Below are 190282 nucleotides of genomic sequence, written 5' to 3'. Positions count from 1 at the left end.
TCGTCGCACTCGCTGCGGCATGCCAAAGCGGGTGCGCCAACTCAGAACGGGTGCGGCAATGTCAAGCGGGTGCGACGAACCCAACGGGCACGGGTGAGCCGCGGCCACGTCAACTCAGAACTGGTGCGTTAGCACCAAACCGGGTGCAGCAGCTCAGAACTGGTGCGCAAGCGCCGAACCGGGTGCGGCGAACCCAACCGGCACGGTGAGCCGCGGCCACGTCAACTCAGAACGGCCACGCCAACTCAGAATCGGTGCGTCAACTCAGAACTGGTGCGTTAGCGCCGAACCGGGTGCAGCAGCCCAGAACTGGTGCGTTAGCGCCGAACCGGGTGCAGCAGCCCAGAACTGGTGCGTTAGCGCCGAACTGGGTGCAGCAGCCCAGAACGGGTGGGCAAGCACCGAACCGGGTGCAGCAGCCCAGAACTGGTGCGTTAGCACCGAACCGGGTGCAGCAGCCCAGAACTGGTGCGTTAGCGCCGAACCGGGTGCAGCAGCCCAGAACTGGTGCGTTAGCACCGAACCGAATGCAGCAGCGCAGAACTCACGCCGTCAACTCTGCTCCGACACCCGCCGTACGGAAGGAAACCCCGAACCTAGTCCCGCTGCGGGCCCAGGCTGATTCCGCGGGTGGCCAACCAGGGCACCGGGTCGATCTTGTCGGAACCGTTCAACCACACTTCGAAGTGGCAGTGCGGGCCGGTGGAGAAGCCGCGGTTGCCGATGGTGGCGATCTGGTCGCCGGCCATGACCCGCTGGCCCTGGGAGACCGTGGCGGTGTCGATGTGGCCGTAGATGGTGACGGTGCCGTCGTCGTGCAGCAGGCGAACCCACATGCCGAAGCCGGCGGCCGGGCCCGCTTCGATGACGGTGCCGTCGGCGACGGCGACGATCGGGGTGCCGATCGGGCCGGCGATGTCGATGCCGAGATGCTGTACGCCCCAGCGCGCGCCGAAGCCGGAGGTGAAGTTACCGGCGGCGAACTTGGTGAACAGGGGGCGCAGTTTCGCGGCTTCCGCGGCGGCCATGTCCTGCGCGTACTTCTGACCCTTTTGCAGGATGTCGTTGAAGTCGCCGAGGTGGGTCGGCCCGGAGGCGTTGAGGATCTGCGGCGACTCCGCCGAGACGGCAGGGTCGGCGAGGCTGACCGACTGGGCGGCGATCTCGTGGATCTGCCCGGCGGCCTCGTAGTCGACGGCCTGACTCGGCTGCTCCGGCGAGGCGAGGGCGGCTTGTCCGGCGGCGACCACGGCACCGGCGGCGACGGCGGCCACCGCGGCACGACCCTTGAGGGCGGCGGGCGGGGCGGGCAGCCGGTGCGCGCCACCGCGTTTGGCGGGGCGGCGGCCGGGAATCACGGTCGGTGTGGCCGGAGTGTCCGGGGTTTCGGGCTCGGCGTCGGACGCCCAGGATTCTTCCGGCGCCCAGGTGCCGTCTTCGGGTGCCCAGGTCTCTTCTTCGGCCCAGGCGTCGCCCGAGTTCCAGGCGCCACCGTCGGACCAGGACTCCTGCTGCGACCAGGTGTCCTGGGGCGCCCACGAATCCTGCTGGGACCACGAGTCGTTCGTGGACCAGGCGTTGTCGCGGGAGCTGTAGTCCACCGGCGCCGCCGCGGCGGGCGCGGCGTAGAGCGAGTTCCGTTGCCGGTCAACCGACGGACCACGGGACGTGCCTTGTGCGGCCTGCGCGCCGAAGGATTCGTCGTCGCGATAACGATGACCGGTCCGGGCGCGATGTTCAGGAATAAGGGCGGAGCGATGGTTCATCGGCTGTGCCACATCGTGAAGCGGGAGATGTTCGCGGGGCCGAGGTGCCTGCTGATCAGCGGCTTCGACGGGTCAACTGCGGAACGGCTCTCCATCTGCGGAGTGCTGTGCTGCGTCAAGCTTGCCGTCCTCCTAGTCGTGACCGTGCTGTGACATCGACCGCAATGACGGTAACGAAACGATTGCAGGGTCCGCAAGCGCTGCGGCCCATCTGTCCGAACATGTGAGATTGATCACGCTAACGGCGCGGAATATCTATCTGTGCATTGGGCACGCGGGCGAGACTTTTCGACGACAACGTGTAGTAGATCCGGCCGTGTGCGCGGGTTCGGCGGGTCTACCTGGCGCGGTGCCAGCAACCTACTCGCGAGTAGCGTTGGCCAGCGGTTTTTCCGCCGCGCGTATCGGCCCGTGACCTGCGCCACTTAGGATGAACGTGGCCGATTGGCCGTCCATGTGACTGATTAGAGTCCGACCCGACCCGCTTCCGACGTCGGGCCGCCAACAAAGACGTTGTCATCACAACGCAGACGAGACGGTGAGTACATGGATCTCTTCGAATATCAGGCGAAGGAGCTCTTCGTTAAGCACGGAGTGCCTTCGTCCGAGGGCCGCGTCACGGACACGGCCGAGGACGCCCGCGCCATCGCGGAGGAAATCGGCAAGCCGGTGATGATCAAGGCTCAGGTCAAGGCCGGTGGCCGTGGCAAGGCGGGTGGCGTCAAGTACGCCGCGACCGCGGACGACGCGTTCACGCACGCGCAGAACATCCTCGGCCTGGATATCAAGGGCCACATCACCAAGAAGATCCTTGTCGCCGAAGCCAAGGACATCGCGGAGGAGTACTACATCTCCTTCCTGCTCGACCGGTCCAACCGCACCTACCTGGCCATGTGCTCGGTGGAAGGCGGCATGGAGATCGAAGAGGTCGCCGCGACCAAGCCCGAGCGCCTCGCCAAGGTTCCCGTCGACGCCGTCAAGGGCGTCGATCTGGCGTTCGCCCGCTCGATCGCCGAGCAGGGCCACCTGCCCGCCGACGTGCTCGACGCCGCGGCCGTGACCATCCAGAAGCTGTGGGAGGTGTTCGTCAAGGAAGACGCCACCCTGGTGGAGGTCAACCCGCTGGTGCGCACCCCGCAGGACGAGATCCTCGCCCTGGACGGCAAGGTCACCCTGGACGAGAACGCCGAGTTCCGGCACGCGGACCACGAGGCCTTCGCGGACAAGGACGCGACCGATCCCTTGGAGCTCAAGGCCAAGGAGAACGACCTCAACTACGTCAAGCTCGACGGTGAGGTCGGCATCATCGGCAACGGCGCCGGTCTGGTCATGTCGACCCTCGACGTGGTCGCGTACGCGGGCGAGAACCACGGCGGCGTCAAGCCCGCCAACTTCCTCGACATCGGCGGCGGCGCCTCGGCCGAGGTGATGGCCGCGGGCCTGGACGTCATCCTCGGTGACGCGCAGGTCAAGAGCGTGTTCGTGAACGTCTTCGGTGGCATCACCGCCTGTGACGCGGTCGCCAACGGCATCGTCAAGGCGCTGGAGATCCTGGGCGCCGAGGCGAACAAGCCGCTGGTCGTCCGGCTCGACGGCAACAAGGTGGACGAGGGCAGGCAGATTCTCGTCGATGCCGCGCACCCGCTGATCACGCTCGCGCAGACAATGGACGAAGGCGCCGACAAGGCCGCCGAACTGGCAGCGGCCAAGTAAGGAACCCGGAAATGTCTATCTTCCTCAACAAGGATTCGAAGGTCATCGTCCAGGGCATCACCGGTGGCGAGGGCACCAAGCACACCGCGCTGATGCTCAAGGCCGGCACCCAGGTCGTCGGTGGCGTCAACGCGCGCAAGGCGGGCACCACCGTCGCGCACACCGACAAGGACGGCAACGCGGTCGAGCTGCCGGTGTACGGCACCGTCGCCGAGGCCATCAAGGAGACCGGCGCCGACGTTTCCATCGCGTTCGTACCGCCGAAGTTCGCCAAGGACGCCATCATCGAGGCCATCGATGCGGAGATCCCGCTGCTGGTGGTCATCACCGAGGGCATCCCGGTGCAGGACACCGCGTTCGCATGGGCCTACAACGTGGAGAAGGGCAACAAGACCCGGATCATCGGCCCGAACTGCCCCGGCATCATCACCCCCGGCGAGGCGCTGGTCGGCATCACCCCGGCCAACATCACCGGTAAGGGCCCGGTCGGCCTGGTGTCCAAGTCCGGCACCCTGACCTACCAGATGATGTACGAGCTGCGTGATTTCGGCTTCTCCACCGCCATCGGCATCGGCGGCGACCCGGTCATCGGCACCACCCACATCGACGCCATCGAGGCGTTCGAGAAGGACCCGGAGACCAAGCTGATCGTGATGATCGGCGAGATCGGCGGCGACGCCGAGGAGCGGGCCGCGGCCTACATCAAGGCCAACGTCACCAAGCCGGTCGTCGGCTATGTCGCGGGCTTCACCGCCCCCGAGGGCAAGACCATGGGCCACGCGGGCGCCATCGTCTCCGGCTCGGCCGGCACCGCCCAGGCCAAGAAGGACGCGCTGGAGGCCGCGGGCGTGAAGGTCGGCAAGACGCCGTCCGAGACCGCCGCGCTGGCTCGCGAGATCCTGGAGAAGGCCAGCGTCGAGGTGTAATCAGCCGGCGCAGCACCGAACGAAGGCCGCCTCCCGATTCCGGGGGCGGCCTTCGTCATGTATGGCGGTGGGCTCGACCTGGGCAGGAGTCGAGCGGCCGGACCGACCATCTGCAGATTTCCGGGTCGCGGGACGGTCCGCGCCCGCGTAGGGGATACGAGACAGGCGCGTGTTCGGTTCAGTGCGAAGTTTTCACCGGCCGCGAGCAGACGGCGGCATAGCGGACAGGGCATGCTTGTCAGCGTGGATGTGCTGGTGTTGGGTCCAGTGCAGGCGTGGGCTGACGGTGTAGCGGTGACCGTCGATCGGCCGCTGGAACGGGCAGTGTTGGTGCGATTGGCGTTGGCGAATCGCGTTCCGGTGCCGGACGGGCGGCTGGCCGAGGATTTGTGGGGGGCCGAGGTCGAGCGGCCGGTGCAGCGGCTGCGAGTCGTGGTGTCGCGGCTGCGCGCTGCGCTCGGACCGTTGGCGGAGGTGATCGGGCGGACCTCCGCGGGATATCAGGCGCGGGTGAGCGCGACGGACCTGCTCGACGCGGAGGCGGCCGCGCAACGGTTGCATACCGCGCGCCGGGCGGGTGACTACGGCACCGTCGCGGTCGCGGCGCGCGAGGCGCTCGCGCTGTGGCGTGGGCCCGCGCTCGCCGATCTGCGGACCATTCCGTTCGCGGCGGCCGAGGGAGAACGCCTCGACGATTGGCGATTGTCGCTGACCGTGGCCGGGCTGGAGGCCAATCTCGAACTCGGCGCGGCCGGTGAGGTGGTCACGGAGCTGACCGGGCTGGTGGCGCGGCATCCGCTGCACGAGCCGCTGTCCTGCCTGCTGGCATTGGCGCTGTATCGCACCGGACGGCAGGCCGACGCGCTGGAACGGCTGGCGCGATTGCGGCGCGCGTTGTCGGAGGACCTGGGCGTCGACCCGGCACCCGACACCGCGCAGCTGGAATTGCGCATCCTGGACCATGATCCGGCGCTGCGGGCCGCCGCGGGGCGCAGCGCCGAGCCGATCGACGTCGCGCGCCGCGCGGAGAGCGCCGCGCAGGCAGACGGCTCGGCAGTGGCCGAGCCGCGGCCGGGTGCCGTACTGGCCACACCGCTGACCAGCTTCGTCGGTCGTGGTCGCGAATTCGCCACGCTCACCGCCCGGCTCGCCGAACCGGGCCGCACGACGCTGGTCGGTGTCGCGGGCAGTGGCAAGTCACGACTGGCCGCCGAACTCGCGCGGTCGATCAGTGCATCCGGTCGGCCGGTGGTGCTGGTCGAACTGGCGCCGCTTGGTCGGGCCGAGGATGTATTGCCCGCTGTGGCAGCGGCTTTGGCCGCGGCCGGGTTGGCCGCCGAGGGGGTGATCGATGCGAACCGGCCGCTGCCCGGGATCGTCGCGGCGCTCGGCGCGGCGGCCGGTGTGCTCCTGGTGCTCGACAACGCGGAGCACGTCCTCGACTCGGTGGCCGAACTCGTCACGGCCGCAGCGGGATTCAGTGTGCTGAGCACGTCGCAACGGCCACTCGGCGTGCCGGGAGAGTCGGTGTATCCGCTGGGGGCGCTGGACCGTAGCGTCGGCGTGGCGCTGTTCATCGAGCGCGCCGGACTGCACGGCCTGGTGACCGCGGCCGAGCGGGACGAGCTGGTGGCGATCTGCGCCGCGGTCGACTGGCTGCCGCTGGGCATCGAGCTGGCCGCCGGTCTCACCAGAACGCTGACGATTTCCCAACTGGCACAACGGATCGACGACCGGGTCCGGCTGCTGGTCGGCGGCGCGCGCGACGCCGCGGGCGGGCGGCACACCAGCCTGCGCGTCGCCCTGGACTGGAGTCACGAACTGCTGGCCGAACGGGAGCAGACGGTATTGCGCAGGCTCGGAGTGTTCGCGGGCGGCTGCACGCTGGAGGCAGCCGAGGCGGTATTACCGGATGCGGATATCGAGTCCGGCGATATCGCCCCCGCCCTCGCCGATCTGGTGAACCGGAGCCTGGTCACCGTGCAGAATGTCGGGGCGACAAGGCGATTCGTGCTGCTGGAGACGGTGCGGGACTACGCCCTGTCCCGGCTCGCCGCCGCCGCGGAGACCGAGGACCTGCGCGCCGGACACCTGCGCTGGTGCCGCGACCTGGTGCGCTCGATCGGCGCGTCCGACGATTTCGCCGCCGCCGAATCGGTGGCCGCCGTCTTCGCGGAGTGGCCGAATATCCTGGCCGCACTGGAACAGTCACCGGGTACCGCACGTGCCGCCGACGCTCTGCGGCTCGCGGTCGACATGCATGTGCCCTGGCTGGCCCGGGCGTGGTTCCGGGAGGCGCAACGCCACTACGCGGTGCTGACCGAAACCGCGGTGCTGACCGACAACGCGGCCCGTCCCGATGCTGCCGGTCTCACCCCGCACGAGCTGGCAGAGGCGTTGAGCCACTACGGTTTCCATACTTTGATGACCGGTGATCTCGACACCGCCGCCGCGCAGCTGGCCCGCGCGAGCGCGGTGGCCGAGCCGCTGGACGACGCGGAAATCGCCCAGACGGTGCGGTACTACCAGGGCATCGTCGACATCGAGCGCGGCAGGTTGTCCGAGGCGATCGAGCGTTTGCAGCAGGGCGAACATCTGGCCGTGCGTGACACCCAGGGCGCGTCGTTCGCCGACGCGCTCGGCACGGCACTGCTGTACGCGGGTGATCCGGCCGAGGCACTGGCCGCCTACACCCGCTCCACCAAGGTGGACGCGGTGCACGAGGACGAGCACGGTCTTTCGCGGGGGCTGAGCAACCAGGCCAAAGCCCTGCTCGAGCTCGGCCGGCTGGACGAGGCACTCGCGGCCGTGGCGGAATCCGACCGCTACGCACGCCGCCTGGACGATCGGCAGATCCTGCCGCTGAACGATCTCACCCGCGCCGCCGCCGCGCTCGCCACCGGTCAGCTCGACGCGGCGGAGTCCTATTGCCGTGCCGCACTCGCGCACGAGGAGGAGGCGACCGGTTTCGCCAGGGTCGACCTGGCCGACGTGCTCCTAGCCAAGGGCGAACCGGCCGCGGCCAGGGCGCTGCTCGACGAGTTCATGGCCGCCGCGCCGACCGGGGTGCCGTTGCTCGCTGCCCGCGCGGTCACCGTGACAGTGCGGCAGGCGGAGGGCGATCACGCGGGCGCCCGCGCGCTGCGGGCCGAACTCCGCGCCGAGTTCGCCGCCGCCGGTTTCGGCTGGCGTCGCTATGCCGACCGGCTGTCCGGCCCCGAGCCGTAGTCGTGAAAATGCTTCCTACCTCGTGAAATGCAGGTGAAACCGCGCTGAGACGGGCGGCCGGGAGTCTGGTTCGCACAACGCCATACACCCGCACAGGAAGCACACATCATGACCACTCCCCGCATCGCGGCCGCACGCGTCGCCGCGACCGCCGCACTGACCGTCGCCGGCTTGCTCGGCACCCTCGCCCCCGCGCACGCGGGCCCGTTCGACAGCGGCTCGGCCGCCCCCGCGGTCCCCGGCAACCTCGGCCCGTTCGAATACGAGCACCAGTGCCTCGGCCGCGGTAATCAGGGCGTCGAGGCCGGCGAGTGGCAGGACTTCGACTGCGTCGGCAGCTACGGCGCCTGGCGACTCGTCCCGCGCTGACCTGCGCACGTCAGCGCCATCCGACCCGACCACGAAGGAATTCGATATGACCATCGCACGTTTCGCGGCCGTCGCCGCACTCACCTTCGCCGGACTGTTCGGCGCCGGACTGACCGACGGCATCGCCGCGGCCGCGCCGGAGCAGATCGGCCTCGGCCCGTACGAGCAACTGGCGACCTGCGAGCGCCAGGGCAATCTCGGCATGGAGTCCGGGGAATGGGCCGACTACACCTGCGAGGGCGCCCCCGGGTCGTGGTACATCAAGCCGCAGTACTGATGGGTGGCTCTGGCCCGGCGTCGTGTCCGTTCGGCGACACGGCTCCGGGCCGTCGCGCGTCCGTGGCCGGACACGGTCGTGGGAACTGCTTCCACGAGGTAGTGCTTGCCGTCGGCAAACGGCCCGCGACCTGCTCGGAAACGAACGAACGAGCCGTCCGGCCGGTCCGTTGAGGGTGACCTGGGCGGGCGAGTGCAGTAGCGTCAGGAGAAGATCCAGCCAGCACAGACCACGTATGACTCGACCTAGGAGACGACGACATGTCATACCCGTCCGGGGGCTCCGGGTACAACACACCCGCGCCATCCACATCCGCAAGCTTCGGTTCGACGGCAGGTGGTGCCAGCTCCGGCTCGAGCGCGTCCGGTGCTGAGTCCAAGGGTCTGCCGTTCTTCCTGGTGGTCGGTGTCGCCGCGCTCGGTGTGATCAACTTCCTGCTCGGTTTCGTGCCCTACATCGGCACCAAGCCGGTCGACTTCGGCGGCACCCGGGTGTCCGGTAGCGAGACCGCCAGCCTGTTCGAGGCATCCGGTGCCGCGCTGCTCGGCATCCTGCTGCTCGGTGGTCTGCTCGCCGCGCTCTCGCTGCTGCCGAAGCAGAGCTGGACCGGGGCCGCCGCGGCCGGGTCCACCGCGGGTTTCCTCGCGCTGCTGCTGCACTCGTTCACGCTCAGTGACGGTATCGAGCTGAAGTGGGGCGCCTACATCCTGCTCGTGCTCGCCTTCGCGCAGGCCGCGCTGGCGATCGGCGCGGTGCTGTTCGAATCGGGCATCGTCAAGGCCCCCGCGCCGCGTCCGGCCGCGCCGGCGACGCAGGGTTACGCCCAGGGCGGTTACGGCCAGCAGCAGCCCGGCGCGTCGTTCGGCCAGAGCCAGCCCGGCTACGGTCAGCAGCAGGGTTACGGGCAGCAGCAGCCCGCCCAGTCGTACGGCCAGCAGTCTCCTTATGGCCAGCAGGCCGGTTATGGTGCGGCACAGCAGGCTTCGCCGTACGGCCAGAGCCAGCCGGGCCAGCCCGCCTACGGTCAGCAGCCGGGCCAGTCCTACGGCCAGCAGCCGTCCTACGGCCAGCCGACCACGGCTTTCGGTGCGGCGCAGCAGGGTTCGCCGTACGGCCAGAGTCAGCCGAGCGTGCCGCAGGCCCGCCCGGACGAGGGCGCCACGCAGCATTTCGGCTCGACCCAGCAGCCCGCCCAGCAGTCGCCGTACGGTGCGTCGAACTACGGGCAGCCGAGCCAGCCGGGTGCGCAGCAGGCTCCGCAGCCGTTCGGCGGGGAGCAGAGCGGCGATCCGGCCTCCGACGCCACCCAGGCGTTCCGGCCGTCCGAAGACAACAAGTAGCAGTCCTTCCCGGCGCGAGTTCGCGGCGCGCCTGACCCGCTCGCGCCGGGGAAGCTGCCACGCTGAATTGTCATGAACGCCCCCAGGAACTCCCTTGCGCGCCGGACCGCCGAGTCCCGCGGTGTGCCGGAACCGCACGCCGACGCCGAAGGGGCCGGGTTTCTGTCGTTGACCCCGGAACGGGCCCGGGTCCTCGTGCTGATCGCCGGGCGACCGACCGCCTACGCGCTCACCGCGATCATCGTCCTCATGCTCGCCGCCCTGTTCTCCTCGGGCAGCAATCTGGCCGGCACCTCGGGTGCCATCGCCGCGGGATGGCTTGGCGTGCATCAGGTTCCGCTGGTGATCGGCAAGACCTCGCTCGGCCTGCTGCCGTTGCTGCCGACGGCGCTCGTGGTCTGGCTGGCCGGGCGCGAATGCGCACGAGCGGTCGAACCCGGCAGTACCCGAGCCGATCTCGGCTGGATCGTCGGCGCCGCACTGGCCGGACCCCTGCTGATCACGGCCATCTGTCTCGCGGTCGCCGAGGACGCCTCCGGCGTCGTCGCGTTGCAACCGCCGAACACGCTCGCCGCCTTCGCGTGGGTCGCCGGGCTGTATCTGGTTGCGGCCCTTGGCGGGATCGCGACCGCCAACCGGCGCGGGGTCTTCGCGCTGCTGCGCCTGCCGGATTGGGCGATCTCCGGAATGTACGGGGCCGGTCGTGCGGTGCTGCGCCTGGTCGGCTGTGCGACGGTGCTCACGCTCGTGTCGTTTCTGCTGCACGTCTCGCGGGTCGGTGATACCTACGCCGGGGCCGGCAACGCTGCGGGCGTGCTCGGGCTGACTCTGCTCTCGCTGGCTTATCTGCCGAATCTGGTGGTGCAGGCGGTCGGTGTGCTCGTCGGCTCGACCGCGCAGATCGGTGCCGCCTCGTTCGGCCTGTTCGCCGTGGTGGGCGGGCCGATCCCGGCACTGCCGCTGCTGGTGGCGGTGCCGACCGGACCCGCGCCCGCCTGGTGGCCGGTGCTGCTGCTGATCCCGGCGGGGATCGGGGTCCTCGGCGGGCTCGATCTCGCGCGGCGCTCGACCGACCGGATCGGCGCGCCGTGGGCCACACTGAGCTCGGCCGCGCTGGCGACCCTGGTGCTGGTGCTGCTCGCGGCGGTGGCCGGCGGCGAACTCGGCACCTTCGGCCGGGTCGGACTGGACCTGCCGATCTTCGCCGCCGTCACCTTCGCCTGGCTGGCGGTCCCCGGGTATGCCGGCCTGGCGTTCGCGCGCTGGTTCCTCGTCCCGGTCGGCGCCGCGCCCGCGGACTACACCGATCCGTACGACGAGCACGACTACTACGCCGACGACTACGAAGACGATTACTACGCCGACGATCACTACGCGGACGACGACCGCGAATACCTCGACGACGAGTACGACGACTATCCGTACCAGGATCCGGACGAGGCGCTGGACGGCGAACTCGTCGAGGAACAGACGTCCATCGAGACGGTGCGCGCCCCCGGCGCAAATACCACACCGGACATCGTCGATGCCGAGGTGGTCGAGGCGGACCTGCCGGAAAGTCACCGGGTAGACGGTCGTTAGGCTCTACCCGGCGGAGCCGTTCCGACCGCCGTCCGATCGACCGCAGGAGTAGAGCCCTGAGCTCACCCACCCCGCCGCCTTCGCCGGCCGCCGACCCCGTGGCGTCGCCCACTGTCCGGTGGACCCCCACCGCGACGCCGGCGACCGTAGTCGTGCTCGCCTCGGGCACCGGATCGCTGCTGCGCGCGCTGCTCGACGCGGCCACCGCCGCCGACTTCCCGGCGCGGATCGTCGCCGTCGGGGTCGACCGTCCCTGTCCGGCGACCGCGCATGCCGAAGCGGCGGGCGTGCCGCATTTCCGGGTGGCGCTGAACGAGTTTCCCGATCGCGCCGCCTGGGATGCCGCGCTCACCGACGCGGTCGCGGGGTACGCGCCCGATCTCGTGGTTTCCGCCGGGTTCATGAAGATTCTCGGCGCGCGCTTCCTCGGGCGCTTCGGCGGCCGGATCATCAACACCCATCCCGCGCTGCTGCCCGCCTTCGCCGGCGCGCACGGGGTACGTGACGCGCTCGCCTACGGCGTGCGGGTCACCGGCTCGACCGTGCACCTGGTCGACGCGGGCGTCGACACCGGCCCGATCCTCGCGCAGGAGGCGGTGCCGGTGCTGCCCGACGACGACGAGGCGAGCCTGCACGAGCGCATCAAGGTTGTCGAACGGCGGTTGCTGGCGCAGGTGGTCGCCGCCGCCGCGACGCGGGGCATTGTTTCCGACGGACGAAAGGCAGTAATCCCTGATGAGCGAGTATGAGCGCAAGCCGTTGCGCCGGGCCCTGGTGAGTGTCTACGACAAGACCGGCCTCGTCGAACTCGCGACCGGTCTGCACGCCGCGGGCATCGAGCTGGTCTCGACCGGCTCCACCGCGAGCAAGATCGCCGACGCCGGTATCCCGGTGACCAAGGTCGAGGAGCTCACCGGTTTTCCGGAGACCCTCGACGGGCGGGTGAAGACGCTGCACCCGCGGGTGCACGCGGGCATTCTCGCCGACCTGCGCAAGCAGGAGCACGCCGATCAGCTGGCCGAACTCGGTGTGGCGGCGTTCGAATTGGTGGTGGTGAACCTCTACCCGTTCACCGCGACGGTCGCCAGCGGCGCGACTCCGGACGAGTGCGTCGAGCAGATCGACATCGGCGGGCCGTCGATGGTGCGGGCGGCCGCGAAGAACCATCCGTCCGTCGCGGTCGTCGTGGACAGCGGCGACTACGACCGGGTGCTCGCCGCGGCACAGTCCGGCGGGTTCACCTTGCCCGAGCGGACGGCGCTGGCGGCCAAGGCTTTTCAGCACACGGCAAGCTACGACGTCGCGGTGGCGAGCTGGCTGACCTCGGTGCTCGTGCCCGGTGTGGCGCAGGCGCCCGCCGAGGCGGGCGAGCAATTCCCCGGCTGGCTCGGCGGCACCTGGGAGCGCGCTGCCGTGCTGCGTTACGGCGAGAACCCGCACCAGGCGGCGGCGCTGTACACCGACAACGGCGGCAGCGCCGGTCTCGCGCAGGCACGTCAGTTGCACGGTAAGGAGATGTCGTACAACAACTACACCGATGCCGACGCCGCGTGGCGCGCCGCCTACGACCACACCGGTCCGACCGTGGCGATCATCAAGCACGCCAACCCGTGTGGCATCGCGGTGGGCGCCGATATCGCCGAGGCCCATCGCAAGGCGCACGCGTGTGATCCGGTGAGCGCCTTCGGCGGGGTGATCGCGGCCAACCGCGAGGTCACCGTCGAGTTGGCCGAGCAGGTCGCCGAGATCTTCACCGAGGTGATCGTGGCCCCCGCCTACGCCGACGGCGCGGTGGAAGTGTTGCAGCGCAAGAAGAACGTGCGCATCCTGGTCGCCGAGCCGCCGCGCCGGGCAGGCGCCGAGCTGCGCCCGATCAGCGGCGGCGCGCTGCTGCAGCAGCGCGACATCCTCGATGCCGCAGGCGACGACCCGGCCAACTGGACGCTGGTGGCGGGCGCGGCGGCCGACGCCGAGACGCTGGCCGACCTCGAATTCGCTTGGCGCGCCTGCCGGGCGGTGAAATCCAATGCGATCCTGCTGGCCCACGACGGCGCCTCGGTCGGCGTCGGCATGGGTCAGGTGAACCGGGTGGACGCGGTGCAGTTGGCCGTGCAGCGCGCGGGTGATCGGGCCAAGGGCTCGGTCGCGGCCTCGGACGCGTTCTTCCCGTTCCCGGACGGCCCGCAACAGCTCATCCAGGCCGGGGTACGGGCGATCGTGCAGCCGGGTGGGTCGGTGCGCGACCAGGAGACCATCGACTTGGCCCGGGAAGCGGGCGTCACGCTGTACCTGACCGGGTCACGGCACTTCGCCCACTAGTCGAGTCCGCCGCGCGCCCTTCGCTTCGCCGCCCGAATCGCCTGTGCTTCGGGATACGGGCAGCGAAGGGCGCGCGAGTTCGTAGAGTGGCCACATGTCGATGCGGACGACGGCTGTGGGTGTGACTGCGGTGCTGGTCGCGGCCGGGCTGGTGGTCGGCGGCGCGCCACCGGCCACCGCCGAACACACTTTCCCGCGGACGTTGCCGTCTGTACAGGCATGGCACGCCGGCGGTGCGGCGTTCCGCCTCGGCCCGCAGGTGCTCGTGCACTACGCCGAACCCGATTTGCAGGACACCGCAACGGATTTCGCGGCCGCACTGCAAGTCTTCACCGGTCGCGACGTCCGCGCGCAACCCGGCACGGCAGGCGGCGCGGGCGATATCGTCCTGACCACCGGGCCGATACCGGACGCCCCGGAAACCCCCGAGGCCTACCGCATCTCGGTCGGCGAGACGCTGGAGCTGCGCGGCGCGGCCGCGGCGGGCGCGTTCTACGCCACCAGGTCGGCTCTGCAGATGTTGCGCGGGCAGCCCGCGATACCCGGTGGCACCGTGACGGATTGGCCGCGCTATCGCGAGCGCAGCCTGATGTTGGACGTCGGCCGCGAGTTCCTGCCGGTGGAGCTGTTGCGCGCGCAGATCCGCCGCATGGGTCAGCTGAAGCTGAATCTGCTGCACCTGCACTTCTCGGACACCTTCGGGTTCCGGCTCGAAAGCGCGCGACATCCGGAAATCACCGCCGCACAGCACTATTCGCAGCAAGACCTCCGTGACCTGATCGCGTACGCGGCCCGGCACCAGGTCGAGATCGTGCCCGAGGTGGACTTCCCTGGCCACATGAACGGCATTCTGGCCGCGCACCCCGAGCTGAAGTTGCGCAGTGCGAGCGGCAAGGTCTCCGACGCGGCGATCGACATCGCCGATCCGCGCAGCTATGACCTGATGCGCGACATCCTGGAAGAGTTCCTGCCGCTGTTCCCCGGCCGCTATTGGCATCTCGGCGCGGACGAGTTCCTGCTCGACGGCGCGCAGGTGGCAGGCTACGACGAGTATCCGCAGCTCGGTGCCTACGCCCGTGCGACCTACGGGCCCGACGCCCAGCCGGTCGACGCTTTTCTCGGCCTGATCAACTGGGGTGCGGATATCGTCCGCGCGCACGGCAAGCGCCCGCGCATCTGGAACGACGGACTGCACGCGGGCGCGGGCACCCTCGCCCTCGGCGCCGACATCGTGATCGACTACTGGAGCCGGGCGGGCATACCGCAGCTGCCGCTGCCGTACTTCGGAAACGCGCGCAGCCCAGCCGATCTCGTCGCGGCCGGGCACGAGGTGCGCAACGCCGCGTTCACGCCGACCTACTTCGTCGCGGGCGGGCCGGTGTCGGCGGGCAACGTGCCCGCGCCCCTCACCTATCACCTGTGGGATCCGTCGCTGTTCGTCGACGGCAGCCGCCTCGATCCGCAGCAGAGCACGCACCACCTGGGCTCCGGGCTGTTCGTGTGGTGCGACGACCCGACGGTGCGTACGCCCGAACAGATCGCCGCCGCCATCACCATGCCGTTACGGGTCATGGCACAGCAGACCTGGGGTGCTCCGCAAGCGGGTAGCTACCCCGAGTTCGCCGCGCTGGGTGACGCGGTCGGCGAACCGGCACCGTAGCGCGGAGCTCCGCTACACCGCGCTGAGTACCTGACGGTTGCCCAGCGGTGACTTCAGTTGCACGTCGAGCGAGGCGAAGACGGCGATCATGGTGCACATCCGGCCGACCGCGTCGGCGCGGGTGCCGGCGCGCAGCTCGACGGTGACGGTCGAATCGGTCTCGCGCACAGTGGCGTCCACGCCGTAGCACTCCGGCGAGCCGGTCTGGAAGTTCACCGCGATGCGATCGTCGGCCAGACGGGTCCACGAGGTGAAGGGGGTCGGGCGGGCGCCGACGATGGTCGGGTCGGCGCTGAGTTCGCGGCCCCGGTTCGCCCCGGCGTCCTCCGTCGGGGTGCTCGGCGCCGCGCTGCTCGTCGTGCTGGTCTTCGGTTGTGCCGCACCATCATCCGAACTGCCGCACCCCGCGGCAACGAGACACCCGAGCACGCCGGCCAGGGTTGCGGCGCTACGGCCGCCGGACATCCGAGTCATGGCGACAACCCTAGTGGCGGATGCGCGGCGGCGTATGGCCGCCGTCGGGTCCCATCGCATACCGGGCGTGGGACCGCAATAGGACGCACCCCACAGTGAACTTTCGGCGAACCATGCGCGTAATCCCTCCGTAACTCCCACTCGAGCAGTATCTTCGGCCTAGATGCGCGCTTGGGTGTGGACGGCGGGCGTCGATGTCGGATGCTCTTCAGAACCTTCGAAAGGAAGAACCGTGGGCGACACGCTGCGCGTTGGCGAAGAACTCGGACTGGGCCAGTCTCTGCAAGGGGGTGCGTACAGCCTCACGCTGCAGAGCGACGGCAACCTCGTGCTGACCGAGCCGGACGGAAATGTTGTGTGGTCCACGCTGACTCACAACCAGGGTGTCGAGCGTGCGACCCTGCAGTCCGACGGCAACTTCGTCCTGTACAAGGGTGAGGGTGCGGCCTGGTCCACCGAGACCAACGGCAAGGGCGACCCGGATCGCCTGGTCGTGCAGGCGGACCGCAACGTCGTGCTGTACGGCAAGGACGGCAGCGCGCTGTGGGCGTCGGACACCAAGACCGACAACCCGCTGCCCGCCCCGGAGCCCGCCGCCGAGGCCGCGCCCGCCGCCGAAGAGGTGCCGCCCCCGCCGCCGGCTCCCGAGGTGCGCACCTACACGGTCGAGCCGGGCGACACCCTGTGGGCGATCGCCGAGCGCTTCTACGGCGACGGCAACCGCTACCAGGAGATCGCGAACGCGAGCGGCATCGACAACCCGGACCTGATCAACCCCGGCCAGGTGCTGACCATCCCGTAAATTATTGCGGTGCAAGACAACACGTGGGGCCCGGCGCGAATGTGCGCCGGGCCCCACGTCGTCGCGGGGGTGAGTTCAGTACCGCATGGCGTTCTTCACCCGATCACCGACGGACTTCTTGCGCTGGGCGGCTTTGTAGCGCGCATCGCTCTCGATCACCTTGATGGTGGTGCCTACTCGGCGGTGCGCCTCTTCGATCGCCTGATCGATCGGCATGACGATATCGAGATCGAACAGCTCGATGATCTTGTCGATCCGTTCGTGCACGCTCCCGCCGACCACCTCGTACGGAACTCCGAGTCCGCGGATCACGTCTAGCAGAGACTGGTCGGACAGCTTCCGGAACGACTCGGAAACCGGGCGATGACCGTCCGCGCGCATCGGAAACTCCACCGGCAGATGGACATACGCGTCGTAGAGCGTGTGGGCCCGTTCTTTGACGATGTCGCCGAATATCTGGGTGTATTCGCGCACCGGAGCTTTGCGGCCGATGCCGGCGAGCGACTTCATCACGCGGGACGGCCAGTTCGCGCCAGGGTTGATGCCGACCTGCAGGCGAGCCGTACCGTACACCCACTCGTGCACCACGGACCCATCGGAAACGAAAGAGTCGCTTGCCGATTCGTTCTGGATCCGCTCCTCGAACCGGCGCAGGCCGAGTTGGAGCAGCTCGATCGTGTTCAACTCGTTCAGTGTCTTGCCCGGCGCGATGTCCATCAGCAGTTGACGCGCGGTCATGGCATGGGTGCGCGGGATGCCGGTGGCCAGCGAGAGCGCCTCGGTGGTCGTGCTCTTGCCGGTCGAATAGGTGCCGGAGATGGCCAGCCGCAGGTGTGGGCGTCGCTGTCCGTCGATGAGATACACGAGCTCAGCGATCGGTGCGTAGTTGTTTGGCGCGGCGCGCACCCTCGGGCAACGGCAGCGGGCGGGTGACGTCGTCCTCCGGCGGTACCCCCGGCGCGGCCAGCGCGGCCTCGTTCAGGTCCTCACGGCGCAGCGTGAGAAAGGCGACCACGCCCGAGATCGCGGCGAGTACGGCGGCCAGCAGCATCGCCTGGTGTAGTCCGGACAGGTATGCGGTTTCGGCCGCAGCGCGCAGCGGTCCGTCCGCGGCCACCTGCGCACCACCGCCCGCGGCGATCACGTCGGCGACCTCGGAGGCCTTGTCGCCCAGCGCGGTTCGAGCCGCTTCGGCGTCGGTGAACGCATCGTCGACCCGGTTCTGGAAGAACGCGCCGACGGCGGCGATACCGATGGCCAGCCCGGCCTGCTGGAAAGTCTCGTTGACGCCCGAGGCCATGCCCGCCTTGTCCGGGATGGTCACCGCGATCGACAGCGCGGCGCGCGGCGGACTGAACATGCCCATGCCGAGGCCGATCAGGATCATGGCGGGGATCAGTGCGGTCCAACCGGAGTCCACGTCGGTCAGCGCCACCGCGGCCAAGCCCGCGGCGATCAACAGTTGCGAGGTGCCGACCAGGACCGCGGGCGCGAGCTTGGTGACCAGGCCACCGGCCACGGCGGCGGCCACGAACAGCAGCAAGGTCAACGGCAGGAAGCGGATGCCGCTGGCCAGGGCGGAGTAGCCGAGTTGGTTCTGCACGTAGGAGATCAGCAGGAACAGTGCCGGCATGACCGTGAAGGCGCACAGTGCGGTGACGACGGACAGGCCACCGAAAGTGTTGTTGCGGAAGAGGTTGAGGTCGAACATGGCCGCACCGCGTCGGGTGATCTGTACCCGGGCGAACCCGGCGAGCAGCAGCGCGGCGATCACGAAGCAGATGATTATCCGCGCACTCGCCCAGCCGTCCTCCTGTCCCCGGAGTAATCCGAGAACCAGGAAGAACAGCCCGGTCGAGAAGGTAGCCATGCCGAGCCAGTCCACGGGCGGCGTTGCGTAGCTGCGTGATTCGCGCATCTTCAGCATGCCTGCGGCGAGTGCGCCGACGGCCAGTGGGACGTTGATCAGGAAGATCCAGCGCCAGCCCGCGGTTTCGGTGAGCCCGCCGCCGATCAACGGGCCGAAGGCGATCGCGAGGCCGGTCACCGCGCCGAAGACGCCGAAGGCCATGCCACGATCCTTGCCGCGGAACTCGTGCCCGAGCAGCGCCGGACCGACCGCGAAAAGGATTGCCCCGCCCAGACCTTGCACGAACCGGGCGACCACGAGGACCTCGACGTTCGGCGCGATACCGCACACGAGCGAGGACACCGCGAAGACGACCATCCCGATATTGAAGACTTTTCGGCGCCCGATCCGGTCCGCGAGCGAGCCGGCGGCCAGCAGAATCGCGGCGAGACCGAGGGCGTAGGCGTCCAGAATCCATTGCAGGGACGAGAACGAGGAATCGAACGCCGTGCGGATGTCCGGCAGGGCCACGTTCACGACGGTCAGGTCGAGCATCAGCATGAAGGTGGCGACTGCCACCCCGACGAGAGTCCAGATCGCGGTATCCGATCGCCGGAACGCGGTCTCGGTCGGTCCGATGGCCATAAGCGAATTATCCTCTGTTCAAGGGGTTTTCGACGCAGCGGCGACAGCCCTGTCGGCTGGGACGAGTTCTGGAAGACGATACAGGCGGGTCAGCTGGGTGATCACATCCTCGAACGATCCACCGAACACGAAATAGGGGATGGTCGATGCGTGCACTGTCTCGAGCAGGATCCGGTCGGCGAGCGCGCGTTGCTCGGCATCGTCGCCGACCAGCGTCGCCGGATCTATGCGCAGATGGACGAACGCATCGTAGGTCGCGGCCGCCCGGCGGGCGACGATCGCTCCGTGTGCGGCCAGAAACCCCTTCTCGAAGCGGCGATTCGGAATATCCCGCGGGTTGGTCAACCGACTGAGGAATCGGCGGCTGCGCCGCAGGGTCTCGGCCAGGGCCCACTCGTTCAGCACCGATCCATCGGAAACAAAACCGGATTCGGTGCCTGCCTCGGCGGTTATCCGCCGCTCTAGCATGCGGATCGGTAGCTCGACCGTCCGTGCCAGCCGCCGCGTGCTCGTCACCACGGTTGATTCCGGCGACAGGCCGGTATGCGGTAACCCACTGGCCAACGACAGCGCGGTGGCCAGCGTGGTCTTGCCGGTGCCCGGTGCACCGGTGATCGCCAGCCGTACTGCCGGTAGTTGGGTCCGCACACTGGTCGGCGCCGGGCGGAGGATGGTGTCGGCGGTCATTCCGGTAGCTGGTGCGCGAGCAGGCAGGAGCCGGTGACGCCGTTGAACGCTTTGATCTGGATATCGGCACTGCGCCAGCGACTTCCGCCACGATCGATGATCGATGCGCGCCGGATCTCCAGGATGCCCTCGAAGGAGTCGTCGATCGGGCGGTGCGGACCGGCCGTGATGAACTCGAGTTTGCGCATCCAGAGGGTGTTGCTGGTCGCCCGGGTGAGTGAATCCAGGTGGTAGAGCAGGATTTGCGAGGACTGGGCCGCGCCGACCACGGAATCGATGGGGGAGGAGCTGTACGAGTACGCCGACTCCGCGCCGGCGAACCCGCCGACCTGGCCGGCCGTGATCCGGTGCTGCCCGGTGATTCTGGTGCCGGTCTCGTCGACCGTGAGTTCGCTCGCGGTCAGCGTGTGATTGACCAGGCCGTTGAGGTAGTAGTGCGGTGCGGGACCGAAAATCTCGGCCAGGCCATCGAATTCGTCCAACCCAGGCTCGGACTGCGCGCCGGACCCGGGCGGGTGCACGATCGACAGGGTGCCGTTCAGCGGGCCGACCTGGAACTTGAAGGTGGTTTCGATCTCGGATTCGGTGGTGTCGGAGGCGCCGACGACCTCCGCGGTCACCGGCACGTCGGCCAGATCCTCGTGCGGCGAGGCGCCCGCGCGGACGGTGGCGTGGCGCACCCAGGAACGCGCCGATTCGGCCGCGGAGAGTTCCCGTGAGCGGGCCACCGCGGCGTCGCACAGTGCCGCGGCGAGCATGACGGTGTCGACGCTGCTCACGTGCGGGATGAGCTCGCCGTCGCGTTTGGTGGACCAACCGGCCGGGTAGGTCAGGCGCGCCCGCCCGGAATGCTTGGCACCCACCTGGTTCGACCTGCTGAGCGCGAGCCGGGTGAACTCGCGGCCGACGTTCTTGTAGCCGTCTCCGAAGTATCGGCTGGTGTGCGGGCCAAGGGGTTCGTCATAACTGGAGAATGAATGTTTCATATTTTGGCACCGCACTTTCGAACACAGATCGAACAGATGACACAGGGCGGATCAGGCGACCGGTGGAAGGCCGAATACCTGTCCCGCGTACGACAATCCGGCCCCGAACGACACCTGCAACGCGAGCTGTCCGGGTTTTGCCCGCTCCGAGGTCACCAGGTCGTCGATGGCCAGGGGAAGGGCCGCGGCGGAGGTGTTACCCGATCTACGGACGTCGTCGGCGATCGCGACCGACTGGTTCTCCCAGCCGAGTTCGCGGACCACGCTGTCGATGATGCGCTGGTTCGCTTGATGGGGAATGAACACCTCCACCTCGGTCAGCGCGACCTCGCCCGCTGCGGCGATCTCGCGCACCAATCCTGGGACCGTCGCGGTGGCCCAGCGGAATACGGAGGTGCCGTCCATCTGCAGTGACGGCCGGACGAGCGTGGGGTCGGCGCGGAACTCGTCCCAGGTCGGCTCTTGGCGGATCAATCCGGCGTACGCGCCGGAACTGCCCCACACCGTTCGGCGGATATGCCCGGTGTCCACGCGGGTCACCAGGGCCGCGCCCGCGCCGTCGCCGAAGATCGGCCCGACGGACGCCTGGGCGAGATCTATGTTGTTACTGAGCTTTTCCGAGCCGATGACCAATATCGTGTCGGCCTGTCCGGCATTGATGAGTGCGGCGGCTTGGCCGATACCGTGGGAGTATCCGGAACAGCCTGCCGAGATATCGAAGGCGGCCGGGCGGTCGCAGCCGAGTTCCGCGGCGACGGCCGGGGCGGCCGCCGGGGTCTGGGTGAGTTCGGTGGAGGTGGCGAGCATCACGACATCGACTGCACCGGCCCGCATTTCGGCGGCGCGCAACGCCGCGTCGGCCGCGGCGGCGGCCATGGAGGTCACCGTCTCGTGGTCACCGGCGAAGCGGCGTTCGGCGACTCCGGTCCGGCGGATGATCCACTCGTTGTCGACGTTCAGGCCGGGCGCCAATTCGGCGTTGGACACGATCCTTTCGGGCCGATAGACGCCAATCATTGATATGCCGGCCTGCAAAGTCATGTCACGACCTCTCAATCACCCGGCGAAGGTCCGTTACTGGTCTGTTACCAGTGAGGTAATCTAACATTCTGCGCGTGACCGGGTGTGAGTACGTTTGGCTATAACACCTGAAGTCGCATCGGATGTGACCGATGTCACAGCGCTATGGGTTGCTTGTGAATCCCCTGTGCGACAAAGTGTTCGAGCTACTGCCGGGTAGGTGAACAGTTGGCGTACGCGAAGTGTCCAGCGGTGCAGATCTTTTCGGTACCCCGCTGTGTCGGGCGCGCGGGCACGCCACGAATTTCTTTGGGGTGGAACGGCTCCCGGCTGTGCCAAGCCTGGCCAAAAACGGCGGCGACGCCCCCGTGGACGGGGGCGTCGCCGGACGGTGGTGTTCTGGTCTACCGGCTGGTGAACGGCAGCAGGGCCATCTCGCGGGCGTTCTTCACCGCGACGGCGACCTGGCGCTGCTGCTGCGGGGTGAGCCCGGTGACCCGGCGGCTGCGAATCTTGCCTCGATCGGAGATGAACGTGCGCAGCAGGTTGATGTCCTTGTAGTCGACCTTCTCGATGCCTGCGGCGATGAGCGGGTTCTTCTTCGGACGGCGGGCCTGCTCGGCGCGAACCTTCTTCGACGGTGCTCGCTTGACTGCCATATGACGGGATCCTTCGTACGAGAACAGTGGTTGTCTACCAGCTCGATTTGCGCACACCGGGCAACTCGCCCCGATGGGCCATCTCGCGCACACGCACACGGGAAAGGCCGAACTTCCGGAGGTGACCCCGCGGTCGTCCGTCGGCGGCGTCCCGATTGCGCAATCGTACCGGACTGGCATCGCGCGGCTGTCGTCGCAGCTCAGCCTGGGCTTCAGCGCGCACGGCCGCCGATGTGCCCGGCTTGCGGATCAGTTCTTTCAGCTCGGCGCGCCGGTCGGCGAAGCGCTCGACCACGGCGCGGCGCTGCGCGTCGCGGGCGATCTTCGACTTCTTCGCCATCTCAGCGCTCCTCTCGGAAATCGACGTGCTTGCGGACCACCGGGTCGTACTTGCGCAGCACCATGCGGTCGGGATCGTTGCGGCGGTTCTTCCTGGTCACGTACGTGTACCCGGTGCCCGCGGTGGACTTCAGCTTGATGATCGGCCGGATCTCGGTCGACTTGGACGCCATGGTTGCTCCTGATCAGATCTTGTCGCCGCGGGCCCGGATGCGCGCCACCACGGCTTCGATCCCGTCCCGGTCGATGGTCTTGATGCCCTTGGCCGACACGGTGAGCGTGATGCGGCGGTCTTCGCTGGGCAGGTAATAGGTCTTGCGCTGGATGTTGGGGTTCCAGCGGCGGCTCGTTCGTTTGTGCGAGTGCGAAACGGACTTGCCGAACCCGGGCCGGCGCCCGGTGACCTGGCAGTGCGCCGACATGCGGGCTCCTTCGGGTAGATGACAATCATTTTCGACAACGGCTGCTCGACAATGTACCGTCGGCTTACGGCAAATGAAAATCGTTATCGAAAAGAGGTGCTGTCCGTGCTCCCACCTGAGGCCGACCGACGCACGCCCGTCGTAGTGCTCGCGGGCTTCGCCGGGCTCGCCGAGGCAGGCGTCCACCAGGTCGCGACCGCGCTGTGCCGGGTATCCGAGGGCACGGGCACGGTGGTCGTCCAGCACGACCTGCGGCAGCTGCGCGAAGGCATCGTGCACCGCACGGTGCGCAGCGCGACCTACGAGACCTCGGACGTGCTCGAGCTCGCGCACGGCTGCGTCTCGTGCACGCTGCGACGAGATCTGCTGCCGCTGCTGCGCACCCTGGCCGCGCGGGACTCCGTCGACCGCATCGTGCTCGCCCTGGATCCCGCCTTCGAAGCCGAGGCCGTGTGCCAGGCGATCGAACACGTGGTGGTCGAGGGCATCCTGGGCCGGGTCGACGCCCCGGCCGGGCGTGACGTACGGATCGAAGCGGTGCTGACCTGTTTGGACGCGAGTGCCTGGCTGGCCGACGCGACCGGTGAGGAGACGCTCGCCGAGCGCGGCCTGGCCCGGGCCGACGACGAGCGCACGGTGGCGCAGCTGGCCGTCGGCCAGGTCGAATTCGCCGATGCCGTCCTGGCTTTGGGGCCGGTTGAGGCGGGCGGCGAGGCCGATCGCGGCCGGCTGGCCGCGGTACTGACCCGGCTGGTGCCCGATGCGCCCGTGGTCTGGGTCGACGATCCGGCCACGCTGCACAACGCGCAGGTCGAGGCGCTGCTCGCGCGGATCCCCGCGCACGCGCGGCGCGGGCGGGTGTTCGACGCGCACGCGCCGCTGCTACGCGGCCAGCCGCCGCTCAGCAGCGATTACGGCGTCACCCTGCTGGAGTTCGCCGCGAGCAGGCCGTTCCATCCGGCCCGCTTGCACGAGGCGCTCGACGTGCTCTTCGACGGCGTGGTGACCGCGCGCGGCCGGATGTGGCTGGCCACCCAGCCGGACGAGGTGGCGTGGCTGGAGTCCGCGGGCGGTGGCCTGCGCGTCGGCAGTGCGGGCCGCTGGCTGGCCGCCATGTCGGAAGCGGAACTGGCGCAGGCGGATCCGGATCGCCGGGCGATGGCCGCGCTGCGCTGGGACGACCAGTTCGGCGATCGCGATATCTCGCTGGTGATCCTGGTGCACGACGCCGATCCGGCCGAGATCCGCACGGCGCTGCACTGGGCGCTGGTGGAGGACGACGAACTGCGGCTGGTCGAGCGGTCGCCGGAGCGGGTCGCCGAATGGGAGGACCCGTTCGGCAGCTGGCACGCCGACCCCTGCGACAGCGACGTTCCCATGCCGGTCGAAGAGAGCAACCGCCCGAGAGGAGAAGCACTATGAAGACAGGAATTCATCCGGACTACCACCCGGTGGTGTTCGAGGACGCCGGCACCGGCAAGCAGTTCCTCACCCGCTCGACGGCCACGAGCGCGAACACCGTGCAGTGGTCCGACGGCAACACCTACCCGCTGATCAAGGTCGACGTGACCGCCGATTCGCACCCGTTCTGGACCGGCGCGCACCGCGTGCTGGACAGCCAGGGCCGGGTGGAGAAGTTCGAGCGCAAGTACGGCAAGCGCACGCGGCGCGGGGAGGCCTGAGATGGCGGTACCGAAGCGGAGGATGTCGCGCTCGAACACGCGCAGCAGGCGGGCGCAGTGGAAAGCGACGCCGCCGGACCTGGTGCCGGTGACCGTCGGCGGTGTGGTGCACAAGGTGCCGCGTCGGTTGGTCGCCGCGGTGCGGCGCGGACTGATCGATCTGGACCGGATCTAGCGCGTGCACGACGGCGGGCCCGCAGCGAACTCTGCGGGCCCGCCGTCGTTGCCGGTTATCCCTCTTTTTCGGCGAGGTCCGCGAGCGTCGCGGCGAGCCGGAAGTACTTGTTGCTGGCGAGGTCGGCGATCGACTTGATCTTGAGCGCCTCGAGCAGCTGCTTGTCGTGCGCTTCGGTGAGACCGGCGAGGGCCGAGGGCGGAGCGGAGAGGATTTCCTTCAGCGACTTGTTCTCGTACGCCTTGTCGAGAGCCTTGTCGAGCACCACGTTGACGGCCATGCGAACTCCTTCGAACGAACCTGAATGTGCGGCGCCCGATCGAGCGCCTTGTGCCAGCCGACGATAACGCGCCCTGTGCCGTTGTGGGCGATGAACGCGCCGAGCGACGGACGAGGCGGTCGCGAGACTTGTCACGCGGGGTTGATGACCGGTTGCGGCCGACCGAGAGCGTCATCCGCAATCGAGCAGCAATCGGTATGTTCGAAGTGACGGGGTGACCTCGTGTGCGATGGAATTGCGCCTGAATAGCTGATGGGTGAAATACCTACTGTGGGTTGGTTATTGGCGGTCGGAAAAGTCTTCATGAAGTGATGCGTTCGTGTCCCGACGCCGGTACCCTCGTGCGAGAGGGCGGGTTCTCCCGGTTCCCGGGAGAGCCCGCTCATCGCCAAACTTCCTGGCTACAAGGCCTTCTCGCCCGCGGTTCGATCCGCGACAGCAGCCGAAATCACCGCGCAGTACGCGATCCCTGGGCATTGTTGTCTGGCTTACCGACGTCATTTCCCGGCAAACCGGGCAAGTCGGGCAACAGCGCCTCCAGGCGCGCCAACTGCTCGCCGACCAACGCCGCGGGCCCCTCGATCAGCGAGAACGGCCACGGCCAATGCCTGCCGTTCAGCCGCGCCACCTGTTCGACCAGGTCGGCGGTCGTCGCCTCCAATTCGCTGATCTCGGTGCGCAGTTCGCCGACCTCGCCCTCGAGCTCATCGATCCGCGCCAGGGCGGCCGCCAGTCCGTCCACCATCGTGCGCTTGCGGCCCTCCGCGTCGGTACCCAGCTGTGGCCAGCCCGCCAAACCCGGCCCGCGCAACTGGATCTGGATATCGCGCAGTACTGCCTCTTGCTCCGGCGTCACGTCGCCGCCCTCCTGTCCGGAATCCCACTGGCCGAAATCGGTCGTCTCGGCCACGTTCACATCGCAGACCACGCCGCCGACGATCTGCTGACGCGCCGTCTGGTGGATATTGCGGCGCGTCTCGACCTTGCCGCCCGACCACGCATCGGTCTGCCAGGCCCACTCGGCACTGCCCGCGTCCAGAGCGCGGCTCACCGACCAATAGCCGCCGTAGGCACCGACATTCGCGCGCCCGAGCACCGTTGCCGCGCCGTCCAGATAGGCGTTGAGGCGCTGCTGGTCCTGCGGCGTCGCATCGAAATCGGCGGAGAAGTAGATCGGCCGATCCTCCCGGCCGCCACAGCGCAACACCTGTGCCAGCCCCGCGCGGGCATCGACGATCCCCGCGCCGTAACCGTCCAGCATGCGCGCGGCGGTGGTCTCCCAGTTCGACACGATCGAAATACCGTGTGCGCGCAGATCATCGGCCTCGGCCGGGGTCAGCAACTTGCCCGGCAGGGTCGGGCCGCCGTCGGACAGATACCGGACCACGAAGTCGAACCCCGCCGCGCGGATCGCCGCGCCACCCGGACGACCGGCGGCGTAGTCCAGACCGAAACGCATGTCTCTCACTGTAAATCGGGCCGGGATGGAATTCCGGGGCATCGCCGAACCGGCGCAAGCGCGCGCCGACCGGCCGAACTCAGAGACCCGACGTGGGCTGCATCGTCCGTATCGCGACCGGGGCGCGGCGCTCCGGTGCGATCAGAATCGCGCTGATCGGAATGGCCAGCGACATCATGCTGAGCACGAAGACCGGAACGAAGAACCCGAACAGGTCCTCGCCGGGCGGGATGCTGACGCCGACCGACACCTGGCTCTCCAAGCCCATGAGGTCGGTGTAGTGCATACCGGCGATCCCGGCGGCGAACACCAGCGCGGCCGCGACCAACGCCGGCAGCGGCCGCCACGTCTGGGTGAACCACAGCGTCGCGAGTGCGGTCACGATCGCGATCGCCGCCGCACCGAGGACCAGCGGCAGCTGTAGCGTGGTCGAACCCTGGATCCGGATCGCGTCCAGCGCCAGATAGTGCATCAGGCCGAATCCGCTGCCCATGACCACGCCGGCGGCGATCAGCCGCGGTATCCGCAGCGTGATCCCGTTGATCGTCAGTGCGGCCCACACGGTCAGTACCGCGACGAACACCGCCCCGGTCACATTGGTGACGTCGTAACGAACGAGGCTGCCACGCACCGAGAAACCCAGCAGTGAGACGAACACCGGCAACCACACACCGATGCCGCCGATCGACACGGCCGCCGCCACCTGCCACACCGTCCGGAATCGGCCGGTCGAGGATTTGGCGGACTGCCGGATACAGGTGAACCCGATCAGGGCACCGACCATCGACACCGCGACGGACAGGCCGATGATCCAGTAGCCCATGGTGAAGTAGCTCAAAGCACCGCCTGTTCGCGTTCCTGCACAGCCAGGCGCTGAATGGCGTATTCGGTCACCGCGGCCAATGACTGGCGAACCTCGTTGGCATTGCGCGCGTCGATGTCCACGATCGGGACGCCCTCGCGCACGGCGAGCGCCTCGCGCAGCTCGGCGATCGGGAAACGCGGCGCGTTCGGAAAGCGGTTGACCGCCACCAGGAACGGCAGGTTGCGGGCCTCGAAGAAGTCGACCGCCGCGAAGCTGTCCTCCAGCCTGCGGGTATCGATCAGCACGACGGCGCCGATCGCACCGCGGATCAGGTCGTCCCACATGAACCAGAAGCGGCGCTGACCCGGCGTGCCGAACAGGTACAGCACCAGGTTGCCCGGCAGGATGATCCGGCCGAAATCCATGGCGACCGTGGTGGTTTCCTTCTCCGGCGTGTCGGCGAGGTCATCGATGCCGTCGGAGAACCTGGTGACCATTGCCTCGGTCCGCAGGGGAACAATCTCCGACACCGCACCGACGAACGTCGTCTTACCCGCGCCGAAACCACCGGCCACGACGATCTTCGTCGAGGCCATCCGGTTTTCCGTCTCGCCCTGGCCGGGGTTGGTGTCGGGCCCGATCTTCCTATAGGGCACGGAGTCCACGCAAAGTCCTCTCCATCAAACTACGACGCTCGTCGAAACTCGCTTCGTCGGTCAGTGTCGAATGCACCCGCAGGATGCCGTCGACGACGAGGTCACCGATCATCACCCGGACCATGCCCAACGGGCGATCCAGATGCGCGGCGATCTCGGCGACCGACAACCGGTGGGTGCCGAGCCGAAGGATATCCGTGCGGACATCACCGGTTGGCCAGTCGAGATGCGCAGTGTAGGACAAGGTCTCGATGACCGCCTCCATCGGCAGGTCGACCGCGGGCTCGGTACGCCCCGAGGTCAGGGCATACGGTCGGACGCGAGTGGTCGGTTTAGGTCCAGGTCCGAATGGATTGGACATCTCACGCTCAAACCGCGGTGCGGGCGGTGGCCGTGACCACCGAGCCGACCCGGTCGACCAGCAACGCCATCTCGTAGCCGATCCGGCCGATGTCGTGCGACTTGTTGGCCAGCACAGCGATGTGCGAGCCGTTGCCCACACTCATCACCAGCAGGTAGCCGCGCTGCATCTCCACGATCGACTGCATCACCTTGCCGCCGTCGAAGAGCGAGGCCGCCCCCATCGACAGACTGGCCAGGCCGGCCGTGACGGCAGCGAGTTGCTCGGCACGATCGGCGGGTAGGTGCGGGCTGGTCGCCTGCAGCAGGCCGTCGGCCGACACCAGCACGGCATGGGACACGCCGGGCACGTCCCGGGTGAACCGGGCGACCAGCCAGTTCAGGTTCTCATCCGTGGTGCTGTTCGCGTTGGTCATGCAAGCCCTCCGTCGTTGTACTGCGCATTGGCCCGCCCACTGCGGACCCCACTGAGATGCCTGGTGAGGTTGTTCCGGATCTCCTCCGGGTCACGGGCTCCCGATTCGTCTGCTTGGGCCAGGCCGCCGGGGACGAGTTGCGCGCCCGGCGTGCGGATAGGAAGTCCACCGGTCGTGCGACCGGTCGGGGTGGGGCGGGTCGCCTCTTCGGCGGCCATCCAGCCCGCGTCGGCGGGCGAAGTCCAGGTCGTCTCGGCCCCTTGCGAACTCGCGGGCTCGACCAGCCATTCCGAGACCATGCGCTGATAGATCGGGGTCGGCGAGGCGCCGGCCACCGGCTGCAACCGCGACGAGGTCGCCGTGGGTTCCGGCTCCGGTTCCCGCTCCGGCGCAGCCGCGGGCGGTTCGGGCTGCGGCGCGTTGGCGGGCCGCCGGATCGGCAGGCCGGACCGCGACGTGGTCGCCCGGACGGTGGGTTCGGTGGCGCCGCTGTGCTCGTCGAGGTCGAGCGAGCTCGTGCGTTCCGGCTCGGTCCACAGGTTCGCGGGACGTTCCTGTTCGGCGTCGGCCGTGCGATTCGTGCCGTTGCCCGCCTCGCTCACCGTCGGCGGGCCGAACGGCGACCGATCGTCGGTCGGGGTGTTGATCGACCACGGCTGGGTCGGCGGCTGCGAATCCGGGTCGCTGTCCGGGGTATTGGTGCGCGCGGCCATCGACACCGAGGGCTGACCCGGTGCCTCGGCGACCCGGATGGCCGGCCGGCGTTGCGGCAGGCCGGAATTGGTCACATCGAATCGTGGTGTGCTCTGCTGCGGCAGATTCGGCACCGGAACCAGGTTGCGCGGCTGGGTGTTGCGCGTCTGACCGGTGGACACGGCGTAGTCGCCGGTCATGTGCACCGGCGGATGGCCCGATGGGTCCGTGGCGTCCAGCGGTGGGGAGACCAGGCCTCCCGGCAGGTGCACGCTCGCGGTGATGCCGGGCTGCTGCGCCATCGTGGAGGTGCGGCGCAGATTCGCGGTGATCGTGTGCCGCTTCGCCAACCTTCCGACGACGAAAAGGCCCATGCGGCGCGCGGTCTCGACGGTGACCTCGCCACCGGAGCTCAATCGGTCGTTGATGGCGCGCAGGTCCTCGGTCGACATGCCGAGTCCGCGGTCGACGATCTCGATCAGGTAGCCACCGTCGACGGCCCTGGCCACCGAGACGGTGACCGGGGTGGTGGGCGGTGAGTAGCGAAGGGCGTTATCGATCAGCTCGGCGAGCAGATGTTCGATATCGATGGCGGGCTCACCGGCGACCACGCCGTCGGGCACCGCGGTGATCTCGACCCGCTGGTAGTCCTCGACCTGGGAGACCGCGCTCCACAGCATGTCGGAGAGCTGCACCGGGTGCAGCTGGCCACGGCGCAGCGCGGTGCCCGCGAGCACCAGCAGGTTGTCGCCGTTACGCCGCATGCGGGTGGCGAGGTGGTCGAGGCGGAACAGGCTCTGCAGCCGCTCGGTATTGTCTTCGTCGTGCTCGAGGTCCTCGATCAGGGCCAACTGCTGCTCGACGAGCGACTGGCTGCGCCGGGACAGGGTTTCGAACATGCTGCCGATCTGCAGGCGCAAGCGGGCCTGTTCCGCGGCCAAGTGCAGCGACGCCTGGTGGATGTCGTCGACCGCGCGGGCCAGCTGACCGATCTCTTCGGTGGTGCTGACGTCCACCGGTGCGATCTCCGGCGTCGCGCCGCCGGCCCGCACCACCTCGATCTCCTTCGGCAGATCCACGTGTGCGACCTGCAACGCGTCGTGCCGCAGACGGCGAATCGGCAATACGAGCGAGCGCGCGACCGCGAGTGCCAAGGCCAGACCGGCGAGTAGCGTGCCCACCACGATCGCGACGTCACGCAGCACGGCGCTGCGCAGCTCCGTGGTCCGATCGGCGAGCTTGGTGTCGACCAGGTCGAGCAGGGTGCTCGTGGCCTGGCGGTAGCTGTCGGTGCTCGTCTTCAGCGAATCGACGATGGCCTGGTTACCGCTCGGGTTGCTCGGGTTCTGGCCGAGGGCGCCGATGCGGGCCTGCACCGCCTGGATCAAAGTCGGTGCGTTGATCGCGGATTGGGGGCTCAGCTCGGTGTAGATGTTCACCATCACGAGTTCGGCGCCGAGGGTGGTCAGCATGTTGCCGAGCACCGCCATGTTGTTGCCCGGACCCGCGGTCGCGACCATGATCTGTTCCTGGGTCAGCACGCGGTTCGCGTTCGCGATCAGACCGAGCTGCAGGAAGTAGCGCTGGATGATCACCTCTTCGATCGAGGAGGACACCGAGGTCGCCGTCACGATCCGGGTACCGACCTCACCGGCCTGCTCGCCGATGGTCATGGGCGACGCGGTGCGCAGGCCGTTGCGCATGGTGCGGCCGACCGCGATCGCCGCGCCGAGTTCCTTGGCGAAGCTGTCCCCGGACTTACCGACCCGCAGCGCGGTTTCCAGATCGGCGGCCGCCTGATCGAACTTGGCCGCGATCGGGTCGAGCTGCTCGTCGGGCTTCGCGGTGATCGCAGCGACCGCGAGCGTCTCGGTGGCCGCGCCGAACGCGAGCATCGGGCGCAGCACGCGTGCCTGCTCGGTGGCCGCGTCGAGCTTCGAGATGACCCCGAGTTCGTCCTTGATGCGGAGTCCGGCGAAGGCCGAGGCGAGCAAGACCGGTAGCAGCAACACGATGCCGACCTTGCGCGTGACCGACAGGTTGGACAGGCTGAAATACCAGGAACGCGGTTTTGCTTCCATTCCGCTTCCGTCGCCTCCACTCCGCGCAGGGCCCTCGGGACGGCACGTGCTGTTCAACGTATATGGGATCTACCCGCCGAGAACCAACTAAAGGTCTTCTTTTTACCGCACGGAACATACCGCGCAGACGGACCGTCGGCAATCTGGGGGACAAGGTCTGATGGTGCCCGAATATGGCTACACGTAACAGGTTTCGCGTTGCACTACTTCGAGAGTCTACAGACTAACTGGACAGATGATCTAGTTGGCTCGAGTACGCCGTTTGCTGATTGGCTGCTGTCGCCGGAGGGCCGTCGCGCCCGGCACGGCGTGTCGGAGGTCCCCTCTCAGTCGGCTCTCAGTCGATACGGTCAAACTGGTCGCATGCGCATTCTGGTAGTAGACGACGATCGCGCCGTCCGCGAGTCGCTGCGCCGGTCGCTGACCTTCAACGGCTACTCCGTCGACCTCGCGGTCGACGGGGTGGATGCCCTGGAAAAGGCAACCGATCAGCGACCGGACGCGTTGGTGTTGGACGTGATGATGCCGCGGATGGACGGCCTCGAGGTCTGCCGGCGGTTGCGCAGTACCGGTGACGATCTCCCCATTCTGGTTTTGACAGCACGGGATTCGGTGTCCGAGCGCGTTGCCGGACTCGACGCCGGCGCGGACGACTATTTGCCGAAACCCTTCGCATTGGAAGAATTGCTCGCCCGTTTGCGCGCACTGTTGCGACGCACCACCGCCGATCCCGGCGAGACATCGGAGGCAATGACGTTCGCCGATTTGTCGCTGGATCCGGTGACCCGGGAGGTTTCTCGCGGCGAACGGGCGATCAGTCTCACCCGCACCGAGTTCTCGTTGCTGGAAATGCTGATGGCCAATCCGCGTCGGGTGCTGACCCGTAGCCGCATCCTCGAGGAGGTCTGGGGTTACGACTTCCCGACCTCGGGCAACGCGCTCGAGGTGTACATCGGATATTTGCGGCGCAAGACCGAAGCCGACGGCGAGCCCCGGCTCATTCACACCGTGCGCGGTGTCGGCTATGTCCTGAGGGAGACACCCCCCTAGGGGACGCCATGGCACGAAATGTTCCGAAGCGGCCGGTGGTCGCCGGGCTCGGTCAACCGGAGCCCCCCGAAATGCGCCCCCCCATCCCACTCACCCGCTCGGTCTCCCTGCGCTGGCGGGTCACCCTACTGGCCGCGTCCGTCGTCGCGATCGCGGTCGCGGTCACCTCGATCGCGGCCTACGCGATGGTGGCTCGTTCGTTGTACGGCGACGTCGACGCACAGTTGCGGACCCGGGCCGCGACGATGATCAACAGCGATATCGACAACATCCCGTTCCAGTCGTTGACCATGGCGACACTGTTCTCCAACGACATCGGTGTCGGGATCATCTACCCGATTCCGTCCGGTGCCCCGGCGGGCACGGTGTCCGGATATGTGCCCCCACAGCCGGCCAAGCCGCCGATCGGCCCCGAGGAGCTGGCGGTTGCCCGAAACGAGATGCCTTCGTCGTTGCGTACGTACAAGAACCAGCGGGTGCTGGCGAGGCGCACCGACACCGGTGTCACGCTGGTGATTTCACAGCGGCTGGAGCCGACGAGGGCCGTGCTCGACCGACTCGCCTGGCTGTTGTTCGTGGTCGGCGGCTGTGGCGTCGTCCTGGCTGCGGCGGCGGGTACCGCGGTCGGCCGTACCGGTCTGCGGCCGATTGCGCGGCTCACCGCGGCGACCGAGCGTATCGCCCGTACCGACGATCTGACGCCCATCCCGGTCACGGGCGATGACGAATTGGCGCGCCTCACCGAGAGTTTCAACACCATGCTGCGCGCGCTGAACGAATCACGGGACCGCCAGCGCAGATTGGTGGCCGACGCCGGACACGAGTTGCGGACGCCGCTCACGTCGTTGCGGACCAATATGGAATTGCTGATCGCGTCCAGCAGGCCGGGCGCCCCGCGCCTGCCCGATGAGGACATGGCAGAACTGCGGGCCGACGTCATGGCCCAAATCGAGGAACTGTCCACTCTGGTAGGCGATTTGGTCGACCTGGCCAGGGAGGACGCGCCCGAAGCCGTGTACGACCGGGTCGATCTCGGCGAAGTCACCGAGCGCGCGCTGGAGCGAGTCCGGCGGCGGCGTTCCGGGATCGAGTTCGTCGCGGGTCTGCGTCCCTGGTTCGTTTACGGCCACGAAGCCGGTTTGGAGCGCGCGATCCTCAACGTGCTGGACAACGCCGCGAAATGGAGCCCGGGCGGCGCACAGATATACGTCACGATGCACGACACCGGAGCCGGTCTGCTCGAGTTGGTGGTCGACGACGCAGGTCCCGGGATCCCGCCCGCTGAACGGGAATTGGTGTTCGAGCGGTTCTATCGAACCACGGCGTCGCGCTCTATGCCTGGTTCCGGGCTCGGTCTATCGATCGTCAAGCAGGTGGTGACCAAACACGGCGGAACCATCGCCATCGATGCCTCGCCGCGCGGCGGCACCCTGGTCCGCATCGTGCTGCCCGGCGAAGCGGGCGTGGCCACGGTCGAGTGAGTCACCACTTACCCGACCGTAGCCACAACGTGTACTACCGCTTGATTTCACAATTCCGAGCCAATGCGCCGAGGGAAGCCGCGAAACTTTCCGCATCGCGTACCGCGTTTCGCATGGCTTCGGCAGCATCCGCGCCGGTTCCGGCTCCGCCGATCGTCCCGGCGTATCGTCCGTCCGGGCCGTAGGCGAGGCAGGACACTTCGATTCTGACTTGTGCCGAAGCAGTACCGGCACCGACGGCCAATGCCGGTATCGTGAAACCGAGCAGAGCGGCGGCGAAAACAATAACCTTCTTCATGGGTACCATCTACTCTCTATAATTTGACAACGATGGCAGGCTTTGCGTGGAAGTGTCGGAGGGCGGTGAATTTCGCACTCGCGTCAGCTCTGGACCTCGTCGGTGGGCACGGCGGCGTGCTACGCGAAACCACAGCTCAACCACGTCCTGGACCGCTGGTCAACCTGCGGCTACGCGTAACTCATCAGCTTGCTTTGTAAATTGACCCACTGAACCAGTCGTGTAGTACGTCGATTGGCGAGGACTGCGAATGGATGCCAACTCTGAAATATCGAGTGTTACCGTCGCAGCTATTTTGTTGCTGCGGGAACCATAGCGTGGGGCGGAGTCGCAGATCCTGCGCAGCTGAAAGCTGCGGATTGTATGAAGGCTATCCGAGCGTGCAACTTTTCGATCAACATTAATCCCCACCCCAGAATTGTGTTGTCACTCGTCAAAGGAAGCAGTCGGTAGCTTATCGCAGCGATGTGAACACGGCAATGGTTTTGTGCCTCAAGGGGTTTCGGGTGGTGTCGTCGCATGATGTCGCGGAGGGTTTGCTCGCGAAGTCGCAGCCGGATGGTAATCCCCCGATAGATGCCGTCAGAGCGGGTCGCTATCAGTTGCGGGTGCGCACTGCCATGAGTGGCGCGCGACGCACTGCGCGTCCGCAGGTCGGTGCGTACGCTGTTGCCTGGGCGCGGGGGAGTTCGGCCCGGTAGTGGGTGGCCGCGTGCGGCCGCGAGAAGTGGGTAGACATCTCGGACAATTGAAAGCACGGTCTCAGTCCGCTCTCAGTCGTCGTCGTCAAGCTGGTCGGCAGACGTTGAGGAGAAACGAGGAGTCCATGACCGAGGATTCGCAGGACCGGCGGGACGAGGCGGCGAACGCCACGCCCGACCGGCCGCAGCCGACCGAACAGATCCCGGCAGCACCGGCGAACCAGCCGTACGCAGCGGATTCCGCCTATGCGCCGCACAGCTACGGGACGTTCGAAGGTCAGCATCCGATGGGTCACTATCCGCCGCCCCAGCACACGCAGCCGTTCCCCGGCCCCGAGTACGGCGCGCCGCCGCCCTACGATCCGCACGCCGGCTTCGATCCGCAAGCGCCGCAGGGCGGCCCGTTCGAGGAGCCCAAGCCGCCGCGCCGCCCGATCCGGACCGGACTGGTCGCGGGCGCGGTGGCGCTGGCCCTGGTCAGCGGTGGCGTCGGCGGCGCGGTCGGCGCCCTGGTCAGCCATTCCGACACCGGGAGTTCGGTCGTCACCAACGCGCTGGACCAGCCGAAGCCGAACGTCAACAACGTCTCCAACGCACCGGCCGGATCGACGCAGGCGGTGGCGCAGAAGGTGCTGCCCAGCGTGGTGATGATCAAGGTGGCCAGCAGCCGGGCCGAGGGCGAGGGTTCCGGTGTGGTGCTGTCTTCCGACGGCCTCATCCTGACCAATAATCACGTGGCCGCCGGCGGTGGCCCGAACGCCAAGATGGAGGTCATGTTCTCCGACGGCAGCACCGCGCCCGCCACGATCGTCGGCGCAGACCCCGTCTCCGACCTGGCCGTCATCAAGGTCAGCGGCAAGTCCGGCCTGACCCCGATCGAACTGGGCACCTCGTCGAACCTGCAGGTCGGCCAGCCGGTCGTGGCGATCGGCTCGCCGCTCGGCCTGGCGGGCACGGTCACCACCGGCATCGTCTCCGCGCTGAACCGCCCGGTCTCGACCAGCGGTGAGGGCGCGCAGAATCCGGCCGCCGCGAACCCGGTGATCGATGCGATCCAGACCGACGCCGCGATCAACCCGGGTAATTCCGGTGGCGCGCTCGTCGACGGCAGTGGCAAGCTCATCGGCATCAACACCGCCATCGCCAGCCTGGGCGGCGGCGAGGTGGGTGTCGGTCAGCAGAGCGGCTCGATCGGCCTCGGCTTCGCCATCCCGGTCGACCAGGCCCGCCGCGTCGCCGACGAACTCATCAAGACCGGTCACGCGACGTACGCGCAGATCGGCGTCAAGATCCAGAAGCAGGACACCGCCAACGGCGCACGGGTGCTGGAATCCACCCCGGACGGGCCGGCCGCCAAGGCGGGCATCCCCGCGGGCGTGGTCGTCACGAAACTGAATGACCGGACCATCGATTCGGGCGATGCGCTCGTCGCCGCGGTCCGCTCGCACCAACCAGGAGACAAGGTGAAGGTCACCTATACCGATGAACAAGGCAACAATCCGAAGACCGTCGAGGTGACCCTCACCGGTGCGCCCGCGGACGGCGGGCGGTGATGCGCGTGCTGCAGGGCGGGTGGACTCCGCTGCTCGACACGGCCGCCGACGTTCTCGGCGCAGGCGCTACGGTGAGCACCATGGAAAGCGATGCTCCTGTGGCGGGGCGTGCTCTGGTGGTGGTCGTCGATGATCGAACGGCGCATGGAGGTGTTGACTCGCTCGGTCCGCTGGTCACCGAGCTGCTCACCGAAGCGGGCTTCCTGGTGGACGCCTCGGTCTCGGTGCAGGCCGACGAGGTCGAGATCCGCAATGCGCTGAACACCGCGGTGATCGGCGGTGTCGACCTGGTCATCTCGGTCGGCGGCACCGGTATGTCGCCGCGCGACGTCACTCCCGAGGCCACCTCGCAGGTCCTCGATCGCGAACTGCCCGGCATCAGCGAGGCGCTGCGCTCCTCCGGCCGGGTGGCGGGTTCGCTCGACGCGGGTCTGTCCCGCGGTGTCGCGGGCGTTTCCGGCAGCACCCTGGTGGTGAACCTGCCGGGCACCCGGGCCGCCGTGCGTGACGGTATGGCGACGCTCGGCCCGCTGGCGAGCAAAGTGATCGGCGAACTCTCCGGATTGGTCGAATAATTACGGTTTCCAGTTCTTCCGACGACATCCCTCGTCCGGCGGCGCGCCGGGCGGGGGATGCGGCGCGTCTGGCCGCTATCTTCGGCGACACCCTCCCAGACACTACGCGCGACGAACGCGATCACGATTCGGATAACGCATCTTCGACCGATGATTGGCTGCGTTCCCAGATTCCCCCGCATCACGGATGATTGCCGATATCTACGTAGTTGCTACGTAACGTCCAGTCGGCTTCCCGGCGAATTACCCGCCGATGTTTCAGATACGGGATCCTTCTCCCGTTCTCATACGGCCCTGTCCCGTATTCAGCGCTTGGCGTTTTGGTGACTCGGTCGGCACCGTCCGGTCGGTCCGACTGTCTCCGCCACGCAATTTGCGCACGTCAAATAGCATTCTTTCGTTAACGAGTGTGATCTACATCACATTGATCTTTACGAAAGCTCGCGTTGCAGTGCCGTTACCTAGCGTTTAATGTTCGCCACGAGCCACCCACACTGGACTTCATCGGCCCGGGTACGGCACGTACGCGTCGACCCGGCGGAACCTGGCTCGGTTCCGTTGCCAGCCGGAGCGTCGCGGCGACCTTTAATTGCTGGTTACACACCGGCAACAAAAGGGCGACAAACTGAGCTGGGCCTGCGAGGACCACTGTCCAGCCTCGATGGTCGAGGCTGACTGTTTTAACCTGATGAGGGGAAGTATGAGCGAGAACCGCACCAACGGTCTGCGCCGCGGTGCCCGCGTCGCGGGCGTCGGCGCTGCCGCTGCCGTGGCCATGGGCCTCCTTTCGACCGGCGCTGCCAGCGCTGATGTTTTTGTGCCGTTGCCGGACGGCCAGAAGCTCGGACCGGGCGTGACCATTACCCGCACCGGAGAGCACGCCATCGTCTCGCCGTCGCTTGCGGCCAACGGCGCAGGCCGCGTCGTCTGGGTTTCCGGAAACGCCTCGGCGGATGTCACCGAGACCCCCGAGGGCAAGGTCGGCCCCTGGAACGGCGCGACGAACAAGCCCGGCACCAACAACTCCTCGACCCACGGCACGTCCCAGCTCAACACCGGTTACATCATCGGCTGCCAGGTCAGCATCGCCGATGACGCGATCTCCGTCGGTGTCTCGGGCAAGGTCGACCTCACCAGCGGTGGCGTCGGCGGCTCCATCGGCCTGAACCTGGGCCCCGGTGACGTCAAGTTCGTCCAGATCGAACTGAAGGACATCACCAAGCCCGGCGCCTACTCGGTCGAGTACCAGGACGTCGAGATGGAAATCCAGGGCTGCGCGGGCTACGCCCAGGCGCGCTCCTACACCGTGGTCGAGATCATCGGTGACAACTACTCGAAGACCACCCTCTACGGGGCGCCGTTCAGCATCGGCTGACGACTGTCGAATTCTCGAATTGTTGAACACCTTTCTCGCTGAAACGAACTCAACCCCTGAGGGATTTAACAAATGATCAACCGTAAGAACTTGGTGCGGGCAGCCGGTGTCGGTGCCGCCGCAACCATCGCCATGGGCCTGTTCTCCATCGGTGCCGCGAATGCGGACACCTTCGTGCCGCTGCCCGGCGGCGAGATCACCAAGACGCTGTCCGACGGCACTGTGGTGACGGTCCGCCTCGTCAACGAGTCGGCGAACATCAACCCGTCCATGGGCTCGACTCCGGTGCACCGCAACGCGTGGGTGTCCGGTTCGGCGCAGGTCGAGATCAACGGCTCCGCGACGGGCAAGATCCGTCCGGGCTACGTGGTCGGCTGCCAGGTCAACATCGACGGCGGCGGTGCCAACGGCGGCGTCGACGCCAGCGGCAAGTGGGACGGTAGCAGCGGCGATGTCGGCGCCAGCGGCGGCGGCAACCTGACCCTCGGCCCGGGCCAGGCGACCTCGTTCTACCTGCTCGACCGTGAAGTTGCCGACGACTTCGGCAACGAGGATCACTCGACCCAGATCACCTTCAAGAACGGCAAGGGCTCGGTCACCTGGGCCGACTCCACCATCGGCCTCGGCGGCTGTGCCGGCTACGCGCAGGCTCGCGCGTTCGTCAAGGTCAAGGTCGAGACCGACAACGTCATGTCCTACGTGACGCTGTGGGGCCAGCCGTTCAGCCTCGGCTGACGTCTGATCTCACCTCGCACGACATAAGCGGGCCCGTCGCCACCGCGACGGGCCCGTTTTGGTGTTTCCTGTCTGCCGCCGCTACCAGCGCCGAGGCAGGGCTGTCCTCGGTTCTCCACTCGCAGTTGCGAATTCGTTCCGCTAGGGGTCGACAAAACACGATGATCAACCGCAAGAATCTGATGCGCCGGGCCGGGCTCGGCGCCGCCGTCACCGTCGCGATGGGCCTGTGCGCCACCGGCACGGCCGATGCCGGTACCTTCGTCGCGCTGCCGGGCGGTGAGCTGTCCAAGACGCTGGCCGACGGCACCGTGGTGACGATCGAGTTGGCCGGCGAATCGGTCGATATCGAACCGTTCATGGGCCTGCTGCCGCTGCCGCGCAACGCCGCGGTCTCCGGCCGGGTGCGGGTCGAGTTGTCCGGGCCGCCCGAAGGCAAGGCCGGTTCGATCTTCCCGGGCTATACCGTCGGCTGTGAGGCCGATGTCAGCGGCGGTGCCGCCGGGGATCTGGACGCGGCCGCACCGCGCACGGCTGCCGTCACCGATGGCACGCTGGTGCTCGGCCCGGGCCAGGTGCAGTCGTTCTATGTGCGCGACCTGGAGCAGGCGGGCGATCTCGGGACCGAGGTGTACACGGCGCGTAACCAATTCGAGGGCAGCAGCGGTTCGGTCAGCTGGACCAACGAGAACATCGCCCTCTACGGCTGCAGCGGGCCCGCGCAGGCGCGCGCGTTCGTCAGCCTCAGCGTGGAAACCGACCAGCTCGTCACCTGGATCACGTTGTGGGGGCAGCCTTTCAGTCTCGGCTGATACCAAAGGCCAACCAGCGCAAGTCGAAACAAGCCCGTCGCGCTGGCGACGGGCTTGTGCTGTTGCTGGGCAACAGGTTTCAGGACTCGTGTTTGCCGCCTGCGCTGCGCTGCCCCTCGGCCAGCAGGTCGCGGATCTGGATGAGCAGTTCGGTGTCGCTGAGCTCGACCGCCTCTTTGCTGAACTTCTTCTTCACGTGGGTGGCGGGCAGAACCAGCACGAAGTACAGCACGGCGGCGATGATCGCGAAGTTGATCGCCGCGGTGATGATCGGGCCGACCTGGACGAAGGTCGCGGGTTTGTCGGCAACCAACTGGAAGCCGAGCCCCAATTCGTTGCTGCCGCCGAAGACGGCCAGGATCGGATTGACGATGCCGTTGGTGAATGCGGTGACGATCGCGACGAACGCGGTGCCGATGACCACGGCAACCGCCAGGTCCACGACATTTCCGCGGAACAGAAAATCCTTGAAACCCTTGAGCATTGCCGATGTCTCCTCTACTTGTGGAGCTGACAAGTCGAGCTGGCCGGGCGACACCTACCGGTACGGGCGATGCTAGTTGACCTTGATGGCAAATGTGTGGACAACATCCGAGCGGCCGTCTCGCCCGCAGTGCGCGTCCGGCCGGGATCGCCTGCTGCGATCGGAACAACGATCCGCTCGGAGCGCTTCTCGGCCGACCTGGGTGTTGTCCGTCTGCTCAGTGGAAGACGACGGCGAGCGCGGTGTGCAGGGACGCGGCCGCGACCACCGCGGCATGTTCGGCGTCCATCGCGACCAGCACCACCCGCTCCTTGACGCCGCGTCCGTCCCCGGGACCGGACACCAGGACCACCGCGGCATCGGTGGCCAGGGTGCGGGCGGGCCTGCTGCCCTGTTCTTCGCCGCCGATCACGTCGACCCGATCGCCGGCGCGCAGGATTTCGGTGACCGCGGTGTCGGCGAGCCGGATGGGCACGATTCTGGCGTCGCGCGCGCCGGTCGCGACGGCGGCCAGCCGCGACCCGACCACCCGGAGATCGGTGAACACTTCGCCGGCGCGCACGGCACCGGTCAGCGTCGCGCCGACGACCGTCGCTGGGTCACGGACGACGCCCTCGGGTAGCGCTGCGGCTTCCCGCTCGGCGGTGCGCAGATCATCGGCTTCGAGGACTCGGCCCGGCGCGAGGTCACGGCCCGCGACGACCACGGTCGCGCGTTCGGAACCCGGATCACCGCGCAGAAACAGGAGCACCGCCGCTACGACCAGTCCGGCGGCCAGCAGCCGCCGTACCAGCAGGCTGTCGGCCCAGGGTGGTCGCTGCCACGTCGCGAAGTGTTCGCGACCGAGATCGGCGAAGGGGCGAGTCATGGTCGGATCTTATGATCGCGGCCACCCTCGATCGGCGCAGGAAAGGGGCTGCTGTGGATAAACGAAGAGCCTGTGGATAACTCGCAGATCAGCTGGCCACGGCGGTGCTCGCCGTGCTGCTGCTGCCGTTGGACGAGCTGGCATCCGAGGACGTCGAGGAGCTCGAACCGTTGTCGGACTTGCCGTTGTCGGATTTCGCGGGCTCGCTCGCGGTGGACGCGCCGCCGCGGCTGTCGGTGCGGTAGAAGCCGCTGCCCTTGAACACGATGCCGACCGAGTTGAACAGCTTGCGCAGCTTTCCGGAGCACTCCGGGCAGACCGTCAGCGACTCGTCGGAAAAGGACTGAACGATGTCGAAGCGGTTATCACACTGGGTGCACGCATACGAGTAAGTTGGCACAGCATCCTCCGCGAGTTTCGTCATCTGGCACTCTACAGCCGACAGTGCCAACGTTGCCAATCCGCTGTTCATTCCGCCGCGTGATCTTCGCCGAGCCGTTGCAGCCCGCCGCGCGGCGTGAGCGCCCAGCCCATCCGCAGATCGTGCGGCTCCTCGGGCAGCCTGGGCACCACCTCGTCGTCGCGGACCACCGCGACCAGCCGGGCGTCGTCCCGCGCGGCGGCCAGCGTTCGGTCGTAATAGCCAGCCCCGCGCCCGAGCCGCACGCCGCGCCGGTCCACCGCGAGCGCGGGCACCAGGATCAGCTCGGCCCAGCCGACCGCCGCGCTGGTCAGCGCCGCGCCGGTGGGTTCGAGCAGGCCGAACCTGGCGCGCCGCAAGCTTTCCCGGCCCAGGTACTCGGCCCAGTCCAGTGGTCCGGGCGGGCCGGTCACCGGGAGCAGTACGCGCGCGCCGGCCGTCCGCATCGCGTCGAGCAGTTCGAGCGACCCCGGTTCACCACGTACGGGCACGTACGCGCACACCCAGCCGTCCAGGTCGAGGCCGGTGACCGCGGCGGCGAGGGCGTGGGCTTCGGCCGCGTGCTCGTCGGGCGACAGTGCCGTACGTCTCGCAAGAATTTCGGTGCGCCATGCATGTTTCTCGCGCTCGCCGGGCATCTCCATGGCGATCACCATAGGCTGGCCGGAATACCGGTCGGCTCGACAGCGAGTCAGAGGCTGTGACGGATGGATAGGGTAATCGCATGACAGCAAAGGCCGGACAACCCGGCGATGCCGCGCCGGCATCGTGCTTCCGCACGGCCGTGGTCCCCGCAGCCGGGCTCGGCACACGGTTCTTGCCCGCGACGAAGACGGTGCCCAAAGAGCTGTTGCCGGTGGTCGACACCCCCGGCATCGAGCTGGTCGCCGCCGAGGCCGCGGGCTCCGGCGCGCAGCGGTTGGTGATCGTCACCTCACCGGGCAAAGACGGTGTGGTCGCGCACTTCGTCGAGGACCTGGTGCTGGAGGGCACCCTCGCCGAGCGCGGCAAGTTCCAGCTGCTGGAGAAGGTGCGCAAGGCGCCCGGCCTGCTCGATGTCACCTCGGTGGTGCAGGAGGAACCGCTGGGCCTCGGTCACGCGGTCGCCCAGGCCGAGGCCGCGCTGGACGACGACGAAGACGCCATCGCCGTGCTGCTGCCGGACGATTTGGTGCTGCCCTCCGGCGTGCTCGACGTGATGTGCCGGGTCCGCCGCAAGCGCGGCGGCACCGTGCTGTGCGCGATCGACGTGCCCAAGGACGAGGTCAGCGCCTACGGCGTCTTCGATGTCGCGACCGTGCCGGACGCGGTGAATCCGAATGTGCTGCGGGTCAAGGGCATGGTGGAGAAGCCCGCCCTCGCCGACGCGCCGTCCACTTTCGCCGCGGCGGGCCGATACCTGTTGGACCGCGCGATCTTCGACGCATTGCGCCGGATCGAGCCGGGCGCCGGCGGTGAATTGCAGCTCACCGACGCGATCGCGCTGCTGATCGCCGAGGGACATCCGGTTCATGTCGTGGTGCACCGTGGGTCGCGCCACGATTTGGGGAACCCGGGCGGCTATCTTCGTGCTGCGGTCGATTTCGCTTTGGAACGCGACGAATACGGCCCTGCCCTGCGGGAGTGGCTGCAACATCGGCTCGGTCCCGACTGGGATCCGCAGCTGACGACCTACGAGTAGCGGTCGGCAGCCGACGGAGGTCAGCGTCGGGTTTCGCCGATAGTGGACCGTCGGGTACCAATGATGGTTCACCATCTCGCGTCGAATCGGTTGTGCCGAGGCGATATCGCGCGATGGAATCGGTGGCGTGCGAAGAGATCAGGAAGGGCTGGATGCGCTCGGTTGAGGATCAGCAGATCAAGGTGACCGCCGCGGCGGTCGCGCCTCGGCCGGTCCGGGTCGCGATTTCCGAGGCTCAGGGCCTGCTGTGCGCCGAGGACGTCGTCACCGAGCGGCCGCTGCCCGGCTTCGACCAGGCCGCGATCGACGGCTACGCCGTGCGCAGCGTCGACGTGTCCGCCGCGGGCTCGGATATCCGCAACGAGGACGGCGATCTCGTCGACCTGACGCTGCCCGTGGTCGGTGAGGTCATCGCCGGATCCCGGCAGCCCATCCGATTACAGCCGCGTCAGACCGTCCGGGTCGACACCGGTGCTCCGCTGCCGACCCTCGCCGATGCCGTGCTGCCGTTGGACTTCACCGACGGTGGCCGCGCGAAGATCAAGATCTACGAACCGGTCCGCTCCGGCGATTACGTGCGGCGTATCGGCGACGACGTGCAGCCCGGCGACGTCGCGGTGCGCGCGGGCACCATCATCGGTGCGGCGCAGGTGGGGCTGCTCGCCGCGGTCGGGCAGGACAAGGTGCTCGTGCATCCGCGGCCGCGGCTGTCGGTGATCTCGGTCGGCGGCGAACTCATCGATATCGATCGCACGCCCGGTCCGGGCCAGGTCTACGACGTCAACTCCTACGCGCTGGCCGCGGCGGCCCGGGACGCGGGCGCGGATGTGAACCGGGTCGGCATCGTCAGCGCGGACCCGCGGCGGCTACGCGACGTGGTCGAGGGGCAACTGGTGCGCTCCGAGGTCGTCGTCATCGCGGGCGCGGTCGGCGGCTGGGCCTCCGAACAGGTCCGGGAGGCGCTGGAGGGGCTCGGCGAACTCGAAATCGCCCGCGTCGCCATGCATCCCGGCTCGGTCCAGGGTTTCGGCCGGCTCGGCCGCGACGAGGTGCCGACCTTCCTGCTGCCGTCCAACCCGGTCGGCGCGCTGGTCGTGTTCGAGGTGATGGTGCGTCCACTGATCCGGATCGCGCTGGGGCGCAGGCATCCCATGCGGCGAATCATCATGGCCAGGACCATCACCCCGATCAGCTCCATGGCTGGGCGCAAGGGGTACCTGCGTGCGCAACTCATGCGCGACGAGGCCACCGGCGACTACCTCGTGCAACCACTCGGCGGCGGCGCCGGCGCCTCCTCGCACCTGCTCGCCACCCTGGCCGAGGCCAACAGCTTGATCGTGATCGATCCCGATGACACCGAGATCCGCACCGGCGACGAGGTCAGGGTCGCTTTCCTCGCACAGCGCGGCTGAGACGTGGAGACGATGAACGTATTCCGGGTCACCCAGCATCCGGGCTGGCCCGCGCGGCTCGGTCCGCTCCGGGTCCCGGCCGGACAGGTGAGTTTGCGCCCGGTGCGCCTGCGCGACGCCGCCGCTTGGAGCCGAATCCGGTTGCGGGACAGGGAACATCTGGAGCCGTGGGAGCCCACCGGGCGCGGTGCCTGGGAGGCGCGCAACCACGCGTCCAACTGGCCGTCGCTGTGGTCGAGCCTCAAGGCCGAGGCTCGGCGCGGCGCGATGATCCCGCTGGTGATCGAGGTCGACGGCCATTTCAGCGGGCAGCTCACCGTCGGCAATATCGTGCGCGGGGCGCTGCGTTCAGGCTGGATCGGCTATTGGGTCGCGAAGGATCTCGGCGGCAAGGGCGTCGCCACCGCCGCGCTCGCGCTCGGCCTCGACCACTGCTTCGGCGAGGTCGGCCTGCACCGAGTCGAGGCCACCGTGCGCCCGGAGAACCTGGCCAGCCAGGCCGTGCTGCGCAATGTCGGCTTCCGTGAGGAAGGCCTGTTGCGCCGCTACCTCGATGTGGACGGCGCCTGGCGCGATCATCTGCTGGTCGGGATCACCGTCGAGGAGCTGACCGGCACCGTCGTGGACCGTTTGATTCGGGAGGGCCGGGCTACTCCGCTCTGACTATCCGGACACTCCCGGAGCATTCGACGCGCGGCAGAAATGGTTACTTTGTGACAGGTGTGGCGGATGTGCACGGCGCGCCTGCCGGATGTCGACGTGTCACGGAATTAACCTACGGACGTCGGAGGTGCGTCTTGCGCCCCCGGCAGGGAGCCTGCGAGGCGACCGGCGCCCGTGCGGTAGCGACGGACGGAGGCCGGACGTACGCGGGGCGTGCTGCGCACCGCTCGCCGGCCGAATGGACCGAATCCAGGCGGGGACGGAGGTGCTGACCGCGATGCCGAACTCGATTCTGTGGATCGGGCTGGTCGTGCTCTGGGTCTTCGTCCTGTTCCCGATCCTCGCCGACCGGCACCCGCGGATCCGCCGGACCACCGACGCCGCGCTCGCCACCCGAGTGCTGCACCGCGGAGATTCCAAGCGGCGCACCAAGAGTGGCCCGGCCGCCGGGCACGAAACCGATCCCAACTGGCGGCCCCGCCGCACACAGAGAAAGTATGCCCACAGCGATGATGCGGAGGACCGGATGACAACACCGGCCGACGACCCCGTCACCGAAGGTGACCCGCCCGCGATCGCCGAATCAGCGGCATCCCACCCCGAACCCGAGCGCGCCGACGCCGAACTCGCCGACGCCGAACTCGCCGACGCCGAACTCGCCGACGCCGAACTCGCCGACGCCGAACTCGCCGACGCCGAACTCGCCGACACCGACGATGCCGAGCGCGCGGACGCGGACTCCGACTCCGACTCCGCCGATTTCCCCGCCGACGATCTCGAATCCGACACTGTCGCAGCCGAAGTCGACGCACACCCCGGCGACGCGGCCGATGATGACGACGTGCACGACGACCAGGCGGAGCAAACCCGCCCCGAACCGGCGGCCGCCCGGATCCCGCCCGCGCGTTCCACCGTGCCCGCCCGCGTCGAACTCGATGATTACGACGCCGCCCGCGACGACTACGACGACGACTTCGACTACGTCCCCACCCGCCGCGGCCGCGGCGGCTACGACCCCGAAGCCGACGCCATCGCCCGCGCCGCCCGCTACACCTTCCGGCAGCGCGCCGTCCTCGGCCTCGTCCTCACCGCCCTGCTCTGCGGCGGCCTCGCCGTAGCGCTCAACCCCCTCTTCTGGTGGGGCTGCGGCCTGTCCTGCATGGTCCTCGTCGGCTACCTCACCTACCTACGCCGCCAAGTCCGCATCGAAGAGGACATCCGCCGCCGCCGCGCCGCCCGCCTCAGTCGCGCCCAGCAACTAGGCGAACCCGACCACCCTCACCACGCCCCCACCCCCCGCGGCAGCATGGACCGTGACACCGCCCGAGCCCTCCGCCGGCGCTCGTCCCTACTAGAGGTAGACGACGAGGACCCCATGTTCGACCACCTCGACCCCTTCGACCCGGCGACGGCACGAGCGCTCCGGGACCGGACGAGCGGGGACATGCGCCGGGCCGCAGGGGAGTGATCGCGACCTGCGACGCCGAAGGCGAGCGAACCACACCCCACGTAACTCCCCATAACCCCAGCTAAACCCCCCGATTCGGAGTCTCGCAGCATCCTTTGCTACAGTTGCACAGCGCGGTTCCCCGGAGCCGCACGGGGCTATAGCGCAGTTGGTAGCGCGTCTCGTTCGCATCGAGAAGGTCAGGGGTTCGATTCCCCTTAGCTCCACTCATCGTGTCATTGCACGAACCGATTCCATTGGGGTTGGTACCGCAGAAGCGGTACCAACCCCAATGTCGTTTCCGGGTTGGGGGATGCGGAAGGTGGGAACCAAGCAATCGGGACCGGTAATGGCAACCTGGGCGACGAGGGCCTCGATCAGTGCCTTGGCTTGGGTGCGGGTGCCGGTGGCGATTATTTCCGTTATGTGGTCGGCGATGCCGTCCAGCGTGGCGGGTTCCGGGGCTGTGGGTTCGTTGGCCAATGTGTCGGTGAGTTGGTCGCGGCGGGTGGCGAGCTGGGTTGTCTTGGTGCGCAATTCGCTGAGCCGTCCGGCGAGGAGTTCAGGGGCGAGGGTGCCGTTTTCGAAGGCGTTCAGGTAGCGGTCGGTAGCTTGCTGGGCTTTGGCGAGTTCGGTGGTGATGGTGGCCAGTTCGGCGCGGGTATCGCTGCTGGTGTCGTGGTGATGTCGCTGCTGAGCGTGAATGGCTTGGCTGATCAGGTCGTGGCGGGTGCGATAGAACTTGCCCAGTGCTTCGAGAACCGCCGCGTCGACGGAGTCGGCGTCGAGGCGGGTGAAATCGCACTTATCTGCGTCGTAGCGGGCGCGGTCGAAGCAGGTGTAGTAGCGGTAGGTGCGGGAGCGTCCGGTGGCGCGGGTGCCGATCATGGCGCGCCCGGCAGCGCGGGCAGCGTAAGCGTCCGGTGAGCAGGTAGTCCGAGGAGTTGGCGGCGCGGTGGGCGTGGGATTCCCCACGCGCGTCGAGGACTGACTGGGCGTGGTCGAAGATATGACGCCGAACGGGCGCGCATTGCGATGCGAGAAAAGCGCCCGATCGCCGTAGTCCCGGACATCGGCGATGCCCCGGGCATGGTGCGCGAAGAAACTCTGTCCCGCAATGTCGAAAAACACGGGTGTCTCTGCCAGTCCATGGGTGCCCGCCAATCCAAACGGCAATCGTCGGGATACTTTTCGCTATATCCGCCGCCTATTCAGCCGATACCGAAGGCCTTGGCGGACCATCTCGGTCCCGTCGCTGAGCGTGGTCCGTTGGCCCGTGGTCCAAGGAGAGTTGGTTACTTCCCGCGCCTCCACGCGGATTCTGGTACTCGAAATCGATGACCGCGAGCGGCTCGACGTCGATGAACTCCACAATCAGTCCGGCTTCCTCGAGCGCGGCTAGATCTTCGTGAGCGGCCGCGAGCAGGTCGTCGGAAGTGGATCACGGGGCCGACCCTGCCATCGGGGCCGACGGGTGCCCAGGACCCGTCGTGATATTGCAGCCACCCGGCAGGTCTGTCCCCGTTCAAGGGTGCTGTCACGCCTTCGAGAGACATCGCGGTGCCTAGCTCGTGACGCGAGGGATTCGGACCCAGGTGTTGCCGGGTGACGCGGTGATCACGGTAGCGATCTCAAGCAGTTCCTCGGGGATCTTGTGGTCGTCGAAATGCTCAGTGCTGGGCACGATTACGGCGTTGACGGCCAAGCGTGCGATGGCCACACGCAGCCGGTGTACCCGATCTTGCGTGTGTTCGCTGAATACGATCGTTTTCCTGAGGTCGTAGCCAGTTCTCCTGGCAGCGGCGTGGATTCGCAGCTCGTCTCGTGGCTGGTTCAGGCCCGAGACATCGCTACGCAGGAAACCCACGGCGGAGGGCAGCAGGCCCATGGTCACCACCCCCGGCTGATCGGGACGTAGGTGCGTGGCGACTCGGCGGCAAGTCTGGCCTGGATGTCGGCAACGGTGAGCCTCGGGCTCGTATGCCGTGGGCTGTCAGCGACACGGCCGAGCAGCGCGGTGACGAACAGTAGTAGCGAAATCAGTGTGGCGACGAGGATGATCGTCATGTCGGGTGTGCTCCTGCTCCCTGGAACGGTTCTGGAGTGCACCCGGCACCAGGGAATCACTGGTCCGGCGGCGGGTGCCCCACGACCGTGACATGTGCCCCAATTGACCAGGGGTACAAATTGTCCCCCTATGCCGTTGCGGTCCATGCGGAGATGGCGTCATGGTGCAAGACAACGAATTCGGTGCCCGATTGATGCGCCTGCGTCGGCAAGCAGGCATGACGCGCCCCATGCTCGGCGAACTCGCCGGCCGGTCGGGTAGCTGGGTCAAATCCCTAGAGACCGGCCGCCTGAAACTGCCACGTCTGCCCATGCTCATCCGCCTGGCCGAGATCCTCGACCTCAACGATCTAACCCAACTGACAGGCGAGCAACCACTGGCCCGCTCGGTCTACGCGAAGGCCACCCACCCCGCCCTACCCAAGGTCACCGAGGCGCTCGCCTCCTATCCGATCACGCCCAGCACCGACGACGCCGACCTATCACCCGAGGCGCTTGCCGCGCGTGTTCAGCAGGCATGGGTGCTGTGGCACGGTGCGGCCCACCAGCGCTCGGCTGTGGCGACCTTGCTGCCGAATCTGTTGTGCGATACGCGTGTTGCGGTCCGACAGCACGACGGTAAGGACCGCCGCCGCGTGCAGGCACTGCTGGCGCAGGTCTACCACCTCACTCAGCTGTATCTGTCGTTCCAACCACCCGCGGCGCTGGTGCTGATGTCCGGGGACCGCGCCATGACCGCCGCCCAGACGCCGACGACCCGCACGCGATGGCCGCTGCCGCCTGGTACGTCAACCACGTCTACCGCGACGCAGGCGAAGAACACGAAGCACGCGTCGAACTCGCGAACCAGATGTGCGCGCTGCTGAGCCCCGACAAGGCAGGTCCGGACCTCGCCCTGTGGGGACTGCTACACCTGGCAATGGCGCTGTCCTACGCCAAGATCGGTCGCGAGGGTGATTCCCTGCGCCATTGGGACGAGGCCGACCGGGCCGCGCGAGCTTTGGGCGAGGACTACGTGCACCCGTGGCTGATCTTCGGTCGTGCCATGGTCGACGCCTACATGATCACCATCCAGGCCGACCTCATGCACAGCGGCTACGCCATCCAACAAGCCGCGAAAGTCGACCTGGACAAGATGCCCTCAGCCACCCGCCGCAGCTTCCACACCGCCGAAACCGCACGCGCACACCACATGCACGACGAACCACTCGCCACCGTCACCCTGCTGTCGAAAGCGAACCGGGAATCGCCGGACACCTTCGGGTTCTCCCTCTTCGCGCGCTCCGCGGTGCCCGACCTCGTCGAGGGCGGCGGCGCGACGGTCCGCACCGACGCCGAACGCCTCGCATCGGTACTCGGACTGGAAGTTTGACACGGCGAACGCTCCCGTAACTTCCGAGCCGCGCCGTCGGAGGTTGTCGCTACGGAGCGTGCTTTCGCTCGTGCAGTGTGTCGCTGTTACGTTCAGTCACAACGGATGTCAGTCGGGCGGGTTGTGCCTACGCGGCCGGTTCAGGGCGCTTCTCGACTATCCGTGTGCAACAGCCTGCGGACTGAATTCACGAGAGAGCAGGGCGTTGCCGCTAATGGCGCTTCCGGCACCTGCGGTCCCCGCCCTGCACCACATGTGTGATTGCTACCAAAGGGGGTAGACCCTGGGCTGCTCGGTGACAGAAAAGATGGTGTTGAGCTGCGTCTATATGGTCATTGGGGCGTGGTGTCTTGATCGCCACCCCGATAAACACCCCGAAATCCACGCCGATAAACACCCCGAAAAGAGACAGTGCCGGTTGTCAGAGAGAGCCCCGCCCGCCCGCGCTCGCATGGTGGTGACTGCCCCACCTGGGTTGTGCCGGGGCACTCCCTTCGAGCGGCTGGCTGATCGGGGTTTGGTAGGCCAGCAAGATCCGTCGTTCCCTCTCGTAGCCGCAACAGCGGGTGTACGGGGTGTGGGCCGTCAACAAGCTTCTGTTTCCCCCGGTTCATGTTGCACACTCCTGAGATGGAAGAGCGCAAGGACGTGACCGTTCCCGCCGCCGCAGCGCATGCGACCGTGACTGCGACGCTGACCGCGCGTGTAGGCGTCCGAAATTATCGTGCGACTCAACTCTTGTGGGCGGCACGCCGTGCGGCGCGCGAAAGCCGAGAGATCGAAGCCGACCTTGCTGGCACGCACAGACCTAGTATCGAACTGGGTGCCGTAGTGACGAATGCGGTCCTCCTTGCGGTTGCCTTCATGGAGGCATCGGTAAACGAGGTACTCCAAGATATCGCCGAGTCCAAGCCGGGTGCACTCAATTCGAGATGCGTCGGCATTGCTGAGGACGCCGCATTGCTGATTCGTGAGCTTTGGATGCCGCCAGCTCGATTGGAGCGAGCTGGGATACTCGAGAAATACCAGGTTGCGTTGACTGCCAGTCGGAAGCCACCGCTGGCCAAGGGCGCTAATCCATATCAAGCTGCGTCGAAGCTGATCGACCTCCGGAATGCGCTCGTCCACTTCAAGCCCGAATGGCAGATGGACGACGACGAGCACGTCCTCGAACGGAAGCTCGACGGGCTTTTCCCCCTCAATGCGATCTTTCGAGAGCCCGTCTCTCCGTGGTATCCGAATATGTGCCTGTCGGCTGGATGTGCCGATTGGGCAAACAGCTCCGCCACTGCATTGGTCGATGAGTGGTGGCGAGTGATTGGCCTTGTCCGGGACTATCACGAGGAGTTGCGTTCCATGCCGACTCCGTAACAGTATGCGATGGGCAGGAGTCAGGATCAGCAGCGCGTCAAGGAATAACACCGCAGGTCGGTGAAAGTGAGCGTTTACCTCTTCGGTTTGTTGGCTGAAATAACAGCAGCAAAGAAATTACTCATTACCTCAGAATTTTGGTGCCATTTCCATTTTTGCAATCTCATCCCCAACAAGCCGCCACACCTCAGGTAGTGATATCTCGTTTGAGTTCACCGTTTCGGTAGCGCCACCTTGCGGCATTTCCTCGGCAGATAAGTACTGGGCGAGATCAAATTCTCCCCTTATGCGTTTAATAACCGCCTGTTCTACCGCGTAGGCATCTGCCCCCAGATTAAATAATCTAGATCGATACAACTTCCATCCGTACTTTCTATGCACAGAAAGGCGGTCGGAACTGGAGTTTGTGCTCGTTATTCCAATCTTGTGCGCGCCCCAGCCTTCATGCGTCACTAGGTATAGCAAGGCCGTTGACGCGTAGTCGAATCCGATAGGTGCACAATAACGACAGCCACCCTGGCCGCTGAGAATGCCATCGAGTCTGGGGGACACTGTATGTTCACACTTCAGGCACATGCAAAGCCAAGGGGTATACCTATTGGGATATGACTCAAGCGGCTCAAGACCCGCGTTACGCATAATCTCAACCGCAAAATCACGGTCTAATTTGGCTTTTCCTGAGCAGTGGATACAGCCTCCCCGCCCCCGCAGGATCTGATGCCTCCAGGCGGTAACGTCGTTCCCGCAGGCCATACACCGACACCGCCATCGTTTGTCGCTACCGGGATACGGCTCAAGTGGCTCCAGGTTGGCTTCTCTCATACGAGCGACGGCAACCGCGTCATCAACCTTCATCTTCCCACCGCAGTAGACGCAGCCGCGCCCTCTGAGTACCGATTTACGAGTAGGAGTGACAACGTTATCGCATCTTAAGCAGCGACACCGCCAGGGCGTATTTGTTCCTTGATACTGCTCCAATGGCTCAAATCCTGCTTCGCGCATTGCTGCGGCAGCAAATTCTGGATCAATCGGAGCATTCCCAGCGCAGTATCTACAACCACCTCCCTCGTTAGCCGCAACCCGGGTAGGAGTCACCTCGTTCCCGCAGGTCATACACCGACACCGCCAAGGTCTGTGAGAACTTTCATAAGGTTCAAGTGGCTCAAGGCCAGCACGCCTCATCTGCGCTACTGCCGTGGCATTGTCAATTTGGGCAACGCGGCCGCAGTACTTACAACCGCTGCCTTTGCGTACATCAGCAAGTCTGGGCGACGGCTTACAGCCGCAAGTCGTGCAGATTGAAGGCCACGGCTCCTGTGCGCCGGGATAAGGAACCAGCGGTTCGAAACCTGCCTTCAGCATTATCGATTTTGCCTGCTCTTTCGGGATACGTCGTGCCTCAGCCCTCGCCGCATAGCTACATTCTCGACATCCACCGCCTTTGCGAATATTCGACAACCGGGGTTTGACCTCGCTCTCACACTTCTCGCAACGACACCGCCATGACGCTGAAGTGCGTCCGGGGTAGGGATCCATCGGTATGAACCCCGCCTCCCGCATCTCGGCTTCAGCTTCTTCTGCGCTCACCACAGGCATGTACAACTCCACAGGGATCGTTGAGAGCTCCAAATATGGCATGGCCCACCGACAAGCCTTCAACAAAGCGGCATTCCGACAAGTTCGTTTCGTAACCCGTTGGTAGACAGGGGCTGGTCCAGGGAGCAAGGGTGACAGGAGTTGGTCTGGTGGGCGAGCACGGAAGGATCTGCGGATCTTTCGTCTTGTCGTGCCGTTCATCGAGCATCACCACCAACCGGTTGCCGGGTTTTACGGCGCGGATCATGATGTCCGGCCTGTCTACCAGCACCGCGCGGCTGGTCCGTCAGGTCCACTCAAACAAAGGCCAGGTCCGAGTACGTTTCGAACCTGGCTTTTGTCGTCCTCGGATGTCTTACTTGTCCAGTTGACGACATGATCGACGACAGCTCACATCGCGGTGTTGCCGAACGGAGATTCGAACAATCACCCACCGAGTCCAGGGCATCACGCTTCCCGACTCGATCACCTCCGTGACGTGGTTGGTCGTGACGAAAAGGTTGCGGCCCTGCGGGTCGGCGCGGTCGAAAGCGGCCTCGTTGAAGGGCTGGCTGGCGTTGGGGCTGCGTGTGACTCTCGGCCCGCGTTCGGGAAGCTCGGCGAGCCGGAGCCGTTTGGTGACGGTGCCGCCGTTGTGCGGCGTACACGGTCCCCGGGACTGCCGCTGCCGGGTCATGGCGGTCAGTGAAGTCGCGGGAGGTGGTGCGACGACATGCCAGGATCGGTGCCGGCTAGCGCACTGGCCATCGCGGTCTGTAACCCGGTCTCGCGTTGGGGCGACTGCACGGAGAAGAGCAGATTCCGAGGCGGTCGGTGGGGAAGTCTTGGTAGTCGGCGAGTTTGGCGGTAAGGGTGCCGAGGGTCGCTGTGCTGGTGTCGTTTTCGAGGAAGAACCGCACCGTGTCTCTATCCTGTTACCGGCAGCAGTACCCATCTGGGCGTATCTGGGCATCGCGACCGGCCAATGATGTCCAAAAGACATTGGCGCATTGCCGTGTTGGTATCATCGCGATCGGGAGAAGGGGAGGTTTGCGGCAGAGTCCCCACATTACTGTCCTCAGAATGGGAAACCCCCTCAGTTCCTCAGCGCTGCAACCTAATTGGAAGCGATTGCTCGATCGTGCGCGTGTAACATCCGGACGGGGCGTCCAAGTGTAGGCCTTGACGACCAGCGTCGACAGGAGAGGAATCGATGACGGGTACGGGGGCGCTGCCCTTTCCAGCTGAGGAGTTGCTCCGCGCGACCAAGGTCGAGATCGCGGCGATTCTTGACGATGGTTCGTCGTCTGCGGAGAAGGTTACGTTGCGGGATGGCAGTCGAGTCGGCCCGGACGAATATGTATTCTCCGCTGCCAAGTGGAATGATGCCCTGTCCGCTGGCAACCTGCTGATCCGGGCGGGTCGATCCGGCAAGTGGACGCGGGCCACCGTGTCCCGCGCGCCGGATGGCCGCCACATCCGGGTCACGACCGATGCCCCTCTGGGACAGAAGGTTCCCACTGCAACCATCATCCCGGATGAGACAACTGGGCACGAGGTTCTCATGGAGCGCCTGCGACATGCTGCGGAAAACAACGGTTCCTTCTCTACCTCGAGCGCTGGATGGCTGTTCGGTCTCGGGCGTCCACAGATCGCGTTGTGTACAGACCCTGGCCGTTTCGTCAACGGCTACCACGGACGGCAGTTGAACGCCCGCCAGCGCAGTGCTATCGAGCATGCGCTCGCCAGCGAGGTTACCTTCATCTGGGGGCCGCCCGGCACAGGGAAGACCGATGTTGTCGCCTCAATAGTGGAAGGCTGCTATCGACAGGGATTGCGCACCCTGTTCGTCGCACCGACCCATATCGCCGTTGATCAGGCTTTGGAGCGCATTTGTGACTTGCTCTGCGGTGAAGAACAATTCGAAGACGGTCTTGTCCAGCGGAAGGGTGCCATCGCTGCTCCCGCACTGGACCGCCGCTACGGAGATCGCATCGTTGCGGAGCGGATCGCAGACCGGGCCGCGAGCAACCTCGACGAGCAGATCGTGCAGGCGAAGGCCCAACTGCACGCGGTGGAATCCGATATTCGCCAGTGCGACGAAGCCTCAGAGTTGTCCGCGGAGCTGTCGCGAATCGGTGCTCAACTGAGCGAAATCAATCGTCAGGTCGTCGCTTTCGATACCGAACTCGAAGCCGCCACCAAATCGGTTGCCCAACTGCGTCAGCAGATCGACGAAATCGGCTCGCCCTCAGGGCTTTTCGCGCAGCGCAAACAAGTCAAGCTCGACGACCTCCGCAGACGAAAGTTCAGGGTGGAACAAGATGCCGAGGGCGTCCGTCAGCAGCGAGCAGCGGCCAAGGCGCCGAAACCTGGCCTCCTCGCTGACTCTGCGGCCGTCGCCGGCCGCCTCGAGCGAGCGAGCGCGGCGCTGATCGGCAAAAGTCCCGCCGACCAGTTACGCCCCCTGCGCGACCGCATACGAGAGCATCACGGACAACTCCAGGAGCAGCGCCAAAAGCTTGCCGATTACGTCAGGAGTCAGTGCCGTGTCATGGGAACGACAGTCGCCAAGGCGGTCCAGTCCCGGACGTTGATGGACTCGATCGATGTCGTGGTCATCGATGAGGCTGGCATGGTCGATCTGCCGTCGGCCTGGCTGGCCGCCGGTCTGGCCCGGAAACGTGTCGTCGTGGCGGGCGATTTCCGGCAACTACCGGCCGTCACCCGTGGGTCATCGAACCGGAATGCCCCCGCCGAGGACCGAGAACACTCTCGAATCTGGATGGACCGGGACACATTCCGGGCCGCGGGCCTGGTGACTACTCACGGATCCGTTCGTATCGACGATCCTCGGATGATCGCCCTCAACGAGCAGTATCGAATGCGACCCGCGATCTGCGCGGTCGTCAACAGGGTCGCATATGAGGACGCGCCCTTGTCCACTGGGCGCTCGAATGTCAGCAGCCTGGCGGCGTCTCCACTGCTGGAGCTACCGCTGGTCCTGATTGATACGTCGCACCGAACCATCGAAAGCGGCGGGAATCAGGCGCACCTCAGCAATCCGGTGCATGAGGCGGCGATCCACGAATTCATCCGCGGCCTTCAGTACGACACAGTGCTGCCCGCACGGAAGGCGACCGACTCAGCCGACGGCCACCGACCGACCGACCTTCTAGCGGTCATCGTCCCGTACAACAACCAGAAGCGAACCCTCGCAGCAAGTTTGAAATATCGTTTCGGCGAGAGCTATGACGCGCGGGTGGACACAGTGCACCGGTTTCAAGGCAGCCAGCGCCCCTTGGTGGTGATCGATACAGTCGCCGGTGCCGGTGAAAAGCTGGGCAATTTCTACGAGGGTGTGAATCTCGACTCGTCAACATGCCGACTGCTCAACGTGGCATTGAGCCGGGCACAAGACCAATTGGCGGTCGTCGCGAACGTGGCCTTCCTGCGCGCGAAGTTGAGGCAGGGCCCTGTCATTCGGATGCTCGATCATCTCGAACAGCACGCCCAGCGCTTGTCCATCGATGAGCTGATTCCGATACGCGCCGCTTCCGACTTGGCTGCCATGGACCAGGAGCAGTTGGCCCGGCCAGCGTTCTTCCCTGCCGACGAAGTGCACCGCGCCGTGGAATGGGATATTGCCGAGGCCCGCCGAAGCATCGACATCTACTGTGCCTTCCTGAACCGAGGTCCGGTGGCGCGGTGGTTGAGGACCCTGTCGGATCCCATTTCCCGAGGAATTCGCGTTGTTGTCCACACCCGGCCGCCCGAACCCGATTCCAGAGAAGTCGCACTGGTCGAAAAGCTCCGGACCGGCGGATGTCAAATCAACTACCGTGAGCGGATGCACGAAAAGGTCATGATTGTCGACGATTCCGTGCTCTGGCACGGGTCATTGAACCTGCTCGCCAACATCGGACCCACCGACCTCATGATGCGCATCACCGACCCGACCTCGTGCGAGCGCGTCAAGCGGATCGTGGACCAAGCCAAGATGGAACGTCCCGCCCGGCCACCTTACGGTCGAACGGCCACAGGCGGAGCCACAAACGGCGAGATCAAAGTGGGTGACGTTCGGGACGGCCGTCGATATTTGAACGTCCCGCGCGAGGAGAAGGACGAGGCAAAGCGCGCTGTGAAAGCGCATTGGAACCCCACGCTGAAGCTCTGGCATGTCGCTGCCGATATCCCGCTCGATCAGCTGAGCCGCTGGCTGCCGCAAGCGGGTGACGATCGTTGAGAGCGGCAGTTACCCTCACCTCGCGGATCCCGTACTGGGCGCTAACCTTCAGCCACAAGGATCCCTTGCTGCTCGAAGCGTTCAAGTCGATTGTTCCAGCAGACAAACGCCGGTGGATCTCGGCCAGCGTCGAATGGCGTTTCGATGCCGATGACATCACGCGTCTTCGCGCCGCATTCGAAAGCCTCGGCGCGACGGTCACCGTGCTCAACCAGCCTCGCGAGGAAAAGGCTGAAAGCACAAATCATCACAGCGCCGACCATTGGAAGCGGAAATTCGAGGCGATGGAATCCGCAGCTAAGCGTCTGCACGAAGAAGTAGTGGAACTACGAGATGAAGTAGAACGCCTTCGAGCGGCCGCAGATCGTGACCGCCACACAGCTGCGTCGGGCAACTGGGCGGAGCTGCTGTTCACCACTGTCGGTGCGGAGCCCGCCGAGGCGGCGTTCAAAACCCTGACGAAATTCCTACATCCAGACCGTCCTACCGGAAGCGCCACCCTGATGCAGCAGTTGAACGCTGCGCGCAACAACGCTCGCAGAATGTGAACGCGCGGTTAGAGCCAGTTGAATGTGCGGCCAATGCTGCTGGTCCGAAACCTGCGAGGCCGTGCTGATCGAGTGCACCGGATCTCAATACAGAAGGAATGAGCCGTGACAATTCTGCCCGGTACGCCTTCGTCGGGAATGTCGTCTACCGCCTCTCCTTCCAGTTCCGAAGCTCTTTTCCAACCAGTGACAGAGTGGGTCGGCGGCAGCAGTGCCAGGCAGGTGGCGGAGATTGCCTCGACGGTCCGATGAGCGGCGACCTCTGGCGGTTGGCCTGATCGGTCACAAATCCACCTTCACGTCGAAATATGGCCTCTGGAGACGATTTCTGACCGCGCAGGTCGAGTTCTCCACCGACAGGGCGTTCTTGGTGGTGGCAACCCGGTCCGGTGAGAACAATTAGGCTGTAGAGCAGTCTCTTGTCATCGTGCCCGGTTGTCGGCATAACGGGATGTACTGCGAAGCAGCACATTCCGAACGCTCCGAAGCGCCATGACGCAAGCCGAACCAGTCAGCAGGTTGTCAGAACTTCATGCACGGCTGAGTGAGCATGTTCTCTGCGCGATCTGCCGCGGAATGTGTGCGCGATCTGTCGCTACAGTCATGCTCGCGTTGCCGACTTCGGAGAAGCCGCTTCGCGGGAGCGTTGTCGTTGAGTGGGCGGTTTGATCCGCAGCGGATTCGTTGCGGTCGGGCATGTCGCGCGGCCGCGATCATCGTAGACCGCCAACCGAGCGCGGCCGGGTGCCAACCGCGCGGATCGGGATGTCCGGCCCGTCGACCAGCACCGCCCGGTTCGTATGCTGGTCCGTCAGGTCCACCCGAAAGCCCGGCCTCGGCCGGGCTTTTTGGTTTCTGCGCAGTCCGCGAGCAACGGATCTCGCGCGACGGCTTGAGTCGTCTGCGATCCAAGTCGCCTAACTTGCAGCCCGCCCGTGCGCCAGACCTGGTGCCACGCCACGGTACGCCTCCTGGGAGTCGACCCATCTAAAAGCCCGTCCGCGACCACTCTCCCCACGCGCTTCAACAAGGGCCGCGCCCTAGGCTTTCAGGTTTACGATCCTCTCCGGTCTTGCCCGCCGCGATCAGCTCATCGGCGCGGCGCAGCTTCCGCACGATCTCCTCCGCGGAATGCCATTTGCGCCCTGCTATGTCACTCAGGTCCCTTCCAGTCCTCGACCAGGGCCAGCAGGGACGGGCCATTACGTAATGAAGGCCAAAGCGAGCATGTCCGCGGATCCCGAGCGGGCTGCCCAGATCAAGGAGGCTATTCTGAGTCGTCGAATGCATTCTCTATCAATGCGTCTGCCTCGTCCGTAAGCTCGTATACGACGCACCGAAGCTCGCATTCGATCGTGAGCTCACGGGCTCGCGTATGTAACTCGGCCACGCTCGCTGTGCCAAGGCGAACCATATGGATCAACTCCATGGCGTCATCGACGAACGGGTTGTAGCCGTGTTCCTTGATCCAATCAAGAGTCCACTTGATAGAAGCTTCCATGTCCATGTCCATGTCCACGTCCATGTCCATGTCCACGTCCATGTCCATGTCCATGTCCATGTCCATGTCCACGTCCACATGTTCCGCGATTCGGATCGTCGAGACCGCGTAATGGCATTCGGAATTCGCACCGGGTCGAAGCCCAACCACGAGCCCCTGCCGTGGACGTGCTGTCTCGGTGTCCGTCAACGGGCACTATGTCATCTGTCGCCGCCAGCAGCGGGCCCTTGCGTGTCATCGCGACTTTACTGGTCGAGATCCGCCGCTCGGGTCCTCGAGCAGCGCGATTACTTCTCGCGGGGCACACCATCGAGGTCGGTGAACGACAACTCCATCTTGATCGGTTCCTCCAGGACGAGTTCGTCCGAATGCTCACGGTGCAGCGCGTACCGTTTGTTTGACCAGTCGAGACGGAACTCGTCGATACGCTCGACGGTTTCCCAGTCATCAGCGAAATGAACGACGAGATACATGGGAATCCCTGTGCGGGCGTAAAGTTTCCGCTTGTATTCGGTATCATCGCTGATGCTGTCGGGAGAGACCACTTCCACCACCATGCGGATATGCGGCAGCACCGTCGTCGCATCCCAGCGGCCATAGTCGATGACCATGAGGTCGGGGAACCGGAAGTTCGCTCGCCGCTCCACGCTTGCGCTGTCCGCGTCGGGAAACGAACAGGAGTGTCCGACTCGGTATCGAGGCACGGATCGTTCGGCGTATGCGCGTCCTCGAGCGCCCGGCGGAATCTGTGGATCACTCGGTCGTGAGCTCGACTCTGCGCCTGGCAGCGCACTACGAGACCATCCACCAGCTCGAATGGCCCGCCGAACCGCGCGGCGAGGTCTCCGGGGTCCGCAGCCAGGAACTCCTCAGCCGTGAGCCGCTGTTCGCTGCGGGCATCCACAGCCGGCATCTTCCTAGAGCGGTTAAAGCGGAAGGCAACCCACCCACCCGTAAGGCTACGGGTCGTAGCGGTGCGTGTGAGACGCACGGTGCCGGAGAGTAGCGCGGCGCACCCGATCCCCGGCGACGTCTGTGACCTGCCGCGACGTCCGATCGAATCGATAGACGCTCGCTGGTATGGAAGACACCTCATCTGGGCCTCAGCGTGCGGCGATTGCCCTCCTATTCGCCGCATATTATGCGGTGAATAGGAGTACAATCGCCGTATGGCCTACGGGAACCGCACCTACATCTGGGAGGACCCGGACTGGCCTGACTTGCGGTACGACGCTGAACGGCTGACTGGACCTCTGGCTGAGGTTGCGCAACGGCAGGGCCACCTGCTCGGTCGGCTCGCGGACACCGAACAGGCGGTGCGGGAGCAGGCCGGTCTTGCGACACTCACTGAGGATGTGGTCAAAACCAGTGAAATCGAAGGCGAACTGCTGAACGCCGCATCGGTGCGTTCGTCCATCGCACGCCACCTGGGTGTGGACATCGGCGCAGCCGCTCCGACCGACCGGAACGTCGACGGCGTGGTTCAAATGGTGCTCGACGCGACCGTGCATCATGACCAGGCAGTGACCCCTGAGCGGCTCTTCGGCTGGCATGCTGGACTTTTTCCTACTGGGCATTCCGGTATCTCACGCGTTCGCGTCGGTGGGTGGCGTACCGACGCCACCGGTCCGATGGAGGTCGTTTCCGGAAGCTATGGCAGACAGCGCGTGCATTTCGAAGCGCCGCCGGCTACGCGACTGGACACCGAGATGCGGCGGTTCCTGGACTGGTTCAATCGTGACGCGACCGAGTCACCGATCGTGAAAGCTGGTCTAGCGCATCTGTGGTTTGTGACCGTGCACCCCTTCGATGACGGCAACGGACGCATTGCGCGCGCGCTCGGCGACCTGTGGTTGGCGCGTGCCGATCGCAGTTCTCTTCGCTTCTACAGCCTTTCGGCGCAAATACAGCGTGATCGCAACGCCTACTACACAATTCTGGAACGAACACAGAAGGGCACACTCGATGTCACCGAATGGCTCCTGTGGTTCCTTGCCGCATTGCAACGCTCGATTGCGCACGCTGACGAGGCCGTCGACACGGTTCTAACGAAGACCCGGTTCTGGCGCACCTGGCGGCAGGCCCCCATGAACGCCCGCCAGATCGCGATGCTAAACCGTCTCATGGATGGCTTCCAGGGCAAACTCACCACCCGCAAATGGTCGATCATCACGAAGTGCTCGCAAGACTCGGCGCTTCGGGACATCAATGAGCTGGTCGAGCTCGGCGTACTACGACGGTCGGACTCCGGCGGGCGAAGCACCTCATACGAGGTTGTTCAGCCCTGAGTGGTGAGCGCCGTGTTCTTGTTCGTCGCGTAGCGCAGGCAGCCCCGCCCTTGTCCGGCGACCTGGATAAGTGAACCTTGCACCGGTTCGCCACGGACTTGCCTGGTGACGGCGGATCGACGCCCGGACATACCCCGGCGAACTCTTCGTGAACTCACCTTCGGTGAGCGAGCCGCATCGCTCAGAACCCCTTAAGTTCAGCTACATCCGACCGAACAGTATGGGATAGCTGATGATGAACCCCCACAAGGCCGTACGTGTCGTCGCCGCTGCTGAAGCCGCGAAGCAGATCGGGCGGCAGGCCCAGCATCTCGTTCCCTGCATCACGCGGGAAACGTCTGGGAGCCGGGGGATTTCGGCCGGTATGGTGAATATGGCGCCGGGGAAGGTGTCGCGGGCGCACTATCATGCGCGTAGCGAGATCATCGTTCTCTGTCTGCAGGGTCGTGCGGTGACGCTGATCGGTGCGGAGTTGACGCCTTACGTGCATGGACCAGGGGATTTTGTGTACATCCCCGAGGGGGTGGTGCATGTGGCGGTGAACCTCAGTGAGACCGATGAATTGGTTGCTGTGGAGATGCGCACCGATCCGATGTTCAACGACGACGTGGTGCTCACACCGGAGCACGACGGCGCTGTCGCGGAGGTCGTCGCACGGTTGCGTCGTGAGCTTTCGATGGTGGGCGCGGGTCTGTGACTGCCGTCAGTTCCCGCGCGGCAGTGCGCAGCGGGCCGATCGACGATATGTTCACGGCGCTGGCCCGACGGCCGGAGCTGATCTCGTTCGCGGTCGGCGCGCCGGATCCCGCTTTGCTGCCGGGCGATTTGGTGGCCGGGCTGGCCGCCGATGTCGTCGCCGAATACGGGGGCTCGGTTCTGCAATACGGGACGACCCGCGGATTTCCGCCGCTGCTGGACCAGGCGCAGGTACTCCTGGAGGAACGGCAGATCACCGAAGCCGGGGAGCTGACTCATATCGCGACGGGCGGCTCCGGAGCCCTGCACAGCACGTGCATGGCGCTACTCGGCCCGGGGTCGGTGGTGCTGGTGGAGACACCGACTTATGGGCCTGCGGTGAAGGTATTCCGTAGTCACGGGGCCGTCGTCATCGGAGTCGAGTCGGACGCGGACGGTATCGTGCCCGCGGCACTGGATGCCGCACTGACCCGTCAGGCGGTGGCGATGGTCTATCTGCTGCCGACATTCCAGAACCCGACCGGACGAACCATGCCCGCCACTCGCCGTCGGCAGATCGCCGAAGTCGTTGTGCGACATGGCGTGACGGTGGTGGAGGACGACGTCTATGTCGACCTCAGGTATCGGGGTGCGCCGGAGCCCGCCTTCTGGTCCTTCGCGCCGGACAACACCGCCTACGTCACCTCGCTGTCGAAAACTGTTGCGCCCGCCCTGCGCATCGGAATCGCGGTGCTACCGGAGCGCCTGTTGGAACCTGTACTCGCGTTGAAGCAGGGCATCGATATGCAGACCTCCACCTTCAACCAGGCGATTGCCGCGGCCTTCCTGCGCAGCGCGGAAGGTGCCGCACACGTGGCCCGAGCCATCGATGATTACGGAGCGAAGCTGGCCACGCTCACCGCTGCGCTACACCGGTACATGCCTCGAGGATTCTCGTGGACCGAGCCGGAAGGCGGCATGTTCGTTTGGGTCGAAGGGCCACCATCTTTCGACGCCGACAGGCTGATTCACCCGGCGTTGGACGCAGGCATCGCACTCCTGCCCGGCAGCGTGTTCTATGCCGCAGATAATCCGCCCCGCAACGGAATCCGCCTCAGCTTCGCGAACGTGCCCAGCGCGCAGATCGACCGCGGTGTGCGGATACTCGCCGAACTGTGCGCGACGCGATGAATATCGTCGGCGTCTGGGAGGTGCGGGCCGACAGCGCACCATTTGCGTACCACGTCATGGTGTTCCACGCCGACGGCACCATGCTGCAGTCGAATCCGGATCACGGCAACCGCGTCACCAGCGACAGCAACGGCATGGGCACCTGGCACGCGAACGGCTCGACGGTGTCCGGAGCATTCCTCGAATTCACCGTCGACCGCACCGCTCCCGACTCGATCTGCCGCGGAGTCGTCCAGTTCGAGTTCACGCTGCACGACAACGAGTTCCACGGCTCGGCCAGCGCAATGTTCTATGACCTGGACGGAACCCCTCGACGTGGCCCGCTGACAACCGACCTCACCGGCCGAAGGTTCGACGCCCGCGCGTACTCGATACCTGCTGCGAGTTCTTCGTAACCCGGGGTTGCGGAACCGAACCCGATCTGCCCTTCCGCCTTACGGATCGGGTGTGGCGGTGACAGGGTTGGTCGCTTCAGACAGGTCGCATCGTCTGCATGGTGCGCTCACCCTCCCAGAAGGCGCGCACAGCGACGATCTTGCCGGTCTCATCGACCTTGTAGAGGAAGACACCTTCGGCTTCGAGTACCTGGCCGTTGTTCTGGCTGCGGACTTTGCCCGTGTAGGCGACTTCGGTTCCGCAGGCGAAGGAGTCGTCGAACAGGAACTCGATCGAGTCGTTGGGGGCGATGGCGTTGTCCCAGAACGCCGAGATGGCGTCGAGGCCGCGGTGGCCTTTACCTTCGGCGTCGAAATGGGAAGGGCCGACTGGGTCTTCGACCAGGGCGTCCGCGGCGAACAGGTTCAGCCAGGCTTCCTTGTCTCGCGCCTGGACCGCCGCGTGTAAAGCCTTGCTGGCGGTGCGGGCCGGGTGGGTGGCGGCGGTCATGGTTCCTCCTGGTGTCGGTCGCCGCGCGATCCGGGCGACGGTGCGGTTGCCGTGTATGAATAGACGGCGGTGCCAGGGAGATCTTTTCGGGCAGTAAAGGGAGGGGGCAATGCGCGAACGTCAAGTAGGCAAGAATCGTTCGATAGTGGGCGAGATCGTGTCGTCTACCAGGCGATAATGGCGTCGGTCCAGAAAGCCGGTGTGGCTCGCCGGCACCGACGAGCCACCACGACTACTTCTGCACCGCAGCAATGATCAGTTCACTCACCACATCCGGCCGTGACACCGAAACCGCATGCGACGCCGCGGTTTCGACAGCCGTAGCACCAGCACGCTCCACCATGAACCGCTGTACTTCGAGCGGAATGTTCTTGTCCTCGGTGGTCAGCAGCGCGAACGACGGGATCGATTTCCACGCCGCCACAGCAGCGGGCTCCTGCAATGCCGCGACCGCCACCGGCCGTTGGGTGACGGCCATCTGTTGAGCGGTCGCCGCCGGCACGTCGGCGGCGAACTGCTGTGGGAACTCGTCCTGTCGGATGTAGAGCTCGGTGGCGGAACTGCCGTCGGTGAGGGGGTAGATCGCTTCGCGGGTGGTCGGCGGCAGGGTGGAGCCGGGGAACTTTCCGGTGAGTTCCAGCGCGCTCTCGCCCTCGTCGGGTAGGAACGCTGCGATGTAGACGAGCGCGGTGACGTTGGGGTTACCCTCGGCCGCAACGGTAATGACGCTACCGCCATACGAGTGGCCGACCAGAACGATCGGTCCCTCAACGGTCCGTAGTACCGAGGCCACGTAGGCGGCGTCGGTGGCGAGACCGCGCAGCGGGTTGGCTGCGGCGAGCACGGAATAGCCCCGTCCACGCAGGCTTTCGAGCACGCCGTGCCAGCTGGAGGAATCGGCGAACGCACCGTGGACGAGCACGATGGTGGGGTTGTCGGTCACGATATAGTCCCTTTCAGGGTTAGTAGAGTGCGGTCTTCAACGCCGCAACAGCCTGTGCGACAGCAGCTTTCGCCGCGTGCGTGTCGTGCATCGAATTCACCATGACGAAGTCGTGGATGATCCCGCCGTAACGCACCTGCGTGACCGGCACGCCCGCCTCGCGCAGCTTGCCCGCGAAGGCCTCGCCTTCGTCACGCAGCACGTCGGCCTCACCGGTGATCACTAAAGCCGGTGGCAGACCGGACAATTGCGCGGTGCTCGCACGCAACGGCGACGCCGTGATCTGCGCGCGGTCCGTCTCGTCGGTCGTGTACTGGTCCCAGAACCACTTCATGCCGTCACGGGTGAGGAAGTAGCCTTCGGCGAACTGCTGGTACGAACCGGTGTCGAAGTTGGCGTCGGTCACCGGGTAGAACAGCACCTGCTGCAGGAACGACACATCGCCGCGCTCCTTCGCCATCAGTGTCAGCGCGATGGCCATGTTGCCGCCGACCGAATCGCCCGCGATCGCGATCCGTGACGAGTCGAGGCCCTTCTCCGCACCATTTGTGCTGACCCACTGGGCAACTCGGTAGGACTGTTCGTTCGCGACCGGGTAGCGCACCTCGGGCGAGCGGTCGTACTCGGGGAAGACCACCGCCGCGTGCACGCCGACGGCGAGGTCGCGAACCAGCCGATCGTGCGTGTGCGCGTCACCGAAAACCCAACCGGCGCCGTGGGTGTAGATGATGACCGGCAGCGGATCGGTCACGCCCTGCGGCTTGACGATCCGGACCCGCACCGAGCCGGTGGGCCCACCCTCGACGGTGATCCACTCCTCATCGATCTCGGGCTTGAAGATCGGGCTGTCCTGCACGCCGTCCACCGCCTTGCGACCTTCTTCAGGCGCCAGCTGGTAGAGGAACGGTGGCTGCGAGGTCGCGTCCACGAACTCCTGCGCGGCCTGTTCGAGCGAGATACCCAACGGGTTCCCAGTCATTTTCGTACCTTTCTCATGGAGAGTTGTTGCGATTCAGGACAGTTCGGCGAGTGCGCCGGTGATGACCGCGGTCACCTCGGCGGGGTGCGTCTGCATGACCAGGTGCGGAGCGTCGAGCTCGACCACCTTGCGGAGTCCGGCGCGCTGATAGCCGAAACGTTCGACGTCCGGATTGATGGTGCGGTCGGCGGCGGAGACGATGCCCCAACCCGGCTTGGTTCGCCAAGCGGCCGCCGACGCTGCTTCGCCGAACGCGGCCGCCGACAGCGGCCGTTGCGAAACCGCCAGCACCCGAGCCTTTTCGGCGTCGAGACCGGCCGCGAACACGGCGGGAAAGGCGTCGATAGCCACCGAGACGTCGGTGCCCGTTTCGTCGCCATCGGTCGGATACGGCGCATAGACGAGGTTGGCCGCCAGCTCGGAATCGGGGAAACCGCCCTGCAATCGGCCCAAGCTCTCGCCTTCCGCGAGTGCGTAACCGGACACGTAGACGAGCCCGACGACGTTGTCGGCGACACCGGCGACCGTGATCACCGCGCCTCCGTAAGAATGCCCGACGAGCAGTACCGGCCCTTCGATCTGCTCGACGAAGGACTTGATGTAGGCGGCATCGGCGGCCAGGCTGCGGTTGAAGACCGGCGGTGCGAGCACCCGATGGCCTTGTCCGAGCAGCATTTCGGTGACCGGCGCCCAACTCGCCGCGTCGGCGAAGGCGCCGTGGATCAGAACGATGGTGGTGGACATGCCTGTCAGTGTTCGGGACCGCACCCTGCGCGCGCCCCCCTTCGCAGGCCACAAAAGCCCCTGATCAGGACACGGCCGCCGTCGTGTGCTCCGCGAAAGTGGCCGCCGTCACGCCGGTGGAGCGGAATCTCTCCTGATACTTCCGAGGCGAAATACCCAGGCGCGCAACAAATGCCCGGCGCAGCGCCTCACTGCTGCCGTATCCGGCGGCCATCGCGGCCTCGGTCACCGTGTATCCGGCGTGCAGCTTGTCCCTGGCCAGGCCGAATCGGATGAACGCGACGTACTCGGCCGGCGAACTCTCCAATTCAGTGCGGAACAGCCGGGTCAGGTGCCGCACGCTGACCTGGGCGTGCGCGGCGAGAGTCTGCACGGTGTGCGGGTGCGCCGGGTCCGCGCAGATCAGGTCCACCACCTTGCGGGTGAGCGGACTGCGCGGTGCCGGTCCGCGCAGCGAGGCAGAGAACTGCGACTGCCCGCCCGCGCGCTGCATGTAGACCACGAGCGATTGCGCGACCGCCCTGGCGGCGTCGGCGCCGTGATCCTCCTCGACCAGCGCAAGCGCCAGATCGATGCCCGCCGCGACACCCGCTGAGCTGTAGACGTTTCCGTCGCGCACGAAGATCGAATCCGGATCGACGCTAACCGTAGGGAAGCGGCGTGCCAGGTCGGTGGTGAATTTCCAGTGCGTGGTCGCTTGCTTGCCGTCGAGCAAACCGAGGTTCGCGAGGACGAACGTTCCGCTGCAGATCGAAGCCAGCCGTCGGGTGCGCCGGGCCAGTAGTTGCGTGGCCGTCAGCACGGCAGGCGTCATCCAGCGCGCATGCGGCAATTCGCTGCCGGGAATCACCACGGTATCGAAGCTGCCCGCCTCACCGGCCGCGCCCGCGACCTCGATACGCGCGCCGATCGAGGTCTGCACGTCCGTGCCGTCGGCCGAGACCAGCACGACCTCGTACCCCGCCACCGATTGGTTCGCCTCGACGAAGACCTCCGCGGGCCCGACGAAGTCGAGCATCTTCACGCCGTCGAAAACCAGGATGCCGATCCGGCGGCGCGAGGCCGTGGCTGAAGTAGGGGACATGTCCACCAGTATTATGGAGTAGTGCCTCCATAACAAGTGGTGTTCACCACGCCCGCGAATGATTGGTAACTTGTGCAAATGGGACGCCCCCGCCGGTTCGACGAATCAGGCCTGCTCGACGCCGCGATCGAGCTGTTCTGGTCGAAAGGTTTCGACAGCACCTCGGTCGAGGACGTCTCGGCCGTGACCGGTGTAGGCAACGGCAGCATCTACGCCGCCTTCGGCAACAAGAAGGGCTTGTTCCTAGCTGCTTTCGCGCGCTACTGCGAGCGCCGCGCGCAATTCGTGAGCGAGACCGTCCGCTCCGCCCCCGGTTCGGCCCGCGCCGCCGTGCGCACACTCCTGCGTTCCGTCATCGATGACTGCGCCGCCCAACCCGGCCGCCGCGGCTGCCTGCTGATCAACAGCATCGCCGAACTCGGCGGCCGGATCCCCGAGGTCGTCGCCATCGGCAATCGCGCCACCACCGCCATGGAAGAGGCTGTCGCCGAACGTCTCCGCCCCACCATGCCCCCCGGCGACGAAGCCGAACTCTCTGCTCTCAGCGCCAACATCATCCTGGTCTCCCAAGGCCTGATTCTCTTCAGCCGCCTGGGCACCCCCCGCCCCCGCCTCCTCGAAATAGCCGAAATCTCCTCCGCCGCCCTCCCCACCCCCTGGGCCGACCACCTCACCCCCGCCCGCCAATGAACCGGTCACGCTGAACAAGTGGGGGTCCAGCGCTGAATGGCCGTATGCCGGTGTCGCCGCCAGCTGTTGCTGTGGTAGATAGTGCGCGGTAGCCTCCCCCTATGGGCGATGGGGGGATTCCAGCCGCTGAACAGCACTTTCGGTCATGTCGGCGTTGGCCATCGGAACGCGGACCACGTCCAGCTCGGATATGCCATGAGTGCTGAGTTCGAGGTTCTCGACCACCTCGACGAGATCGTGGTGCGGCTGGCGGGCCTGGCCGGATTCGTCTCGGAGCGGCTCGATGCGATCGACAACAAGGTTGTCACGCTCGCAGGCACGGGATGGGAAGGTGTTGCGGCCCAAGCGTATACCGAGGCGCACCGAGAATGGGACAGGGGTGCAAGGGAATTCGCGGAATGTGTGCGCGGGCGTGAATGATGCGGCCCGCAGGGCACACACTGCCTACAGCCGGGCGATCGAGATGAATCCGAAGATGCTCAAAGGGGGTGAGTAGTTGCTCGTCAACTGGGAGATCTACTACGACGCTGCTCGGAAATGTCACGATCTCGCCGGTGAACTGCGTCGCGCCGACAAGCCTGTGCACGATGCGGTCAAAGGTGAATGCGCCGGTATGGCAGGCGATGCCCCGGGATGTAAGCAATGGGGCGAAACCTATGACCGAGTCGCGCAAGAAACGATGCAGACCTGTACACACCTGGCCGATGCGCTGACCAACTTCGGAAACGTGCTCTACGCCAGCGGATACAACTATGGCATAGCGAACAAGAGCAACCCGGCGCCGCAGGCCCCGACCATCCATCAGGTTTCGGAATACAAAGTTATCCTCCCGACCTCGGTCCATGACAACGGCAACGGCGTCAAGCACAACGGCGGCGTGGAGGAGTTCTTCAGCGAACTTCTCGCCAAGCTCGTCAGCACATTCGAGAAGCTCCCTAACGGGGATGTGGACAAACTCTATAAAGCCGCCAAGACGTGGAAAAACTTTGCCGACAACGAAACTGTCAAAGGTGCCGGTGCCAAGATCGCGGCAATCTCAGCCTTGTTCGACGGCATGGATCAAGCCCGGAACCGGCAGCTCATCCAAGACAACTTCGGAGTGCTCCGGACGGCAGCTGACAATCTAGCCGCAGCGTCACTGAGTGTGGCCGCCCCTGTTTCGGAATATCACAGCTCGACCAACGAGGTGGGCGATGCCATCAAGTCCGCGATGGAATCGTTTGCGTGGGCAGTCGGACTCCTTGTGGCCGGTGCGGCGTTGGGCGCGCTGTTCAGTTTCGGCGGGTCGATTGCGGTAGCCGGTGCGGGCGTCACCGCGGCTACGGCTGACACCATCAATGTCATTCGGGGTCTCTATTCCAGCAAAAAGCTCTTTCAGATCCTCAAAATTACGCTGGCGGCCGGCGTGACGGTTGGGGTCATAGACTCCTTCGACAAAGTCCCCAGTCTGAGTGACGGCATCAAGGCTTTGGCGACGATCATCGCCATGCGTGTGGTCATCGACGAAGACGGCCCGGGCTCCGGCACGGATTCCGGTTCCGCTGCGGTACCTGATAAGGATGTCACCGACGAGATGGCGAGGATGCTTCGTGAGGGTATCCATCCCGGGGAAGATTGTTCCGAGATCGCAGAACGTTTGGAGAAGGTAGCGGCCGGCGCGGGTGAGATACTCAGAGTTGATCCGCCAGCCGGGAAAGACCTGACCGTCGAGGAATATGGGAAACGCGAAGAGTTCCTATACCATGAGGTCTACACTGACGGTAAGTATGTTTACGATCCGCGACATAATTCCAACCCGGTACCGATTGAAGAATGGCGGAAGACTATCATGGGAGATAATCCCGGTGCTACCATAAAGTCGGTGCGATAATGAATTCTCGCGATTTCATCACCCGGCTTCGTCTGTATGGCGATTTGGAATGGTACCGCCATGCGGGCGGGGTAGGTGATGACGGCTCGTCCGCTCCGCCGTTGGTGGCCTGGCGGTTCGCCGACCCGCGGCCGATAGGATTCGTTGAACAATTACGCGCGATCGTAGATTCTGAGAGCAGGGGTATCGATTGGTTGTTCGACACCACGCGGCGGAATTGGGTATTGGTCCCAACGCGGGTGATGGCGGAGAAAGAAGCACATCGATTTGCCACCGAAGCGCAAGCTGTGGAATTCTTGGAGCGGCACGACGAAGAATTCTGTGAGCAGTCGGCGGAAGATTTCGACCGGATAATCGGTGAATTGGACGAGCTTTCCAAGCGAAATTGAGCGGACGGCTCTGCCCGTGAGCTACGGAAACGCACCTGCCTGCTGGTCTCGAGCGCCTGACTTGCCGCTCTTGGCAGCCGTTCCCGCACCCCTTCTGCGCTGACGCACTCGCTGTGGCGGGTGGAAGGGGTGCGGGAAGGCGGAAGGGGTGCATCTTGGACGGTTAGGTCGGGCCGAGGTGGGTGGCCAGGGCAGTGGCGGTGGTGGGGAATCGGGTCAGGAGGTCGGGTACTTCGTGGTTGGTTGCTGGTTGGGTGTCCTGCCAGGTGCCTTCGATGCCGAGGAGGGTGGCCAGGGCGTCGGAGGTGGTGGGGTGGGTGGCGAGTAGGTCGTTGATGGGGCCCTTGGCAGACGGGGTCAGTGGTGTTGGGGTGGAGGAGGATTCGAGGGACCACGGCGCGGTGAAGGCGTCGACGGCGGGGAGGGCGCCGGGGAAGGTGCGGCCCGCTTCGCGGACCAAGCCGGGGATCAGGTCGCCCGCTTGATCTTTCAGGGTGGTGATGAGCTTCGGCAGCCAAGGCAGCAGTACTGCGTCGGGGAGTGTGCCGAAGGCCTTCGACAGCAGTTCCACCACAAAGGGTTTCAGAGCGGGCGCGGGATCGATGGCCTGGACGAACCCGCTGACGTACTGCGGAACGGACGGCAGCATCAGCGGATTGGCCAGCATCTCGTCGCACCGGGTACGCAATTCGGCCATCGTGAGCAGGCCGAGTTGGAATCGTGCCGCCCACAGCAGGGCTACCTTGGCCGGCGCTTCCGGATGTGATTGCAGGACTGCCAATTCCAGTTGGGTGTGGTCGCAGCCCAGGGACAGGGCGAGGTTTTCCATCCCGAACAGGAAGCCAAGCATCGCCGCCACCTGTGCCGGGCCGGTTTCTTCGGCGGCGAAGGCGGTGGGCAGCAGGGTGCAGTAGTGGGCGTAGCCGGCGGTCACGAAGCGTTCGCACCAGGCGGGCAAGCCGCCTTCGGTGGAGCGGAAGTAGTTGAGCAGCAGGCGGATACGACGTAGCACGAGTGGTGCGTCGTCGACGGTCCGTTCGGCGGCGAGCAGTTCGACCGCCCGGTTGCCCAACTCGTCGGCGAGCCGCACCGAACCCAGATACACCAGCGCGTCCTCGACCGCGGCGAGCGCGATCGCGGCAGTCGCGTCCGGTGCGGTGACGGCCCGGCGCAGGCGCTGCTCGAGCACCTGTTCTACGGTGACGCCCTCGTAGCCGAGTTCGACCAGCGAGCGCTGGTACTTGCCGAGCCCGATATCCCAGCTCTCTTGGATCGAGGTCGTGCCGAGTCCGCGCGAGCCCATGATGGGCCGCAGCGCGTCGTGCGGCAGCAGCCTGCGCAGCAACCACAGCAGGTCCGAGCAGGCCCGCAGGTCCGGTGTCGCCTGCAGATCCAGCAGCGCGCGTTGCAGCGTTCGTTTGGACAGGTCCAGGCCCAGCGGTGCCAGCCGGTCGAGTACGTCGCGGGCCAGCGGCGGCAGCGCCGCGTAGCCGACCTGGCCGATGCGGTCGCCGCCGAGCAGGATCTCGCACAGCCGTCGCACGTCGCGACGGCCCGGTACCTTGTCCTTCTCGATGCAGGTGACGGCCGCGTCCTGGAAGTCGTACGGCGTCGGCCGGGCTCGATTACGCAAGCCTGCCAACAGGATCGAGGTTTCGAAGACGGCGATGGCGTCGGCGGTGCTGGCCAGATACCCGTTGCGGCGGGCGAGCCGCACGATATCCACCGACCATTCCAGGAGTTCGGCCTCGTCCAGCGGATCGAGTACCGGTGGACGCGACAGAAACCCGGAAAGCTGATCCGCCACTTCGGTTTCGGCCGCAGCGGGCAGTAGCGCCTTCTTGACCCGTTTCTTCGTGCCGGGCTGGCCTGCCAGCTGGAACGACTGCAACGCCCCGCGGCGCAGACCTTTCGCCCAGGTGGCCGCCGCGATCGACACGGCGCCACCGGCCAACCCGAACTGCGCCTCGATGGCGGAATGGCTGGACGGAATCAACCCGTAGTGCCACGTGGTGGCCGAGCGCGGCGAGATCTCGAACGAGGTCGCCGGAGCGGCCAGCCCGAACTCCTCGACCGGGCTGGCCGCATGGGCGGCGCCGCACACGTGCAGCGCCTGACTCGGGTCGATGTCGTTGGCGGCCAGGTGTTCCCGCATGCGGGTCCACATGTACCGTTCGCGGTTCTCGTCCTCGGCGGTGCTGCCGCGGCGCAACCGCCGGAACAGGCTGCCGATCATGACCATGACCTGCCGGTAGGTGTCGTAGTCGGCGTCCGCGAGCGGCTGTTCGACGTACTGGTCCCACCACTCGGACCAGTGCCGGACCTTGCCGTGGTGCAGCAGGTGTTCTTCCAACTCGGCGAAACGTGGTCGCAGATCGCCGATTTCGATGCCGACAGCGGAGCCGTGCAGGCCGTCTTCTTCGGACTGCTCGCCGTCGGCCGGTGCCGGTTCGTCGTCGGGCGCCCACTGGAAGACGTGATCGGTGGACCGGTCCACCAGCACCAGGTCGACGCCCGGCGTTTCGAGTGCGTAAGCGATGGCCTGATATTCGGCCGACGACTCGGTGATCGGTGCGACCACCGACAGCGGTGCCCATTCCGCCGGGAAGCCTGCGGTGTCGGTCGCGAAGGCCTGCAGTGCCACCGGCAGCCGGCAGTTACGCAGCTCGTCCAGCAGCGGCCGCAGGTCCTCGCACAGTTCCAGATAGATGACGCGAGGCTGTTTTTCGCGCAGCCGCCGCACCATGGCCAGACCCGATGCGGGGGAGTGGTGGCAGACCGGGAAGATCTCCAGGCGCTCGGACAGCGCCCGGTCGACGTCGTCGATCATGCCCGCGAGGATCTCGCCCGCCGCCCCGGGCGCGCCGGCGAACGCGACGGCCGCGTCCGCCAGCTGATCCCGAAGCGCTGCAAAGGTATTCGGCGCCGGACGAGTCTCGGAGACGGTCACGAGAGCCTCGCGATCGCCGCCCGGCCGCCTTCCAGGAACTCGCCCCAGGCCGCGTTCCCCTTCTTGTCCTTGCTGCGCGGCTCGACCACGCCGTGCAGGTACTTGTTCAGAATGGCGAGATCCTCGGGCGTGCGCCGAGCCAGTGAGCCGACGAGCGAGCCGGCCAGGGTTTCGGCGCGCAGTTCCTTCGCCCCGAAGAACTGGCTGTGCAGGATGGCGTCCTCCAGCACACCGATCTGCTCGGCGGTGGACAGCGCCGACTCCAGCTTGTCGTCGTCGCTGGTGGCGGCGGCCGCGGCGGCGCGCAGATCGGCGAAGCTCTCCAGCAGGATGTCCAGCAGCGTGGGCGGCAAGTCCAGTTCGATGGAGTGCCGGCGCAGCAGTTCGGTGGTGCGGAAACGCACGATCTCCGCCTCGCTCTTCTTGTTGGACACCACCGGAATTCGCACGAAGTTGAAGCGGCGCTTGAGCGCCGACGAGAGGTCGTTCACGCCGCGGTCGCGGCTGTTGGCCGTGGCGATGATCGAGAAGCCCGGCTGCGCGAACACCACGTTGTCGTCGTCGAGTTCGGGAATCGAGACGTACTTCTCCGACAGGATGGAGATCAGCGCGTCCTGTACATCACTGGTGGAGCGGGTGAGTTCCTCGAAGCGCCCGATCACGCCCTGCTCCATGGCGGTCATGATCGGGGACGGGATCATCGACTCCCGGGACTGTCCCTTGGCGATGACCATGGAGATGTTCCACGAGTATTTGATGTGGTCCTCGGTGGTCCCGGCGGTGCCCTGCACCACCAGGGTGGAATTGCGGCTGATGGCGGCGGCCAGCAACTCGGCCAGCCAGCTCTTGCCGGTGCCCGGATCGCCGATGAGCAGCAGGCCTCGGTCCGAGGCCAGGGTGACGATGCTGCGCTCGACGAAACTGCGGTCGCCGAACCACTTCTGGGCCACCTCGCGGTCCAGCCCGTCGGCGCGTTCGGATCCGAGAATGAACAGCCGCACCATCTTCGGGCTCAACCGCCACGCGAACGGCTTGGGGCCATCATCGATGGACTCCAGCCAATCCAGTTCCTCGGCGTACTTGACCTCGGCGGGGGCGCGCAAAACGTCGTTCATGATGGCTGGGTCTCCTAGTCGAGAAAGTTCTTGAGTTCGTGCACGAGCTTCTGGATGCGTCCGGAAATCACCGGGGTGCCGAGGTTTTTGAACCGTTCGCGGAACCACGGGTTGACGCTCTGATGGCCGGAGCTGTTCACCGAGCCGACCGGGATGAGCTTCACCCCGGAGCGGTGGGCCGCCTCCATCGATTCGAACAGCGGCTGCGAGCGGTCGAACTCGTAGAAGTCCGAAATCCACACCAGCACGGTGTTTTTCGGGTCGCTGATCTTGGGTTCGGCCATCGCCATGGCGACCGGCCCGTCGTTGCCGCCGCCGAGATTGGTGCGCAACAGCACCTCGAACGGGTCGTGCACCCAGGGAGTGAGATCCAAGGCGCGCGTGTCGTAGGCGATGAGATGCACATCGACCTTCGGCAGGCCCGCGAAGATCGACGCCAGAATGGTGCAGTTCACCATGGAGTCGACCATGGATCCGGACTGGTCCACCACCACGATCATGCGGGCGGGGACGGTGCGTTTGGCGGTCTGGCGGTAGTAGAGCCGGTCGACGTAGAGGCGCTCGTCCTGCGGATTCCAGTTGGGCAGGTTCTTCCAGATGGTCCGGTCCACGTCGAGGTTGCGCAGGATGCGCTTGGGGGCGACCGTGCGATCGACGGTGCCGACGCTGGTCTGCTGCACCTGGGTGCGCAGCACTTCGGCGACCTCGTCGATGTAGCGGCGGATCAAGCGTTTGGCATTGGCCAGCGCCACGCCGGACAGATTGTGCTTGTCGCGCAACAGCTGTTCGATGAGCGACATGCTCGGTGTGAGCTGCGCGGCCAGATGCGGGTCGGCTAGCACCTCACGCAACCGCATGCGCGACACCAGCTCGCCCTCCAGACCGGTGAGCACCCCGTGCACGGCGCCGGCCTGCTCCTCGCCCAGGCAGCGGCGCAGCCAACCGGCATCGGACTGCCAGCCGGCCAGCTGGGTGGCGCTGACCTGACCGGACCCGGTGGCGAACACGTTCAGCAGCAGCTTGGAAACCAGTGCCGCAGTGCGGACATCGGCCGCGCCGATGGGCGGTGGGTCGTCGGATGCGGCCGAATCCGACGCCGTGTCGTGCTCGGCGGTGGCGAAGTCGAGGCGTTCGAACTCCGTCTTCATGTCCGGATAGCGTTGCACCACATTGTCGATGGAGATACCGGGGTCGAGCACCGCCAGCGGCAGTCCCAGATCGTCGACGATGCCCGCGCTCGCCTGTTCGAGCGTCGGTTGTTGCTCGCCACTGAAGACACCGGCCAGCAAGCGCCAGTACAGGATCTGACGCCGGGTCTCATGGTTCGGTTCAGTGGTCATTGGCGCAGCAGCCGTCCCGCGCGCTCGCGCAACACCGCGACGGCGTCGCCCGATTTGGCCTGCGCCTTGGCGACTTTCGGGTCGGTCGGGCCGAGGGCCCAATCACCGTTGTGGAAGGCGGTGAGCGCGCTCTTGACCTTGCGTCGAATCGCCAGCGGACGCACCGACCAGCCGTCGGCGTCCCAGCGCAGCAAGCCGATCATGGTGCTGGAGCCGGTGACGCCCGCCGCCGTGAGCGGCCCCGCGGACGGCAGTGCGTCCAGTTCGACCCGAATCCGCTGATCACCCAATTCCATTGCACCGTCGCGGAATCGGTACCCCTCGAAGAGAACCGGTTCGGCGATGTGGATCGGATCGCGATCCAGCGGCGCGACGGCCGGGGCGTGCGCCTGCGGCAGCTGCACGGCGGCGGTGGCGAACGGATCGGCGGACGCACCGGCCTTGGCACGGTCGTCGTCCCACCGCAGGTCGCCGGTCGCGGTCAGGGGCATATCGGTGAGTTCCAACGCCCGCTGTTCCGCCAGCGCGGTGCACAACTGCGTGTGCGCACCCAGCAGTTGCCAAACCGCCGGTCCCACAATGGTGTCCACCTTGGCCGCGGCCACCGAGGCGCGCACCCGGCGCGCGGGTGCGCCGGTGAGCTCCAGCACGCCGTGCAGCTGGATCTGCACCGCGGTGCCGTGCTCGTGCACGTCGACGCCCAGCGGTAGCAGACGTCCCGAAACCGATTCGGTCGCAGCGGATTCCGTACTGCGCCGAGACAGCAGCAGGGCGCGCGACCACAGATCGGCCCAACGCCGCGCGGGTATCCGATCCATGGTGGCGATCGGTGTGGACGCCCCCAGCTCCGCGGTGAAGCCGTCCAGCAGTACCGCCAGCCGCCGCAACGTGGGTTCGGCCAGTAGCGCCGCCACCGTGTGGTCCGCGGCCGCCACCAAATCGTGGTCCACGCCGCGCCATCCGGCGATCGCCAGTTCGCCGAGCCAGGCGCGCGAACCCTCCGTGAGCGGGTTCGCCGCGGCAGGATCGGTCGCATCCGTCCACTCGAAACGGTTGCGGCCCAGTGCCGTATCGGCCTGCTCGACGAGGGCATCGTGCACCGCGCCGAGCACGGCGGCGCGGGCGGCGGCGAGTGCCGTCAGCTCATCCGGCCCCAGTGCTCCCGTGCTCACTTTCGCCACTGCCCCGGTTACTGCCTCGGCGAGCGGCGAACCCGCCACGGCGGCGGCGAGGGCTGCCAGGGCCGCGCTCTGCGGCTCGGAAACCCGAGCAAAGCCGTTGACCAGTGCGGTATCGAAACCGCGCACCGCGGCCATGGCGGCCGTGACGCCGGTGGGCGCCGCCGCCAGGGTCGCGAGTTGTGTCGGTTGCATCAGCGACCCACCCCCGCGGGGAACCAGTGCAACTCCGGAATCGGCGTCGTGCTGCCCGGCAGCTCGAGATAGGTCAGGTGCCGCAGGAATCTGCTGAACACCGCGGCCGCCGGGGCCGGATCCCGAGTTCCGTTGAGGCAGTTGACGAGTCGCGCGCCCTCCGGGACTTCCACGCGCAGGAAACGGGCCACCCGATCCTGTCCGTATTGGAGCACCGCTTCATCGATGAGCGAATCCAGATGCTTGCAGGTCCACCCCTGGTTCAACCCGCCGCACGGCCGGTTGTTGTTGGTGCTGCAGCTCAGCCCGTGCGTCCCCGCGGTCACCGAGGCCACGTACACCCGTGATATATCGGAGCCGCTCGACACCACGCCCTGCAGGCGTCCGTCGGCCAGCTCCACGAACGGCACCTTGTTCAGCTTGCGCGGTGCGACAGCGGGCAGAACCCGCACGACAGAAGCGTTTTCCCAAGCCGGTTCCTCCGGCGTGGCACTCGGATTCGAGGCCATCGTTCTCCCTCCCGGTCGATCACGATGCGCCCAAGGTATGTGACGGCACCGACAAGTCCCGCACCGGCTGCCGATGTATGGCGCGGGAGAGGGCCAGTCAGTGCTTGTAATAGCCGCGGCTCCTGCGGATTTCGCCTGCCGCCCGAGCTGAGCGGCCGCATGGCCGGAATCGCCATGGTTGCGTCCTGGTGCCACTGCCGTCGCCGGTGGACTCTGGCGATATGAAGAAACTGGTTGGACCGCTGTCCACGGCGCTCGGCGTATCCCGGATCCTGCTCGGCCTCGGATACATGTTCAATCCGAAACTGCTCAATATCGCCACTTTCGGTCCGGACGGCGATACCCCGGAATTGCGTATCACCAACAAAATGCTCGGTGTGCGGGAAATCATCATGGGATCGGTGACGTTGTCGGCGGCCCGGTCCGGCTCACCTGTGCTGTCGAAGAGTCTGCTGGCCAGCGCGGCGGCGGACGCGTGGGACGGCTTCGGTGCACTGACCACCGCGGGCGCATCCCGGCAGGCGAAGCTCTCGGTCGGTTTCGTGGCGCTGACCGCCTCGGCGCTGGAGGCAACCGCGGGCTCTTTGGCCGCCAAGCAGTAATTCCGGCGACCTTCGACATATCGAGGAAACGGCATCCGAATGGAATACGTGAACGAGCACGTGGGCGCCTGTTGCGCGGCTCCGGTATCGCAGTGGACGCATACGGCGGGTCTGCGCCTGAAATTGGTGCACCTGCTGTTACGGGCGACTCTGCGGGTGATCGAAGATCTCGCGCTGTGGGCGAACCGCCGGGGCTGGCTGGCTCCGGTCGAAATCGCCTATCGGGCAAGCCGTCTGGACCTCCTGGCGGCCAGATTGCCGATTCCGAGAGGCGTCGGCGTGCGCGGTGTCGACCTCGATACCTGTGTGGCCGAGTGGATTTGGGACGAATCCACCGGCACGGAACCACTCGACCGGGGTGCCGCCATCCTTTACTTTCATGGCGGCGGGCTGGTTACCGGTGGCTTGAATACTCACCGCAGGATGGTTGCCCGGATCGCCTGCGCCGCCGGCGTTCCGGTATTCAACGTCGCGTATCGGCAACTGCCGCAAGCGCATATCACCGAAACGATCGAGGACTGCGTCGACGCCTATCGCTATCTGCTGAGTCTGGGGCTGCCGGGTGACCGGATCGTGTTGGCCGGCGACTCGGTCGGGGCGGGACTGGCCTTTTCGGTCGGACTAGCTGTTCGCGACCGAAAACTCCCCATGCCACAGGCCATCGTCGCCCTCTCGCCGTGGGCCGACTTCGATTCGGCCCGCCGCCGCGACCATGCCAATGAGCGTCGCGAGCCGCACACCCCCGATGCCATGTACGCCCTCCTGGTGGATTGGGGATTGCGCCACGAGGGTCGGCTCGATCCCGCCTGGTCGCCGGTCAATCACGATTTCTCCGGTATGCCACCGGCCCTCATCCACGTGGGTACCACGGAGGTGCTGCTGCCCGACGCGGAGGAACTCGTCAAGAAATATTCGGCGGCGAACGTCGCGGTGCAACTGGAACTCTGGGAAAGCGGGATCCATGTGCTGCCGCTCGCCGCGCCCCTCGTTCCCGAGTCGCGGGCAGCCATCGGCAAGATCGGTCGGTTTATTCGCGAGGCTCTGGACGAAACGCGCACCGAACGGTCGTTGCCGTTATCCGGGTGACTCGCGCCGTGTCGTGCCGAAATACCGCTGGTCGACGCCGGGTAAAGGCAGAATGCGGCCATGCGAATAATTGCCCGATTGTTGCAAGCGGTGGTCGCCGGCGTGCTGCTCGTGGCAGTCGGGCAGGGCGTCGCTGCCACTCCCGCGCAGAGCCAGTTGCCCTGGACGACTCCGGCGCCGGATGGCGTGCAGGCAGCGGGCGCCGCGCTGGCCGACGGCCTCACCGGCACGGTGCTGTGGTCGCGCGAGCTGAACACTCGGCTGCCGATAGCCAGTATCGCGAAGGTGATGACGGCGCTGGTCGTGGCCGAGACCGGTGATCTGGACCGGGCGGTCACCGTGCCGTCGGAGAGCATCGCCTACTGCGTCCGGCATGACGGGAGCACCGCGGGCTTGAGCCCCGGCGAGGTGCTCACCGCGCGGCAGCTGCTCTACGCGCTGATGCTGCCGTCGGGCTGCGACGCCGCCTACACCCTCGCCGAAGCATTCGGGCCGGGCCAAGGCGACTTCCTTGCCCGGATGAACGGCCTTGCGGGGCAAATGGGATTGGCGGGAACGTATTTCGCCGACCCCAGCGGATTGCCGACGCCGACGGACCACTCCACCTATTCCACCCCGGCGGACCTGATCGCCCTGGGTTTGCGTGTGACTCGCCAACCGGTGCTGCGCGAGATCGCCGGCACACCCGATTATCACCTGCCCGCGGGCCCCGGCAATCGTGAGCATTTCTGGCACACGACGAACCTGCTATTGGGCGACTATCCCGGGGCCTCCGGCATCAAAACCGGCTACACCGATGCTGCGGGAACCTGTCTGCTGTTCCACACGGTCCGGGCGGGGATACCGTTGATCGGCGTGGTCCTGCACAGCTCTCCGTACGGTGCCGTCGCGGCTAAAGAGGATGCCGAGCGCATCCTGGACTGGGTCTATCACCCCATCTTCTCCGTACTTCCGATCGGCTAGCGGTCAGCTCTGCCGCGGGTCGTGCGTATCGTCCTGCGCGGGTGCGGGTTTCCGGACTCGACCGTGGTACCGCCAGGCGCGGAAGCCGCGGTGCGCGGCGAAAGCGCCGAGTACGGCGACTACGCACCAGACCGCGATCGCGGTGTAGGCCAGGGGTGCCGACAGATCGCCGATGGACGCGCCCAGCGCGGTGTAGACGAAAGCCCGTGGCGCCGAACCGATGAACGCGCCGATCGCCATCTGCCACAGCGGAACTCCGAACGCGCCGAACACGTAGGACGCGAGGGCATCGGAAATGCCGGGGACGAAACGCTGCCCGACCACGGCCCACAACCCGCCGCGTTCGATCGCGGCGTCGATGCGGTCGGCCCGCTCCGTGCCGAGCAGACCGCGCGCGCTGTCGCGCCCGGCCCGCCGCCCGAGAAAGCTCGAAACCGTGGCCGTGCCCACCACCGCGCCCAGGGTCACGAAGGTGCCGAGCACGGGGCCGAACAGGAAACCACTTCCGGCGGCCAGGATCGGGCCGGGCACGAAGATCGCGCCGAGCAGCGCCGCCACTACGGCGTAGACCAGTGGCGCGGCCGGCCCGGTCGCCCCGATCGCGTCGCGCACGCCCGCGACGTCGACGACCCGTGCGATCGCGACGAGATAGAACAGTCCGAGCAGGAAAACGGCACACAGCGCCAGCCGGATACCGTGGCGCCACCTGCTGATCTGCGTGTGATCGTCGTTGTCGGTCATGGTGGGTCCACCCTGCCGCACCGCGGTCCGGCTCGCGACTCCAGCCTGGCGTTTTTCCGCCAGATCGGCCCGCGCCGAGGGTTGGCTGGCTCACAATTTGGGATTTTCTCAGGAAGACGTGCGATGGTTGTCGGGTGAGACCAGGCTTATCGCAGTGATTTGCTCGGCTCATCTACAGAAAAGTGTGAAGTAAAGTAATGACGCAAGGCACTGTGAAATGGTTCAACGCTGAAAAAGGCTTCGGCTTCATCGCGCAAGACGGTGGCGGCGCTGACGTGTTCGTGCACTACTCCGCTGTTTCCGGCTCGGGCTTCAAGTCCCTCGAAGAAGGACAGCGCGTGGAGTTCGAGGTCGGTCAGGGACAGAAGGGCCCCCAGGCCCAGGACGTCCGCGCTATCTGAGTTCCGCAGGTAGAGAAAGCCTCGCACCCTTGGGGTGCGGGGCTTTTGTGCGTTCCGGAACCCTCTGCCGGTAGCTCGCCGAGCGCATGCGCGCCGAAGCGAACGGTGTAAACAGCGCGTCAAAGTGAGAGCTGTTGTGCCGCAGCGGTATCAAAGTTCCATCAATACCGGGAACGGACCTTTCCGGCGCGGCCGTGACCGCCTGAACGGCATCCTTGCCCACTTGGCGCGCTCGCTGGCCGCGAAGGGGGCGGCCTGGGGCGGCGACGGGTACGGGAGCACGTTCGCCGACGGGCCGCAGGGATACCTTGCGGCGCAACGCAATCTGTTCGCGGGCATCGGAAGCACCGCCGAGACCATCGACTCCTACGCCGCCGGCCAGTATCGGGCCGCGGAACTGCTGGCCGTATGGATCGAGGCCACGACGGCAGCCTTGGGCGAACTCGTCCATGGGCCGGAATCGCTGACGCAGTTGGCCGACATCCTGGAGCAGGTGGCCGACTCGGCCGACGCGCTGGGCACCGCCACCACGCCACAACCCACGCCCAACCACGCACCGCGTCCGCACCCCGCCGCGCCCCGACCAGACGCCCAAGCGACCTCCGCGCTCGCCGACTCCACCTCGAAAATCCCCTACACACCAAGGTATTTCGCCGTCTCACCGATCCCGGAGTTCACCACAGCCACACCTCCCGACGACTCGATCTGGAACGTCCCCAAGGGCTACCCCGAGCCGACCCCAACCTCCGAACCGATGCCGCCAACCCCCGGGTCCACGCCCACACCCATGCCGAGGCCGCACCCGCAACCTGAGCAGACGCCGCCAACACCTGCGCCGAACCCTGGTTCGTGCCGCGGTCAGAGCTGACGCCCACACAGCTGCGAACCGCACCGAACCGCGAGTCGCCGGCCGCCCCGTCGCCTACGTTCGTGCCAGAGCCGCAGTGGCAATGCGAGCCGGACTGGAACCCCGGCCAGCGCGGTGGGACGCGTTTCCGCGCTGTCCACGGCGCGGCCGATGAGTTTGCGGCTCTCGGCCGGTCAGAGTTTGTAACACCCTAGGAAAGGACATCGTCATGTCGGAGCTTCTCGTCGACTTCATCACTTCTCTCGACGGCTACGCGTCGGGCGAGGGGTGGCCCGGGTTTTGGGGGCTCGAAGGGCCGGAGTATCTCGCGTGGCTCGGTGAGCAGCCGGAGGTCACCTATTTGATGGGGGCGAACACCTATCGGCTGATGTCGGGCTTCGCCGCCGGGGAGGTGCCGGACGGTCAAGACGAGTTCAGGCCGGAGGAAGAGGCGTCGGTCGACGAGCTCACGAAAGCGTCCAAGGTGGTGTTCTCCTCTTCGCTGGAAGATCCGTTGAAGTGGGCCAATTCCACGCTGGTCCGCGATGACGCCGTCGAGGCGGTGCGCGCGATGAAGTCCAGCGGCTCGGGGATCATCAGCACGATCGGCAGTTTGAGCCTGTGCCGCTCCCTGCTGCGCGCCGGACTCGTCGACCGGTTCCGGGTCGTGATGTTCCCGGTGATCACCGGGGCCACGGGCGCGGAACGCATCTACGACGGTTATCCGGACGTCGCCCTCGAGATGACCGAGCACCGCACCTTCGACGGCCGCATCCAGCTGGTCGAGTACAAGCCGCGGGTGCTCGAACATCCGCCGCTCGGCGCCCCTGCGTGAGGTCGCCTCGTCCGCCGGTCCGGAGAGATCCCGAGACCGGCGGGCACGCGACCGCATGCCCTACTTTGTCCTGTAACAGGACAAACTTCGTATCAATCTGACGGAAGTGACTACACGGGCTGACAAAGTGGGGTTGAATCGCGGGCATCCGTTGGAAAGAGGGAACGATGCGGATCGCGGCGAGACCCGAAAATGCCCACCAGGCGCGGCTGTTGCGGCTGTTGCGGGATCACGGACCGCGGTCGCGGTCGGATCTCGGGCAGCCGATGGAGCTGTCCAGGTCGAAGCTCGCGGTCGAGCTGGCGCGGCTGGCCGAACTCGGGCTGGTGGAGGCGGGAGGCCTCGCGGACTCCAGCGGTGGCCGCCGTTCGGCGATCGCGCGGCTGGCGTCCGGCCTGCGGTTCGCGGCGGTGGATATCGGCGCCACCTCGATCGATGTCGCGGTGACCGACGGCGAATTGCGGGTGCTGGGTCACCTTTCCGAGCCCTGCGATATCCGGCAGGGACCGGCGGCAGTGCTGGAACGAGCGGTGGATCTGCTCGGCAAACTACGAGACGAACATGCGGCGGCCGGTCGACTGCACGGCGCGGGGATCGGGGTGCCGGGCCCGGTGAGTTTCCGGGACGGTATGCCGGTGACGCCGCCGATCATGCCGGGGTGGCACCGATTTCCGGTGCGCGAGGTGGTCGCGCAGGAGCTGGGCTGCCCGGTGCTCGTGGACAACGACGTCAACATCCTCGCCCTCGGCGAAATGCACGCGGGCTCAGCACCTTCGGTGGACGATTTCCTGCTGGTGAAGGTCGGCACCGGTATCGGCTGCGGGATCGTGGTCGACGGCGGGATCTATCGCGGCGTGTCCGGCAGCGCGGGCGATATCGGGCATATCCGGATCAGTGACGACGGACCGACCTGTGCCTGTGGCAACACCGGCTGTCTCGAGGCTTACGCGGGCGGGGCGGCATTGGCCAGGGAGGCGCTGACTGCCGCGCGGGCCGGTCGATCGCCGTTCCTCGCGCAACGGCTGGCGAGTGCGGGCACGCTCACCGCGATCGATCTGGCCGATGCGGCCGCCGCGGGAGACCCGTTGGCGGTGACCATGATTCGAGAAGCGGGTGCGCACCTGGGCACCGTGCTGGCGGGCCTGGTCAGCTTCTTCAATCCCGGGCTGGTGGTGATCGCCGGGGGGATAGCGGGTTTCGGGCATCCGCTGCTCGCGGAGATCCGCAGCGTGGTCTACCGCCGCTCGTTGCCGCTGGCGACCGGCAACCTGCCGATCGTGCTGTCCGAACTCGCCGGGCTGGGTGGCGTGATCGGCGCGGCCCGGCTCATCAGCGATCACGTCTTCAGCGTCGCCTGATCCGCGGCGTCGGCAAGGAGGCCGGCCATGGACACCGTGCTCACCATGCGGGGCATCGTCAAAGAATTTCCCGGTGTACGGGCGCTCGATCACGTCGATCTGGAGGTGCGCGCGGGCGAAGTGCACTGCCTGCTCGGCCAGAACGGGGCCGGGAAGTCGACGCTGATCAAGGTGCTGTCCGGCGCGCACCAGCCCGACGGTGGCGAATTGCAGTGGCTAGGAGCGCCTTTGCGGCTGTCCGGTCCTGCGGCCGCGACTCGCCTGGGCATCGCGACGATCTATCAGGAGTTGGATCTCTGCGACGGGCTCAGCATCGCGGAGAACATCTTTCTCGGCCACGAACACGCACGCGCCGGTTTCACCCGCCGCGCTCCCGCGTCCCGAGCCACCACCGAATTACTCGGTCGCCTAGGACATGCCGAGCTGCATCCGGGCACCGCGGTGGGTACCTTGCCCGCCGCGGCCAAGCAGGTGGTGAGCATCGCACGAGCCCTGTCCTACGACGCGCGCCTGATCGTGATGGACGAACCTTCGGCGGCGCTCGGTAACGACGAGGTGGCCAACCTGTTCCGCATCATCGAGCAGCTTCGCACCGAAGGCGTTGCGGTGGTGTACATCTCGCATCGCCTGGACGAGATCCGGACGATCGGCGACCGGATCACGGTACTCAAGGACGGCCGTACCGTCGCCGCCGGACTGCCCGCGCGCACCACCAGCACCGAACAGGTGGTCTCGCTGATGACCGGGCGCGGCGATCTGGAGTTGCAGGCCCCGCGGCCCGCGCCTGCCGCCGCGGCCCCGGCAGTACTGCGGGTGACCGGACTCGGGCTGACCGGCCGCTTCCACGACGTGTCGTTCGCGGTGCATGCGGGCGAAATCGTCGGTCTCGCAGGCCTGGTGGGCGCGGGACGTTCGGAAATCCTGGAGACGATCTACGGTGCGCGCCGACCGTCGTCCGGACAGATCCTGGTCGACGGTCACCGCATCCGGCCGGGCCGCACCACCGCGGCGGTGGCGGCCGGTCTCGGGCTGGCGCCCGAGGAGCGCAAATCGCAGGCGCTGTTCCTGCTGGAATCGGTGGGCCGCAACATTTCCGCGGCCTCGCTGCCGCGCTTCTCCCGTTTCGGCTGGTTCGACCGGCGCCGGGAACGTGCCGATGCCGGTGCGGCGCTGGCCCGCGTCGGCATCCGCCCGTCCGATCCGGCGCATCCGGTCCGGGAACTGTCCGGCGGCAATCAGCAGAAGGCGATCCTGGCCCGCTGGCTGCTCGACGACTGCCGGGTACTGCTGCTGGACGAACCGACCCGCGGCGTCGACGTGGGCGCGCGCGCCGACGTGTACGCGCAGATCCACCGGCTGGCCGACCAGGGCGTCGCCGTGCTGCTCGTCTCCAGCGATCTGCCGGAACTGCTCGGGCTTTCCGACCGGGTGCTGGTGCTGCGCGACGGCGCGATGATCCACGCGGCGCCCGCGGCCGAGCTGACCGAACACGACATCATCGCCATGATCATGGAAGGGAGTGCCTTGTGAGCGCGTCACCACGGGCACCACGTACGACGGAACCGACTGTGCGTGCGGTACCGGCAAAGTCACCGGCTCCCAACGGCTCTCGGGCCCGGACCACCGTGCTCGCCAAGGTGCGCAGCGAGATTCGCAAACACGTGACCTTGGTGCTCGCGCTGCTGGCGCTGCTCGGGGTCGGCGCGCTGACCAAGGGCGAGGACTTCCTCAGCACCAGCAACATGATCACCATCCTGACGCTGGCGTCGGTGATCGGCGTCGTGACCGTCGGGATGACCTTCGTGATCATCGGTGGCGGCATCGACCTGTCGGTGGGCGCGATCATCGCGCTGGCGTCGGTGTGGTGCACCACCACCGCGACCCAGTCCTACGGTGTCGCCGGAATGGTGTTCAGCGCACTGGTGGTCGGGGCCTGCTGCGGTCTGCTGAACGGCGCGTTGATCGCCTACGGCCGGCTGGTGCCGTTCATCGTCACGCTGGCGATGATGGTGGCCGCGCGCGGCTTGGCCGAACAGCTCTCGGGGCGGCAATCCCAGCTGGTCACCACCGACCTGCTCGCCCTGGCGCAGAACCGGGTGCTCGGCATTCCGCTGCTGGTCTACCTATTCGTGGTAGTGGTGGTCGTGGGGTGGATCCTGTTGGAGCGCACCACCTTCGGGCGTCGGAGCTGCGCAGTCGGCGGCAATCCGGAGGCAGCGAGGCTGGCAGGCATCGACGTCCGCAGGCATACCCTGCTGCTCTACACCATCTCCGGGGTCTGCTGCGGTATCGCCGCGATCATGCTCACCGCGCAGACCACGACGGGCGCCAGCACGAACGGCCAGCTCTACGAGCTGGACGCGATCGCCGCGGTGGTCATCGGCGGAACCCTGCTGAGCGGCGGATTCGGCACCGTGACGGGCTCGATCCTGGGGGTGCTCGTGTTCACCGTCATCGAGGACCTGTTCATCCTCAACAACCTGGAGCAACCGATCCAAGCGATCGGCAAGGGCGCGATCATCGTCGCCGTCCTGCTGTTCCAGCGCTTCGGCCGCGCGCGGGCCGTCCCCACTCTCACCTGATTTCCGTTCACGCACAAAGGAATACAATGAGCACCACCCACTCTCTGCCCCGCCGCGGTGTCCTGCTGACCGGTTTGGCGGCCGGCGCCGGCGTTCTCGCGGCGGCCTGCACCGGCAACGACACCTCGTCCAACACCCAGGTCGCCGGTAACACCGGCGCGAACGCGGACGCCGGAAAGCAGGTCAAGGTCGGCTTTTCCGCGCCGGCGGCCGATCACGGCTGGACCGCGGCTATCACCCGCAACGCTCGTGCGCAAGCCGAGGGCCTCAGCGACGTGACGCTCAACGTCACCGAGGGCACCAACGACGTGGCCAGGCAGATCGAGCAGGTGCAGACCCTGATCAACCAAAAGGCCGATGTACTGGTGATTTTGCCGTTCGACGGCAACGCGCTCACCGAGATCGCGAAAAGCGCGATGGCGGCCGGCATCCCGGTGATCAACCTGGACCGGGTCTTCGCCTCCGCGCTGGCCTATCGCACCTGGATCGGTGGCGACAACTACGGAATGGGCATCAACGCGGGCAATTTCATCGTCCGCAAGATGCGCGAGGCGAAGATCGCCGATCCGGTGATCGTCGAGGTGGCCGGTATCGACAACCTGCAACTGACCCAGGAGCGCAGCCACGGCTTCCGCGATGCGCTCAGCGCGGCCGGATTCCGCATAGCGGCAAGGCAATCCACCGATTTCACGGCCTCCGGTGGGCAGCAGGTGGCCAGCCAGATGCTGCAGGCGGTGAAGAAGATCGACGCGATGTGGAACCACGACGACGATCAGGGCATCGGCGTGCTCGCCGCGATCAAGCAGGCCAACCGCGCGGGCGAATTCGTGATGGTCGGCGGCGGCGGTTCGACGCAGGCGATGAAGGAGATCCAGACCGGGAACTCGCCGTTGCAGGCGACGGTGCTCTACAGCCCGGCCATGGCCTCCTCGGCGGTCACGCTGGCGCGGCTGCTCGGGCAGCGCAAGGCGCTCGGCGATCTCGCCGAACACGATGTGCCCGCGAAGATCACGACCTACTCCGCGGTGGTCACCAAGGACAACGTGGACCAGTACCTGGCCAACGGCTACTGACGCCGCAATCGAACGGAGCCCGATGACTTCGACACAGCGCCCGACTTCGACACCGCGCTCGACTACGACACCGCGACGCACCCTGGGCATCGGCCTGGTCGGCCACGCCTTCATGGGACGCGCGCACTCGCACGCGTGGCGCAATGCGGACGCGTTCTTCGAACTGCCACGGCGGCCGGTGCTTTCGGTGCTGGCGGGGCGCGACCCCGCCCGCGCCGCGGCCGCCGCCGACCGGCTCGGCTGGGCGCACGCGGTGGGGGATTGGCGGCAACTGCTGGAGCGGGACGACGTCGATCTCATCGATATCTGCACGCCGGGGGACAGCCACGCCGAGATCGCCATCGCCGCACTGGGCGCGGGCAAGCACGTGCTCTGCGAAAAGCCGCTCGCGAACACGGTCGCCGAAGCCGAGGCGATGGCCGGCGCGGCCGAAGCGGCCGCCCGCAACGGCGTGCGTTCGATGGTCGGCTTCAGCTATCGCCGGGTGCCCGCGCTGGCGCTGGCCCGAAAACTGGTGGCGCAGGGACGGATCGGCACCATCAGGCACGTGCGCGCGCAGTATCTCCAGGACTGGCTTGCCGATCCGGCGGCGCCGCTGAGCTGGCGGCTCGAGCGCGCCCGCGCCGGGTCGGGCGCGCTCGGGGATATCGGTGCGCACATCATCGACGCCACCCGTTTCGTCACGGGGGAGGCGCTGACCGGCGTCTGCGCGCTGCTGGATACTTTCGTCACCGAACGCCCGCTGCCGGACCGGCCGGGCAGTGGACCGGTCACCGTCGACGACGCGGCACTGTTCCTGGGGCGGCTGTCCGGTGGCGGGCTCGCCTCGTTCGAGGCGACCCGGATGGCCGCCGGGCGGAAGAACGCATTACGCCTGGAGCTCAACGGAACTCGCGGCAGCCTGGTCTTCGATCTGGAATCGCTGAACGAGCTGTGGTTCCACGACCACACCGAAGAGCCGGAGCTGGCCGGTTTCCGGCGCATCCTGGTGACCGAACCCCGCCATCCCTATGCCGGGGCCTGGTGGCCGCCGGGGCACGGGCTCGGCTACGACCACACCTTCACCAACGAGGTCGCCGATCTGGTCGTCGCGATCGCGGCGGACAAAGACCCCGAACCGACCTTCGCCGACGGTCTGGCCGTGCAGCGGGTACTGGCGGCGGTCGAGGCGAGCGCGGCCGACGCGGGCCGCTGGACTGCTATCGGAGGAGCGCAACCATGAGACCTGTCACGCTGTTCACCGGCCAGTGGGCCGATCTGCCGTTCGAGGAGGTGTGCGCGCTGGCCGCGGGCTGGGGTTACGACGGACTCGAAATCGCGTGCTCTGGTGACCATTTCGAAGTGGACAGGGCACTGGCCGAGCCGAACTACGTTGCGGAGAAGCGCAAGACGCTGGAACGCCACGGTCTACAGGTCTTCGCGTTGTCCAATCACCTGGTCGGGCAGGCGGTGTGTGATCATCCGATCGACGAGCGGCATCGCGCGATCGTCCCGGCCCGGGTCTGGGGAGACGGTGAACCGGAGGGCGTGCGCCGCCGGGCCGCAGCGGAGTTGTCCGATACCGCAAGGGCGGCAGCGCAACTCGGGGTGCGCACGGTGGTCGGCTTCACCGGCTCCAGCATCTGGCACACGGTGGCGATGTTCCCGCCGGTGTCGCAGGAGACGGTCGAGCGCGGCTACCAGGATTTCGCGGATCGCTGGAATCCGATCCTCGATGTGTTCGACACCGAAGGTGTCCGCTTCGCGCACGAGGTGCATCCGAGCGAGATCGCCTACGACTACTGGACCACCTCGCGGGCACTGGCCGCCGTCGGCAACCGTCCGGCTTTCGGATTGAACTGGGACCCTTCGCATTTCCTCTGGCAGGACCTCGATCCGGTCACGTTCATTCTCGATTTCGCCGATCGGATCTACCACGTCGACTGCAAGGACACCAAGCTGCGCTGCGGTGACGGCCGTCGCGGGCGCCTGTCCTCGCATCTGCCCTGGGGCGATCTGCGGCGCGGCTGGGATTTCGTGTCCACCGGCCGCGGTGACGTGCCGTGGGAGGACTGCTTTCGCGCGCTCAACGCCATCGGTTACGACGGACCGATCTCGATCGAGTGGGAAGACGCGGGGATGGACCGGTTGGCGGGCGCGCCCGAAGCCCTGGCCTTCATTCGCGGCTACAACGCGGTCACACCGCCGGCCGCCGCGTTCGACGCGGCCTTCGGCCACGAGCGCTGAGGGTGACTAATGAGGGGTGCAGCGGACGCCGCCGCTCGCGGCGTCCGCTGCGTTTTCGATGACCAGGTCGAGTTCGTCGCGGGTGTGTTGCAGGTCGGCGATCTGCCGCTCGATCCGATCGCGTTCGGCCACCAGGTGCTCGACCAGTTCCGGGGTCGACTCACCCGTTGCCATGCACGGCAGGATGTACAGGATGGACTTGCTCGACAGTCCCGCGCTGTAGAGCCGTTGGATCATGTCGACGCGGCGCACGGCGGCCTCGGCGTAGACGCGCTGTCCGCTGGGGGTGCGTTCGGCGGCGAGCAGCCGGTGCTCCTCGTAGTAGCGCAGCGCGCGCACGCTGACGCCCGTTTTCGCGGCGAGTTCGCCGATCCGCATGTCTGCTCCTGGTGATCTGCCTCACGGCGACTTGCCTCTGACGTCAACGTCAGCTTTTAGCGTAGTGGGCGGAGTTCGAAACCGCCACCAGCGCAAAGGAAATGACTGTGACCAGCTTGTTCGATAGTTTTCGGCTCGGCAATCTGCGGTTGCCGAATCGGGTGGTGATGGCGCCGATGTCGCGCATGCGGGGCGGCACGGACGGCTCGGCGATCGCCTCGAACGCGATCTACTACGCCCAGCGGGCCACCGCGGGGCTGATCGTCTCGGAGGGGATTCCGCCCAGTCGGCAGGGTCAGTCGAATCCAGGTGTTCCGGCCCTGATCACCGACGCGCAGGCCGCGTCGTGGCGGCCGGTGACCGAGGCCGTGCACGCCAACGGCGGGCGCATCTTCGCCCAGCTCATGCACGGCGGCCGGGTCGGGCACCCTGACACCTCGGGGTACCAGCCCGTCGGACCGTCGGCGGTCCGGCTGCGCGCCGACGTGTTCACCCCGAGCGGAATGCAGCCCGCCGCAGCGCCGCGGGCGCTGTCGCTCGCCGAAATACCCGGCGAGGCACAGGTTTACGCGGACGCCGCCCGGCGCGCGATCGACGCCGGATTCGACGGCGTCGAGTTGCACGGCGCGAACGGTTATCTGATCCAGCAGTTCCTGTCGTCGAACGCGAACCAGCGCACCGACGCCTACGGCGGATCCATCAGCGGCCGAATCCGATTCGCCGTCGAGGCGGTGTCGGCGACCGTGGACGCCATCGGGGCGGACCGCGTCGGCATCCGGCTCTCGCCGGGCGGCACGGTCTGGGACATGGTCGAAGACGATGTGCCGGAACTGTATGGCGCGTTGCTCAGCGAGCTCGCCCGCCTCGATCTCGCCTTCGTCGACGTGCTGGCCACCGTGGACGAGCAGTTGCTGATCGAGCTGCGCAAGGCCTGGCCGAAAGCGTTCATTCTCAATCCGGGCGGGCAGATCGCGCCGAGTCCCTCGGATCGCGCCGCGGGCGAGTACTGGCTTGCCCAGGGTGCGGATCTGATCGGTTACGGCCGCGCCTACATCGCCAATCCCGATCTGGTGGAACGCTTCCGGACCGGCGTGCCGATACGCGCCCACGACCGCGACACCTGGTACACGAACACCGATGCCGGATACATCGACTATCCGAGCTACCAGTACTGAAAGCTGTTCTACCGCAATCGGCTACCCGAGGACGAGGGGGAGCTTCGCGGCCAGCTCGCCGAGTGCGGCCTGCTCGGCCTCGGTCGGGGCGCGGCGTCCGGTGCCGACGAGGAGTGCGTCGGTATCGGTGAACGATTCGGGGAAGGCGGCTCCGGCGATCTGTTCGAGCATGTCGCGGGTGCGGGCGAGTCCTTCGGCAGGTGGGGGCGTCGCGTCCGGGAGATCGGCGATGAGGTCGAGGTGGTGCAGGGTCCATTCGAGGACGTAGGCGCCGAGGTAGTCGCCGGTGGTGAGGACCTGGCCCTGGGTGCTGATCAGCTGTTTCGGGTCGGCGAGGTCGGCGGCGCGGCCTGCGGCGGAGCCGACGTCGTCGAGGTGCAGCCAGAGCAGTTGCGGCTTCTCGTAGGCGGCGGCCAACCGGACGATCAGCGCGTCGAGCGGGTCGTCGCCGGTCGGCGGGGTCTCGGCGACCGCCCAGTAGGTCACCGCGTCGCGGGTGGGCGCACCGTCGGCGGGCGTCACCAAGGTGATCAGCACATCCTGTGCATCGATGATCAAGTGGCACACCAGGTCTCGCACCAACCACCCGGTGCAGCCGGAAGGCCTGGCGAAGTCTTCGTCTCGGAGCTCGGCCACCGCCGAGCGCAACGCCGTCCATGTGCGGGAGAAGAGGTCCACATCGGCACGGTAGTGCGTTCTGCCATGGCGGACAAGCGCATTCGGCGCGGCGACCCGCGCACACGGCCGCAGTGTTCGGGCAGCGGCCGGCGTACTGGCTGACCCGGTACGGCGGCGAGGTGACGGTGGTGGAAAGGGGGCGCGCCCGCACGACTCGATGGCCGTTCCGGACTACGGCGACCTCCGCTGCGGCCCGTCTGACCCTGGCCTGTTTCGCGCGGATGCGGTGTGATCATCGCGTCGGTACCGCGCCGACGCCGGTCCGCGCGCGACGATAGGGGCCACCGTAACGAGGAGCAGGCCATGACCACCGAGTCACCAGGTGCAGTGCAGACCCTGCCGCCGCGGCGGCTGCCCACCACGCGGCTCGCGGTGGTGGTCGGCGCGCTCGGCGTCGTGTTCGGCGATATCGGCACCAGCCCGATCTACACGTTGCAGACCGTGTTCGATCCCGGCGATCCGCATCCGGTGCCGCTCAGCCCGGACAACATCTACGGCATCGTGTCGCTGATCTTCTGGTCGGTGATGCTGATCGTGACGCTCACCTACGTGACGCTGATCCTGCGCGTCGACAACGACGGCGAGGGTGGGATCATGGCGCTGATCACGCTGCTGCGCCGGATGGGCGGTGCCCGCAGCCGGGGTACCGCCGTCTTGGCTGCGGTCGGGATCTTCGGTGCCGCACTGTTTTTCGGCGACAGCATGATCACCCCGGCGATCTCGGTGCTGTCCGCCGTGGAAGGTGTGAAGGTGGTCCAGCCGGAGCTGGCGGAGCTGGTCGTGCCGATCACGGTGGTGATCATCGTGGCCCTGTTCGCGGTGCAGCGCCGCGGCACCGCCGCGGTCGGCCGGCTGTTCGGGCCGGTGATGATCGTCTGGTTCGGCGCGATCGGGGCCTGCGGTATCGGCGGCATCGCCGGGCATCCGGAAATCCTGAAGGCGTTGTCGCCGACCTACGCGCTGGGCTTCATGGCCGGGCACTTCGGCATAGCGTTCTTCGCGTTAGCGGCGGTGGTGCTGGCGGTCACCGGCGCGGAGGCGCTGTACGCCGATATGGGTCATTTCGGCCGCAAGGCGATCACGCACGGCTGGCTCGGTCTGGTGCTGCCCGCGTGCACGCTGAGTTACCTCGGGCAGGGTGCGCTGCTGCTCGGCGACGAGGCCGCGGTGGGCAGCCCGTTCTTTCTGCTGGCACCGGGCTGGGCGCGGCTGCCGATGGTGCTGATCGCGACGGCGGCGACGGTGATCGCCTCGCAGGCGGTGATTACCGGCGCCTATTCGGTGGCGTCGCAGGCGGCGCAACTCGGCTATCTGCCGCGGCTGCGCGTGACGCACACCTCGGAGTCGACCATCGGGCAGATCTATGTGCCGTGGATCAATTGGGTCCTGATGGTTTCGGTGATCACCCTGGTGCTGGCGTTCCGCAGTTCGGCGGCGCTGGCCTACGCGTTCGGGATGGCGGTGACCGGGACGATCACGATCGCGACGCTGCTGTTCTTCTACATGGTGCGGGTGAAATGGCAGGCCCCGCTGTGGCTCGTGCTGCTCGGCGCCGTCCCGCTGCTGCTGGTCGACCTGATGTTCTTCGCGGCGAACCTGACCAAGCTGGTGCACGGCGCGTGGTTGCCGCTGTTGATCGCGCTCACCGCGTTCACGGTGATGACCACCTGGGCGCGCGGGCGGGTGGTCGTCACCAGGGCGCGCGAGGAGAAGGAGGGCTCGCTGCGCGCCTTCATCGAGGAGCTGCGCGATCGGCGCCCGCCGCTGCGCCGCGTCCCGGGCACCGCGGTGTTCTTGAACCGCGGCAAGCAGACCACGCCGCTGGCGATGCGCGCCAATGTCGAACACAACCACGTGCTGCACGAGCACGTGGTGATTCTCTCGATCGAGACCGAGCCGGTGCCGCGCGTCCCGGACGCCGCGCGTACCGAGGTAGACGCGCTGGGCTACGGCGACGACGGAATCATCCATGTGACAGCGCGTTTCGGCTATATGGAGACGCCGAACATCCCGCACACCCTGCGGCTGCTCGATCCCGCGTCGACCGAAGGGCAGCTCTCGGTCGACGGAGCCTCGTACTTCCTGTCGAAGATCGAACTGAAGCGCGGCTCGGCGCCGACCATGGCGACCTGGCGCAAGCATCTGTTCATCGCCACGTCCTACATCACCGCCGACGCCGCGGAGTATTTCGGCCTGCCCGGCGAGCGCACCGTGATCATGGGCTCCCGCGTCGAGGTGTAATTCAGGTCGCGGCGCCCAGCGCGCGCAACAGCAGGTCGGTCAGGGTGTCGAGGTAGTCGGAGTCGATCGGGGCGCTGCGGACCGCACCCGCCAGTAGAGCGGAACGGCGACGACATCGAGCGGGTGGTGCTGCTCGGCTCGTCCGCCGTGCCCGCCGGTCCGGCCGACTTCGTGCGCAACGCGCTGCCAGGTCATTCGTCGGTTCCGGGGGCGGCGCGATAACTTGGTCCGGTGATCAGAAATTCGGTACCCACGACGGCGGGAGCATGGCGGGCGGGTGACGGCACGGCGGTGTCGTTGCGTGAGGCGACAGTGGCGTGGGCCTTGGCCGCACACGCGGAACTTTCCGAAATCGCTACGGGGTATGGACATTTCATCACCGTGCACGAATTGGCCGAGCGGGTGCAGGAGGCGTCCGGGGTGCACACCGCGGCCCCGACCCGCACCTGGATGGACGCGATCCTGCGCAAGATCGCCCGGCGCTGCCACAAGGCGGGCGAGCCGCCGCTCACCGCGCTGTGCGTGCGCCGCAATCACACCGTCGGCGACACCTACAAGTACGTGCTCGAACTCGCGGGCCTGCCGATCCCGAACGATCTGGAGACGCACGCCGCGTACGCGCGGTGGCAGTGTTACGAATTCCACGGCGCGGCGATGCCCGCGGAGATGGGCGTGCCGCCGCTCACGCCGAAGGTGGCGGGCCGCCGTTCGGTGAGCACCGCCGTGCAGACCGAGGTCAAACCGCAGCCGACGCGTCCCGCGGTCTGCGCGCAGTGCTTCATCCAGTTGCCGGCCAGCGGCGCCTGCGAATACTGCGGGTAGCCGCAGCCGGGCCCGGGGCTACCGGACCCGACTGCGGGTTGGGGGGCCAGGGAACGGCTACGACACGGCGCCGATGAAACCGCCGATGGCGGCACCGATGGCGCAGCCGATGATGGCGCCGACCAGGAAGAACCAGATCCCGATCAGGATGCCGACGACACAGCCGACGACCGCGCCGGCCAGGATGGCGCCACCGCCGCCGACGGTGTGCATGAACGGCAGATCCTGGGAGCTGGCCGCGACCGGGGCAGGCCCGCCCACCGGGGTCAGGGTCAACGCGGTGTCACTGGCCAAAGCTGGTGTGACGGAAAGGGTTCGGCCCGCGTCCACGCGCAAGGTCGTCGGAATCGCGCCGACCACCGCCCCGTCGTCGGCGACCACCTGGACCGCGTCCGGTGTCAGGACGAACCGGCCCGACGCCAGGGTGACCGTGGCCGAGGAATGATCGGCGGCGAGTGTCGTCGTATAGCCGATCGGGCCGTCCACCGCGCTGACGCTGATATCGGCCAATTCCGCTTCGCCGTGGGCCGTCGCCATGGTGATTCCGGTGGCCGCGATGGCGAATACTGCGGTCGCCACCAATTTCTTGATAAACATGGGTCTTTCCAATCCGTGCGGGTTTCCTTTGACGTTCCCCCGACAAACGGCACCGGACGTAGCATCATGATGCGCGCGCCGCTCTCGGCGTGTCCATACGGTGTTTTGCCTGTTAGAACCGGGTTCTCGGTCTGGTTTTCGCCCCTCGGATTGGGGGTTGGAATTGTGCTATTCCGGTTGTTCGGCCGGGCACGGGTCGTCGGAATACGGCAACCCGAGCGCTTTGTGCACCAAATAGGCGACGGCGGGCGAGTTCGGCAGGATGCCGTGGTGATAGGTGTCGGTGGGACACACGTCCTGCACCCAGACATTGTCGACGGTGGCGCCCACACCGGCGCGCAGGAACGTCGCTTCCGGCGGGGTGACCACGTGGTCGACCCGGGTCGCGATCGCGGTGTAGTGGATGCCGGGTTCGGTGTCGCCGGCGGCGTTCAGCGTGCGCAGGAACTCGCTGCTCGCCAGCTGCTGGGCGGCGGCGGTGCCGAGCACTCTGGCGATCATGCTGTCCGACATCACGGAGGCGCTGCCGGTGGGGAGGAGATAGCCGAGCCCGTCCGCGGTGGTGCCGTGATGGGTGGCGGCGATGGTGACGAGATGGTCGACCTTGTTCCGGGCGGGGTCGGCGCGGTCCGCACCGCCTTCGAAACGCAGATATTGCCGGGCCAGCGGGCCACCCTGCGAATGGGCGACGATATCCACCCGCGCCGCGCCCGTGGCGGCGCGTACCCGGGCGACGAACGCGGCGAACTCCTTGGCCGAGGTGCGAATATCGGCAGTGCCGAACACGCCGGGCACGGCGCCGCGCATGCTGGTCGGGGCGTGCCCGTAATTGAGCGAGAACACGCACACGCCATGCGCTTTCAGCTGCGGGGCGAGCGTGTCCCAGGCGCTCTGGTTGTCCCACGTGCCGTGCACCAGCAGCACGGGTTGCGGATAGGCCGCCGCGGGCACACAGGTCCAGTCGTTCGCGCCGGTGGGCGGCGTGGTCCAGTCCGCGCCGGTGTCGGCGGCCGCGGGTGCGGCGGCGAGCAGCACCGCGACGGCAACGGCAAGTGCGACAACACCCCAGCGACACCGACGGGCAGCCATCGAGGCACGGTTCCTTTCGCCGATACAACAGGTCTGCTCAGCAGATCGGCTGCCTCGATGCCAAGTCCGTCATCAGATGTCGGGCCACAAACCATTCGGCGCGGGCCAATAGAACCATTGCGGTGCGGCGGTGGCAAACATGTCGTCCGGAGTGGCGGGCGAAATATTTCCGGTGGCCGGTGCGTCAATGTCTTTCTGCCCGGAACGGATTCACGCTTCGAGCGGTGGCTTGTCGGCGATTCTCGATACGCGCGGACAGTTTGCTGCCTACTCTCACGAGGCTTGTAGTACGAACGCCTGGAGTCTCCGCAATGACGATGCCCCTACCCGCCGCAGACAGCGGGGCCGGTCAAGCCCCGCACGGTTCCCCCATCGACACCGACGGACCCCGGGTCTCGTTGTATTCACCGGAGTTCGCTGCGGATCTGCACGGCGCCTATCGGCGGATGCGCGCGCAGTACGGATCGCTGGTGCCGGTGGATCTGGCGGCGGGCGTACCCGCCACCTTGGTGATCGGGTATTACACCGCGGTACGAATCTTCAACGACCCGGACCATTTCCCGGCCGACCCGCGAGCCTGGCAGCAGAACATTCCGTCCGATTGCCCGGTATTGCCGATGATGCAGTGGCGACCGAATGCGTTGCGCAGCGCGGGCGCCGAGCACGCGCGTTATCGTCAGGTGAATACGGCGGGCCTGGACAAGGTCGACCAATACGGTCTGCACGACACGGTCGCCGAGATAGCGATACCGCTGATCAACGCGTTCTGCGCGGACGGATCGGCGGACCTGGTGCGCCAGTATGCTTTTCCGCTCGCTTTCGCGGTATTGAACGCGCTGCTCGGCTGTCCGGCCGAAATCGCGCAGCAGGCCGCCACCGGAATGGCCGCGATCTTCGAAGGGGTCGACGCGGACCGGGGAAACAAGATGCTCGTCGCGGCGCTGCTGGAATTGGCGCAGCGCAAGCGGACCGCGCCGGGCGAGGACGTGACCACCCGGATGTTGCAGCATCCCGCCGAGCTGACCGATACGGAAATGGTGCACCAGCTGGCGACGCTGTACGGCGCGGGTATCGAGCCGCAGCAGAATCTGATCGTCAACACCCTGCTGCTGATTCTCACCGACGAGCGGTTCGGCGGCAGCGTGCTCGGCGGCAGCCTGTCCACCCGCGACGCGCTGGACGAGGTGCTGTTCAACGATCCCCCGATGGCGAACTTCTGCATCAGTTTTCCGCGGCAGCCGATCCTGATCGACGACATCTGGTTGCCCGCGCACCAACCGGTGGTGATCAGCATGGCCGCCTGCAACACCGATCCCGCGATCGCCGCGAATCAATACGCGGGCAACCGATCTCATCTGGCCTGGGGCACCGGACCGCATGTGTGCCCGGCCAGCTCGCTGGCCTATCTGATCGCGCAGGATGCGATCGATCAACTCCTGGACGCGCTGCCCGAGATCGGCCTCGCGGTCGCGCCGAGTGAGCTGATCTGGCGACCGGGGCCGTTCCACCGCGCGGTGACCGCGTTGCCGGTCACCTTTCCTGCCGCACCGCCGCTGCCATTGCCCTAGCGTGAAACACGAACCGGCCGACGGTTTCTCGAAGAACCGCCGGCCGGAGGTGTACTCCCGGATCAACGGGAGTGCGCTGCCCGGGCCGAGTCGGGTGGTTCAGCCCGGGGCGGGTCGATCGCGGCGCGCGATCTAGTTGGGGTGCGTCGCGCCGTCGAGCGCGGCCAGCATGGCCGGGGTGTCGACATAGTTGTCGAAGCCGACGACGCGACCCTCCCGCAGGTGCCAGACATGGATGTTGGGGACGTCGAAGGCGACGTCGCCGCCGGTGGTGGTGCCGACCCCGCGGCCCATCATGACCACGTCGTCACCCGCCGCGAAGATGCTTTGCGGCACCACATTCGCGTCGATGTGCGCCAGCATCGTCCCGAAATACGTATTGGCGCCTGCATGCCCGACATGCCGTCCGCCCCACGGCAACTGTGCGGCCTCCTTGATCTCGATATCGGGGTCGAAAAGTCGCTCGATGACCGAAAAGTCGCGCGCGCCGAACGCGTGGTACACCTGGGTGACTAATTCGAGATTGATCTGGGACACTGAAAGAGCTCCTCGTGGGGCGAAACGTGTTGAACACCAACATCCTTGCGCCAGCCCGGGCGCGTCGCCACACGAGGAAGGCTGCATTTTGGCAACGGAATTCCGGGGCCGCCACCGTGATTGCGCCGGTCGCGAAAATGACGCGCGCCCCGGAACTCGGTGCTGGTAGGAATGCAGCCATGTTCAACGACCTGAGTCTGTTCGCCGGGATCGACCTCGCCGCCCGCATCGAGCGCGCCGAACTGTCGTTGATGGCCGAGGGCGCGCAGGGCGCCGCGCGCCGCGATCCGCGCGAGCGGGTGCTGCGGCAACCGATCGGCAGCGGTCTCGCGGTGTGGGCCGGCGCGCATTCACCGCTGGACAAGGTGGTCGGCGTCGGCATGGGCGGCGAGTTCGACGACGCGGTGCTCGAAGCGGTGGAAAAGGCCTACGCCGACCGCGGTGCGCCGGTGCAGTTCGAGGTGTCGACCCTGGCCGATCCCGGTGTCGTAGACCGTCTCACCCGGCGCGGCTATGTGCTGACCGGCTTCGAGAATGTGCTCGGTCTGCCGCTCGCCCCGGGGCGAGCGGCACAACCGGCCGAAGGCGTCGAGGTGCGCGCGGTCGGGTCCGGCGAATTCGATCGCTGGCTGGACATCTTCATCGACGGGTTCGCCGCGCCGGATACCCAGGGCGTCGGCTCCGACGAAGCGTTCCCGCGCGAGGTGCTCGCGGACGCGATGCGCGATATGGCCGGGGCGAGCGGCTTTTCCGGCTCGATCGCGTGGCTCGACGGCGCCGCGGCCGGTGCCGCGAGCCTGCGCCTGCACGACGGTGTCGCCCAACTCTGCGGCGCCGCGACCCTGCCCGAGTTCCGGCGGCGTGGCGTGCAGGCCTCGCTGCTGTCGACGCGATTGGCCGCCGCGGCCGCCGCGGGCTGCGATCTCGCGGTGGTCACCACGCTGCCCGGCTCGAAGTCGCAGCAGAACGTGCAGCGGCTGGGCTTCCAACTCCTTTACGCCCGTGCGGTTCTCGTCGACCCCGCTTCAGCACAGCGCTGATCCCGGGGTGTCCGCTGCGCGAGGTAGTCGGGGCGTCCGGGTAAAGCCGCCGCGTACTCCTAGCGGATGAGCCGGGCCGTCGTCATCGGCGGTAGGGAGGACCGCCGCGCGCGGAAACATCCGTCCTCCGGAGTACGCCGATCCGGTCGCGCGGCCGATGCGGCGCGCCTGCTCGCGGCGACAGAATTCCGGTGACGCTGCCATCCAGCCGGAGGTTTCGAGATGACGACTGTGCTGCGGAGCGGCCGCTACATCGCGGCGACCGTGGACGAATTGCGGCAGCACACGGCCGCGGACAAGGCGGCGGGCGTGGTCAGCCAGCGGGCGTTGTTTCCGCGCCGCGGGCGCATCGAGCTCGACGAGGACGTGCTCGTCCTCGCGGATTGGAGCGACAACGGGGACCTGCTGCTGTCGCGAGCGGCGATCGTTTCGCTGCGCCGGGAGTTCACCGCGCTCTACGGCAGATTGATGGGCGGGCTGCTCAACTCGGGCAAGCCGCTGATCTTGAAGACGACGACGGCGGGCGAGATCTACGTGTTGATCGATCGTCGCGAATTCGCCGAGTTCACCGACAACCGGCAGTGGGCCGACGCGATCGCCCAGTGGCAGGACTGCTGAGCCGAGACCGCTGCCCCGGGCCGGTCGGCGTGCCATCCGCGCAGGTGCGGGCCGTCGTGGGTTAATGATCGAATGGTCATTCGGTGGATCATGACGGCGCTGGCCGCGGTGGTGGCCGGGTTGCTGATGTTGTTCGCGTACGTGATCATCGCCGTGCGGATTCCCGCGCCCTTCGTGGCGCTGACGCACGTGGTGAGCGACTACGGCCTGTACCTGATCCCACTGGGCGTTGCCGGGTTCGTGCTGTCGCTGATCGCCTTCGCGCCGCGCAGCCGTGTCGGGGTGCGCCGCGCGGCGGCGGTGACCGGCCTGGTCTGCCTGCTCGGCGTAGTGGCCTCGGGATTTCCGCTGGCGGCGTCGTGGGGGACCGCGGTGCGCCATGACGCGAAACTGTCCTTCGGCGAGTACTTCACCGGGGGCGCGAACGTCGGCGCACCCGTGGACGAACTGAGCACCGTCTTCCACACCATCGAGGGCCAGGATCTGAAACTCGACGTGAAGTTGCCCGCCGGGACACCGGTGCAACCACGGCCGGCCGTGGTCTGGGTGCACGGTGGTGGCTGGGCGCACGGCGATCGCGGCGAAGCGCCGAAATGGCACCGGTGGCTCAACGACAAGGGCTACGCCGTCTTCGCCATCGACTACCGGCTGGCCCCGCCGGCCACCTGGAATCAGGCGCCCGCGGACGTGAAGTGCGCCGTGGGCTGGATCAAACAGCAGGCGCAGACCTACGGCATCGACCCGCAGCGCGTCATGATCGCGGGCGGCTCGGCAGGCGGCAACCTGGCATTGATGGGCGCCTACGCCGACGACCGAGTGCCGCCCAGCTGCGCGGTCACCGATACCGCGGTCGCGGCGGTCGCGGTCTTCTATCCGATTCCGGATCTGGTGGAGGCGTGGCGGGACAGCGGACTGCCCGCGCGGATGCACACCTTCCTCACGGACTACACCGGCGGCAGCCCGGAGCAATTCCCGGATCGGTACAAGGCCGCCTCGCCGGTCACCTACGTGCGGCCCAATGTGCCGCCGACCTTGATCATGCACGGCACCAGGGATCACGTTGCGCCGTACCGGGGCTCGGCCGAACTGGCCGAGCGGTTGCGCCGGGTCGGCGTCGAAAATCGTTTGATCGCAGTGCCTTATGGCGAGCACATCTTCGATTTCAGCTGGGGAGATTGGGGTTCGCAGATTTCCCGGCACACCTTCGCCGCATTCCTGGCCGAGCATTTCCCGGCACCCTGAGCGCACGCGTCCGGAAATAGCCGACGCGGGTGTGGAATTGGTGTCGGCGAGTTGAACATCGGGGTGTGTGTCCACATGTCGGGAAGTGCTCCCGGTCACCATTGTGCGTCGCAGTGACGGACGTTACTGTAACCCCTCGTTGAGGGGAACGAAGTAGTTCCCCACTGTGGGAGGGTTCGCAAAGGATGATCAGACGCCGACGTCGGATGAGGTTCCTGGCCGCCATCGTCACCGCAGGCACGGTGATCGCGGGGGTGGCCGTCTCGCTCACCTCCGGGTCGGCGGCCGCGGACAGTGCTTCGCTCGACGCGCAATTCATCGCGACTCATCAAGGCCCGCAACAATATCCGAACGTCTATATCGACTGGGACGTGCCGATCACCATGAGTGACGGCACCGTGCTGAAAGGCAATGTGTACCGGCCCGCGGACGCGTCGGGGCAACCGGTGGCCGAACCGATGCCGACCATTGTCAATCTCACGCCGTACACGAAACTCATTGCGAATATCGCGGATTCGGCGCTGGCGGTGCCCGGTCTCGGTGAACCGCTGCTGCGCATTCTGCAGGGTTTCGACCTTTCGGCCTACGGCATGAGCGGTCTCAGCGATCTCATGCGGGCGTTGCCCGGCGGTGCCGCGCGAACGTTCGGCGTGGACCGCAAGCTCGTGCAGAGCGGCTACACCCAGGTGGTCGTCGACGTGCGCGGGACCGGCTTCTCCCAGGGTATGTGGCAGGTCTTCGGCGATCGGGAACAGCAGGACGGCGCGGAGGTCGTGGACTGGGCCGCCGCCCAGCCGTGGTCCAACGGCAAGATCGGTATGAGCGGCATCTCGTACTCCGCGATCAACCAATTGCACACGGCCGAACGGCAACCGGCGGCCCTGCGCGCGATCTTCCCGATCGTGCCCGGTAGTGACCTCATCCGCGATGTCGCCGCGCCCGGTGGGGCACTCGGCATCGGGTTCATCCCCGAGTGGCTGCTCGCGGTCGACGGCACCAAGCTGATTCCCGACCTGGTCTCCATCATCGGCGGCAAGTTCGACTGGACCTGGCTGGCCGATCGGGTCCGCGATCCGTTCACCTTCTTCAACCTCATCATCGAAGCGCTGGCGACACCGAGCATCGACCAGATCAAGCCGGAGATGCGGGCCATCCTCGACGAGGACAGTGCGCTGCGCACCGCCTGGATCGGGCACCCGGAGCGGATCACCGTGCCGACCTTCGTCTACGGCGGCTGGCACGACATCTTCACCTACTCCTCGCCGCGCATCTTCAATGCGGTGAATGTGCCGGACGACCAGAAGAAGCTCGTCATGGGGGACACCTACCACGTGACCACCGGTGCGGGCCTGGGACTTCCGGGTGCGCCGCCGGCGTTGGACGTGCTGCAGCGGGCCTGGTTCGACAAGTGGCTCAAGGGCATCGACAACGGCATCGACGGATACGACCAGGTGCACCTGTGGCAGCAGGGCGGCGGCTGGACCACCGCACCATCGTTCCCGCGTCCCGGAATGGATTACCGCCGGATGTATCTGGACGCGGCGTCCTCGGGCACCGCGCCCGGCAGCGCCTACGACGGCAGTCTCACCGCCGCACCGGGCGGCCCCGCGCGCGTGACCATCGCGCCGGGCCTGTCCACCCTGTGCTCCCGCGACGCGGCGCACGGTACGGCGGGCATCATCGCCGCCTTCGACATCTGCACGAAGGACGCGCGGGTCAGCGAGACGAACGCGCTGACGTTCACGACCGCGCCGGTGCGCCAGGCGACGCAGATCTCCGGCCCGATCGCCGTGCATCTCAACACGGTGCTCGACGCCACCGACGGCTACTGGACCGTGACGGTGAACGACGTTGCGCCCGACGGTCGTTCGACGGTGTGGAGCACCGGTCAGCGCACCGCGTCGTTGCGTGCGGTGGACGACGCGAAATCCACCCGCTCGCCCAACGGCGACTACACCGACCCGTATCCGATCCTCACCCTGGACAGCCGCCGCCCGATCGTGCCCGGGCAACCGACCGTGGTCGACCTCGGCGTCTTCGCCACCGACGGCGTGCTGCAACCGGGTCACCGGCTGCGCGTCGACGTGTTCGCGGGCAACTTCCCGAGCAGTATTCCGTTGCGTCCGTTGCTCAACGAGAGCGAGCTGAAGCCGCAGCACCTGCAGCTCGACCCGAACGAGCCCAGCTGGGTGAACATTCCGGTCGCGGGCGACACCGGTTGGTGAGCGTGCTCAGCCGGATCCCAGCAGCGCCAGGGCCGCTCGGTTCAGTACCGGCGCCAGCGCGGGGAGGGCCTGCGGGCCGGATTCGATGAGGGTGGCGCGCACCCGATCGTCGATGCCGCCGGTCAGTACGTCGACCAGCTGCGGGTCGGGCGCGGCCGCGAGATCGCCGTCACGCACGCCGATCCGCGCCGCGGCGAGCATGCGATACGCGAACATCCGCTGCACGCCGGCCCGGTGCGCGGTGAGTCCCGGGCCGGCGGCCAGGGTTTCGACATGCAACGCGCGGGCCGCCGCGGGCTCGGCCGCGAGGAAGTCGAGGTAGGCGGCGAGGGTGCTGCGCACCAGGTCGCGGAAGCCACGGGCGCCGGACTCGGCGACCACCCGGTCGAGTTCACGCGCCACCACCTCGACGACGAAATCGAATGCGGCGGTGAAGCATTCCTCTTTGCTGTCGAACAGGCCGTAGAACGTGCGCCGGGCCACCTTGGCGCGGCGCACGATATCGGCGATCGTGGTCGGCCCGTAGCCCTGTTCCGCGATCGCCTCCAACGCGGCGATGCACAACCGATCCCGCTGCGAGGTGACCACCTCGTCGCGGCTCAGCCGGTGCGGGCCGCGCGGTAGCCGATCGGGAACAGCGCTGGTCAGGACAGTCATAGTGGGTTCAATTCTGCCACGGTGGCCGGACGCGCAGCTATCTTCCGGCGGTGTGCGCACTGACCAGGGAACGGCCGCCGGGGTGGCGGCCGCGCCAGATCCAGAACACCGCGCACGCGACGAACGCCCAGCCCGCGAGCACCAGGAACGGGAAAAGGTGCTGGTGCGCAGGGAAATACACCGCGGTGTGCTGGGCGTTCACCGAGGCGCCGGGCGGCAGCCAGCGGCCGATATGGCCGAGCAGCGACGGCAGCAGTGGCCAGGAGACCGCGCCGCCGGAGGACGGATTGCCGAGCAGCACCATCAGACCCCAGGTCGGCAGGATCGCCCAGCGGCCGACCAGGGTGTTGAACATGGTGAACACCATCCCGGAGGTGAACATCGTCAACGAGAGAATGCCGCACGACGCCAGGAACGGCAGCCGCAGCGCGCCGAGCACCCAGTCCACGATCGCCGCGATGGCGAAGCCACCGACGAGGGAGTAGGCGGCGGTGAAGCCGATCCGTTCGGCGGGGGTGAGCGCGGCGGCGTGCACGCTGAACTGCGTCGCGCCGATGAACCCGATGATCACCGCGGCGAGCGAGATGTAGAAGATGGCCAACCCGCGCGGATCGCCCCGCTGCAGCGGCACGATATCGGTCACGTCGACCCGAATCCGCGCCGCGGCGCCCGCGGTCGCGGCGGCCTCGCTCAGCAGCTGCGCCACCGACTGCCCCGAAGCGCCCGAGACCTCGAGCGCGAGGCCGCCGGGTCGCGGCGTGAGGACGCCGAAGACCTGCTGCTCCTCGACGTCCGAGCGGGCCGCCGCGACGGTGGCGTAGCCGTGCGGGTCCAGCGAATCGTCCACGGCGCGCTGCAGCTCGGCGAGGAATTCGTGCATCGGTGCGTCCTGCTGGGAACCGACCACGGCGATCGGGATGTAGCGGGGCGTGGGATTGGCCAGCGCGTAGGTGTAGGACCCGGCGAAGAGCCCGGCCGCGGCCCCGACCAGCAGCACCAGCACGATCGCGGGCAGGAAGGGCGAGGCGCGCACCATCGCCCACCACTCGCTCGCCGTTCGCCGCCGCTCGTGCTGGCCGTGCTGGTTAGCCATTCCTGCACAGTAGGTCGCGCCGACGGCGCCGCCGCTGACCTCGGGAGTGTCGGCAAGTCATTCCGATATTGCATAAGCAGCTTAAATAAATCAGTGATACATTTCCGACTATGGGTGCCCTGGTGGAACTGGCCGACAACCTCGCCCGCGTGATGGGCGAGTTCACCCGCCGGTCCATCCGGCTGCCCACCGCGGAGAAACACACGTTCACCACGCTCTCGGTGCTGCACACGCTGGCGCACAAGGGGCCGCTGCGGCTGACCGCGTTGAAGGAGACCGAGCAGATCACCCAGCCCGCCATCACCCAGCTCGTACAGCGGCTGGAACGCGACGGGCTGGTCCGGCGGACACCGGACCCGGCCGACGGCCGGGCGACCCTCGTGGCGGTCACCGCCGACGGCGCGCGGATCGTGCAGACCCGGCATCAGGAACGTGTCCGCCGCCTCGCCGAACTGGCCGAGGAGCTGTCCGCGGAAGAACGCCGCGCCATCGCCGCCGCGCTGCCCGCACTCGAACGGCTGGCCGTGCTCATGGACGCATAGTGATCGCCGCTGTGCCTGTCCCGGAAGGAATCTCATGACCGACCCGTTCCCGCTGACCCCCACGCCGATCCACGTCGCCGACGACGTACTGGCCGATCTCGAAACCCGGCTGCGGCTCACCCGCTGGCCCGACGACGGGAACAACGACGACTGGAGCTACGGCGTCAACCGCCGCTACCTGCAGGGACTCGTCGAGTACTGGATCGACGAATTCGACTGGCGCAAAGCCGAAGCCGCGATCAACGCCTACCAGCACTATCGGGTCGAGATCGACGGCGTGCCGATCCATTTCCTGCGCAAGCCCGGCGTCGGTCCCGCGCCGACGCCGCTGATCCTCACCCACGGCTGGCCGTGGACCTTCTGGCACTGGGCCAAAGTGATCGATCCGCTGGCCGATCCCGTGGCGTTCGGTGGCGATCCGGCCGACGCGTTCGACGTCATCGTGCCGTCGCTGCCCGGTTTCGGCTTCTCCACGCCGCTGCCGAAACATCCCGACATGAACTTCTGGAAGGTGGCCGACCTCTGGCACACCCTGATGACCGAGACGCTCGGCCACCGGAAGTACGCGGCCGCCGGGTGTGATGTCGGCGCGCTCGTCACCGGTCAGCTCGGCCACAAATATGCCGCCGAACTGCACGGCATCCATATCGGCTCCGGGCAGAAGCTCACCCTGTTCAGCGGCGACCGGGCCTGGGATCTCAGTGGCGGGCAACCGATTCCGGAAGGACTGCCCGAGCCCGCCTACCGGCAGTTGCTCTCGCTGGAGCGTCGTTTCGCGGTGCACCTCGCGGCCCATCTGCTGCAACCGAGCACACTCGCCTACGGTCTCACCGATTCGCCCGCCGGCCTGCTCGCCTGGATCCTGCAACGCTGGGTCACCTGGAGCGCCAACGACGGCGACGTGGAACAGGTCTTCAGTAAGGACGACCTGCTCACCCACGCCATGATCTTCTGGGTGAACAATGCCATCGGCACCTCGATCCGCTACTACGCCAACGCGAATCGCTACCCGTGGGAACCTGACCACGACCGCGTCCCGGTCGTCGAGGCTCCCACCGGCATCACCTTCGTCGGGCATGAAAACCCGCCCGGTGTCACCACCGCCGAGCAGCGGGTGCAGAGCTGGCTCGCCAGCGATCGGGCCGAGTGGTACAACCACGTCAACCTGACGGCGCACGACGAGGGCGGGCACTTCATCCCGTGGGAGGTGCCGGACGCGTGGGTCGCGGACCTGCGCCGCACCTTCCGCGGCCGGCGCTGAGGCCGAAGCCGTTGCGCTGGAACGCTGTTCAGCCGGGGAGTCGTTCGGCCGGATAGTCGTCGAGCGAGCGGTCCCGGTCGCCGACGATCACCGGATGGGCGACCAGGTCGAACATGGCGGCGTCGGAATGGTGATCGCCGAAGGCGGCGCAGGCCGACAGGTCGAGCTGCGCGCGCGCCGCATAGGCGTGCAACGCGGCCGATTTGTCGTCGCCGACCATGGTGGCGGTGACTTCTCCGGTGTAGCAACCGTTCTCGACGGCCAGGGTGGTGCACAGGATCTCGTCGGCGCTGATCGCCGCCGCGATCGGGCGCAGCGCAGCGTCGAACGAGCCGGATACCAGGACAATGCGGGTACCGGTCGTGGCCAGCAGTTGAAGACGTTGCCGCACTGCGGGATTGAAGAATTCTGAGGTCGTGAGCCGTGCAGTGAACCACTCTCGGCCGATGTCGTGGACCTCCGCGACCGAGCGCCCCGCCCAGAGCCGGTAGAACCAGCGATGGGATTCGGCGCGCCCCATGCCCTGCTCGCGCAGTGCAAAGAACTCGCGGAGCGTGGCCGGGCCGTCGATATCGGCGCGGCGTTCGGCGTCGAAGGTGAACAGGGAGAGGAAGGTGATCTCGCGGACCAGGGTTTCATCCACGTCGACGAAGGCGGCGGGTACCCGGGCCGCCGAGATGTCCTGTGGTGCCGTGGTTTCCGATGGTCGACCGGTCATGACGCGGACCGTACCCCATCCCCGGTCGCCGGCGCGGGCTCGGCCGGCCTGCCGGCCACGCCGAACAGACGCAGCAGTGGGGCGGTCATCGCGGTCGTCACCAGCGCCATCACCACGAGGATCGAATACAGCTGCACGCCGATGAGCCCGGTGCTCAACCCGATGGTGAGGATGATCAATTCGGTGAGCCCCCTGGTGTTCATCAGGCTGGCCAGCCCGGCGGCCGAACGCCGGTCTATCCCGGTGAACCGGGCGGCGGCGTAGGTGCCACCGAGTTTCCCGGCCAGTGCGGCGAGCAGGATGACCAGCAGTTCGGCGATACCCGCCTTGTCGAGCGAGCCCAGATCCACCTGGAGTCCCGCGATGACGAAGAAGGCGGGCAGGAAGACCGAACTCAACAGTTGGGCACCGGATTCCACGACCGGCCGGTGCGTGCGCGGGAAGATCACCCCGAAGAGGAAGGCGCCGAAGATCAGGTGCAGGCCGATCCATTCGGTGGCCGCGCCGAAAAGCAGTGCGCCGGAGACGGCCAGGAACACCATCATGTTGTTGCGGTTCGCCGCACTGGAATTCGAGACCCGGGTGAGCAGCGGTCGCACGATCCACCAGATCGCGGCGACCAGCGGGATGAACAGCAGCAGCCGCCACTGCTGCCCGGCGCCCGGTTTGGCCATGCCGATCACGAACGCCAGCACCGTCCACGCCAGGATGTCGTCGATCGCGGCACTGGCGAGGCTGAGCTGCCCGATGCGGGTGCCCATCATGCCCCGGTCGAACAGGATGCGGGCCAGCACGGGGAACGCGGTGACCGCGAGCGAGCAGCCGACGAACAGGGCGAACACGAGCCGGCTGCCGTCGTGGTGCCGGGGCAGCACGGTCAGCGCGACAGCGCATCCCAGCAGGAACGGCACGAAGTAGGCCGACAGCGAGACGCTCGCCACCACGCGCCGGTTGCCGTCGAACGACCCGCGATCGATCTCCAACCCGGCCAGGAACATGAAGATCATGACGCCGACGTTCGCGAAAGCGGCTATGTAGGAACGGATATCGTGTGGAAACACGATCCCGGACAGGTGTGCTCCCAGAATGGTCGGCCCGGCGATGATCCCCGCCGTGATCTCACCGATCACTGCAGGCTGCCCCAGCCGCTCGGCCAACCGCCCGAGCACCCGCGCCGCCACCGCGATGAGCACCAGATCCACCAGCAAGAACACCATTTGATCACTCGGCATGCCCGCTCCGTCCGCTCCGGGCGTCCACGCCGCCCCCGTTCCTCCGCCACGGCCCACCCGACAACCGCCGCCCCGCCCCCACCCTAAACGCCGGACTCCCCATTCCCCGTCCACTCGCAGGCAACGTCTGCAGCGCGACCAGCCAGTCGGCTAAAGCTCCTAGGCTGGTGCTCATTCGACCGGCGTCATGGAACGGGATCAAGCGATGGCGGCCACTTCACCGTCGTCGAACTGAATCGACTGGCGCAGCCGTCCGCCGAGTGCCGCGGCGTAGCGGGCCAGTAGTTCGTAGCCCGCGATCTGTCCGCGTTCGATCTGGGAGATCCGTCCTTTGGTGACGCCCATCCGTGCCGCGATCTGTTGCTGTGTCAGCCCGCGGGAACGGCGGATCTCGGCCAGTCGGTGCCCGATCATTTCCGCGAGCAGTTCCTCTTTGCCGATGGCGACGGTGTCTTCGCCGCCGGCCCGATCGACGAACTCGGTCCGGATGTCTTGCCAGCGTGAGTATCCGGTCATCGCGGGTTCTCCATCGATCGGCAATTCCACTGGCAGAACACCGCTATGAGACCTACCTGAAAGAGCGCCGAGAGGAAATAGATGTCCCAACCAGAGTCTGTCACCTCGACGAGTATAGGAATCACTATACTCGCCGGTGTAGTTTTCGGCAGGTCGAGAACGGGCGAAGGCGCCTATTCGAGGTCGGCGGCGGATTTGGCGGCGGTGAGGACTTCTTCGACCATGGTGGGGGTGAGGCGGCCGGTGAAGGTGTTCTGCTGGCTTACGTGGTAGCAGCCGAAGAGGTGGAGCGGGGAGCGGGCTGGGGTGGCGGGGGTGAGGAGGTAGTGGGCGCCGTGGCCGAATGTGGGGCGGGGGCGGGGGATGGTCCAGCCGGCTTCGGCGAGGACGGGGAGCAGGGCTTGCCAGCCGAAGCCGCCGAGCACGACAACGGCGCGGACGGTCGGTGCGAGCAAGGCGAATTCGGTGGCGAGCCAGTGCCGGCAGCGATCCCGCTCGTCCGGGGTCGGCTTGTTGTCCGGCGGCGCACAGTGCACGGGCGCGGTGACGCGGACACCGGACAGGCGCAAGCCGTCGTCGCGATGGATCGCCGTCGGCTGATTGGCCAGGCCCACCGCGTGCAACGCCGCGAACAGCACGTCACCGCTGCGGTCACCGGTGAACATCCGCCCGGTCCGATTGCCGCCGTGCGCGGCGGGCGCGAGACCGACCAGCAGCAGCCGGGCGTCGTCCGGGCCGAAGCCGGGAACCGGGCGGCCCCAATAGGTTTCGTTTCGGAACGCGGCCCGCTTGGTCTGCGCCACCTGCTCGCGCCAAGCCACCAGCCGTGGGCAGGCGAAACAGTCGGCGACCGCGGCGTCCAACTCGGCGATGCTGCGATAGGCGTCGGTCACCCGATCACCCGGACCATGGCACCACCAGGCGTGGGCAGCCCGTTGTCGGCCGGCTCGACGTCCTGCACTCCCGACGTGACATACCGTCCACCGTAGTCGCCGACGAATTCCGGGGCGTCGTCGTCGCCGAGCGCCGACGAGGTCTCCGGCATCAGGGCGAGGCCCGCGACCTGGCGGCACGCCGGAAGTCCGGGGTCGATTCCCGGCGGTGAACCAAGGCCTCGATTCCGGCTTTGTCCGGTCATCTGTCCAGTTCAGCGGGTTGGTGAGGACGGATAACGACCCGGACATGTGATCGTTACCACGCGGTCTGTGTTGATAGCATGGCCTTTCTGACCGACCGGATGCGGGCTTCGCCCCCGGATTCACCTCGAAAGAGTCTTTCCATGCAGTTTGAAATCGTCGAGCGGGACGAAACGTGGGTTGCCGGGTTGCCGGTGCGCAGCCCCAAGCGTGCGCTCGGAGAACTGCGGGATCACGATCTCGAGGCCGCTTGGGCGGCCGTGCTGCATCAGGAGCTCGGTGGGCCGCTGGCCAGCGCGTACACCGACTACACCGGCGAGCTCGGCACCTACAACACCCAGATCGTCGGCTACCAGTGCGCCTCGTTCGGCGAGGTCACCCGGGGCCATCTGGTGGCCCGGCTGCCGCGCGGCACCTATGCGCGGTTCTCCTCGGTCGGTAACTTCCCGCAGGTGATGACCGACCTCTGGACCCAGATCGCGTACGCCGAGGAACACAACCAGATCAAACGGACCTACACCGGCGATTTCGAGTGTTACCCGCACGCGTACAAGATCGAGCTGTACCTGGCGGTCGACGCGCGATGATCGAGGCGATTATGTGTTCAGGCGAGGCGCGGTCATGACCTACGCGATCGCGGTGCGTGGTGAGGCGATCTACGGCGGCCTGGTGGTGCCGCGGGTGCGCCCGAGTTTCAAGGTCAGCAACAGTGACCTGATCGAGTTCTTGAAGGATCGGCTGCGCGACCGCAAGGGCGCCGACCGGCCGATGTACACGGTGTACGTGCCGGATCCGGCGGGCAACTACAACGCGGTGGTGTGCTTCGACTATCGCGACCCCGAGGCGGTGCCGATCGGCGACGTGCTGGTCCGGGTGCCGAAAGGCGTCTACGCCCGCTTCGCGCCGAACGGGGATTACCACGATCCGGTCGAGGACGTGTGGGCCCAGGTCGACGATGCGACGGCCTCGGCCGAGATCACCCGCGCCTATCGGGAAGAGATCGAGATCTGGCAGGGCCACGATTCGGTGGAGCTGTTCATCTCGATCCTGGTTTAACTTGCTGAAAGTTAGCTGTGCTAGAACCGACCGGTCGACACGCTATGCTGTTCGACGGTGAGACGGGTTCTGACCAGGGCTGATTTACGGGCTCGCGCCCAGTTTTCGGAAGATTAACCAGACATCTGGTCAATTCTGGTCGGATGACGGATACTGCCCTAGGCAAACTCGTCCGAGAAGCAGAATTACGGGTGAAGATGTCGACCCCGGTTCGACGACCGCGTGCGGATGCGGAGCAACGGAGTAGGAACGGTATGGCTGTCGAGGCGAGCGCCGCGCACGCGCGGGCCCGGGTTGCTGGCGGTCTCAGCGGGGGGATTGCAGGCCATTTCCCGTGGGGTCTCGATTCGGAAGATCATCGCCGGGCCGATCCGGTCTGGTGGGATAATCGAGCTGGTCGGGCAGTTGCCGATGGATTGCAAGGTGCGCCGATACGAGTCGGGCAGCGTGGTCGCGGAGCGTGGGATACCGACCCCGGAACGGTGGGGTGAGCCGATGGGTGCACACAGCAGCCGAAAAGCGCGACTCCCCAGCGCACCGGCCACGAGTTTCCCGCATACCGTGGATACACTGGCGTCGCTTCGTTTCTCGGATCTACTCGAAGTACCTGAGCATGAGACCATGGCGTTGGTGCAATGCCTGAGCGATCCGGCCGCTGCCCCGGCGAACAGCAGGCGGCGTCCGGTGCCGGGCGTGGACACCCGTGGATAGCGTGATCGGAGACAAGGTGCCTCGGCGGACGCTCGACTCATTGGTGACCCAGGTCGCCTCCGAGCTGATGGGTGTCGACGCCACGACCATGGCCGAGGCGACCGAACGGGTCCTCGCGCAACTCGTCGAGTATTTCGACGTGGACTTCAGCTACGTCCGGCACACCGATCGCGAACGCCGGGCCTCGGTGCTGATCGCGGAGTGGCCGCATCGGCCGCAGGTGCCCGATCCGGATCCGCTCGAGGTCGTCTACTTCGAGGGCGCCGATCCGGTGTTCCGGGCGTTCGAGCACGCGACCGAGCCGATGATCGCGCGGCCGACGCCGGAGTTCGCCGACTATCAGGAGACGATGCGACGGGCCTCCGGCATCCCCGTCGTCACCACCGCCGCCGTCCCGCTGCTCTCCCGTGGGGAGTCGACCGGCGTGCTCGGGTTCATCAAGACCGGCGATCGGGAGTGGAGCACCCGGGAACTCAACGTGCTGAAGGCGATCGCCGCGCTGTTCGCGCAATTGCAGGCCCGGGTGGTGGCCGAGGAGCGGCTGCGCTACATCGCGCTGCACGACGACCTGACCGGCCTCGCGAACCGGCGTGCGCTGCTCGAGCACATGGACGAGCGGCTGCGGCCCGGCAGTCCGGGACCGGTGGCGGCGTTCTTCCTCGATCTGGACCGGCTCAAGGCGCTCAACGACTTTCTCGGCCATACCGCGGGCGACAACTTCATCCGCACGCTCTCCTCGCGCCTGCGCGAGCACCTCGATCCGGACGACATGATCGCGCGCCTCGGCGGCGACGAGTTCGTCATCGTGCCCGCCAAGCCGATGGACGCGGTCGCGGCCGAGGAGGAGGGCACCCGGATCCAGCAGCTCATCGGGCGGCGAGTGACCGTGGGCGGGGAATCGGTGAGCCGCGCCGCGAGTATCGGTGTGGCCGTCGGCATTCCGGGGGAGACGACCGTCGCGGACGTGCTGCGGCGCGCCGATCACGCGCTGTTGTCGGCGAAATCCGGCGGCGGCAACGGTGTCGCGGTCTTCACCGACGCCATGCGCGCCCAGTTCGAGCTGCAGGACGACGTCGAGCTGAATCTGCGCGGCGCGGTGTCCGACGGCTCGCTGCTGCTGCACTATCAGCCCGAGGTCGATCTGCGGACCGGCCGGGTGGTCGCGCTCGAGGCGCTGGTCCGCTGGATGCATCCGACCAGGGGTCTGCTGCCGCCCGCGGCTTTCGTCACCGTGGCGGAAGCGACCAACCTGGCCGGCGAACTCGGCCGCTGGGTGATCAGGTCGGCGTGCGCGCAGTTCGCCGAGTGGCGCCGGCGCGGCCTGGCCGCGAATGTCGTGATGCGGATCAATGTTTCGCCCGTGCAGCTGGTGAGCCTCGACTTCGTGGAACGGATCGAGGACATCCTGCGGCTGTTCGGCATCGACGGCAGCTCGATCTGTCTCGAGATCACCGAGCACGTGGTCGTGCAGGATCTGGCCCGCACCCAGGTGACGTTGCGCGGGCTCAAGCGCATGGGCGTGCAGATCGCGATCGACGATTTCGGCACCGGCTACAGCTCGCTCTCGCACCTGAAGGCGCTGCCGGTCGACGCGGTGAAGATCGACCGCGGTTTCGTGCAGCGGCTCGGCGCCAGCACCGACGACCTCGCCATCGTGAAATCCATTATCGGGCTTGCCGGCTCGTTCGGGCTCGGCGTGGTCGGCGAGGGAGTCGAGACGGCTGTGGCTGCGCGCACCCTGGTCGGCCTCGGTTGCTATCGGGCGCAAGGCTTTCTGATCGCACGGCCGATGCCCGCCGACGAGGTGGAGGCGCATCTCGCGATGGGGCGCATCCCGCTCGATCTGGATCTCCCGCGAGCGAGCCGGGGTGCGGCCGGCATATGACCGGCGAGCCCGACCATCAACGCCCTGAACACGATTGGCTGCTGATCGAGACCCTGGGGCGGATGGCCGACGGTGCGCTCGAGGTGCCGACGCTGGTCGCCGACGGTGCGAAGGTCAAGGACTGGGGGAGTCTGCTGCGGATCCGGCGGGAACTGCATGCCCTTGCCCCGCAACTCATCACCGAGGTGGTGCAGGAGTGCGTCGAGACCGCTATTGCTGTAACCCGTTGCGCGGAGGGCCTGCTCGTGCTCGGTGTGCCCATTCGCTGCGCGTTCGACGAGGTGCACGGCGTGCAGGTGTGGGCGGCGCCCGAAGACGTGCGCCCGCCTGAACAGCCGCGGGTCGCCGCGTGGGACTGGCAGGCCGACACCGAATTGGCGCACCACGGGCCGGGTTTGGAGGAATTGGTCTTCGCGCGGGCGCCCGCCGACGTGCGGGTGATCCGGACGCCGCCCGAAGCCTTCGGCCGCATGGTGCGTTTCGCGGGACGGATCGACTACTTCGAGATGGTGAGTGCGCTGCGCGGCCGGCACCAGAGCGAGGTCGACATGATCGGTGACGACGGCTGCGTGCGCACCTTCCAGATGGTCACGCGGGCCGACCCGGTGGCCCGCCGGATCCGTGCGGTGATGCACGAATGCACCGACGCGGCGCCGGCCCGGCCCGATGTCGACATGTCCATGCTGCGGGCCGTGTCGCGGCGCGCGGGCGACGGCGTCGGCTTCGTCTCGCTGTCCTCCGGCCTCATCTACGAATGGACCACGGCGCCGGCGCCGCCGCTGGATCGCTGGGCGATCGAACGCCCGAGCCTGCATCCGGACGACGGCGTGCGATTCCGGGCCGCGTGCGCCGCACTGACCGAGTCCGCGGCCGCCACCGCCACCGCCTTGCAACTACGGGTGCGTTTCGACGGCACCGATTGGATCGCGGTGCGGGCCGAGCTCTGGCCGGTACCACCCGTCCAGCTCGGGCACGGGTTGATCCGGGTCTGGCACGAATCGGCGAACTAGCCGGTTCGCCGGGTCTTTCACGGCTGTTCATGCCGCGTTGGGCGCATCGGTTCCGAGGATAACCCGACTGGCTGCACGATCAGCGAGGTGCGCATAGTTCAGCTTGCGAACTTCTACGGCCCGCGCTCGGGTGGGTTGCGCACTGCGTTGCATCACCTCGGTGAGGGCTACGTCGCGGCGGGCCACGAGGTGGTGCTCATCGTGCCGGGTGCACGTCGCGCGGAAGAGCTGCTGCCCACCGGCGTGGTCCGAATAACGTTGCCCGCCTTGGCTATTCCCTGGACCGGTGGCTACCGGGCGGCCGATCCGCGGCGCGTCGCCGACGTGCTGACCGGGCTGCGCCCCGATGTGCTCGAGGTGTCGGACCGGCTGACTCTGCGTGGCTTCGGTCGCTGGGCCCGGCGCCGGGACGTGGCGGGCGTGATGATCTCGCACGAACGGCTCGACCGGCTGCTCGGTCAGGTGCTGCCGCGCGCGGCGGCCCGGCGCTGCGCCGACGTGGCGAACGGCCGCACCGCCGCCGATTACGACATCGTGGTCTGCACCACCGAATTCGCCCGCGAGGAGTTCTTGCGGATCGGGGCGCGGAATGTCGAACTGGTGCCGCTCGGGGTGGATCTGGAGCTGTTCAGTCCGCGCCGGCACGACGGCAGGCTGCGCGCCGACCTGGGCGCGCCGGAACATCCGCTGCTCGTGCACTGCGGCAGGTTGTCGGTGGAGAAGCGGGTGGAGCGCAGCATCGAGGCGGTCGCGGCGCTGCGCGCGACGGGCACCGAGGTGCGGCTGGTGGTCGCGGGCGACGGGCCGCGCCGGGAGGCCCTGGAACGCCGGGCGCGGGCGCTGCCCGCACTGGCCGGTGGGCTGCCCGCCGTGCATTTCACCGGGTTCATCTCCGAACGCACCGAGGTCGCGAAACTGCTTGCCACCGCGGATGTCTCGCTGGCACCGGGGCCGCACGAGACGTTCGGCCTGGCCGCGCTGGAGGCGCTCGCGGCGGGCACGCCGGTGGTGGCGAGCCGCTCCTCGGCGCTGGCCGACATCGTGACCGCCGAGTGTGGCGCGGTGGCGGCCGACCGCGGCTCCGCGTTCGCGCAGGCGGTCACCGAGGTGCTGGCGATGCCGACCGCGGGTCGTAGAAGGGCGGCGCGCAGTCGCGCCGAGCAGTACACCTGGCCGCGCGCGGTGGCCGGAATGCTCGCCGTACTGGGCCGCTGAGCCCGGTCCAAGTACCCTGCGGTGAGCCGGTTCGAGCAATTCGAGATGGGGATGCGCAGTGGTGCGAGGTATGGGGCGATCGGGCCGCAGGACGGTGCGGGACGCAAAAGTGCTGATCACGGGCGCTGCCAGCGGGATCGGCCGGGCCACCGCGCAGGCCGCCGCGGCGGCGGGCGGACAGTTGGTGCTCACCGATATCGATGCAGGCGGGCTTGACACGACGGTGGCCGATATCCGACGCGAGGGCGGGGTCGTGCTGGTCGCGAAGGCCTTCGACATCACCGACTACGACGCCGTCACCGCCTTCGCCGAACAGGTGCACGCCGAGCACGGCAGCCTCGACATCGTGATGAACATCGCGGGCACCTCGGCCTGGGGGACCGTGGAGAACCTCGAACACCAGCATTGGCGGCGCATGGTCGAGGTCAATCTGATGGGCCCGATCCACGTGATCGAGAACTTCGTGCCGCCCATGGTGCGCGCGGCCAAGGGCGGGGCGTTGGTCAACGTGTCCTCGGCGGCCGGGCTGCTGGCGCTGCCCTGGCACGCCGCCTACAGCGCGGGCAAGTACGGCATCCGCGGCGTCTCGGAGGTGCTGCGCTTCGATCTGGATCAGCACGGCATCGCGGTGCACCTGGTGGTGCCCGGCGCGGTGGACACCCCGCTGGTGCACAGCGTCGAACTGGTCGGCGTCGACCGGGAGGAACCGCGCATCCAGCGCCTCACCGCGTCGTTCACCAAGCACGCGGTCGCGCCCGAGCACGTGGCCAAGGCGATCCTGCGCGGTATGGCGCGCAACCGGTTCCTGATCTACACGTCCTTCGACATCCGGTTCGGCTATTGGTGGGCGCGGAAATTCGCGTATCCCTACGAATTCGTGATGCGGCGCGCGAGCGCCCGATTCACCCGGTTGCTGGCCGCGCGGCGCAGTTGAGCTGCACATCGAGCACGCGGGCGCCGGGCCCCTCGGTGCCGAGCCGGTCGTGTTCGTTGACCAGTTTGCAGCTGCCGAGCGACAGGCAGCCGCAACCGATGCAGCCGGTGAGGTTGTCGCGCAACCGAATCAGCTGAGTGATCCGGTCGTCGAGATCGGCGCGCCAGTTGGTGGACAGGGTCTCCCAGTCCCGGCGGGTGGGGTTACGGCCTTCCGGCAGCTGATCGAGGGCGTCACGAATTTCGCTGAGCGGGATGCCGACCCGTTGGGAAATGCGGATGAAGGCGACGCGCCGCAGCGTCTCGCGGGCGTATCTGCGTTGATTACCGCTGGTCCGGCGGCTGCTGATGAGTCCTTCGCGTTCGTAGAAGTGCAACGCGGACACTGCTACTCCGCTACGCTCGGAAAGCTGCCCGGGGGTCAGCTCCTTCGCCCGCCAATCGGCTGTCGACATTCACGCTCCTCCATTCCCCTGAACAATACTTGAGGTTAGGGGTGCCTGGGGCGAAATCGGGACAACGGCATGTCCTCCCGTTCGCCTGGTCCGAACCGCTTCTGGCCTGGTCATAAGGGGGATACGTCAACTAACGCCGGCGGCGGTGGGCGCGGGCGCCGGTTAGCTGTGGACGCGGCAACACCGCAACGAAGGCCGGAATTACGTGCTCTTGTGGCCGCGGCGAACTACGGTCTGAGCATGGGAGCAGACGCTGTGCCCGCGCGGCACGGAGAGGGTTCGGACGCGGACGGGCTGGATCCGGACGGTCCCGGCTCGCGGTTGACGGTGACCTCCGAGGTCGGCACGCTGCGCACGGTGCTGCTGCACCGGCCCGGCGACGAATTGCGCAGGCTCACCCCGCGCAACAACGACCAGCTGCTGTTCGACGGCATCCCCTGGGTGGAGCGCGCGCAGCAGGAGCACGACGCGTTCACCGGGGTGCTGCGCGAACGCGGGGTAGAGGTGCTGCTGCTGGCCGACCTGCTCGCCGAAACCCTCGCGGTGAGCGGCGCCGCGCGCATCCAGGGCATCTCCGCCGCGGTGGACGCGCGCAGGCTCGGCCACTCGCTGGCCGATCAGCTCGCCGCCTTCCTACGCGGCGTGCGGGCCAGGGACCTGGCCAACATCCTGATGGCCGGCATGACCTTCGACGAACTGCCGTTCGGCCCGGACGCCACGTCGCTGGTCCGGCGGATGCACCACGGCGCCGACTTCGTCATCGATCCGCTGCCCAATCTGCTGTTCACCAGGGACTCGTCGTTCTGGGTCGGCCCGCGCGTCGCGATCACCTCGCTCGCGCTGCCCGCCCGGATCCGGGAGACCTCGCTGACCGACCTGATCTACGCCTTCCACCCCCGCTTCCTCGGCGTGCGCCGCGCCTACGAATCGCACACCGCCCCCATCGAGGGCGGCGACGTGCTGCTGCTCGGGCCCGGCGTGGTTGCGGTCGGCGTCGGCGAGCGCACCACGCCCGCGGGCGCGGAAGCGTTGGCGCGCAGCCTGTTCGACGACGATCTCGCACACACGGTGCTGGTCGTCCCGATCGCGCAGAACCGGGCGACCATGCATCTGGACACCGTCTGCACAATGGTCGACCAGGACGCCCTGGTGATGTACCCCGCGGTGCGTGACTCGTTGTGCGCGTTCACCATTCAACGCGACGAGGACTACAGCGCGCGCAACGGCGACGGCCGGGTCAGCATGAGCGGACCGGACCCGTTCCTGGTCGCGGCGGCCAAAGCGATGGGCATCGACAAACTCCGGGTGATCGACACCGGGTTGGACGGCGTCACCGCGGAGCGCGAACAGTGGGACGACGGCAACAACACGCTTGCGCTGGCGCCGGGCGTGGTGGCCGCCTACGAGCGCAACGAGATGACCAACGCGCGGCTGGAGGACGCGGGCATCGAGGTGCTGCGCATCCCCGGCTCCGAATTGGGTTCCGGCCGCGGCGGACCCCGCTGCCTGTCCTGTCCACTTTCCCGGGATGACTTGTGAGTGAGCAATGTTCAATATCACGGTGTCACATGAGTCGGCGGTCGCGCCGTACGAGCAGTTACGCATGGGGATCATCGCCCAGGTGCGCTCGGGCGTGCTGACCGCGGGCACGAAGATCCCCACCGTCCGGGCGCTGGCCGCACAACTCGGCCTGGCGCCGAACACGGTCGCGCGCGCCTACCGCGAACTCGAGGCCGACGGTGTCGTCGAAACCCGGGGCAGGCAGGGCTCTTTCATCGCCTCCTCGGGCGACCCGACGCGCGATGTCGCGGGGCGGGCGGCGACGGCCTATGTCGCCACCGTCCGCCGGCTGGGCCTCGATGACGCGGCGGCGCTGCGCTACGTGCAGGCCGCGCTGGAAGGTTGAGCGCGACTAGCGCCAGCTGGGTAGCCACAGGTGGTCGTGCCAGTTGCCCGGTGTGATCGGCAGTGCGGTGAGGATCGGCCACAGCCAGATGAAGTTCGCGATCACCAGGCCCAGGTACAGGCAGACGGCGAGCAGTCCGAGCGCGTGTCGTTCGTCGGGCGCCACCGGTAGGTAGGTGCCGACGGGGCTGCGCGGCACCGGTATTCGCCGCGACGGACCCAGCACGTCGCCGAGCACCAGGGCCATGCCCATCACCAGGAACGGCGCGAGGGCGACCGCGTAGAAGTAGTACATCTGCCGGTCCAGGGTCAGGAACCAGGGCAGCAGCGCCGCGCCGTAACCGACGAGCACCGCCGCGTAGCGCCAGTCCCGGCGGACCACGCTGCGCCACAGCAGCCACGCGATCATCGGGAGGGCGAGCCACCAGATCGCGGGAGTGCCGATGAGCATCACCGCCTTGACGCACTGGGTCTGCCCGCAACCGCTGACGCCGTTGTCGGCGTAGTAGTAGAGCATCGGACGCAAGCCCATCGGCCAGGTCCACGGCTTCGATTCCCAGGGGTGGTGATTGCCGGCCGAATTGGTCAGGCCCTCATGGAATTCCAAGGCCCTGGCGTTGAAGTACCACAGCGAGCGCAGGGCGTCGGGCACGATATGCGACCAGAAGCCGCCGGTGCCGATCGGATCCGCCGGTGCGGACGGGTTACCCGCCATATAGCGATCGATTCCGGTCTCGCTGGCGAACCAGGCCCAGTAGCTGGCCAGGTACAGCCCCAGCGGCACCAGCACCAGCGCGTACAGCGCGGGCCCGATATCCCTGATCGCGGTGCCGTACCAGGGACTACGCACGCCGTACGCGCGCCGGGCGGTCAGATCGAAGCAGACGCTGAGCAGTCCGAACGCCACGATGAAATAGACGCCGGACCATTTCGTCCCGCAGGCCAGGCCGAGCATGACGCCCGCGCCGAAGCGCCACCAGCGCACGCCGAGCCGGGGGCCCCACCGGGTCACCCCGATCCGTCCCTCCGCGTCCACTCGGGCCATCCGGGCCCGCACCTCGTCCCGGTCGACGATCAGACAGCCGAAGGCCGCGGTGACGAACAGTGCCAGAAAGATGTCCAGCATGCCGATGCGCGAGGAGACGAAGGTGAGCCCGTCGGCGATCAGCAGGATGCCCGCGATCGCGCCGATCAGGGTCGATCTGGCCATCCGCCGGACGATGCGGATCACCAGCAGCACGAGCACGGTGCCCGCCACCGCGGAGGCGAAACGCCAACCCCAGCCGTTGTAGCCGAACATCGCCTCGCCGAGCGCGATGAGCTGCTTGCCGATCGGCGGATGCACCACCAGCCCGTAGCCGGGGTTGTCCTCGACCCATCCGCCGGTCAGCATCTGCCAGCCCTGCGGTGCGTAGTGCTTCTCGTCGAAGACCGGGGTGCCCGCGTCGGTCGGGTAGTTCAGCATGGTGAACCGGGTGACCGCGGCGATCGCGGTGAGGAACGCGGTGACCACCCAGCCGCGCAGCGTGTCGGTCGGCCCGAAATCGGGGGACGGCCGCCGTGGCGCGGGACTCGACCAGGAGGGCACGGCCCCGAACGGTGCGGTCGCGCGCTGGTCGGTCACCTGTGTCACGCCCCGATCGTATGCTGTGCGCCCCGCGAGGTCCCGCATCGGTGAGTACGCCGCTGTGTTGGTCACATAGCACGCGGGTACCCGGCGCGTGGTCACGATCACATACCGAACGGCCGGGGTCGGCGCGGTCGCCGGGAACCTTTCGGGCGAAGGGCCTTCGAGCGGCGCGCCACGGGTGGCTAGGCTGCTCGGGTTCGGTGTTCGGCGGACGCGTGAGACGGGAGAACGGTGGCGGACGAGGCGACTGGGGCGGGCAGGCTGGTGCTCGCGGCGACGCCGATGGGCGATATCGGGGACGCGTCGCAGCGCCTGCGCGACGCGCTCGGGTCGGCCGACATCGTCGCGGCGGAGGACACCAGGCGAACCAAGTCGCTGGCCAAGGCGCTCGGGGTGGAGATCACCGGCCGGGTGGTGAGCTTCTACGATCACGTGGAGACCGCGCGGATTCCGGCGCTGGTCGGCGATATCGCGGCGGGACGCACGGTGCTGCTGGTCACCGACGCGGGTATGCCGTCGGTCAGCGATCCCGGCTACCGGCTGGTCGCGGCCTGCGCCGAACGCGACCTACCGGTGACCTGCCTGCCCGGACCGTCCGCGGTCACCACGGCTTTGGCGCTGTCCGCGCTGCCGGTGGAGCGGTTCTGCTTCGACGGTTTCGCGCCGCGTAAATCCGGGCAGCGGCGAGAGTGGTTGCGCACCTTGGCCGCCGAATCGCGAGCCTGTGTCTTCTTCGAGGCGCCGCATCGCCTCGCCGACTGCCTGGCCGACGCGGTCGAGGTGCTCGGCCCCGACCGGCGCGCTGCGGTCTGCCGGGAATTGACCAAGACCTACGAGGAGGTCGTGCGGGGCACCCTCGCCGAACTCGCCGCCTGGGCCGTCGACGGCGCGCGCGGTGAGATCACCGTCGTGCTCGCGGGCGCGCAGCCGAAGTCTGCCGATCCTGCCGACCTGGTCGCCGAGGTCGAAGCGCTGACCGCGGACGGCCTGCGCCTCAAGGCCGCCTGCGCGCGAATCGCCGCCGACCACAACGTTTCCCGCAACGAACTCTACGACGCCGTGCTGACCGCCCGCCGCGACGACGCGGACTGACCGGCACGGTTGTGCGACCCGACAGGTCTCGGCCACGGAAACCGGCAGCCTGACAAAGGGATCGGATTCTCCCGGTCCGCTCGTCCACCGGGCGCTAGGTTGGGGCCGCGACAGACGGTGTTGCAGGGGAGGACGATTCGATGGCGATGCGCCGTGTTCTGGTCAACAGCGTGCTCGCGGTGGGCGTCGCGCTCACCACGGTCGCGGGCACGGGCTCGGCAGTCGCCGAGGACGGCCCCGCCGAAGGGTGTGCGCGGTGGACGTCATCGACTGTGGCATCCGGATACGGCATCCTCGAGAACCTGGCGTTCGACGGACGCGGCGGGATGCTGCTGTCCGAGGTGCCCGCGTCCGGCGTGGGTGGCGCGCTGCGCCGGCTGGGTTCGGACGGGTCGCGCGCGGAATTGGCGCAGGCCAGTTCCCCGGGCGGCATCGTAGTGTCCGGCGCCACCGCGTATTTCACCACTGGCGGCTCGTTGAGCAGCGGTTTCGCCGGGCGAGCCGACGGCACGATCGAGGCGCTGGACCTGGATCGGGGCACCGTCGCGACCGTGGCCCGCGGGCTGACGGCGCCCAACGGCCTGGCCGCGCTGCCTGACGGCGGCTTCGTGGTGAGCCGGGACCTCGGGTCACCGAACACACTCATCAGGATCGACGCGGACGGCACCGGCGCGCGGCCGTTCGTCGCCGAGCTGACATCGACGAACGGCCTCGCCTACGACGGCACGCGGCGCACACTCTTCGTCTCCACCACCTTCGAGCCCGTCACCACGCTGGCCGCGATCGACCTGGCGCAGCCGGACGCGACGCCCGCCCGGATCACCGTGCCCGGCTTCGGCCCGCTCAATGCCGCCGACGATCTGACCGTCGGTCCAGACGGCGCCGTGTACCTGGCTTTGAACGCGGCGGGACGGGTCCTGCGCATCGATCCCGACACCGCCCGGACCTGTGTCGTCGCCGACGGCATCCCGTTCGCCACCTCGGCCCGCTTCGGCGCGGGCCCCGGCTGGGATCCGGGCGCGCTGTACGTCACCAGCTTCACCGGCGTGATCACCCGCTTGACCCCGCCCTGAGCGAAGATGGTCCCATGACTTCACTCGAGAACAAGGCCAAGGAATTTCTCGCGCTGCACCGCCCCGGCGATCCGGCCGTCCTGCCCACCGTCTGGGATGCGTGGTCCGCGAAAGTGGCTGTGGCCGCGGGATTTTCCGCGCTCACGGTGGGCAGCCACCCGGTCGCCGACTCGCTCGGCCGCAGCGACGGTGAGGGTATGACCTTCGCCGAGTCGCTCACCCGCGTCCGCCAGATCACCGAGGCCGTCGAGGTGCCGGTGTCGGTGGACCTGGAATCGGGCTACGGTCTCGAGCCCGCCCAGCTGATCGAGGGCCTGCTCGAAGCCGGGGCCGTCGGGCTCAACATCGAGGACACGGTGCACAGCGAGGGCGGGCGGCTGCGCGCGCCGCAGGAGCACGCCGACCTCGTGCACGGCCTGCGTCAGTTCGCCGACGCGGCCGGTGTGCACGTCGTGGTGAACGCCAGGACCGATCTGTTCATCCGGGCCGACGGCGACGAGTCCGACCGGGTGGACCGGGCGATCGAACGCCTGCGCCTGGCCGCCGCCGCGGGCGCCGACGTGCTCTTCCCGGCCGGCGCGCGCGAAGACGCCGACGTGCGCAGGCTCACCGGCGAATTGCCGTTGCCGATCAGCATGGTCGGGCTGCCCGACAAGTCGGACAAGGCGGTGCTCGCCGATCAGGGTGTGGCCCGGATCAGCTTCGGCCCGTTCCTGCAGCGCGCCCTCACCACCGAGATCGAGCGGCTGCTCGCCCGCTGGAAGTGAACTGTCGCCGACGGGTGGCCCCGGGCCACTCGTCGGCGGGCGGGCCCAGGCCTAGAGCGCCAGCGTCGTGGTGACGAACTCGATGAACAAGGGCGCCAGCGCGGGGACGTGCGCCGGGCCCTGGGCGACGATGACGCGACGGGTGCGCTCGCCGATGGCGTCCGGGATGAGCGCGATCAACTCGTCGGAAAGCGCGGGCAGCGCCGGATCGGCTTGGCGCGCTTGATGATAGAAGATCCGGTACAGCTCGGCGAAGCGATCCACCGCGAGATCACGGTAGTCGACGGCCTGCTGGTTCACCTTGAACGATTCGACGAGGATCAGCCGGGCGAAATCCGGTTCGGTGGCCACGGTTTCGCAGAAGGTGACGACGATCGACTCGATCCGCGCCGCGGCGTCGGCGTCCGGCGCCAGCTGCGCCAGTTCCTCGGCGATCCGGCTCGCCACGATATCGACGCCGGTGTGCACCGCCTCGACGAAACACTCCTCCTTGTTGGCGAAATGCTCGTAGAAGGTGCTGCGCGAAACCCGGGCGCGGGCAACGATATCGGTGAGCGTCGTGGCCGGATAGCCCTTGCAGTCCACGCATTCGACCATCGCCTCGATCAGGCGTCCGCGCTGCGACACCAGCACCGCGTCGCGGGCCGCCCGGTGCCGGTCGGCGAAGCCTGAACTCGGTCCCGCGGCGCCACCCGTAGCCCGCGCTGTCGCCTCTGTCGCTAACTCCCGGCGCATAACTGCCCTCCCTCGTCGGCCGACCACGAGCAACCGTAACCCGGCATTATCCCGATGCGCGCCAGGCGATTACGCACCGGTAGGGGGTCGGCCGCCGAGAGCGCGGTTACTCCTTGGGCTCGATGTACTTGGGGTACACCGGTTCCGGCGCGGGCAGCGCGACACCGGGCACGATCGGGGTCGCGATATCGGCGAACGTGCGCTCGGACTGGCCGAGCTGATCGAGGATCTTGCCCGCCGAACCCGGCATCACCGGCTGCACCAGGATCGCGACGATGCGCAGCACCTCGAGCGTCACGTACAGCACGGTCGCCTCGCGCGCCAGATCCTCGGGTGTACCCGCCTTGGCCAGCGCCCACGGCGCCTGCGCGGAGAAGTACCGGTTGGTCTCGCCGAGCGTCAGCCAGATCGCCTCCAGCGCGAGATGCAGCTGCTGGGTGTCGAATTCGGTGCGGCAGCGGTCGAGCAGCCCGTTGGCGAGGTCGAGCAGGGCGCGGTCGTCGGCGGTGAACTCGCCGGGCGTCGGCACCACGCCCTCGCAGTCCCGCGCCACCAGCTTGGTGCTGCGCTGCACGAGATTGCCGAACTCGTTGGCCAGATCCGTGTTGATCCGGCCGACGATCGCCTCGTGGCTGTAGCTGCCGTCCTGGCCGTAGGAGATCTCGCGGAGCAGGAAGAAGCGCACCGCGTCCAGGCCGTAGCTCTCCACCAGCGCGAGCGGGTCGACCACGTTGCCGACCGACTTGGACATCTTCTCGCCCTTGTTGTACAGGAACCCGTGCACGTAAACGCGTTTCGGCAGCTGCACCCCGGCCGACAGCAGGAACGCGGGCCAGTAGACGGTGTGGAACCGCGTGATGTCCTTGCCGATGATGTGCACGTCGGCGGGCCAGAACCGTTGGAACGCAGCGGATTCGGTGTCCGGGAAGCCGACGCCGGTGATGTAGTTGGTGAGCGCGTCCACCCATACGTACATCACGTGGTCGGGATGACCCGGCACCGGCACACCCCAGTCGAAGGTGGTGCGCGAGATGGACAGATCCTTCAGCCCCGCCTTGACGTAGCTGACGATCTCGTTGCGTCGCGTTGCGGGCGCGATGAATTCGGGATGCTCCTCGTACAGTGCGAGCAGCTTGTCCTGGTAGGCGGAGAGCCGGAAGAAGTAGTTCGATTCCTCGGTCCAGGTGACCGGCGTCTTCGACTCGGTGGAGATCCGGGTGCCGTCGTCGAGCAGCGTGGTCTCTTCCTCGGTGTAGAACGCCTCGTCGCGTACCGAGTACCAGCCCGAGTAGTTGCCGAGGTAGATGTCGCCGTTGGCGAGCATCCGCTCCCAGATCGCCACGCTGGCCGCTCGGTGATCCTCGTCGGTGGTGCGGATGAACCGGTCGAAGGAGATGTCGAGCGTCTTGTCCATCGCCTCGAACACATCGGAGTTGCGCGCCGCGAGCTCCTGCACCGGGATGCCCTCGGCGACGGCCGTCTGCTGCATCTTCTGGCCGTGCTCGTCGGTACCCGTCATGAAGAAGACGTCGTACCCGTCGAGACGTTTGAACCGGGCGATGGCATCGGCCGAGATGTACTCGTACGCATGCCCGATATGCGGCGCACCGTTGGGGTACGCGATGGCCGTGGTGATGTAGAAGGCGGGGCGGTCGACGTCGCTCATGGTGCGTCTACTGTAATCCGCGTGGTCTTCCTCGTTCGCGTGAACATCCACTGCACCGTCGCCGGGAGCGTCCGATGAGCGGCAAGCGCCCAGCTCCGGACCTGCCCGAGCCGCTCGCGCCGATCATCGACGCGCACACCCACCTCGATGCCTGCGGTGCCACCGACGCGGCCTCCACCGCGGCGATCGTGGATCGGGCGGTCTCGGTCGGCGTCGGACAGGTGGTGACCGTCGCCGACGATCTGGCGGCGGCGCAGTGGGCTGTGCAAGCCGCGCACTGGGATTCGCGCGTGTACGCCGCGGTCGCCCTGCATCCGACGCGTGCGAACGCGCTCGACGACGCGGCGAAGGCGGAGTTGGCACGGCTCGGCGCGGACCCCAGGGTGGTGGCGATCGGCGAGACCGGCCTGGACTATTACTGGCCGGGCAAGCTGGACGGCTGTGCCGATATCGAGACGCAGATCGAGGGTTTCCGCTGGCACATCGATCTGGCGAAGCGGCTGCGCAAACCGCTGATGATCCACAATCGCGAAGCCGATCACGATCTGCTGACCGTGCTGCTGGACGAGGGCGCGCCGGACACCGTGATCTTCCACTGCTTTTCGTCGGATACGAATATGGCGCTGTCCTGCGTGGCCGAGGGCTATGTGCTGAGTTTCTCCGGCACGGTGAGTTTCAAGAATGCGCACGAGTTGCGTGAGGCCGCGAAGGTCGTGCCCGACGAGCAAATTCTGGTCGAAACGGACGCGCCCTATCTGACTCCGCATCCATTTCGCGGTGCGCCCAATGAGCCGTACTGCTTGCCGTACACCGTGCGCGCGCTCGCGGAAATTCGGGAACAGGACCCGGCGGAACTCGCGAAGATCAGCACGGCCAACGCACGCCGCGTCTACGGCATTTGACCGGCACGCCGGATTCCGCGGCCCCGCGCGGATACCCGCAAGGGGCCTGGATATGCGAAGTGTGTCCTACGTCACTGTGCTGGCCCCGTTTCGTGATTAACCTGCGGTGTCGATATCGCTCCGTGATATTGAAAGCCCCAGCTGAAGCAACTTTAGGTTGTCGGCCCCCGACCCCTTCGTTATCGTGCTGTGACCATGGCCCATCCGTTGCCCGACCGCCGCGTCCCACTGGATCGCTCCGCGATGCTGTGGCCGATCACGCGGATCAACCAGTCCCGCTCGCCGCTGCTGTACGCGGCGGTCGCGGCACTGCTGATGACGTTGATCGTCGGGGCCGGCCTGGCGATCGTGAACCGCAAGACGGTGACCGTGGTCGTGGACGGCGAGAAGCTGTTCGAGACCACGATGTCCACCGATGTGCGCGGCGTGCTGCGGGCGGCGGGTTTCGCCGTCACCGAGCGCGACAAGGTGGCGCCCGCGCTGGCCGCCCGCATCGGTGACGGCGCGACCATCACGCTCAATCGGGCCCGAGAGGTCGAATTGCAGGTCGACGGTCAGGCACGCAAGGTGTGGACCACCGGCCTGACCGCCGGTGAGGCGCTCGAACAACTCGATCTGCCCCGGGAGGTCTACGTTTCCCCCGCGCGCACCGAGAAGCTCCCCCTGGAAGGCGCCGCGCTGCGGGTCGCGACGCCCCGGTCGGTCGCGCTGCGCGACGGCGTCGGCTCCTTCGTCGATGTCCGCCTCGCGGCGCCGACGGTCGGCGAATTCCTCGCGGTGGCCGGCGTTCCGCTGCTCGAGCAGGACACCGTCGAGCCCGCGGCGTCCACGCCGCTCACCGAGGGGCAGCGAATCACCGTGACGCGCAAGCGAACCGAGAACCGAACCGAGACGCTGCCGCTCGATCCGCCGGAGAACGTGATCGAAGACCCGACCATGAACATGAGCCGGTCGGTGGTGGAGACCCCCGGCGCGCCCGGGGTGCAGGACGTCACCTTCGCGGTCACCATGGTCAACGGCGTCGAGGTGGACCGTAAGCCGATCGACTCGACCGTGACGGTCACGGCCCAGCCGAAGACCGTGCGCAAGGGTGCCAAGCCCGGTACCGAGGTGCCGCCGGTGCGCGACGGCGCGACCTGGGACGCGCTGGCCCGCTGTGAGTCCACCGGCAACTGGAGCATCAACAACGGCAACGGGTACTACGGCGGCATCCAATTCGACCAGGGCACCTGGGAGCGCCAGGGCGGTCTGAAGTACGCGCCGCGCGCCGACCTCGCCACCCGCGAGGAACAGATCGCCATCGCCGAAATCACCCGCGCCCGCCAGGGGTGGGGCGCGTGGCCCGCCTGCACCAGCCGGCTCGGCATCAGCTGAGCGGTGACGCCGGTCACGTCCGGTGATCCCCGAATTCGTTCGTGATTCGCGGCCGCGCCACGCCGACCTGGCACTCTCCGATTGATCTATACACTCGTCCAGGTTTGCTGACGGTGTGGGTCGGGTTGTGAGGTGCGCGGTGCGAGTTGTCCAGATGTGCAAGCGAGCAGTCGCGGTGACGATCTTGTCGGCGAGTGCCGCGTTGTGTGTGCAGATCGCGCCCGCGCACGCGGCCGCGCCCGGGTCGCTGATCGCGGAGATCGCGCAGCCGGACGGGTGGCGCGGCACCTCGGGCGGTTCGGTCGTCGAGTACTGGATGCGCGGTTCGGACGGGACACCCCGGCCGGCCAGCGGCGCGCTCTTCGTGCCCCGCGGCACCGCCCCCGCGGCGGGCTGGCCGGTCATCGCCTACGACCACGGCACCACCGGGCTCGGCATGGGCTGCGGCGGCCAGTCGGATCCGGCCGGACGGCCGTATCCGGAGAGCCGGGCCAAAGAGGACGCGCTGATCCAGGGCTTCCTGTCCCGCGGCTTCGCGGTGGTCGCGCCGGATTACCTCGGGCTCGGCCGGTTCAATACCGGCCCGCATCCCTATCTCGAGACCAGCACCGAGGCGACGGCCACGCTCGACCTGCTGCACGCGGCCCGCGCGGCCCATCCCGAACTCTCCCGCACCTGGGCGGTTTTCGGCGGCTCACAGGGCGGACAGGCCGCGCTGGCCACCGCGCATCGGCAGGTGACCTACGCACCGGACCTCGATTTCCGTGGCACCGTGGCGATCGACCCCGAATCCGATGTGGAGAAGGTGCTGCCGCTCGCCGGTCCGCTGGTGCCCCCGCTGCCCGACGCCGACGGCGCGATGAGCTTCTTCGTCAGCATCCTGGCGGGCCTGCGCGCCGCGCACCCCGACGTGCGCGTCGATCAGTACCTCACCCCGCAGGGCCGGGCCGTGCTGGACAGCGTCGGCACCCTGTGCCTGGACCGCATCGGGGACCGGGTGCGCGGGCTCGGCGTCGCCGATCTGCTCGACGAGCCGCTCGCCACCGAGCCCATCCGTTCCGCGCTGAACGAGTACCTGACCGTGCCCACCACCGGATACAACGCGCCGATTCTGTTGCTGCTCAACGTCACCGACACCGTCGTGCCCGCCCCGCTGCACGGCGCGCTGGCCGCGCAGTTCGCCGCCAACGGCGTCGACTTCCAGACCGTCCTCGGCACCGGCAAGCACACCCAGATCAGCCCCGCCATGCAGAGCGCGATCGACGCGTTCCTGGACCGCATCAAGGCGAGCCCGGCCGAGCGGTAGGACCGCCGCGGCAGGGTTGATAGGTTCTCTGGGTGTCCGAAGCCGAAATTGCTGGTCGTGGGAGTGCCGCTCTGCTGGGCCCCGCCGAGGTGCGGGTGCTGGCCGAGCGACTCGGCGTGCGGCCGACCAAGCAGCTCGGGCAGAACTTCGTGCACGACGCGAACACCGTGCGCCGCATCGTCACGGCGGCCGGGGTCGGGCGTGACGACGTGGTGCTCGAGGTCGGACCCGGACTGGGTTCGCTGACGCTGGCCTTGCTCGATGTGGTGGATTCGGTGGTCGCGGTCGAGATCGACCCGGTGCTCGCGCGGCACCTGCCGGTGACCGTCGCGGACCGGGCGCCGGCCCTGGCCGACCGGTTGTCGGTGGTGGAGGCCGACGCGTTGCGCGTCGCGGCGGCGGATCTGCCCGCGACGCCGACCGCGCTGGTGGCGAATCTGCCGTACAACGTCGCGGTGCCGGTGCTGCTGCACCTGCTGGCCGAATTGCCCAGCATCGCGGTCTCTTTGGTGATGGTGCAGGCGGAGGTGGCCGACCGGCTCGCCGCCGAGCCGGGCAGCCGCGTGTACGGCGTGCCCAGTGTGAAGGCGGGCTTCTTCGGCAAGGTCCGGCGCGCGGGTGCGGTCGGCACGCAGGTCTTCTGGCCGGTGCCGCGGGTCGACTCGGGTCTGGTCCGGGTCGAGCGCTACGCCGAACCGCCGTGGCCGATCGATGCCGAGCACCGTCGCCGCGTGTTCGAGGTGGTCGACGCAGCTTTCGCGCAACGGCGAAAGACCCTGCGCGCGGCCCTTTCCGGCTGGGCGGGCTCGCCCGCCGAAGCCGAGCGGCGCTTGGTCGCCGCGGGCATCGCGCCGACAGCGCGGGGTGAGACGCTGGACACCGCGGCTTTCGTCCGGCTGGCCGCGCAGGCTTGACTCGTCGCCGGACTGGTCGGTTTCCCTGCGCTGCCAGCTCATTCGGCGATGCGGATTGTGGATAACTCAGATTTGACACGGTACGCGCCGAGGTTTGCGGCGCGGGCTCGCGGCCGATTCGATTGGCGGCCTTATCGATCCGTAGAGCGCGAGAATCACAGCTCAGCGGGGGTGCGCGCAGATCTCGACCGGCAGTCTGCCGGGAGGTGGCCACGGCGCCGACGTGCCCTCCGTCGGATGTGGATGAGCCTGTGGATGATTCGTGTGGGCACACTCCGGAAACGTCATACTAGTGCCCGCACGCAGAAGCCGGACGGCGGGGTGCCGTCCGGCTCGGTGTCCGAAAAACCCAGGGGACCGGCCGGTTTCGGCCGAGTCGTGCGGTCAGACGGCGACTTCGTAACCTGCCTCGTCCACGGCGGCGGCGATATCGGTGTCCGCGATCGGCGCGGTGCTCGCGACCGTGACCGCGCCGCTGGCGAGATCCACGTCGACGCTGGTGACGCCGTCGATCTTGCCGATTTCCGTCTTGACGGAGCTCACGCAGTGCCCGCAGGTCATCCCCGTGACGGTGTAGGTGGAACTGGGCATCTCCGACTCCTTCGCTTAGGTCCATCATACGGGCCGGGGGTACCCCGACAGTTCGAACATACCCCCAAGGGGTATTGGTGGCAAGGCTTCGTTCCCTAGCGCGAACGAGGGTCACCGCAGCGTTGATCGCTGGATCGACGGCCCCCGTGGCGGGTTGCCGTAACCGAAAGATTCACATCGGGTGAAAGGCGCATATCGACGCGAGCAACCGCCGAGCCCACCCGTTACGCTAGGGCATCGTGCTGTCAGTTGTCCCCAGTCCCATCACCGTGCGGGCACCGTCCAAGGTGAACCTCCATCTCGGCGTCGGTGACCTGCGCGCGGACGGCTTTCACGACCTGACGACGGTCTTCCAGGCGCTCTCGCTCAGCGATGACCTGGAGATCGCCCCCGCCGCCTCGCTCGCGGTGCGGGTGTCCGGCGAGGGCGCCGCGCAGGTGCCGACCGACCGCACCAATCTGGTGTGGAAAGCGGCCGTTCGCCTCGCGCATCTGGCGGGTCGCGCGCCGCTGGTGGAAATCGCCATCGCCAAGGGCATTCCGGTGGCCGGCGGCATGGCGGGTGGCAGTGCCGACGCCGCAGCGACCCTGGTCGGCCTCAACGAGCTGTGGGACCTCGGGCTGGGCCGCGAGGAACTGGCCGCGATCGCCGCCGAACTCGGCAGTGACGTCCCGTTCGCACTGCACGGCGGTACCGCGCTCGGCACCGGACGCGGCGAGCGCCTGCTTCCGGTGCTGTCCCGCAACACCTTTCACTGGGTGCTCGCCCTGGCCAAGGTCGGCTTGTCCACGCCCGCGGTATTCGCCGAACTGGACCGGCTGCGCGCCAACGGCGCCCCGCCCCGGCTCGGTGAACCCCAGCAATTGATGCAGGCCTTGGCCTTCGGCGATCCGAAACAGCTCGCCCCGCTGCTGGGTAACGACCTGCAGGCGGCGGCGCTGTCGTTGCAGCCGGAGTTGCGGCGTACGCTGCGCGCCGGCGTCGATGCCGGCGCGCTGGCGGGCTTGGTCTCCGGTTCCGGTCCCACCTGCGCATTCCTTTGTGCGAGCGAGGAATCCGCGGTGGCGGTGGCGGCCGAACTGGCCGGCGCGGGTGTGTGCCGCAGCGTGCGCACCGCCAGCGGGCCGGTCGCGGGTGCCCGGGTGCTCAACAGCGAGCCGCCCGGAAAGCACTGATCAGGCGATCACGTCGGCGAGCCGGTCGATCTGGTCGGCGTCGTCGCCGTAGCAGTAGAGCATGACCTCGTCGGCGCCCAGATCCGCGAATTGCTTGATCGCCGAGCGGATGTCGTCGGGGGTGGTGAGCATGCCGGCGACCATGTAGTCGGCGCGACCGCTGAATTCGTAGTAGGCACCCATGGCGGCACAGGCGGCATCGATCAGGTGCCGATCGCCGAGTGCGACGTTGACCTGGGCGACGATGCGCGGCGCGCCGGGGCGGCCGTGCTCGGTCCAGGAGCGCCGGGCGGTGTCGAAGAGGCCACCGGCCCAGGACGGCGCGGCGGCGGCGAGAAGTCCGCCACCCCAACGACCTACGCGGTCGATCGCGGCGGGTTGGAAGCCGCCGAAGAGCAATTCGGGCCCGTCGGACTGCGCCGGGGCGGGACCGATCGGGCCGCAGCCGGCGCCGTAGGGTGCGCCGGACCAGACGCGGCGCAGCACGTCCAGCTGTTCGTCCAGGCGGCGGCCACGGGTACGCAGGTCGGTGCCGGAGGCGAGGTGGTCGTCCGCGCGGCCGCCGACGCCGAGGCCGAGCACGAAGCGGCCGCCGGACATGCGATCGAGGGTGGCCGTCTGTTTGGCGAGCAGTGCGGGCTCGCGCAGCGGCGCGAGGAGCACCTCGGTCTGCAGCTTGATGCGGCTGGTTGCGCCGGCGAGCGCGGCCAGTGCGACGAGGGGTTCCGGATTGTCGTAGACGAGCCGATCGAGCAGGCCGAGGGTGCTGAACGGGCCGGCGTCGGCGCGCCTGGCCCAGCCGAGCAGTGCCGCGGGATCGGAAATGGGCAGGCCGAGACCGACATGCATGGGAGAACCTCCAGGAGGGAACGCGAATGGATCGAGCCGCCCTCGCACACCTCGCCTGGCGAGGTGGGGCTCCTCTCTGCGGCTGTACTTCCAGGGAGCCCAAGCTGAACTAACCTTGTTCGTGACGAACGCTGTTCGTATTCGAATGTAGGCGAACGCCGTTCGTTGCGCAACCCCCGCGGACCGCTCAGCTGGTCGAGGCCCGTGCGGACGCGCTCAGTACCCTGGCTCAGGGCGGTATCAGTCCCGCCCCCGCGCAGCCCGGAAGGATCCATGTCCAACCTGATCAACCTCGAGCAAGTCTCCAAGAGCTTCGGGATCACCCCGCTGCTCGACAACGTGTCACTCGGCGTGCACGCGGGCGAGCGCATCGGGGTCGTCGGTCTGAACGGAGGTGGCAAGACCACCTTGCTCGAGGTGCTCACCGGCCTGGAGCCGCCGGACAGCGGCCGGGTCAGCCGGGTCGGCGGACTGCGGCTCGCGGTGGTGACGCAGCGCGGCGTACTGCCGCCGGGCGCGACGGTCGGTTCGGTGGTGCTGGCGGGACTGGCCGACGACTTGAACGGGGTAGCGGGCGGGCCGGACGAGGTCGCCGAACACGAGTGGGCCGCGAATCCGCGAATCCGCTCGGTGCTGGAGGGCATCGGCATCGCCGGGCTCGGCTTGCAGACCTCGATCGACAACCTGTCCGGTGGTGAGCGGCGCCGCGTCGCGCTGGCCGCTGCCCTGGTCCGCGACCTCGACCTGCTCGTGCTCGACGAACCGACCAACCACCTCGACGTCGAGGGCGTGCAGTGGCTGGCCGCGCATCTGCTCGAACGCCGCAGCGCGCTGGTCGTGGTGACCCACGATCGCTGGTTCCTCGACACCGTCGCCACCGACACCTGGGAGGTGGTCGGCGGCAAGGTCGAAAGCTACGAGGGCGGCTACGGCGACTGGATCTTCGCCCGCGCCGAACGGGCCAGGCAGGCCGATGCCAGCGAGGCGCGGCGCAGCAATCTGGCGCGCAAGGAACTGGCCTGGCTGCGCCGCGGCGCGAAGGCCCGGACCTCCAAGCCGCGCTACCGGGTGGAGGCGGCCGAGGCACTGATCGCCGACGTGCCGCCGCCGCGCGACAGCGTCTCGCTGGCCGCGTTCGCGCGCAAGCGCCTCGGTCGCGTCGTCATCGAGCTCGAGGACACCACCCTCACCACGCCGGACGGCCGGGAGTTGGTGCGCGACTTGACCTGGCGGCTCGCGCCGGGCGAGCGGGTCGGTCTGGTCGGGGTGAACGGTTCCGGCAAGACGACGCTGCTGCGCACCCTGGCCGGAGACACCGAACCGGCCGCGGGCAAGCGGATTCAGGGTCAGACGGTGCAGATCGGCTGGCTGCGGCAGGAACTCGACGATCTGCCGACCGATATGTGGGTGCTGGAAGCGGTGCAGCAGGTGGCGCAGCGAATCATGCTGGGCGACAAGGAGATCTCGGCCGGTCAGCTGGCCGAGCGACTCGGCTTCAGCCCGGCGCGCCAGCGCACCCCGGTCGGTGACCTCTCCGGTGGTGAGCGGCGCAGGCTGCAATTGACCCGCATCCTGATGGCCGAGCCGAACGTGCTGCTGCTCGACGAGCCGACCAACGACCTGGACATCGACACCCTGCAGCAGCTGGAAGACCTGCTCGACAACTGGGCGGGCACCCTCGTGGTGATCAGTCACGACCGCTATCTGATCGAGCGTATCTGCGACACGACCTGGGCGCTGTTCGGCGACGGCAAACTCACCAACCTGCCCGGCGGGATCGACGAGTATCTGAAAAAGCGTGCGGCGCAGGGGCAGAGCGCCACGCGCACGGCCGACAAGCCAGGCGCGCCGGTGACCGACGCCGCCGCGCAGCGCGCGGCCCGCAAGGAGCTGTCCCGGCTGGAGCGCGCCATCGAGAAATTCGACGAACGCGAGCAGCGCCTGCACACCGCGCTCGCCGACGCCGCCACCGACCCGGACAAGCTCGTCACGCTCAATGCCGAACTCAAGCAGGTGGTGGCGGACAAGGAAGCCGCCGAGGAACGCTGGATGGAGCTGGCTGAGGACGTTTAGCCCGGCGGCACACCCCTCGCAGCGGCGGATAGCTACTGCGAGGCGGTGACGAGCTGTGCGCGGCTAGTGGCCGGCGGCGCGATCGTCGGACACGACGACCGGAATGCAGGTGCGCACGAAGTCCGCGCCGAACCCGGTGAGCACGACACTGCGGTAGCTCACCTTGGTGCCGAATCCGGAGCGCTTCAACAGCTCTCGCACCGGTGCCTGGGCTTCCAGCAGCTGATAGCGGTTCGGATTGCCGACCGGTTCGCGGGTGTGCTCGACCAGGCCGAGCCTGCGCAGGTTGGTCAGGTACTGCTGGATCCGATTCGGGAAGCGCAGTCCGGCCTGCTCGCCGATCAGCGTCAGCATGGAGCCGAGCCGTTCCGCGCCCAGCCGCGGGCGGCCGGTGCGGATATCGATCGACGGTTGCGGGCCGTCCATGTGCAGGAAGCGCAGGATGCGGGCCTCGTCGGGGGTCAGCTCGGCGAGCATGCCCGCGAAGGCCGGATGGTTCTCGTCCTCGCCGTGCGTGCTCGCCGACAGGCGCAGCAGCGCCGCGCCCTGCTCGCGCAGCGTCGGAACGGGTTGTCCGGCAGGCTCGTTCGGCGCCTCCGGCAGCCCGAGCGCGCGGCGCACCCGGTCGCGCACCTCGGATTCGGCCTCGGCCAGCACTTCTCGCGGAGGTACGCCCTGAATGCTGCGCTGGACGACGGTCGCGCCGACGCCGACCGCGGTGCCGACGCTCCACGCGGTCACGCCGGTCAGCGCGCTCCAGGTGACCCGTGCGACGCCGGTGGCCGCACGCACGGTGGCCACGGGATAGGAGACGCGCGAAGGGGATTCGTCGCGGCGTAAGACCTCGCTGTCCGGCCGTCGCGCGAGTTCCGTGGACGCCGGGGCGACCTCGGGGTGGTGCTCGGCGGCCCCGGCATCGTCGCCGGGTCCGGGTTTCGCTACAGCCATGTGGTCGCCACTCCTGTTCCGAAGATCAGGATATGAGCGTATCCGGCGAAGAGTCCCAACACGCCGCCATGCAGAAAAAGCAGCCACTCATCTTGTTTGATGGCCGAGCGCAGCATGTCCACGAAGTCCGGCGGTTTCAGCGCCGCCATCTGCTTGGCGATGTACTGGTTGATATGCCTGCCCTGGCGCACGTTGAACTCCGGATCGGCGAACGCGATCGGGGCGATGGTCATGGCCTCGGTGGTCAGCGTGGACTGCAGCGCATCGTATTCGCGGCTGCCGAGCATGAACTTGACGGCCGGCCGGGCCGGGCCGAGCGCGCGGTCCGCGGCGGGGCGCAGCGTGTCCTCGAGCATCTGCATGGTCCGGTCCGAGCGCGGTCCGTTGAGCAGTTCGTCGCCGATGTTGGCGACGGTCATCACCTGACTGGACACCAATTCGGCGTAGCCGTCGGTGATCTCGGACTGGCGCTTGATCAGCAGCCCTTGCCGCCACGGGCACCACCACTTCGGGTACGCGGGCGCGAAGATCATATTGATGCCGACCCAGTTGACCACCCAGCCGATGATCACGCCGCCGATCGGCAATACGACCAGGGTCGACCATCCGGTCAGGTGCAGCACGGCGACCACGATCGCGCCCATCGGCGCGCCGAAGAAAAAGCCGAAGTTGATCATGAACCGCAGCTCTTTTGCGCCGAGTACCTGGAACAGCGTGTTGAGCAGTTGCGGCCGGGCCTGGAAGTAGCGAATCACCATCTGCTTCACATCGAGCAGTTGATCAATATTCGCGCCCAATTCATCTGTGAGCTCGCGCAGAATATCCGGCAGTTGCTGCTTGACCCGCGCGTGCACCATCTCGCGGACTTGGGTCGGCAGGTTGTACCAGAGCTGTGGATGTTCCCGTTTGAGAATTTCTTCGACGATGTCCTGGATCTGTTCGTCGGCGATGCTGGCGAGATGTTCGGCGAGCTTGTCCGGCTCCAGTTCGCGGTAGAAGTCGGCGACGCTGCCCAGTTTGGCCAGACCCTTGTCGACGGCGATGCTCGCCATCTTGTCCGCACGCGAGGGCACGATGCCCTGCCAGCCGAATCGCCCGTCATAACTCAGCAGCGGCAGCACTTGAATTCGTTTGGGCAGGAAGGGGTACAGCGCGCGAAGTCCGGGTAGTCGCACCCCATGGAACGCGATCGGCCGGAACAGCATCAGCACGCCGGTCCAGTTGGTTATGTACCCGATGACCCCGGTAAAAAGTGGGATCGTCAATAGCTCGAGCAGGATTGTCGGGTGGATTCCGAACACGCTCTCTAACACGACACCCTCCTGCCGACACTCCGGTGACCGCCGCCTCACCGGAACATCAAAGTAGCACCCTGTCGGCATCGGGACTCTATTGTGGCGAGACCGACCGGATCCGCTCGCGCGGGTGGCTCCGCGGTGAACCGCGCCGAGATATCGGTCACAGTGTTTGTCGGCAATGCCGCGCCTGCCCGGTCCTACCGCGACAATGACCAACGACACAGGGGGCAGTAATCTGTGGGGCGGATTCGTTCACCTGGCGATATCGGAGTAGACGTGGCAAACGACAGGACCGGACAGGACATCGCTCGAGCCGGTTCCCGCGCTGTGGAGCGCAGCTCTGATGTCGAACAGCGGCAGATCAGCAACGAGGCCCGGCTGATTCGCGGGGTGTTCCGGGCCGCAGGTCTGGCGGCGGGCACCGTGGTGCGCGGCGGGCAGTGGGCGGTCGGCACCACCTACGAGGTCACCAAGGAGATCACCCAGGCCGCGCTGGACGGCGAATCCTCCGCCGATATCGCCGAGCGGACCGGAAATGCGTTGCGCTCCATAGCTCGTAGCGCGCTCGGTGTCACCGAGGGGTCGGTGCGCGAGATCGTCAGCTACGTGCCGACGCCGAACGGGCCGGGCAATCACAGCGGCGCGCAGCAGCAAGCCCTCGCCGTCGGTTCCTACCTGCGTTCGGCGAGCACCGACGAGCTGCGCCGGCGCGGCGACGCGCTGCTCGCCCGCTCCGCGGACGTCTACTTCACCGAGGACGTGCACCCGGCCTACGACCGCATCCTGGACGAACTGGCGCCCGACGAGGCGCGCATCCTGCGCTTCATGGCGCAGAACGGCCCGCAGCCCTCGGTCGACGTGCGCACCAACCGGCCGCTCGGCATCGGCTCGGAACTGGTGCAGGGCGATCTCACCTCGGTGCCGGAGCAGGCGGGCGTGCGCTACCCGGATCGCTCCCGCCCCTACCTGATCAACCTCAATCGGCTGGGCCTGACCCTGATCTCCGAGGACCCGGTCGTGCTGAGCCGGTACATGGTGCTCGAGGTGCAGCCGGTGGTGGAGGCCGCGCTGAAGAAAGCGGGCCGCGCGCCCAAGATCGTGCGCAAGAGTTTGCGCCTCACCGAATTCGGCGAGGACTTCTGCCGCACCTGCTTCACCATCGCGAACTGACCCCGGCAGGTCCTGACTCCACCCCCGAAGGGCGGGCTACGTCGGAATCTCCGACGAAGAGTGATAGCGATCTGATACAAATCCTTTAAGTCGTGAAGTCGTGTGGCTTCGGATGGGATTGTTGAAGGATGGAGCAGGGAACCGACGGGCAGGGCCGCGGCGACCCGGGGGCGGGCGTGGCCGATGGGCGGGAGCCGAGTGCCCCTGGAACGGGCGGTGCGGTATCGGACGACATCGCCGCGATCAACAGATTGAAGTTCCGCTATCTACGCACTCTCGACACGAAATCTTGGGATGAGTTCGCGGACACCATGATTCCCGAGGCCACCGCCACCTACAGCGAATATCTGCAATTCGAATCGCGCGACGCGTTCCTGGCTTTCATGCGCAACACCCTCGGTCCGCACGTCATCACCGAGCATCGCTGCGATCACCCCGAGATCGACGTCGACGGCGACACCGCCACCGGGACCTGGTATCTCGCCGACACCGTGCTCATCCCCGGGCACAACATGCTGCTGCGCGGTGCGGCCTTCTACTCCGACGAATACGTGCGCTGCGCCGACGGCCGCTGGCGCATCTCGCACACCGGCTACGAGCGCACCTACGAGGTGGTGCTGTCGCTGAGCGATCTGCCGAGCCTGCGCCTCACGTCGAGCAGGTGGGGGCTCATCTCCAGGGAAGAGGGCGTCATCTCCGCGGTGGAACGCGATCCGGAGGCGACGCCCGAACCCGAGGCGGGCTGACGGAGCGCGCTCAGTCCGCGGTCGCGACCAGCGGCTCCAGCGTCAGCTTCGGGAATTCCTTCTCGATGTACTGCAGCCGCCACTTGTCGCTGAACAGCGCGAGCAGCGCACCGTCGCTGCGGGTGAACACCTCGACCCCGCGCTGCCTGCCGAGCTCGTCCGCGGAGGCGGCGTCGGTGCGCCGGGCCAGCGTGTAGGGCAGGTTCTCCATCCGGGTCTCGACGCTGAACTCGGTCGTCATCCGGGCGGTGACCACCTCGAACTGCATCGGGCCGACCGCCGCGAGCACCGGCGCGGCGTCGCCGCGAATGTCGTTGCGCAGCACCTGTACGACGCCCTCGGAATCGAGCTGGTCGATGGCCTTGCGGAACTGCTTGTACTTGCCCGCGCTCGCCGCCCGCAGCACGGCGAAATGTTCCGGCGCGAAGGACGGGATCGGCGGGAACTCCACCTTCTTGTCCACGAACAGGGTGTGGCCGGGGGCGAGCGCGGTCGCGTTCACCAGGCCGACCACGTCGCCGGGGTAGGCGGTGTCGACGGTGGTGCGCTCCCGGCCGAACACGGTCAACGCGTATTTGGTCGCGAACGGGCGGCCGGTCTGCGCGTGCGTCACCACCATGCCGCGCTCGAATTCACCCGACACGATGCGCATGAAGGCGAGCCGGTCCCGGTGCGCGGCGTCCATGCCGGCCTGCACCTTGAACACCACCGCGCTGAACGGTTCGGTGGTCGCGCGCTCCTTGCCGTTCACATCGGTGCGCGCGCCGGGGGCGGGCGCCAGCGAGACCAGGGTCTCCAGCAGTTGGCGCACACCGAAGTTCAACATCGCCGAGGCGTAGATGACCGGGGAGGTCTGGCCGGCGAGGAATAGTTCCTGATCGTGGTCCTGGCCGGTGGCCGAGAGCAGTTCGCTCTCCTCGACCGCGGTCGTCCACGCCTCGCCCTCGCGGGCCTCGGCCTGGGCGGGGGTCAGCGACTCTTCCGGCGCGATGGTCGCGCCGCCCGCGGTGCGGGTGAAGTGGATGTATTCGCGCGGCGCGCCTTCTTCGCCGCGGCGCAGCAGCCCGCGGAAGTCGCCCGCGATGCCGACCGGGAGGAACAGGGGCGTCGGGGTGAGCCCGATCCGTTCGTTGATCTCGTCGAGCAGTTCCAGCGGCGCCTGACCGGGGCGGTCCCACTTGTTGATCACGGTGATGACCGGGATGCCGCGGTGGCGGCACACCTGGAACAGCTTGAGCGTCTGCGGCTCCAGGCCCTTCGCGGCGTCGATCAGCATCACCGCGGCGTCGACGGCGGTGAGCACCCGGTAGGTGTCCTCGGAGAAGTCCGAGTGGCCGGGGGTGTCGACGAGGTTGATCACGCTGTCCTCGTCGGCGCCCTCGGCGCGGTAGTTGAACTGCAGCGCGGTCGAACTGACCGAGATGCCGCGCGCCTTCTCCATCTCCATCCAGTCCGAGACGGTGGAGCGGCGGCCCGCCTTGCCGTGGATCGCGCCCGCCTCGGAAATCATCCTGGCGTGCAGCGCGAGCGCTTCGGTGAGCGTCGACTTACCGGCGTCGGGGTGCGAGATCACCGCGAACGTGCGCCGTCGGGAAACCTCGGCGGGGAGACCCTCGGGGGAGGCGGTCAACGGAACAACCTTTCACAGACGACCTGATCGGCAACCGGTCCAATCTACGCGATCGGGCCGATCGCGACGCGACCCGCGTCCCGGAACCGCCCGGGTCACCCGATTCCGTCTGTGCATAACCCTTGCGGTATGGTGTCCGGGTTGTCTCGGCGAGGGTGACCGCAGACCTGATTTTGCGTTCACCGTGATCGACGCGGCGCGGCTTCCGGCCGTCCTCGTTCGCATCTTCTTGCCCCGACGAGTAGACCAACCAAGCCAGGGCGGAGAACAGTCCCTGGCGCACTGTTGACAGCCCGGAACCGCCGTAGGGAGTAGATCCAGTCATGTCCGACGCCAACCTTCTCGAAGCCGCCGTCCGCACCGAGTTCGGCAAGGGCGCCGCCCGCCGTACCCGCCGGGCCGGCAACGTGCCCGCCGTGCTGTACGGCCACCAGGCCGACCCGCAGCACCTGTCGGTCAACGCCCAGGCTTTCTCCGCGATCCTGCGCGAGCACGGCACCAACGCGGTGCTGAACCTGGTGATCGACGGCAAGAAGCAGCTCGCGCTGACCAAATCCGTTGTGGTGCACCCGATCCGCCGGTACATCGAGCACGCCGACCTGCTCATCGTCAAGAAGGGCGAGAAGGTCAGCGCCGATGTGAACGTCGTCATCACCGGTGACGCCGCCTCCGGCACCCTGGTCACCCAGGACGCCACCACCATCTCCATCGAGGCCGACGCGCTGAACATCCCCGAGTCCATCGAGGTCTCGGTCGAGGGTGTCGAGGCGGGCACGCAGATCAACGCGGGCGAGCTCACGCTGCCCAAGGGCGTCACCCTGAACGTGGACGCCGAGACCCTCATCGTGAACGTGATCGCCGCGCCGCAGGCCGAGGCCGAGGCTGGCGACGAGGCCGAGGGCGAAGCAGCGAGCGCCGAGTAAGTACTGCTGGATCAGGTCATTCGATGACCGACTCCGTGACCGGGCCCGCGCTCGTGGTCGGACTGGGTAACCCCGGGACCGAATACGAGCGCACCCGGCACAACGTGGGGTTCCTGGTCGCCGACGTGCTCGCGGAGCGCGTCGGCGGCCGTTTCGGTGTGCACAAGAAGTCCGGCGCCGACCTGTTGCAGGCCCGGCTCGACGGCCGCCAGGTGCTCATCGCCAAGCCGCGGACCTTCATGAATCTGTCCGGCCGGCCGGTCGCGGCGCTGGCGAAGTTCTTCTCCGTGCCGCCCACCGAGGTGATCGTCGTGCACGACGAGCTCGACCTCCCGTTCGGCGAGATCCGGCTCAAGCGCGGCGGTGGCGAGGGCGGCCACAACGGCCTGCGTTCCGTCTCCAGTGCGCTGACCACCAAGGATTATCTGCGCACGCGGATCGGCATCGGCCGGCCGCCGGGGCGCCAGGACCCCGCCGATTACGTGCTCAAGCCGTTCGCGACGCCGGAGCGCAAGGAGATTCCGGTGATCGTCGAGCAGGCCGCCGACGCCGTCGAGCTGTTGCTCCGGGTCGGCCTGGAAGCCGCGCAGAACCGCGTGCACTGAGGTCGGCGGCGCGAATTCACCACGCCGCCAACGCTGTTCGATCGTCGGCCGGTAGCAGGCCTCAGCGCAGATGGACCGCGGTCGCGGCGCGGCGCAGCTTGCCCGACGACGTCTTGGGCAGCGCGCCGGGGCCGAGCACGGCGACGGTGCGCGGGCGGGCGCCGACCTCGGAGAACACCGCGTGCACGATCTCGCGTTCGATCCGCTTGACCTCTTCGGCATTCTGGTAGTCGTTGCTCTCCACCACCACGGCGAAGCTCTCCCGCTTCTGCCCGGCGTCCAACCGCACCGCCACCGCGTTGCCCGGACGCACACCGGCCACCCGGGTGGCGGCGCGTTCGATATCGGTGGGATAGATGTTGCGTCCGCCCATGATGACGACGTCCTTGATCCGGCCGCACACCACGATCAAGCCCTCATCGGTGAAGTAACCGATGTCGCCGGTGTCCAGCCAGCCCGCGGCGTCCTGTGCGGGGCGGAAGCCGTCGACCGTGACGTAGCCGGAAGTGACTGCGGGGCCCCGTAATTCGATGACGCCGACGGAACGGGACGGCAGCGGCTGGCGTTCGGCGTCGACCACCCGGCCCTCCAGATGATCGACCAGGTAGCCCAGTGTCGGCAGCCTGCGCACGTTGCCGTGGTGGGAATGTTCGTCGGGCACCGGCACCGCCTTGCCGAGCGCTTCCAGCAGATCGGCGTCGATGACGTCGACGACCTGACCCCGGCCGGGATCCGGAATCGACACGGCGAGTGTGGTTTCCGCCATGCCGTACACCGGTGTGAGCGCCATCGGGTTGAGCCCGAAGCGTTTACCGGCGGCGGCCAGCGCCTCCATCGTGTCCGGGTCGACCGGTTCCGCGCCGTTCCACATGTAGCGCACACTGCTGAGATCGAGGCCGCCGTCGTCGGCCTGCTTGAGCCGGCGCGCCAGCAGCGAGTACGCGAAATTCGGTGCGGCGGTGACTGTTCCGCGGTACTTGGTGATCAGCTCGGCCCACAGCAGCGGCCGCTTGAGGAAGTCGATCGGCGTCACGCAGACCACCTCGGCGCCGATTTGCATGGGGACGCTGAGGAATCCGACCATGCCCATGTCGTGGAACAGCGGCAGCCAGCTGATCATCACGTCGTCGTCGAGCTGGAACTTCACCCGATCGAACATGGCGTAGGCGTTCACGAAGAAGTTGCCGTGCGTGATCCGCACCGCCTTGGGCGATCCGGTGGAACCGGAGGTCAACTGCTGCAACGCGATATCGTCCTCGGTGGTCGGCACCGGATCGGTGTCGGTGCCGTCGTGCAGCTGATCGATGCGCACCACGGTGATGCCGCGCTCGCGCAGGATCGGCTCGGCCGCCTCGAACGGCGCGCCGAGCACCACCGCGCGCGCCTCGATCATGGTCAGCACGGTTTCGGTGTCGCGGGCCCAGACGACCAGATCGGTGCGCGGGGTCGGCTGATGCAGCATGGTGATCGACGCGCCGCGCATCCAGATCGCCTGGCAGGCGGGGGCGATGTCGACCGGCATCCCCGCGAGCACGCCGACCGCGTCCCCGTGCCCGATGCCCGCCGCCGCGAGGCCGCCGGCCATCCTTCTGGCGATCCGATGGATCTCGCCCCAGCTCCGGCGCAGCGGTGCCTCCGGTTCACCGGTCACCAGCCCCCGGCTCGACGCCTGCGCCGTCGCATACATCTCGTCGGTGAACCTGCTCAACGTCTACTCCCTCATCACCGGCTCCGGCCGCCTGCCGGCCTGCACCCCACTATCCCGCCATTCCCGCGTGGCGTTAACCCTTTCCAGCGTGTCGGCGGTTGCTGGAGTGTCGCGGGTCGGCGTGCGGGCTCAGCGGAAGGTGGCGGCGTACTGGTCGACGTAGTGCCGGCCGGAGCGTGCGGCCATCTCCCGCATCAACTCGTCGGTCGCGGTACGCGCGGCGCGGTGCTGGTCGGCGGGCAGGTAGTAGCGCGGGGCGCCGAAGCTGATCCGCACCTTGCCGAAGCGGGGGAGCCGGGCGCCACGGGGGTTGACGCGGTCGGTGCCGGAAAGCACGACCGGGATCACCGGTGCGCCGGTCGCCATCGCGACCCGCAGGGTGCCGGTGCGACCGCGGTAGACGCGCCCGTCCGGAGAACGGGTGCCCTCGGGATGAATCGCCCAGACACCGCCGGATTCCAGGATCCGGGTCGCGGCGGCCAGCGCGTCGGCCGCGGCGCTGCCGCCGGTCCGGTTCACCGGCACCTGCCCGGAGACCGAGAAGAACCAGCGCTGGCAGCGCCCGCGCAGGCCGGTGCCGGTGAAGTACTCCTGCTTGGCCAGGAAGGTGGCGCGCCGCGGCAGCACGAGGGCCAGGTACAGCGAGTCGATCACCGCGAGGTGGTTGGCCGCGATGATCACCGGCCCGGTGCGCGGAACCTGGTCCAGCCCTTCGATTTCGGGCCTACCCAGCACCCGCAATACGGGGCCGAGGAAGACGTACTTGAAGAGCCAGTACCACACGAAGACCTCCTGGAAGATTTGGTAGACATTGTCTACCGCACGATAGTAGACAGTGTCTACGCCCGAAGTAGGGAGAATGGATGCGATCCGTAGACAATGTCTGCATGGTCGAGACTCAGCCGCTGCGGGAACGCCTGGTCGACGCGGGCGTCGACCTGCTCGAAGAGGTGGGCGCGGCGCAATTGGGACTTCGGGCGATCACGCGGGCCGCCGGTGTCTCACATGGGGCACCGCGCCGGCATTTCCCGACCCACCGTGCGCTGCTGGCGGCCGTCGCGGCCCGCGGCTTCGCCGATCTCATCGACCGCTTCGCGGCCGTGGACGTGGACTCCGCGCCGACGCGCGAGCGGCTGGCGCGGATGAGCGTGGCCTACGTCGAGTTCGCGGGCGAGCGGCCGGAGATGTTCACCCTGATGTTCCGCCACGATCTGCTGGAGGGTTCCGGGGAGAACCTGCGCGGGACCACGCTGCCGCTGTACGGGCGGTTCGCGGCGCTGGTCGGCGCGGCGGGGCCCGGTGCGGCCGATCCGGCGCAGCGGGCGATCGCGCTGTGGACCAACCTGCACGGGATCGCCGCACTGCGGGCCAATCGCAGTCTGGCGCTGGTGGGCCCGACGGTCGACGTGCGTGCACTGGTCGACCGCGCGCTGGATCTGCACCTGTCCTGAACATCGTTGCGGCGCAAGGCCACCGAGCCGCCGACTACAGGTCGGCGACCGCGGCGACGAACCTGTCCAGTTCCGCGAAGCTCACGAAGTAGTGCGCAGACGCGCGGACAACGGAGGCCAGTCCGCGCGCCGTCATGTCCAGCAGGGTGGAACCGGCGTGGCTCACCGTCACGGTGATGTCGCGCTCGGCGAGCCGGTCGCGCACGGCGATCGGCTCGTGGCCGTCGACGGTGAACGACACCGTGCCGCTGTGCCGAATGCCGATGTCGCGCACCGTGACTCCGGGAATCTCCGGCAGCGCCTTGCGTAGATACGCCGAGCGTTCGGCGACGGCCGCGTACACGTTCTCGGGACCGAGCTCGAGCAGATAGCGCACCGCGGCGCCGAGGCCGAGCCGCGCGGCGACATCGCACTCCCAGAACTCGAAACGGCTCGCGTCGGGCGCGAGCCGGTATTCGTCCGGACCGGACCACTGCGCGCTGTGCAGGTCGAGTCGCTGCGGTTCCAGGGAGGTGGCCAATTCCGGTCGGACATAAAGGAATCCGGTGCCGCGCGGGCCGCGCAGCCATTTGCGCCCGGTGGCCGAGAGCGCGTCCACGTCCCACGCGGTGACGTCGATCGGCAGCTGCCCGGTCGACTGGCAGGCGTCCAGCAGCACCAGCGCACCCACCGACCGCGCGATCCGGGTCGCCTCGGCGACCGGGTTGACCAGGCCGCCGTTGGTGGGCACGTGCAGCAGCGAGACCAGCCGCACCCGCTCGTCGACCAGCGCGGTCAGCGCGTCGAGATCGATCTGCCCGGTGTGGTCGCTGGGAATCGTCTCGACCGTGGCCCCGCTCGCGCGGGCGCGCTGCAGCGCCGCGATGGCGTTGCTCGCGTAGTCGGCCTCGGAGATCAGGATGCGATCGCCCGGGGCCAGCGGGATCGCGTAGAAGAAGTCGGCCCAGGACCGAGAGGCGCTGTCGCTCAACGCGATACTGGCCGGCGCGGCGTTGATGAGCGCGCCGATCGCGGTTTTCACGTCCGCGAGATCGTCGAGCCGCTCGTTCGCCGCGCGATAGCCACCGATCTCGGATTCGCGCCGCAGATGGGCGATGACGGTGTCCAGGACGACCCGCGGCGGCAGCGACGAGCCGGCACTGTCGAGGAAGACCTGCCCCGGTTCGGCGCCGGGGGCGCAACCGGGTGTATCGGCTCGGACGCGATCATGATCCAGCATGCCTGCGACAGTAGTTGGCGTGACCGCGCGGCCTGGTGGGCGCCGTATTCAGATTTCCGTCAGATTCTTGTCGGTGCCCCTCGCTACTCTGGAGAGATCGCAACGCGCGGGGCACGACACCACAACGTCGCGATAACAGCACAACGGCGGACACGAAACCACAGCGCTCGGATCCACACTGGAGGTTGGTATGGCGGTCACGCTGGAACACTCGGAGCTGGTCAGCCGCGTAAGCCACGATCCGGAGCTCGGTTCGCGAGCCGCCGCCGAGGCCTATATCGGGGGTGTCTGTTTCAAGCAGGGGCCACCCGCGCTGATCGGCGCCGAACTGGAATGGCTCACCGTGCAGGGTGAGTGTTCGACGTCAGGCCCCTCGGCCGCCCCGCGTCCGCAGCTGACTGCCCTTGCGGATGCCCTCGGACCCTACGCACCACGGTCCATCGCCCCCGATTCTCCGGCGCTAGCGTTGCCAGGGGGCAGCCGGGTCACCATCGAACCCGGTGGTCAGATCGAATTGTCCAGCGCACCGTTCGCTGATGCCGCGCAGCTGTGTCTTTCGCTTCGCGACGATGCCCGCCGATTGCGGGAACTCCTCGAATCCCGGTCCATCCGGACCGTTTCCGTTGCCGCCGACGCGGACCGCAGACCCAAACGCCTACTCCAGCTGCCGCGCTATCGCGCCATGGAACAGACATTCAGCGGGATCGGCCCCTACGGCAAACTCATGATGTGCAATACCGCGGCGACCCAGGTCGCGGTGGACGCCGGCGCCGATCGGGCCGAGATCGCCGCCCGCTGGACGGCACTGTATGCCGTCGGTCCGGCGTTGCTGGCCGCCTTCGCCTGCTCGCCCACGTTGCGCGGGGCCCCGCCGGGGGAGTGGGCCTCGCAGCGCATGCGGGCCTGGCTGCGCCTGGACAACGCCAGGACCCGGCCCCCGCTGATGGATTGGGCCGATCCGATCCGTGGCTACAGCAGATGGGCGCTCGACGTGCCGCTGCTGTGCGTCCGAAGACCCGACGACGACGTGCCCGCCGGCAACGGCCACCGCACCGACACCGGCTGGTTGCCGCCGCCCGGCGCGACCTTCGCCGACTGGCTCTCCGGCGCCTTGGACGACGAGGTGGGCCGCAGGCCCGGCCGCCACGATCTCGACTATCACCTCACCACGCTCTTCCCGCCGGTCCGCGCCGCCGGCTACCTGGAGGTCCGCTATCTCGACGCGCAGCCCGGTGACGCCTGGGCCGTGCCGATCCATGTCGTCGACGCACTGATGTCCGCGGAAACGGTGGTGGCCGCGGCGACCGCGGTCGCCGCGCCGCTGGCCGGACATTGGCTGGACGCCGCCCGATATGGCCTGGCCGACCCCGACATCCGGTCGGTGGCGGTCGAACTGCTCACCCTCGCCGCGGCGCACGCGCGCAGCGCCGAGGCCGCCCGGCTGATCGAATTCGCCGCGCGACGATGTCGCAGCGGCCGCCCACCCACCGCGGCGGATGCCGCGGTCAGCACAGAGGTAGGCGGTCGAGGAGCACCCCGGTGATCCGGACGTGTCCGCGACACGGTGGCCCGGCGGGCGGCCTGCCGCCGCCCGGCCACGCCCACACGTATCCGACTCCCGACCAGAGCGGGGCTCGCGTGGCCCCGCGCGCGCTCGCGTCCGGCCGCACCGCGGTCGGCGCGCGGCCGACAGGAACCAACCCCGGAGACCTACCGTGACCGTCCATTACCTGCCCTCCGCCGACAATTCCGGCGCCGAACGACTACGCGATCGGATCGCCGAGGTGCTCGCCCGGGCCCGGCGCCGCACCCTCGCCCTGACCGACTGCATCGACGAAGCCGAACTGGTGGCACAACATTCGCGATTGATGAGCCCGCTGGTGTGGGACCTCGCGCACATCGGTAACCAGGAAGAGCTGTGGCTGGTCCGCGATGTCGGCGGTCGCGACGCCGTCCGCGCCGATATCGACGAACTCTACGACGCGTTCAAACACGCCAGGGCGAACCGCCCCACGCTGCCCCTGCTGGATCCGGCACAGGCGCGCGACTACGTCGGCACCGTGCGCGACAAGGTGTGGGATGTGCTGGACCGCAGCGACTTACGCGGTGCACCGCTGGTGGACCGCGGCTTCGCGTTCGGCATGATCGCCCAGCACGAGCAGCAGCACGACGAGACCATGCTGGCCACCCATCAGCTGCGCACCGGCGCGCCGGTGCTGCGGGCGCGCGCGGTGCCCACCGTCGCCGCCCCCGTCGGCGGTGAAGTCGTCGTGCCCGCAGGCGAATTCACCATGGGCACCGACACCGAACCGTGGGCCCTGGACAACGAGCGCCCCGCGCACCGGATTCGGCTGCCCGGCTTCGCGATCGACGCGGCCCTGGTGACCAATGAGCAGTACCTCGCCTTCCTCGACGACGGTGGCTACGACCGTCCCGAGCTGTGGTCGGAGCGGGGCTGGGCCCATCGCCAGGAGGCGGAACTGACCGCGCCGCAGTTCTGGGAGCGCGATCCGGCCGGGCACTGGTGGCGGCGGGTGTTCGGCGTGATGACGCCGTTGCGGCCGCATCAGCCGGTGGTGCATGTCTGCTGGTTCGAGGCCGAGGCCTACGCGAACTGGGCGGGCAAACGCCTGCCGACCGAGGCGGAATGGGAGAAAGCCGCGCGATACGACCCGGCCACCGGCGCCGAACGCCGATTCCCCTGGGGCGATACCGAACCCGACGAGCACACCGCGAATCTCGGTCAGCGTCACCTGGAACCGGCCGATGTCGGCGCCTACCCGGAGGGCGCGACGCCCGCCGGGGTGCACCAGCTGATCGGTGACGTCTGGGAATGGACGTCCTCGGGCTTCGACCCGTATCCGGGGTTCCGCGCGTTCCCCTACCGCGAGTACTCCGAGGTCTTCTTCGGCGGTGACTACCGGGTGCTGCGCGGCGGTTCGTTCGGCACCGATCCGGTGGCCTGCCGCAGCACTTTCCGCAACTGGGACCACCCGATCCGGCGGCAGATCTTCGCCGGTTTCCGGCTGGCCCGCGACCTGCGCGCCGGAGAAGGCGCGTGAGCGCGGCACGGCCGGCGGGCGGTGTTCGCTGATGTGCCGGCATCTCGGCTACCTCGGCCCGGAGGTCGGCGTCGGCGACATGCTCACGCGCGGTGACCATTCGCTGCGCACGCAGGCGTGGGCCCCGCGCGAGATGCGTGGTGGCGGCGCGATCAACGCCGACGGGTTCGGTGTCGCGTGGTGGCGGGCCGCCGAAAACGGGGCGCCAGCCGTCAGCCGGTACCGCAACGCCGCGCCGATCTGGACCGACCCTGCCGTGGAAGAGGTACTGCCGCAACTGCATTCGACTGCCGTGCTCGGCTCGATCCGGTCCGCGACGGTCGGCATGCCGATCGAGCGGGCGGCGTGCGCGCCGTTCACCTGGGACCGATGGGCGTTCAGTCACAACGGCACAGTGCCGGATTGGCGGCGTGCGCTCACCGCGGTGTCGTCCGATCTGGACGTCGCTGCCACGCAATTCGGCGCGACCCGGCTGTTCGAGACGATCCTCCTGCTCGACGCGGAGGCGCCCACCGACGCGGCGACACTCTGGGTGTTGTTGCAGCAGTTGCTCGCCGGGACACAGCCCGGCGGCTTCACCGAGACGCCGGAAGCGGCGCTCGGCCTGCTGGTGACCGCGGTGCGCAAGCACGTGCCGGACGCGCGGCTCAACCTGTTGCTCTCCGACGGCGAAACCCTCTGGGCGAGCACGGTTTACCACTCCCTGTCCGCCCTGGTGACCGACACCGCGGCGGTGCTGTCCTCCGAACCGTACGACGACGACCCGCGGTGGCAGCCGATCCCCGACCACAGCCTGGTGACCGCGCGCCCGGGCCACCTGTCCATCACCCCGCTGCTCGACGGCATGAAAGGCCTTTCGCGATGACCGCACCGACGCTGGAGATCCACCTATCCGACGACGATCTCACCACCGCGTTGCGCACCGATGCCCGGCTCGGGCTCACCGCGGACCCGAAGTGGTTGCCGCCCAAGTGGTTCTACGACGCACGCGGCAGTGAGCTGTTCGAGCAGATCACCGAACTGCCGGAGTACTACCCGACGCGGACCGAACGCGCGCTGCTGGAGCGGGTGGTCGGCGAGATCGCCAGGGTCGCTCAGGCCGAGGTGCTCGTCGAATTGGGTGCGGGCTCGGCCGCCAAGACCCGGCTGCTGCTCACCGCGTTGACCACCGAGGGGCCGCTGAAGACGTATGTGCCACAGGATGTCTCGTCCGCCGCGCTGCGCGCCGCGGCGGACGAGATCGCGGCGGATTTCCCCGGCCTCGCCGTGCATGGCGTGGTCAGCGATTTCACCGATACGCTGCACAACCTGCCCGGCGGCGGCCGCCGGATGATTGCCTTCCTCGGCGGCACCATCGGTAACCTGGTCCCGGCCGAGCGTGCCGAATTCCTGCGCAGCATCTACGAGGTGCTCGAACCGGGGGAGCAGTTGCTGCTCGGTGCCGGGCTGGTCATCGATCCGGCCGTGCTGGTCCCGGCCTACGACGACGCGGCCGGCGTCACCGCCGAATTCAATCGGAACGTGCTGCACGTCTTGAACTCCCGGCTCGGCGCCGACTTCGCGCCGGAGAAGTTCGAGCACCTCGCGCTGTGGGACGCCGAACAGGAATGGATCGAAATGCGTTTGGCCGCCACCGAAGACATGACGGTCACGGTCCGCGACCTGGATCTCACCGTGCGTTTCGCCGCAGGCGAGCAGCTGCGCACCGAGATCTCGGCGAAGTTCCGGATCGACGGGCTCACCGCGGAACTGGGCAGCGCCGGGTTCGCCACCGAACAGGTGTGGACCGACCCGGACGATCGTTTCGCGCTGTTCCTCGCGGCCCGCGAGTGATCAGGACAGCAATGGTGACCGGGTAGTCGCGCCGGACACCACCGCGCCGAGCCAGTCGACCAGGGGCCGCATCGTCTCCCAGGCGGTGCGGATCTCCTTGGCCGCGCGCGGCTTGTCCAGCCACGGTGGTGCGCCGAACTCGCGGTGGCAGATCAGGGCTTTGTGCCGGAGCAGGCCGATGCGCGGATGGTCGGCGTCGTACCCCTTCGGCTTGGTCTTGAGCTGCTCGCCGCCGATCGTGTATCCCGCCTTGACCAGCTTCGCCAGGATCTTCTCCAGCTCCGGGCCGCGGACCTCGTGATCGATGGTGGCGCGCAACTGGGCGACCTGTTCGGAGGAGCCGCCGTAGAAGCCACCCGCGACATATAGCCCCGCGGCGCCGATCTGCACGTACCAGCCGGTGCTCGGCGCCACGGACACATACGCGCCCTGGTGGTTCTTGTACGGAGTCTTGTCCTTGGCGAAGCGCACGTCCCGGTAGGGCCGGAAGATCTTGGCCGCACCGAAAGCCGGCTCCAGCTCGGTGGTCAGCGCCAGCATCGGCGCCTTCACCGACGTCTCGTACACCTCTTTGTGTGCATTCCAGAAGGCCTTGGAATTGTCGGCCTCCAGGTCCTCGTAGAAATCCAGGCCCGCCACAGGGAACCCGCTGAACCCGCTCACGACCGCGCCTCGCTCATGCAGAGCAATTTACGTGGTCAGGTCTCCGTTGAAGAGCAGGAACCCCACCAGGAAGCCGATGACCATGCCGACGCCCGCCGCGATCGCCGCCCATTTGCCCAGCGGCTCGCCCTTTGTGTGACCGATGATGCCGAGGATGATGCCCGCCGGCCCGAACAGGATGGGGCAGAACAACACCGAGATGACCGCGCAGACGAACCCGACGATGGAGAACACCTGCGACCCGGACCGCGGCGGCGGGGTGCCGTAGGGCTGGTAACCCTGCTGCGGGTAGGTGCCGTAGCCGCCGGGCGGTGGCCCATCGGGTTGCGGGTAGTTGTAGATGCCGCCCTGCGGGTACTGCGGCGGGCCGCCCGTCGCGTCCTGTGGTGGGCCGCTCCCCGGGTACGCCGGATACGGCTGTTGCTGCGCGCTCCACTGCTGCTCGCTCGGCGGTGGGTTCCACGATTGCCCGCCGGGTGCCGTGCCCCAGGCGGGTTGTTGCCCACCACCGGGCGGCGGTTGGTCGCCGCCCCAGGACGGTTGGGCCGACCCCCACGCGGGTTGATCCTGGGACGGGCTGCCGCCCCAGGACGGCTGATCGGCCGGCGCCGATCCGCCGGGTTGCCCGCCCAGCGGTCCGGCCGGCGCGTCGGTCGGTTGCCACCATTCCCCGGGCTGCGATACCGGCGGGGTGTACGGCTGCGCCGAAGGTTCTGACGTGCCAACGTCTTTCGACAAACTCGGGGAAGAAGCGCCGCTCGACGAGTGCGCCGAGCCGGTATCCGCCGGCGGGACGGCACTCGCCGCAGCCGGATCCGTCGCGTTCGACGTGGGCGCGTCGGACGAGGAATCCACCTGCGCGACATCGTCGCGCCCACTCTCTCGGCGTTCCGGGGTGGCGCCGGTCGGTTTCGGATCGTGTGGCGTGCTCATCGCGCCCTCCTCGTAACGTCCGGTCGCCGCCTTTCGCGTGCCGTCGTCAACGCTGCGGCTACGCGCGGTCAGCGGGCGGGTTGGTCCGAATACTCCGTTATGCGTACCACGACCGACCGACGGTCATCGCCGATTGCGCCGAGCGGTGCCGCGCGTCGCGGGTCGCGCGGTCTCCGTACTCGCCGGTCAGAGGTCGGCGTCGTCGACGATTTCTACGGCCGCTATCTCGCCGGGCCGGTCGTCTTCAGCCGCGTCCTCGGCGCGTTGCGCGCGTGCGGTCCACTCCTGGCTCAGCTCGTCGCCGATCCCGAGCCTGCCGTCGTCGTCGTTCTCGCGGTAGCGAATCCGCAGGTCGTTCGGCGGATCCTCGATATTGCGCTCGTACTCGCGGATCTCGTCGGCCTGGTCGTCATCGCCCATATCGGTATCCAGCGGTTCACGGTCCATACCAACCAGTATCCTCGCGGATCGATCCGATCCCGGGAACCTCGGCAAACGAACAGCGGCTCGGACCGAGGTCCGAGCCGCTGGGGGTAAACGTGAAAACCTACGCGTTGCCGTTGAAAAGGCCGGTGACCGAGCCGTTTTCGAAGACCTCACGGATGGTGCGGGCCAGCAGCGGGGCGATGGACAGCACGGTCAGCTGCGGGAACTTCTTCTCTTCGGTGATCGGCAGCGTGTTGGTGACCACGACTTCCTTGGCGCCGCAGGCGGCGAGGCGCTCGGCGGCCGGATTGCTCAGCACGCCGTGCGTCGCGGCGATGACCACGTCACCGGCGCCCGCGTCCTTGAGCACCTTCACCGCGCCTGCGATGGTGCCACCGGTGTCGATCATGTCGTCGATCAGGATGCAGGTGCGGCCCTCGACCTCACCGACCACGCGGTTCGACTTCACCTGGTTCGGCACCAGCGGGTCGCGGGTCTTGTGGATGAACGCCAGCGGCGAGCCGCCGAGCGAGTCGGCCCACTTCTCCGCGACGCGGACACGGCCGGAATCGGGCGAGACCACGGTGATGTTGTCGAGCGAGTAGTTCGTGCGCACGTACTCGGCGAGCTGCAGCTGCGCGTGCATGTGATCGACCGGGCCGTCGAAGAAGCCCTGGATCTGGTCGGTGTGCAGGTCGACGGTGATGATGCGGTCCGCGCCCGCGGTCTTGAGCAGGTCGGCGACCAGGCGAGCCGAGATCGGTTCGCGGCCGCGGTGCTTCTTGTCCTGGCGGGCGTACGGGTAGAACGGCAGTACCGCGGTGATCCGCTTGGCCGAACCGCGCTTGAGCGCGTCGATCATGATGAGCTGTTCCATCAACCACTGGTTGAGCGGCGCGGGGAAGCTCTGCAGCACGAACGCGTCGGAGCCGCGCACCGACTCCTCGAAGCGAACGAAGATCTCACCGTTGGCGAAGTCGCGGGCGGTCTGCGGGGTGACGTGGACGTCGAGTTCCTTGGCGACCTGCTCGGCCAGCTCAGGATGAGCGCGTCCCGAGAAGAGCATCAGGTTCTTCTGGTTGTCGATCCATGACGCGGTCACTGCTGTTTGCCATCCTTTTGCTCGATTGCCTGACCGGAATTCTCTGTGGCGGCGTTGGCTTCTGCCGCCGCGCGCGCCGCGGCCGTCCCGGGACGGTGCCGTTGCACCCAGCCCTCGATGTTCTTCTGCGGCCCGCCGGATATCGCGAGTGCGCCGGGCGGAACGCTTCTGCGCAGTACAGTACCCGCCGCCGTATACGCCCCGTCACCCACCGTTACCGGGGCGACGAACATCGTGTCACTTCCCGTTCGCACATGCGACCCGACCGTGGTGTGATGCTTGCTCACTCCGTCGTAGTTCACGAACACGCTGGACGCGCCGATGTTGCTGTGTTCCCCGATGGTGGCGTCCCCGACGTAGGTCAGATGCGGCACCTTCGAGTGCGCGCCGATCGAGGCGTTCTTGGTCTCCACGAAGGCGCCGAGCTTGCCCGCATTGCCCACCACGGTGCCCGGGCGCAGGTAACTGAACGGGCCGATGGCCGCACCGGGGCCGATCATCGCGCCCTCCCCGTGCGTGCGCACGACCCGGGCGCCGTCGCCCACCACCACGTCGGTGAGGGTGCTGTCCGGGCCGATCTCGGCGTCCTCGCCGATCACGGTGTCGCCGAGCAGTTGTACGCCGGGACGCAGGATGGCGTCGCGGCCGATCCGCACGTTCGCGTCCACCCAGGTCGAGCTGGGATCGACGATGGTGACGCCGGCGCGCATGTGCCGTTCCAGGATGTAGCGGTTGAGCGTGCTCGTCGCACCCGCCAGCTGGACCCGGTCGTTGACGCCGGTCACCTTGGCGGCGTCGACCAGGCGGGCGCCGTGCACCGGATGACCGGCCTCGCGGGCCAGCCGCAGCACGTCGGTCAGGTAGAGCTCGTGCTGGGCGTTCGCGGTGGACAACCGGCTGATCATGGTGCGCAGCACCGCCGCGTCGAAGGCGTAGACGCCGGAGTTGACCTCGGTGATCGCGGCCTGCTCCGGGGTGGCGTCGGCGTGTTCGACGATCTCGACGACCTGACCGTTGCTGTCCCGGACGATGCGGCCGTAGCCGTTCGGATCGTCCGGCACGAAGGTCAGCACGGTGACGGCGGAGCGCTCGGCGTAGCTGCGGTGCTCGTCGAGCAGCGCGGACAGGGTGTGCCCGTCCAGCAGCGGCACGTCGGCGGAGGTGACGAGCAGGTCGCCGGTGAAGCCGACGGGCAGCGCGGCCAGTGCGCACTGCACCGCGTGCCCGGTGCCGAGCTGCTGCTCCTGGATGGCGGGGGTGATCTCGCGACCGAGATCGTCGGCGACCGCGGCCACCGCGGCGCCCACCTGTTCACGGTCGTGGCCGACCACGGTGATCAGGTATGCGGGGTCGATCTCGTTCGCCGCATGCAGCGCGTGCGCGAGCATGCTTCGACCGGCCAGCGAATGCAGCACCTTGGGGGTCTTCGACCGCATTCGTGTCCCGGCACCGGCTGCGAGAACGACGACGGCGGTCTGCTGTGGCATGGATCTCCCTACGCTGCCTGTCATCGTGCTGGGCTCTGCTCATCGTGCTAGGGCGCTCATCGTGCTGGGATCTGCTGCGCTGGGCGCTGATGGGCGGGGCCAACGATAGTCATCGTGCTGCCGAGCTCCGCCGCCAGGACTCGAACCTGAACTATCTGAACCAAAATCAGAGGTGCTGCCATTACACCACGGCGGATTGTCACATCGGCGGATCGGGAAACACCCGCCGCTGTACCACGGCACGAGGAAGATCCTCGCATATTGTTCCGCATCTCGGCGAATGCCGAGTTCTATGCCGGACCCCGAGTCGGGCGAAGATCACCCGGCGCGGCCGGCGAGCTGCCCCGGATCGAGGTTACCCACCAGGCACATTCAGCTCGAGAGTGCACGGAAAACGCGCAGTTGCGGGGGAGAGCGGGCGAAGCGGCGAGCTGTCTGGAACAGTTAGGTCACCGGAGTTCGGCAGCGAAGGGAGGCGGAGTGGCGATGTCGGGGAGCGAGACGCAGCGGGCGCCGCGTCCACGGATGACAGGTACCCAGCGCAGGCAGCAGCTGATCGAGATCGGTCGCGCGCTGTTCGCCGAACGCGGTTACGACGCCACCTCGATCGAGGAGATCGCGCAGCGCGCGCAGGTCTCCAAACCCGTGGTGTACGAACACTTCGGCGGCAAAGAAGGGTTGTACGCCGTCGTCGTGGATCGTGAGATGTCCATGCTGCTGGACATGATCGTGTCCTCGCTCACCCAGAACCGGTCGCGGGTCCGCCTCGAACAGGTCGCGCTCGCGCTGCTGACCTACATCGAGGAACGCACCGACGGTTTCCGGATCCTGGTGCGCGATCAGCCGGCGGGCAATGCCGAGGGCCGCTACTCCAGCCTGCTCAACGAGGCGGTGAACCAGGTGGCGCACATCCTCGCCGGAGATTTCGAGCGCCGCGGTTTCGACACCAGCCTGGCCACGCTCTACGCCCAGGCGCTGGTCGGGCAGGTGGCCACCGCGGCCACCTGGTGGCTGGACGAGCGCAAACCCTCGAAAGAGGTTGTCGCCGTGCATCTGGTGAATCTGTGCTGGAACGGGCTGAGCCATCTGGAGGCCGACCCGCATCTCAGCTCGGAGTGGCGCACCGGTATCGAGGAGTGACTCACGGGGATGGCAGCAGGTGGAGCTTGCGGAGCCTGCGGGGCGGGTGAGCGCAGGTTGTTAACCAGCGAATTGCGAAGCGGGTCCGGTCGAATGCTCGAATTGACTGCCGAGGGCCCGGCTGGTGGTACGGTTCACCCATCCTTTGGGTGCTGTTCGGGCGGTAAGTCGGTCTACTTCGTGATGTCGGTCTACTTCAGGATGGCTGGTTTTTAGGATGACAGGCGGATCTGATGGCTAGGCAAGCGCGCGCGGAGATCACCCGCGACTCCGTTCTTGCGGGCGCTGCCGATGTCTTTCTGCGCTTGGGTTACGCGAACGCGAGTCTGAGCGAGATCATCGCGCAGTCCAATGTGACCAAGGGCGCCTTGTACTTTCACTTCGGCTCGAAGGAAGAGCTGGCGCGCGCGGTGGTCGATCAGGGCAACGAGCGGCTGGTCAGCTCGTGCCAGGGTTTCTTCGATCCCCGGGTGCCCGCGCTGGAGGCGTGCATCGGGATCACCTACGTGGTCGCGGATCTGTCGATGAACGATCCGATGGTCGGCGCGATGCTCAAGCTGACCCATCAGATCGGCGACTACCGCGGCGCCCAGGGCGACAACATCGCCAAGACCTGGGGCGACACCTACCGCGTCCTCTCCGAAAGAGCCATCGCCCAGGGCGATTTGCAGCCGGAGCTCGACGCCGAGGTGATCGGCATGCTGTTGCAGGAGATGACCGCGGGCGTGCACATCATCGCCGTCGGCACCGAGTCCATCGACCAGATGGCGACCCGCATGGAACGCGTGTGGTACTTCCTGCTCCCCTCGATCGTCCCGGCCGAAAAGCTCGCCTACTTCCGCGAGTTCGCCGCCCGGCGCCTGCGCCGCTACGTGCCCTAGCAGCCCGAGCTCACGGTGTCGGCGGCACTGGCTAAACTTTGGCTGGCCGCTCGAAACCGCAGCTTGAGCTCAGGAGTTGTTCATGTCGACCCATCGTCCACCGCTGGCCGGACTGGCGGCGGTCGCCGGTGCGGATGCCGCGTTGCAGACCGTCACCGAGCTGGTCGGCAAGTCGTCGGTCGAGCTGGTGGCCCCGTCCGCGGTACGTCCGTTCGTCGCCGCGACGATCGCGGCGAAGCGGCCGCTGGTGGTGGTCACCGCGAACGGGCGCGAGGCCGATGATCTGACCGTGGAGCTGGCGGAGATGCTGGGCGATACGGTCGCGCAGTTTCCCTCCTGGGAAACCCTGCCGCACGAGCGGCTCTCGCCGGGTGCGGACACGGTCGGGCGCCGGCTGGAGGTGCTGCGCAGGCTGGCCCACCCCGACGACCCGATCTTCCCGGAGCCGCTGCGCGTGGTGGTGACCACCGTGCGCTCGCTGATGCAGCCGATGGCCGGCGGGCTCGGCGATATCGAACCGGTCGTGCTGCGCGTCGGCGCCGAACTGGACTTCGACGAATTGCTCACGCGCCTGGTCGAATTCGCGTACAGCCGGGTCGACATGGTCGGCAAGCGTGGCGAGTTCGCGGTGCGCGGCGGCATCCTCGATCTCTTCCCGCCGACCGCGGATCATCCGGTGCGCGTGGAGTTCTGGGGCGACGAGATCACCGAGCTGCGCCCGTTCGCGGTCGCCGATCAGCGCTCGCTGAGCGAGGTGTCGGTCGAGGTCGTCGTCGCGCCGCCGTGCCGTGAGTTGTTGCTCACCGACGCGGTGCGCGCGCGGGCGGCCGAGGTCGCGGTCGCCAACGCGGCCGATGCCGCCCTGGTCGAGATGCTCGAGAAGCTGGCCCAGGGCGTCCCGGTGGACGGCATGGAGGCCCTGCTCCCGGTGCTGCAACCAGGCGAGCTGTGCCTGCTCACCGAGGTGCTGCCCGCGGGAACCCATGTCCTGCTGTGTGATCCGGAGAAGATCCGCACCCGCGCCGCCGATCTGGTGCGCACCGGCGAGGAGTTCCTGGAAGCGTCGTGGACCGCGGCCTCGTTCGGGGCGGCCGCGCCGCTGGGCGCGCACGGCCTCGATCTGGCCGCCTCCGGGTACCGCCCGCTGTCCACCGTGCACGAGAGCGCCGATCAGCAGGAGCTGCCGTGGTGGACGCTCACCCCGCTGACCTCCGGCGACCCCGCCGAGGTGGTGCTGCCGGTGCTGGCCGGGCCCGCCGCGCGCGGCTCCGACGAACTCGTCGCGACCATCTTCGCCTCGTTGCGCGCGCACGTGTCCACCGGCGGGCGCGCGGTGGTCGTGGTGGCCGGACACGGTACGGCGCAACGCATTCTGGAACGCCTCGCCGACGCCGACGTGCCCGCCGCGGCGCTGGACCCCGGCGCCGAACCCGCCGCCGGACTGGTCGGCGTGCTGTGCGGCTCGTTGCACGACGGATTGATCTTCGACGACGCCGGACTCGTCGTGGTGGCCGAGTCCGATCTCACCGGCAATCGGGTCACCGCGCCCGGCGAAGGCAAGCGGCTGCCCGCCAAGCGGCGCAACCAGGTCGACCCGCTGGCGTTGAACGCGGGCGACATGGTGGTGCACGACCAGCACGGCATCGGCCGGTTCGTCGAGATGATCGAACGCACCGTCGGCGGTGCCCGGCGGGAGTACCTCGTCATCGAGTACGCCCCGGGCAAGCGCGGCCAGCCGGGCGACCGGCTGTTCGTGCCGATGGAGTCGCTCGATCAGCTCTCCCGCTACGTCGGCGGTGAGATGCCGAGCCTGTCCAAGCTGGGCGGCTCGGACTGGGCGAACACGAAACGCAAGGCGCGCAAGGCGGTTCGCGAGATCGCCGGTGAGCTGGTGCAGCTCTACGCGGCCCGCCAGGCCGCGCCGGGGCATGCCTTCGGGCCGGACACCCCGTGGCAGCAGGAGATGGAGGACGCGTTCGCGTTCACCGAGACCGTCGACCAGATGACCGCCATCGCCGAGGTCAAATCCGATATGGAGAAGCCGGTTCCGATGGACCGGGTGGTGTGTGGCGACGTCGGCTACGGCAAGACCGAGATCGCGGTGCGTGCCGCGTTCAAGGCGGTGCAGGACGGCAAGCAGGTCGTCGTGCTGGTGCCGACAACACTGCTGGCGCAACAACATCTGCAGACCTTCACCGAGCGCGTCGCGGGCTTCCCGATCACCGTGAAGGGCCTGTCCCGCTTCACCGACCCGGCCGATGCCCGTGCGGTCATGGAGGGGATGGCCGACGGCAGCGTCGACATCGTGGTGGGTACGCACCGCCTGCTCCAGACCGGCGTGCGCTGGAAGGACCTGGGGCTGGTGGTGGTCGACGAGGAACAGCGGTTCGGCGTCGAGCACAAGGAGCACATCAAGGCCCTGCGCACCCACGTCGACGTGCTCACCATGTCGGCGACGCCGATTCCGCGCACCCTGGAGATGAGCCTGGCGGGCATCCGGGAGATGTCGACCATCCTCACTCCGCCCGAGGAACGGCACCCGGTGCTCACCTATGTCGGTGCGTACAACGACAAGCAGGTGACCGCGGCGATCCGGCGCGAGTTGCTGCGGGACGGCCAGGTCTTCTACGTGCACAACCGCGTGTCCTCGATCGACAAGGCGGCCAAGCGGATTCGGGATCTGGTGCCGGAGGCGCGGGTCGCGGTCGCTCACGGTCAGATGAACGAGGACGCGCTCGAATCCACCGTCGCCGGTTTCTGGGAGCGCGAATTCGACGTGCTCATCTGCACCACCATCATCGAGACCGGCCTGGACATCTCCAACGCCAACACCCTGATCGTGGAACGCGCCGACGCACTGGGCCTTTCGCAGCTGCATCAGTTGCGCGGCCGGGTCGGGCGCAGCCGGGAACGCGGCTACGCCTACTTCCTGTACCCGCCGGAGAAGCCGCTCACCGAAACCGCCTACGACCGGTTGGCCACCATCGCGCAGAATTCCGACCTCGGCGCGGGCATGGCGGTCGCGATGAAGGACCTCGAGATCCGTGGCGCGGGCAACGTGCTCGGCGCCGAGCAGTCGGGGCACGTCGCGGGCGTCGGCTTCGACCTCTACGTCCGCCTGGTCGGCGAGGCGGTCGAGGCGTACCGGGCCGCGGCGGACGGTAAGCCGATCGTCACCGAGGAGCCGAAGGAAGTCCGGATCGACCTGCCCGTCGACGCGCATATTCCGCCGGACTACATCGCCAGCGACCGCCTGCGGCTCGAGGCGTACCGCAAACTCGCCTCGGCACAGGATGATTCGAGCCTGGCCTCGGTCGTCGAGGAACTCGTCGACCGGTACGGCCCGTTGCCGGTGGAGGTCGGCCGCCTGGTCTCGGTGGCGAAGCTGCGGCTGCTGGCCCGCGAGTACGAGGTCACCGAAATCGCGGTCACCGGAACGACATTGAAGATATCGCCGCTGCATCTGCCCGATTCCAAGCAGATGCGCCTCAAGCGGATCTACCCGAGCGCCGGGTACCGCGCGGCGAGCGGGGTGATCTCGCTACCGCTGCCGCGGGTCGAGGACAGTGTCGGCGCCGACCGGGTCCGCGATGTCGTGCTGCTCCAGTACGTCGCCGACCTGCTGCTCGCCTTGGACGGAAAAGCCCAGGGCGCGGTCGATCTCACCACCGCCACCGAGGCATCGGCCGCCCGATGACCGACCGTGACGAGGCCGTGCTGCGGGCCGCGCGGCATGCCGCCGCCAGCAGGTCGCCCGGCGCCGAGCCGGAGGGAGCACCGCGCGACGACACCGCGGTGATCGCCGCGGGCTTGGCCGGTGCGGTCGAGGTGATGGATCGGCTCTGGCATTTCGGCGGCTGGGAGGTTACCCAGACCCACGATTCGCTGCGGCCGTACCTGCTCGAGGAGACCTACGAACTCCTCGACGCCATCCAGCACAGCGACGCCGAAACCATCAAGGAGGAGCTGGGCGACCTGTTGCTCCAGGTGCTGTTCCACTCCCGGATCGCCGAGGCCGCAGGCGAATTCACGGTCGACGACGTGGCCGCGGCGCTGGTCGCCAAGCTCGTCCATCGCAGTCCTTCGCTGCGGGAGCCCGAGTTCGCCGCCGATACCACGCTCGAAGAGAAGATCGCCGCCCAGGAATCGGCGTGGGAGGAGCGCAAATCCGCGGAGAAGGCCCGGCGCTCCTGTCTCGACGGCATCGCGCTGGCCCAGCCCGCGCTCGCGCTGGCCGAGAAGGTGCGCGGGCGCAGCACCAAAGCCGGTCTGCCCGAGGACCTCATCCCGGCCGAACTCACCGTCGTGCACCTGGGCGGCCCCGACAGCGCCGAGGAGCGCCTGCGCAAAGCCACCCTCGACTTCGCCGCCGCCATCCGCGCCACCGAGGACGCGGCGGAGCTCGCCCGCGACCAACGCGCCCCGCTCGCTGCCGCCGACTGGCGCAAGTACTGGACCGGGTAGCTCCCGGCAGCCCGGGACAGTGGTCTCGCCGGTGGTGTATCGGTCACGGGGGCTCATTCAGGATTCGGCGTAGCGTTGGCCCAGCGGGTCCCGCAGGAGGGCGGTGCCCGGGGAAACGGGAGGCCGACCGATGCTGAGTGTGTTTTCTTCACCCGGACATTACGTGCAGGGACGCGACGCGACCGCCGCGCTGGGGGCGGAGATGACGAGGCTGGGGCTCGACGGGCCGGTGCTGATCGTGGCGGGTGGCAGCGCGCGCCGGCTGCTGGCCGACACCTGGGAGCAATCGCTGACGGACGCGAAAATCGCCTATTCCGTGCATGTTTCGAGCGGTGACTGCACCAGGGCGGAGATCGCGCAGATCACCGCGGCGGTGCGCGCGAGCGGCTGCACCGTCGTGCTCGGTGCCGGCGGTGGCAAGGTGCTGGATTCGGCGCGGGCCGTGGCCGACGATCTGCGCCTGCCGATGATCAGCTGCCCCACCACCGCCTCCAGCGACGCGCCGTGCAGCGCGTTGTCGGTGATCTACACCGCCGCAGGCGAAGTCGAGACGTACCAGTTGGTGCGGCGCAATCCGGCACTGGTGCTGGTGGACACCTCGGTCATCGCGCAGGCGCCGGCACGGTTGCTCGCCGCCGGCCTGGGCGACGCGCTCGCCACCTGGTTCGAGGCCCGGACCTGTACCGCGGCCGGGGTGCGCAACATGCGCGGCGGTGCCTCCACCCGGAGCGCCACCGCACTGGCCGAGCTCTGCTACCGGACGCTGCTCGCCGATGGTCGCCAAGCCCTGGCGGCGGTGCGCGAGCAGGCCGTCACGCCGGCGCTGGAACGGATCGTCGAGGCCAATACCTTGCTGTCCGGTCTGGGCTTCGAGTCCTCGGGGCTGGCCGCGGCCCACGCCGTGCACAACGGCCTGACCGCCGCCCCACAGACCCATGCGTACCTGCACGGCGAGAAGGTCGCCTTCGGCGTGCTCACCCAACTGGTGCTGGAGGGCGCGCCGAGCGGCGAGATCGACACGGTGCTCGACTTCTGCGCCGATGTCGGCCTGCCGACCACCCTGGCCGCGGTCGGTGTGGCCGACACCCAGCTGAGCACGCTGTCCGCGATCGCGACGCGGGCCACGGCACCCGGCGAGACGATGCACAACGAGCCGTTCGAGGTCGATGCCGCGATGGTCCTGGATGCCATGCGCGCCGCCGACGCGCTCGGCCGGCGATAACGCCCGCGCCCTCGTCCGCGAATGGTTGATAGGCGCTTGCGACGGGATTCGACATGAAATTCTCACCTTCCCGCAAGCATGTCGTCACCGTCCGGCGGGAAACCTGTCGGTAGTCCTTCGCTATTGTGGCGGTGGAATCCGAAGCCAATGGCGGGCAAACCGCCAGGGAGGACGTTCGGTCCGGTGCACATCAGCAGAGTCGCGGAGCACCCGCGACCCGATCATGTGTTGTTCCATTTCAGCGACACCCATTTGATCGCCGGCGACGGCGATTTGTACGGCGACGTCGACGCCGACGTGCGGTTACGCCAGCTGCTCGAGCAGGCCGCGGCCAGCCGGATCCGGCCGACCGCGATCGTGTTCACCGGCGACCTCACCGATCGCGGCGAGCCCGGCGCGTACGACAAACTCAAGGCGCTGGTCGAGCCGTTCGCGCGGAGTTTGCCCGCGCCGATCGTGTGGGTGACCGGAAACCACGACGACCGCGGCACGTTGCGCCGCAAGCTGCTGGGGGAACGACCTTCGGCCGCTCCGCTGGATCGTGTGCACCTGATCGACGGCCTGCGCATCATCGCCCTGGACACCTCGGTGCCGGGGCACCACTACGGCGAGATCACCGACGACCAGCTGGCCTGGCTGCGTTCGGTGCTGGCCGAGCCCGCGCCGTTCGGCACCATCCTGGCGATGCACCACCCGCCCGTCCCGTGCGTGCTCGACCTCGCCGTCACCGTGGAGCTGCGCGATCAGCGCCGGCTGGCCGACGTGCTGGACGGCAGCGACGTGCGCGCGATCCTGGCCGGGCACCTGCACTTCTCCACCAGTGCCACGTTCGCGGGCATCCCGGTTTCGGTGGCGTCGGCCACCTGCTACAGCCAGGACCTGGGCGTGGAGCAGGGCGGCCTGCGCGGTCGCGACGGCGCGCAGGCCTTCAACTACGTGCACATCTACCCGGACACCGTGGTGCACTCGGTGGTGCCGATCGACCGCGGCCCGACGGTGGGGTCACCGTCGAGCGCGGACGAGGCCCGGGCGACGCTCGCGGCGGAGGGCATCGTGATCCCGCCCGCCGCGCGCATCCCGCATGTCATGCGGCGCCGGGCGACGACTCCGGAATCGGATGACGAGACGGTGCGCTGAGCCGTTCCCACGGCGCGGGGTCCGGGAAGTACCGGTTCAGGAATTCCGATACCGCACGCACCCGCTCGGCCTCGCTGATCTCGGGGAAGCTGCCGTCGTTGAGGCAGAAGAAGTCGACATCGCGTCGGCGTTCGATCCCGTCCAGCAGCGCGAGTCCCTGATGGCTCGTGGTGTCGACGTAGCGCATCCGCGCCGTTTCCTGCGGCACCGCGCGCCCGGTGAGCAGCGCGTAGTAGTGGTAGAGCGAGTTGGTCACCGAGATATCGGTGGCCGCGCGGAACCGGCTCGCCCTGGTGCGCGCGAAATCCGCGCCGAACTCCGCTTCCATTTCCAGTAATACGCTGCGGCGCAATGGAACCGGTGTGTGTTCCAGGTGCCGGGTGATCACGTGGCCGAAGCGTGCCGCGAGCAGTTCCCGGTTCACCCGTGCGGCATTCTCGAATCCGCTGCGCCGCTCGTTGTTGCGGCCGGGCCCGATTCTGGTGTCCGCCTCGATGAATCGGCTCACCCCGCCCGCGGTGAAGAACATCGACGGCCGCACCGGGCGCGCGAAGAACATGTCGTCGTTGGAGTACAGGAAGTGCTCGCTGAGCCCCTCGATGTGCTGCAACTGGCATTCCACCGCATGGGAATTGAAGACAGGCAGCGCGCTGGTGTCCGAAAAGTGTTCCAGCGCACGGACAACCGTCACCTTCGGATGGTCGCTCAGCCATTGCGGCACAGCGGAATCGGTGGCGATGAAGATCCGCCGGATCCACGGCGCGTTCTTGTATACCGACCGCAGTGCGTATTTCAGCTCGTCGATCTGGCGGATGCGCGCGTCCGCGTCGTCGCCCTCGCCGACGACGACCTGCGCGAGCAGGCCCGCGCGCCGGGCCCGGAACTCCGGGTCGGAGCCGTCGACCCAGGAGAACACCAGGTCGATGTCGAAATTCACGTCGTCGGCCTGCGCGGCGAACATGTCGACCAGGGTCGGCCAGGCGCGGTCGAACAGCAGCACCTGCGTCTGCTCGACGTCGGCGAGGTCGAAGACGGTGCGGGTCAACGCGTTCGGGCGCGGGCACTCGACCGTGTCACCGTGGTAGTCCCACAGCTCCAGTTCGACGTGATGGGCCGGGTCGCCGTCGCGGCCGAGCCGGAAAACGTTGTGCTGCAACTCGGCACACGCGAAACCGGCGGCCATCGCGGCCGCCGTCACCCGTCGCACCATCAGGTGGTGCGCCGCGTCCGCGGCCAGGATCAGCCGGTGTCCGCGGTCGCGAACCAGCAGGAACGGCACCTCCGCCGCCGCGAGTTCCGAGCGCAGGTAGCCCAAATCCTCGATCATCGCCTCGGATACGACGAGATTGCCCGCCGGCGGCAGGGTCGCCATCTCGAGCGCTCCGGAATTCACTGCCCCCATGTCCATCATCGGTTTTCTCCACTTCTGTCCTGCACTGCCTGAGTTCGATATCTAGGCACCGCGCCGGAGCCGAGCGGCGTCCCCGCCGAAATCGTGACTTCGGCTGGGGGAGTACCGCGCCCGGGCGCGGTCGCATTCAGAAGTGGGGGACCAGGCCGTAGCGCAGGGACGAATTGATCACGCGGTATGTAGACGAGCGGTAAACCATTTCGTTTTCACCTCACTCACGGCAGAACGCAAAGCGTCACAGATGGGTGCGCTGGATCCGTAACGCTGCGGCGAGAAACGACCGAGCGTGCGCACGGGATACAGCACGCTGGGCCGGACAGTCATCGGCCGGCGAAGGGGAAGATGTCCCAGACAACAATGGGAGCTGTACGAATGATGCATCCAAGGTGACATTTCGTCAATCGGGACATCCCGTCCCATCTGCTGCCGTTCCGCTGCCACTGGCCGCCCGCGCTGCCGCAATGTTGCGGCGCGGGCACCGGTTTCGCACGGGCAGCCCGATTTCCGGCGGCTGCCGGGGTGTGGTCACCGTGATCGTCGTCATGCCGGGCCGACTCGGGCGGCGAAGGGCTGGCGACTGTAGACGAGCTTAATTAGGATAGCCTCACCAACCTTAGGGCCTGTGAGAAGGGAGCACACCCGGTGCGCGTCGTCATTCTGTTCGGATCCGAGATGGGCACGGCCGAGGCCGTCGCGGACTGCGTCGCCGACGAACTCTCGTCGTACGACGTGTCCGTCTACGACCTGGCCGAGTTCGCCGTCGAGGATCTCGACGCGCACGATGTCCACCTCATCGTGTGCTCCACCTACGGCGATGGCGATCTGCCGACCGGCGCGGAACCGTTCTTCGACCAGCTCGACGCGAGCGCGCCGGATCTGACCGGGCTGCGTTTCGCGGTGTTCGGCCTCGGCGACAGCGTGTACGGCGACACCTTCAATCGCGGCGGTGAGATCGCCGCGCAGCGGCTGAGCGCGCGCGGCGCGACCCAGTTCGGCGAGCACGCGCGCCACGACGCGTCCACCGATATCCGGGCGAAGGAGATGGCGCGCGCATGGGCCTCCGGGTTAGCGATACCTACCCTCACCTCGGCCTGATAGTCCGCTGAGATCCTCCGGACATCGGGGGCAGCGCCAGCGAGCAAGTGGCCCAGCACTTTAGACTGGCTAGGCAAGCGCGGCACAGCCCGTCGCGCGTGACGATCCATGAGGTGACGAAGATGGCGGCCGGAGCGAGCCCTGCGCAACGTCAAGACCACTCGACAGATCACGCTGATCATCCCGAGTTGGACGTGCTACCCCAGTGGCCGAGAGAAACTATCGCCGTGCTGGTGACCACCGATCCGGCGCCGCACGCGATCCCCGTGTCCTGGCCGGTCCGGGCCGGCGATCGGCGAATTCTGATCAGCCTCAAGTTCGATCGCGGGTCGCTGGCCCGGCTGCGGGAACGCCCGCAGGTGGCGCTGCTGATCCTCGGCGGCGGTAATGTCGCGCTGTGTGCCAGGGGCACCGCGAAGGTGGTCGCGGAGCAGATGCCCGATGCCGCGGACTACGCGGCGGTGCGCATCGACGTCGACGCGATCGACGACCATCGGCAGTCGGCCTTCGAGGTCGACAAGGGCATCCAGCGCAACGTGCTCGATCCGAGCGAACTGCATGCCCTGGAAGGCCGGGTGTCCACGCTGCGTGCCTGGGCGGACCACCAGAACTGAACCGGCCCAACCGGTTCCGGGTATCCACAGTCGAGAACGAAGGCGGTTGAATGAGCGTCACACTGGCGAAGGGCGGCAACGTTTCGCTGTCCAAGCAGGCAGCCAACCTCAGCAAGGTAGCCGTGGGTCTGGGGTGGGATGTGCGCACCACCACCGGTGCGGACTACGACCTGGACGCGAGCGCGCTGGCCACGGGGCAGAATCTGAAGGTGCTGTCCGATCAGCACTTCGTGTTCTACAACAATCTGCGCTCGCCCGAGGGCTCGATCGAGCACACCGGCGACAACCTCACCGGTGCGGGTGAGGGCGACGACGAGGTGATCAACGTCGATCTGAGCGCGACTCCGCCGACCATCACCAATATCTTCTTCCCGGTGTCGATTCACGACGCCGACGCGCGCGGCCAGTCGTTCGGCCAGATCCGCAACGCGTTCATCCGCGTGGTGGACGCGGCGACCGGCATCGAGCTCGCGCGCTACGACCTGACCGAGGACGCCTCGACCGAGACCGCGATGGTCTTCGGTGAGCTGTACCGCCACGGCAACGAGTGGAAGTTCCGCGCCATCGGTCAGGGGTACGCCTCCGGCCTCGCCGGCATCGCCCGCGACTACGGCGTCAATATCTGAGATTGCGCTCGGACCCGGTGCGCGGTGCGGCCTGCCGCGGGCACCGGGTCCGAGCCGTGTCTCAGCTCGGGCTGGTGAGCCGTTCGGTGGCCTCCGGCACCATCTGACGACGGTCGCGCTCGCGCCCGTCGAGCAGCGCGAAATAGCGGCGCAGCATCAGGACCGCGGTGGTGGCCAGGCCCGCGGTGAGGCCCCACCAGACGCCCGCGGCGCCGAGCCCGGCCGGGTAGGCCAGCAGCAGCGCCACCGGCAAGCCCACGCCCCAGTAGCCGATCAGCGAGAGCCGGAAGCCCGCGTTGGTCTCCTTGAGTCCACGCAGTAGCCCGGTGCCGATGTTCTGTGCCGCGTCGAAGAATTGCAGCACGATGCCGATCAGCAGCAGCGTGTGCGCGATCTGCACGGTACTGGTGTCCTCGGAACTCAGGAAAGGCCGCAGCACGAAGTCGGGCGCGATCACGTAGACCGCGCCGGTGAGCACCGCGACGACCGCGACATGACGTAGCGCGAGCCAGGCCAGGGCGCGCGCGTGCGGGTACTCGTCCCGGGTCACGGCGTGGCTGACCAGGATCGAGGCACCATGCGAGACGCCGATGGCGACCTGGAACACGATGTAGATGATCTGGTACACGACGTTGTGCGCGGCCAGGGCCGCCGGTCCGATGCTGCCCATCACCAGGGCGAGCACGGAGAACATGCCCGCTTCCGAGCCGTAGGTGAGCGCGATCGGTGCGCCGAGCTTCAACTCGGCCAGCACGGTCGAGCGGCGCACCGGCCACGGCCGAAGGGGCAGCGTGGCGCCGAGTTTCGCGTCGCGGCGGACCATCGCCCAGAACACGCCGAAGGTGATCAGGAAGACCAGCGACGTGGCCACCCCGATACCGGTGATGCCCAGCTGGGGCAGCCCGGCGCGGCCGTGGATGAAGCCGAGCGCCAGGACCAGGTTCAGCACCACCGAACCGAGGGTCACCAGCAGTAGCGCCTGCGGGCGTTGCATGCCGACCGTGTATTGGCGCAAGGCCTGAAACCACAGGCAGGGCAACAGGCCCGGGGCCAGCGCCACCATCAGGGGCCGGGCGTCCGCGAGCACGCCCGCATCCTGACCGAGCCACTGCAACGCCCAGCCGAGTCCGATCAGCACTGCGCCACCGGCGATTCCGGCGATGGTCGCGATCAGGAAGCTCGACCGCAGCACGTCCCTGATCTCGCGATCGGGGGATTCGCCGCGCTTGCCCGCCGCACTCACCGCGGTCGCGATCTGGTTGCCGCTGGCCGTGATCAGCCCGACGCACATGGTGCGGATCTGGTTGAACAGCGCGAAGGCCAGTCCGCCCGCGGCGACGGCCTGCACGCCGAGCGTGCCCATCAGCGCGATGTTGGTGGTGGACACCGCGATCTGCGCCAGCTGCGTCATCGCGATCGGCGTGGCGAGAGCGGTGAGCCGACGGCTGTCGGCCCGGTAGCCCGACAGCAGCATCACCGCGCCTCGACCAGTTCGGTGCGCCGCGACGCCGGGGTGTAGCGGTGCAGCAGCTGGCGCACTTCGGTTTCGGCGGCGGGATCGAGCAGGTCGCGCTCGGCCATCCAGGCATCGTCGAACACGGTGTCCAGGTACTTCTCGCCGCCGTCGCACACGATGGTGACGACGGTCGAGCCCGCGGGGAACTCCTCGAGCCGGGTGAGCGCGGCGTGCACCGAGCCGCCCGCCGAGCCGCCGATCATCAGGCCCAGCTCGGCCGCGACGGCCCGCGCGGTCGCGAAGGCCGCCACATCGGTGACCTTGACGCCCTCGTCCAACTGCGAATAGTCCACGGCGGTACCGATCGTGGCGCCGGGCGGGGTCCCGGTGCCGGACTGCCAGTACGGGCCGCCCTCGCCGCCGAAGGCGATCGACCCGACCGGCTCGACGCCGATCACGTGGGCGGGACGGCCGAGTTGGCGCAGCCGGGTCGCGGTGCCGAACAGCGAACCGCCGGTGCCCACCGAGGAGAGCAGGATGTCGACCCGCTCGACATCCTCCAGCAATTCTTCGGCGACCGCGTAGTAGCCGACCGCGTTGGCGTCGTTGTTGTGCTGTTCGGTGAAGTACGCGTCCGGCCGCTCGGCCGCCATCGCCTCGGCGAGGTCCTCTCGTGCCGAGGTGGCCAGGTTGTCGTCGCCGTCGTCGGCGACGTACACCAGTTCCGCACCCATTGCTCGCATAGCGCGCAGCTTGTCCTTACATGCGTGATGATCGACCACTGCGGTGAAGCGATACCCACGTTCGGCAGCAACTACCGCGAGACCGAGCCCGGTATTCCCGGATGTCGACTCGATGATATGCCCGCCACTGGCCAGCAACCCGCGACGCTCGGCATCGAGCACCATCTCGCGCGCCATTCTGATCTTCGCCGCACCGGTCGGATTGAACTGTTCGAGTTTGAGCAGCAGCCGGGTGCCGGTCGAGGTCGCCGCCAGTTCGAACAGCGGTGTGCGGCCGATCAGATCCGTCACGCGCGTGACGAGCGGCATGGGATGTTCTCCTCGTTCAGGTCTGGGTAAGGGGGTCAGCCGTCGAGCGTCCAGCGGAACCGGTCGCCGGGCGCGTCGTGCAGCACGACCTTGGGCGGTATCGGCAGGTCGTGAAAGGCGGACTCGTTCGAGTCCATTTGATAACCGGCGGTGTTCGGGTAGATCAACAGATCACCGACCTCGGCGGCGCGCGGCAGCGGAATCCGCCGCCAGCTGAGCATGTCCGAGTCGAGGCAGGTCGCCGCGCCGACGCTGGTCGGCGTCGGCGTGCCGGGCAGCTGCGGCCACAGCACCGGGTCGGGCAGGTATTCGCTGTCGAACCACTGCTCGGACAGGCTGAGGCTGGTGCCGTCGACGGTGAGCAGTCGGTACGGCGCGCCGTCGGTGTACCTGGTCTTGCTGCCCTGCACCCGGAAGACGGTGCAACCGGCATGGGCGAGCAGCGCCCGGCCGGGTTCGACGGCGAGGCGAATCGCGGTGTCCCGCAGTCGTTGCGCGAGCCCGTCGTGCGCCAGGATCGCGGTGAGCATGTCCGCGCCCGGCGCGGGGAAGTGGTACGGGTAGTACGAATCGAACGTCTTGCCCGAGTGGAACCACGAACGGTCGACCCGGTCGCCGAACTCGGCCCACTGCGCCGCCGGGACGTAGTCGACACCGAATCCGCCGCCGATCGACAGCGTGGTGCCGGGATGGCCGAGCGTGCGCGCGTGCAGGCAGCGGGCGATCGTCGCCGTCGCCAGCTCCGCCCGCGCGACCGCGTCGTAGCCGGAGAGGTGAAAGCTGAAGCCCTCCAGCCGCACTGTGCCGCAGCTGTCGAGAACGGCCAGCGCGGCGGTGATTTCGGCGTCGGTCAGGCCGAATCGGCTGGCCGACGCGGGCGGGAGCACGCGCAACAGGATTCGGGCGGGTAGTGCCGAAGTGCCCAGTGCGGCAAGGCGATCGAGCTCACCGAGATCGTCGACGGCGATCAGCGCGCCGTGCCGGGTGGCGAGCCAGAGCAGCTCGTCGGCCTTCGCGGGACCGGTCACCATCAGCTCGTCGCCACGAATGCCCTGTGCCAGTGCGGCTGTCAGCTCACCCACGCTGGCGACGTCCACGCCCGCACCGTGTTCGGCGCAGGCGCGGACCACGGCGGCGGACTTGTTCGCCTTCTTGCCGTAGTAGACGACGCCGTCGACCCCGGCCTGGGTGAACGCCGCGTGGAAGCTCGCGATATTGCGGGCGACGCGCGGCGGATACATGACGTGGAACGGGCCGCCGACGGTAAAGGCGATGTCGCCGAGCAGGTTCGGATCGGCGAGCGCGCGACGCTCCCAGGGGTCCGAGTGCGCGGGCAGCGGTGTCGCGCTGTGCGTCGGCACGACCGTCAATCCCACAGTGGTACCTCCGTGCCCCGGCCCTCCTCGATGGCACGCTCCGCGAGGGCATGCGCGACCGCGATATCGGTGAGCACCAATCCGCTGTTGTAAACGAAGATGCGCTCGTCGTCGGAGCGGCGCCCGACCGCGCGGCGGCTCAAGATCTGTGGCAGTTCGGCGTCCACCGAGCGCAGCTTGCCGTCCGGGCCGACCATGTCGGTTCCGGTCAGGGCCATCTGCTCGGCGCTGGTGGCGACCACCCGATCAGCCTCGATCAGCGTCGAGGGCGCCAGTCCGTAGCCGACCAGCACCACCGTCGAACCCGGTGCCAGATCGGCGGATTCGAGCGCGACCTCGGTGCCGGGGCCCGCGGTGGCCAGCACCACGTCGGCGGTGGCCGCGGCCACCCGCGGATCCTCGACCGTTTCCAGCAGTGCGTGCGGGTAGTACTCGGCGAGGTGCCGGTGCACCGCGTCGAGGCCCTCCGGATGGGTGCCGTACAGCATCAGCTTGCGCAGCTGCGGATTCGCGGCGAGCAAGTGCGGCAACGCGTTTCGCCCCTGTGTTCCGGTACCGATCAGCAACACGCTCTCCGCGCCGCGGCGCACGGTCTCGCGGACCAGCAGCGCCGAGACCGCCGGGGTGCGCAGCGCGCCGACCCGGGAGCAGTCCATCAGCGCGATCGGCGCGCCCGTACTGTCGTCGTAGAGCGTGATGGTGGTGTAGTAGCGCTTGGTGCTGCGGTCGTGTCCCGGATCGAACTTGTAGGACGTCTTCATGGCGACCACCCGGCGGCGGCCGTCGCGGCCGAGCATCGCGTACGACACCGACCAGCCGTCCGGGTTGGCCACGCTCAGCTTGCGTGGATTGTCCGAATCTCCCGCGGCGAACGCGAGATACGCGTCCTCCACCGCGCGCACCACCTCGCCGGGCGTGATCGGCACGCCGGCCAGGTCGCTGCGGCTCAACACCCGTAAGGGTGTGCTGCGGTCACGTGTGTTCAACGGATCCTCGATCATGTGCTGCATCCCGCTCTGTGCCCACCGGGTTCTGCGCCCGGCTTCCGTCCGTACGGGCCGGCTCGCGGCCACCGGACACGAACGCGGGACTGCCTGCTGCTCGGAACGGGGCGACGATCCGTTGCCCATAACCATTCTCGTCGGTCTCTTCGGCCCGGCGCGGCCGTTCCGGCAGGCGGACGTTCACCCGCTTGAGCCACCGGTCGGTGCCGTCGTAACGCGCGGTGAACGGAACCCGGCCGTGCACGGCGACGTCGTTGTCCACCAGCAGCAGCTCACCGGGCGAGAGTGCGGCCGTGACGCAGACCCGCTCCAACTCGGCGGTGAGCCTGGCGTAGGCGGCGCGGAAGGCCGGGTCGGCGTCGTCGAGCGGGGTGTAGGCCGGGTCGTAACGCAGCGTGGTCTCGTCCGGACCCGCGCTGCTCCAGAGCGTGGGCAGCGGCGGGGCCGAATACTGTTCGTGCCCCGTGCCATAGGAGACGTCGGGCAGGATCGGCAGCACCGGTGCGCTGAGCAGTCGCCGCTGCGCCGCACTGAGTTCGACCCGCCGCACCGAGGACACCGTGGTGCCCACCAGGTCCGGATTGCGCAGGCACCCGAGCATCAGCAGGTTGGCCCGCCCCGGGTGGAAGGCGTCCTCGGAATGCGGGCTGAGCAGCGTCTTGCTGCTCGCACCCGACTGCTCGTGCTCGTGACCGGGGGAGGGCAGGATGTTGTTGACCAGCCGCCCGCCCTGCTGGCCGTGCCAGCCGAACGGCTCGCCCGCGGCCCGGGCCAGCAGCAGCATCGCGAGATCGAGTTCGAAGGAGTGCGCGCGCCGCGCTGCCGAACCGCTCCACTCCGCGGCCTCGCGCCAGCTCGGCGGCGTGGGGCCGAGTTCGTCGTCGGTCAGGGGCAGCCTGCTCACGATGGTCGCGCCCGCGGCCGTCGCGGGCGGTCGCATGGCCTGTCGAACCTCGGTGGGTAACTCGCCGACCCGCGCGTCGATCTGCGCGATGAGCGCCGGATCGGTCAGCGTGCGGGCCGTCGCGGCGGGACTGGTGCGGGCCGCGTCGAGTGTGGTAGATATCTCTCGCGCAAGCTCGCGCACCGCACGCCCGGCGGCGGCGGGGAACTCGCGGCGTTCGATATCCTGCGGGTGAAGCGTCTTACGTTCGGAGAGAACGCCTTTCACCGAGGGAATCCCTTCTTCGCATCGTTGAAAAGAGCAGAACTGACGTCGCCCTGCGAAGCTAGCCGCTCGCACTCCGTTAAGCAAGGCTTACCTAAGCGAGTTGTAGAAAGATAGCAAAAGTCTATGACTCCGTGGGGAGATTGCGTTTGCTGATTCGAAGCCGGTGAGCGATCGGCCGATTCGCTGCCACTGCGGCCGGGTATCGATGAGGGGTGGCAACGTTTAGGCTAGCCTGTCCTCGCCTGCGTCCGCACTTCGTGCTGGGCCGCGGGGATCACGAGGAAGAAGGCAGCGCAATGGGATTGAACCGTAGGCAGCTGATCAGGTCGGGGCTTGGGGTGGGCGCGGTATTGCTGGTCGCCGCGTGCTCGGACGATCGTGGCGGAACCGGATCCGTGCAGCGTGGCGGCACCCTGCGGGTCGGTGCCCTGGGTACCGCGGCGCAGCTGCAGCGCGACCCGCACGCCAACCTCAGCAACGACAGCGACTTCCTCATCACCGCCCTGGTGTACGACGCGCTGACCGTGCCGGGCGGCGATCCGAATGTGTTGCCCCGGTTGGCCACCAGGTGGGAATCCGACGCGGAACGCCGTCGCTGGACGTTCACTATCGCCGAGGGCGCCACCTTCCATGACGGCACACCGGTCACCGCCGACGACGTGGTGTGGTCCTTGCAACGGCTGCGCACGGTCGGCGGCGCCTCGAAAATGCCTGTCGCCGTGGCGGATATCACTGCCGACGGACCGAACCGGGTGGTGCTCGCCGTACCCGAGCCGAACACCCAGCTGCCGCTGCTGGTCCGGCTGATGACCTTCACGGTCAAGAAGGACACCACCGACTTCACCAAAGCCGTTGGCACCGGGCCGTTCCGGCTGGAGTCCTACCAGAACGGCAACGCCCGCCTGGTGCGCAACGAGCACTGGCACGGCCCCGCGCCGCTGCTCGACGCCATCGAGGTCACCATGTTCGAAAGCGTGACGGCGCTGGGCAATGCCGTGCTCGGCGGTCAGATCGATCTCGCGTCCAATGTCGGTGCGATCGCGGGCCGGACCGCCGAGGGCCGCGGTGACCTGACCGTGGTGCGACGCGCGAACGACACCATGCTCGGCGTGGCGATGCGCTGCTCGGACGGTCCGTTCGCCGACGCCCGGGTGCGGACCGCGCTGCGACTCGGCGTGGACCGCAATGCCCTGGTGACACAGGTGCATTCGGGCTACGGCACGGTCGCCAACGACATTCTCGGCACCGCCGACCCGGTGTACGACAAGTCCATCGCGCAGCGCGGCCGCGACATCGAACGGGCGAAGACGCTGCTGCGCGAGGCCGCGTTCGATACCGGCCGTACCTATCCGCTGGTGACCAAGGCCGAGGCACCCGGTGAAGTGGAGTCGGCGAAGGTGATCGCGACCCAGCTGGCCGAGATCGGCGTCCGCCTCGACGTGGTCACGCAGGAGTCGAATGCCTTCTACGATCAGACCTGGCTGAAGGCGCCGCTGTACACCGTGTCCTGGGGTACCAACGATTCCGCATTGTTCTTCGCGAAGCAGCTGATGTCCAGCGGTTCCAATCGCAACGAAACCGACTTCAAGGACGCCGCATTCGATGCCGCCACCGCGAAAGCCTTGGCCGCGCCGAGTGACTCGGAGTACACGCAGGCCAGCCGCGAACTCCAGCAGATCGAGTACGACCGCGGTGGCTACCTGGTGTGGGGGATGGCCGACGGCATCGATATCGCCTCCGCCCGGGTCAACGGCCTGCCCACGCTCGGCGGATACGCCCGGGTCCAGCTGGAACGAGCCTGGCTGGCGGGATGATGGCGTTCGCCCGGCTGTTCGTGCGCCGGATCGTCCTGCTGATCGCGCTGCTCGCCACGGTTTTCGTGGTGGTCGACCTGCTGCCCGGCAATACGGCGCGGGCGGTGCTCGGCCGGGACGCGACACCGGAGCTGGTCGCGGCGAAGGAACACGAACTGGGACTGGATCGGCCGCTGCCCGCCCGGTTCTGGGACTGGATCGCCGGTGTCGCCACCGGCGATTTCGGCCACACCGCGCGCGGCCGCTCGATCAACGAGCTGCTCGCCGACAAGTTTCCGCCGACGTTGCTGCTCGGCGGACTCGCGCTGGTGGCCACGGTGCTCGTGTCGCTGCTGCTCGGCGCGTGGTGGGCGACGCGGCAGAGCGCTGCGCTGAACCCGTTGCGCCCGAGCGGGTCCGCGGCCGGCCCCAGGGCGGCGACCGATACCCGGGAGCGGCCCGGAGATGCCGGGTCGATCCGCGGCGGCGGTGGGCTGCTCGGCCGGTGCGCTGTGTTGCTTCGGCACTGCGCCGAGCTGGTACGGCGGGTCTTCGCACGAGCACTGCAACCCGCCACCACGACGGCCGCCGCGATACCGGAATTCGTCCTCGCGACACTGTTGATCCTGATCTTCGCGCTGGCCCTCGGCTGGTTGCCGGCCGTGACCGTCACGGGGCGGTCCGGATTTCCGGTGCGGGCCGACATGCTGGTGCTGCCGGTGCTCGCACTGGCCGTCCCGCAGATCGGCTGGAACACCCGGGTCGTGCGGGCCGCGCTGGTCGAGGCCGCGCGCGCACCGCACGTGGAAAGCGCGGTGCTGGACGGGATCGGCACCCGGGCGGTGCTGCTGCGCCATGTGCTGCCGTTCGCCCTGCCGACGATCGTGGCGAGTTTCGCGACCACCGTCGGCATGGTGCTCGGCGGCGCGCTGGTGGTCGAGACCATCTTCAACTACCCGGGGCTCGGCGCGGTGCTCGCCGGCTCGGTCGCCGACCGGGACGTGTCGACGGTCGCCGCGGTGGTGGCGTTGTCCGGGGTGGTCATCATGTGCGTGCTCGCGGTGGCCGACGGGATCCGCGCGTGGTCGTTGCGGGGGAGCCGATGAAAGAGACGTCCACAGCGGGGATTTCCGCCGCCCGCGGCAGTCGCCGGGCGAAGCTGCTGCGGCTGCTGACCGTGCTGCCCGCCGTGCTGGTGTCGATGCTCGCGGTGCTGGGTCCGGCGTTCGCGCCGCATGGCGCGCAAACACCGGTCGGTATTCCGTTCGGCGATCCGGCCGGGGATGCCTGGCTCGGTACCGATCGGCTCGGCCGCGACGTGCTGAGTCAATTGCTCTATGGCGGTTGGGGTCTGCTGCTGCTCTCGGTGCTGATCGCGGTGGCCGTGACCGCGCTGTCGTGTGTGCTCGGCACGCTCGCGGCGCTGCGCCCGCGTATCGGGACACTGATCGAAGGCGCGACCGATTTCGCCATGCTGCTGCCCGCCGTGCTCGGCATCCTGCTGGTGTTGACCTCCTGGCCGGATGCGGGTGCCTACGGCCTGCTCGTCGTCGCACTCCTGTTCGGCACGCCCTACTGCGCGCGGGTTTTCGCCGCGGCCGCGGCGGGTGTGGCTGCCTCCGGTTATGTCGAAGCCGCACAGGTCAGCGGAGAGACACTGTCGCACTTGGTCTTCCGGGAGGCGATCCCCAACCTGCGCGAGGTGATCGCGGCTCAGCTCGGCCTGCGTTTCGTGGCCGCCGTCTACCTCGTCAGCACCGCCTCCTTCCTGCAACTCCCGACGACGCTCGGCGCGAGCAACTGGGCGGTGATGGTGCGCGAGAACGCCGCCGGGATGCTGCTGAACCCGTGGTCTGTCCTCGCGCCGAGCCTCGCGATCGCCGTGGTCGCGGTGAGCGTGAACCTCGCCGTCTCGACCTTCGGGAAAGGCCAGGACGCATGAGCGCCGGTCGCGTGCCCTCGCGTACTGGACGGGGCGGGCGCATGGCTGAGCGGGGACGCGATGCCGCCGTGCGGGATTCGGTGCTCGAGGGTGGTCTCGGAGTCGATGGTGACCGCGGTAGGGCGGAGTCGGCCGACCGTCTGACGGTGCCGAGCTGCCCGGTGCTGGTCGAGGGATTGGCGGTACACGGCCCGAACGGTCAGGAGTTGTTCGGACCACTGGACTTCCGGATCGCGACGGGCAGCGTGGCCGCGCTCACCGGGCCCTCCGGCGCGGGCAAGACCACGTTGATGCGCGCTCTGCTCGGCGATCTACCACGTGGTGCCAGGCGATCCGGCTCGGTCGTGGTGGCCGATCACGACGTGTTCGCCTTGAATCCCGCTGCACTACAGCGTTTCCGGCGGACGCACGTGGCCTACGTCGGGCAGGATCCGGGATCCGCGCTCAATCCGCTGATGCGCGTCCACGGGCTGCTGCACGAGGTGGCTCCGCACGCCGCGCGCGCCCACCTGGTCGAAACGCTGGAGCTCGTCGGTCTGTCGCCGGAACACCTGCGGCGCAGGGCGGCCGAACTCTCCGGCGGCCAGCAACGCCGAGTGGCCTTGGCCCGCGCCCTGATCCGGCAGACCGACGTGCTGATCCTCGACGAACCGCTCGCCGGGCTGCACGGTGCCCTGCGCACCGACATCGCTCGCCTGCTGACCGAGGTCGCCGCCGACCGCTCCGTCGCCGTCCTGCTCTCCGGTCACGACACCGCCACCATCCATGCCGTCGCCGACCAGGTGATCGAACTCGGCGCCGTCTCCGCCTTCGGTAGCCCGGACCGGCCCGCTGCGGCGGCACTGATCTCGCCCAGCGCAACCGTGGGGCCGGATGTGCCCGCATCGGACCGCGTCGGGCCTGGCCCGAAGCCGTTGTTGTTGCGCGGCAACGCAATCACGGCGGCCATCGCCGGACGGGAGGTGCTGACGGGCATCGATGTCGAGTTGGCGGCCGGTTCGGCGCTGGCTGTCGTCGGGGCCTCGGGAGCCGGGAAGACCACGCTGGCACGGGTGCTCGCGGGGCTGCATCGCACGGCGACCGGCACGCTCGAGCTGCACGGTGCGTCGCTGCCGCTCACGCACGGCGCGCGGAAATCACTCGGTGACAAGGGTATTCAACTGGTGACGCAGAACCCGCGGTCCGCGCTGAATCCGCGGCGCACGGTCGCGCAAACCCTGGGCAGGCCGTTGCGCCGAATCGGCGGGGTGCCCAAACGTCGAGTGGCGCAGCACGTCACAGATCTGCTGGCCGCGGTCGAGCTGGCACCGGAACTGGCGCAACGTTATCCACACGAACTCTCGGGCGGCCAGCGTCAACGCGTCGCGGTGGCCCGGGCGCTCGCCGCCGAGCCCGCGGTGCTGCTCTGCGACGAGATCACCTCGGCGCTGGATCACGCGACCGCGGCCGCGCTCATGGCGCTGCTGGATCGGATCCGGGCCGAGCGCGCCATGGGGCTGCTGGTGATCAGTCACGATATGGCGTTGGTCGCCGCGTACTGCCCACGCCTGGTGGTGCTCGACCACGGCCGGATAGTCGAGTCCGGCGAAACGGCGGCGGTCCTGGCCGCCCCGGCCCACCAGGCCACCCGAGACCTGCTGCGCTGACCGCACTCCCGGCCCGGTCTGTGTGCACCGCACGGAAACGGGTGCGTGGAAACTCGATGACCAGGTGATTCCTCGACTTGCTCCGCCGGATCTGGATGATGGATGGGGTGCTCCTGAAGAAGACCGGCGCTGTGGTCGCCGCCATGGTGACCCTCGTGCTCGCCGGTTGTGGGATCGATCGTGATCTCACCCCGATCCCCGAGGGCATTCCGCCCGGCCCCGGCACGCCGCTGCCCCTGATAGATATCGACGGTCCCGGCCGCACCGCACTCCAACTGCGCGGGTGGGCCGAGGAGCAGGCGGACCGGATGGCGATCCCGCCGGTCGCGCTGGAGGCGTACGGCTATGCCGCGGCGGTGCTCGCGCGGTCGAAACCGGAGTGCGGCATCGCCTGGACCACCCTCGCGGGCATCGCGAGCGTGGAGAGCAAGCACGGCACCCATCGCGGTTCGCGCATCGACGCCGACGGCGTGGTCCGGCCGCCGATCATCGGCATCCCGCTCGACGGTGCGCCCGGTGTCGCCCTGGTCAAGGACACCGACGGCGGCAAGATGGACGGCGATCCGGTGTTCGATCGCGCGATCGGCCCGCTGCAGTTCATCCCGGAAACGTGGAAGCGCTGGGGTGTCGACGCCAACGGTGACGGGGTGGCCGACCCGCAGAACATCGACGACGCGGCGCTCACCGCCGCCCGCTACCTGTGCGCCAGCGGCGGCGATCTCACCTCCGAGCACGGCTGGCAGCAGGCGCTGCTCACCTACAACCAGTCCACCAGTTATCTGCTCACCGTGCGCGACCGGGCCGCGGCCTACAGCGTCGGCCGGCGGGTGTGACCTCGTCCATCGGAGTGCCGGTTACCCGCCCAGCGCGCCGGACGCTAGGCTCGCAGCGCACGGCAATTCCCCTGAGACCTACCGTGCCTGCAGCCGAAGGAGTGTCGTTTTCGTGGCCATCATCGAACAGGTCGGAGCTCGTGAGATCCTGGATTCTCGCGGAAACCCCACTGTCGAGGTCGAGATCGCCCTCGACGACGGCACCTTGACCCGGGCGGCGGTGCCCTCCGGCGCGTCCACCGGCGAGCACGAGGCCGTGGAACTGCGTGACGGTGGCGACCGCTACGGCGGCAAGGGCGTGCGCAAGGCGGTCGAGGGTGTGCTCGACGAGATCGCACCGGCCGTGATCGGCTTGGACGCGGTCGAACAGCGCACCGTGGACCAGGTCCTGCTCGACCTGGACGGCACCCCGGACAAGTCCCGCCTCGGCGCGAACGCGCTGCTCGGCGTCTCGCTCGCGGTGGCCCGTGCCGCCGCCGAGTCCTCGGGCCTGGAGCTGTTCCGCTACCTCGGTGGTCCGAACGCGCACGTGCTCCCGGTGCCGATGATGAACATCCTCAACGGTGGCGCGCATGCCGACACCAGCGTCGACGTCCAGGAATTCATGGTCGCCCCCATCGGCGCGCCGACCTTCAAGGAGGCGCTGCGCTGGGGTGCCGAGGTGTACCACGCGCTGAAGGCCGAGCTGAAGGCCAAGGGCCTGTCCACCGGCCTCGGCGACGAGGGCGGCTTCGCGCCCGACGTCGCGGGCACCCGCGAGGCGCTCGACCTGATCAGCTCCGCGATCGGCAAGACCGGTCTGAAGCTCGGCACCGATGTGGCGCTGGCGCTCGATGTCGCCGCCACCGAGTTCTACACCGCGGGCAGCGGTTACAAGTTCGAGGGCAGCGTGCGCAGCGCCGCCGAGATGACCGCGTTCTACGCGGAACTGCTCGGCGCCTACCCGCTGGTCTCCATCGAAGACCCGCTGTCGGAAGACGATTGGGACGGCTGGGTCGCGCTCACCGACGAGATCGGCGACAAGATCCAGATCGTCGGCGACGACCTGTTCGTCACCAACCCGGAGCGCCTCGAAGAGGGCATCGCCCGCGGTGCCGCGAACGCGCTGCTGGTGAAGGTGAACCAGATCGGCACGCTCACCGAGACGTTGGACGCGGTGGAGCTCGCGCACCGCAACAACTACAAGACGATGATGAGTCACCGGTCCGGCGAGACCGAGGACACCACCATCGCCGACCTCGCGGTCGCGGTCGGCAGCGGCCAGATCAAGACCGGTGCGCCGGCGCGTAGCGAGCGGGTCGCCAAGTACAACCAGCTGCTGCGCATCGAGGATGCGCTGGGCGATTCGGCCCGCTACGCCGGGGACGCCGCGTTCCCGCGTTTCGCCTTCGAGGGTTAGTCACACAGGGGTTCGCTATGACGGAGCGACGTGCGCGTGGAACCAGTCCAGCCGGGCGTGGGGACCGCCGCACGTCGCGTGCCGCCCGCTCGCGGCCCAAGGCCGGGTCCGATACCGAAACGGCGGCCCGGCCCGCCGCGGCCAAACGAACCGCGCGCCGGCGCTCCGACGACAAGTCGGCGAAGCCGAAGAAGGCGGCGGCCCGCGCCGCCGAACACGGTGCGGACAAACATGAACGCACCATCCTCGGCCTGTCCACCGGCAAAGCGGTGGTGCTCGCGATCGTGGTGTGCGCGCTGGCGCTGACCCTGGCCGTGCCGATGCGCACGTATTTCACCCAGCGGGCCGAGGCCGCCCAATTGGCACAGCAGCGCCGGGAATTGGAGGCCGACCTGGCGCGACTGCGCGATCGTCGTGCCCAGCAACAGGATCCGGCCTACATCCGGTCCGAGGCCCGCGACCGGCTGCGGCTGGTACTGCCCGGCGAAACCCCCTACATCGTGCAGGTGCCCGGCATGGAAGCCGCCGCCCCGCCCACCGCGGTGACCAAATCCAAGGAACCCGATCCCTGGTACACCGAACTGTGGCACAGCATTTCCGAACCGCAACCCGTGCCCGAGGCCGCGCCGGCGCCGCCGCCGGGACCGCCCGCCGCGCCCCCGCCAGGACCGGAAGGACCCAGGTGACAGCACCGAACGACCAGGATCTCGCGATCATCGCCCGCCAGCTCGGCCGCGAACCTCGCGGCGTGCTCGCCGTGGCCTATCGCACCCCGGACGGGATCCCGGCCGTCGTGAAAACCGCGCCGCGGCTGCCCGACGGCACGCCGTTTCCCACCCTCTACTACCTGACCGATCCGCGGCTCACCGCGGAGGCGAGCAGGCAGGAGTCCGCGGGCGTGATGCGGGAGATGACCGAACGCCTCGGCAGCGACCCGGCGCTGGCCGCCGCCTACCGCGCCGCACACGAGAGCTATCTGGCCGAGCGTGACGAGATCGAGTCGCTCGGTACCGATTTCACCGGTGGCGGCATGCCGGAACGAGTCAAATGCCTGCATGTGCTGATCGCGCACGCGCTGGCCAAGGGGCCGGGCGTGAACCCGTTCGGCGACGAGGCGGTGGCGCTGGCCGCCGACAATGGATTGCGCGGCACCGCGATTCCGGCCGACTGGCCGAAGTACGAGCGCGCGGGCAGCCAGGAAGACGGGGCGCGAGCATGACCGATCGGGTAGCCGCTGTCGATTGCGGCACCAACTCCATCCGACTGTTGATCGCCGATGTACTCGGCGACGGACGGCTGGCCGATGTGCACCGCGAAATGCGCATCGTGCGGCTGGGGCAGGGCGTCGACGCGACCGGTGCGCTGGCACCGGAGGCGATCGAGCGGACCCGGGTCGCGCTGGCGGACTACGCCGCGTTGATGCGCGAGGCGGGCGTCGGCCGGGTGCGGATGGTGGCCACCTCCGCCACCAGGGACGCGGCGAACCGGGAAGACTTCTTCGCCATGGCCCGAGCCGAACTCGGCACCGTGGTGCCCGGCGCGGAGGCCGAGGTGATCACCGGTGACGAGGAGGCCCGCCTCTCGTTCCGCGGCGCCATCGGCGAGCTCGCCAGCGCCGCAGGACCTTTCGTGGTCGTCGATCTCGGCGGCGGCTCGACCGAGCTGGTCTTCGGTGACAGCGCCGGGGTGCAGGCGGCGTTCTCGGCCGATATCGGCTGCGTCCGGATCACCGAACGCTGTCTGCCCGGCAACCCGCCCACCGCCGAACAGGTCGGCGCGGCACGGGAATTCGCCGCCGAACGGTTGACGGAAGCCTTTGCCCGGGTGCCGGTCGAGGGCGCGCACACCTGGGTGGGCGTGGCGGGCACCATGACCACGATCGCCGCTGTCGCGCTCGACCTGCCCGAATACGATTCGGAGCGGGTGCATCTCACCCGCCTCGGACTGAATGATCTACGCGCCGTGTGTGATCGGTTGATCGGGATGACGCATGACGAGCGCGCCGCCCTGGGCCCCATGCACCCGGGCCGGGTCGACGTGATCGGCGGCGGCGCCGTCATCGCCGAGGTCCTGGCCGACGAACTGTCCCGTCGCGCAGGCATTTCCGAACTCGTCGTCAGCGAGCACGACATCCTCGACGGAATCGCCCTCTCGATCGCCTAAACCGGGCCTAGCTCTTCCGGTCGATTTCGCGCGCCCGGCCGACCACGAGATCGGCGAGCCGGGACAGTGATTCCTTGTTGCGCGGGAACAGTCCCAGCGCCTGGACCGCGCCGGGGATCAACGAGGCCGGGCCGCTGATCGCCCGCTCGGCCATGCTGATCCGGGTGCGGTCGGGGCCGATCTCGGTCAGCTCCAACCGGATCCAGGCCGAGCCGGCCGGCCACAGCCGGGCCTCGAGCTCGATCATCCGCGGCGGATCGACCTCGCGCACCTTGGTGGTGTCGGACAGGTTCAGCGGCCAGGGGCCGACGCTGTGATGGATGCGGGTGCCGACCGCGGGCCATCCCGGATCGACGTCCCGGATATGCGAGGCGCCGACCACCCAGAGTGCGTACAGCCAGCCGTCGGCCAGTACTGCGAACGTGTCCTCGGCCGAGGCGGACACGGTGATCTCGACAGCTTCCATCTGCACGTCACTTTCGTCGTCGGGCGGACCGGGCGCTACTCGCCATCGTGCCCCGCTGGTTCCGGCATGCCCAGCGGCGGCGGCGGAAAACGACGGCGGGGCGGGCCCGCGAGGTCGTGGGATCTACTATCAGAACGCGCTTCGATTCTGATCAACGCAGGATTGAGCGATACAAATTCGGCATAACACAGCGACGACACCTCGATGTTCGACTGGGGACGGTGAATTTCGTGTGTGGATGCCCACAATTCGCCTCAAACATGGGATGGTCGGAGGATGTCGGAAGCAACAACCGCCGAACAGGTGACCCCGGGACGAACAGTCTTCGGTCACCCGATCGGCTTGACGAACTTGTTCGGCGTGGAGCTCTGGGAGCGATTCTCCTACTACGGGATGGTCACCATCCTCGGCTACTACCTGTACTACTCGACGACCGAAGGCGGGCTCGGGCTCGCGAAGAGCACCGGAGTCGGCATCGTCGGCGCCTACGGTGGACTGGTCTATCTGTCCACCGTGCTGGGCGGCTGGATCGCCGACCGGGTACTGGGCATGGAGCGGACGGTCTTCTACGGCGGCGTCGTGGTCGTCGCGGGGCATCTCGCGCTGGCGGTGCTGCCGGGACTGACCGGCGTCGGCGTCGGCCTCGTGCTGGTCGCGCTGGGCAGCGGCGCGCTGAAGGCCAACGCGTCCTCGCTGCTCGGCACGCTGTATCCGAAGGGTGATGCCCGCGCGGACGGCGGATTCACGCTGTTCTACCTCGGCATCAACCTCGGTGCGTTCATCGGCCCGCTGCTCACCGGTGTGCTGCAGACCCGCCTGGGCTTCCACTACGGATTCGGCGCCGCCGCGATCGGCATGACCCTCGGTCTGGTCCAGTATGTGGTGTTCCGGCGCAACCTGGGCACGCACGGCCGCGAGGTGCCGAACCCGTTGCCGCGCACCGCGATCGCTCCGGTCCTCGGGGCGGTGGCCGCTGCCGCGGTGATCGTCGCGGTGGTGTGGGCGACCGGCCTGGTGACGCTGGACAACCTGCCCGACGCGACCACCATCGTGATCGCCGTGGCCTCGGTCGTCTACTTCGTGGTCATGCTGACCAACGCCAAGGTGACGCCGGTCGAGCGCAGCCGGGTGCGCGCGTTCATTCCGCTGTTCATCGCCAACGCGGTGTTCTGGTCGCTGTTCCAGCAGATCTTCACGGTGCTCGCGGTGTACTCCGACGAACGGATGAACTGGAGCATCTTCGGCTGGACCGCCCCGTCGAACTGGATCGGTTCGGTCGAGCCGGTCTGGATCATCACCTTGTCGCCGCTGTTCGCCATCCTGTGGACCAAGCTCGGTTCCCGGGCGCCGAGCACGCCGCGCAAGTTCGCGCTCGGCGTGATCGGCATGGGCCTGGCGTTCCTGTTGTTCGTGCCGCTGGCCGGCTTCAGCGGCGCGACGGTGCCCGCACTGCTCGTGCTCGTCGTCATGGGCGGCTTCGCCGTCTCGGAGCTGCTGCTCTCACCGATCGGACTTGCGGTCACCACGCAGCTCGCACCGGAAGCTTTCCGGGCTCAGATGATGGCGCTGTACTTTTTCTCGGTTGGCATCGGTACATCCATGTCGGGTACTTTGGCTCGGTTCTATGACCAAGACCACGAAGTCGCCTACTTCGGCATCATCGGCGCCGTCGCGGTGTGCGCCGGAGTCATCGTGGCCGCCATCGCGCCGCGGATCAGTCGGCACATGGCAGGCGTGCACTAGCCCCGAGCGGGCATAGAACCAGCTAGACAGTAAGACCAGAGGTAGAGGAGAACGTGTGGCGATCCGCAAGCCGGACGGCGCAATCGGACAGCAGGCCAGATGGGGTGGCCTGTTCCGG

The 190282-nt window shown here is 67.7% G+C and carries 183 protein-coding genes and 2 tRNA genes (1 of these 185 running past the window's edge); 108 read left to right on the top strand and 77 right to left on the bottom strand.

From position 1 onward, the window contains the following. Positions 1-596: 596 nt before the first annotated feature. Complete coding sequence (locus NVU01S_RS24355; RefSeq protein WP_043676446.1) at positions 597-1766, bottom strand: M23 family metallopeptidase; 1170 nt, start codon at positions 1764-1766, stop codon at positions 597-599. 546 nt (positions 1767-2312) lie between these two features. Here NVU01S_RS24355 and sucC point away from each other — a divergent pair. From sucC to NVU01S_RS24305, 10 genes are all read left to right on the top strand, one after another. Beyond that, positions 2313-3479, top strand: a complete 1167-nt coding sequence (sucC, locus tag NVU01S_RS24350) for an ADP-forming succinate--CoA ligase subunit beta (protein WP_014988331.1) — start codon at positions 2313-2315, stop codon at positions 3477-3479. An 11-nt stretch (positions 3480-3490) separates the two neighbouring features. Continuing rightward, positions 3491-4405 carry a succinate--CoA ligase subunit alpha gene (gene sucD / locus NVU01S_RS24345; protein ID WP_042257652.1) on the top strand — a complete coding sequence of 305 codons (915 nt, stop codon included), beginning with the start codon at positions 3491-3493 and terminating at the stop codon, positions 4403-4405. Between the two features lie 294 nt (positions 4406-4699). After that, positions 4700-7633 carry an AfsR/SARP family transcriptional regulator gene (locus tag NVU01S_RS24340; protein WP_167829423.1) on the top strand — a complete coding sequence of 978 codons (2934 nt, stop codon included), beginning with the start codon at positions 4700-4702 and terminating at the stop codon, positions 7631-7633. A 108-nt stretch (positions 7634-7741) separates the two neighbouring features. Next, positions 7742-8002 carry a hypothetical protein gene (locus tag NVU01S_RS24335; protein WP_043676443.1) on the top strand — a complete coding sequence of 87 codons (261 nt, stop codon included), beginning with the start codon at positions 7742-7744 and terminating at the stop codon, positions 8000-8002. 46 nt (positions 8003-8048) lie between these two features. Beyond that, complete coding sequence (locus NVU01S_RS24330) at positions 8049-8279, top strand: hypothetical protein (RefSeq protein WP_043676442.1); 231 nt, start codon at positions 8049-8051, stop codon at positions 8277-8279. A 260-nt stretch (positions 8280-8539) separates the two neighbouring features. Continuing rightward, complete coding sequence (locus NVU01S_RS24325; protein ID WP_043676441.1) at positions 8540-9619, top strand: DUF5336 domain-containing protein; 1080 nt, start codon at positions 8540-8542, stop codon at positions 9617-9619. A 72-nt stretch (positions 9620-9691) separates the two neighbouring features. Further along, positions 9692-11200 carry a cell division protein PerM gene (locus NVU01S_RS24320; RefSeq protein ID WP_043676439.1) on the top strand — a complete coding sequence of 503 codons (1509 nt, stop codon included), beginning with the start codon at positions 9692-9694 and terminating at the stop codon, positions 11198-11200. Positions 11201-11298: 98 nt separating this feature from the next. Beyond that, entirely contained in the window at positions 11299-11949 is a 651-nt protein-coding gene (gene purN, locus NVU01S_RS24315; protein WP_052280982.1) for a phosphoribosylglycinamide formyltransferase, read from the top strand. Continuing rightward, the gene (gene purH, locus NVU01S_RS24310) at positions 11936-13519 is read left to right on the top strand and encodes a bifunctional phosphoribosylaminoimidazolecarboxamide formyltransferase/IMP cyclohydrolase (protein WP_043676436.1); all 1584 of its coding nucleotides are present in this window, start codon (positions 11936-11938) and stop codon (positions 13517-13519) included. Before purN ends, purH begins: the two co-directional genes overlap by 14 nt. 94 nt (positions 13520-13613) lie before the next feature. After that, positions 13614-15179 carry a family 20 glycosylhydrolase gene (locus NVU01S_RS24305; RefSeq protein ID WP_082032238.1) on the top strand — a complete coding sequence of 522 codons (1566 nt, stop codon included), beginning with the start codon at positions 13614-13616 and terminating at the stop codon, positions 15177-15179. A 12-nt stretch (positions 15180-15191) separates the two neighbouring features. On the opposite strand, the gene NVU01S_RS24300 is transcribed toward NVU01S_RS24305, so the two are convergent. Beyond that, positions 15192-15653, bottom strand: coding sequence for a hypothetical protein (locus NVU01S_RS24300; RefSeq protein ID WP_043676434.1), 462 nt, complete (start codon positions 15651-15653; stop codon positions 15192-15194). Between the two features lie 232 nt (positions 15654-15885). Here NVU01S_RS24300 and NVU01S_RS24295 point away from each other — a divergent pair, with 232 nt between their 5' ends. Continuing rightward, positions 15886-16455 (top strand): LysM peptidoglycan-binding domain-containing protein, encoded by a 570-nt coding sequence (locus NVU01S_RS24295; protein ID WP_029900020.1) that lies wholly within the window; start codon positions 15886-15888, stop codon positions 16453-16455. A gap of 75 nt (positions 16456-16530) precedes the next feature. On the opposite strand, the gene NVU01S_RS24290 is transcribed toward NVU01S_RS24295, so the two are convergent. From NVU01S_RS24290 to rpmB, 9 genes are all read right to left on the bottom strand, one after another. Continuing rightward, complete coding sequence (locus NVU01S_RS24290; protein ID WP_052280985.1) at positions 16531-17319, bottom strand: AAA family ATPase; 789 nt, start codon at positions 17317-17319, stop codon at positions 16531-16533. A gap of 4 nt (positions 17320-17323) precedes the next feature. Then, positions 17324-18949, bottom strand: coding sequence for an MFS transporter (locus NVU01S_RS24285; protein ID WP_052280980.1), 1626 nt, complete (start codon positions 18947-18949; stop codon positions 17324-17326). Between the two features lie 18 nt (positions 18950-18967). After that, positions 18968-19636: an AAA family ATPase gene (locus tag NVU01S_RS24280; RefSeq protein ID WP_043676432.1), complete on the bottom strand. Its 669-nt coding sequence runs from the start codon at positions 19634-19636 to the stop codon at positions 18968-18970. After that, positions 19633-20622 carry an AvrD family protein gene (locus tag NVU01S_RS24275; RefSeq protein WP_043676430.1) on the bottom strand — a complete coding sequence of 330 codons (990 nt, stop codon included), beginning with the start codon at positions 20620-20622 and terminating at the stop codon, positions 19633-19635. The genes NVU01S_RS24280 and NVU01S_RS24275 overlap by 4 nt, the downstream gene beginning before the upstream one ends. Positions 20623-20673: 51 nt before the next feature. Continuing rightward, positions 20674-21663: a beta-ketoacyl-ACP synthase 3 gene (locus tag NVU01S_RS24270; protein ID WP_043676428.1), complete on the bottom strand. Its 990-nt coding sequence runs from the start codon at positions 21661-21663 to the stop codon at positions 20674-20676. Positions 21664-22046: 383 nt separating this feature from the next. Continuing rightward, complete coding sequence (rpsR, locus tag NVU01S_RS24265; RefSeq protein ID WP_014988314.1) at positions 22047-22301, bottom strand: 30S ribosomal protein S18; 255 nt, start codon at positions 22299-22301, stop codon at positions 22047-22049. A 34-nt stretch (positions 22302-22335) separates the two neighbouring features. Next, positions 22336-22641, bottom strand: a complete 306-nt coding sequence (rpsN, locus tag NVU01S_RS24260) for a 30S ribosomal protein S14 (RefSeq protein WP_029899995.1) — start codon at positions 22639-22641, stop codon at positions 22336-22338. A 1-nt stretch (position 22642) separates the two neighbouring features. Continuing rightward, positions 22643-22813, bottom strand: a complete 171-nt coding sequence (gene rpmG, locus NVU01S_RS24255; RefSeq protein ID WP_014988312.1) for a 50S ribosomal protein L33 — start codon at positions 22811-22813, stop codon at positions 22643-22645. Between the two features lie 12 nt (positions 22814-22825). Beyond that, complete coding sequence (gene rpmB / locus NVU01S_RS24250) at positions 22826-23062, bottom strand: 50S ribosomal protein L28 (protein ID WP_014988311.1); 237 nt, start codon at positions 23060-23062, stop codon at positions 22826-22828. Positions 23063-23158: 96 nt separating this feature from the next. Here rpmB and mrf point away from each other — a divergent pair, with 96 nt between their 5' ends. From mrf to rpmF, 3 genes are read left to right on the top strand one after another with little or no spacing between them, the layout of a single operon-like run. Next, positions 23159-24484 (top strand): ribosome hibernation factor-recruiting GTPase MRF, encoded by a 1326-nt coding sequence (gene mrf / locus NVU01S_RS24245; RefSeq protein ID WP_043676426.1) that lies wholly within the window; start codon positions 23159-23161, stop codon positions 24482-24484. Then, positions 24481-24744 carry a type B 50S ribosomal protein L31 gene (locus NVU01S_RS24240; protein ID WP_029899997.1) on the top strand — a complete coding sequence of 88 codons (264 nt, stop codon included), beginning with the start codon at positions 24481-24483 and terminating at the stop codon, positions 24742-24744. Before mrf ends, NVU01S_RS24240 begins: the two co-directional genes overlap by 4 nt. 1 nt (position 24745) lies before the next feature. Then, positions 24746-24919: a 50S ribosomal protein L32 gene (rpmF, locus tag NVU01S_RS24235; protein ID WP_043676423.1), complete on the top strand. Its 174-nt coding sequence runs from the start codon at positions 24746-24748 to the stop codon at positions 24917-24919. A 55-nt stretch (positions 24920-24974) separates the two neighbouring features. Here rpmF and NVU01S_RS24230 read toward each other — a convergent pair whose 3' ends face one another. The 7 genes from NVU01S_RS24230 to NVU01S_RS24200 form a co-directional block, all read right to left on the bottom strand. Next, on the bottom strand, positions 24975-25199 hold the full coding sequence (locus NVU01S_RS24230; protein ID WP_043676421.1) for a hypothetical protein: 225 nt from the start codon (positions 25197-25199) through the stop codon (positions 24975-24977). A gap of 448 nt (positions 25200-25647) precedes the next feature. Next, entirely contained in the window at positions 25648-26658 is a 1011-nt protein-coding gene (locus tag NVU01S_RS24225; protein WP_052280978.1) for a DUF1906 domain-containing protein, read from the bottom strand. Positions 26659-26737: 79 nt separating this feature from the next. Then, positions 26738-27496, bottom strand: a complete 759-nt coding sequence (locus NVU01S_RS24220) for an MHYT domain-containing protein (RefSeq protein ID WP_052280977.1) — start codon at positions 27494-27496, stop codon at positions 26738-26740. Beyond that, a complete protein-coding gene (locus tag NVU01S_RS24215; protein WP_029900001.1) occupies positions 27493-28059 on the bottom strand; it encodes a GTP-binding protein in 567 nt (188 codons plus the stop codon). Before NVU01S_RS24215 ends, NVU01S_RS24220 begins: the two co-directional genes overlap by 4 nt. 49 nt (positions 28060-28108) lie before the next feature. Continuing rightward, positions 28109-28480, bottom strand: coding sequence for a DUF742 domain-containing protein (locus tag NVU01S_RS24210; protein WP_029900002.1), 372 nt, complete (start codon positions 28478-28480; stop codon positions 28109-28111). 7 nt (positions 28481-28487) lie between these two features. After that, positions 28488-28895, bottom strand: a complete 408-nt coding sequence (locus NVU01S_RS24205) for a roadblock/LC7 domain-containing protein (RefSeq protein ID WP_014988302.1) — start codon at positions 28893-28895, stop codon at positions 28488-28490. Beyond that, positions 28892-31669, bottom strand: coding sequence for a sensor histidine kinase (locus NVU01S_RS24200; RefSeq protein ID WP_043676419.1), 2778 nt, complete (start codon positions 31667-31669; stop codon positions 28892-28894). Before NVU01S_RS24200 ends, NVU01S_RS24205 begins: the two co-directional genes overlap by 4 nt. Before the next feature lie 363 nt (positions 31670-32032). Between NVU01S_RS24200 and NVU01S_RS24195 the strand changes: the two genes are divergently transcribed. Both NVU01S_RS24195 and NVU01S_RS24190 read left to right on the top strand, forming a co-directional pair. Further along, a complete protein-coding gene (locus tag NVU01S_RS24195; RefSeq protein ID WP_014988300.1) occupies positions 32033-32719 on the top strand; it encodes a response regulator transcription factor in 687 nt (228 codons plus the stop codon). 8 nt (positions 32720-32727) lie between these two features. Next, the gene (locus NVU01S_RS24190) at positions 32728-34200 is read left to right on the top strand and encodes a sensor histidine kinase (RefSeq protein WP_042257683.1); all 1473 of its coding nucleotides are present in this window, start codon (positions 32728-32730) and stop codon (positions 34198-34200) included. Between the two features lie 34 nt (positions 34201-34234). Here the strand turns inward: NVU01S_RS24190 and NVU01S_RS24185 are convergent, their stop codons facing one another. Next, entirely contained in the window at positions 34235-34507 is a 273-nt protein-coding gene (locus tag NVU01S_RS24185) for a hypothetical protein (protein WP_167829422.1), read from the bottom strand. Between the two features lie 817 nt (positions 34508-35324). Here NVU01S_RS24185 and NVU01S_RS24180 point away from each other — a divergent pair. The 5 genes from NVU01S_RS24180 (at position 35325) to NVU01S_RS24160 (ending at position 40249) form a co-directional block, all read left to right on the top strand. Next, a complete protein-coding gene (locus NVU01S_RS24180) occupies positions 35325-36752 on the top strand; it encodes a trypsin-like peptidase domain-containing protein (protein WP_082032235.1) in 1428 nt (475 codons plus the stop codon). 80 nt (positions 36753-36832) lie between these two features. Further along, positions 36833-37327, top strand: a complete 495-nt coding sequence (locus NVU01S_RS24175) for a MogA/MoaB family molybdenum cofactor biosynthesis protein (RefSeq protein WP_244467391.1) — start codon at positions 36833-36835, stop codon at positions 37325-37327. A 700-nt stretch (positions 37328-38027) separates the two neighbouring features. After that, on the top strand, positions 38028-38702 hold the full coding sequence (locus NVU01S_RS24170) for an MspA family porin (protein ID WP_029900007.1): 675 nt from the start codon (positions 38028-38030) through the stop codon (positions 38700-38702). A gap of 72 nt (positions 38703-38774) precedes the next feature. Then, the gene (locus NVU01S_RS24165; RefSeq protein ID WP_043676414.1) at positions 38775-39437 is read left to right on the top strand and encodes an MspA family porin; all 663 of its coding nucleotides are present in this window, start codon (positions 38775-38777) and stop codon (positions 39435-39437) included. 161 nt (positions 39438-39598) lie between these two features. Then, entirely contained in the window at positions 39599-40249 is a 651-nt protein-coding gene (locus NVU01S_RS24160) for an MspA family porin (protein WP_043676411.1), read from the top strand. Positions 40250-40328: 79 nt separating this feature from the next. On the opposite strand, the gene mscL is transcribed toward NVU01S_RS24160, so the two are convergent. The 4 genes from mscL to NVU01S_RS24140 all read right to left on the bottom strand — a co-directional run bounded on the left by mscL (position 40329) and on the right by NVU01S_RS24140 (position 42666). Next, entirely contained in the window at positions 40329-40733 is a 405-nt protein-coding gene (mscL, locus tag NVU01S_RS24155; RefSeq protein ID WP_042257692.1) for a large conductance mechanosensitive channel protein MscL, read from the bottom strand. Positions 40734-40950: 217 nt separating this feature from the next. Next, positions 40951-41601 carry an SAF domain-containing protein gene (locus NVU01S_RS24150; RefSeq protein ID WP_043676408.1) on the bottom strand — a complete coding sequence of 217 codons (651 nt, stop codon included), beginning with the start codon at positions 41599-41601 and terminating at the stop codon, positions 40951-40953. Between the two features lie 88 nt (positions 41602-41689). Next, positions 41690-42001 (bottom strand): FmdB family zinc ribbon protein, encoded by a 312-nt coding sequence (locus NVU01S_RS24145; protein ID WP_043676468.1) that lies wholly within the window; start codon positions 41999-42001, stop codon positions 41690-41692. Positions 42002-42069: 68 nt separating this feature from the next. Next, entirely contained in the window at positions 42070-42666 is a 597-nt protein-coding gene (locus tag NVU01S_RS24140) for a 5-formyltetrahydrofolate cyclo-ligase (RefSeq protein ID WP_043676465.1), read from the bottom strand. 80 nt (positions 42667-42746) lie between these two features. Here NVU01S_RS24140 and NVU01S_RS24135 point away from each other — a divergent pair, with 80 nt between their 5' ends. The 5 genes from NVU01S_RS24135 to NVU01S_RS24115 all read left to right on the top strand — a co-directional run bounded on the left by NVU01S_RS24135 (position 42747) and on the right by NVU01S_RS24115 (position 47452). Then, positions 42747-43703, top strand: a complete 957-nt coding sequence (locus tag NVU01S_RS24135) for a UTP--glucose-1-phosphate uridylyltransferase (RefSeq protein ID WP_043676407.1) — start codon at positions 42747-42749, stop codon at positions 43701-43703. Between the two features lie 152 nt (positions 43704-43855). Further along, positions 43856-45115, top strand: a complete 1260-nt coding sequence (glp, locus tag NVU01S_RS24130) for a molybdotransferase-like divisome protein Glp (protein WP_014988287.1) — start codon at positions 43856-43858, stop codon at positions 45113-45115. A gap of 12 nt (positions 45116-45127) precedes the next feature. Further along, positions 45128-45778 carry a GNAT family N-acetyltransferase gene (locus tag NVU01S_RS24125; RefSeq protein WP_043676463.1) on the top strand — a complete coding sequence of 217 codons (651 nt, stop codon included), beginning with the start codon at positions 45128-45130 and terminating at the stop codon, positions 45776-45778. A 277-nt stretch (positions 45779-46055) separates the two neighbouring features. After that, on the top strand, positions 46056-47246 hold the full coding sequence (gene sepX, locus NVU01S_RS24120; protein ID WP_175068914.1) for a divisome protein SepX/GlpR: 1191 nt from the start codon (positions 46056-46058) through the stop codon (positions 47244-47246). Positions 47247-47379: 133 nt separating this feature from the next. Then, positions 47380-47452, top strand: a tRNA-Ala gene (locus NVU01S_RS24115). A 1-nt stretch (position 47453) separates the two neighbouring features. Here the strand turns inward: NVU01S_RS24115 and NVU01S_RS24110 are convergent. From NVU01S_RS24110 to NVU01S_RS43565, 3 genes are all read right to left on the bottom strand, one after another. Then, the gene (locus NVU01S_RS24110) at positions 47454-48356 is read right to left on the bottom strand and encodes a recombinase zinc beta ribbon domain-containing protein (RefSeq protein WP_209444836.1); all 903 of its coding nucleotides are present in this window, start codon (positions 48354-48356) and stop codon (positions 47454-47456) included. A gap of 433 nt (positions 48357-48789) precedes the next feature. Next, positions 48790-49113, bottom strand: coding sequence for a hypothetical protein (locus tag NVU01S_RS24105; RefSeq protein ID WP_043676402.1), 324 nt, complete (start codon positions 49111-49113; stop codon positions 48790-48792). Between the two features lie 2 nt (positions 49114-49115). Beyond that, on the bottom strand, positions 49116-49292 hold the full coding sequence (locus tag NVU01S_RS43565; RefSeq protein ID WP_156161765.1) for a hypothetical protein: 177 nt from the start codon (positions 49290-49292) through the stop codon (positions 49116-49118). Positions 49293-49453: 161 nt separating this feature from the next. Here NVU01S_RS43565 and NVU01S_RS44630 point away from each other — a divergent pair, with 161 nt between their 5' ends. The 3 genes from NVU01S_RS44630 to NVU01S_RS24095 all read left to right on the top strand — a co-directional run bounded on the left by NVU01S_RS44630 (position 49454) and on the right by NVU01S_RS24095 (position 52035). Continuing rightward, positions 49454-50158: a helix-turn-helix domain-containing protein gene (locus NVU01S_RS44630; protein ID WP_280140799.1), complete on the top strand. Its 705-nt coding sequence runs from the start codon at positions 49454-49456 to the stop codon at positions 50156-50158. Further along, entirely contained in the window at positions 50143-50664 is a 522-nt protein-coding gene (locus NVU01S_RS44625) for a hypothetical protein (RefSeq protein WP_209444834.1), read from the top strand. The genes NVU01S_RS44630 and NVU01S_RS44625 overlap by 16 nt, the downstream gene beginning before the upstream one ends. A 630-nt stretch (positions 50665-51294) precedes the next feature. Continuing rightward, a complete protein-coding gene (locus NVU01S_RS24095; RefSeq protein ID WP_043676461.1) occupies positions 51295-52035 on the top strand; it encodes a hypothetical protein in 741 nt (246 codons plus the stop codon). A 129-nt stretch (positions 52036-52164) separates the two neighbouring features. Here the strand turns inward: NVU01S_RS24095 and NVU01S_RS43560 are convergent, their stop codons facing one another. Next, positions 52165-52488: a hypothetical protein gene (locus tag NVU01S_RS43560; RefSeq protein WP_156161764.1), complete on the bottom strand. Its 324-nt coding sequence runs from the start codon at positions 52486-52488 to the stop codon at positions 52165-52167. A gap of 2335 nt (positions 52489-54823) precedes the next feature. Here NVU01S_RS43560 and NVU01S_RS24090 point away from each other — a divergent pair. Both NVU01S_RS24090 and NVU01S_RS24085 read left to right on the top strand, forming a co-directional pair. Beyond that, entirely contained in the window at positions 54824-57856 is a 3033-nt protein-coding gene (locus tag NVU01S_RS24090) for an AAA domain-containing protein (protein WP_082032234.1), read from the top strand. A 65-nt stretch (positions 57857-57921) separates the two neighbouring features. Then, a complete protein-coding gene (locus tag NVU01S_RS24085) occupies positions 57922-58404 on the top strand; it encodes a hypothetical protein (RefSeq protein WP_043676397.1) in 483 nt (160 codons plus the stop codon). Positions 58405-59671: 1267 nt separating this feature from the next. On the opposite strand, the gene NVU01S_RS44285 is transcribed toward NVU01S_RS24085, so the two are convergent. Both NVU01S_RS44285 and NVU01S_RS24075 read right to left on the bottom strand, forming a co-directional pair. Continuing rightward, positions 59672-59977 carry a hypothetical protein gene (locus tag NVU01S_RS44285; protein WP_167829421.1) on the bottom strand — a complete coding sequence of 102 codons (306 nt, stop codon included), beginning with the start codon at positions 59975-59977 and terminating at the stop codon, positions 59672-59674. A 215-nt stretch (positions 59978-60192) separates the two neighbouring features. Beyond that, complete coding sequence (locus NVU01S_RS24075) at positions 60193-60552, bottom strand: Uma2 family endonuclease (RefSeq protein ID WP_052280975.1); 360 nt, start codon at positions 60550-60552, stop codon at positions 60193-60195. Positions 60553-60668: 116 nt separating this feature from the next. Here NVU01S_RS24075 and NVU01S_RS43550 point away from each other — a divergent pair, with 116 nt between their 5' ends. From NVU01S_RS43550 to NVU01S_RS24055, 5 genes are all read left to right on the top strand, one after another. Continuing rightward, complete coding sequence (locus NVU01S_RS43550; protein ID WP_156522232.1) at positions 60669-60911, top strand: hypothetical protein; 243 nt, start codon at positions 60669-60671, stop codon at positions 60909-60911. Between the two features lie 163 nt (positions 60912-61074). After that, entirely contained in the window at positions 61075-62193 is a 1119-nt protein-coding gene (locus tag NVU01S_RS24070) for a Fic family protein (RefSeq protein ID WP_043676391.1), read from the top strand. A gap of 232 nt (positions 62194-62425) precedes the next feature. Continuing rightward, positions 62426-62890, top strand: a complete 465-nt coding sequence (locus NVU01S_RS24065) for a cupin domain-containing protein (protein WP_052280974.1) — start codon at positions 62426-62428, stop codon at positions 62888-62890. After that, positions 62887-64059 carry an aminotransferase-like domain-containing protein gene (locus NVU01S_RS24060; RefSeq protein WP_043676389.1) on the top strand — a complete coding sequence of 391 codons (1173 nt, stop codon included), beginning with the start codon at positions 62887-62889 and terminating at the stop codon, positions 64057-64059. Before NVU01S_RS24065 ends, NVU01S_RS24060 begins: the two co-directional genes overlap by 4 nt. Further along, on the top strand, positions 64044-64454 hold the full coding sequence (locus NVU01S_RS24055; protein WP_043676387.1) for a hypothetical protein: 411 nt from the start codon (positions 64044-64046) through the stop codon (positions 64452-64454). Before NVU01S_RS24060 ends, NVU01S_RS24055 begins: the two co-directional genes overlap by 16 nt. 76 nt (positions 64455-64530) lie before the next feature. Here the strand turns inward: NVU01S_RS24055 and NVU01S_RS24050 are convergent, their stop codons facing one another. The 5 genes from NVU01S_RS24050 to NVU01S_RS24030 all read right to left on the bottom strand — a co-directional run bounded on the left by NVU01S_RS24050 (position 64531) and on the right by NVU01S_RS24030 (position 68694). Beyond that, entirely contained in the window at positions 64531-64944 is a 414-nt protein-coding gene (locus NVU01S_RS24050) for a nuclear transport factor 2 family protein (protein WP_043676384.1), read from the bottom strand. Between the two features lie 232 nt (positions 64945-65176). Further along, entirely contained in the window at positions 65177-65887 is a 711-nt protein-coding gene (locus tag NVU01S_RS24045; RefSeq protein WP_043676382.1) for an alpha/beta fold hydrolase, read from the bottom strand. Between the two features lie 19 nt (positions 65888-65906). Then, positions 65907-66866 (bottom strand): alpha/beta hydrolase, encoded by a 960-nt coding sequence (locus tag NVU01S_RS24040; RefSeq protein WP_043676380.1) that lies wholly within the window; start codon positions 66864-66866, stop codon positions 65907-65909. Between the two features lie 33 nt (positions 66867-66899). Further along, on the bottom strand, positions 66900-67610 hold the full coding sequence (locus NVU01S_RS24035; protein WP_043676378.1) for an alpha/beta fold hydrolase: 711 nt from the start codon (positions 67608-67610) through the stop codon (positions 66900-66902). 64 nt (positions 67611-67674) lie between these two features. Beyond that, on the bottom strand, positions 67675-68694 hold the full coding sequence (locus NVU01S_RS24030) for a GlxA family transcriptional regulator (protein WP_052280973.1): 1020 nt from the start codon (positions 68692-68694) through the stop codon (positions 67675-67677). 78 nt (positions 68695-68772) lie between these two features. Between NVU01S_RS24030 and NVU01S_RS24025 the strand changes: the two genes are divergently transcribed. From NVU01S_RS24025 to NVU01S_RS43545, 4 genes are all read left to right on the top strand, one after another. Continuing rightward, positions 68773-69384 carry a TetR/AcrR family transcriptional regulator gene (locus NVU01S_RS24025; protein WP_052280972.1) on the top strand — a complete coding sequence of 204 codons (612 nt, stop codon included), beginning with the start codon at positions 68773-68775 and terminating at the stop codon, positions 69382-69384. Between the two features lie 108 nt (positions 69385-69492). Continuing rightward, entirely contained in the window at positions 69493-69804 is a 312-nt protein-coding gene (locus NVU01S_RS24020; protein ID WP_244467389.1) for a WXG100 family type VII secretion target, read from the top strand. Positions 69805-69880: 76 nt separating this feature from the next. Further along, positions 69881-71254, top strand: a complete 1374-nt coding sequence (locus NVU01S_RS24015; protein ID WP_043676376.1) for a hypothetical protein — start codon at positions 69881-69883, stop codon at positions 71252-71254. Continuing rightward, positions 71254-71643 (top strand): hypothetical protein, encoded by a 390-nt coding sequence (locus tag NVU01S_RS43545; protein WP_156161762.1) that lies wholly within the window; start codon positions 71254-71256, stop codon positions 71641-71643. The genes NVU01S_RS24015 and NVU01S_RS43545 overlap by 1 nt, the downstream gene beginning before the upstream one ends. Before the next feature lie 163 nt (positions 71644-71806). On the opposite strand, the gene NVU01S_RS24010 is transcribed toward NVU01S_RS43545, so the two are convergent. Genes NVU01S_RS24010 through NVU01S_RS23990 form a run of 5 tightly spaced genes read right to left on the bottom strand, consistent with a single transcriptional unit; the run spans position 71807 to position 78873 of the window. Further along, positions 71807-74593 (bottom strand): DUF5682 family protein, encoded by a 2787-nt coding sequence (locus NVU01S_RS24010; protein ID WP_043676371.1) that lies wholly within the window; start codon positions 74591-74593, stop codon positions 71807-71809. After that, positions 74590-75708 carry an ATP-binding protein gene (locus NVU01S_RS24005; RefSeq protein ID WP_042257716.1) on the bottom strand — a complete coding sequence of 373 codons (1119 nt, stop codon included), beginning with the start codon at positions 75706-75708 and terminating at the stop codon, positions 74590-74592. Before NVU01S_RS24005 ends, NVU01S_RS24010 begins: the two co-directional genes overlap by 4 nt. Before the next feature lie 14 nt (positions 75709-75722). After that, the gene (locus NVU01S_RS24000) at positions 75723-77048 is read right to left on the bottom strand and encodes a vWA domain-containing protein (protein ID WP_043676369.1); all 1326 of its coding nucleotides are present in this window, start codon (positions 77046-77048) and stop codon (positions 75723-75725) included. After that, complete coding sequence (locus tag NVU01S_RS23995) at positions 77045-78421, bottom strand: hypothetical protein (RefSeq protein ID WP_043676368.1); 1377 nt, start codon at positions 78419-78421, stop codon at positions 77045-77047. Before NVU01S_RS23995 ends, NVU01S_RS24000 begins: the two co-directional genes overlap by 4 nt. Then, positions 78421-78873, bottom strand: a complete 453-nt coding sequence (locus NVU01S_RS23990) for a hypothetical protein (protein WP_235211001.1) — start codon at positions 78871-78873, stop codon at positions 78421-78423. Before NVU01S_RS23990 ends, NVU01S_RS23995 begins: the two co-directional genes overlap by 1 nt. Positions 78874-79151: 278 nt before the next feature. Between NVU01S_RS23990 and NVU01S_RS23985 the strand changes: the two genes are divergently transcribed. The 3 genes from NVU01S_RS23985 to NVU01S_RS23975 all read left to right on the top strand — a co-directional run bounded on the left by NVU01S_RS23985 (position 79152) and on the right by NVU01S_RS23975 (position 81581). Continuing rightward, complete coding sequence (locus NVU01S_RS23985) at positions 79152-79532, top strand: hypothetical protein (RefSeq protein ID WP_043676364.1); 381 nt, start codon at positions 79152-79154, stop codon at positions 79530-79532. A 39-nt stretch (positions 79533-79571) separates the two neighbouring features. Further along, on the top strand, positions 79572-80618 hold the full coding sequence (locus tag NVU01S_RS23980; RefSeq protein WP_052280971.1) for an alpha/beta hydrolase: 1047 nt from the start codon (positions 79572-79574) through the stop codon (positions 80616-80618). Positions 80619-80708: 90 nt separating this feature from the next. Beyond that, the gene (locus tag NVU01S_RS23975) at positions 80709-81581 is read left to right on the top strand and encodes a D-alanyl-D-alanine carboxypeptidase family protein (RefSeq protein ID WP_244467388.1); all 873 of its coding nucleotides are present in this window, start codon (positions 80709-80711) and stop codon (positions 81579-81581) included. Between the two features lie 3 nt (positions 81582-81584). On the opposite strand, the gene NVU01S_RS23970 is transcribed toward NVU01S_RS23975, so the two are convergent. Continuing rightward, positions 81585-82322: a TVP38/TMEM64 family protein gene (locus tag NVU01S_RS23970; protein ID WP_043676360.1), complete on the bottom strand. Its 738-nt coding sequence runs from the start codon at positions 82320-82322 to the stop codon at positions 81585-81587. 197 nt (positions 82323-82519) lie between these two features. Here NVU01S_RS23970 and NVU01S_RS23965 point away from each other — a divergent pair, with 197 nt between their 5' ends. The 9 genes from NVU01S_RS23965 (at position 82520) to NVU01S_RS23925 (ending at position 91644) form a co-directional block, all read left to right on the top strand. Then, on the top strand, positions 82520-82723 hold the full coding sequence (locus NVU01S_RS23965; protein WP_014988265.1) for a cold-shock protein: 204 nt from the start codon (positions 82520-82522) through the stop codon (positions 82721-82723). A 223-nt stretch (positions 82724-82946) separates the two neighbouring features. Continuing rightward, a complete protein-coding gene (locus tag NVU01S_RS23960) occupies positions 82947-83591 on the top strand; it encodes a hypothetical protein (protein WP_043676357.1) in 645 nt (214 codons plus the stop codon). Between the two features lie 208 nt (positions 83592-83799). Next, positions 83800-84405, top strand: coding sequence for a dihydrofolate reductase family protein (locus tag NVU01S_RS23955; RefSeq protein ID WP_043676355.1), 606 nt, complete (start codon positions 83800-83802; stop codon positions 84403-84405). A gap of 167 nt (positions 84406-84572) precedes the next feature. Beyond that, the gene (locus tag NVU01S_RS23950; RefSeq protein ID WP_209444833.1) at positions 84573-85763 is read left to right on the top strand and encodes an ROK family transcriptional regulator; all 1191 of its coding nucleotides are present in this window, start codon (positions 84573-84575) and stop codon (positions 85761-85763) included. Positions 85764-85790: 27 nt separating this feature from the next. After that, positions 85791-87293 (top strand): sugar ABC transporter ATP-binding protein, encoded by a 1503-nt coding sequence (locus tag NVU01S_RS23945; RefSeq protein WP_043676353.1) that lies wholly within the window; start codon positions 85791-85793, stop codon positions 87291-87293. A gap of 38 nt (positions 87294-87331) precedes the next feature. Then, entirely contained in the window at positions 87332-88345 is a 1014-nt protein-coding gene (locus tag NVU01S_RS23940) for an ABC transporter permease (protein WP_082032231.1), read from the top strand. 26 nt (positions 88346-88371) lie between these two features. Continuing rightward, complete coding sequence (locus tag NVU01S_RS23935; protein ID WP_043676347.1) at positions 88372-89418, top strand: substrate-binding domain-containing protein; 1047 nt, start codon at positions 88372-88374, stop codon at positions 89416-89418. Positions 89419-89440: 22 nt separating this feature from the next. Next, positions 89441-90640: a Gfo/Idh/MocA family protein gene (locus NVU01S_RS23930; RefSeq protein ID WP_082032230.1), complete on the top strand. Its 1200-nt coding sequence runs from the start codon at positions 89441-89443 to the stop codon at positions 90638-90640. Further along, complete coding sequence (locus NVU01S_RS23925) at positions 90637-91644, top strand: sugar phosphate isomerase/epimerase family protein (protein WP_043676346.1); 1008 nt, start codon at positions 90637-90639, stop codon at positions 91642-91644. Before NVU01S_RS23930 ends, NVU01S_RS23925 begins: the two co-directional genes overlap by 4 nt. 6 nt (positions 91645-91650) lie before the next feature. On the opposite strand, the gene NVU01S_RS23920 is transcribed toward NVU01S_RS23925, so the two are convergent. Next, entirely contained in the window at positions 91651-92022 is a 372-nt protein-coding gene (locus tag NVU01S_RS23920; RefSeq protein ID WP_043676344.1) for a MerR family transcriptional regulator, read from the bottom strand. A gap of 107 nt (positions 92023-92129) precedes the next feature. On the opposite strand from NVU01S_RS23920, the gene NVU01S_RS23915 reads away from it, so the two are divergent. Then, positions 92130-93197, top strand: a complete 1068-nt coding sequence (locus tag NVU01S_RS23915; RefSeq protein ID WP_043676448.1) for an alkene reductase — start codon at positions 92130-92132, stop codon at positions 93195-93197. A gap of 21 nt (positions 93198-93218) precedes the next feature. Here the strand turns inward: NVU01S_RS23915 and NVU01S_RS23910 are convergent, their stop codons facing one another. Then, positions 93219-93875, bottom strand: coding sequence for a maleylpyruvate isomerase N-terminal domain-containing protein (locus tag NVU01S_RS23910; RefSeq protein WP_043676342.1), 657 nt, complete (start codon positions 93873-93875; stop codon positions 93219-93221). A gap of 303 nt (positions 93876-94178) precedes the next feature. Here NVU01S_RS23910 and NVU01S_RS23905 point away from each other — a divergent pair, with 303 nt between their 5' ends. Both NVU01S_RS23905 and NVU01S_RS23900 read left to right on the top strand, forming a co-directional pair. Then, entirely contained in the window at positions 94179-96116 is a 1938-nt protein-coding gene (locus tag NVU01S_RS23905) for a potassium transporter Kup (protein ID WP_063048160.1), read from the top strand. Positions 96117-96347: 231 nt separating this feature from the next. Next, a complete protein-coding gene (locus NVU01S_RS23900) occupies positions 96348-96938 on the top strand; it encodes a hypothetical protein (RefSeq protein WP_244467280.1) in 591 nt (196 codons plus the stop codon). A 57-nt stretch (positions 96939-96995) separates the two neighbouring features. On the opposite strand, the gene NVU01S_RS23895 is transcribed toward NVU01S_RS23900, so the two are convergent. Together NVU01S_RS23895 and NVU01S_RS23890 are read right to left on the bottom strand one after the other, a co-directional pair. Then, entirely contained in the window at positions 96996-97535 is a 540-nt protein-coding gene (locus NVU01S_RS23895) for a DUF8020 domain-containing protein (RefSeq protein WP_043671869.1), read from the bottom strand. 168 nt (positions 97536-97703) lie between these two features. Next, complete coding sequence (locus tag NVU01S_RS23890; protein ID WP_043671866.1) at positions 97704-98624, bottom strand: esterase/lipase family protein; 921 nt, start codon at positions 98622-98624, stop codon at positions 97704-97706. 311 nt (positions 98625-98935) lie between these two features. Here NVU01S_RS23890 and NVU01S_RS23885 point away from each other — a divergent pair, with 311 nt between their 5' ends. Next, positions 98936-100192, top strand: a complete 1257-nt coding sequence (locus NVU01S_RS23885) for a cytochrome P450 (protein WP_043671863.1) — start codon at positions 98936-98938, stop codon at positions 100190-100192. Between the two features lie 132 nt (positions 100193-100324). Here NVU01S_RS23885 and NVU01S_RS23880 read toward each other — a convergent pair whose 3' ends face one another. Further along, positions 100325-100729, bottom strand: a complete 405-nt coding sequence (locus NVU01S_RS23880) for a nuclear transport factor 2 family protein (protein WP_043671861.1) — start codon at positions 100727-100729, stop codon at positions 100325-100327. Between the two features lie 197 nt (positions 100730-100926). Here NVU01S_RS23880 and NVU01S_RS23875 point away from each other — a divergent pair, with 197 nt between their 5' ends. From NVU01S_RS23875 to NVU01S_RS23860, 4 genes are all read left to right on the top strand, one after another. Next, positions 100927-101769, top strand: coding sequence for a GNAT family N-acetyltransferase (locus NVU01S_RS23875; protein ID WP_043671968.1), 843 nt, complete (start codon positions 100927-100929; stop codon positions 101767-101769). A 222-nt stretch (positions 101770-101991) separates the two neighbouring features. Further along, positions 101992-102387 carry a hypothetical protein gene (locus tag NVU01S_RS23870; RefSeq protein WP_042257748.1) on the top strand — a complete coding sequence of 132 codons (396 nt, stop codon included), beginning with the start codon at positions 101992-101994 and terminating at the stop codon, positions 102385-102387. Positions 102388-102459: 72 nt separating this feature from the next. After that, positions 102460-103629 carry an alpha/beta hydrolase gene (locus NVU01S_RS23865; protein ID WP_043671856.1) on the top strand — a complete coding sequence of 390 codons (1170 nt, stop codon included), beginning with the start codon at positions 102460-102462 and terminating at the stop codon, positions 103627-103629. Between the two features lie 206 nt (positions 103630-103835). After that, positions 103836-105854 (top strand): CocE/NonD family hydrolase, encoded by a 2019-nt coding sequence (locus NVU01S_RS23860; protein ID WP_052280687.1) that lies wholly within the window; start codon positions 103836-103838, stop codon positions 105852-105854. A 6-nt stretch (positions 105855-105860) separates the two neighbouring features. Here the strand turns inward: NVU01S_RS23860 and NVU01S_RS23855 are convergent, their stop codons facing one another. Both NVU01S_RS23855 and NVU01S_RS23850 read right to left on the bottom strand, forming a co-directional pair. Continuing rightward, on the bottom strand, positions 105861-106511 hold the full coding sequence (locus NVU01S_RS23855) for a TetR/AcrR family transcriptional regulator (RefSeq protein ID WP_043671851.1): 651 nt from the start codon (positions 106509-106511) through the stop codon (positions 105861-105863). 37 nt (positions 106512-106548) lie between these two features. Further along, positions 106549-107604, bottom strand: a complete 1056-nt coding sequence (locus tag NVU01S_RS23850; protein WP_043671848.1) for an ABC-2 transporter permease — start codon at positions 107602-107604, stop codon at positions 106549-106551. A gap of 110 nt (positions 107605-107714) precedes the next feature. Between NVU01S_RS23850 and NVU01S_RS23845 the strand changes: the two genes are divergently transcribed. Then, entirely contained in the window at positions 107715-108146 is a 432-nt protein-coding gene (locus NVU01S_RS23845) for a MarR family winged helix-turn-helix transcriptional regulator (RefSeq protein ID WP_043671845.1), read from the top strand. Between the two features lie 34 nt (positions 108147-108180). Beyond that, the gene (locus NVU01S_RS23840; protein ID WP_043671842.1) at positions 108181-109407 is read left to right on the top strand and encodes an epoxide hydrolase family protein; all 1227 of its coding nucleotides are present in this window, start codon (positions 108181-108183) and stop codon (positions 109405-109407) included. A 28-nt stretch (positions 109408-109435) separates the two neighbouring features. On the opposite strand, the gene NVU01S_RS23835 is transcribed toward NVU01S_RS23840, so the two are convergent. The 5 genes from NVU01S_RS23835 to NVU01S_RS43540 form a co-directional block, all read right to left on the bottom strand. Beyond that, the gene (locus NVU01S_RS23835) at positions 109436-110125 is read right to left on the bottom strand and encodes an HAD family hydrolase (protein WP_052280686.1); all 690 of its coding nucleotides are present in this window, start codon (positions 110123-110125) and stop codon (positions 109436-109438) included. After that, positions 110122-111357 carry a cation:proton antiporter gene (locus NVU01S_RS23830; RefSeq protein WP_043671839.1) on the bottom strand — a complete coding sequence of 412 codons (1236 nt, stop codon included), beginning with the start codon at positions 111355-111357 and terminating at the stop codon, positions 110122-110124. Before NVU01S_RS23830 ends, NVU01S_RS23835 begins: the two co-directional genes overlap by 4 nt. A 198-nt stretch (positions 111358-111555) precedes the next feature. After that, a complete protein-coding gene (locus NVU01S_RS23825; protein WP_043671836.1) occupies positions 111556-111873 on the bottom strand; it encodes a helix-turn-helix domain-containing protein in 318 nt (105 codons plus the stop codon). 173 nt (positions 111874-112046) lie between these two features. Continuing rightward, entirely contained in the window at positions 112047-112766 is a 720-nt protein-coding gene (locus NVU01S_RS23820; RefSeq protein WP_043671833.1) for a uracil-DNA glycosylase, read from the bottom strand. After that, positions 112763-113011 carry a hypothetical protein gene (locus NVU01S_RS43540; protein WP_156161607.1) on the bottom strand — a complete coding sequence of 83 codons (249 nt, stop codon included), beginning with the start codon at positions 113009-113011 and terminating at the stop codon, positions 112763-112765. The genes NVU01S_RS23820 and NVU01S_RS43540 overlap by 4 nt, the downstream gene beginning before the upstream one ends. Positions 113012-113152: 141 nt before the next feature. Here NVU01S_RS43540 and NVU01S_RS23815 point away from each other — a divergent pair, with 141 nt between their 5' ends. From NVU01S_RS23815 to NVU01S_RS23790, 6 genes are all read left to right on the top strand, one after another. Beyond that, positions 113153-113596: a GyrI-like domain-containing protein gene (locus tag NVU01S_RS23815; protein WP_029900460.1), complete on the top strand. Its 444-nt coding sequence runs from the start codon at positions 113153-113155 to the stop codon at positions 113594-113596. Positions 113597-113630: 34 nt separating this feature from the next. Continuing rightward, positions 113631-114065, top strand: coding sequence for an effector binding domain-containing protein (locus NVU01S_RS23810; protein ID WP_043671830.1), 435 nt, complete (start codon positions 113631-113633; stop codon positions 114063-114065). A 778-nt stretch (positions 114066-114843) separates the two neighbouring features. Beyond that, entirely contained in the window at positions 114844-116661 is a 1818-nt protein-coding gene (locus tag NVU01S_RS23805; protein ID WP_042258020.1) for a putative bifunctional diguanylate cyclase/phosphodiesterase, read from the top strand. Next, positions 116658-117671 (top strand): GAF domain-containing protein, encoded by a 1014-nt coding sequence (locus NVU01S_RS23800; RefSeq protein ID WP_043671827.1) that lies wholly within the window; start codon positions 116658-116660, stop codon positions 117669-117671. Before NVU01S_RS23805 ends, NVU01S_RS23800 begins: the two co-directional genes overlap by 4 nt. Positions 117672-117758: 87 nt before the next feature. Then, the gene (locus tag NVU01S_RS23795; protein ID WP_043671824.1) at positions 117759-118886 is read left to right on the top strand and encodes a glycosyltransferase; all 1128 of its coding nucleotides are present in this window, start codon (positions 117759-117761) and stop codon (positions 118884-118886) included. A gap of 70 nt (positions 118887-118956) precedes the next feature. Further along, the gene (locus NVU01S_RS23790) at positions 118957-119820 is read left to right on the top strand and encodes an SDR family oxidoreductase (protein ID WP_043671821.1); all 864 of its coding nucleotides are present in this window, start codon (positions 118957-118959) and stop codon (positions 119818-119820) included. Here NVU01S_RS23790 and soxR read toward each other — a convergent pair. Continuing rightward, positions 119789-120274 carry a redox-sensitive transcriptional activator SoxR gene (soxR, locus tag NVU01S_RS23785; protein ID WP_029900455.1) on the bottom strand — a complete coding sequence of 162 codons (486 nt, stop codon included), beginning with the start codon at positions 120272-120274 and terminating at the stop codon, positions 119789-119791. The genes NVU01S_RS23790 and soxR overlap by 32 nt on opposite strands. A 240-nt stretch (positions 120275-120514) precedes the next feature. On the opposite strand from soxR, the gene arcA reads away from it, so the two are divergent. Then, a complete protein-coding gene (arcA, locus tag NVU01S_RS23780; RefSeq protein WP_226887162.1) occupies positions 120515-121813 on the top strand; it encodes an arginine deiminase in 1299 nt (432 codons plus the stop codon). A 7-nt stretch (positions 121814-121820) separates the two neighbouring features. Then, entirely contained in the window at positions 121821-122180 is a 360-nt protein-coding gene (locus tag NVU01S_RS23775) for a GntR family transcriptional regulator (protein ID WP_014988223.1), read from the top strand. A 6-nt stretch (positions 122181-122186) separates the two neighbouring features. Here NVU01S_RS23775 and NVU01S_RS23770 read toward each other — a convergent pair whose 3' ends face one another. After that, positions 122187-123812, bottom strand: coding sequence for a dolichyl-phosphate-mannose--protein mannosyltransferase (locus NVU01S_RS23770; protein ID WP_043671962.1), 1626 nt, complete (start codon positions 123810-123812; stop codon positions 122187-122189). A 228-nt stretch (positions 123813-124040) separates the two neighbouring features. Here NVU01S_RS23770 and rsmI point away from each other — a divergent pair, with 228 nt between their 5' ends. The 3 genes from rsmI (at position 124041) to NVU01S_RS23755 (ending at position 126741) form a co-directional block, all read left to right on the top strand. Then, on the top strand, positions 124041-124901 hold the full coding sequence (gene rsmI, locus NVU01S_RS23765) for a 16S rRNA (cytidine(1402)-2'-O)-methyltransferase (protein ID WP_043671818.1): 861 nt from the start codon (positions 124041-124043) through the stop codon (positions 124899-124901). Between the two features lie 140 nt (positions 124902-125041). Beyond that, a complete protein-coding gene (locus tag NVU01S_RS23760) occupies positions 125042-125974 on the top strand; it encodes an SMP-30/gluconolactonase/LRE family protein (RefSeq protein WP_052280684.1) in 933 nt (310 codons plus the stop codon). Positions 125975-125988: 14 nt separating this feature from the next. Then, complete coding sequence (locus NVU01S_RS23755) at positions 125989-126741, top strand: isocitrate lyase/PEP mutase family protein (protein WP_043671812.1); 753 nt, start codon at positions 125989-125991, stop codon at positions 126739-126741. Positions 126742-126792: 51 nt separating this feature from the next. Here NVU01S_RS23755 and NVU01S_RS23750 read toward each other — a convergent pair whose 3' ends face one another. Next, positions 126793-127476 (bottom strand): TetR/AcrR family transcriptional regulator, encoded by a 684-nt coding sequence (locus NVU01S_RS23750; protein ID WP_043671809.1) that lies wholly within the window; start codon positions 127474-127476, stop codon positions 126793-126795. Positions 127477-127582: 106 nt separating this feature from the next. Then, positions 127583-129142 carry a methionine--tRNA ligase gene (metG, locus tag NVU01S_RS23745; RefSeq protein ID WP_043671960.1) on the bottom strand — a complete coding sequence of 520 codons (1560 nt, stop codon included), beginning with the start codon at positions 129140-129142 and terminating at the stop codon, positions 127583-127585. 74 nt (positions 129143-129216) lie between these two features. Between metG and NVU01S_RS23740 the strand changes: the two genes are divergently transcribed. From NVU01S_RS23740 to rsmA, 4 genes are all read left to right on the top strand, one after another. Further along, positions 129217-130044 (top strand): TatD family hydrolase, encoded by an 828-nt coding sequence (locus NVU01S_RS23740; protein WP_043671806.1) that lies wholly within the window; start codon positions 129217-129219, stop codon positions 130042-130044. Between the two features lie 246 nt (positions 130045-130290). Next, a complete protein-coding gene (locus tag NVU01S_RS23735; RefSeq protein ID WP_043671957.1) occupies positions 130291-131418 on the top strand; it encodes a resuscitation-promoting factor in 1128 nt (375 codons plus the stop codon). A gap of 154 nt (positions 131419-131572) precedes the next feature. After that, on the top strand, positions 131573-132724 hold the full coding sequence (locus NVU01S_RS23730; protein ID WP_043671805.1) for a lipase family protein: 1152 nt from the start codon (positions 131573-131575) through the stop codon (positions 132722-132724). 32 nt (positions 132725-132756) lie between these two features. Further along, positions 132757-133638: a 16S rRNA (adenine(1518)-N(6)/adenine(1519)-N(6))-dimethyltransferase RsmA gene (gene rsmA / locus NVU01S_RS23725; protein WP_043671801.1), complete on the top strand. Its 882-nt coding sequence runs from the start codon at positions 132757-132759 to the stop codon at positions 133636-133638. A gap of 384 nt (positions 133639-134022) precedes the next feature. Here the strand turns inward: rsmA and NVU01S_RS23720 are convergent, their stop codons facing one another. Further along, positions 134023-134229 (bottom strand): heavy-metal-associated domain-containing protein, encoded by a 207-nt coding sequence (locus tag NVU01S_RS23720; RefSeq protein WP_029900442.1) that lies wholly within the window; start codon positions 134227-134229, stop codon positions 134023-134025. 239 nt (positions 134230-134468) lie between these two features. Between NVU01S_RS23720 and NVU01S_RS23715 the strand changes: the two genes are divergently transcribed. Next, complete coding sequence (locus NVU01S_RS23715; protein ID WP_043671798.1) at positions 134469-135404, top strand: 4-(cytidine 5'-diphospho)-2-C-methyl-D-erythritol kinase; 936 nt, start codon at positions 134469-134471, stop codon at positions 135402-135404. On the opposite strand, the gene NVU01S_RS23710 is transcribed toward NVU01S_RS23715, so the two are convergent. Further along, positions 135405-136253, bottom strand: a complete 849-nt coding sequence (locus NVU01S_RS23710) for an LLM class flavin-dependent oxidoreductase (RefSeq protein ID WP_043671796.1) — start codon at positions 136251-136253, stop codon at positions 135405-135407. A 273-nt stretch (positions 136254-136526) separates the two neighbouring features. Between NVU01S_RS23710 and NVU01S_RS23705 the strand changes: the two genes are divergently transcribed. After that, positions 136527-138326, top strand: coding sequence for an ABC-F family ATP-binding cassette domain-containing protein (locus NVU01S_RS23705; protein WP_043671793.1), 1800 nt, complete (start codon positions 136527-136529; stop codon positions 138324-138326). 63 nt (positions 138327-138389) lie between these two features. Here NVU01S_RS23705 and NVU01S_RS23700 read toward each other — a convergent pair whose 3' ends face one another. Both NVU01S_RS23700 and NVU01S_RS23695 read right to left on the bottom strand, forming a co-directional pair. Then, on the bottom strand, positions 138390-139274 hold the full coding sequence (locus NVU01S_RS23700; RefSeq protein WP_043671790.1) for an Abi-alpha family protein: 885 nt from the start codon (positions 139272-139274) through the stop codon (positions 138390-138392). Further along, entirely contained in the window at positions 139265-140656 is a 1392-nt protein-coding gene (locus tag NVU01S_RS23695; protein ID WP_244467279.1) for a DUF445 domain-containing protein, read from the bottom strand. Before NVU01S_RS23695 ends, NVU01S_RS23700 begins: the two co-directional genes overlap by 10 nt. A 192-nt stretch (positions 140657-140848) precedes the next feature. Between NVU01S_RS23695 and NVU01S_RS44965 the strand changes: the two genes are divergently transcribed. Together NVU01S_RS44965 and NVU01S_RS23685 are read left to right on the top strand one after the other, a co-directional pair. After that, on the top strand, positions 140849-141742 hold the full coding sequence (locus tag NVU01S_RS44965) for an Abi-alpha family protein (RefSeq protein WP_081868957.1): 894 nt from the start codon (positions 140849-140851) through the stop codon (positions 141740-141742). A gap of 128 nt (positions 141743-141870) precedes the next feature. Next, positions 141871-142488: a nuclear transport factor 2 family protein gene (locus tag NVU01S_RS23685; protein WP_244467278.1), complete on the top strand. Its 618-nt coding sequence runs from the start codon at positions 141871-141873 to the stop codon at positions 142486-142488. A gap of 10 nt (positions 142489-142498) precedes the next feature. Here the strand turns inward: NVU01S_RS23685 and NVU01S_RS23680 are convergent, their stop codons facing one another. Further along, complete coding sequence (locus tag NVU01S_RS23680) at positions 142499-144118, bottom strand: peptide chain release factor 3 (RefSeq protein ID WP_043671787.1); 1620 nt, start codon at positions 144116-144118, stop codon at positions 142499-142501. A 323-nt stretch (positions 144119-144441) separates the two neighbouring features. On the opposite strand from NVU01S_RS23680, the gene NVU01S_RS23675 reads away from it, so the two are divergent. After that, on the top strand, positions 144442-145041 hold the full coding sequence (locus NVU01S_RS23675; protein ID WP_043671784.1) for a 50S ribosomal protein L25/general stress protein Ctc: 600 nt from the start codon (positions 144442-144444) through the stop codon (positions 145039-145041). A gap of 23 nt (positions 145042-145064) precedes the next feature. Next, on the top strand, positions 145065-145646 hold the full coding sequence (gene pth / locus NVU01S_RS23670) for an aminoacyl-tRNA hydrolase (RefSeq protein ID WP_014988202.1): 582 nt from the start codon (positions 145065-145067) through the stop codon (positions 145644-145646). A gap of 61 nt (positions 145647-145707) precedes the next feature. Here the strand turns inward: pth and NVU01S_RS23665 are convergent, their stop codons facing one another. After that, positions 145708-147354: a fatty acyl-AMP ligase gene (locus tag NVU01S_RS23665; RefSeq protein ID WP_043671781.1), complete on the bottom strand. Its 1647-nt coding sequence runs from the start codon at positions 147352-147354 to the stop codon at positions 145708-145710. Positions 147355-147483: 129 nt separating this feature from the next. Next, positions 147484-148137 (bottom strand): lysophospholipid acyltransferase family protein, encoded by a 654-nt coding sequence (locus NVU01S_RS23660; protein ID WP_043671779.1) that lies wholly within the window; start codon positions 148135-148137, stop codon positions 147484-147486. A 104-nt stretch (positions 148138-148241) separates the two neighbouring features. Here NVU01S_RS23660 and NVU01S_RS23655 point away from each other — a divergent pair, with 104 nt between their 5' ends. Then, positions 148242-148805, top strand: a complete 564-nt coding sequence (locus NVU01S_RS23655; protein ID WP_043671776.1) for a TetR/AcrR family transcriptional regulator — start codon at positions 148242-148244, stop codon at positions 148803-148805. A 34-nt stretch (positions 148806-148839) separates the two neighbouring features. Here NVU01S_RS23655 and NVU01S_RS23650 read toward each other — a convergent pair whose 3' ends face one another. After that, positions 148840-150024, bottom strand: coding sequence for an aminotransferase class V-fold PLP-dependent enzyme (locus NVU01S_RS23650; protein ID WP_043671773.1), 1185 nt, complete (start codon positions 150022-150024; stop codon positions 148840-148842). A 190-nt stretch (positions 150025-150214) separates the two neighbouring features. Here NVU01S_RS23650 and egtA point away from each other — a divergent pair, with 190 nt between their 5' ends. From egtA to egtD, 4 genes are all read left to right on the top strand, one after another. Beyond that, the gene (gene egtA / locus NVU01S_RS23645; RefSeq protein WP_043671770.1) at positions 150215-151567 is read left to right on the top strand and encodes an ergothioneine biosynthesis glutamate--cysteine ligase EgtA; all 1353 of its coding nucleotides are present in this window, start codon (positions 150215-150217) and stop codon (positions 151565-151567) included. Positions 151568-151739: 172 nt separating this feature from the next. Beyond that, positions 151740-153086 (top strand): ergothioneine biosynthesis protein EgtB, encoded by a 1347-nt coding sequence (gene egtB, locus NVU01S_RS23640; RefSeq protein WP_052280682.1) that lies wholly within the window; start codon positions 151740-151742, stop codon positions 153084-153086. A gap of 31 nt (positions 153087-153117) precedes the next feature. Continuing rightward, positions 153118-153951 carry an ergothioneine biosynthesis protein EgtC gene (gene egtC / locus NVU01S_RS23635; protein ID WP_043671767.1) on the top strand — a complete coding sequence of 278 codons (834 nt, stop codon included), beginning with the start codon at positions 153118-153120 and terminating at the stop codon, positions 153949-153951. Then, complete coding sequence (gene egtD / locus NVU01S_RS23630) at positions 153948-154919, top strand: L-histidine N(alpha)-methyltransferase (protein ID WP_043671764.1); 972 nt, start codon at positions 153948-153950, stop codon at positions 154917-154919. Before egtC ends, egtD begins: the two co-directional genes overlap by 4 nt. Here the strand turns inward: egtD and NVU01S_RS23625 are convergent, their stop codons facing one another. The 6 genes from NVU01S_RS23625 to NVU01S_RS23600 form a co-directional block, all read right to left on the bottom strand. Continuing rightward, the gene (locus tag NVU01S_RS23625) at positions 154920-155582 is read right to left on the bottom strand and encodes a DUF2461 domain-containing protein (RefSeq protein ID WP_043671762.1); all 663 of its coding nucleotides are present in this window, start codon (positions 155580-155582) and stop codon (positions 154920-154922) included. A gap of 27 nt (positions 155583-155609) precedes the next feature. Further along, complete coding sequence (locus NVU01S_RS23620) at positions 155610-156515, bottom strand: DUF4190 domain-containing protein (protein WP_043671760.1); 906 nt, start codon at positions 156513-156515, stop codon at positions 155610-155612. A 186-nt stretch (positions 156516-156701) separates the two neighbouring features. After that, positions 156702-156962 carry a hypothetical protein gene (locus tag NVU01S_RS23615; protein WP_043671757.1) on the bottom strand — a complete coding sequence of 87 codons (261 nt, stop codon included), beginning with the start codon at positions 156960-156962 and terminating at the stop codon, positions 156702-156704. Between the two features lie 100 nt (positions 156963-157062). Further along, complete coding sequence (locus tag NVU01S_RS23610; RefSeq protein WP_042257822.1) at positions 157063-158043, bottom strand: ribose-phosphate diphosphokinase; 981 nt, start codon at positions 158041-158043, stop codon at positions 157063-157065. Further along, positions 158040-159530 (bottom strand): bifunctional UDP-N-acetylglucosamine diphosphorylase/glucosamine-1-phosphate N-acetyltransferase GlmU, encoded by a 1491-nt coding sequence (glmU, locus tag NVU01S_RS23605; RefSeq protein ID WP_043671753.1) that lies wholly within the window; start codon positions 159528-159530, stop codon positions 158040-158042. The genes NVU01S_RS23610 and glmU overlap by 4 nt, the downstream gene beginning before the upstream one ends. A 125-nt stretch (positions 159531-159655) precedes the next feature. Continuing rightward, positions 159656-159726 (bottom strand) — tRNA-Gln (locus tag NVU01S_RS23600). A gap of 329 nt (positions 159727-160055) precedes the next feature. Here NVU01S_RS23600 and NVU01S_RS23595 point away from each other — a divergent pair. The 6 genes from NVU01S_RS23595 to NVU01S_RS23570 all read left to right on the top strand — a co-directional run bounded on the left by NVU01S_RS23595 (position 160056) and on the right by NVU01S_RS23570 (position 168374). Continuing rightward, complete coding sequence (locus NVU01S_RS23595; protein ID WP_036561438.1) at positions 160056-160670, top strand: TetR/AcrR family transcriptional regulator; 615 nt, start codon at positions 160056-160058, stop codon at positions 160668-160670. A gap of 233 nt (positions 160671-160903) precedes the next feature. Continuing rightward, a complete protein-coding gene (locus tag NVU01S_RS23590) occupies positions 160904-161551 on the top strand; it encodes a TetR family transcriptional regulator (RefSeq protein WP_014988187.1) in 648 nt (215 codons plus the stop codon). A gap of 82 nt (positions 161552-161633) precedes the next feature. Further along, positions 161634-165248, top strand: coding sequence for a transcription-repair coupling factor (mfd, locus tag NVU01S_RS23585; RefSeq protein ID WP_043671750.1), 3615 nt, complete (start codon positions 161634-161636; stop codon positions 165246-165248). Next, positions 165245-166015, top strand: coding sequence for a nucleoside triphosphate pyrophosphohydrolase (locus NVU01S_RS23580; protein ID WP_156161606.1), 771 nt, complete (start codon positions 165245-165247; stop codon positions 166013-166015). Before mfd ends, NVU01S_RS23580 begins: the two co-directional genes overlap by 4 nt. Before the next feature lie 130 nt (positions 166016-166145). Further along, complete coding sequence (locus NVU01S_RS23575; RefSeq protein WP_043671747.1) at positions 166146-167237, top strand: glycerol dehydrogenase; 1092 nt, start codon at positions 166146-166148, stop codon at positions 167235-167237. A gap of 183 nt (positions 167238-167420) precedes the next feature. After that, positions 167421-168374, top strand: a complete 954-nt coding sequence (locus NVU01S_RS23570; RefSeq protein WP_175068913.1) for a phosphodiesterase — start codon at positions 167421-167423, stop codon at positions 168372-168374. Here the strand turns inward: NVU01S_RS23570 and NVU01S_RS23565 are convergent. Further along, positions 168322-169776 (bottom strand): stealth family protein, encoded by a 1455-nt coding sequence (locus tag NVU01S_RS23565; RefSeq protein WP_373864211.1) that lies wholly within the window; start codon positions 169774-169776, stop codon positions 168322-168324. The two genes, NVU01S_RS23570 and NVU01S_RS23565, sit on opposite strands and share 53 nt — an antisense overlap. Before the next feature lie 651 nt (positions 169777-170427). On the opposite strand from NVU01S_RS23565, the gene NVU01S_RS23560 reads away from it, so the two are divergent. The 3 genes from NVU01S_RS23560 to NVU01S_RS23550 all read left to right on the top strand — a co-directional run bounded on the left by NVU01S_RS23560 (position 170428) and on the right by NVU01S_RS23550 (position 172120). Beyond that, positions 170428-170880 carry a flavodoxin domain-containing protein gene (locus NVU01S_RS23560; RefSeq protein ID WP_043671741.1) on the top strand — a complete coding sequence of 151 codons (453 nt, stop codon included), beginning with the start codon at positions 170428-170430 and terminating at the stop codon, positions 170878-170880. A 227-nt stretch (positions 170881-171107) separates the two neighbouring features. After that, on the top strand, positions 171108-171494 hold the full coding sequence (locus NVU01S_RS23555; protein WP_226887165.1) for a hypothetical protein: 387 nt from the start codon (positions 171108-171110) through the stop codon (positions 171492-171494). 50 nt (positions 171495-171544) lie between these two features. Beyond that, positions 171545-172120, top strand: coding sequence for a TerD family protein (locus NVU01S_RS23550; protein WP_043671738.1), 576 nt, complete (start codon positions 171545-171547; stop codon positions 172118-172120). A gap of 61 nt (positions 172121-172181) precedes the next feature. Here NVU01S_RS23550 and NVU01S_RS23545 read toward each other — a convergent pair whose 3' ends face one another. The 5 genes from NVU01S_RS23545 to NVU01S_RS23525 are packed head-to-tail and all read right to left on the bottom strand — an operon-like array spanning position 172182 to position 178179. Next, positions 172182-173594 carry an MATE family efflux transporter gene (locus NVU01S_RS23545; RefSeq protein WP_043671735.1) on the bottom strand — a complete coding sequence of 471 codons (1413 nt, stop codon included), beginning with the start codon at positions 173592-173594 and terminating at the stop codon, positions 172182-172184. Beyond that, positions 173594-174628 carry a PLP-dependent cysteine synthase family protein gene (locus tag NVU01S_RS23540; protein WP_043671732.1) on the bottom strand — a complete coding sequence of 345 codons (1035 nt, stop codon included), beginning with the start codon at positions 174626-174628 and terminating at the stop codon, positions 173594-173596. The genes NVU01S_RS23545 and NVU01S_RS23540 overlap by 1 nt, the downstream gene beginning before the upstream one ends. A 35-nt stretch (positions 174629-174663) precedes the next feature. Then, positions 174664-176004 carry an alanine racemase gene (locus NVU01S_RS23535; RefSeq protein WP_052280680.1) on the bottom strand — a complete coding sequence of 447 codons (1341 nt, stop codon included), beginning with the start codon at positions 176002-176004 and terminating at the stop codon, positions 174664-174666. Further along, positions 175995-177005: an ornithine cyclodeaminase family protein gene (locus NVU01S_RS23530; RefSeq protein ID WP_175068912.1), complete on the bottom strand. Its 1011-nt coding sequence runs from the start codon at positions 177003-177005 to the stop codon at positions 175995-175997. Before NVU01S_RS23530 ends, NVU01S_RS23535 begins: the two co-directional genes overlap by 10 nt. After that, positions 176977-178179 (bottom strand): TauD/TfdA family dioxygenase, encoded by a 1203-nt coding sequence (locus NVU01S_RS23525; RefSeq protein ID WP_052280679.1) that lies wholly within the window; start codon positions 178177-178179, stop codon positions 176977-176979. Before NVU01S_RS23525 ends, NVU01S_RS23530 begins: the two co-directional genes overlap by 29 nt. A 296-nt stretch (positions 178180-178475) precedes the next feature. On the opposite strand from NVU01S_RS23525, the gene NVU01S_RS23520 reads away from it, so the two are divergent. The 9 genes from NVU01S_RS23520 to NVU01S_RS23480 all read left to right on the top strand — a co-directional run bounded on the left by NVU01S_RS23520 (position 178476) and on the right by NVU01S_RS23480 (position 187955). Further along, positions 178476-179993 carry an ABC transporter substrate-binding protein gene (locus NVU01S_RS23520; RefSeq protein WP_043671725.1) on the top strand — a complete coding sequence of 506 codons (1518 nt, stop codon included), beginning with the start codon at positions 178476-178478 and terminating at the stop codon, positions 179991-179993. Then, positions 179993-181078 carry an ABC transporter permease gene (locus tag NVU01S_RS23515; RefSeq protein WP_043671722.1) on the top strand — a complete coding sequence of 362 codons (1086 nt, stop codon included), beginning with the start codon at positions 179993-179995 and terminating at the stop codon, positions 181076-181078. Before NVU01S_RS23520 ends, NVU01S_RS23515 begins: the two co-directional genes overlap by 1 nt. Then, on the top strand, positions 181075-181914 hold the full coding sequence (locus NVU01S_RS23510) for an ABC transporter permease (protein ID WP_043671719.1): 840 nt from the start codon (positions 181075-181077) through the stop codon (positions 181912-181914). The genes NVU01S_RS23515 and NVU01S_RS23510 overlap by 4 nt, the downstream gene beginning before the upstream one ends. A gap of 41 nt (positions 181915-181955) precedes the next feature. Next, positions 181956-183560 (top strand): ABC transporter ATP-binding protein, encoded by a 1605-nt coding sequence (locus NVU01S_RS23505; RefSeq protein WP_043671716.1) that lies wholly within the window; start codon positions 181956-181958, stop codon positions 183558-183560. Positions 183561-183658: 98 nt separating this feature from the next. Beyond that, entirely contained in the window at positions 183659-184393 is a 735-nt protein-coding gene (locus NVU01S_RS23500) for a lytic transglycosylase domain-containing protein (RefSeq protein ID WP_043671933.1), read from the top strand. Positions 184394-184505: 112 nt separating this feature from the next. Continuing rightward, on the top strand, positions 184506-185792 hold the full coding sequence (gene eno, locus NVU01S_RS23495; protein ID WP_014988168.1) for a phosphopyruvate hydratase: 1287 nt from the start codon (positions 184506-184508) through the stop codon (positions 185790-185792). A gap of 17 nt (positions 185793-185809) precedes the next feature. Beyond that, positions 185810-186478, top strand: coding sequence for an FtsB family cell division protein (locus NVU01S_RS23490; RefSeq protein ID WP_043671714.1), 669 nt, complete (start codon positions 185810-185812; stop codon positions 186476-186478). After that, a complete protein-coding gene (locus NVU01S_RS23485) occupies positions 186475-187011 on the top strand; it encodes a DUF501 domain-containing protein (RefSeq protein WP_043671712.1) in 537 nt (178 codons plus the stop codon). Before NVU01S_RS23490 ends, NVU01S_RS23485 begins: the two co-directional genes overlap by 4 nt. Beyond that, positions 187008-187955, top strand: coding sequence for a Ppx/GppA phosphatase family protein (locus NVU01S_RS23480; protein ID WP_043671709.1), 948 nt, complete (start codon positions 187008-187010; stop codon positions 187953-187955). Before NVU01S_RS23485 ends, NVU01S_RS23480 begins: the two co-directional genes overlap by 4 nt. Positions 187956-187962: 7 nt before the next feature. On the opposite strand, the gene NVU01S_RS23475 is transcribed toward NVU01S_RS23480, so the two are convergent. Continuing rightward, the gene (locus NVU01S_RS23475; RefSeq protein WP_043671706.1) at positions 187963-188421 is read right to left on the bottom strand and encodes an SRPBCC family protein; all 459 of its coding nucleotides are present in this window, start codon (positions 188419-188421) and stop codon (positions 187963-187965) included. A 276-nt stretch (positions 188422-188697) separates the two neighbouring features. Here NVU01S_RS23475 and NVU01S_RS23470 point away from each other — a divergent pair, with 276 nt between their 5' ends. After that, entirely contained in the window at positions 188698-190164 is a 1467-nt protein-coding gene (locus NVU01S_RS23470) for a peptide MFS transporter (protein ID WP_052280678.1), read from the top strand. 55 nt (positions 190165-190219) lie between these two features. Continuing rightward, a protein-coding gene (locus NVU01S_RS23465) for an amino acid permease (RefSeq protein ID WP_082032090.1) crosses the window boundary here: on the top strand, positions 190220-190282 show its start. 1434 nt of this gene lie beyond the right edge of the window; the window shows 63 of its 1497 coding nt (coding positions 1-63); its start codon is at positions 190220-190222; the stop codon falls past the right edge of the window.

The sequence above is a fragment of the Nocardia vulneris genome (genome assembly GCF_001613425.1).
Classification (GTDB): domain Bacteria; phylum Actinomycetota; class Actinomycetes; order Mycobacteriales; family Mycobacteriaceae; genus Nocardia; species Nocardia vulneris.
The sequence above is the reverse complement of the archived record's forward strand: the minus strand, read 5'-3'. Positions and strand labels throughout refer to the sequence as shown.

Coding starts and splice junctions, on each gene's coding strand:
- NVU01S_RS24355 (WP_043676446.1), bottom strand. CDS start 1,766: ATGAACCATCGCTCCGCCCTTATTCCTGAACATCGCGCCCGGACCGGT.
- sucC (WP_014988331.1), top strand. CDS start 2,313: ATGGATCTCTTCGAATATCAGGCGAAGGAGCTCTTCGTTAAGCACGGA.
- sucD (WP_042257652.1), top strand. CDS start 3,491: ATGTCTATCTTCCTCAACAAGGATTCGAAGGTCATCGTCCAGGGCATC.
- NVU01S_RS24335 (WP_043676443.1), top strand. CDS start 7,742: ATGACCACTCCCCGCATCGCGGCCGCACGCGTCGCCGCGACCGCCGCA.
- NVU01S_RS24330 (WP_043676442.1), top strand. CDS start 8,049: ATGACCATCGCACGTTTCGCGGCCGTCGCCGCACTCACCTTCGCCGGA.
- NVU01S_RS24325 (WP_043676441.1), top strand. CDS start 8,540: ATGTCATACCCGTCCGGGGGCTCCGGGTACAACACACCCGCGCCATCC.
- NVU01S_RS24320 (WP_043676439.1), top strand. CDS start 9,692: ATGAACGCCCCCAGGAACTCCCTTGCGCGCCGGACCGCCGAGTCCCGC.
- purH (WP_043676436.1), top strand. CDS start 11,936: ATGAGCGAGTATGAGCGCAAGCCGTTGCGCCGGGCCCTGGTGAGTGTC.
- NVU01S_RS24305 (WP_082032238.1), top strand. CDS start 13,614: ATGTCGATGCGGACGACGGCTGTGGGTGTGACTGCGGTGCTGGTCGCG.
- NVU01S_RS24300 (WP_043676434.1), bottom strand. CDS start 15,653: ATGACTCGGATGTCCGGCGGCCGTAGCGCCGCAACCCTGGCCGGCGTG.
- NVU01S_RS24285 (WP_052280980.1), bottom strand. CDS start 18,949: ATGGCCATCGGACCGACCGAGACCGCGTTCCGGCGATCGGATACCGCG.
- NVU01S_RS24280 (WP_043676432.1), bottom strand. CDS start 19,636: ATGACCGCCGACACCATCCTCCGCCCGGCGCCGACCAGTGTGCGGACC.
- NVU01S_RS24275 (WP_043676430.1), bottom strand. CDS start 20,622: ATGAAACATTCATTCTCCAGTTATGACGAACCCCTTGGCCCGCACACC.
- NVU01S_RS24270 (WP_043676428.1), bottom strand. CDS start 21,663: ATGACTTTGCAGGCCGGCATATCAATGATTGGCGTCTATCGGCCCGAA.
- rpsR (WP_014988314.1), bottom strand. CDS start 22,301: ATGGCAGTCAAGCGAGCACCGTCGAAGAAGGTTCGCGCCGAGCAGGCC.
- rpsN (WP_029899995.1), bottom strand. CDS start 22,641: ATGGCGAAGAAGTCGAAGATCGCCCGCGACGCGCAGCGCCGCGCCGTG.
- rpmG (WP_014988312.1), bottom strand. CDS start 22,813: ATGGCGTCCAAGTCGACCGAGATCCGGCCGATCATCAAGCTGAAGTCC.
- rpmB (WP_014988311.1), bottom strand. CDS start 23,062: ATGTCGGCGCACTGCCAGGTCACCGGGCGCCGGCCCGGGTTCGGCAAG.
- NVU01S_RS24240 (WP_029899997.1), top strand. CDS start 24,481: ATGAAGACAGGAATTCATCCGGACTACCACCCGGTGGTGTTCGAGGAC.
- rpmF (WP_043676423.1), top strand. CDS start 24,746: ATGGCGGTACCGAAGCGGAGGATGTCGCGCTCGAACACGCGCAGCAGG.
- NVU01S_RS24230 (WP_043676421.1), bottom strand. CDS start 25,199: ATGGCCGTCAACGTGGTGCTCGACAAGGCTCTCGACAAGGCGTACGAG.
- NVU01S_RS24225 (WP_052280978.1), bottom strand. CDS start 26,658: ATGCGTTTCGGTCTGGACTACGCCGCCGGTCGTCCGGGTGGCGCGGCG.
- NVU01S_RS24215 (WP_029900001.1), bottom strand. CDS start 28,059: ATGGCCTCGACGAAGATCGTCGTGGCCGGTGGTTTCGGCGCGGGTAAG.
- NVU01S_RS24210 (WP_029900002.1), bottom strand. CDS start 28,480: ATGTCCAATCCATTCGGACCTGGACCTAAACCGACCACTCGCGTCCGA.
- NVU01S_RS24205 (WP_014988302.1), bottom strand. CDS start 28,895: ATGACCAACGCGAACAGCACCACGGATGAGAACCTGAACTGGCTGGTC.
- NVU01S_RS24200 (WP_043676419.1), bottom strand. CDS start 31,669: ATGGAAGCAAAACCGCGTTCCTGGTATTTCAGCCTGTCCAACCTGTCG.
- NVU01S_RS24195 (WP_014988300.1), top strand. CDS start 32,033: ATGCGCATTCTGGTAGTAGACGACGATCGCGCCGTCCGCGAGTCGCTG.
- NVU01S_RS24190 (WP_042257683.1), top strand. CDS start 32,728: ATGGCACGAAATGTTCCGAAGCGGCCGGTGGTCGCCGGGCTCGGTCAA.
- NVU01S_RS24185 (WP_167829422.1), bottom strand. CDS start 34,507: ATGGTACCCATGAAGAAGGTTATTGTTTTCGCCGCCGCTCTGCTCGGT.
- NVU01S_RS24180 (WP_082032235.1), top strand. CDS start 35,325: ATGACCGAGGATTCGCAGGACCGGCGGGACGAGGCGGCGAACGCCACG.
- NVU01S_RS24175 (WP_244467391.1), top strand. CDS start 36,833: ATGGAAAGCGATGCTCCTGTGGCGGGGCGTGCTCTGGTGGTGGTCGTC.
- NVU01S_RS24170 (WP_029900007.1), top strand. CDS start 38,028: ATGAGCGAGAACCGCACCAACGGTCTGCGCCGCGGTGCCCGCGTCGCG.
- NVU01S_RS24165 (WP_043676414.1), top strand. CDS start 38,775: ATGATCAACCGTAAGAACTTGGTGCGGGCAGCCGGTGTCGGTGCCGCC.
- NVU01S_RS24160 (WP_043676411.1), top strand. CDS start 39,599: ATGATCAACCGCAAGAATCTGATGCGCCGGGCCGGGCTCGGCGCCGCC.
- mscL (WP_042257692.1), bottom strand. CDS start 40,733: ATGCTCAAGGGTTTCAAGGATTTTCTGTTCCGCGGAAATGTCGTGGAC.
- NVU01S_RS24150 (WP_043676408.1), bottom strand. CDS start 41,601: ATGACTCGCCCCTTCGCCGATCTCGGTCGCGAACACTTCGCGACGTGG.
- NVU01S_RS24140 (WP_043676465.1), bottom strand. CDS start 42,666: ATGGAGATGCCCGGCGAGCGCGAGAAACATGCATGGCGCACCGAAATT.
- NVU01S_RS24135 (WP_043676407.1), top strand. CDS start 42,747: ATGACAGCAAAGGCCGGACAACCCGGCGATGCCGCGCCGGCATCGTGC.
- glp (WP_014988287.1), top strand. CDS start 43,856: ATGCGCTCGGTTGAGGATCAGCAGATCAAGGTGACCGCCGCGGCGGTC.
- NVU01S_RS24125 (WP_043676463.1), top strand. CDS start 45,128: ATGAACGTATTCCGGGTCACCCAGCATCCGGGCTGGCCCGCGCGGCTC.
- sepX (WP_175068914.1), top strand. CDS start 46,056: ATGCCGAACTCGATTCTGTGGATCGGGCTGGTCGTGCTCTGGGTCTTC.
- NVU01S_RS24105 (WP_043676402.1), bottom strand. CDS start 49,113: ATGGGCCTGCTGCCCTCCGCCGTGGGTTTCCTGCGTAGCGATGTCTCG.
- NVU01S_RS43565 (WP_156161765.1), bottom strand. CDS start 49,292: ATGACGATCATCCTCGTCGCCACACTGATTTCGCTACTACTGTTCGTC.
- NVU01S_RS44630 (WP_280140799.1), top strand. CDS start 49,454: ATGGTGCAAGACAACGAATTCGGTGCCCGATTGATGCGCCTGCGTCGG.
- NVU01S_RS44625 (WP_209444834.1), top strand. CDS start 50,143: ATGTGCGCGCTGCTGAGCCCCGACAAGGCAGGTCCGGACCTCGCCCTG.
- NVU01S_RS24095 (WP_043676461.1), top strand. CDS start 51,295: ATGGAAGAGCGCAAGGACGTGACCGTTCCCGCCGCCGCAGCGCATGCG.
- NVU01S_RS24090 (WP_082032234.1), top strand. CDS start 54,824: ATGACGGGTACGGGGGCGCTGCCCTTTCCAGCTGAGGAGTTGCTCCGC.
- NVU01S_RS24070 (WP_043676391.1), top strand. CDS start 61,075: ATGGCCTACGGGAACCGCACCTACATCTGGGAGGACCCGGACTGGCCT.
- NVU01S_RS24065 (WP_052280974.1), top strand. CDS start 62,426: ATGATGAACCCCCACAAGGCCGTACGTGTCGTCGCCGCTGCTGAAGCC.
- NVU01S_RS24050 (WP_043676384.1), bottom strand. CDS start 64,944: ATGACCGCCGCCACCCACCCGGCCCGCACCGCCAGCAAGGCTTTACAC.
- NVU01S_RS24040 (WP_043676380.1), bottom strand. CDS start 66,866: ATGACTGGGAACCCGTTGGGTATCTCGCTCGAACAGGCCGCGCAGGAG.
- NVU01S_RS24035 (WP_043676378.1), bottom strand. CDS start 67,610: ATGTCCACCACCATCGTTCTGATCCACGGCGCCTTCGCCGACGCGGCG.
- NVU01S_RS24030 (WP_052280973.1), bottom strand. CDS start 68,694: ATGTCCCCTACTTCAGCCACGGCCTCGCGCCGCCGGATCGGCATCCTG.
- NVU01S_RS24025 (WP_052280972.1), top strand. CDS start 68,773: ATGGGACGCCCCCGCCGGTTCGACGAATCAGGCCTGCTCGACGCCGCG.
- NVU01S_RS24020 (WP_244467389.1), top strand. CDS start 69,493: ATGGGGGGATTCCAGCCGCTGAACAGCACTTTCGGTCATGTCGGCGTT.
- NVU01S_RS43545 (WP_156161762.1), top strand. CDS start 71,254: ATGAATTCTCGCGATTTCATCACCCGGCTTCGTCTGTATGGCGATTTG.
- NVU01S_RS24005 (WP_042257716.1), bottom strand. CDS start 75,708: ATGAACGACGTTTTGCGCGCCCCCGCCGAGGTCAAGTACGCCGAGGAA.
- NVU01S_RS24000 (WP_043676369.1), bottom strand. CDS start 77,048: ATGACCACTGAACCGAACCATGAGACCCGGCGTCAGATCCTGTACTGG.
- NVU01S_RS23995 (WP_043676368.1), bottom strand. CDS start 78,421: ATGCAACCGACACAACTCGCGACCCTGGCGGCGGCGCCCACCGGCGTC.
- NVU01S_RS23985 (WP_043676364.1), top strand. CDS start 79,152: ATGAAGAAACTGGTTGGACCGCTGTCCACGGCGCTCGGCGTATCCCGG.
- NVU01S_RS23980 (WP_052280971.1), top strand. CDS start 79,572: ATGGAATACGTGAACGAGCACGTGGGCGCCTGTTGCGCGGCTCCGGTA.
- NVU01S_RS23970 (WP_043676360.1), bottom strand. CDS start 82,322: ATGACCGACAACGACGATCACACGCAGATCAGCAGGTGGCGCCACGGT.
- NVU01S_RS23965 (WP_014988265.1), top strand. CDS start 82,520: ATGACGCAAGGCACTGTGAAATGGTTCAACGCTGAAAAAGGCTTCGGC.
- NVU01S_RS23955 (WP_043676355.1), top strand. CDS start 83,800: ATGTCGGAGCTTCTCGTCGACTTCATCACTTCTCTCGACGGCTACGCG.
- NVU01S_RS23950 (WP_209444833.1), top strand. CDS start 84,573: ATGCGGATCGCGGCGAGACCCGAAAATGCCCACCAGGCGCGGCTGTTG.
- NVU01S_RS23945 (WP_043676353.1), top strand. CDS start 85,791: ATGGACACCGTGCTCACCATGCGGGGCATCGTCAAAGAATTTCCCGGT.
- NVU01S_RS23935 (WP_043676347.1), top strand. CDS start 88,372: ATGAGCACCACCCACTCTCTGCCCCGCCGCGGTGTCCTGCTGACCGGT.
- NVU01S_RS23930 (WP_082032230.1), top strand. CDS start 89,441: ATGACTTCGACACAGCGCCCGACTTCGACACCGCGCTCGACTACGACA.
- NVU01S_RS23925 (WP_043676346.1), top strand. CDS start 90,637: ATGAGACCTGTCACGCTGTTCACCGGCCAGTGGGCCGATCTGCCGTTC.
- NVU01S_RS23920 (WP_043676344.1), bottom strand. CDS start 92,022: ATGCGGATCGGCGAACTCGCCGCGAAAACGGGCGTCAGCGTGCGCGCG.
- NVU01S_RS23905 (WP_063048160.1), top strand. CDS start 94,179: ATGACCACCGAGTCACCAGGTGCAGTGCAGACCCTGCCGCCGCGGCGG.
- NVU01S_RS23895 (WP_043671869.1), bottom strand. CDS start 97,535: ATGTTTATCAAGAAATTGGTGGCGACCGCAGTATTCGCCATCGCGGCC.
- NVU01S_RS23890 (WP_043671866.1), bottom strand. CDS start 98,624: ATGGCTGCCCGTCGGTGTCGCTGGGGTGTTGTCGCACTTGCCGTTGCC.
- NVU01S_RS23885 (WP_043671863.1), top strand. CDS start 98,936: ATGACGATGCCCCTACCCGCCGCAGACAGCGGGGCCGGTCAAGCCCCG.
- NVU01S_RS23870 (WP_042257748.1), top strand. CDS start 101,992: ATGACGACTGTGCTGCGGAGCGGCCGCTACATCGCGGCGACCGTGGAC.
- NVU01S_RS23865 (WP_043671856.1), top strand. CDS start 102,460: ATGGTCATTCGGTGGATCATGACGGCGCTGGCCGCGGTGGTGGCCGGG.
- NVU01S_RS23860 (WP_052280687.1), top strand. CDS start 103,836: ATGAGGTTCCTGGCCGCCATCGTCACCGCAGGCACGGTGATCGCGGGG.
- NVU01S_RS23855 (WP_043671851.1), bottom strand. CDS start 106,511: ATGACTGTCCTGACCAGCGCTGTTCCCGATCGGCTACCGCGCGGCCCG.
- NVU01S_RS23850 (WP_043671848.1), bottom strand. CDS start 107,604: ATGGCTAACCAGCACGGCCAGCACGAGCGGCGGCGAACGGCGAGCGAG.
- NVU01S_RS23845 (WP_043671845.1), top strand. CDS start 107,715: ATGGGTGCCCTGGTGGAACTGGCCGACAACCTCGCCCGCGTGATGGGC.
- NVU01S_RS23840 (WP_043671842.1), top strand. CDS start 108,181: ATGACCGACCCGTTCCCGCTGACCCCCACGCCGATCCACGTCGCCGAC.
- NVU01S_RS23835 (WP_052280686.1), bottom strand. CDS start 110,125: ATGACCGGTCGACCATCGGAAACCACGGCACCACAGGACATCTCGGCG.
- NVU01S_RS23830 (WP_043671839.1), bottom strand. CDS start 111,357: ATGCCGAGTGATCAAATGGTGTTCTTGCTGGTGGATCTGGTGCTCATC.
- NVU01S_RS23825 (WP_043671836.1), bottom strand. CDS start 111,873: ATGACCGGATACTCACGCTGGCAAGACATCCGGACCGAGTTCGTCGAT.
- NVU01S_RS43540 (WP_156161607.1), bottom strand. CDS start 113,011: ATGACCGGACAAAGCCGGAATCGAGGCCTTGGTTCACCGCCGGGAATC.
- NVU01S_RS23815 (WP_029900460.1), top strand. CDS start 113,153: ATGCAGTTTGAAATCGTCGAGCGGGACGAAACGTGGGTTGCCGGGTTG.
- NVU01S_RS23810 (WP_043671830.1), top strand. CDS start 113,631: ATGACCTACGCGATCGCGGTGCGTGGTGAGGCGATCTACGGCGGCCTG.
- NVU01S_RS23805 (WP_042258020.1), top strand. CDS start 114,844: ATGGGTGTCGACGCCACGACCATGGCCGAGGCGACCGAACGGGTCCTC.
- NVU01S_RS23800 (WP_043671827.1), top strand. CDS start 116,658: ATGACCGGCGAGCCCGACCATCAACGCCCTGAACACGATTGGCTGCTG.
- NVU01S_RS23790 (WP_043671821.1), top strand. CDS start 118,957: ATGGGGCGATCGGGCCGCAGGACGGTGCGGGACGCAAAAGTGCTGATC.
- soxR (WP_029900455.1), bottom strand. CDS start 120,274: ATGTCGACAGCCGATTGGCGGGCGAAGGAGCTGACCCCCGGGCAGCTT.
- arcA (WP_226887162.1), top strand. CDS start 120,515: ATGGGAGCAGACGCTGTGCCCGCGCGGCACGGAGAGGGTTCGGACGCG.
- NVU01S_RS23775 (WP_014988223.1), top strand. CDS start 121,821: ATGTTCAATATCACGGTGTCACATGAGTCGGCGGTCGCGCCGTACGAG.
- NVU01S_RS23760 (WP_052280684.1), top strand. CDS start 125,042: ATGGCGATGCGCCGTGTTCTGGTCAACAGCGTGCTCGCGGTGGGCGTC.
- NVU01S_RS23755 (WP_043671812.1), top strand. CDS start 125,989: ATGACTTCACTCGAGAACAAGGCCAAGGAATTTCTCGCGCTGCACCGC.
- NVU01S_RS23750 (WP_043671809.1), bottom strand. CDS start 127,476: ATGCGCCGGGAGTTAGCGACAGAGGCGACAGCGCGGGCTACGGGTGGC.
- metG (WP_043671960.1), bottom strand. CDS start 129,142: ATGAGCGACGTCGACCGCCCCGCCTTCTACATCACCACGGCCATCGCG.
- NVU01S_RS23740 (WP_043671806.1), top strand. CDS start 129,217: ATGAGCGGCAAGCGCCCAGCTCCGGACCTGCCCGAGCCGCTCGCGCCG.
- NVU01S_RS23730 (WP_043671805.1), top strand. CDS start 131,573: ATGTGCAAGCGAGCAGTCGCGGTGACGATCTTGTCGGCGAGTGCCGCG.
- NVU01S_RS23720 (WP_029900442.1), bottom strand. CDS start 134,229: ATGCCCAGTTCCACCTACACCGTCACGGGGATGACCTGCGGGCACTGC.
- NVU01S_RS23710 (WP_043671796.1), bottom strand. CDS start 136,253: ATGCATGTCGGTCTCGGCCTGCCCATTTCCGATCCCGCGGCACTGCTC.
- NVU01S_RS23705 (WP_043671793.1), top strand. CDS start 136,527: ATGTCCAACCTGATCAACCTCGAGCAAGTCTCCAAGAGCTTCGGGATC.
- NVU01S_RS23700 (WP_043671790.1), bottom strand. CDS start 139,274: ATGGCTGTAGCGAAACCCGGACCCGGCGACGATGCCGGGGCCGCCGAG.
- NVU01S_RS23695 (WP_244467279.1), bottom strand. CDS start 140,656: ATGCCGACAGGGTGCTACTTTGATGTTCCGGTGAGGCGGCGGTCACCG.
- NVU01S_RS23685 (WP_244467278.1), top strand. CDS start 141,871: ATGGAGCAGGGAACCGACGGGCAGGGCCGCGGCGACCCGGGGGCGGGC.
- NVU01S_RS23675 (WP_043671784.1), top strand. CDS start 144,442: ATGTCCGACGCCAACCTTCTCGAAGCCGCCGTCCGCACCGAGTTCGGC.
- pth (WP_014988202.1), top strand. CDS start 145,065: ATGACCGACTCCGTGACCGGGCCCGCGCTCGTGGTCGGACTGGGTAAC.
- NVU01S_RS23655 (WP_043671776.1), top strand. CDS start 148,242: ATGGTCGAGACTCAGCCGCTGCGGGAACGCCTGGTCGACGCGGGCGTC.
- NVU01S_RS23650 (WP_043671773.1), bottom strand. CDS start 150,024: ATGCTGGATCATGATCGCGTCCGAGCCGATACACCCGGTTGCGCCCCC.
- egtA (WP_043671770.1), top strand. CDS start 150,215: ATGGCGGTCACGCTGGAACACTCGGAGCTGGTCAGCCGCGTAAGCCAC.
- egtC (WP_043671767.1), top strand. CDS start 153,118: ATGTGCCGGCATCTCGGCTACCTCGGCCCGGAGGTCGGCGTCGGCGAC.
- egtD (WP_043671764.1), top strand. CDS start 153,948: ATGACCGCACCGACGCTGGAGATCCACCTATCCGACGACGATCTCACC.
- NVU01S_RS23620 (WP_043671760.1), bottom strand. CDS start 156,515: ATGAGCACGCCACACGATCCGAAACCGACCGGCGCCACCCCGGAACGC.
- NVU01S_RS23615 (WP_043671757.1), bottom strand. CDS start 156,962: ATGGACCGTGAACCGCTGGATACCGATATGGGCGATGACGACCAGGCC.
- glmU (WP_043671753.1), bottom strand. CDS start 159,530: ATGCCACAGCAGACCGCCGTCGTCGTTCTCGCAGCCGGTGCCGGGACA.
- NVU01S_RS23595 (WP_036561438.1), top strand. CDS start 160,056: ATGACAGGTACCCAGCGCAGGCAGCAGCTGATCGAGATCGGTCGCGCG.
- NVU01S_RS23590 (WP_014988187.1), top strand. CDS start 160,904: ATGGCTAGGCAAGCGCGCGCGGAGATCACCCGCGACTCCGTTCTTGCG.
- mfd (WP_043671750.1), top strand. CDS start 161,634: ATGTCGACCCATCGTCCACCGCTGGCCGGACTGGCGGCGGTCGCCGGT.
- NVU01S_RS23580 (WP_156161606.1), top strand. CDS start 165,245: ATGACCGACCGTGACGAGGCCGTGCTGCGGGCCGCGCGGCATGCCGCC.
- NVU01S_RS23575 (WP_043671747.1), top strand. CDS start 166,146: ATGCTGAGTGTGTTTTCTTCACCCGGACATTACGTGCAGGGACGCGAC.
- NVU01S_RS23565 (WP_373864211.1), bottom strand. CDS start 169,776: ATGGGGGCAGTGAATTCCGGAGCGCTCGAGATGGCGACCCTGCCGCCG.
- NVU01S_RS23550 (WP_043671738.1), top strand. CDS start 171,545: ATGAGCGTCACACTGGCGAAGGGCGGCAACGTTTCGCTGTCCAAGCAG.
- NVU01S_RS23545 (WP_043671735.1), bottom strand. CDS start 173,594: ATGCTGCTGTCGGGCTACCGGGCCGACAGCCGTCGGCTCACCGCTCTC.
- NVU01S_RS23540 (WP_043671732.1), bottom strand. CDS start 174,628: ATGCCGCTCGTCACGCGCGTGACGGATCTGATCGGCCGCACACCGCTG.
- NVU01S_RS23530 (WP_175068912.1), bottom strand. CDS start 177,005: ATGATCGAGGATCCGTTGAACACACGTGACCGCAGCACACCCTTACGG.
- NVU01S_RS23520 (WP_043671725.1), top strand. CDS start 178,476: ATGGGATTGAACCGTAGGCAGCTGATCAGGTCGGGGCTTGGGGTGGGC.
- NVU01S_RS23515 (WP_043671722.1), top strand. CDS start 179,993: ATGGCGTTCGCCCGGCTGTTCGTGCGCCGGATCGTCCTGCTGATCGCG.
- NVU01S_RS23510 (WP_043671719.1), top strand. CDS start 181,075: ATGAAAGAGACGTCCACAGCGGGGATTTCCGCCGCCCGCGGCAGTCGC.
- NVU01S_RS23505 (WP_043671716.1), top strand. CDS start 181,956: ATGGCTGAGCGGGGACGCGATGCCGCCGTGCGGGATTCGGTGCTCGAG.
- NVU01S_RS23500 (WP_043671933.1), top strand. CDS start 183,659: ATGGATGGGGTGCTCCTGAAGAAGACCGGCGCTGTGGTCGCCGCCATG.
- NVU01S_RS23490 (WP_043671714.1), top strand. CDS start 185,810: ATGACGGAGCGACGTGCGCGTGGAACCAGTCCAGCCGGGCGTGGGGAC.
- NVU01S_RS23480 (WP_043671709.1), top strand. CDS start 187,008: ATGACCGATCGGGTAGCCGCTGTCGATTGCGGCACCAACTCCATCCGA.
- NVU01S_RS23475 (WP_043671706.1), bottom strand. CDS start 188,421: ATGGAAGCTGTCGAGATCACCGTGTCCGCCTCGGCCGAGGACACGTTC.
- NVU01S_RS23470 (WP_052280678.1), top strand. CDS start 188,698: ATGTCGGAAGCAACAACCGCCGAACAGGTGACCCCGGGACGAACAGTC.